151 protein-coding genes, 4 tRNA genes, 2 pseudogenes and 1 riboswitch are annotated in these 175,511 nt (G+C 38.8%); of the genes and pseudogenes, 58 read left to right on the forward strand and 99 right to left on the reverse strand.

Annotated elements, in window-relative coordinates; all coding sequences use genetic code 11:
• Nucleotides 1-111 precede the first annotated feature (111 nt).
• Nucleotides 112-897 (reverse strand): 4,5-DOPA-extradiol-dioxygenase, encoded by a 786-nt coding sequence (ygiD, locus tag CBE70_RS07210; RefSeq protein ID WP_100158802.1) that lies wholly within the window; start codon nucleotides 895-897, stop codon nucleotides 112-114.
• 176 nt (nucleotides 898-1,073) lie between these two features.
• Nucleotides 1,074-1,727 (reverse strand): 3,4-dihydroxy-2-butanone-4-phosphate synthase, encoded by a 654-nt coding sequence (gene ribB / locus CBE70_RS07215; RefSeq protein WP_023582768.1) that lies wholly within the window; start codon nucleotides 1,725-1,727, stop codon nucleotides 1,074-1,076.
• Nucleotides 1,728-1,851: 124 nt separating this feature from the next.
• Nucleotides 1,852-2,011: riboswitch (FMN riboswitch) on the reverse strand.
• 202 nt (nucleotides 2,012-2,213) lie between these two features.
• On the opposite strand from ribB, the gene ubiK reads away from it, so the two are divergent.
• Nucleotides 2,214-2,525, forward strand: a complete 312-nt coding sequence (gene ubiK, locus CBE70_RS07220; RefSeq protein WP_100158803.1) for a ubiquinone biosynthesis accessory factor UbiK — start codon at nucleotides 2,214-2,216, stop codon at nucleotides 2,523-2,525.
• Between the two features lie 102 nt (nucleotides 2,526-2,627).
• Here ubiK and CBE70_RS07225 read toward each other — a convergent pair whose 3' ends face one another.
• Nucleotides 2,628-3,950 (reverse strand): 6-phospho-alpha-glucosidase, encoded by a 1,323-nt coding sequence (locus CBE70_RS07225; protein ID WP_100158804.1) that lies wholly within the window; start codon nucleotides 3,948-3,950, stop codon nucleotides 2,628-2,630.
• Nucleotides 3,950-5,578 (reverse strand): alpha-glucoside-specific PTS transporter subunit IIBC, encoded by a 1,629-nt coding sequence (locus CBE70_RS07230; RefSeq protein ID WP_100158805.1) that lies wholly within the window; start codon nucleotides 5,576-5,578, stop codon nucleotides 3,950-3,952. The genes CBE70_RS07225 and CBE70_RS07230 overlap by 1 nt, the downstream gene beginning before the upstream one ends.
• Before the next feature lie 302 nt (nucleotides 5,579-5,880).
• On the opposite strand from CBE70_RS07230, the gene CBE70_RS07235 reads away from it, so the two are divergent.
• Nucleotides 5,881-6,585 carry a GntR family transcriptional regulator gene (locus CBE70_RS07235; protein ID WP_100158806.1) on the forward strand — a complete coding sequence of 235 codons (705 nt, stop codon included), beginning with the start codon at nucleotides 5,881-5,883 and terminating at the stop codon, nucleotides 6,583-6,585.
• Between the two features lie 101 nt (nucleotides 6,586-6,686).
• On the opposite strand, the gene hldE is transcribed toward CBE70_RS07235, so the two are convergent.
• The 3 genes from hldE to CBE70_RS07250 all read right to left on the reverse strand — a co-directional run bounded on the left by hldE (nucleotide 6,687) and on the right by CBE70_RS07250 (nucleotide 11,997).
• Nucleotides 6,687-8,111: a bifunctional D-glycero-beta-D-manno-heptose-7-phosphate kinase/D-glycero-beta-D-manno-heptose 1-phosphate adenylyltransferase HldE gene (gene hldE, locus CBE70_RS07240; RefSeq protein WP_100158807.1), complete on the reverse strand. Its 1,425-nt coding sequence runs from the start codon at nucleotides 8,109-8,111 to the stop codon at nucleotides 6,687-6,689.
• Nucleotides 8,112-8,206: 95 nt separating this feature from the next.
• Nucleotides 8,207-11,047 carry a bifunctional [glutamate--ammonia ligase]-adenylyl-L-tyrosine phosphorylase/[glutamate--ammonia-ligase] adenylyltransferase gene (glnE, locus tag CBE70_RS07245; RefSeq protein ID WP_100158808.1) on the reverse strand — a complete coding sequence of 947 codons (2,841 nt, stop codon included), beginning with the start codon at nucleotides 11,045-11,047 and terminating at the stop codon, nucleotides 8,207-8,209.
• 26 nt (nucleotides 11,048-11,073) lie between these two features.
• Nucleotides 11,074-11,997, reverse strand: a complete 924-nt coding sequence (locus CBE70_RS07250) for a CYTH domain-containing protein (RefSeq protein WP_100158809.1) — start codon at nucleotides 11,995-11,997, stop codon at nucleotides 11,074-11,076.
• Nucleotides 11,998-12,216: 219 nt separating this feature from the next.
• Between CBE70_RS07250 and CBE70_RS07255 the strand changes: the two genes are divergently transcribed.
• Together CBE70_RS07255 and CBE70_RS07260 are read left to right on the forward strand one after the other, a co-directional pair.
• Nucleotides 12,217-12,837 carry a TIGR04211 family SH3 domain-containing protein gene (locus CBE70_RS07255; RefSeq protein ID WP_100158810.1) on the forward strand — a complete coding sequence of 207 codons (621 nt, stop codon included), beginning with the start codon at nucleotides 12,217-12,219 and terminating at the stop codon, nucleotides 12,835-12,837.
• 26 nt (nucleotides 12,838-12,863) lie between these two features.
• Entirely contained in the window at nucleotides 12,864-14,102 is a 1,239-nt protein-coding gene (locus CBE70_RS07260; RefSeq protein WP_100158811.1) for a multifunctional CCA addition/repair protein, read from the forward strand.
• Here CBE70_RS07260 and folB read toward each other — a convergent pair whose 3' ends face one another.
• On the reverse strand, nucleotides 14,103-14,453 hold the full coding sequence (gene folB, locus CBE70_RS07265) for a bifunctional dihydroneopterin aldolase/7,8-dihydroneopterin epimerase (RefSeq protein WP_099074474.1): 351 nt from the start codon (nucleotides 14,451-14,453) through the stop codon (nucleotides 14,103-14,105). It abuts the gene before it with no gap.
• Nucleotides 14,454-14,557: 104 nt separating this feature from the next.
• On the opposite strand from folB, the gene plsY reads away from it, so the two are divergent.
• Nucleotides 14,558-15,214, forward strand: coding sequence for a glycerol-3-phosphate 1-O-acyltransferase PlsY (gene plsY / locus CBE70_RS07270; protein ID WP_023582777.1), 657 nt, complete (start codon nucleotides 14,558-14,560; stop codon nucleotides 15,212-15,214).
• A gap of 97 nt (nucleotides 15,215-15,311) precedes the next feature.
• Here the strand turns inward: plsY and tsaD are convergent, their stop codons facing one another.
• On the reverse strand, nucleotides 15,312-16,334 hold the full coding sequence (gene tsaD, locus CBE70_RS07275) for a tRNA (adenosine(37)-N6)-threonylcarbamoyltransferase complex transferase subunit TsaD (protein ID WP_100158812.1): 1,023 nt from the start codon (nucleotides 16,332-16,334) through the stop codon (nucleotides 15,312-15,314).
• A 342-nt stretch (nucleotides 16,335-16,676) separates the two neighbouring features.
• Here tsaD and rpsU point away from each other — a divergent pair, with 342 nt between their 5' ends.
• The 5 genes from rpsU (at nucleotide 16,677) to CBE70_RS07300 (ending at nucleotide 22,378) form a co-directional block, all read left to right on the forward strand.
• Nucleotides 16,677-16,892 (forward strand): 30S ribosomal protein S21, encoded by a 216-nt coding sequence (gene rpsU, locus CBE70_RS07280; RefSeq protein ID WP_001144069.1) that lies wholly within the window; start codon nucleotides 16,677-16,679, stop codon nucleotides 16,890-16,892.
• Nucleotides 16,893-17,004: 112 nt separating this feature from the next.
• Nucleotides 17,005-18,753 carry a DNA primase gene (dnaG, locus tag CBE70_RS07285; RefSeq protein WP_100158813.1) on the forward strand — a complete coding sequence of 583 codons (1,749 nt, stop codon included), beginning with the start codon at nucleotides 17,005-17,007 and terminating at the stop codon, nucleotides 18,751-18,753.
• Between the two features lie 186 nt (nucleotides 18,754-18,939).
• The gene (gene rpoD / locus CBE70_RS07290) at nucleotides 18,940-20,796 is read left to right on the forward strand and encodes an RNA polymerase sigma factor RpoD (RefSeq protein WP_100158814.1); all 1,857 of its coding nucleotides are present in this window, start codon (nucleotides 18,940-18,942) and stop codon (nucleotides 20,794-20,796) included.
• Nucleotides 20,797-21,112: 316 nt separating this feature from the next.
• Nucleotides 21,113-21,189, forward strand: a tRNA-Ile gene (locus tag CBE70_RS07295).
• Between the two features lie 271 nt (nucleotides 21,190-21,460).
• Nucleotides 21,461-22,378 (forward strand): bestrophin family protein, encoded by a 918-nt coding sequence (locus CBE70_RS07300; RefSeq protein ID WP_100158815.1) that lies wholly within the window; start codon nucleotides 21,461-21,463, stop codon nucleotides 22,376-22,378.
• Between the two features lie 188 nt (nucleotides 22,379-22,566).
• Here CBE70_RS07300 and CBE70_RS07305 read toward each other — a convergent pair whose 3' ends face one another.
• A complete protein-coding gene (locus tag CBE70_RS07305; RefSeq protein ID WP_100158816.1) occupies nucleotides 22,567-24,096 on the reverse strand; it encodes a methyl-accepting chemotaxis protein in 1,530 nt (509 codons plus the stop codon).
• A 267-nt stretch (nucleotides 24,097-24,363) separates the two neighbouring features.
• Nucleotides 24,364-25,890 (reverse strand): methyl-accepting chemotaxis protein, encoded by a 1,527-nt coding sequence (locus tag CBE70_RS07310; protein WP_100158817.1) that lies wholly within the window; start codon nucleotides 25,888-25,890, stop codon nucleotides 24,364-24,366.
• A gap of 417 nt (nucleotides 25,891-26,307) precedes the next feature.
• Between CBE70_RS07310 and CBE70_RS07315 the strand changes: the two genes are divergently transcribed.
• Nucleotides 26,308-26,982 carry an HAD family hydrolase gene (locus CBE70_RS07315; protein ID WP_100158818.1) on the forward strand — a complete coding sequence of 225 codons (675 nt, stop codon included), beginning with the start codon at nucleotides 26,308-26,310 and terminating at the stop codon, nucleotides 26,980-26,982.
• Nucleotides 26,983-27,058: 76 nt separating this feature from the next.
• Here the strand turns inward: CBE70_RS07315 and CBE70_RS07320 are convergent, their stop codons facing one another.
• The 6 genes from CBE70_RS07320 to CBE70_RS07345 form a co-directional block, all read right to left on the reverse strand.
• Nucleotides 27,059-27,634 carry a TerD family protein gene (locus tag CBE70_RS07320; protein WP_100158819.1) on the reverse strand — a complete coding sequence of 192 codons (576 nt, stop codon included), beginning with the start codon at nucleotides 27,632-27,634 and terminating at the stop codon, nucleotides 27,059-27,061.
• Nucleotides 27,635-27,713: 79 nt separating this feature from the next.
• Nucleotides 27,714-28,292 carry a TerD family protein gene (locus CBE70_RS07325; RefSeq protein ID WP_100158820.1) on the reverse strand — a complete coding sequence of 193 codons (579 nt, stop codon included), beginning with the start codon at nucleotides 28,290-28,292 and terminating at the stop codon, nucleotides 27,714-27,716.
• A gap of 53 nt (nucleotides 28,293-28,345) precedes the next feature.
• Complete coding sequence (locus tag CBE70_RS07330; protein WP_100158821.1) at nucleotides 28,346-29,386, reverse strand: TerC/Alx family metal homeostasis membrane protein; 1,041 nt, start codon at nucleotides 29,384-29,386, stop codon at nucleotides 28,346-28,348.
• A gap of 34 nt (nucleotides 29,387-29,420) precedes the next feature.
• Nucleotides 29,421-29,876, reverse strand: a complete 456-nt coding sequence (locus CBE70_RS07335; RefSeq protein ID WP_023582792.1) for a tellurite resistance TerB family protein — start codon at nucleotides 29,874-29,876, stop codon at nucleotides 29,421-29,423.
• Nucleotides 29,877-29,901: 25 nt separating this feature from the next.
• The gene (locus tag CBE70_RS07340) at nucleotides 29,902-31,068 is read right to left on the reverse strand and encodes a TerD family protein (protein WP_100158822.1); all 1,167 of its coding nucleotides are present in this window, start codon (nucleotides 31,066-31,068) and stop codon (nucleotides 29,902-29,904) included.
• The gene (locus CBE70_RS07345) at nucleotides 31,069-31,653 is read right to left on the reverse strand and encodes a TerD family protein (RefSeq protein WP_072064329.1); all 585 of its coding nucleotides are present in this window, start codon (nucleotides 31,651-31,653) and stop codon (nucleotides 31,069-31,071) included.
• 324 nt (nucleotides 31,654-31,977) lie between these two features.
• On the opposite strand from CBE70_RS07345, the gene CBE70_RS07350 reads away from it, so the two are divergent.
• The 12 genes from CBE70_RS07350 (at nucleotide 31,978) to CBE70_RS07405 (ending at nucleotide 44,383) form a co-directional block, all read left to right on the forward strand.
• Nucleotides 31,978-33,045 carry an ATP-grasp domain-containing protein gene (locus CBE70_RS07350; protein ID WP_100158823.1) on the forward strand — a complete coding sequence of 356 codons (1,068 nt, stop codon included), beginning with the start codon at nucleotides 31,978-31,980 and terminating at the stop codon, nucleotides 33,043-33,045.
• 2 nt (nucleotides 33,046-33,047) lie between these two features.
• The gene (locus CBE70_RS07355; RefSeq protein WP_100158824.1) at nucleotides 33,048-34,196 is read left to right on the forward strand and encodes a phosphoribosyltransferase domain-containing protein; all 1,149 of its coding nucleotides are present in this window, start codon (nucleotides 33,048-33,050) and stop codon (nucleotides 34,194-34,196) included.
• Nucleotides 34,189-34,959 carry an HAD family hydrolase gene (locus tag CBE70_RS07360; protein WP_100158825.1) on the forward strand — a complete coding sequence of 257 codons (771 nt, stop codon included), beginning with the start codon at nucleotides 34,189-34,191 and terminating at the stop codon, nucleotides 34,957-34,959. Before CBE70_RS07355 ends, CBE70_RS07360 begins: the two co-directional genes overlap by 8 nt.
• A gap of 2 nt (nucleotides 34,960-34,961) precedes the next feature.
• On the forward strand, nucleotides 34,962-36,038 hold the full coding sequence (locus CBE70_RS07365; protein ID WP_100158826.1) for a cysteine protease StiP family protein: 1,077 nt from the start codon (nucleotides 34,962-34,964) through the stop codon (nucleotides 36,036-36,038).
• Nucleotides 36,038-36,982 carry an HpcH/HpaI aldolase/citrate lyase family protein gene (locus tag CBE70_RS07370; RefSeq protein WP_100158827.1) on the forward strand — a complete coding sequence of 315 codons (945 nt, stop codon included), beginning with the start codon at nucleotides 36,038-36,040 and terminating at the stop codon, nucleotides 36,980-36,982. The genes CBE70_RS07365 and CBE70_RS07370 overlap by 1 nt, the downstream gene beginning before the upstream one ends.
• Nucleotides 36,983-37,265: 283 nt before the next feature.
• Nucleotides 37,266-37,757 carry a hypothetical protein gene (locus CBE70_RS07375; protein WP_023582799.1) on the forward strand — a complete coding sequence of 164 codons (492 nt, stop codon included), beginning with the start codon at nucleotides 37,266-37,268 and terminating at the stop codon, nucleotides 37,755-37,757.
• Between the two features lie 521 nt (nucleotides 37,758-38,278).
• Nucleotides 38,279-38,917: a vWA domain-containing protein gene (locus tag CBE70_RS07380; protein ID WP_100158828.1), complete on the forward strand. Its 639-nt coding sequence runs from the start codon at nucleotides 38,279-38,281 to the stop codon at nucleotides 38,915-38,917.
• A gap of 17 nt (nucleotides 38,918-38,934) precedes the next feature.
• The gene (locus CBE70_RS07385; RefSeq protein ID WP_100158829.1) at nucleotides 38,935-39,576 is read left to right on the forward strand and encodes a TerD family protein; all 642 of its coding nucleotides are present in this window, start codon (nucleotides 38,935-38,937) and stop codon (nucleotides 39,574-39,576) included.
• Nucleotides 39,576-40,214 (forward strand): vWA domain-containing protein, encoded by a 639-nt coding sequence (locus tag CBE70_RS07390; protein ID WP_075672662.1) that lies wholly within the window; start codon nucleotides 39,576-39,578, stop codon nucleotides 40,212-40,214. Before CBE70_RS07385 ends, CBE70_RS07390 begins: the two co-directional genes overlap by 1 nt.
• Before the next feature lie 105 nt (nucleotides 40,215-40,319).
• A complete protein-coding gene (locus CBE70_RS07395; RefSeq protein WP_100158830.1) occupies nucleotides 40,320-41,360 on the forward strand; it encodes a TerY-C metal binding domain-containing protein in 1,041 nt (346 codons plus the stop codon).
• Nucleotides 41,360-42,856, forward strand: a complete 1,497-nt coding sequence (locus tag CBE70_RS07400; RefSeq protein ID WP_100158831.1) for a PP2C family serine/threonine-protein phosphatase — start codon at nucleotides 41,360-41,362, stop codon at nucleotides 42,854-42,856. Before CBE70_RS07395 ends, CBE70_RS07400 begins: the two co-directional genes overlap by 1 nt.
• Nucleotides 42,857-42,883: 27 nt before the next feature.
• The gene (locus CBE70_RS07405) at nucleotides 42,884-44,383 is read left to right on the forward strand and encodes a helix-hairpin-helix domain-containing protein (RefSeq protein WP_098941929.1); all 1,500 of its coding nucleotides are present in this window, start codon (nucleotides 42,884-42,886) and stop codon (nucleotides 44,381-44,383) included.
• A 112-nt stretch (nucleotides 44,384-44,495) separates the two neighbouring features.
• Here CBE70_RS07405 and CBE70_RS07410 read toward each other — a convergent pair whose 3' ends face one another.
• Nucleotides 44,496-44,903 carry a TonB family protein gene (locus tag CBE70_RS07410; protein WP_100158832.1) on the reverse strand — a complete coding sequence of 136 codons (408 nt, stop codon included), beginning with the start codon at nucleotides 44,901-44,903 and terminating at the stop codon, nucleotides 44,496-44,498.
• Nucleotides 44,904-45,159: 256 nt separating this feature from the next.
• On the opposite strand from CBE70_RS07410, the gene aes reads away from it, so the two are divergent.
• Entirely contained in the window at nucleotides 45,160-46,128 is a 969-nt protein-coding gene (gene aes / locus CBE70_RS07415) for an acetyl esterase (RefSeq protein ID WP_100158833.1), read from the forward strand.
• Here aes and CBE70_RS07420 read toward each other — a convergent pair.
• Nucleotides 46,125-46,838 carry an NUDIX hydrolase gene (locus CBE70_RS07420; RefSeq protein ID WP_100158834.1) on the reverse strand — a complete coding sequence of 238 codons (714 nt, stop codon included), beginning with the start codon at nucleotides 46,836-46,838 and terminating at the stop codon, nucleotides 46,125-46,127. The two genes, aes and CBE70_RS07420, sit on opposite strands and share 4 nt — an antisense overlap.
• Before the next feature lie 153 nt (nucleotides 46,839-46,991).
• On the opposite strand from CBE70_RS07420, the gene CBE70_RS07425 reads away from it, so the two are divergent.
• Together CBE70_RS07425 and CBE70_RS07430 are read left to right on the forward strand one after the other, a co-directional pair.
• On the forward strand, nucleotides 46,992-48,011 hold the full coding sequence (locus CBE70_RS07425) for an SPFH domain-containing protein (RefSeq protein ID WP_100158835.1): 1,020 nt from the start codon (nucleotides 46,992-46,994) through the stop codon (nucleotides 48,009-48,011).
• Complete coding sequence (locus CBE70_RS07430) at nucleotides 48,011-48,955, forward strand: diacylglycerol kinase catalytic domain-containing protein (RefSeq protein ID WP_100158836.1); 945 nt, start codon at nucleotides 48,011-48,013, stop codon at nucleotides 48,953-48,955. The genes CBE70_RS07425 and CBE70_RS07430 overlap by 1 nt, the downstream gene beginning before the upstream one ends.
• Nucleotides 48,956-49,018: 63 nt before the next feature.
• On the opposite strand, the gene CBE70_RS07435 is transcribed toward CBE70_RS07430, so the two are convergent.
• Nucleotides 49,019-49,354 carry a hypothetical protein gene (locus CBE70_RS07435; RefSeq protein ID WP_100158837.1) on the reverse strand — a complete coding sequence of 112 codons (336 nt, stop codon included), beginning with the start codon at nucleotides 49,352-49,354 and terminating at the stop codon, nucleotides 49,019-49,021.
• Nucleotides 49,355-49,858: 504 nt separating this feature from the next.
• On the opposite strand from CBE70_RS07435, the gene CBE70_RS07440 reads away from it, so the two are divergent.
• The 4 genes from CBE70_RS07440 to dhaM all read left to right on the forward strand — a co-directional run bounded on the left by CBE70_RS07440 (nucleotide 49,859) and on the right by dhaM (nucleotide 53,609).
• A complete protein-coding gene (locus CBE70_RS07440; RefSeq protein ID WP_023582814.1) occupies nucleotides 49,859-50,119 on the forward strand; it encodes an ogr/Delta-like zinc finger family protein in 261 nt (86 codons plus the stop codon).
• Nucleotides 50,120-50,392: 273 nt separating this feature from the next.
• Nucleotides 50,393-51,457 carry a dihydroxyacetone kinase subunit DhaK gene (gene dhaK, locus CBE70_RS07445; RefSeq protein ID WP_100158838.1) on the forward strand — a complete coding sequence of 355 codons (1,065 nt, stop codon included), beginning with the start codon at nucleotides 50,393-50,395 and terminating at the stop codon, nucleotides 51,455-51,457.
• 29 nt (nucleotides 51,458-51,486) lie between these two features.
• Nucleotides 51,487-52,119, forward strand: a complete 633-nt coding sequence (gene dhaL, locus CBE70_RS07450; RefSeq protein ID WP_100158839.1) for a dihydroxyacetone kinase subunit DhaL — start codon at nucleotides 51,487-51,489, stop codon at nucleotides 52,117-52,119.
• A gap of 41 nt (nucleotides 52,120-52,160) precedes the next feature.
• Nucleotides 52,161-53,609 carry a dihydroxyacetone kinase phosphoryl donor subunit DhaM gene (gene dhaM / locus CBE70_RS07455; RefSeq protein WP_100158840.1) on the forward strand — a complete coding sequence of 483 codons (1,449 nt, stop codon included), beginning with the start codon at nucleotides 52,161-52,163 and terminating at the stop codon, nucleotides 53,607-53,609.
• A gap of 103 nt (nucleotides 53,610-53,712) precedes the next feature.
• Here dhaM and CBE70_RS07460 read toward each other — a convergent pair whose 3' ends face one another.
• The 10 genes from CBE70_RS07460 to CBE70_RS07505 form a co-directional block, all read right to left on the reverse strand.
• Nucleotides 53,713-54,549, reverse strand: coding sequence for an MrpH family fimbial adhesin (locus CBE70_RS07460; protein ID WP_100158841.1), 837 nt, complete (start codon nucleotides 54,547-54,549; stop codon nucleotides 53,713-53,715).
• Nucleotides 54,550-54,555: 6 nt separating this feature from the next.
• Nucleotides 54,556-55,092 (reverse strand): fimbrial protein, encoded by a 537-nt coding sequence (locus tag CBE70_RS07465; protein WP_100158842.1) that lies wholly within the window; start codon nucleotides 55,090-55,092, stop codon nucleotides 54,556-54,558.
• Nucleotides 55,092-55,580 (reverse strand): fimbrial protein, encoded by a 489-nt coding sequence (locus CBE70_RS07470; RefSeq protein WP_100158843.1) that lies wholly within the window; start codon nucleotides 55,578-55,580, stop codon nucleotides 55,092-55,094. The genes CBE70_RS07465 and CBE70_RS07470 overlap by 1 nt, the downstream gene beginning before the upstream one ends.
• A 16-nt stretch (nucleotides 55,581-55,596) precedes the next feature.
• Nucleotides 55,597-56,082 (reverse strand): fimbrial protein, encoded by a 486-nt coding sequence (locus CBE70_RS07475; protein WP_100158844.1) that lies wholly within the window; start codon nucleotides 56,080-56,082, stop codon nucleotides 55,597-55,599.
• Nucleotides 56,083-56,086: 4 nt separating this feature from the next.
• Entirely contained in the window at nucleotides 56,087-56,833 is a 747-nt protein-coding gene (locus tag CBE70_RS07480; protein ID WP_100158845.1) for a fimbria/pilus periplasmic chaperone, read from the reverse strand.
• A 26-nt stretch (nucleotides 56,834-56,859) separates the two neighbouring features.
• Nucleotides 56,860-59,355 carry a fimbria/pilus outer membrane usher protein gene (locus CBE70_RS07485; protein WP_100158846.1) on the reverse strand — a complete coding sequence of 832 codons (2,496 nt, stop codon included), beginning with the start codon at nucleotides 59,353-59,355 and terminating at the stop codon, nucleotides 56,860-56,862.
• A gap of 93 nt (nucleotides 59,356-59,448) precedes the next feature.
• Nucleotides 59,449-60,015: a fimbrial protein gene (locus tag CBE70_RS07490; RefSeq protein WP_100158847.1), complete on the reverse strand. Its 567-nt coding sequence runs from the start codon at nucleotides 60,013-60,015 to the stop codon at nucleotides 59,449-59,451.
• A 1,133-nt stretch (nucleotides 60,016-61,148) separates the two neighbouring features.
• Complete coding sequence (locus CBE70_RS07495) at nucleotides 61,149-62,426, reverse strand: sigma-54-dependent transcriptional regulator (RefSeq protein ID WP_100158848.1); 1,278 nt, start codon at nucleotides 62,424-62,426, stop codon at nucleotides 61,149-61,151.
• A complete protein-coding gene (locus CBE70_RS07500; protein ID WP_100158849.1) occupies nucleotides 62,404-64,779 on the reverse strand; it encodes an ATP-binding protein in 2,376 nt (791 codons plus the stop codon). Before CBE70_RS07500 ends, CBE70_RS07495 begins: the two co-directional genes overlap by 23 nt.
• A gap of 57 nt (nucleotides 64,780-64,836) precedes the next feature.
• Nucleotides 64,837-66,126 (reverse strand): ABC transporter substrate-binding protein, encoded by a 1,290-nt coding sequence (locus tag CBE70_RS07505; protein WP_100158850.1) that lies wholly within the window; start codon nucleotides 66,124-66,126, stop codon nucleotides 64,837-64,839.
• A 312-nt stretch (nucleotides 66,127-66,438) separates the two neighbouring features.
• On the opposite strand from CBE70_RS07505, the gene CBE70_RS07510 reads away from it, so the two are divergent.
• A complete protein-coding gene (locus CBE70_RS07510) occupies nucleotides 66,439-67,776 on the forward strand; it encodes an MFS transporter (protein ID WP_100158851.1) in 1,338 nt (445 codons plus the stop codon).
• A gap of 65 nt (nucleotides 67,777-67,841) precedes the next feature.
• Nucleotides 67,842-69,293 (forward strand): pyruvate kinase, encoded by a 1,452-nt coding sequence (pyk, locus tag CBE70_RS07515; protein WP_100158852.1) that lies wholly within the window; start codon nucleotides 67,842-67,844, stop codon nucleotides 69,291-69,293.
• A 105-nt stretch (nucleotides 69,294-69,398) separates the two neighbouring features.
• On the opposite strand, the gene CBE70_RS07520 is transcribed toward pyk, so the two are convergent.
• On the reverse strand, nucleotides 69,399-69,800 hold the full coding sequence (locus CBE70_RS07520) for a hypothetical protein (protein ID WP_100158853.1): 402 nt from the start codon (nucleotides 69,798-69,800) through the stop codon (nucleotides 69,399-69,401).
• A 285-nt stretch (nucleotides 69,801-70,085) separates the two neighbouring features.
• Between CBE70_RS07520 and CBE70_RS07525 the strand changes: the two genes are divergently transcribed.
• From CBE70_RS07525 to CBE70_RS07535, 3 genes are read left to right on the forward strand one after another with little or no spacing between them, the layout of a single operon-like run.
• The gene (locus tag CBE70_RS07525) at nucleotides 70,086-71,273 is read left to right on the forward strand and encodes an ROK family transcriptional regulator (protein ID WP_232797376.1); all 1,188 of its coding nucleotides are present in this window, start codon (nucleotides 70,086-70,088) and stop codon (nucleotides 71,271-71,273) included.
• Nucleotides 71,274-71,312: 39 nt separating this feature from the next.
• Nucleotides 71,313-72,650 carry a hypothetical protein gene (locus tag CBE70_RS07530; protein WP_198585702.1) on the forward strand — a complete coding sequence of 446 codons (1,338 nt, stop codon included), beginning with the start codon at nucleotides 71,313-71,315 and terminating at the stop codon, nucleotides 72,648-72,650.
• 27 nt (nucleotides 72,651-72,677) lie between these two features.
• On the forward strand, nucleotides 72,678-73,838 hold the full coding sequence (locus tag CBE70_RS07535; RefSeq protein WP_099660231.1) for an MFS transporter: 1,161 nt from the start codon (nucleotides 72,678-72,680) through the stop codon (nucleotides 73,836-73,838).
• A 142-nt stretch (nucleotides 73,839-73,980) separates the two neighbouring features.
• Here CBE70_RS07535 and CBE70_RS07540 read toward each other — a convergent pair whose 3' ends face one another.
• A complete protein-coding gene (locus tag CBE70_RS07540) occupies nucleotides 73,981-75,717 on the reverse strand; it encodes a pyridoxal phosphate-dependent decarboxylase family protein (RefSeq protein WP_100158854.1) in 1,737 nt (578 codons plus the stop codon).
• A gap of 692 nt (nucleotides 75,718-76,409) precedes the next feature.
• On the opposite strand from CBE70_RS07540, the gene CBE70_RS07545 reads away from it, so the two are divergent.
• Complete coding sequence (locus CBE70_RS07545; protein WP_100158855.1) at nucleotides 76,410-76,859, forward strand: hypothetical protein; 450 nt, start codon at nucleotides 76,410-76,412, stop codon at nucleotides 76,857-76,859.
• Nucleotides 76,860-76,941: 82 nt separating this feature from the next.
• Here the strand turns inward: CBE70_RS07545 and deoD are convergent, their stop codons facing one another.
• From deoD to CBE70_RS07610, 13 genes are all read right to left on the reverse strand, one after another.
• Entirely contained in the window at nucleotides 76,942-77,658 is a 717-nt protein-coding gene (gene deoD, locus CBE70_RS07550; protein WP_100158856.1) for a purine-nucleoside phosphorylase, read from the reverse strand.
• 77 nt (nucleotides 77,659-77,735) lie between these two features.
• Entirely contained in the window at nucleotides 77,736-78,962 is a 1,227-nt protein-coding gene (gene deoB / locus CBE70_RS07555; RefSeq protein ID WP_099074519.1) for a phosphopentomutase, read from the reverse strand.
• A gap of 66 nt (nucleotides 78,963-79,028) precedes the next feature.
• Nucleotides 79,029-80,351: a thymidine phosphorylase gene (gene deoA / locus CBE70_RS07560; protein ID WP_036913972.1), complete on the reverse strand. Its 1,323-nt coding sequence runs from the start codon at nucleotides 80,349-80,351 to the stop codon at nucleotides 79,029-79,031.
• 69 nt (nucleotides 80,352-80,420) lie between these two features.
• Nucleotides 80,421-81,200: a deoxyribose-phosphate aldolase gene (deoC, locus tag CBE70_RS07565; protein WP_100158857.1), complete on the reverse strand. Its 780-nt coding sequence runs from the start codon at nucleotides 81,198-81,200 to the stop codon at nucleotides 80,421-80,423.
• Nucleotides 81,201-81,719: 519 nt separating this feature from the next.
• On the reverse strand, nucleotides 81,720-83,021 hold the full coding sequence (locus CBE70_RS07570; protein WP_100158858.1) for a NupC/NupG family nucleoside CNT transporter: 1,302 nt from the start codon (nucleotides 83,019-83,021) through the stop codon (nucleotides 81,720-81,722).
• Nucleotides 83,022-83,376: 355 nt separating this feature from the next.
• Nucleotides 83,377-84,159: a TatD family hydrolase gene (locus CBE70_RS07575; protein WP_100158859.1), complete on the reverse strand. Its 783-nt coding sequence runs from the start codon at nucleotides 84,157-84,159 to the stop codon at nucleotides 83,377-83,379.
• On the reverse strand, nucleotides 84,152-85,216 hold the full coding sequence (locus CBE70_RS07580; protein WP_100158860.1) for a patatin-like phospholipase family protein: 1,065 nt from the start codon (nucleotides 85,214-85,216) through the stop codon (nucleotides 84,152-84,154). Before CBE70_RS07580 ends, CBE70_RS07575 begins: the two co-directional genes overlap by 8 nt.
• A gap of 129 nt (nucleotides 85,217-85,345) precedes the next feature.
• On the reverse strand, nucleotides 85,346-85,690 hold the full coding sequence (locus CBE70_RS07585; RefSeq protein WP_100158861.1) for a BON domain-containing protein: 345 nt from the start codon (nucleotides 85,688-85,690) through the stop codon (nucleotides 85,346-85,348).
• A gap of 961 nt (nucleotides 85,691-86,651) precedes the next feature.
• Nucleotides 86,652-88,241 carry a peptide chain release factor 3 gene (prfC, locus tag CBE70_RS07590; protein ID WP_100158862.1) on the reverse strand — a complete coding sequence of 530 codons (1,590 nt, stop codon included), beginning with the start codon at nucleotides 88,239-88,241 and terminating at the stop codon, nucleotides 86,652-86,654.
• A gap of 277 nt (nucleotides 88,242-88,518) precedes the next feature.
• Nucleotides 88,519-89,433, reverse strand: coding sequence for a nucleotidyl transferase AbiEii/AbiGii toxin family protein (locus CBE70_RS07595; RefSeq protein ID WP_100158863.1), 915 nt, complete (start codon nucleotides 89,431-89,433; stop codon nucleotides 88,519-88,521).
• 1 nt (nucleotide 89,434) lies between these two features.
• Nucleotides 89,435-90,277, reverse strand: a complete 843-nt coding sequence (locus CBE70_RS07600; RefSeq protein ID WP_100158864.1) for a type IV toxin-antitoxin system AbiEi family antitoxin — start codon at nucleotides 90,275-90,277, stop codon at nucleotides 89,435-89,437.
• A gap of 709 nt (nucleotides 90,278-90,986) precedes the next feature.
• On the reverse strand, nucleotides 90,987-91,433 hold the full coding sequence (gene rimI, locus CBE70_RS07605) for a ribosomal protein S18-alanine N-acetyltransferase (protein ID WP_023582914.1): 447 nt from the start codon (nucleotides 91,431-91,433) through the stop codon (nucleotides 90,987-90,989).
• Nucleotides 91,402-91,812: a DNA polymerase III subunit psi gene (locus CBE70_RS07610; RefSeq protein ID WP_023582915.1), complete on the reverse strand. Its 411-nt coding sequence runs from the start codon at nucleotides 91,810-91,812 to the stop codon at nucleotides 91,402-91,404. Before CBE70_RS07610 ends, rimI begins: the two co-directional genes overlap by 32 nt.
• Before the next feature lie 129 nt (nucleotides 91,813-91,941).
• On the opposite strand from CBE70_RS07610, the gene rsmC reads away from it, so the two are divergent.
• The 3 genes from rsmC to CBE70_RS07625 all read left to right on the forward strand — a co-directional run bounded on the left by rsmC (nucleotide 91,942) and on the right by CBE70_RS07625 (nucleotide 93,323).
• Nucleotides 91,942-92,958, forward strand: coding sequence for a 16S rRNA (guanine(1207)-N(2))-methyltransferase RsmC (gene rsmC, locus CBE70_RS07615; RefSeq protein ID WP_100158865.1), 1,017 nt, complete (start codon nucleotides 91,942-91,944; stop codon nucleotides 92,956-92,958).
• Between the two features lie 154 nt (nucleotides 92,959-93,112).
• Nucleotides 93,113-93,199: transfer RNA gene (locus CBE70_RS07620), tRNA-Leu, on the forward strand.
• Nucleotides 93,200-93,236: 37 nt separating this feature from the next.
• A tRNA-Leu gene (locus tag CBE70_RS07625) sits at nucleotides 93,237-93,323 on the forward strand.
• 64 nt (nucleotides 93,324-93,387) lie between these two features.
• Here CBE70_RS07625 and CBE70_RS07630 read toward each other — a convergent pair.
• The 5 genes from CBE70_RS07630 to CBE70_RS07650 form a co-directional block, all read right to left on the reverse strand.
• Entirely contained in the window at nucleotides 93,388-93,651 is a 264-nt protein-coding gene (locus CBE70_RS07630; protein ID WP_088494567.1) for a DUF1435 family protein, read from the reverse strand.
• 207 nt (nucleotides 93,652-93,858) lie between these two features.
• Nucleotides 93,859-94,407: a GNAT family N-acetyltransferase gene (locus CBE70_RS07635; RefSeq protein WP_100158866.1), complete on the reverse strand. Its 549-nt coding sequence runs from the start codon at nucleotides 94,405-94,407 to the stop codon at nucleotides 93,859-93,861.
• Between the two features lie 2 nt (nucleotides 94,408-94,409).
• Nucleotides 94,410-96,041: a Na/Pi cotransporter family protein gene (locus tag CBE70_RS07640; RefSeq protein ID WP_100158867.1), complete on the reverse strand. Its 1,632-nt coding sequence runs from the start codon at nucleotides 96,039-96,041 to the stop codon at nucleotides 94,410-94,412.
• A gap of 423 nt (nucleotides 96,042-96,464) precedes the next feature.
• Nucleotides 96,465-97,904 (reverse strand): alkaline phosphatase, encoded by a 1,440-nt coding sequence (phoA, locus tag CBE70_RS07645; RefSeq protein WP_100158868.1) that lies wholly within the window; start codon nucleotides 97,902-97,904, stop codon nucleotides 96,465-96,467.
• Nucleotides 97,905-98,091: 187 nt separating this feature from the next.
• A complete protein-coding gene (locus CBE70_RS07650) occupies nucleotides 98,092-99,621 on the reverse strand; it encodes an alpha/beta hydrolase-fold protein (RefSeq protein WP_232797377.1) in 1,530 nt (509 codons plus the stop codon).
• Nucleotides 99,622-99,873: 252 nt separating this feature from the next.
• Here CBE70_RS07650 and CBE70_RS07655 point away from each other — a divergent pair, with 252 nt between their 5' ends.
• A complete protein-coding gene (locus CBE70_RS07655; RefSeq protein ID WP_100158870.1) occupies nucleotides 99,874-100,206 on the forward strand; it encodes a type II toxin-antitoxin system PrlF family antitoxin in 333 nt (110 codons plus the stop codon).
• 10 nt (nucleotides 100,207-100,216) lie between these two features.
• On the forward strand, nucleotides 100,217-100,711 hold the full coding sequence (locus CBE70_RS07660) for a type II toxin-antitoxin system YhaV family toxin (RefSeq protein ID WP_100158871.1): 495 nt from the start codon (nucleotides 100,217-100,219) through the stop codon (nucleotides 100,709-100,711).
• 97 nt (nucleotides 100,712-100,808) lie between these two features.
• Here CBE70_RS07660 and CBE70_RS07665 read toward each other — a convergent pair whose 3' ends face one another.
• From CBE70_RS07665 to serB, 4 genes are all read right to left on the reverse strand, one after another.
• Nucleotides 100,809-101,948 (reverse strand): ElyC/SanA/YdcF family protein, encoded by a 1,140-nt coding sequence (locus tag CBE70_RS07665; protein WP_100158872.1) that lies wholly within the window; start codon nucleotides 101,946-101,948, stop codon nucleotides 100,809-100,811.
• 384 nt (nucleotides 101,949-102,332) lie between these two features.
• Nucleotides 102,333-103,577, reverse strand: a complete 1,245-nt coding sequence (gene nadR, locus CBE70_RS07670) for a multifunctional transcriptional regulator/nicotinamide-nucleotide adenylyltransferase/ribosylnicotinamide kinase NadR (RefSeq protein ID WP_100158873.1) — start codon at nucleotides 103,575-103,577, stop codon at nucleotides 102,333-102,335.
• An 11-nt stretch (nucleotides 103,578-103,588) separates the two neighbouring features.
• A complete protein-coding gene (gene radA, locus CBE70_RS07675; protein WP_100158874.1) occupies nucleotides 103,589-104,980 on the reverse strand; it encodes a DNA repair protein RadA in 1,392 nt (463 codons plus the stop codon).
• A 38-nt stretch (nucleotides 104,981-105,018) separates the two neighbouring features.
• Nucleotides 105,019-105,996, reverse strand: a complete 978-nt coding sequence (gene serB / locus CBE70_RS07680) for a phosphoserine phosphatase (protein ID WP_100158875.1) — start codon at nucleotides 105,994-105,996, stop codon at nucleotides 105,019-105,021.
• A 109-nt stretch (nucleotides 105,997-106,105) separates the two neighbouring features.
• On the opposite strand from serB, the gene CBE70_RS07685 reads away from it, so the two are divergent.
• The 4 genes from CBE70_RS07685 to CBE70_RS18610 all read left to right on the forward strand — a co-directional run bounded on the left by CBE70_RS07685 (nucleotide 106,106) and on the right by CBE70_RS18610 (nucleotide 112,949).
• A complete protein-coding gene (locus tag CBE70_RS07685; RefSeq protein ID WP_100158876.1) occupies nucleotides 106,106-106,834 on the forward strand; it encodes a YtjB family periplasmic protein in 729 nt (242 codons plus the stop codon).
• Nucleotides 106,835-107,058: 224 nt separating this feature from the next.
• Nucleotides 107,059-108,600, forward strand: a complete 1,542-nt coding sequence (locus CBE70_RS07690; RefSeq protein WP_100158877.1) for a YjjI family glycine radical enzyme — start codon at nucleotides 107,059-107,061, stop codon at nucleotides 108,598-108,600.
• Nucleotides 108,572-109,438 (forward strand): YjjW family glycine radical enzyme activase, encoded by an 867-nt coding sequence (locus CBE70_RS07695; protein ID WP_100158878.1) that lies wholly within the window; start codon nucleotides 108,572-108,574, stop codon nucleotides 109,436-109,438. Before CBE70_RS07690 ends, CBE70_RS07695 begins: the two co-directional genes overlap by 29 nt.
• Before the next feature lie 151 nt (nucleotides 109,439-109,589).
• Nucleotides 109,590-112,949 carry an autotransporter domain-containing protein gene (locus CBE70_RS18610; RefSeq protein ID WP_269800195.1) on the forward strand — a complete coding sequence of 1,120 codons (3,360 nt, stop codon included), beginning with the start codon at nucleotides 109,590-109,592 and terminating at the stop codon, nucleotides 112,947-112,949.
• Between the two features lie 79 nt (nucleotides 112,950-113,028).
• On the opposite strand, the gene CBE70_RS07705 is transcribed toward CBE70_RS18610, so the two are convergent.
• The 18 genes from CBE70_RS07705 to efp form a co-directional block, all read right to left on the reverse strand.
• Nucleotides 113,029-113,673, reverse strand: coding sequence for an ATP-binding cassette domain-containing protein (locus CBE70_RS07705; RefSeq protein ID WP_100158879.1), 645 nt, complete (start codon nucleotides 113,671-113,673; stop codon nucleotides 113,029-113,031).
• 59 nt (nucleotides 113,674-113,732) lie between these two features.
• Complete coding sequence (locus CBE70_RS07710; protein WP_100158880.1) at nucleotides 113,733-114,530, reverse strand: ATP-binding cassette domain-containing protein; 798 nt, start codon at nucleotides 114,528-114,530, stop codon at nucleotides 113,733-113,735.
• Complete coding sequence (locus tag CBE70_RS07715; protein ID WP_100158881.1) at nucleotides 114,524-115,336, reverse strand: ABC transporter permease; 813 nt, start codon at nucleotides 115,334-115,336, stop codon at nucleotides 114,524-114,526. Before CBE70_RS07715 ends, CBE70_RS07710 begins: the two co-directional genes overlap by 7 nt.
• The gene (locus CBE70_RS07720; RefSeq protein WP_100158882.1) at nucleotides 115,333-116,316 is read right to left on the reverse strand and encodes an ABC transporter permease; all 984 of its coding nucleotides are present in this window, start codon (nucleotides 116,314-116,316) and stop codon (nucleotides 115,333-115,335) included. Before CBE70_RS07720 ends, CBE70_RS07715 begins: the two co-directional genes overlap by 4 nt.
• Nucleotides 116,301-117,884: an ABC transporter substrate-binding protein gene (locus CBE70_RS07725; RefSeq protein WP_100158883.1), complete on the reverse strand. Its 1,584-nt coding sequence runs from the start codon at nucleotides 117,882-117,884 to the stop codon at nucleotides 116,301-116,303. Before CBE70_RS07725 ends, CBE70_RS07720 begins: the two co-directional genes overlap by 16 nt.
• Before the next feature lie 404 nt (nucleotides 117,885-118,288).
• Nucleotides 118,289-119,278, reverse strand: coding sequence for a glycosyltransferase (locus CBE70_RS07730; RefSeq protein ID WP_100158884.1), 990 nt, complete (start codon nucleotides 119,276-119,278; stop codon nucleotides 118,289-118,291).
• Between the two features lie 434 nt (nucleotides 119,279-119,712).
• A complete protein-coding gene (hycI, locus tag CBE70_RS07735; RefSeq protein ID WP_088494546.1) occupies nucleotides 119,713-120,213 on the reverse strand; it encodes a hydrogenase maturation peptidase HycI in 501 nt (166 codons plus the stop codon).
• A complete protein-coding gene (locus CBE70_RS07740) occupies nucleotides 120,210-120,620 on the reverse strand; it encodes a formate hydrogenlyase maturation HycH family protein (RefSeq protein ID WP_100158885.1) in 411 nt (136 codons plus the stop codon). Before CBE70_RS07740 ends, hycI begins: the two co-directional genes overlap by 4 nt.
• Nucleotides 120,613-121,395, reverse strand: coding sequence for an NADH-quinone oxidoreductase subunit B family protein (locus CBE70_RS07745; protein WP_072064386.1), 783 nt, complete (start codon nucleotides 121,393-121,395; stop codon nucleotides 120,613-120,615). Before CBE70_RS07745 ends, CBE70_RS07740 begins: the two co-directional genes overlap by 8 nt.
• Nucleotides 121,392-121,946, reverse strand: a complete 555-nt coding sequence (gene hyfH / locus CBE70_RS07750) for a hydrogenase 4 subunit H (RefSeq protein ID WP_100158886.1) — start codon at nucleotides 121,944-121,946, stop codon at nucleotides 121,392-121,394. Before hyfH ends, CBE70_RS07745 begins: the two co-directional genes overlap by 4 nt.
• An 11-nt stretch (nucleotides 121,947-121,957) precedes the next feature.
• Nucleotides 121,958-123,691 carry a hydrogenase large subunit gene (locus CBE70_RS07755; protein WP_100158887.1) on the reverse strand — a complete coding sequence of 578 codons (1,734 nt, stop codon included), beginning with the start codon at nucleotides 123,689-123,691 and terminating at the stop codon, nucleotides 121,958-121,960.
• Between the two features lies 1 nt (nucleotide 123,692).
• Nucleotides 123,693-125,261: a hydrogenase 4 subunit F gene (locus CBE70_RS07760; protein WP_100158888.1), complete on the reverse strand. Its 1,569-nt coding sequence runs from the start codon at nucleotides 125,259-125,261 to the stop codon at nucleotides 123,693-123,695.
• Between the two features lie 4 nt (nucleotides 125,262-125,265).
• The gene (gene hyfE, locus CBE70_RS07765) at nucleotides 125,266-125,916 is read right to left on the reverse strand and encodes a hydrogenase 4 membrane subunit (protein WP_100158889.1); all 651 of its coding nucleotides are present in this window, start codon (nucleotides 125,914-125,916) and stop codon (nucleotides 125,266-125,268) included.
• A 12-nt stretch (nucleotides 125,917-125,928) separates the two neighbouring features.
• The gene (locus tag CBE70_RS07770) at nucleotides 125,929-127,380 is read right to left on the reverse strand and encodes a hydrogenase 4 subunit D (RefSeq protein ID WP_100158890.1); all 1,452 of its coding nucleotides are present in this window, start codon (nucleotides 127,378-127,380) and stop codon (nucleotides 125,929-125,931) included.
• A gap of 6 nt (nucleotides 127,381-127,386) precedes the next feature.
• Nucleotides 127,387-128,337 (reverse strand): respiratory chain complex I subunit 1 family protein, encoded by a 951-nt coding sequence (locus CBE70_RS07775; RefSeq protein ID WP_100158891.1) that lies wholly within the window; start codon nucleotides 128,335-128,337, stop codon nucleotides 127,387-127,389.
• Between the two features lie 12 nt (nucleotides 128,338-128,349).
• Nucleotides 128,350-130,365: a hydrogenase 4 subunit B gene (hyfB, locus tag CBE70_RS07780; RefSeq protein ID WP_100158892.1), complete on the reverse strand. Its 2,016-nt coding sequence runs from the start codon at nucleotides 130,363-130,365 to the stop codon at nucleotides 128,350-128,352.
• 1 nt (nucleotide 130,366) lies between these two features.
• Nucleotides 130,367-130,987 (reverse strand): 4Fe-4S dicluster domain-containing protein, encoded by a 621-nt coding sequence (locus CBE70_RS07785; protein WP_100158893.1) that lies wholly within the window; start codon nucleotides 130,985-130,987, stop codon nucleotides 130,367-130,369.
• Nucleotides 130,988-131,950: 963 nt separating this feature from the next.
• Nucleotides 131,951-132,517: an elongation factor P gene (gene efp / locus CBE70_RS07790; protein WP_088494539.1), complete on the reverse strand. Its 567-nt coding sequence runs from the start codon at nucleotides 132,515-132,517 to the stop codon at nucleotides 131,951-131,953.
• Between the two features lie 44 nt (nucleotides 132,518-132,561).
• Here efp and epmB point away from each other — a divergent pair, with 44 nt between their 5' ends.
• Nucleotides 132,562-133,590 (forward strand): EF-P beta-lysylation protein EpmB, encoded by a 1,029-nt coding sequence (epmB, locus tag CBE70_RS07795; RefSeq protein WP_100158894.1) that lies wholly within the window; start codon nucleotides 132,562-132,564, stop codon nucleotides 133,588-133,590.
• Nucleotides 133,591-133,697: 107 nt separating this feature from the next.
• On the opposite strand, the gene CBE70_RS07800 is transcribed toward epmB, so the two are convergent.
• The 5 genes from CBE70_RS07800 to CBE70_RS07820 form a co-directional block, all read right to left on the reverse strand.
• Entirely contained in the window at nucleotides 133,698-134,042 is a 345-nt protein-coding gene (locus CBE70_RS07800) for a DUF4156 domain-containing protein (protein ID WP_023582946.1), read from the reverse strand.
• Nucleotides 134,043-134,367: 325 nt separating this feature from the next.
• Nucleotides 134,368-135,999: a Na+/H+ antiporter gene (locus CBE70_RS07805; protein ID WP_100158895.1), complete on the reverse strand. Its 1,632-nt coding sequence runs from the start codon at nucleotides 135,997-135,999 to the stop codon at nucleotides 134,368-134,370.
• Nucleotides 136,000-136,188: 189 nt separating this feature from the next.
• Nucleotides 136,189-137,835 (reverse strand): chaperonin GroEL, encoded by a 1,647-nt coding sequence (gene groL, locus CBE70_RS07810; protein WP_100158896.1) that lies wholly within the window; start codon nucleotides 137,833-137,835, stop codon nucleotides 136,189-136,191.
• A gap of 52 nt (nucleotides 137,836-137,887) precedes the next feature.
• Nucleotides 137,888-138,181 carry a co-chaperone GroES gene (locus CBE70_RS07815; RefSeq protein ID WP_036914050.1) on the reverse strand — a complete coding sequence of 98 codons (294 nt, stop codon included), beginning with the start codon at nucleotides 138,179-138,181 and terminating at the stop codon, nucleotides 137,888-137,890.
• A 169-nt stretch (nucleotides 138,182-138,350) separates the two neighbouring features.
• Nucleotides 138,351-138,857, reverse strand: coding sequence for an FxsA family protein (locus CBE70_RS07820; protein ID WP_100158897.1), 507 nt, complete (start codon nucleotides 138,855-138,857; stop codon nucleotides 138,351-138,353).
• 374 nt (nucleotides 138,858-139,231) lie between these two features.
• On the opposite strand from CBE70_RS07820, the gene aspA reads away from it, so the two are divergent.
• The 4 genes from aspA to CBE70_RS07840 all read left to right on the forward strand — a co-directional run bounded on the left by aspA (nucleotide 139,232) and on the right by CBE70_RS07840 (nucleotide 143,268).
• Nucleotides 139,232-140,656, forward strand: a complete 1,425-nt coding sequence (aspA, locus tag CBE70_RS07825) for an aspartate ammonia-lyase (RefSeq protein WP_100158898.1) — start codon at nucleotides 139,232-139,234, stop codon at nucleotides 140,654-140,656.
• Between the two features lie 158 nt (nucleotides 140,657-140,814).
• A complete protein-coding gene (locus CBE70_RS07830) occupies nucleotides 140,815-142,140 on the forward strand; it encodes an anaerobic C4-dicarboxylate transporter (protein WP_100158899.1) in 1,326 nt (441 codons plus the stop codon).
• A gap of 183 nt (nucleotides 142,141-142,323) precedes the next feature.
• Nucleotides 142,324-142,896: a division control transcriptional repressor DicD gene (gene dicD / locus CBE70_RS07835; protein ID WP_100158900.1), complete on the forward strand. Its 573-nt coding sequence runs from the start codon at nucleotides 142,324-142,326 to the stop codon at nucleotides 142,894-142,896.
• A gap of 296 nt (nucleotides 142,897-143,192) precedes the next feature.
• Nucleotides 143,193-143,268 (forward strand) — tRNA-Phe (locus CBE70_RS07840).
• A 114-nt stretch (nucleotides 143,269-143,382) separates the two neighbouring features.
• Here the strand turns inward: CBE70_RS07840 and CBE70_RS07845 are convergent.
• Nucleotides 143,383-143,595, reverse strand: a pseudogene (locus CBE70_RS07845) (Fic family protein); the annotation flags it as partial.
• A gap of 340 nt (nucleotides 143,596-143,935) precedes the next feature.
• On the opposite strand from CBE70_RS07845, the gene CBE70_RS07850 reads away from it, so the two are divergent.
• Together CBE70_RS07850 and CBE70_RS07855 are read left to right on the forward strand one after the other, a co-directional pair.
• Nucleotides 143,936-144,583 (forward strand): CPBP family intramembrane glutamic endopeptidase, encoded by a 648-nt coding sequence (locus CBE70_RS07850; RefSeq protein ID WP_100158901.1) that lies wholly within the window; start codon nucleotides 143,936-143,938, stop codon nucleotides 144,581-144,583.
• A gap of 710 nt (nucleotides 144,584-145,293) precedes the next feature.
• The gene (locus tag CBE70_RS07855; RefSeq protein WP_100158902.1) at nucleotides 145,294-146,259 is read left to right on the forward strand and encodes a helix-turn-helix domain-containing protein; all 966 of its coding nucleotides are present in this window, start codon (nucleotides 145,294-145,296) and stop codon (nucleotides 146,257-146,259) included.
• 70 nt (nucleotides 146,260-146,329) lie between these two features.
• Here the strand turns inward: CBE70_RS07855 and CBE70_RS07860 are convergent, their stop codons facing one another.
• The 16 genes from CBE70_RS07860 to fixA (CBE70_RS07935) all read right to left on the reverse strand — a co-directional run bounded on the left by CBE70_RS07860 (nucleotide 146,330) and on the right by fixA (CBE70_RS07935) (nucleotide 163,835).
• Nucleotides 146,330-146,614: a ferredoxin gene (locus tag CBE70_RS07860; protein ID WP_060556296.1), complete on the reverse strand. Its 285-nt coding sequence runs from the start codon at nucleotides 146,612-146,614 to the stop codon at nucleotides 146,330-146,332.
• Nucleotides 146,611-147,897, reverse strand: a complete 1,287-nt coding sequence (locus CBE70_RS07865) for an FAD-dependent oxidoreductase (protein ID WP_100158903.1) — start codon at nucleotides 147,895-147,897, stop codon at nucleotides 146,611-146,613. Before CBE70_RS07865 ends, CBE70_RS07860 begins: the two co-directional genes overlap by 4 nt.
• A 63-nt stretch (nucleotides 147,898-147,960) precedes the next feature.
• Nucleotides 147,961-148,902, reverse strand: coding sequence for an FAD-binding protein (locus CBE70_RS07870; RefSeq protein ID WP_100158904.1), 942 nt, complete (start codon nucleotides 148,900-148,902; stop codon nucleotides 147,961-147,963).
• Between the two features lie 11 nt (nucleotides 148,903-148,913).
• A complete protein-coding gene (gene fixA / locus CBE70_RS07875; RefSeq protein WP_100158905.1) occupies nucleotides 148,914-149,690 on the reverse strand; it encodes a putative electron transfer flavoprotein FixA in 777 nt (258 codons plus the stop codon).
• A gap of 53 nt (nucleotides 149,691-149,743) precedes the next feature.
• Nucleotides 149,744-150,883: an acyl-CoA dehydrogenase family protein gene (locus tag CBE70_RS07880; protein WP_100158906.1), complete on the reverse strand. Its 1,140-nt coding sequence runs from the start codon at nucleotides 150,881-150,883 to the stop codon at nucleotides 149,744-149,746.
• Nucleotides 150,884-150,978: 95 nt separating this feature from the next.
• On the reverse strand, nucleotides 150,979-152,298 hold the full coding sequence (locus CBE70_RS07885; RefSeq protein ID WP_072069069.1) for a GntP family permease: 1,320 nt from the start codon (nucleotides 152,296-152,298) through the stop codon (nucleotides 150,979-150,981).
• An 80-nt stretch (nucleotides 152,299-152,378) separates the two neighbouring features.
• Nucleotides 152,379-153,512, reverse strand: coding sequence for a 2-hydroxyacyl-CoA dehydratase subunit D (locus tag CBE70_RS07890; RefSeq protein ID WP_100158907.1), 1,134 nt, complete (start codon nucleotides 153,510-153,512; stop codon nucleotides 152,379-152,381).
• The gene (locus CBE70_RS07895) at nucleotides 153,512-154,753 is read right to left on the reverse strand and encodes a 2-hydroxyacyl-CoA dehydratase subunit D (RefSeq protein WP_069369783.1); all 1,242 of its coding nucleotides are present in this window, start codon (nucleotides 154,751-154,753) and stop codon (nucleotides 153,512-153,514) included. The genes CBE70_RS07890 and CBE70_RS07895 overlap by 1 nt, the downstream gene beginning before the upstream one ends.
• A complete protein-coding gene (locus CBE70_RS07900; protein WP_100158908.1) occupies nucleotides 154,750-155,577 on the reverse strand; it encodes an acyl-CoA dehydratase activase in 828 nt (275 codons plus the stop codon). The genes CBE70_RS07895 and CBE70_RS07900 overlap by 4 nt, the downstream gene beginning before the upstream one ends.
• Before the next feature lie 36 nt (nucleotides 155,578-155,613).
• On the reverse strand, nucleotides 155,614-156,849 hold the full coding sequence (locus CBE70_RS07905) for a CaiB/BaiF CoA transferase family protein (protein WP_023582975.1): 1,236 nt from the start codon (nucleotides 156,847-156,849) through the stop codon (nucleotides 155,614-155,616).
• Nucleotides 156,850-156,915: 66 nt separating this feature from the next.
• Nucleotides 156,916-158,553: an AMP-binding protein gene (locus CBE70_RS07910; RefSeq protein WP_100158909.1), complete on the reverse strand. Its 1,638-nt coding sequence runs from the start codon at nucleotides 158,551-158,553 to the stop codon at nucleotides 156,916-156,918.
• A 506-nt stretch (nucleotides 158,554-159,059) separates the two neighbouring features.
• Nucleotides 159,060-160,391 carry an MFS transporter gene (locus CBE70_RS07915; protein WP_100158910.1) on the reverse strand — a complete coding sequence of 444 codons (1,332 nt, stop codon included), beginning with the start codon at nucleotides 160,389-160,391 and terminating at the stop codon, nucleotides 159,060-159,062.
• A gap of 86 nt (nucleotides 160,392-160,477) precedes the next feature.
• Entirely contained in the window at nucleotides 160,478-160,765 is a 288-nt protein-coding gene (gene fixX, locus CBE70_RS07920; protein ID WP_023582978.1) for a ferredoxin-like protein FixX, read from the reverse strand.
• Nucleotides 160,762-162,054, reverse strand: a complete 1,293-nt coding sequence (gene fixC, locus CBE70_RS07925; protein ID WP_100158911.1) for an FAD-dependent oxidoreductase FixC — start codon at nucleotides 162,052-162,054, stop codon at nucleotides 160,762-160,764. The genes fixX and fixC overlap by 4 nt, the downstream gene beginning before the upstream one ends.
• Before the next feature lie 57 nt (nucleotides 162,055-162,111).
• Complete coding sequence (locus tag CBE70_RS07930) at nucleotides 162,112-163,050, reverse strand: FAD-binding protein (protein ID WP_100158912.1); 939 nt, start codon at nucleotides 163,048-163,050, stop codon at nucleotides 162,112-162,114.
• Nucleotides 163,051-163,061: 11 nt separating this feature from the next.
• A complete protein-coding gene (gene fixA, locus CBE70_RS07935; protein ID WP_100158913.1) occupies nucleotides 163,062-163,835 on the reverse strand; it encodes a putative electron transfer flavoprotein FixA in 774 nt (257 codons plus the stop codon).
• Between the two features lie 600 nt (nucleotides 163,836-164,435).
• Here fixA (CBE70_RS07935) and caiT point away from each other — a divergent pair.
• The 6 genes from caiT (at nucleotide 164,436) to caiE (ending at nucleotide 171,553) form a co-directional block, all read left to right on the forward strand.
• The gene (caiT, locus tag CBE70_RS07940) at nucleotides 164,436-165,950 is read left to right on the forward strand and encodes an L-carnitine/gamma-butyrobetaine antiporter (RefSeq protein ID WP_100158914.1); all 1,515 of its coding nucleotides are present in this window, start codon (nucleotides 164,436-164,438) and stop codon (nucleotides 165,948-165,950) included.
• 41 nt (nucleotides 165,951-165,991) lie between these two features.
• Entirely contained in the window at nucleotides 165,992-167,134 is a 1,143-nt protein-coding gene (caiA, locus tag CBE70_RS07945) for a crotonobetainyl-CoA dehydrogenase (RefSeq protein WP_100158915.1), read from the forward strand.
• Nucleotides 167,135-167,203: 69 nt separating this feature from the next.
• Entirely contained in the window at nucleotides 167,204-168,424 is a 1,221-nt protein-coding gene (gene caiB / locus CBE70_RS07950; protein WP_100158916.1) for an L-carnitine CoA-transferase, read from the forward strand.
• A 75-nt stretch (nucleotides 168,425-168,499) separates the two neighbouring features.
• Entirely contained in the window at nucleotides 168,500-170,056 is a 1,557-nt protein-coding gene (caiC, locus tag CBE70_RS07955; RefSeq protein ID WP_100158917.1) for a crotonobetaine/carnitine-CoA ligase, read from the forward strand.
• A gap of 78 nt (nucleotides 170,057-170,134) precedes the next feature.
• On the forward strand, nucleotides 170,135-170,920 hold the full coding sequence (gene caiD, locus CBE70_RS07960; RefSeq protein WP_100158918.1) for a crotonobetainyl-CoA hydratase: 786 nt from the start codon (nucleotides 170,135-170,137) through the stop codon (nucleotides 170,918-170,920).
• Between the two features lie 39 nt (nucleotides 170,921-170,959).
• Nucleotides 170,960-171,553, forward strand: coding sequence for a carnitine operon protein CaiE (gene caiE, locus CBE70_RS07965; protein WP_100158919.1), 594 nt, complete (start codon nucleotides 170,960-170,962; stop codon nucleotides 171,551-171,553).
• A gap of 68 nt (nucleotides 171,554-171,621) precedes the next feature.
• On the opposite strand, the gene caiF is transcribed toward caiE, so the two are convergent.
• From caiF to CBE70_RS18740, 5 genes and pseudogenes are all read right to left on the reverse strand, one after another.
• Entirely contained in the window at nucleotides 171,622-172,014 is a 393-nt protein-coding gene (caiF, locus tag CBE70_RS07970; RefSeq protein ID WP_100158920.1) for a carnitine metabolism transcriptional regulator CaiF, read from the reverse strand.
• Between the two features lie 571 nt (nucleotides 172,015-172,585).
• Nucleotides 172,586-173,248 carry a fructose-6-phosphate aldolase gene (gene fsa, locus CBE70_RS07975; protein ID WP_100158921.1) on the reverse strand — a complete coding sequence of 221 codons (663 nt, stop codon included), beginning with the start codon at nucleotides 173,246-173,248 and terminating at the stop codon, nucleotides 172,586-172,588.
• A 238-nt stretch (nucleotides 173,249-173,486) separates the two neighbouring features.
• A complete protein-coding gene (locus CBE70_RS07980; RefSeq protein WP_100158922.1) occupies nucleotides 173,487-174,104 on the reverse strand; it encodes a lytic polysaccharide monooxygenase in 618 nt (205 codons plus the stop codon).
• Between the two features lie 344 nt (nucleotides 174,105-174,448).
• Entirely contained in the window at nucleotides 174,449-175,330 is an 882-nt protein-coding gene (locus CBE70_RS07985) for a cytotoxic necrotizing factor Rho-activating domain-containing protein (protein WP_456300073.1), read from the reverse strand.
• A pseudogene (locus CBE70_RS18740) lies at nucleotides 175,322-175,511 on the reverse strand (RHS repeat-associated core domain-containing protein); the annotation flags it as partial. The gene CBE70_RS07985 and the pseudogene CBE70_RS18740, both read right to left, overlap by 9 nt.

Consider the following 175,511-nt stretch of genomic DNA (forward strand, 5'->3'; position numbering starts at 1 on the left):
CAATAAGGGAAATATAATGAGTCGATACATTATATTTAATATAAAAAAGGTCAAATTCTATAAAAGTGAATTTGACCTTTAGATTTTATAAATTGGGTTTATTGAACAATATTATCCAATCTGAAATGTCATCATACTGAGCGATTTATTGACAATATCATTATTCAGCACTGTTACCTTTTCCCCCACTTGTTTTAAACCTAATAGATACAACGCAGGTAAAAAGTGATCCGGTGTAGGATGTGCCAATCGCCCTTCTTCTGTTGATAAGATAGTAAATAACGCTTCTGGTACATTATCGCTTCGTAAGCTGTTTTCAACTGTCTCATTAAAGGCTAATGCCCAAGGATAAGGCGCTGCATCGCTATTTTGCCAATCCATCATTCTTAAATTGTGAACAATATTACCACTACCAATAATCAAGACACCTTCTTTACGCAGCTCAACTAGTTTTTGACCTAATTCGTAGTGCCATTGTGCTGATTGACTCGCATCAATACTTAATTGAACGACTGGAATATTTGCCTTGGGATACATTTTTTCAAGTATTCCCCAACTTCCATGATCTAATCCCCATTGATCCATATCGAGTTTTAATTTAATTGGATCAATAAGATCTTCAATCAGCGCGGCTAAACCTATCGAGCCTCGTGCTCGGTATTCTATTGCGTACAGCTCTGGTGGAAATCCATAAAAATCATGAATTGTCTTTGGTTGCGACATTGCCGTCACATAAGTTCCATCGGTATACCAATGAGCAGAAATCACTAAAATCGCTTTAGGCTGAGGAAGCGTTTCCCCTAATTTTGACCAGAGGCGAGTATATGTATTATCTTCTAATACATTCATTGGACTACCATGCCCAATAAATAACGCTGGCATCATTTTTGTTTCCATAACCACCTCTTATGGCGAGTGTTCTTATCACATAAGCATACTGCCTTCTTACTTGAAATATAGTCAAAGAAGTATGAAATAGTTATTCAAAAAATATGAAAAAACCACCTAAGTTTCCTTAAGTGGCTTGATATAAGTGTGTGTGTGTTTTCAGTGTCGTTTATAACATGTTAATTTCAGCCAGCTTTTTTCTCCTCACGAAGACGATAAGCCACTAAATCTTCAATAGTTAACACAGGCATATTGTGCTTTTTAGCAAAAGTGATCACTTCTGGTGCTCTTGCCATTGTGCCATCGTCATTTGTTAACTCGCATAACACTGCAACAGGTTTAAAACCGGCTAAAGTTGCTAAATCAATTGACGCTTCAGTGTGTCCGCCACGCGTTAACACACCACCAGGTTGAGCACGTAATGGGAATACGTGACCTGGGCGATTTAAATCGCTTGGTTTTGCATTGTCAGCTGCCGCTGCACGTACTGTGGTTAAACGATCGGATGCTGAAACACCCGTTGTAACACCTTGTGCTGCTTCAATTGTTACCGTAAACGCGGTATGGAAATGACTGGTGTTATTTTCCACCATCATAGGCAAATCAAGTTGTTGACGGCGTTCTTCTGTAATACATAAACAAACAATGCCACTACCATGACGAATAGACATCGCCATTTGTTCTGTGGTCATAGTTTCTGCTGCGAAAACCATATCGCCTTCATTTTCACGGTTCTCGTCATCGAGCACCATCACGCCTTTACCAGCACGAAGGGCTTCTAGAGCAAGTTCAACACGCTCAAATGGATTACCGAATTCGGAAAGTAGCGTCTGATTCATGGTAAAAAAACCTCAATAATTAATGAAAGTTACCAGAACCAGGGCAGTCTTAGGAGTGGATCTCTGCTTAATAAACATACAAGCAGAAACAACAGGAATGGATACAATGATCCTACTGATGCTATTTTATTCTCTCCCATCCAGACTTTAACTGTCGGCTCCAGAATCACACTGGATCTGCTGACCTTTGCATTACAATGGCAACGCAAAGCGCTCGCGGGCTTTACCTAAGTATTCAGGTATCTACCGCCGGTGGGGACTTTCACCCCGCCCTGAGATTAACGGTGAAACTATACGCTTTAAAATTATAAGAGGCAATCATCAATCGGCGACAATCTCTACTTCATCACATAATCATTTTATGACATACGGTTATTTAACGATTTATAATAAAAAAGTAACAATAATCTTGATATCTGGTTTTATTCCCTCTGTCCTCATATTACACTTAGCCTCAGCTTTCTATTTTATTTGTGAGGACTTCCCATGTTGGACCCGAAAAAACTTGAACAAGTCGCGCGCCAAATCCAAAATGTTCTGCCTCAGGGCATTAAAGATTTTGGTGATGATATTGATAAAAAAATCCGCACTGTTCTGCAATCTCAATTAAACAAATTGGATTTAGTCAATCGCGAAGAGTTTGATGTACAAACTCAAGTCTTATTACGTACTCGTGAAAAACTGACCCGTTTAGAACAACGTTTAAATGAGTTAGAAGCAAGTCTACTGGAAAAACCTCAAACTGAAGTTGAAGAAGTCGAAATTGTGGTAGAAGCCCAACCTGATAATAAAGCTTAATTCTTTCACTTTATTGCTGATTTTAATTGGCTAATAAAACAAAAACCCTGTATCTCACAAAGACACAGGGTTATTTTTTATACATAAAAAGCTAATTAATCACTATTTTAACTCTGGCCAATAGTCTTTATTAACTTCAATTAAATCATCTAAAATCGCTTTTGCGACAGTCGCGCTTGGTACCGTTTTAGACATTGTAATAGCCTGCCACAGTTTCAAATATGATTTTTCAATCCACGCTTCTACCACTAATTTTTCAACTGCAACTTGCTGACTCATCATCCCTTTTTGGAATAATGGAATTTTACCCATTACTAAAGGCTCTGGCCCATGACTTCCGACAATGCAAGGGATCTCAACCATTGCCTCAGGATCAAAATTAATAATTGATCCATTATTAGGAACGATCAGTAACATTCTTTCTTGAGTATTAAATGCGATCGCGGTTGCAAGATCGACAATATAAGAGGCATGTTCATCTATCTCAAGATGACCAGCAGATGATTTACCCGCTGCTGTAATTGCACGACACGCGCTAAAAACATTCTTTTCTCTGTGCTCCATCACCTCATTTGCTCGCGTATGATGAGGATCAGAATGCTCAACAACATAATCAGGGAATAAATAATACTTCAAGTAAGTATTTGGCATAGTTGCCGGATCTAATGCCCAAACATCTTTTGCCTTACCAAAGGTATCATTCCAGCTTGCTTCAACAGGCTCTCCCGCCACTTTGGGAATATATCCATATTCTGCAACATGTTTTCGGATAATCGGCAACAGATCATTACCTTGCAAATCTTCGACTTGTGTCCACCAGCCAAAATGATTTAAGCCATAATAACGAACACGCATCTCTTTACGTGATTTTAATCCTGCAATTTGTGCCATACGTGATTCAATACCAATTGGCATATCGCAGATATTTAAGATTTTTGCATTGGGTTTTAAGCGGCGAGTGGCTTCAGCGACAATCGCTGCTGGATTAGAATAATTTAACATCCATGCATTTGGTGAATATTTTTCCATATACTCAACCAATTCTAATACCCCACCAATAGAGCGCATGCCATAAGCAATACCACCAGGTCCACAAGTTTCTTGCCCTAACACACCATGACGTAAAGGAATTTTTTCATCTTTTTCACGCATAGGGTATTTACCAACGCGGATATGCGCCATTACAAAATCAACATCCGTAAAAGCAGTTTTAGGATCTGTGGTATAACAAAACTCAATTTCAGGTGCTTTTTCAGTAAGAATTATTTCACAAGCTTTAGCAATGGTTTCTTGCCGCTCGGCATCATTGTCATAAAATTTGATGGCTCTTAATGGAAAGCGTTTTAAATTTTCCAGTAGCATCAAAATAATACCGGGTGTAAATGTACTGCCGCCACCTGCAATTACGACTGAGAACTTCTTCATTATATAGCCTCCGACAAGGTGATTTTTTGTGCATCTTCTTTCATTAATTGTTCAATTTTGTCTCTCACTTGAGAAACATGTAGCCCGATAATAATTTGTAATGCATGGCCTTTGCGTACCACACCATGTACACCGAGCGCTTTAAAATAGGCATCTGTTTCAACTATCTCGTGATCAATCAATTCAATACGTAAACGTGTTGCACAGTTATTTAAGGATTTGATATTTACACTTCCCCCCAAGCCTTCAAGAATGCCTTTAGGAAGTGCGAGTTTGCGGTCTTCTTTTGCTGATTTTGAGTTATCTAAAGACTGTGACTTCTTATTTTTATAATCTTGTTTGCTATATAGTTTGATCTCTTCGTCGTCTTCTTCACGACCCGGTGTTTTTAAATTAAGTTTGATAATTAATGTTCTAAACACCACAAACCAAATCATTGTAAAAATAAGACCTATGACTATTTGCGTAATAATCATTCCGTAATGGTTATGAAACATGGGGATCCAATTCATAGGAAGGAAATTATCGATGATCCCCCCGCCCATATTGCCCACAACCCCAAAGTGATAAAGTGTCGTCGCCAAGGTAGCGGCAAGTACGGCATGAATCGCAAATAATAACGGTGAGATAAATAAGAATGTGAATTCTAAAGGTTCAGTTATTCCGACAAATACAGCGGTTAATGCAGAAGGTATCAGTAAGCCTGCAATTTTAGCTCTATTTTTAGGTGCGGCAGTAAAATAAAGAGCAAGAGCTATACCAATAGAACCAAAGACTTTGCTATTACCATGTAGTGCAAAACCACCTTCAGGAAATAACTCTTTTAAAGATTGGGTGCTTTGACTGAAATATTGCATATTTTGAGCCCAATCAACTTGAATACCATGTTCAGTGACTGCTGGGCCAAAAATAAAAGGTCCGTAAATAAAGTGATGTAAACCAGTAGGAATTAAAATACGCTCAAGAAAGGTATATATCCAAACTCCCAAAGAGCCTGATTCAACCATAAATACTTGCAAAGATTGAATACCAATTTGTACTTTAGGCCAGAAAAATAACGTTATCCACGCCAACGGTAACATCACAAAAAAACTAATTAATACAACATAAGATGTTCCCTGAAATATACCTAAAAATACCGGAAGCTGTTTATCAAAATAACGATTATGTATACCTGTTACAATACCAGCGATAATAATTGCACCAATAATACTGGTATCTAATGTTTTAATACCAGCAATCATTGTAAGGCCACTATTTCCACCGACTTCATTTGTAAAGTCCACGCCAAAATAACTGCCCCAAACAATACCCATTGCATTAATAAAATAATTCCAAGTAAGAAAACTCACCATAACGGCAAGGCAAGCTCTTGCTTGTGCAGTTTTGGCTAAACCTATTGGTAAACCAATTGCAAAAATAAGAGGCATATTACGAAAAACAGTCCATCCCCCCTCTTCAATAATATGAACAATTTGAGCGAATAAACTATCGGGTCTTAATAAATCTTCACTAATAAATAATGGATTCTGTAATAGAATTGCAATGCCTACAACAATACCTGCAAAAGGAAATAGCAGGACAGGGGTAAACATGGCTCCACCAAATCTTTGTATTTGACTGAGCATAAAAAATATCCTCTTATTTACTGCTACTGAAATGACACGCTTTTTAATTTATTTTGATTCTGTGAAATTAGATTAGATTCTTTTCTCTTTATTCTCTCATCTCAAATGAACTATTCGTGATCTAATTCATACTAATCTTTCACGTCAAGTGATCTACTTTTTAGTGAAAAGGCAGATCAGTTTTTATTTTTTGATAACGTTCACATTTTAAAGGTATAAATGATTATGCTATATATCAAAAGATTAGATTCATATAAATTAAATAGAATAAGCCAATTTTTATAATAAAAAGAGGTATAAAAATGATCTATAAAGACATTGCAAAAAGCCTAAGAATTCAAATAAATTCTGCCGGATATCAAATTGGTGACCCACTACCCGCAGAAAAAATATTAGCGCAACAATACAACGCATCGAGAATGACAATACGTAAAGCTGTAGATTTATTAGTTATTGCAGGATTATTAGAACGAAAACATGGCTCAGGGACTTATATTAAAGAAAAAGATGTTCATCATGAAAATGCTAGCCTAAAAGGCTTCGTCGAATTAATGGCAAACACTGGTCACAACGTAAGGAGCGAAGTGATAGAGTTTAGTGTTATTCCCTGTCCTTTATCTATTTCTAGTAAATTACGCATAAACTCAAATGAGCGTATCTTTTATTCAAGAAGAATACGTTATGTTGACAATAAACCGCTTATTGTTGAAGACAGTTATATGCCCGTAAAATATTTTAGTAATTTAACATTAGCTCATTTAGAAGGCTCTAAATTTGATTTCATTGAAAATATTTGCCAAATAAAAATAGCGGGAAGTTACGAAACTTTTCACCCTATTATGCCGGATAACAATATTTGTCAGTTATTAAAAATAGAGAATAACATTCCCATATTAAGGCTCAGCACATTATCATATAGTATTCATGGTGATTATATTAATTACTCAATAATGTATAGAAATACCCAAGATTATATTGTTGAATATCATTTAAAACGAGAACAATAATCATTAATATAAAACGACATTTAATATTAATAATTGGTTTTATTGTTATGTCAGCAAAAAAAAGCACTCCGAAGAGTGCCTTTCATTTTTTATAAATGCCATTATTTCTTTTTAATCGCATTGATAATATTCGTTGTAGAAATACCGTCTTCAAAATTTAGCACTTTGACTTCACCGCCAGCAGCCCATACTTCTTTGCTACCCGCGATATCTTCAGGCTTATAGTCGCCACCTTTAACTAAGATATCCGGTAATACAGAGGCAATTAAGCGCTGTGGTGTATCTTCTTCAAACGCAACAACCCAATCGACGGCACCTAATGCGCCTAACACAGTCATACGTTGCTCTAATGGGTTAACAGGGCGACTTTCACCTTTTAAGCGCTTAGTAGACGCATCACTATTTACAGCAACAATAAGGCGATCACCTAATTTGCGTGCATTCGCTAAATAGCTAACATGACCTGCATGAAGAATATCAAAACAACCATTTGTCATTACAATACGTTCACCGCGCTGACGCGCCAATTCGACAGCTTGTTTTAATTGTTCTTCTTCCATCATGCCAAACCCGTTGTCAGAACGACCACGGATCGCATTTTCAAGCTCAATAGGTGACACCGTTGATGTCCCTAATTTACCCACAACAACACCTGCTGCTGCGTTAGCAAGGAAACAGGCTTCACCTAAAGGTTTGCCAGCAGCTAAAGAGGTTGCTAGTACGCCAATTACCGTATCACCAGCACCTGTTACATCATAAACTTCTTGTGCTTGGGTAGGTAAATGCAATGGAGCTTCATTAGCACGAAGTAAACTCATTCCGCGCTCTGAGCGAGTGATCAACAACGCTTCAAGATCTAAATCTCGAACTAATTGAGTACCTTTTTCTACCAGCTCATCATCGGTTTTACAAACACCAACGACTTGTTCAAATTCAGACATATTTGGCGTTAATAGCGTCGCACCACGATAGCGTTCAAAATCAGATCCCTTAGGATCGATTAATACAGGCACACCGGCTTTTTTCGCCAGTTGGATCATCTCTTGAACATGAGAAAGCGCGCCTTTGGCATAGTCTGATAACACTAATGCGCCAATAGAAGGTAATGCTTGTTGAATACGTTCATAAATAGGTTGAGGATCAACATTACTAAACCCTTCTTCAAAATCAAGACGGATTAATTGCTGATTACGAGAAAGAACACGTAATTTTGTGATCGTTGGGTGTGTCGCAACAGAGACAAAATCACAACGCACATTGACCTGATTTAATGTATTGCTCAATGCTTTTGCGGCTTCATCAATACCTGTTAAACCCACTAAACGCGAATTAGCACCAAGAGACGCAATATTCATCGCAACGTTTGCTGCACCACCTGGTCGCTCTTCTGTGGTATCAACTTTAACCACTGGCACAGGGGCTTCTGGTGAAATTCGACTTGTTGGGCCATACCAATAGCGGTCTAACATGACGTCACCGACAACCAACACATTGGCCTTATTAAAATCCGGCAGCGTTACTTTCATCCCATACTCCACATTTATTTTCAAAATAAGCCGAAATAATACCATAACTTGTTAGGCAAAAAGAGATACACATAAGACTTCATGCCAACAAACTATTACTCTTGTTCACCAAGCCACTTTAGTTTGCTTTTTAATACACACTCTCGCTCTGCGATAAAACAATGATTATCCACAATGGCAGGTAATGCTTGTAAAGCCAGATGATGCAATTCATTACGCAATGTGACATAAGCATGTGTTAAAGCGAGAGCTTCATCTTCATCCATCACTTGATGCTTTGCCATTAGCTCAAAAATACGCACATTATCAGACCAACGAGTTAAAGCAGGGTATTGGTGAGAAAAACGCAAGACTAAATATTGCGCGATAAATTCAATATCGGTAATACCGCCAGATGAGATTTTTAAATCAAACTTATCGGCTTGTGTTGGTGCAAGATGTTGCACCATTTTTTTACGCATATCGCGCACTTCATTTTGTAACACATCAGCATCACGAGAAAGACATAGCGTTTCATGACGAATACGTGAAAACATCTGTTGTAATTCATCATCACCATAAATCATTCTAGCTCGAATTAAAGCTTGATGCTCCCAAGTCCACGCTTCATTTTTCTGATATTCATCAAAAGCTTGAATAGTACTAACTAACATACCAGATTCACCCGAAGGGCGTAAACGCGCATCGACTTCATATAACACGCCAGAAGATGTTCTAGTACTAAACAAATGGATAATACGCTGTGCTAAACGCAGATAAAACTGGCGGGCATCAATCTGTTTTGCCCCTGTTGTCACCGTGTTTATTGGACAATCTAATAAAAATACCAAGTCCAAATCAGAGCTATATCCTAACTCCCATCCCCCTAATTTACCGTATCCAATCACTGCAAAACCCAGCCCATCACGATGAGCTAAATGTTCAGGTTCACCATAACGTTTCACCATATATGACCAAGCTTGATGAACAACGGCATGAATAATAGCTTCAGCTAAATAGGTTAAGTGGTCGCTAACCTTCATTACAGGCAATACACCTGTAATATCTTCAGCGGCGATCCTTAGTAATTGGGCTTGCTTAAACTGGCGTAATGCTTCTAATCGTTGCTCTTCATCTTCTTCTGGCACACGTAATAAATATTGCCGTAATTCATCACGATACGCCTCTAAAGGTAGAGGTTGATAGAGAGAATTAGGATCAAGTAATTCATCTAATAATAAAGGGTGAAGCGCTAATTGTTCAGCGATCATCGGAGATGCCGCACAGAGTCGTATAACATGCGTTAAAACTTCATCTGACTCTTGCATCAACTCTAAATACGTTGTGCGACTCACAATACTTAATAGCAAAGGCGTTACGCGTTGTAGTGTCACTAGGGTGAGAGGTTGCTGGCAAATTTTAGCCAATAGTTTTGGCATTAAGGCATCAAGAACATCGCGTCCTCTTGGCCCAATTGTTCGTTTGCCAATATCTTGACGAAAATTCTGCAACGTCTGATTTATCGCCTCAAGCGCTTCAATGGTTAATGTTTCATGAAATAATGGAGAGGTTTCAGGTAAGCGACCTAATAACCAAAGACGCTTAAATTCAGAGATATCGTCTTCATCATCATTTTCATCTTCTTCACCAATTAATTGTGTGAAAATCACGGAAACAGCCTGCATCTTGTGGTTAATTTCTTGATAAAGCGTTTCCCAATCATCAAATCCCATCGCCAAAGTTAATCTGGCTTTATCTTCTAATGTGTCTGGCAATGTTTGGGTTTGTTGATCACCAATAGACTGTAAAAGATTTTCTAATTGACGAAGAAAAAGATAGCTTTCAGCCAATTGTGCCGTTTCTTCTGCGGTCAGTAATTCAAGTTTCGCAATAACGTTAAGTACCGTTAATAATGAATTACTTTGAAGCTCTGGCTCTCTACCACCGCGAATTAACTGAAAAACTTGCGTAATAAATTCGATTTCACGAATGCCACCAGAGCCTAATTTTATATTATCAATCATACCACGACGACGAACTTCTCGACTTATCATCGATTTCATATTTCTAAGTGATTGAATAACACTAAAATCAATATAACGACGATAAACAAAAGGACGCAACATTTGCCGTAAAACTTGGCAATACTCTTTCTTTTCAGCACCTAAAACACGTGCTTTGATCATCGCATAGCGTTCCCAATCGCGCCCTTGCTCTTGATAATAATCTTCCAATGCTGCAAAGCTCATAACTAAAGGCCCACTTTCTCCAAAAGGGCGTAATCGCATATCAACACGATAGACAAAACCATCAATAGTATGCTGATCCAAAGCCTTAATTAGCTTTTGACCTAAGCGAGTAAAAAACTGTGCATTATCTAATTCTCGGCGCCCGCCTTGTGTAAATCCATTTTCAGGATAGGCAAAAATTAAGTCGATATCGGAAGAAAAGTTAAGTTCAAACCCACCGAGTTTTCCCATTCCTAAAATCAATAACGGCTGAGGTTTCCCTTCATTATCACAAGGTGTTCCCCATTGCTGGCAACATTGTTGATAAAGCGTATCTCTCGCGACACAAATCAATGTTTCAGCTAATACGCTCAAATGTTTTAGCGTACAAGGAATATCACCCAATCGAAAAAATTGTAGCCATGCAATGCGCACTAATTGTTGATGACGAAATTGGCGTAAGATCCGCATCACATCATCTTCATTATCAATATTGGTTAATTTTGCCGTTAATTGAGACTCATAACTCTGCCATTCCACACTCGTTGGCGGATTTTGCCTAATATCAGCCAACCATTGAGGATTAACACATAAATGCTCTGTTGCAAAAGGGCTAAAAGCCAAAAACTGTTGTTCTTGTTGATTAAAAGGCGCTAGCGCATTTAATTGAGAAGAGAACCCGCACTGTGCTTTATTCCACAATTGTTGAAATACATCGATAACAGACATAAATAGACTCTCAATTTGTCAGGAAATTAAGCAATAGACAGTAACCATGCCATAGAAGATAACTTAAAATTCAACCATAAAACATGATAATAATCGGTTGCTGTTGCAAATGTTAACGGCGAAATCGCGTTGAGTGATTGTTCCATAGAACTAGGCAAATCAGACTGTTTTTTACACCAATCTGAAAATAGCGCCAACATTGCTGGCATGGTAATTGTCGGTGGTGTTGGATTAGCAAAAATGGCCTCTTCTAATGCTTGTATTGCACTTAACCATTTTGTGAGTTGCTGAGCGGTTGTATCACTCGGAGAAAGATTTACCACACTTAACGACAAAGCAGGTTTATCTTTTGCTAGATAATAACCCCTAGCTGCTTTACTGCGAGAAGCAAGACGCAATCCACCCTTTTCACCTAAATAAGTCGCTAATGCGATAACATCTGATACATGACCTTTTTTAAGTTCTAGCTCAAACTCTTCAATCGGTAACTCATATTGATGAGTGCGAATAGCTCCTTTATCTAACACCACTTCAATTTGGCTATCTTGAAAATCCACCAGCCAGATTTCACGATAAAAATCGGTATTAAACAGCACATCAAGTTGCGTTTCTAATAACGTAAGATCGGTATTTTCAGGCCAAATTTCTGCCGGAAAGCGGGCTAACTCTAATTTAGGTTGTTCTAATTTCACGTTATATTCTGGACGTTGATGCAAACCTGCAACGACTTTACCGGCTGTTTTAATTGTCATTTCATAACTTTCATCAACACCACGAATACGCAGCCCCATATCCCAGCGACGAATTTGATTATCTGTCGTCTCAAAGTAAAGATTAGTCAGCTTTTTGGGTGCAGAGTGCTGATGAGGTAGAGTCAGAATGCGCTGAATAATGTGAGGAATAGCGGCAGGTATGGCACTCATTTTGAGTTCAGTTTCTAATTGGCTCATTCTATTTCCCTTAAGTAAATCAATTGATTAGTAAAATATTTGACGCATTTTCATTTTGCAAGTGATAGCCTAATAACAATAATGAATAAAAGGCAGATTATCCCTATATTCTACCAGTTAAGAGTGTTCTCATTCTGGTTTACTATTTGCTTACGCAAACTTTACTCTTTAGTATCAGTAAAAATATTCTCTTGTATAGATAAAAAAGTTGAAAACATAATGCGAAAATTACCCTTACTTTTTCTTTCCTTACTTGGCTTAGGCGTTTCTCTGAGCTCACACGCAGAAACTCGTTATGTTTCCGATGAATTATCCACTTATGTACACAGTGGACCAGGAAATCAGTATCGAATTGTTGGCTCTTTAAATTCGGGCTCAACCGTTACTGTACTTTCTCGTAACGCAGCAACGGGTTATGTACAGATTAAAGACGATAAAGATCGTACCGTTTGGTTACCAGAAAGCCAACTGAGTGCCCAACCAAGTATGCGTACTCGCATTCCTGCTATGGAAAAAGAGATCCAAACACTGCGCGATAAACTGGCGAATATCGACCAGAGCTGGAACCAACGTACCACTGATATGCAAAATAAAGTTTCAAACAGCGATGACATCATCAATGGCTTGAAAAAAGAAAATGAACAAATGAGAACAAAGCTCGCTGTCGCAGAGAAAAAACTCGATTTTGCTAATCAACAATTAGATGATAGACAACGCGATATCATCTTACAGTGGTTTATGTATGGCGGTGGTGTTGCTGGCGCAGGTCTTGTCTTTGGTCTGATCCTTCCACATATTATTCCGCGTCGTCGTAAACGTAATGATCGTTGGATGAACTAATATCCAGACAAAGGAACAGTGATCCCGTGAATATATACCTTGTTGGTGGCGCTGTGCGCGACCAACTATTACAGATGCCAGTAAAAGATAGAGATTGGGTTGTTGTTGGTGCAACACCTCAAATGCTATTACAACAAGGCTATCAACAAGTAGGCAAAGATTTTCCTGTTTTTCTTCATCCTGATACTCATGAAGAATATGCCCTTGCGCGTACAGAACGAAAATCAGGCTCAGGTTACACGGGTTTCACTTGTTATGCGGCACCAGATGTCACGTTAGAAGACGATCTTGCTCGTCGTGATCTCACCATTAATGCCATTGCTTATTCTGCTGATGGGGAATATGTCGATCCTTACCATGGCATTGATGACATCAACGCGAGACAACTTCGCCATGTCTCTGAGGCTTTTTCTGAAGATCCTTTAAGAGTTTTGCGAGTTGCACGTTTTGCAGCACGGTTTGCGCCTTTAGGATTTAATGTTGCACCTGAAACACTGCAATTAATGAAGACAATGGCACAAAGCGGTGAGTTAAATGCACTGACTGCTGAACGTGTTTGGAAAGAGACTGAAAAAGCCCTTGAGAGCCCTGCGCCTCAAGTTTATTTTGAAGTTTTACGTCAATGTGGCGCTTTAAGTGTTCTTTTTCCTGAAATTGATGCGTTGTTTGGTGTGCCTGCTCCTGAAAAATGGCACCCAGAAATCGATACTGGCATTCATGCCATGATGGTACTTAATATCGCCAGTCAATTAACAGACGATATTGCAGTACGCTTTAGTGCCTTATGTCATGATCTGGGAAAAGGATTAACACCTCCTGAAAATTGGCCTCATCACCATGGACACGGCCCGGCTGGAGTTCCTTTAGTTGAAGCCTTGTGCCAACGTTATCGTATTCCTAATCATATCCGTGATCTGGCACGCTTAACGGCAAGATTTCATGATCATATCCATCGTATTGATAGAATGCGCCCTTCTAAAATAATCCGCTTATTTGATGCTATTGATGCATGGCGAAAACCTGAACGTGTTGAGCAATTAGCCATGGTAAGTGAAGCCGACGCCAGAGGACGCAAAGGATTAGAAAATCTCGTTTACCCACAACACGTGTTTCTTTGCCAAGCTTTCGCCGTTGCAAATAATGTGGATATTAAGCCAATCATTGAAAGTGGATTAAAAGGAAGCGCAATACGAGATGCACTAACCAAGCAACGAGAAGTCGCGATTATAAAATGGAAATCGCGACTTAATCAGGATCAGCACTAATTAAGCTTTACGCTCAATAATCACACCTACATTTGTGGCTTGTGCAACAGCTCCGGGTTTCGCTAATTTAATTTTTACTCTTGGTACAGCAAATTGCGTTATCAATAGCTGTGCCACTTCTTCAGCAACACGTTCAACTAATTCAAAACGTCGAGTCTCAACATAGTCGATAATTGCATTGCTCACACTGGCATAATCTAAACAATGAACCACATCATCAGTTTGGGATGCGCGTTTGTTATCCCATTCCATTTCGATATCGAACACTAATTTTTGTTTTATGGTTTTTTCCCAATCATAAACACCGATTGTGGTTATTACTGATAATTGCTCAATAAATACGATATCCATCACGTCATCTCTTATTTTTTCTGCTCATCGGATACCACTTCCGATGAAATATGCGTATTATCCATACATGCCTAACGAACTTACATAAACATTGGAGAATACAAATGAGTGCTAACGCACTTGGAATGATCATCTTCGCCTACTTGTGCGGCTCAATCTCCAGCGCGATATTGATTTGCCGACTGGCAAGACTACCTGATCCAAGAAAATTTGGCTCTGGCAATCCCGGAGCAACCAACGTCCTGCGTATTGGCGGAAAAGCCGCCGCCGCCGCCGTTCTTATCTGTGACGTCCTAAAAGGGATGATCCCTGTTTGGCTCGCCTATTACTTAAATGTGCCTCCTTTTTACCTCGGTATCGTCGCAATAGCAGCTTGTCTTGGGCATATTTATCCTGTTTTTTTCCACTTTAAAGGCGGAAAAGGTGTAGCCACCGCATTTGGTGCTATCGCTGCCATTGGTTGGGATTTAAGTGGGCTTATCGCAGGAACGTGGTTACTCACCGTCTTACTCAGTGGCTATTCATCACTTGGTGCGATTATCAGTGCACTGCTTGCCCCTTTTTATGTTTGGTGGTTTAAACCAGAATTCACTTATCCCGTTGCTTTATTATCATGTCTGGTACTTTACCGCCATCACGACAATATTCAACGTTTATGGCGTGGTCAAGAGAGCCGTATCTGGCATAAATTGAAAAAGAAAACCGAAAAAACGGAAAAAGAGATCATTCAAGAAGCTAAAGAGCAAGAAAAAGAAGATTAATTACATTACGTTTCAAATGAACGCCAAAAACAAAAAGCCACTTTCAAAAAAGTGGCTTTTTAACAAAGAGTAAGATCTTAATTAATACTCTAATAAATTATTGCTTATCAAGTGCAGGCAATTCAGCTAAAGGCCAGCGTGGTCTTACGGTCACACTTAACGGACCTTCTGTACCACCTTTAAAACGGATCATTCCCGCTAGTGCAATCATTGCGCCATTATCAGTACACAATTCAGGACGCGCATAAAAAACTTCGCCGCCTAATTGTTTCATTACGGTTTCCATTTTTGCACGTAATGTACGATTAGCACTTACACCACCCGCCATCACTAAACGTTTAAAGCCTGTTTGTTCTAAAGCTCTACGACATTTTATCGCAAGAGTATCAACAACCGCATCTTCAAATGCCCGTGCAATATCAGCGCGAGTTTGGTCTGAATCATCATTTTGTCGAATAGTATTAGCCGCAAAGGTTTTTAAACCCGAGAAACTAAAATCAAGTCCCGGTCTATCTGTCATTGGACGAGGAAAGACAAATCGACCTTCTGTGCCTTGTTGCGCCATTTTCGATAATACTGGACCGCCAGGGTAATCTAATCCCAACAGTTTTGCTGTTTTATCAAAAGCTTCACCAGCAGCATCATCAATAGATTCACCTAATAAGGTGTATTCGCCAATTCCCGTTACACTAATTAGCTGTGTATGCCCACCAGAAACCAAAAGGGCTACAAATGGAAACTCTGGTGTTTTCTCTTCAAGCATTGGAGCCAATAAATGGCCTTCCATATGATGAACAGGAATAGCTGGAACATCCCACGCAAAAGCTAATGAGCGCCCGATGGTTGCTCCTACAAGCAACGCGCCAACAAGGCCGGGGCCAGCAGTATAAGCAACCGCATCAATATCTTGTGCCGTAAGATTTGCTTCTTTCAGTGCCGCTTGAATAAGAGGTACTGTTTTACGGATATGATCCCGTGAAGCAAGCTCAGGAACTACCCCACCATAATCGGCGTGCAGTTTAATTTGGCTATAAAGTTGATTCGCTAATAGACCGGCTTTATCATCGTAAATTGCGATACCGGTTTCATCGCAAGATGTTTCAATTCCTAAAACTCGCATGACGCTTCCAAATTCTTCTTCGCTAACTCGCGTAATGAATCGATTGTATCATTATTTCGGTGATTTTATACGCCTTCGCAACATCTTTTACATACCAGCATGTGACAAATTCCTTTTTCTGTTCTATAATTATCCACCTATTTTAAGTGATTTAAATGTGTGGTTAGCGATTTTCGCTTTTCGTGTTCTCCCAAAAAAGACACAAAAGTGAGAGTTTGCGTTTCAATTTTGTGCATCTCTTTACAAAGTGCCCTGCTTTGAAGTAAAATTCCGCACCATTTTAAATGTCGGCTGGCTTAAATAATGCCAGCGCAAACCGATTTCTATTGAGGTGAGAGGCACATGCCGGTAATCAAAGTACGTGAAAACGAGCCATTTGACGTTGCTCTTCGTCGTTTCAAACGCTCTTGTGAAAAAGCAGGCGTATTAGCAGAAGTTCGTCGTCGTGAGTTTTATGAAAAACCAACGACTGAACGTAAACGCGCTAAAGCATCAGCAGTAAAACGTCACGCTAAAAAATTAGCTCGCGAAAACGCACGTCGTACTCGTCTGTACTAATATTTTGCGGCTTATACCGCAACGTATGCAGACACTGTAGTCGCAGTTAAAGGCCGTGCTTTCTTCTGAGAGCGCGGCTTATTCTCGTTCAACAACAGGCGTAAAAGGGCTTATGGCTGGACGAATTCCACGTTCATTTATCAATGATTTGCTAGCTCGAACCGATATCATCGATCTTATCGACGCTCGCGTGCCGTTAAAAAAACAAGGCAAAAATCATTCAGCGTGTTGTCCGTTTCATAATGAAAAAACGCCCTCTTTCACAGTAAATAGCGACAAACAGTTTTACCACTGTTTTGGTTGCGGCGCGCATGGCAATGCTATTGATTTTTTGATGAATTACGACAGACTCGATTTTGTCGAAACCATTGAAGAGTTAGCAGCAATGCATGGGTTAGAAGTTCCTTATGAATCAGGAACAGGCAGTAGCCCTATTGAACGACACATAAGACAAAATCTCTATCAAGTGATGGAGAAGTTGAATCAGTATTATAGTAGCGCTCTCAATAAACCTGATGCACAGGAAGCAAGAAACTACCTTGCGCATCGTGGGCTTAGTGAAGATATTATTACCCGTTTTTCTATTGGATTTGTACCAACAGGTTGGGATAACGCCCTAAAACGTTTTGGTCAAAGTGCCGATAATAAAGCCTTACTTCTTGAAGCGGGTATGGTAATAACGAACGATAATGGTCGCACTTATGATCGTTTTCGCCAACGAGTCATGTTTCCTATCCGAGATAGACGTGGTCGTGTTATTGCCTTTGGTGGGCGTGTTTTAGGTGATGATTTACCTAAATACTTAAACTCACCAGAAACAGAGATATTCCATAAGGGACGTCAACTTTACGGACTTTATGAAGCCCAACAATCTAATAATAACGTCACAAAGCTATTAGTTGTTGAAGGTTATATGGATGTTGTGGCATTAGCGCAGTTTGGTATTGATTATGCCGTTGCCTCATTAGGAACCTCCACCACAGCAGAACATATTCAGTTGCTCTTTCGGACAACGGATAACATTATTTGCTGCTATGATGGAGATAGAGCTGGACGTGATGCCGCATGGCGAGCATTAGAAACCGCCCTTCCTTTTTTAAATGATGGTCGCTCTTTACGTTTTATGTTTTTACCCGAAGGTGATGATCCCGATTCATTGGTTCGTCGTGAAGGTAAAGAAGCTTTTGAAAAACGTATGGAACAAGCACATTCATTATCAGAATTTTTATTTGATTCACTCGTTCCTCAAGTGGATCTGAGTACTCAAGAAGGCAATGGTAAGCTGTATAGTTTAGCCAGACCATTAATAGATAAGATCCCAAGTGAAACTTTACGTCTATATTTATTAAGAGAGCTTGGAAGCTTAACGGGAAATCCCGATATTGAGCAGATGGATCGTTTATTTGGCAGAACGCCGGTTAATCACGAGTTATCGTATCAACCGACAAAATTACGCACAACACCAATGCGTATATTGATTGCCCTATTGATACAAAACCCAGAATTCTCTAAATTAGTGCCCCCTCTTGAGGGATTAAGTACAGAAAAAATTGCAGGTCTATCGCTTTTTATTGAATTAGTTTCTGTTTGCCAAGCACAACCCGGCCTGAATACAGGACAAATTATCGAACTCTATAGAGAGAATAAATTCGGTAAACAGCTTGAAAAATTGGCAATGTGGAACGATATAGATATAGATGAGATTGCAGAGAAAACCTTTACAGACACGTTAGATCATCTTTTTTTAACCGCAATGGACGAACGTTTAAACGCGCTTATTGCGAAAGAGAGAACAGAAGGCCTAACGCAAAATGAACGCGAAGAAGTCCAATTGATAATACAGGCACGCGTTAAAAAGTAAACACAGAATTAAGATTAAAAACACGGCTTAATTGCCGCTATCGGTAGGTACTAAAAACCTACATTTGCTACGCTGAGGGGACCGTAGCAATCGACAATGAAAATGCCCCTCCGTAGTTATTGTTGGCTGAACAGTTATCGCCGACCGACACCAACCCAAATTACTTTGAAGTGTGGATACCGTCTTATGGAGCAAAACCCGCAGTCACAGCTGAAGCTACTTGTTACTAAAGGTAAGGAGCAAGGCTACCTGACCTATGCTGAGGTCAATGACCATCTGCCGGAAGATATCGTCGATTCAGATCAAATCGAAGACATCATCCAGATGATTAACGACATGGGCATTCAGGTTATGGAAGAAGCACCTGACGCCGATGATCTGATGCTGGCAGAAAATTCAAATGATACTGATGATGATGCTGCAGAAGCCGCAGCTCAGGTACTTTCTAGTGTAGAATCTGAGATTGGCCGTACAACCGACCCTGTGCGTATGTATATGCGCGAAATGGGTACTGTTGAACTGCTCACCCGGGAAGGTGAAATTGATATCGCAAAACGCATTGAAGATGGTATTAACCAAGTTCAATGTTCCGTTGCAGAATATCCTGAAGCAATTACTTATCTTCTTGAACAGTATGATCGCGTTGAAGCTGGTGAAGCACGTCTTTCAGACTTAATTACTGCGTTTATTGACCCGAATGCCGAAGAAATGGCAGAAAGTGAAGATGTCAACTTAGACAAAGATGATGATGAAGTTGACAACAACGCTGAAGACGAAGATGAAGACGAAGATGAAGATGGCGACAATGACAGCGATAGCGATGATGATAACAGCATCGATCCTGAATTAGCGCGTCAGAAGTTTACTGAGCTTCGTGAGCAATATGAAAAAACTCGCCAAACTATCAAGGCGAAAGGTCGCAACCACAAAGATACAGAGCTTGAAATCTTATTGTTATCTGAAATTTTCAAACAGTTCCGTTTAGTACCGAAACAGTTTGATTATTTAGTTAACAATATGCGTGACATGATGGACAGAGTTCGTGCTCAAGAGCGTCACATCATGCGTCTTTGTGTTGATCAAGTTAAGATGCCAAAGAAAAACTTCATTACGCTGTTTACAGGTAACGAAACCAATGACACATGGTTCACTGCTGCCCGCGCAATGAATAAGCCTTGGTCTGAAAAACTGGCAGGTATTGAAGAAGAAGTACAACGCAGCTTACAAAAACTGCAACAAATTGAAGTTGAAACCGGACTGACAATCGAACAGGTTAAAGATATTAACCGTCGTATGTCTATCGGTGAAGCAAAAGCACGTCGTGCGAAAAAAGAGATGGTCGAAGCGAACTTACGTCTCGTTATCTCTATCGCGAAAAAATATACCAACCGTGGATTACAGTTCCTTGACCTAATTCAGGAAGGGAATATCGGTCTGATGAAAGCGGTTGATAAATTTGAATACCGTCGTGGTTATAAGTTCTCAACTTATGCAACATGGTGGATCCGTCAGGCAATTACTCGTTCAATCGCTGATCAGGCACGTACAATCCGTATCCCTGTTCACATGATCGAAACGATTAATAAACTGAACCGTATCTCTCGTCAAATGTTGCAAGAGATGGGACGTGAGCCTTCACCAGAAGAGCTTGCAGAACGCATGCTGATGCCTGAAGACAAGATCCGTAAGGTACTGAAAATCGCTAAAGAACCAATCTCCATGGAAACCCCAATCGGTGACGATGAAGATTCACATTTAGGTGATTTTATCGAAGATACTACTCTCGAATTACCACTGGATTCTGCAACATCAGAAAGCTTACGTTCAGCAACTCACGAAGTGTTAGCTGGTTTAACATTACGTGAAGCGAAAGTCCTGCGTATGCGTTTCGGTATCGATATGAATACTGACCATACCTTGGAAGAAGTGGGTAAACAGTTTGATGTTACCCGTGAACGTATTCGTCAGATTGAAGCGAAGGCACTGCGTAAATTACGCCACCCAAGCCGTTCTGAAGTATTACGTAGCTTCCTTGATGAGTAATCAACTTACTTTTCAATAAAAGTTATAATAAACGCCTGTGATACCACAGGCGTTTTTTTATGGGATTTTGATACGATATCTACAATCTATCTAATCTACGATAGATTTCACCTACACATATTTATAAAAAATAGCCTTATTATTTATATTATTGTACCTGTGCGTAAGCTTATCCATAAATCGTTACACTATGTTATTGATATCACAGTTATTCTCTGTTTTATTTTTTTATTGTTTAGATTGAACAGAATTTGCGCATACAGTCATTCAAAGGCTAGACCTAGTGCCAAATGGCACGTATAATCTCATTCCATTAGGCCCCTTAGCTCAGTTGGTTAGAGCAGGCGACTCATAATCGCTTGGTCACTGGTTCAAGTCCAGTAGGGGCCACCAAATTTTAGCTGTTAAATCAGCTCATTAAGCCACTTCTTAGCAAGTGGCTTTTTTGTTTTTATTAATCATTGCCTCATTCTTGCCCATTGAAACTGATGCATTATCCCTTCTCAGCTCGTGATCGTTAATCCTCCCTATTAAGAGATGATTTATTACTCCACATTAATTAAATTTCATCTTTAACACATTTAATAGAATTAATTAGATAATCTCTTATTTTATTGCAATAATATTCCCACAAATTCAAATCTTGTTTTATATCATTACTATTATGGTCATTCGTCCTAATCAACACTGGTTTTTTCGGTTATTTGATTGGCATGGTTCTGTGCTTTCAAAAATAATCTTTCGCTTATGTCTTAATGTTATCATGTCAATTATCGCTATTTTGATTTATCAATGGTATGAACAATTAGGAATACACTTAACAGTTGCTCCTTTTAGTTTACTCGGTATTGCCATCGCAATATTTCTTGGTTTCAGAAATAATGCAAGCTATAGCAGGCTTGTAGAAGCCAGAACCCTATGGGGTAATATGTTAATTACTCATCGTAATATATTAAGAAATATAAAAGCATTATTACCTGAAGATAAACAATTTAATCGAGACTTTTCTAATCTATTAATTGCTTTTAGTTGGAGTTTAAAACATGAGTTAAGAAAAACAGATCCAATGGTTGATCTTTACCGCCTATTACCTCGAACTTTATTCAATGAAATAATAAATAGCCCTTATCCCACTAATCGTATTTTATTACATATCGGTTTAAAAATAGGCGAACTGAGAGATAACAAGATGATAAGTGACGTTATTTTTCAATCTATAAATAAAGATATTAATAATTTATCTGATGTACTCGGAGGTTGCGAACGGATCTCAAATACTCCAGTTCCATTTGCTTATACTTTGATATTGCAACGTACTGTTTATTTATTTTGTACATTGTTACCTTTTGCTTTGGTAGCAGATCTTCATTATATGACACCATTTGTATCAGTGTTTATCTCTTATACTTTTTTATCTTGGGATTCATTAGCTGAAGAATTAGAAGATCCTTTTGGTGTATCTGCAAATGACTTACCCTTAAATGCCATTTGTAATACGATTGAAAGAAACTTATTAGAGATGCAAGATATTATGCCATTACCGATAACAGTAAGACCAGATAAACATTATAATTTATTGTGATTAATAAATAACAATATAAAAACAGTAAAATATTAACACTGTCTTTTTATCTACCTTGTTTTTTATTAATAAGATAAAAAAATATTTTAAGCAACAGATAAACAATAGATAAACAATAAAGCTCACTTGAGTTTTACACTCAGAGTGAGCTTGTTTTGAATACAATATTAACAGACTAACTTAACGGATTAATATTGTTCTTTAATTTGAAAGACCGAAACTTTATCTGTTAAGTTTTGTGCTTTCTCATCTAAAATCATTGTCGAAGTTGCACCTTGTTCAACTAAAGCCGCATTTTGCTGAACAACAGAATCCATTTGGTTAATAGCTACTGCGATCTGTTCAATACCCACTTTTTGCTCTTCTGATGCAATACTAATACCCTGCATGATATCGCTAACTTTAGTAATAGAAGAAACGATATCCTGCATATGCTCGCCCGTTCTATTTACCAATTCTCTACCATGAGCAACATCAGCAACAGACTCTCTGATAATTTGGTTAATTTCACGCGCAGCATCCGCACTTCTTGCTGCTAAATTTCTCACTTCTGTTGCAACAACAGTAAATCCACGGCCTTGCTCACCTGCACGCGCCGCTTCAACGGCTGCGTTTAATGCCAGAATATTGGTTTGGCTTGCTATGTTATTAACCACATCATTGATTTCAGCAACTTTTAATGTTCCTACCTCGATTTTCTTCATCGAGTTAATTGCATCATTCATAATGTTAGAACCATCAATCGCTAAATCGCGTGTTTCTGCGGTAATGGAGTTTGCTAAAATCGCATTATCAGTATTATTCACTACGGCGATTTTTATCTCTTCCATACTTGCTGCTGTTTGTTGCAGAGCACTTGCTTGCTCCTCAGTACGAGAAGAGAGATCTTGGTTGCCAGAAGCAATTTCTGCCGAACCCTTTTTGATCTCTAGTGCTTCTTCTTTAACAAGTTGAATAGTCGATGTTAGCGAAGTTTGCATATCCCCTACATTAGAGAACAAAGTTCCAAACTCATCATTTCGTTTCTTAGGTAGAGTGAAACTTAAATCACCCTCTCCCACTTTTTGCAAAATGGCTGATAGTGTATTCAAATTAAAGATAAACGTTTTATTCACCCAGCGGATGACAATATAAAGAAGAACAAGAATGATCCCCAAAGCAATGATGGTTGTGTAAAGTGATAACTGCACCATCCAAGCTTGCTGTGCTTTAATATCATCATTCACACCTTTAGTGATCATAAGATATTCATCAAAAAGATCAGATAAGCGATTAAAGTCATCGGAGAGGTTTGATTCTGTATAATCTAGCGTATCGATAGGTGCAATAAGTTCATCTAGAAGATAATAGAATAACACTGATAATTGTTCTGAATTACGTTGAGCATCAGGACTTATCTTCTTCACGCCGACCCAATGTGTAATAGTCGCTTTTGATTTTGTCGCCAACTCTTTCGCTTCAGCAACAAGTGATTTAATTGTTTCTTGCTTATTTTCATCCGTCATTGTTTTCAACAACATTAGGTAGTTGACGTGAGAACGAATGGTCGCTAATTCATACCTTGCTTCTTGAACACTATTCAATCTGGTATTCAAAGAATCCAATGATGCGAAGTTTTCTTGCATTCTATAAATAAAAAACGACGACAATACAGATGATAATAAAAAAATGGCTAATAATATGATAGAACCTACTTTAGCTGATCTTTCAATACTCATGAAATAATCCACCCCGGTAATAAAGTGATACAAATGTACTCATTTATCGGCACGAAATAGATTTTATTTACTGATTAATCAGAATTATCGATACAAACACTTATTACAGTTCTCAATCAATGATTACGACTAGTTTTTTATACTGATATTCATATTTTAACTTTGATAATATCTCACAATGAAATAATATTTTAGTGTTATTAATAAGTTAAAAATAAAACAGCGCACTTCAATACAATACTTCAAAGTGAGCTGTTTTAATCGTCATTACATCGGTTCCTCAATCTGAAATACCGCCACATTATCCATCAATACCTGCGCTTTTTCGTCTAACATCATCGTTGAAGATGCGCCTTGATCCACTAAAGAGGCATTTTGTTGTACAACCGTATCCATCTGATTAATCGCCACTGCAATTTGTTCTATCCCTATTTTTTGTTCTTCTGAAGCGAGACTTATCCCTTGCATAATATTGTTTACTTTTGTAATTGAAGAAACGATCTCTTGCATATGTTTTCCCGTTTTATTAACGAGAGCGGTTCCTTCTGCGACATCTTTTATAGATGCTTTTAATATCTGGCTGATCTCTTTTGCAGCATCTGCACTTTTGGCTGCTAAATTTCTTACTTCAGCCGCAACAACGGTAAAACCTCGCCCTTGTTCTCCTGCTCTCGCAGCTTCTACCGCCGCATTTAATGCAAGAATATTGGTTTGACTTGCCAAACTATTAATAACCTCATTAATCTCACCCACTTTTACCGCACCCTGCTCTATTTTTTTCATTGATGAAATCGCTTCTTTCATCACTTTAGCGCCATCGATAACGATGTCATTAGATTGATTAATAATCTCATTGGCTTCTTGAGTATTTTCGGTGTTATTGGCTACTGCGGTTTTAATCTCTTCCATACTGGCTGCGGTTTGTTGTAATGCACTAGCTTGCTCTTCAGTACGAGCAGAGAGCTCCTGATTACCTGATGCAATATCGGAAGCGCCCCGTTTTATCTCTAACGTTTCTCTTTTTACGGTAAGAATGGTAGAAGTTAACGCTTTTTGCATATCACTCACATGTGAAAATAACTCACCAAATTCATCTTTTTTCATTTTAGGTAAATCGAAAACTAATTCCCCTTTCCCAACTTTGTTTAACACATTAGACAACGTATTAAGGTTATAAATAAAGGTTTTATTTATCCAACGAATAACAAAGTATAAAATAACGGATAGAATTAATAAGGATATAAGAGTGGAATAAATAGAAAGCTGAACCATCGTATCTTGTCTATTTCTGAGCCCAGCACTATTTTTGGCTTTAACAGAAACATAGTTATCAAATAAATTATTTAATCTATCAAAATCATTGGCAAAGTCTGTATCTTTTATATGTATTGCTTCTGAGCTATTTGACGCAATCAAGAGTCTATCAATTAGACTATAAAATAACTTTGCTATTTCTTCTGCACTTTTTTGTGCTTCTACTGTGACTTTCTTTTCTTTTACCCATATATCCATTGCATGTTTAGCACTTACCGCAATTTTTTTGTTTTTCTCAATAATTTCAGCATCTTTAGCATTTGTTTCGGCGGTATCTTGTATCAGAAAATTCACATTAGAACGCATAATCGCTAATTGATAACGCGCCATCAAAACATCGGTGTAACGTGTCAATAACACTTCAACTTGAGTAAAATTATTTTTCATTTTATAGATGAAAAATGTAGATAATGCAGAGGATAAAATAAAAATTAATAACAGTGCAGATGCGCCTATTTTAGCACTTTGTTTAATACTCATAATAAAAATACCTATATGTACATATCGATAAACTTTATTTTTTATCGACGAAGTTATTTTTTTATTTAATTATCATTGATACATATAAGTTAATAATTTTTATTTAAAAATTTTTATTCTATAAACAACCACTAATCATATTTTAAATAAATCACGCTTTATTCTTATTTTATAAAATAATGCAACCAATAATGTTAATAATAAATACGCTATTTTTTATCAATCACGCATTACTTTATTGGGTAGCCAATATCTGCTGATGCTTTTCATCGATTACTCCTACACTCTCTTATTCATAAAAGTATAAATAGTTTTATTTTCAATAAGTAACAGACATACTATCTCATTTTTAGAACGATGATATAATAGGTAAAATATATTTTTTAAACTCTGATGATTTACGGAGCCTTACCCTGTATGCAACCCCAATTTGAAAACGCGAAAAATACCGTAAAAACGTTATCAGTGTTTGATTTTGATGGCACGCTAACCTATCACGACAGTTTTATTCCTTTTCTAAAATTTGCCTTTGGTAAACGTAAATTCTCACGCCGTTTAATTAAAATGGTATTACCGACATTACGTTGTTTTAGACGCAAACTCACCCGTGATGAACTAAAAGAAGTGCTGATCAAAACTTTTCTAACCAATATTGAAGAACAATGGTTAAAAGAAAAAGCAGAACAATTTTGCCAGCTTTACTGGACTAAATTAATGCGCCCTACGGGCTTATTCGCTGTTGCAGAAGAAGTAAATAGCAATGCTGAAGTAACGATTTGCTCTGCATCACCTGCGATGGTGTTAGAGCCTTTTGCAAAACGCTTAGGCATTAAACTAATAGGAACAACACTTGAAGTTGTTGATGGGAAGCTGACAGGTAAAATTATTGGCAATAATTGCCGTTGTGGTGAAAAAATCAAACGATTAGAAGCGGTATACGGCGACTTAACACAATACCATTTAAGGGCGTGGGGCGATTCTCGCGGTGACCATGAATTATTGTTAGCAGCACAAGATCCTCACTGGCGACATTTTCATACTGGTAAAAACCGAACAAAAAAATCGCCCATAAAAATAGAAACAAAAAAATAATCTCCCCACATAATAGAACATAAAAAAACCCTCGATTAACGAGGGTTTTCATTGTGCATTGTGCATTGTGCAGAGATTAGATATTTACGCCGTGTTGTGCGGCTAACGCACCTAAACCACCCGCAAAACCTTGACCAACTGCTTTGAATTTCCACTCTGCACCATGGCGATATAACTCACCAAAAATCATTGCAGTTTCTGTTGATGCATCTTCAGAAAGATCAAAGCGTGCAATTTCAGTACCATTGTCGTTATTATAAACGCGCATAAAACTGTTGCTGACCATACCAAAGTTTTGTTTACGGTTTTCTGCATCGTAAATAGTGACTGCGAATACCAGTTTTTTCACTTCAGCAGGGACTTTTGATAAAGTGATTTTAACTTGCTCATCATCACCATCGCCTTCCCCAGTACGGTTATCTCCTTGGTGTTCAACGCTTCCACATTGACTCACTTTGTTATTAAAGAAGATAAAACTTGCGTCTGAAAGTACTTTTCCATCTTCACCTACCATGAATACTGACGCATCTAAGTCAAACTCTGCGCCATCTGTCACGCGGGCATCCCATCCTAGACCAACCATAGCAACCGACATTGTTGGTGCTTCTTTAGTCAGAGAAACATTACCACCTTTAACGAGGGAAACTGCCATATCAAAGCTCCTACTTTATTGAATAAACTGGCAATCACATCTTATGACTGCCAGCGGTTAGTATCTTACAAATCGACTATCAAGAGGCATTAATACCGTATTGAGCACAAACTGAACCTAAGCCACCCGCATAACCTTGACCAACAGCACGGAATTTCCACTCCGAGTTATGGCGATATAGCTCACCAAATAACATTGCTGTTTCTGTTGATGCATCTTCCGTTAAGTCATAACGAGCAACTTCAATTTGATTGTCATCATTAACTAAACGAATAAATGCCCCTGATACTTGGCCAAAGCTTTGGCGACGAGCTTGCGCATCATGAATAGTGACAACGAAGATAACCTTATCGACATCATTTGGGATCATGTCTAATTTGATTTTCAGTGCTTCATCATCACCATCGCCTTCACCAGTACGGTTATCACCAGTGTGAACAACAGAGCCATCAGCAGATCTTAAATTGTTATAAAAAATGAAATCGGCATCGCTACGCACTTTTCCATTTGCAGCTAACAGAAATACAGATGCATCTAAGTCAAAATCTTGACCATCTGTAGAACGGGCATCCCAACCAAGTCCGACAAGGACGTTTTTCATCGTTGGGGCTGCTTTGCTCAGAGAGACATTACCACCTTTAGAAAGAGAAACGCTCATTTTATAACCTCTTTAGTTTTGTTTTTAATATTCTGATTTTTCAAGAATATTTGTTAATTTGTCTTACCTTCATCATCTTTTTTCTCTGGGAATACAAAGCTTGCAATAATACCCAGAGCAAGAACACCTAGCACAACAAATAAGCTAGTTGTCGCGGAGATGCTGTATCCATGTTGCCAGATATGATCTGTTGCATTTAAACCCAGTTTTGCAGCAATAAAGAACAGCAACACAATAACCGCTTTTTCAAGGTAAACCAGATATTGTTTTAACGCTTCTAACACGAAGTAGAGCGTACGTAAGCCTAAGATTGCGAACATCATTGCACTATAAACAATGAGTGGCTCACGGCTTACTGCGATAATAGCGGGAACCGAGTCGAAAGCAAACATCACATCGGAAAGCTCTACAACAGCCACACACAACATAAGTGGTGTCGCATATAACGCTGCTTTTGTACCACGACCAATAGTAATTTCTTTGTTTTCTGGTTTTGCTAATTCAGCATCAACTTCTTTTTGTGTTAGTACGAAAGCATGCCCTGTGATTTTTGGCCATATAGGGAAAAATCGTTTAACTAAGCGATAAGCAAGATGTTGTGAATAGTCTTCAATCTCTTCACTGTCATCACCGCTTTTCAGCATCATAACTGCCGTCCAAGCAACGATTAAGGCAAATACTACCTCAACATATGGTCCTAAACTTAACAGTCCTGTACCGATGGCAACAAAGATCCCACGGAAAACGATAGCACCGATAATACCCCAATAAAGAACGCGGTGGCGGAAGCGGTCAGGTACGGCAAACCAAGAGAAAATTGCCATCATGACAAACAAGTTATCAACGGAAAGCACTTTCTCTAACGCATAACCTGTTACGAATAAACTCGCAACTTCTGCACCATGGTGTACATAAAGGAACCCTGCGAATGCCATTGCGATGGCAACCCAGAATATAGACCAAAATATGGCATTCTTTAACGTTATCGGCTTATCTGAGCGATGCATAAATAAGTCGATAAAAATAGCGCCAATCGCAAGTACAACAAAGACAATGACAGTTTCTGTCGGAAAACCAATATGTGTGGATACCATAATAATTCCTAAACGGTTCCCTATATTAAATTAATTACAAACCAAATTCTGCGGGCTCAAAGCCTAATGCAATGGCAATAGCACGCACAGCTTCTTTTTCATCATTGTCAAAATCACCATCACTTTTCGCAACAGCAATACCGACACGAATAGCTAATTGCGCAGCTTCTGGCTGATCTTTCATTGCCAGAATATACTTCATGGTTTCGCCTTTACCGACTTCAGTATCGAACTCGAAACTCAAGATTAGCTTATTAAAGAATTCGATAACTTCAGTAGTATCAAATACTTTAAGTTCATCCGATGCTTTTAAAAAACCAAGCATCTTCTGTTTTTCTTCAGAACTCACACCGTCACTGGCAATGGCGATACGCGCACAAACCGCAACAGTACCTTGCATAAATTTTTTGTTTTTAAAGCGACCAACTTGCTTGGCTAACTCAGAACGGCCTGTATTAAAACCTTCTTTTAATTTGTTAAAAAAACTCATGTTACTTTTCCTTATATCAACTTGATCACTTAGAACCCGCTGTCCAGCGAAATCCCCACCCGTAGGCATTATCCATATCACGGTGGCCTTTAAAAAACTCATTGAGACGTTCAACTTTTATTGATCCGTTCTCATTCACTAGTCGGGCAATTGCACACATACCACGACCATTATTACCATCAGTTAAGCGTGTTTCGATAGGTGGTTGATCAGGTACATGAATGGTAACCACGCCATCAGTCTTGCTCCAATTCGGTACACCTTCATAAATAAACGCGAAAATCAGCACTTGCTTAATATTTTTCCATTCACGTCCATTCACAAAGATCCATTCACCACCAGCAACATCTCCAGTGCGGTCATCGCCTTGTAATTCAACATAAGGAATACGATTAAAATCACCAAATCCGTTTCCTAATGCTTGAATAACGGACTTATGTCCTTGCTGAAGTTCAACAAAAGCACCGATATCTAAATCGATACCTTTATTGCCACCGAACAACCCACCTAATAACCCAGAACCCCCACTTTTGTTTTCACGATGCCAATCAAGGTTGATCCGAATTTTACCAAAGTCATCTTTCTTCGTTAGGCTGATTGCCGGTTTCTCTTTGGTTAAAGAGACCTTACTTAAGTTCACCGAACTTGGCGCTGGTGCTGGTGCTGGCGCTGGTGCTGGTGCTGGTGCTGGTGCAGAGTCTGCAATATCAACACCAAAATGTTCAGCGAGTGGCTTTAAACCACCGTTAAATCCTTGAGCAATAAAACGGAACTTCCAACTACCATTACGACGATACAATTCACCTAAAATTAATGCTGCTTCAGGACGACCGTTAATATCAACATTACCGTTCGCCACAACTTCATTATTAGCATCAACTTGAATTGATAATCGTTGTAAATTTGCGATAGTTTGTTGACCTTCACAGGTTGCTGTAAACGCAATTTTTTCAACATCTGGACGTAAACGTGTTAGATCCACAGTGAAAGATGTGCTGTTTCCTGCTGTCGCATAAATAACGGTGCGATCATCATTAGCTGTCTGTCCATAAAACACCATATCGGTGTCGCCATTCACTTTACCTGACGCATAAAGTCTAAAAGCAGACACATCAACAGGTGCTCCTGATTGAATTCTAATGATTAATGTTTGATTAGGAACAGGTACGTTCCCGCCTGGAGTCATATTCATTTATCGCACCACCGTAGCCACAATATCAGGCATCATGTCGTTAATGACACGGCCTTTACAAGGCGCGCCAAACGCAGTGAAATCCCATTGACCATGATTACGTTGTAAAGAAGCAATCACGATACCTGTATGAGAGCCTTGCTCTGTTAAGGTATAACGCACCAGCTCTTTATTAGTTGTTTTATCAACAACTCGGCAGAATGCGTTTTCAACTTCATTAAATGTTTGTCCACGGAAACTGTTTACTGTGAATACCAAATATTCAACATTTGTCGGTAAACGGTCTAAATCAACAAAAATTGTTTCATCATCGCCATCACCGTCACCCGTTAAGTTATCACCAGAGTGAATAACTGACTGACAACTTGATTTTAATTTTCTAAACCAAATGGTATCGATTTGATTACCACTTGCGTCAAGCAATACGCAACTTGCATCTAAATCAATAGAACCACCACCACCAAAAAGACCGCCTAATAATCCTTTTTTCTTAATCGGATCCCAGCCCAAACCAAACATTAAATGGCTCAGTGTAGGTGCTTGTTTACTGAGAGAAACTGTTTGATTCTTGCTTAATGAAACCATAATTAAATTCCTTCAGAGGTAGAGTGAAACAATAACGCCATTTGTGATTAATTCCATATCATGAAAATCATCATATCATGATGAAGTTCATGAGCAAGACTATTTTTCTCACTTAAACTTAAAGTTTTGTCAATTCATTGATATAAATGATATTTTTATTGTAATAAAATGTTAAAAACACAGAAAAATCATAATAATAACCTACACAACCACCTGATTTAAAAATTAACTCAAATAAATCATATTATGATTGACACAGTTCTTCGAAATCTTCATGATTATAGCCATTGAACCCTACACTTTTATTTCACGGTATACAGAGTAATGAAGAACACAATTTGGTTTATGGAAGGTTTATCATCACAACGCGATATAATTCAAAGTGTTAAAGACTTTGCAAAACAGCAGCACCAAGAGATCTTTGTGCTCGCATCTCATCGTCATCCTAGAAATGAGATTTTATCGCTTGCTGATGGGGCTTTTTATGAACCTCTTGAAGAGACATTACGCTTACAATTTATCGCTGATGTTGTAAAACAGCATCAAGTCAGTGTCATTCACACTGGTCGTAATAGTGCATGGTTTGAATTACACCGAAAAGAAATTGAGTCATTTGGGGTAAAATTAACCACAGGAGCCACACAACTTGAACAGCTTCAATTAGCTGATAATAAAGTTGCATTTGCACAAGCTATGGAACAATGTGGGCTTCCAGCAGTACCTTCTATTTACATTGAATCTATCGATGAATTAGAAGCGCATATAAAAGAGCCTCCTTTTGGCGAAATACCTCTATGTATTAAACCTGTAAAAGGGATTTATGGCATGGGTTTTTGGCGCTTTGATAATCAAGTTTCACCAATGGCACTGTTTAATCACCCAGAAAATCGCCAAGTCAATCCTCAACAATATCTTGATGCATTAAAGGCGGTTGATCGTTTTGAACCTTTAGTCTTAATGCCTTATTTACCCGGCCCTGAATACTCTGTTGATATGGTGGTTGAACAAGGTGATGTTATTGCAGCAGTAGCTCGGCGCAAAGAGGGCGCAATACAACATCTAGAAATCTCAGGCGAGGCTTATGAATTAGGTAAAGCGTGCGCAACGGCGATGAAAGCCGATGGGCTTGTGAATGTACAAACTCGAAATAACCATCAAGGTCGCCCACTTTTACTAGAAATTAATATGCGCCCTTCTGGTGGTATTGGTTACACCCAACATTGTGGAATTAACCTTGCAGGTATTTTTGCTTTACGCCAATTAGGATTAATGAGTATTGAAGAAGCTCAAGCTCAAAATAACCATTTTACACCAACAAAAATACGCTCAATCACCGATTCTATTGTTTTCAATTCAACGTTAACAAACTTAATCAGTACGGATAATAATTAATAATGAAAAATAGTATGAGTGACTCATCCGTTTATCGTCGCCCTCTTTCTTGTGGCACATTAAGTGTGACGCCAAATTGCTCTATTGAGTTACTTGATGAATTATTTGATATTGCAGAAAGACGCAATCCTAAGCGTGCATTTTTATTTGTCAGTAAAGTATTAGGACGTCATATCCCTGTTTCACCGAAAAAAATGCGTGAAACCTACCAAAAACTTGCCAGTCAATTTCCAGACACACTAGAAGAACCCGTTCTATTTATTGGTATGGCAGAAACCGCGGTGGGGTTAGGTGCTGGCATTTTTGATGAAGTGAGAAATCGCTATCAACACGCCGTTTATTTAACATCAACGCGCCATCCTGTTGATAAAGGTGAGCTGCTATGTGAGTTTAAAGAAAATCACAGCCACGCGACTGATCACTTACTCTATTTGCCTAAAACAGCAGAGCAACGCCAGTGGGTACAACAAGCAAAAACCGTTGTATTAATTGATGATGAAGCGACTACGGGTAATACCTTTATTAACCTGCTATCAGCACTGCGTGAAGATGGTGGATTAATCCATATTGAGCAGGTTATAGCGGTAACCTTAACTGATTGGAGTGGTGATTCTATCGCTGAGCGCTCCCCATTACCGATTAAAACCCTCTCTTTAGTTCAAGGAAAGTGGCAATGGGATGCTGATCCAAATGCGCCTTTACCTGTTATGCCTAATGTTAATATCACTGCATCAGGACAAGTTGCTATCACAGGTAAACAGAGCTGGGGTCGATTGGGAATGACAACGCCTGCAAACGATCTGGGTTTATCCATCAGTGCTTCTTTAGATGAAAAAATCCTTGTTTTAGGATCGGGAGAATTTGTTTGGGAGCCGTTCTTATTAGCTGAACGTCTTGAAAAACAAGGTGCTATCGTAAAATATAGCTCGACAACACGTTCACCTATTTCAAGCAATTTTGCTATTCAATCAGCAATCACATTTACTGATAATTATGGTTTAGGTATTCCTAACTTCGTCTATAACGTGGCACATCAACAATTTGATCGTATTTTGCTTTGTTGTGAAACACCAGCCGAAAGTATTGATAGCCAACTGATTGAAGCCCTCAATAAAGTTGCACCTATTGTTGAGGTAATTAGTTATGACTAAGCCCGTTATTTTAACTGATCTCGATGATACCCTATTTCAAACACGTCGTAAGATGGTGGATGAATTAGCACTAGAACCCTATAAGACTGGCGCGCTAGATAGAAGCTTAGAACCTCGTAGCTTTATGACTCAAGAGCAAACCATGCTTGTAGATTGGATGTTAGAGCACGCAGATTTAATTCCTGTTACTGCGCGCGGAACAGAAGAGATTAGCCGAGTCACCATTCCTTTTCATTCTTGGGCGATTACCACACATGGTGCGGTGATATTAACGCCTGAAGGCAATGCTGATACACAATGGCAAAACCACATCACTCAAAGCTTAGCGCCATACACACAACGTTTGTTGACTCTACAACAATCAATTACGCAATTAATGGCGGAACGAAATATTGATGGTTGGGCGCGTATTAATTATGAATACGGTGATTTGCCTATTTATTTAGTCATGAAGCATAACGATAGCACCCGATTAGACGAGCTATACGCTATCGGTGATGAAATAGAAAAAACATTTTCAACCAATGGTTTTTATATTCATCGCAACAGCAACAATATTGCTTGGTTACCAGAGCCTATCGAAAAAGGCAAAGCAGCTACCTATTTGCTCAATAAATTAAAAGCTGAGCGTGGTGTTTTTCCTGTGATTGGACTCGGTGACAGCCTAAGTGATCATCGCTTTATGAAGTTATGCAGTTGGTATGGGCTTCCTCGTCAAAGCCAATTTGCGGATGCGATTAACACAAAAATTTTTGGAGAATAAACATGATGGATCATAAGCCGTTTTCTGGCTCTTATGTATCAGGAGATGTCGATTTTCTACTTCAACCGGTTAATATCGAAATGACGCCCGTTGAGTTAAAAGAAGAGCTGATACAGTCGGGTAAACGCCACTATTCTGACATGCTAAGTCAAGAGCCAGAGCCAACAACATGGCATCTAGATCTCTTTGAAAAAGCGCTAGAAACAGGTTCTACACGCTTAGCAACTGAAGTCATAATGTTGGCTAAATCACTGATTGAACGCTTTGGTGATACCCCAATTATTCTGACAAGCCTTGTTCGTGCAGGTGTTCCTTTAGGCGTCATGTTACAACAAACATTGCGTAAAATGGGAAAAACCTCTTACCACTATGGCATTAGTATTATCCGAGATAGAGGTATTGATAGTGAAGCACTTTCATGGATAGAACAACATCATGGTACAGAAGGTATTGTGTTTGTAGATGGATGGACAGGAAAAGGCGCTATTACAGGTGAACTTATTCGTTCGTTATCAGGACGAAAAGGCTATCCAGCCCAGCCTCGTCTTGTCGTCCTCGCTGATCCTTGTGGCTGTGCATGGCTAAGTGCCAGCGATGAAGATTGGCTTATCCCATTTGGGATCATGGGCGCGCCTGTTTCAGGCTTAATTTCACGTTCAATTTGGACTGAAAAAGGCTTTCACGGTTTTGTGGATTGCCAACATTTACAACAGTATGAATGCAGTCGTTATCTTGTTGATACTGTCGGAAAAGTCATTGATACATTAATCAATAACGATATTCCACTAGCCACATTTAAAGAACAACAATCAGACTTAAAAAAGCTGAGCGAAAACGTCGTTAGTTCACTTGCAAAAAAATATGATATTTCAAATATCAATCGTATAAAACCCGGTATTGCTGAAGCCACACGCGCTGTTTTACGCCGTGTACCTGATCATGTTCTTGTGAGAGAAATAACCGATCCTGATGTCGCGTTACTGGTTTATCTTGCACAGGAAAAAAATATTGCTGTTATTGAAGCAGGGCAAGCGCTTGGTCAATATCGTGCAGTGACTATCATTAAAAAGGTGAAATAATGATTGAACGATTATCCCCATGGAATTTAGGGGCAACGCTTTATATGCCCGCAACACGAACAGATATCGCGACGACAATTATCAACCAGAAAATTGAAGGGTTACGCTCTTTAATTATCTGTTTAGAAGATGCCGTGAGTGATGCAGATATTCCTGTTGCATTAGAAAACTTGGCAACCTTATTAAATACCTTAGCAGAGCACAAAAAAAACAGCGATTGTAGCCATTGGCCACTGCTGTTTATTCGCCCTCGCCACACTGAAATGGGTCAATGGATCACTGAAAACCTTAATATCAGTGCTATCGATGGCCTTGTTTTACCTAAGTTTACGCAAGTTTCTCTACCAGTTTGGTGGAATATTATTGAAAATACGCATTTATGTATGATGCCAACACTTGAAACAGAAGAAGTGTTTGATGTTATTCAAATGACAGAGCTTGCAAACCACCTACTGACTCATCCTTGCCATAACAGAATTATTGCATTACGTATTGGTGGCAATGATTTAATGAATGTCATTTCTCTTAGACGTAATCGCCAATTAACACTTTATGATGGCCCAATGGGTTACGTGATAAAAATGCTAGTTGCTGTCTTTGGTGCTCGCCAATTTGCCCTCACAGCACCTGTTTGTGAGCATATTGATGATCACCATATTATGGATAAAGAGCTGGCGCTTGATATTGCTAATGGCCTTGTAGGTAAAACAGCTATTCATCCAAAGCAAATTCATAAAATTGAACAAGCTCTCATGGTATCTCAATCCGATCATTCAGATGCATTACGTATTTTAAATTCAACACAAGCCGTCTTTAAATCACAAGGTGCAATGTGTGAACCAGCAACACATCGTCGCTGGGCATTGAGTATTTTAACCAGAGCTAAAATTTATGGCATTATTCCTAACCAACAAAATAATGCTCAACGTTTTAATGCAACATAAAATACTCTATAACTAGCGATGAACTCGATAAGATAAAATAATTATCTTATCTTGATTTGAATTTATAAGTTTCTAGTTAAAACATGTTATCTTTAACTAGAACTTATAAAAACAAGACTCACTTTTTTTATTTGAAAAAGTAAATTTTTTATTTCAATTATTAATTTATACTACATTTAATAGGAAGCTTATTTTATTTATCCTTGTCAACACAGAACAAGAATAATAGAAATTATTGCTGAATATTTTAACACACGAATGACAAAATAAGTGGTAACTAAGCATGCAATTAAGCACTCGTCAGGTCAGAGTCTTTACACTGGCAACCCTTTTAAGCTCAGGAAAAAAGGTTCCAACCATTAAGATTATTTCTGCTCTTGAATGCTCAGAGCCTACATTAACTCGCGTATTAAAAGAGATAAGAGATTCTTATGGTGCTGAAATAAAATACAGCAAAGCCTCTCGCGCATATCAAATGACTGAACGAGGTCAACTCGATAGTAAGGCATTACGCCGTATGCGGGAGGCATTATCCGCCAGTGAAGATCTACGCCACAATGGAATGACAAGCCGAGTTTATCTCGATAAAGATAAGAAGAAATCTGTTTCACTTTCATTAAAAATGTCGGCATTACGCAAAATTGATAGATTATCTTATTTAAATAATTCCACACGTAGTGAAGCTGTTGAATTATTAGTTGATCACTATATTGAAAATTTAATTCAATCAACACTCGCAGAAATAGCTGAGAAAGAAAAAGAAAAAAAGAATTAAAATTAATTAATTTAAAATAGCTTGATACTTCGGTATCAAGTTATTTTTTCAAAATAAGAAAAATAAGAAAATATATAAGAACACTTATCTAATAAAATTATTTTATATATTTAGCCCCCTCTTACTTTATTTAAAATCATTTTAAAAACAAAAAACACCAACTCATTAATGCTTTGAATTTATTGATTTTTATAATTTTTATTTTTTTAGTCAAAAAGAGTATTTATACCTAATCATTATTAATCATTCATTTAGCATCACTCTTATTAAGATGGTTCAATAAAACATATTTTCTTTAATAAAAGAAAATCATACCATCACTCAATTAAAGAGTGATAAACAGGCTAATTCCTCTTTTATTTTACTTTTCACGCTATCTTCATTCAGATTAATAATATTGGACAATCATCACTGCGTTTTATCTCTAATTTAATTAAACTAAGCATAATCTCAATTGAACACCTTCATGAGTCGGTTAGTATATTAATCGCTTATTTCTCTCTCACTCACAGGATAAATGCATGAGAAGATTGCCAGTTTACCTTTTGCTTGATACATCGACTTCCATGTATGGAGAGCCTATTGCAGCAGTAAAAAATGGCGTTGAAATGCTCTTATCAACACTACGCCAAGATCCTTATGCATTAGAAACCGCTTATATTTCTATCATTACCTTTGACTCAACCGCACAACAGGTTGTGCCACTCACGGATTTAATCAATTTTAAAGTGCCTGATTTAGTCGCAAGTGGAACAACAGCATTAGGTGCCGCGCTCACTTTAGTTTCTAGTCGTATTGAAAAAGAAGTACAAAAAACCACGGCTGAAACAAAAGGCGATTGGCGCCCATTAGTTTTTGTGATGACAGATGGCGCCCCCACAGACGATTGGAAAAAAGGCGTTGAGAAATTTAAAGCGGCACGCACTGGCGTTGTTATTGCGTGTGCAGCAGGACAATCAGCACAAACTGATGTACTAAAAAATATCACTGAAATTGTATTACAGCTAGATACTGCGGACTCCAATACCATTAAGTCATTCTTTAAGTGGGTTTCAGCCAGTATTTCTGTCGGTAGTCAAAAAGTCGATTTAACTAAGAAAGAGATTAGTGAGCTTGATGACTTACCACCGCCACCTCCTGAGGTTAACGTTGTACTTTAAATAAAAAAGGAATGAATATGTCTGTTAGTTTAAAAAAAGGACAAGGTGTTAGTTTAAAGAAAAATGAATATGACCTTTCCTCTGTCACTATCGGTTTAGGCTGGGATATCAACGAAGAAAAACGCGGATTCCTTGGCGGGCTTTTTGGTAAAAAAAGCGAAGAATACGATTTAGATGTTATCGCCTTCTTATGTGGCGAAAACGGTAAAGTAAACGATTTAGGTAAAATTGAAGGTGGGCAACCCTCTCTCGTCAATGGCGATATTATTTTCTTTAATAGCCTACAACACAAATCAGGACAGATTTGGTTAACGGGTGATAACCGAACAGGCGCAGGTGATGGCGACGATGAACAGATCATCGTGAAATTAAACACACTGGATCCTAAATTTACCAAAATTGTCTTTATTGTTCAGATTTACAATGGTAGAGAATTACAACAACACTTTGGTAAAGTACAAAACGCCTTTATCCGCGCGGTTGATGCGAAAAATGTAGAAATGGCTCGTTTTGATTTATCTGGAGGCGAAGCCTTCAACAACCAACGTTCAATGTTGTTTGCTGAATTAGTCAGAGAAGAGAATGGCTGGAAACTTAACGCCATTGGTGAGCCTTCAAGTTCAGATAGCTTTATTTCTTACTTAAAGGATTTTGCCTAATGAGAAGACTTCCCGTTTACCTGCTGATTGATACTTCGGGATCAATGAGAGGTGAATCTATTCATGCGGTTAACGTGGGGATACAAACAATGCTTAATGCATTGAGACAAGATCCTTACGCTTTAGAAAGCGTGCATATCTCTATCATTACCTATGATAACGAGGCTCGTGAATTTATCCCATTAACTGCATTAGAAGATTTCCAATTCTCAGATATCACCGTACCTAGCTCTGGTGGTACTTTCACAGGTGCTGCGCTGGAATGTTTAATCAAATGTGTTGATCGTGATATTAAACGTTCCGATGGTGACCAAAAAGGTGACTGGCGTCCTCTCGTCTTTTTAATGACGGATGGCACACCTTCTGATGCTTACGCCTATGGTGAAGCGATTAAAGAAGTGAAGAAGCGTTCATTTGGTTCGATCATCGCTTGCGCTGTTGGCCCTAAAGCCAAACACGATCACCTTAAAGAGCTTACATCTCAAGTGGTAGCTTTAGAAACACTAGACTCCAATGCCTTCTCTGGCTTTTTTAAATGGGTTTCTGCCAGTGTCGCATCCGGTAGTTCAAGTGCAGGAGTGAATACGGATAAAGACACCCTACCGCCACCCCCTCCTGAAATCCAACTGGTATTGTGATCGACAAAAGCAAAGCGCTCCAAAAGGCTTTGCTTTTATTTTATTCAGGCTTTGGTTTATCCATCACAATACATAATAGCCACGATAAAGTAATAAGGTATAACAATGAGAAGGCTACCCATTTTCTTTGTTTTAGATTGTTCAGAGTCGATGATCGGTGAAAACCTAAAAAAGATGAATGACGGTCTAACAACTATTATTAGCGATCTGAGACGAGATCCGCACGCCCTTGAAACCGCTTGTATTTCTGTTATCGCCTTTGCTGGCGTTGCAAAAACTATTGTTCCACTCACTGAAGTCGTCTCTTTTTATCCTCCTCAACTTCCTTTAGGCGGAGGCACTTCATTAGGCAGTGCATTACGAGAACTTTCTCACCAAATCGACACTCAAGTAAGAAAAACGACACTTGAACAAAAAGGCGATTGGAAGCCTGTCGTTTACCTGTTAACTGATGGCAGGCCTACCGATGATTACGCGCAAGAGATCAAGCGCTGGAAAGCTCACTACGCCAATAAAGTTAACTTAATTGCAATTGGATTAGGCTTAAGTGCAGACTTACAGGTACTGTCGCAATTAACTGAAAATGTGCTGTTATTTACCGAAGCACAAGAAGGTGATTTTACTCGTTTCATTAAATGGATAACGATGTCAGTGGTTTCTCATAGCCGAAGTGTTGGCGAAGAGCCACCACCACTGCTAAGTCAAACAGAGCATATTGTTCGTCTTGCGAAAGATGATGTTGCTCGTGCTTATGATGAATCTTGTGTCACTTTTGTCGGGCGTTGTAGCCACACACGTTCACCCTATTTAATGAAATATGAACGTCCGCCAATGAAAGCTTCCGGGCTCAATTTTAATCTCAACCTTAATGGCTTTAACTTAACAGGTTGCTACACCTTAAATGAAGATTACTTTGCATGGAGTGATCTCAGCGCCACGGCATATCAAGTTAATACCAGTGAACTTCATGGTACACCAGGTTGCCCTTATTGCGGCAATGCCACTGCTTTTGCCGTTTGCCAATGTGGTAAATTACTCTGTGTAAATGGCCCTGAAACCGTTATTTGCCCTTGGTGTGATAACAACATCACCTTTGGTGATAACAGCAACCAATCTGACTTTGATGTCACACGAGGTAAAGGCTAATGGATAAAAAAGCCCTACTCACAAAACTGATTATTGACGACACGCTGACACAACATCGCATTCCTGTACATGAAGAACTCGTGATTGCGTTGTATGAAGATGCGGAAATTGCTCAACACATTGATTTTATTATTGATAAAATCAATGCTAAAACGGCAGAAAAAATAACACCACAAGACAAAGTACAACCTATTCTTCTGTTATTGCCACCCGCTCGCGATTTAACCACTGAAGAAACATCATTACCAGAAGATAGCCCATTAAAACCGGGGCAAATTCCAACACAGGCGTCGCCAATGCCAACAGAAAAACCAATTATTCAGCGTCCTACGGCAAAAATTACCCTTTCTAATGCCAAAGTAGGTACAGCGTTCAACTCTACGCTCAATATCGAGCTAAATACCCTCGAAATTGCCGAAATTGAAGCAGTTGATTTTCCTGAAGAATTTGGAATAACCTTTGATCATGAAAGTTGCTGCTTAGTGGGTATGCCAACAAAAAGTGGCAACTTCACATTGGTTGTCCATTGGTCCGTTAATACCATTCGCTATCACAATGAAGTCTTATTAATCATCAATCCTGATCCTCGTAGCTTATGGCAAATCAATGAGCCTCCTGCTGATAGCCTTTATCCCAAAGCCCATATAGATAGCAAACTTATTCTTGAAGAAAACATTCGAATTGCAGGTGCTAGCCGTCGTGGACGTTCCCATGAACATGCAGGCACATTCCGTGATGATGATTTTTATATTCACCACGATAACCAAAGCCAATGGAATATTTTAATTGTTGCTGATGGTGCAGGCAGTGCTCGCTATTCTCGTGAAGGCTCACGCATTGCTATCAATACTGTAAGCCACTATTTAAAATCACAGTTAAGCGTGGAAAATGAGGCATTTAAGCCCCATATTGAAACCATCCATCAATGGAATGACAACAACGCCATTAATCAAGCAGGCAAGTACTTTGCTCAATGTTTTCACAATGCGGCACAATTAGCGGTGAATAATCTCAAAAATGAGGCTATTCGTATTAATGAGCCAGTAAAATCGTTTTCGACTACGTTATTAGCCACGGTTTCTTTACGTATCAATGATGAGTTATTTGCAGCTTCATTTTGGATGGGAGATGGTGCTATTGCAGCCTATGGGCCTGAAGGTAAAGTCCGTGTTTTAGGGATCCCAGACAGTGGAGAATATGCAGGCCAAACCCGTTTTCTTGATGACAGTGCGATTAACGATGCTGAATTTAATCTCCGCATTATGATTGGTAAGTGGAAAGAGATTTCACACCTTATTTTAATGACAGATGGGGTGTCCGATCCGGTATTTGAAACGGATAATGGCTTACAAAATCCCGACAAATGGGCGGCATTGATCAATGAAATATCGCCTTGTTTAGCCAATCCTGAAAATGCGGACAAAGCATTAGCAGAATGGCTGAATTTCTTTTCAGCAGGCAATCACGATGACCGCACTCTGGTTGTGGCTTGGTAATCATAAAAGAGAGAATGGGTGAGTTTCATGGCAGAGATCATTACCTGTACAACGCAAAGTGGAAAAACAGTTCAATACGTCAATGAAATTATTGGCTCTGGCTCAATGAAAGATGTCTATTTTTCCCCTGACCGAACCTACGTTGTTGCCTTCTATAAAACCAAACAGAATGCACAAGCCAAAGATAGAATCGATATGATAACAGGCTCTTATCGACATAATATCTTTGAACAAAGTGGTGGAGAATATTGGAAAAACCTCTTTTGCTGGCCAACAGATGTTGTCGAACATCAAGGCAAAATTGGTATTGTTGTTCCAACTTATCAATCCCACTTTTTCTTTAAATATGGCTCTAAAAACAATGACTTTCTTGCGATAAAAGGTCGAGAAAAAGAAGGTAAATGGTTTGCAAGTGCCAATAACCAAAATAAATTTCTCGATCCTCGTGAAAGAGGCAATCTATTAAATTATCTAAAAGTCTGTTTATTGCTCTCTCGTGCCGTACGTCGAATGCATGCAGCAGGCTTATGCCACAGTGATTTAAGCTATAAAAACGTCCTTATCGATCCTGAGCAAGGTCACGCCTGTGTCATTGATATTGACGGTTTAGTGGTTCCCGGCAAATACCCCCCTGATGTAGTAGGAACGCCTGATTTTATTGCGCCAGAAGTGGTGAAAACCAGCCATTTACCGAAAGAAGATCCTAACCGTATCTTGCCAAGCATCACGACAGATAGACACGCACTTGCGGTATTAATCTATATGTATCTGTTTTATCGCCATCCTTTACGGGGCGGTAAAATTCATGATCTTGACGATGAAATGCGTGATGAAACACTCTCTATGGGTGAAAAAGCGTTGTTTATTGAGCACCCAACTGATCGTAGCAATGCGGTAAAACTTAATCAGGTAAAACCGTCATCGCTACCTTGGGCTGATCCTGAAAAAATCCCATACACTATTATGGGGCCATACCTAACGCCTCTTTTTGAAAGAGCCTTTATTACAGGATTACACGATCCTTCACAACGTCCTACCGCAGATGAATGGGAAACTGCTTTAGTCAAAACGGTAGATTTAGTTCAGCCTTGTCAAAATAAAGATTGTGAACAGCAATGGTATGTTTTTTCTGGAAAAACACAGCCCGTTTGTCCTTATTGTCACACGCCTTATAAAGGCCAATTGCCGATTTTAAATCTTTACTCTTCCCGTAAGGCTGGTAGCTTTAGACCGGACGATCACCGCTTAATGGTTTGGAGTAATCAATCACTCTTCCCTTGGCACGTTAATCGCCTTATTGCGCCCAATGAACGCACCACGGATGAACAGAAAAAACGTGTCGGTTATTTTGTTTATCACAATTCAACGTGGTGGCTTGTTAATGAGCGTATTGATGGATTAATGGTATTACCGGAGAAAAAACAGATAGCGATTGGCGATAAAATAGCCCTAACCGATGGATTGCAATTTGTATTATCAACAGAAGAAGGTGGCCGACTGGTCGTCGTGCAATTAGTCTCGAATTAACGATAACGAGAGAATAATCCAATTAATAAAGGGTTATTCTCTTTTCTACCTTGTTAGCTTTACTCTTATTAATGGTGTTATTCCTAAAGCTATTTTTAAAGCTATTTTTAAATCAACGTTTAAATTCCATTGTTAAATTTAAATCTTTTGCTGGTTTTCCCGACTCATAACGCCATTTTTCCATAGCATGAATAGTCGACAAACCAAAAAACTCCACTAAAGGGGAATCTAATACCCTAATATTTTGTACATACCCATTTTCATCAACATCAAATTTAATATTTAATACTCCCTCAACGCCTTGATAATAGGCTTTTACAGGATAATTAGGATACACTCGTAATAAACTCTTAGGGTAATTTTTAGCCGCAAGATTTAACTCATCTATTTCACTCTGAGTCAGTTTTTCTGGTTCACTGACTAACTTTGATTTTGCATCCGACTGTATTGATTGAGTAGCACATCCATTTAATAAAATGGTGCTGCAAAGTAAACTTAAAATAGCTAATTTTGTCTTCATTCTTTTTTCTTAAATAAGATTAAACATTTACATATAATAACACTTCTAATAATCATTTTTATTTACCAACTATTATTTAGTTAAGAAAAATTGTGCAATCTATCAAACTTTCGCCTTTTATTTGATATCAACGCAAAATCACATTTTTAACGTAAAACCCTTCAATGCTTCTCTAACGTTCAATATTGGATATCAAGATCTCAGTTTATTAAGCCCCATTATTTACAATACCGCACAGTGATAATTGGAGGGGCTAATGAAAACTAAAAATAAAATCAACGTACTAGAACTTATTTCACCAGAAATGCAGCAAGTTATGCAATTTTATGCAGATAATCCGCAACCTGTGCCGGAAAGTAATGACTACCCTTCTATGCGCCTTGCTTATAATCAAGACAGACGTTATTGGAATGCAGATGCACCAGAGATGTTTAGCATTCAAGATATTTCCGTTAACACTTCTTATGGCGAGGTATTAACACGTCTTTATCAGCCCAATGAAAAAACACCCGCAACACTCTATTATCTTCATGGCGGGGGCTTTATTTTAGGGAATTTAGATACTCACGATCGCATTATGCGTTTACTTGCGTCTTATACAGGTTGTGCTGTGATTGGTATTGATTATTCACTATCACCAGAAGCGCATTATCCACAAGCAATTGATGAATCAGCGCAAGTCTGCCAGTTTTATTATCAACATGCTGACCATTACGGCATTAACACTCAACACATTGGTTTTGCTGGCGATTCTGCAGGTGCCATGTTATCGCTAGCGACTGTACTGTGGTTACGCGACAAACAGATCCACTGTGGCAAAGTAAGTGCCGCTTTATTGTGGTATGGATTATACGGTTTGCGTGATTCCACCAGCCGTCGGCTTTATGGGGGTGAATGGGATGGATTACGCCAGCAAGATCTCGAAGAGTATGATAATGCCTATTTAACCGCGTTAGGCAATCGTGATGCGCCTTATTATTGCTTATTTAATAATGATTTAACGCAAGATATTCCCCCTTGTTTTATCGCCAGCGCAGAGTACGATCCGCTTATTGATGACAGCGTGACGCTATTTAAAACCCTAAAGGCCCATCAATTAGCTTGTGAATATAAAATGTATTCCGGCACATTACATGCCTTTTTGCATTATTCACGCATGATGAAAATCGCGGATGACGCCATCCGAGATGGCGCCAATTATTTTGTTAAACAGCTCACGAATTAGAACTCAAGATTACGAATAAAACGATAATCCGCAGACGCCTTTTTAAGTCGATACAGACTTGCAGGGCGTCCTCTCTCTGCTCGTTTTTCTCCCGTATCAATCAATAAATCTGCTTGTTCGATGCGTCGTCTAAAAGATTTTTTCTGGATCTCTTTACCAATTAAAATTTCATGCACATGCTGCAACTCAGGCAAGGTAAAGACTTCAGGTAATGCGAATCCGGGCACAATCGAATAGAGTGATTTTTGCTTTAATCGCTCTCTCGCTTGTGTAATTAATTCATGGTGATCAAAAGCTAAGCTTTGTTGTGCAATCTCATTGATAGGACACCACATTACCGAATCCACAGTATCAATATGTGCTTCACACACTTGATGTGCAATCAACGCGGTATAACAGACCGTCACAGACCAACCTCTTACATCACGCTGGTTATTTCCCACTGAACAGAGTTGCTCAATATAAGGAGGGATCACACCCGTTTTCTCTTTTAATTTTCTTAGCACAGTATCTTCAAGGCATTTGTCCTGAACTTCATCGACAAACCCACCGGGTAAACCCCATTTTCCTTTTTCAGGATGCTCCCCTCTTTTCACCAACAATACTTTTAACTGCTCTTCATGATAAGTAAACAGTGCCGCATCAACGGTGATCAGTGGTGACAGGAAATCGCGGCGGTTATAACTGGCTAAAAAATTTTGTTCATTCATGGCGTAAGCTTTATTAGAAAACGATGAAACTATTTTAAGCCTAAACATCAAAAAATCAAATTTTGTCATAAAGACACTAAATCAGTTGACAAGCATAGTGTCGATAGGACACAATCTAGTTATTGTCATAAGGACACTAATTGGAGATATCCTATGTTTAACTTAAACTATTTCAAAGCAGACTCATCAACTTTCATTATTAAATCGGTAAACGGCAAAATTCGCCAACAAGGTAAAGGATTGAGTTTTTGGTATAACTCAGCCACAACCTCTATTGCCGCACTACCTTTAAATGCCCAAGAAGCGCCGTTTATTTTTAACTTCCAAACGGCAGACTTTCAGGGGTTACGTATTCAAGGACAAATTTCCTTCCAAGTAAAATCTCCTGAAAAAGCGGCCGAAGTGCTTAACTTTAACTTGAGCAAAAACGGTAAATCTTATGCTTCAGAAGATCCATTAAAACTCAGCGATCGCGTTGTACGCATTGCACAAACCTTAATTCAAGCAAAGATCCAAAGTACACCACTTAGAGAAGCGTTATTACTTAGCCAATCATTAGTGACTTTGGTGATGGAACAATTAATTGAACACCCATCATTAGATGCATTAGGTATTGCGATTTTAGATGTCTCTATTGCAGCAATCACTCCATCACCAGAAACTTTAAAAGCACTTGAAGCCGAAGCAAGGGAGTCATTATTGAAAGAAGCCGACGATGCCATTTATGCTCGTCGTAAATTCTCGGTAGAACAAGAACGCACTATTAAAGAGGCTGAATTGGAAACCGATTTATCTGTTCAACGTAAACGTCAAGAAATTGAAGAAGCACGTCTAGAAAATGAACGCACATTATTACGGGAACAAGCAGAGATTGAAAAAGAGCGCCTTGAAGCCAAAGTCAATGCCGAAGCAAAACGCAAAGAATTAGTCGCGCTAAGCGCTGAAAATCAGCGAACACAATCAGAAGCTGATGCTTATGCGATTGAAGCGACCATGCGTGCTTATCGTGAATTGCCGGTTGAAAACCTCAAAGCCATGGCATTAGCGAAAATGGACTCACAACAATTAATGGCAATGGCATTTGAAACCTTAGCACTTAATTCAGGGAAAATTGGTGAGTTAAATATTACTCCTGATTTATTTAGCCAATTCATGAAAAAAGGCAATAAATAATGGATCGTAAAGAAGATTTTCGCTTTGTGCTAGTGATGAGAAAAAGCCGCTTACAGGAATTAATTGAGCGTTTTAATACGTGGTCACAAGCCAAATTCTATTTAGAACACAACAATGTTGAGGTAACGGATTACCTCAACGAACACAACTTATATCAAAAACAATTAACACAGGCAGAGCTGGTTTTAAAATCATTAGGACGTTTTCAGCTATTAGAAAGAAACTTATTGCCTAGCTATCAATTCTCACCCCACGATATTGTGGTGGTAATTGGTCAAGATGGGCTGGTCGCCAATACGCTGAAATACCTTAATGGACAGCCTATTATTGCCATCAATCCAGATCCTTCAAGATGGGATGGCAAATTACTTCCTTTTGAAATAGGTGAATTAAAAGAGACGGTGATTAATACCATTAATCAAAAAATGCCGTTTAAATCCGTGACCTTTGCACAAGCGACAACCAATGATGGTCAATCACTATTAGCCGTTAATGACTTATTTATTGGCCCCAGAAGCCATACCTCTGCACGTTATATTTTACAATGGAGTGGTGCTCAAGAAGCTCAATCTTCATCAGGAATTATTGTATCAACAGGATTGGGATCTACAGGATGGTTTCAATCTATTCTCGCGGGGGCAATGGCAATCACAGGGGAAGCGTCACATCCCCTATTACAAGGATTTAGCTGGGGTGACAAAAAACTGCAATTTAGTGTGAGAGAACCTTTTCCAAGTCGAACAACAGGTGTAGCTCTGACCTTTGGAACTATTGAGCCTGATTCACCTTTACAATTAGAATCTCTAATGCCCGAAAACGGTGTGATTTTCTCTGATGGTATCGAAGATGACTATTTACAATTTAATGCAGGCTGTATAGCGCATATTGGTATCGCTGACATACAAGGCCAACTGATTAGCCCCAAAGGGCGCCAGCGTATTTAGGCTTGATAAGGGTGACTAAATGACAATAAAGACATGACAAAAATAGAATAAATTTATTAATTATCAGTCAATTAAATCTCCACCAACTTCACATTGTGTATTATTAAACACAGTAATAAAGTCAGCATTGGCACACTGATTATCTAAACTCAATTTCACCATCTCTTGATATGACGGAGAAAACCGAAGTGAATAAGCGTGTTCTAGTGATTTATCGCCAAAAAAAGAAAAAAAAAGTTGAAGATCAGGGCAAGCATCCATGCTCACCTGATCTTCGATTGCCGTTATTAACATCCGTTGTTCTAACGTCATATTGTCTCGATGCCATCCTTGAGCAATCCAACCCAAACTAAACGCCATGAGTGCAATCCATGCATATAACGCTTGTGTGTTGAACATGACCTAATTCCTTAGTCATTCGAGACAAAACTTATTTCATCGACTTTTATTATAAAGATCAGCTTTTAACACTTTTCACTTGAACGCTATGCGAAATCCTTTCACACTCAGTCCTCAACTATTGAAAAGTATTTTTACTCACTTCCTTGTTAACTTGTAATAGACATCCTTATCTATTGCTGTCTACTCACACTGAAAACCAACAGAAAAAATAAACAATAAATTCAATATGTTGCTTATCTCCGTATGATTTAACGTGAAGCTATTATCTACAAACTTTGTATTTCAATCTAGTAAGTTTGTTCGGTTATTGTCGGTTATATGTGTTTATCCGACAATAACCGAACTATTCACATCAAACAAAACAAATAAACTTGTTTTAAGCGCCTTAAAATAACTTTAAAACAAAGATTTATATAAAAAAACAATAAATAGGCTGGTTATAATACAAATTTAAGCTAATATAGAAGGCATCTGATAGCCCTTAGTAAAGAGAAAAATAACATGCGTGTTCTAACTATTTTTTGTCCTGAATGTGGTGAAAAAGCGCTTATAAAGAAAAGTAATCGTAAACACAAAGAGTTATCTGATCTCTATTGTGCTTGCCGTGATCCTGAATGCGGGCATACCTTTGTTTTAAACCTCACATTTAGTCACACTCTTATGCCTAGTGCAAAAAACAAAGATACATTGTTATTAGATGTGATTAAAAACCTTTCTCCAGAACAACGAGAGAAAGCACTTACTCTTTTGCAAGGCATGTAATCATCTCGAACAGATACTATTTTTTTCATTTATTTTTATGATCTTGCTCCCATTCTGACAGGTTATTTGACTAACCTATTCTTATAGAAAGATAAATGATGTAGATTCATTTTTAAGCTAAATAAAAATAATTCTTATGTTTTAAATAAAACAAACACCGCCTATTGATGCAGTGTTTGCCAATCCTTTAATAAATAATTTGTCAGCCCCCCAAACCAGAAACCTTATTTCTAGTTTGAAGACTAAACACAAATTTCAAATGGAGCATTTAAGATGAAAAAGCTGATTAATCGAGTTGATGATGTGTTATCTGAACAACTACAAGGCTTTGCAAAAGCCCATCCTGAAATCAAACTTCATCCCTCCTCTTTTTATGTCACGCGAAAAGATGCTCCAGTAAAAGGTAAAGTTGCTCTATTGTCCGGCGGTGGTAGCGGACATGAACCCATGCATGCAGGTTTTGTGGGTAAAGGAATGCTTGATGGTGCATGTCCGGGTGAAATATTTACGTCACCCACACCTGATAAAATGTATGACTGCGCCAAAGCCATTGATAGCGGTGAAGGTGTTTTAATGATCGTGAAAAACTACACCGGTGATGTGCTGAATTTTGAAACTGCAACAGAACTGCTTCATGACGATGGTGTAAAAATCGCAACAGTATTAGTTGATGATGACGTGGCAGTAAAAGATAGCTTATATACCGCAGGACGCCGTGGTGTTGCCAATACCGTATTAATTGAAAAACTACTGGGTGCGGCAGCTGAAAGAGGCGACTCTCTTGATAAACTGGTTAAATTAGGTCATCACATTAATAACAATGGTTTTTCTATCGGTATAGCCTTGGAAGCCTGTACGGTTCCAGCCGCAGGAAAACCTTCTTTTACTTTACCTGAAAATGAAATGGAGTTTGGTGTTGGTATTCATGGTGAACCGGGTATTGACCGCCGTAAATTTACGTCCCTCAATGATACTGTTGATGCCATGTTTAATACCTTAATTGAAAATGGTCACTATCAACGTGTGATCCGCAATTGGGATCGTGAAAACGGCACTTGGATCGATGAAAATCAGGAAAAACAGCCTTTAAAATCTGGCGACCGTGTCATTGTTTTAGTTAATAACTTAGGTGCCACACCACAATCTGAGCTTTATGGTGTTTATAACCGTTTAACCCAATGCTGTGAAAAATTTGGCTTAACCATCGAACGTTCTTTAATTGGTTCTTATTGTACTTCGCTCGATATGTCAGGGATCTCAATAACGTTATTAAAAGTTGATAACGAATTACTTACCTTATGGGATGCCCCTGTAAATACACCTGCGATGGTGAAATAAGTGTTTAATAACAAGAAAAGGAACAAAAAATGGCTTTAACTCATGCTCAAATTATTCTTTGGTTACAACAATGTGCACTGCTGTTTGAACAAAATAGTGATTATTTAACGGATTTAGATCGTGAAATTGGTGATGCTGACCACGGTTTAAATATGAACCGTGGCTTTAAAAAAGTGCAAGAAAAACTACCTGAATTTGAAGGGCAAGATATTGGTACCATCCTTAAAACCACAGGCATGACATTGCTCTCAAATATTGGCGGAGCAAGTGGTCCTCTATTTGGCACCTTCTTTATTCGTGCCGCCAAACCCACGGCTTCATTGCAAAATCTAGAACTTAATCAACTCGTTGAAATGGTAACAGAAGGTGTAGAAGGCATTGTAAGCCGAGGAAAAGCAGAGCCAAATGACAAAACCATGTGTGATGTTTGGTGGCCAGTGGTTGAGTCATTAAAGCAATCTAATGAACAACATCTTTCTATTAAAGAAGCCCTCAACCAAGCACAAATTGTCGCTGAAAAAGCCGCTGAAAACACTATTCCGATGCAAGCTCGAAAAGGACGAGCAAGCTACTTAGGTGAGCGCAGTATCGGACATAAAGATCCCGGCAGTGCTTCTGTGGTACTGATGATACAAGCCCTTGCAAATAGTATTAATGCATAACTGACCAAGTAACCAATACAAGCAACCAATAAAGGTCTACCATGATAAATATTGTTATTGTTTCTCATAGTAAACATCTCGCTGATGGTGTGGCAGAACTTGCCAGTCAGATGCTTAATCCGGCTCATTGCCAACTTGCAGTTGCCGCAGGTATCAACGATGAAGAACATGCGATTGGTACTGATGCCGTTAAAATTATGACGGCGATAGAATCGCTTTCACAAGCACAATCTATTGTTGTGATGATGGATTTAGGCAGTGCAATCTTAAGTGCAGAAACTGCGATTGAGTTACTTGATCCCGAGCTAGCTGAAAAAGTCACCCTCTGCTCTGCTCCCTTAGTTGAAGGTACACTTGCAGCAGTTGTAGCGGCATCTTCAGGAGCATCACTAGAAAAAGTGATTGAAGAAGCTTCAAATTCTTTATATCCAAAGAAAATTCAACTGGGTGAAAATTTCGTTCAACCTAAAAATGACATTAATGCTCCGGTCAAAATTCATGGTAAAGAGGCAAGTTGGGTTGTTCGTAATCCTCATGGATTACACGTAAGACCGACTGCAACGTTAGTTGAGGTGCTTTCTACTTTTCAAGCTGATTATCAATTAGTTAAAGGGGATAGGCGAATTAATCCTCTCAGTTTAAATCAGCTTTCATTAATACAAATTCGCCAAGGTGATGAAATAACGCTAATTGCATCTGGTGAACAAGAAGATGAAGCTATTGCGGCGTTTCTTGAACTTGCCCGAAATGGCTTTGGTGAAGAGCTACCTTCTGATTCTAATACCATAACATTAAAAGGTACTTTAGCCCCTGTATCTCAAATTAAAGCACCGGCTTTTATTTGGCATGAAATAGAGCTATCACCGATAGAAAACTTATCTGAACCAATTGATATTAGTGCTCAAGTTGGCAAACTTAATTTTGCAATAAAAGAGACGCTAAAAGCTCTAAAACAGACAGCCAATAAAGCGAGCCAGACATTAGGTGAGCATATTGGTGCTATTTTTAACGGCCATATCATGATGTTAGATGATGATGAGTTAATTACGAGTGTGATTGATCGCATTAAAGAAGAGAAGATCAGCGCTCAACAAAGTTGGTCGGATGAAATGCAAGAAAGAACACAATTGTATTGCGCCCTCTCTGATCCCTATTTACGCGCACGCGAACTCGATCTTCGTGATCTACGTAATCAAGTACTTTATCATTTACAAGATAAAACTCGCCCAAGCTTTACCCCTTCACAACCTGCTATTTTGGTTGCAAAAGAGCTTTTTCCTTCCACATTAATTCAATTAGTTGATAGTCAATTGGTCGGTATTGCTTTAGCAAAAGGTGATAGTCGCTCTCACAGCGCCATTATCGCGGCTGAAATGCGCTTACCTATGTTAGTCGATTTAGGATCTGCGTTATTAAAAGTCACTGAATCCCAAAAGTTAAAATTAGACACCAATAAGGGCGAATTAGTTATTGAACCAATCTCGCTATAAAACTCTTTTCAAATTAATCTCATAAAAAAACCCGCACAATAATGTGCGGGTAAGTCAACGAAAAACGCTATCGATAATAGGTCATTATTGACTCTTATAATTATTAAGGTATTGATAATACCAATGTCGTAGTGCCGCTAAAGTTACCTAACGAAGGCGTGCCGAACGTTTGTAATTTCGATCTAATATCAACGGTCATATATTGATTTTGGATTGCATTAACTTGTGTACCTATTGACGCAGGTGAGCCATTTAACGTTAAAAGTGAACGAATACTTCCATCTGGTTTTAGATCCAAATAATGATCAATTTGCGCACTTGAAATTCTTACTGGCATATTGGTATTACAAGTAAAAGAAAACTGTCGTGTCACTTCGTGATTATTCACTTGTTCCACATCAAGCACGCCATGAGACAGTGTTAAATTATCACTCACAAATGCACATTTTCCTGCAGGCGGTGGCGCGATACCACACACTCCGTTAGGAACAAGCTTACCACTTCCGCCTCCTGCACTGGTTGTTAAAAAGAAACCGATACACTCATCTGTCGTTACCGTTCCAGCATGCTGACTATAAGCGACATAAGGAAAAGACAGCCCGCATTGATTAACCAAATAATCGACTACGGCTTTTTCATTCGGTAGATCTGCAATATTTTCACGACAACGCCAAGGTGCCCTATCAGCTACACCACCAGTATCCTTCCCACTATGTAAGTGGTTTATTTGTATATAACATCGAGCTTTTCCCGGAAGCACTAAAGCACATGGGTTAGGATACGTTTCGGTTGCATGCCAATATTCCATGACAAAATGATAACGCGTTTCAGGGCTTGTAATAGAAGTAATATAAGAAAAATAGCCTGCAGCTTGCGCATTAATGAGAGAGAAACTCCATAACACAATCAGTAACTTTAAAATTTGCTGTATTTTTTTCATTATCTTTTACTCATATTTCAAAGAAAACACGGCAGTAGCAGAAAAGTGCCCCGGCTTAATTGATTTATTTGCAATAGCAGCCGCTGTTGCTTGCAGATAAGCAATAAAATTAAGCTCAAAAATACCATTATTAGGAATATTATATAAACTGGTGTAATCCCCTAATTTAATAGGGACACCTTCTTTAGTCATAATTTGTATTCCTAAATCAGGATTATTAGCGCTAGCATCTAATGCCAATAATCCCGCCAGCTCATTATGTGTTTGCCCTTCAAACTTAATTTTGACTTGTTTTGCAATAGAGATATCGCATTCAGATAAAATAATTTTGAAATCTTTTTTCTCAAATTCAAAATAGCTCTTATAAATATCATCCAAGCGAATTTCATCAAAAACCACATCCACTTGAGAATGCTCTGGCAAAACTTTACAAGGTGCGATAATTAATGAACCAAAGATATTCATATTATCAGCAGAGAAAACAGATGAAGAAAATAATAAACAACTGCCAATAATAGTGCGATATAAGGTCAATCTATTCATTATTGGTACTCCACAAATAATGTGCCACCCGAGGTAAAATTACCAGGTTTAAGCTCACTATTTTCTTTTTTAACTAATACAGCCCAAATCTTTTCAGGGCTATTAAGATTAATCGAATATTTTTTATTTAAATCGATAACAGAGTTACCCATCATAAATTTCACAGTCAAATCATCAATATTCGTTTTAAGCCCATTAGGATCGAAACTGCTTTTACTACCATCAATCCATAAATACATATTCCAGTTATTTAAATTCTCATCACAAGTAATTTGGTAATTTATTTCTCGTTTTTGGTCATAACCCTGAATGGTTTTTATCGCAACAGGGCCAAAATTCACCTCGATCATATTTCCGTCATTCACTTTACAAGGCGGTGGTGTCAATAAATTACCTTTAATAAGGACTTGTGTTTCATTATCTTTCGCTAAGCTAGGGGAAGATATTGAAAATAAAAATAACATAATGAGGAATGGATAATAGCGCATATTCTTTATTCCTCTCTTAGTTGTAATAAACCTGCATGGTTGCAGTTGCATTAAAGCCACCACTCGGTAAAATCGCGCCACTTTTTTTCACCAATACAACATAAAGCTCTGGCGGTGTTTCATATTTAAATGGAAAAGAACTGCCCATATAAATATTATTATCTGCGGCTTTAAATAACACCCCAAGATCAGTTACGCTGGTTTTTAAATAACGCGTATCAAAACCCGCACTTTCACCCGTAAATTTTACGGACATATTTGGGTTGCCTGTCGTCTTACAATCTAAGGTGTAATCCATTTTTTGTTTATAATTTTCGTTTTCTATTCTTGTGGTTAGCACATCATTAAAGTTAACCTCAATAGGCTTGCCATCGTTAACTTTACAAGGACGCGATTCCACGCTGCCATTGACTGTTACTCTTAAAAAGCCAGAAACAGCCCATACAGAAGGAGCGAGAAAACTCATACAAAGAAAAAGTATTACACCTCGGAATATAAGCATAATATTACGCCTTCTTATCTTTGATATTTGCTGAACAAATATCTCCACGACATTGGAATGTTAATTCAACCAAACCTCCAAAATCATTGAGATATTCAATTGCAGGTGCAGCACCTAAGTCACCCACTTTTGTTCCTAGTGAACCTTGACCAAAAGGCTCAATCATGACGGCTTCAAAACCATTCACTTCGGCATTATTTTTTCTGATTTTGGTGATAGTAAGATAATAAGGTGAAGGATTTTTCACATTATAATTACTACCTTGTTTTTCAATCACAATATTTTTTTCCATTGGATTAGTTTCTAAACGGCTCGGTGCAACAATACTTTTGGGTCGATAAAACACTTTAATTTTTGTTTGTAATGCGATTTGTAAAACATTAGGTGAATCACTACGAGGAGGAATTTCACGAACATTAAGGTAATAAATACTTTCTCTATCTGTTGGCAACATATTCGTTGCAGGTAATGCCTGTATTTTTATTTGGCTTTTATTTCCAGCTTCAATACGCTGAACAGGTGGCGTCACAATAAAAGGAGAATTAATTTTTTCATCTTGACTATTTTCAAGCCAAGATTGCGCTAAATAAGGTTTAGACTCATTTTCATTTTCTAACATCATACTTACTGAGCGCTCACCTTCATTATATAAAACACGGGTTCTATCTAATGCAATTGCGGCATAAGTTGATTGAGAAAAAAGGCAAATAGTGACAATAGCGCCTAATGTTTTTGGGTTGATGTATTTCATTTCATTCACCGTTGACTTAAATTTAATTACTTACAAGGAAGCAACAACATGTTGCTTAAATTATTTTCTAATACTGCGGGTAACTGGAATTGGCAAGTTTCACCATTCGCATTCAGATCTAATGTTTCTCCTGCATTCACACCCGATAAATAAACAAAACCGTCATCTGAAACAATACCGACTTCTAATTTATCTTTGTTATAAATGCTGGCGCCAAAAGGAGGATATTTCTTATTCGCCATGGTAATTACCGCTAAGACTTTCTCACCTTCAATAACATTAAATTTACGATAACCAATCGCCCCTTCGGTTAAAGTGGCATATTGTGATGATTGAACGGCATCCGCTTTTTCAGGAAGGTTATTAACATCAATAGTAATATGGCTACGAGAATAGTTTTGCACGCCCATTAAGACTGCTTTACCACTATGGTTAGTCTCAATAGGTGTTAAACCTGTTTTAATAGGAATATCTTCAACATTATTGGTATCCACTAATATTCGGGAATTACCCATTGAAGTCACTCGATGAAGAGCCCCCCCTTCAGGCGTTAACGTGACGCCTCCCATTAATTGCATCGATAATGCACTTTGGTTATTTTGGGTATAAGTTCCGCTTGTTGTGAGTTTTGCTAAATTACCGTCGTAGTTATAGAAACCAGAAAGATTAACTTTATCGCTATCCCAAGTACCCGCAGATAAGTTATACGTACTACGCTCATTAATGCGTTCATAATAGCTAACAGAATTACTCGTATTATGACGATTAAATGATCCCGAATAACTAATATTGGCTTCATTACGCTCTAGTGGTACACCCAATGACACATAAACACCTTCGTCATTGTTATAGCTTGATTCCACTTTATAAGCGGATAGGTTGACGGATAAATTTTTAAAATTAGCCCAATCAAAATAACTTGAAATCGTAAAACTATAGTTATCTGTTGACGGCCTATTCCAATAGGTTTGTCGGGAATAGTTTAAATAGGTATTGATATTATAATCAGGGAAAGCCGTGCCAAAGATGGCGGTATAAAGCTCTTTACCACTATCAATATGAAGCCCTCTATAACGACCATCTAAAAACTGGGTCATACTTAAATAATCACGTTGTGAAAATCGATAACCAGCAAACGTGATCTGGCTATTTATTTGATCAAATTGTTTTGAGTAGGTAACGTTATAAGAAGTACCAGATAGTGTCTTATCATCAAAATTACTGCCCATCTCAGCACGCGAAGCCGAAATATTAAATGAAAGCACCCCAAATGGCGCTAAGTCTTGCCCTAGACCTAAAGCAATATTTTGATATTCAGTTGAGGCTAATAATCCGCCATAAATCGTGGTGTTATTCGCTGCCCCCCATGAAAAGGAGCCTAATGAAAAGGCGGGGCCTTCAGTATCATGCTCATTTTTAGTTGGCTTACCCATCACCAGTTTATATAAAAACTGACCTGGTCTTGTCAGTGTACCTAAACGCGAGGTTTCCACTTGAAATCGTTGGACTGAACCATCTTGTTCTTCAATAGAAACATCTAAGGTTCCTCCCCCGAATGTATTCACATCTTGAATACGAAATGGGCCCGGACTCACTTCATTTTGATAAACGATACGACCATCTTGACGCACAATGACGGTAGCGTTAGTCCTTGCAACACCTGCGATTTCAGGCGCATAACCTTGTAAACGAGGAGGGATCATCGCGTTATCACTTTCTAATGAAGCACCAAGATAACGAAAACTATCAAAAAGTTCTGATGATAAGTATTGTTCACCTAAAGTTAATTTAGCGCCTAAAGATCGAATAGCTCGGAAAATATAAAGCTGATTCCAACGCCAAGATTTGTCGTTGTTATTTAAATTACCGGCGGAGGCTTGCCAATCTGAACGAAAACGCCAAGCGCCCATATTAATGCCCATTACACCACTAATATTGGTTCCCGTTTCGGTACCTTGGCCGTTGTTTTCATATCGAATAAGACGATTACTCATATTGTAATCAAGGAAAAATCCTGCAATACCATCATCCCAACGAGAAGGGGGATCCCAACTCGGATCTTGATATTCCATAAAGGCTTGAGGAATACTGATATTTAAAATACCCGTATAGAGATCACCCACTGCATTCATATTTGGCACGGAACGGAAATCAAGACACTGTGTATTATTCGTTGTTAACCAAGTGACTTTTTTTTCCCATTCAGACTTTAAACCTAAAATAGGATAAACCTCAGGAGTGATACAAGGAATGGATAACTCTGCGTTGTAATCTGGGGCAAAAAATAAAATAGGCTCTTCGTTTCTTATTCTTTGTTTATTAACGTCAGTTGCCAGTAAATGAGTGCCTGGCTGAATATAATTTGCGTAAGAGAATTTAGTAAAGTCGGTATTTTCAATACCTTTATCTGTTAAGAAATCGGTATTAAAATCTACAGCTTCTTCTGCAAAAACAGGTAACGAAAAAGGAACAAAGAATAAAAGCATTACTTTTGTGATCGTATTTATTTTCATGCTTTTCATTTTGCTATGCCATCCTCAGCATTATTAACAGAAGATAATATTGATGAGATGCATGGCGCCTAAACGCCACACATCTTATTAAAACAACAACTATTATTGGTAGACAACTTTAAAGTTAGCTACTGTATCGAAAGAACCCGTTGTTGCTTTCTTATCAACAGCTTCATTACCTTTCACGTAAGCTGAGAACTGCAATGTTGTGACAGAGCCGTCGCCATTATTTAAAGCGTGACCAGCTACTGGGAAACCTTGACCAAAAGTAATTGGATTATTGCCACGGTCAGTGATAACGATACCTGCGTTTTGTACTTTGCCACCTAGGCCCAGTAATTCACCAGTATAACCATCAAAACCACTTACAGTTGAACCTGTAAATAACACTTTTGCAGTTTTATAAGTTTCAGTTGAGCAGTTTTTCAGTACGATATCGAAGTTTTCGCTATCTGAACGGAATTTATTGCTTGTTAGTTCATGTAACGCGATTTCACCAAACTTAACCGTTTGATCTAAGCTATTGTTATCAATTGAACAAGGAACGTCATTGATAAAACCAGTGAAACGTACTTTACCTTCACTACTTTCCGCTGGATCTGCTGCAAAGCTAGGAGCAGCAACAACTAAAGATAACGCAACACCTAAAGCTAATTTAGTAAATTTCATAAAATTTCCTTTATGCACAATAAAGATATTAATATTTCTTGGTTCCAGATGAAATAAACGACAAGTCATTACACTTGATCGCTTTGCTACAATTTAAATATTACAGATCCATTGATAATTCTTTATCAAACCAAGATAGGAGATATCCTACAAATGCATCCTTTTTGCATTCATATTCAAATTAATTTACTGAATAAATTAATCGTATTACCTTTTTAGACGTCGCTTTTAGACATTTTAAAAATTAAGTTCCTTAATTAATAAAAACATCTTATTAAGACATGTAAATAAGCAATAAACTTTAATCAGAAAGTAAGAGTAAAAATTAAAGTAAAAAAACGGATTTAAATTAAGTTCCTTTACTTATTTTTCGATTAAATACTCTCAAAAGGCGTAAATTAAGTCAAAAGTCAAAAAATGATATTATTAGTAAAACCCAAGGATAGTTATCAAATGAAACAATTCTTTAAATGAGTAAATAAAGTATTTTAAACTAAAAGCACATATAGGTTAGATATTATTACTTAATAAAAAACAAAGGCACCACAATTAACACTCATTGAGAGTAAAATAAATATAAAAACCAAATTAATAAAATTAACTAGTCTTTTACAACAAAAAGACACCAAAATATAGAAAATTATATTCTACTGACACGATAAAGCCAACATATATACAAAAACACTTAGGATTCATCTCAATTGAAAGCCTCCATTATACAAAAACACTTAGGATTCATCTCAATTGAAAGCCTCCATTAAATTAAATCATTTTATTTAATTTAATTAATATTCTGATAATCTGATTACGATGATATTTAAAATAGCATGTGAATTTATCGTTAATAATATTTTAAAAAATATTACAAGCATGATTATAATATGAATCTCTTTTTATGAGCATTCATTTTAATATAGTCAATTATGGAATAAAATTCCTTTTTTAATAAATGAAAATGATATTAATCATAAAATGATGATAATAATACCTCGTAACAGGTATGTAAAAAACACCATTATTAACATCAAATAAAGATACCTTATTTTTATATTTAGCTCTTAATAAGATTTTAAGAAAAATAAATTAGAAAAAGCGCCAATATGGCGCTTCTTTATTATCAAATAGATGGGAATTTAAACCTGTGGTTTATAGCTATCTTTATCGAGATCATGTTTTTTCATTCGTAAATATAGCTTTTTACGTGGAATACCCAAATAATCCGCCACATCACTTACACGTCCCGCAAATAAATATAACGCATCTTCTATTAATCGACGCTCATATTCATCCACAAGATTATCCAAAGGCCCTTCAGGTGGAATAATGGCTCGATGTTGTTCACTATCCACCATTTTCACAATACCTACTGCATAGAGTTCGGCCACATTTCGTAACTCACGAATATTACCCGGCCAATCGTAGCGCTTTAAAATATCGAGGTAATTACGATCAATCTTCGGTACTGCAATGCCAAGTCGCTGTGCGCTTTGTCGTAAGAAAGCTCTAAATAATGGAATAATATCAGGACGTCTGGCACTTAACGGAGGCAGTGAAAAAGTGATTTGTGAAAAATAGTAATAGAATTCAGGGATTAATCGTCCTTCTGTTACAAGTTGCTGGGTATTATTTTCTAAAATCGCAATCGTTCTAAAATGACGCTTTCCTTGGCGTTCCATATCTAACAGATAAGAACTTAACCAGCGTTGTGCTTCTGATGATAAATCATAAGGGGAACGTAAAATCAGCGTTCCTATTTCATCCGCTTCAATTTGAGCAATAACCTGTTTGATATCCGATAAATTTTGGCAATCGACTGTTTGGATAGCTTTATCACTATGCGGGCTTAATTCATGCAATAGCTGAGCAAGAAGATGACGCCCCGTTCCCATCTCACCTTCTATCATTAAATCTTTATCGATATCGGCAATTTGTTGTACTTGTTCTCTGATCGCGGTGATTTGCGCACTGTCTCCCACTAATCGCTCTTGTGTGGTGCTTATTACCGCATTTCTAAGAGAAAGAATGGATTGACGCTCTTTGTGAGCCTTCGCCACTAACTCTAAGAAAACAGGTGGATTAATCGGTTTTTCAATAAAATCATAAGCGCCTTTTTTTACCGCTTCTACTGCTAACGGTATATCGCCATGCCCTGTGATCATGATAACTGGAATACGAGAGTCAATTTGTTTAATGCGCTCTAATACTTCCATGCCATTCATTGCTGGCATATAGATATCAAGCACAACAGCTCCCTGCCATTCTGGTGTTAAAAGGCTTAATGCTTTTTCTGGTGAGTCGGTTACTCTGGCAACCATTCCCGCAAGATTGAGTAAATGACGATAAGATTCAAGAATATCTTCATCGTCATCAATTAATAAAACGTCGATATCAGGCATGTGTGATTGTGTCATCTGTAAACTCCAAAACAACCATGGCGCCACCATTTAATGTCGAGGCCAAGTAAATTTCATAACCAAACCGTTGCATAATTGAACGGCAAATGGATAACCCTAACCCAAGCCCCACATCTTTTGTGGTTGTAAATGGGGTAAATAGTTTTGGTAAAACTTCTGAATTGAATCCTTTTCCACTGTCGGCAATCGCCACTAGTTTTCTTTTAGGATCAACAGATAAAAGATCAATTGTGATTTGGCTTTCACCAATACCCGCAATGGCATCCATTGCATTAACAAACAAATTAACCAAGACTTGCTCAATTTGTGTCGGGTCTGCACAAATAGTTAATTCATCAGGAATATTATTCGTAATAATGCACTGCTCTCGTTTAGAACGAGACTCCACCAGCACCATCGCGCTGTCTACCAACTCTTTTAATGGCGCTGAAACAAAGCTAATTTCAGACGAAGATTTACGTGAAAAATTACGCAATGCAGTAATTATTCGATTCATTCGTGCGCACAGCTTTTCTATACGTTCGATAGAATCAGGTAATTGATCATATTTTCCCATCTGCATAGTCAGTTTTGCACTGTACAAATAGGTATTGATTGCAGAAAGTGGCTGATTAAGCTCATGTGCAAGGCTTGTCATCGCCTGCCCTACAACCGCCATTTTAGCAGCTTGTACTAACTCTTCTTGTGTCTGAATTAAGTGTTTTTGTGCTTGTTCTCGTCGTACAATTTCTTCATTTAATTGCTGGTTTTTATCTTGTAAATCTTGTGTTTTTAATGCAACAAGGCGTTGAAGTTCTAATCGGCTTAACTCTTGACGAGTAATATCGGTGATTGTGACGATATATTTGTGTTCATCTTTATGCGGATATTCTCGAATATTAAATTGTAAAAAATTCGGCTCACCCACTTTTACCATTCGAATAGTACATTCACTCTGCCCTAAAAGATAAAGCTGACTCGTTGAACTAAATTGCGCTTTGAGCATAGTGCTCGCCTCACCACTAAACAGGAGCCAAAGTGGCTTATTACTTTGCTCTTTGCCTGTGCCTAATAGTGTTGCTGCACTTGGGTTTACCGTTTCTATTCTGCCATCGTGGTGACAAGTAATTAAACTTGCATCGGTATTATTAATAAGATTTAACGCATTACTGGCTTCAACTTCTTTCATTTGACGCCAAAATCGGCGAAGCCGCCGACTTAACAGACCAATTTCATCTTGTCCTTCAATCAATACTGGCTCGGTTAAATTACCTTTGGCAACATGTGCTAAGTCATCACTTAGTTTATTTAATCTTGCGATAAGTCTTCTATCAATCAAGATTTTCATCACAATAATACTCAGCAATAGTGATGCAATAATGATGACAACAATAACGATTTTCCCCGTTGCCATTAGTTTGCGGGTATTATCATTAAGTTTATTTAGCGCTTCACTTGTCGCAAAAACATTACCTCTTACAGCATTATCAAATTGTGATAATTTTTCATTCAGTTCAGGGGTTAATGCTTTGAGCTTTTTCTCGTTTTCTACATCATCAAGCAGTGTTTGATAGATATCACCGTCATAACGGGTGATCGCAATAATCTCTTGTAACACCTGACGATGGGCAATCGTTGATGGATAGCTTTTTAGTTTCTGATTTAAGGCAATAATTTCATCAATTTTGACGCTGATATAGTGGAAAGCGACATCAATATCACGGCTATAACGTTGATGTGCAATTTCTTCAACTAAACTAATTAATTCATTTTCTGTCGAAAACAACTCTTGTAATAAGGTTGATTCCAATAGGAGTTGTAGGCTGTTTTCCTGTACATTTTTTTCATTGATCATTTGGCTGACATGCCACTCAATTTCATTAAGGAGTGGTTTAATGTCTTCACCAACGGCGTCATGCATCCACGCCAATTGCCCTAATAACTGTGCAAGGCGATTTTCTAATTCTCGACGTTTATCCAATAACACATCTTGTTGATTAATAAGTTCTGATAACTCATCAACAAGTTGAGTATAAAAATCACGCTGTGGCTTTTGCTCAATAGGAAACTCACGCAAATTATCTAATAACTGATGAATTTCCTGCTGTTGTTGCTCTGAAATTGATTTTCTTTGTGTTTGCTCTCGCTCTTTTAATAGCATCTGTAAATTGGTGCTATAACGTTCCATGGTATAGCTGGTGGTTAACAGAGGCAGAGATTCCCCCACTGACGCATTAATCTGCGTCGCCAGCTTTCCCCACATAAAAAAGATAACCACACCAATCAACAAGGTGAGTAAAGAGCTAAAAATAAACGCCATATACAGGCGTCTACCTAATTTGCCAAATTGTTTAGGCACTAATAATTTCATCCGTAATACCTTTCATAAAAACAGCGTTTCCTGCTGTATATCTGAACCACAAGGCGGTTAGGGTGATTTACTTTCATGCAATAGTGTTAACGCACTTTCTAAATTTTTATTCACTTGTGTGCGCCACTGATAAAGTAAAGCCAGTGCCTGATCTGAATATTCTCGCTGATCAGCTTCTTTTGTAAATAACGCTTGGGTTAAAGGAGAATTTGCTTCTTCTTCACTAATAATAACCTTGCTCGCAAGTGCTCTTGCTTCATTTATTGCAAGAATACGCGCAGGTGTCTTATTTTCTTGTTTTTCAGCTTCATGGATCTCATTCCACGTTTGTTTCATTAATGGAAAGCTATGGGTGATCATTTGATCGAACAAGACACTGACGACTTCATTGCGACGGTAGGCTTGATTGCTGTTAAGTATAAAGTCTGTATTATTTGCCAACTCATCATTACTTTTTAATACTGTTTTGCTCAATGGGATCTTTGCCATATCACTTTTATAAATAATTTCTTGTCCTTCGTCAGAAAGCAAAAATTCGATAAACTTAGCTGCTTTTTCTCTCTTACTACTTTCCGCAACTATGGCGACATAAGTAGGTAAAATGATAGAGTTATCAAAATAACTAAATTTAACATAATCAAAGTGCTTTTGATGATTGAAGGCATAGTTATCAATAATTGGCCCAGCACCTACAATGCCTCTGGCGATAGCATCGCTGACTCGTGAACTCCGTGCCGAAATGGAAGAAAGATTACCACTGGTTTCAAGTAATATTTGCCATCCTTTCTCCCAACCATATTCTTGTAGTACATTTTCCACCATGAGCTGCATCGTGCCTGAATTCGCTGGAGTGGTCATGGTTAAATGCCCTTGATAGATAGGATCTGTCATATCCTCCCAACTTTTAGGCGCAGGAATTCCCCATTTTTGTAAGTATTGTGCATTGCTCATAATACCAATACCCGAATATCCAATCGTTGCCACTTTGTCATTTAAAATATCACTATGTCGTGTCAGCCACTTTGGTGCCTCATGCGCCACAGGCAACCTAGCCAAAAGGCCTTCCCTATCTAGATGATGAAAAAAGTTAGCTGACGATGACATCACAATATCAACTGGCTGTGTTGGATACTGCTTCATCATACGAGTTGCAATCGCCATACGACGAAAAATTACTTGTAATTTGGTGTCAGGATAGCGCTCATTAAATGCCGCCATAAGAGGACGCATTGGTGCATCAGCGAGTGTAGTTAAGACAACTAAAGGCCGTTCATCACTTTTTACAGGTGTGATAAACAGCCAACTAAACAGCAAACAGATGAGGCTAAGCGTTATTCTTATTCTCATGACATACCCCTGGTTTTGTTTTGAATAAACATAAAAATGTGTCGAACTTCAAACTTCTGATATTTAGCAATATTTATTATTTTTGGCTAATGAGTCCTTAATGACTCATTTCTAACAATGATACGACGATATCTTCACTCATTTTTAAACCAACGCCTAATAGCGATGTTACAAATTTGACTCACCGATTCAGCAGAATGTGTCATCGATGACTCAAATTCCCTCTTTTGCACCAAGATGACCTAAATGAATAGCATCAGCTCTGAAAACCAAAATCAGCTTCAGACATGAATAATATTCGGAGTCATCTTTATGCTAAGTTTCTTTAAAACCAGAAAGGATCTGCCGCTAATAGAAGCGTCAAGTGAAAAGATCCGCGCAATATATAAAAAGCACCAATGGCAGGTCTTCTTTGGTCTTGTTCTTGGTTATGCCATGTTCTATGTGGTTCGTATGGCACTCGGTGTGGTGAAAAAACCTATGCTGGATGCAGGTATCGTAACCACCGCTGAACTCGGTTTAATGGGTTCTGCGTTCTTCTTTACCTACGCATTTGGTAAGTTCTCTAACGGCTTCTTGTCAGATTATGCCAATATTGGACGCTTTATGTCCATCTCGTTAATTGCCTCTTCCTTTGTTTGTATCTTCATGGGAATGTCAACGGCGAGCCTGTTCTTTATCCTGTTATGGGGTATTAACGGTTGGTTCCAGTCTGTGGGTTCAGCACCTTCTTGTGTCTCTATCTTCCAATGGTTCTCACCCAAACAGCGCGGTACAGTTTATTCCATCTGGGGTGGCTCGCGTAATATCGGTGAAGCAATTACGTGGATCTTAACAGCTACCATAGTGAGCTTCTTCGGCTGGCGTGCAGGTTTTATCGGTGCAGGTATCGCAGGTATTGCTGCGGGTATCGTTTTACTGATGATTTTAAAAGACCGTCCTCGTACTTATGGCTTACCTGATCCAGCAACCGCGTATGGCGAAGAGTCAGAAGCCGTTAAATCAAGTGACCCTAAAGAAACACGTCGCGCTCAGTTATTCGTATTAAAACAACCAACAGTGTGGATCATCGCAGCAGCATGTGCGGCTATGTATATCTCTCGCTATGCAATCAGTTCATGGGCTGTCCTTTACCTACAAGGTTCAAAAGGTTACTCACTGATTGATGCAGGTTTCGCAATGTCTACTTACCCAATCGCGGGTTTCTTCGGCGCAATCTTAGCGGGTATGGCTTCAGACAAACTGTTTAACGCTAACCGTCATATTCCAACATTAATTTACGGTATCGCCAACATCGCTGGTTTTGCACTGATGTTCTGGGGTCCACAAAGCCGTGTTATAGATGCTGTTGCATTAAGTATGGTTGGTTTTGCAATGGGTGGTCTGGTTGTGTTCTTAGCAGGTTTAACCGCTTGTGACCTGATGCCGAAAAACGCAGTAGGTGCAGTAAAAGGCTTTATCGGACTGTTCGCTTACATTGCAGCATCAGCTCAAGAACTAATTTCAGCATCACTGATTAAAGTAACTCAAGTTGGCGATATCACTCACTACGACTTCACCACAGTACAGTATTTCTGGATAGGTTCTGCCATCGTTTCCATGATTTTAGCAACGCTAGTCTGGAATGCGAAAAAAGTGACCATGGATTAATGAATTAATTAAGTTGTCATCAAGGGATACCTTTAGGTATCCCTCTTTAAAAAGAGAATGTCATTATGCGTAAGACAAAAATTGTTGCGACACTTGGCCCGGCTAGCTGTTCAGAACAGATGATTGAAAAACTCATTTTAGCGGGTGCTAACGTATTTCGTTTAAACTTTTCACACGGCACTCGCGAACAGCATCAGGCCACTGCCGCAACTATCCGTCAGGTCGCAGAAAAACATCGTGTATTTATCGGGATCTTAGCAGACCTGCAAGGCCCCAAAATTCGTATCGCTAACTTTAAAAATGATTCAATTCAATTAAAACAAGGCGATAGCTTTATTCTAAATGCAGATTTAGACAACACATTAGGCGACGAGCAACAAGTTGGTTTGGACTACCCACAACTTGTTCAAGAAGTCACACCAGGGAATATTCTGTTACTTGATGATGGCAATATTCAATTACAAGTCAGCGCCGTCAATAATAATAAAATAGAAACTGTCGTTACTGTTGGTGGAAAATTATCTAACCGTAAAGGCATTAACTTACTTGGCGGTGGTTTATCTGCTCCGGCATTAACAGATAAAGATAAACAAGACATACACACAGCAGCCGCAATTCAAGCAGACTACATCGCCGTTTCATTCCCACGTAATGGTGCGGATATTGAATATGCCCGTGGTTTAGTGATTGCAGCAGGAAGTCACGCCAAAATCGTTGCTAAAGTTGAACGTGCAGAAGTAGTTTCTTGTGAAGAAAACATGGACGACATCATTAAAGCATCTGATGTCATTATGGTAGCACGAGGTGATTTAGCCGTAGAAATTGGTGATGCCAGCTTACCAGGTGCACAAAAACAACTGATTGCACGCTGTCGCGCATTAGGTTGCCCGGTGATCACGGCAACCCAAATGATGGAATCAATGATTGAAAGCCCAATGCCAACACGCGCAGAAGTAATGGATATTGCGAATGCGGTTGGTGATGGAACTGATGCCGTGATGCTATCAGCCGAAACTGCGGCAGGGAAATATCCCGTAGAAGCCGTTAGTGCAATGGCGCGTGTAGCTGAAGGGGCTGAGCGCTCTTTTGCGGCTAATGTTGAAAACCCATGGCAATCACCGTCTTACTATTCACAAACAGGTCGCTGGATTGCACTAGCCGCCGCGACAACGGCTTTCCATGACGACAAGCATTTAAGCGTTGCTGCATTAACAGAAAATGGCAAATCAGTGACCTTATTGTCACGCTTTATGCCAAACAACAACGTATATGCATTAACAGATAATCCCGCACTTGCTGGTCAATTAACTGTATTACGTGGTGTAACGCCGGTGGCTTATCAGCGTCAAAACAATAATGACTGTGATGAAAGCATCATGCAAAAACTACAAACCGAGGGATTATTAACAGACATGAATTCACTCTTGATCACCCGTTTATCAACTTTTGAAAACACCGGTGAAAGCGATTGTTGTCATCTTGTTCCTGTAAAACAAGTTGAAACAGCAACGGCTTGAGTGTCTTCTATCAAGGAGCTTATGAGAGAGGCAACCTGAAGTAAATAACAAGAAAAAGAGCACACCAAATCATTTTAGCCACAGGGACTGTGGCTATTTTTCTTTTTACTTATCGCAAGGATAAGCATCTTGTAATGCAAGAATATAAACTAATTCTATGGGTGCATCTTTTTGTTTCTGCTTAACAATGGGATGTTTATCTAAATAAGCATCAATATGTTCAACCATAAAATCGCCGTTTTGCTCCACTTTTTTAGGTGGGCAATAAAGTGGTTTAAAATCATTACCTTCATTATGTAATCTTACTGAAACTGCATAAAAATTAAATCCATTCGCGATACCATTAAGATAAGCTTGTGTTACGGACTCTAATTGTTTATTAGCAGGATTGTCTTGGGTAAGTAATTGTTTAACCTGAAGATAAGCACTCAGTGTTATCGCTTGTGAATACACTGGGTATAATAATAAAATCCCTATTAACCCTTTTAACAACATTCCTTTTTTCATTCTGATTTTCTCTTTAGTTCAATAGATATTAATTTCATTCTAGTCGTTTTATTGCATTAAGAATATGTGCAATGAATATATGTACGGAAGATCTTTGAGAGGCTCCCATTGTGCAAATCAAACTCATCAAATTGTGATCACAAACTCATTTAGGATGGTTTCTAAACTAATTAACTGTTTTATACTTTACAAAGTAAATAAAACGGTGCATAACTATCAATCACAGACGATTTTATATAAAAAAAACATCTTTTAGTTTTGTTTCTAAACAAATGGAGTAGTAACGTGACACCGAACGTACCCAATACATTACGGCAAATGAATGCCTCGCTTGTATTAAATGTCATTCGTCATCAAGGTCCTTTGTCACGGGCTCAGATAGCCAAAATTAGCGGAATTACAAAAGCGACGGTGTCTGAAATTATTAACGATCTCCTTGAAGAAAAAATCGTTTATGAAAGCGGCGTCAGTTCGCCAGCAGGACAAGGCAGAAAAGGTATTTTAGTTAACTTCGATCCTCAACACAGTTTAGGCGTCAGCATTGATTTAGGTGGAACCAAAATAGCTTATGCGGTTTTTAACTTAGATGCCGAATTATTGTATGAATATCAAGAACCTACCTTTGATACTGACGATCGTGAGTACTTTATTTCGCAATTTGCACAAAGTATTGAAAATGTGATCGAAAAAAGCGGCGTAGACCGTCAAAAGATCAATGTTATCGGTGTCGCCACACCAGGGATCATCGATATCAAAAATGGTGTTGTGCTAGAAGGCTCTCCTAACTTACCCCAATGGGATAACTTACCTTTAGCACAACAGCTTACAGAAAAACTCAATGTACCCGTTGTACTCGAAAATGATATTCGTGCAGCTCTTGTGGGTGAAATGTGGAAAGGTCGCTGCCGTCATACGCACAGTTGTGCGCTGATTGGTATCGGCACAGGATTAGGTTCCGCCTTGCTGATGGATGGAAAAGTTATCCGCGGCGCAAACAATGCAGCGGGTGAAATCGGCTATATGATGTTTGCTCGTGATCATCTTTTTCGTAATTGGCGCAATAAAGGATGCTTTGAGAGTTTCTGCTCCGGCTCAGGTTTAAGTGAGCGTATGGCGAGTTTACGTGGGGAAAATCTTAGTGCGATTGAGATTATTCAAGCCTCACAACAAGGTGATCCGCTTGCTCAATCCTTAGTTGAGGAAATGGCAGATTATCTTGCTATTGGCATTATGAATTTAGTCGCCATTGCAAATCTGGAAAAAGTGGTGTTAACAGGCGGGATCACCCGCTCTGCTGACACTTTTTTACCGCGTGTTCAGGCAAATCTAGATAGACATTTATTTGCTAACACCAAAGTGAATATCGAGCTTTCTGAATTATGGGAAAAAGGCCCGCTTTATGGCATTGCTATTCTCGCCTTAGCCACGCTTTATCCATCAATTCAATTTATGCCCGAGATCCAATTGAGATAACCCTAATAAAAAAATCTTTAAACGAGATGGGAGCAACTCATGGCAGGAATACATCTTCACCCACATGATATTTTAGACGAAGGAATGCCCGCTATTCTTCAACGCCTTGACGGAATGAAGCATGTTGAGCATTTATTTGTCGAAATTAATACTATTTTTGAACGTAATCCTTACCCTGTTGGCGATCTACCTCATAACCCTATTCATAATGTGGTTATGGGAACAGGTACACTACACATCAATACTCATACTGATTTTCCTCGTCTGAGCCAACGTGTTGATCCAACTATTTTAGCGGGTGCAGATCCGCTAATGACGATAAAAAAAGCCACTGACGGTGGGAAATATAAAGTTATTCCATGGGCAAATATTCTTAATGGCGATTTTGTTGGTGATGTAGAAAACAATCAAGTTGTCGATTTTAAAGGCCGTCTACAGGCGCATTGGCTCTGCCCTAATGCCCCAGATGTTGCTCAATTATGGCAAAAGACATTCACAGCATTAAAACAAAACTATGGTTATGACACATTTCTAATTGACCGAATTCGTTTCCCTGATTGGGCAGGTAAAGAAGTCAATCCAGCGGGATTATTTACCTGCTTTTGCCCTCACTGTGAAAAGAAAATGGTGCAACAAGGCTTACCGGTTAATGAAATCAAGCATCGTCTTGCAGCTTTGGCTGATTCATTAAAACAAGGGGATTTCGAAACGCCTGTTACAGCATTAAAAGAAGAGCCACTGTTAAAAGCATGGCAACTATTTCGCCAACAAAGTGTGACTCAATTAGTTGAAAAATTACTGTCTGATGCAAAACAAACTGCTGGTGGAATTACGTTATGGCTCGATTTGTGGCCACCCGCTTACAGTTGGATCTTAGGTCAGAACTACCATGAATTAACGCGTTATTCTTCAACACTCAAACATTTCCCTTATCATAAATTAGGGGGGGGTGCAGATGTTCAAGGATTAATTAATCATTTTGCTCATGATAGTGAAAGCCAAGAGCGTGCATTTACTGCGTTTAAACGTTTATTTGAACTACCTTATGATATTTCATATGAAACCTTTAAACAGCAAGGCTTCCCTATTCACTTTGTTGCAGAACAAAATAATAAAGTTCGTCAGCTTTCACAGCCAAATACCTTTATTTATAGCGGTATTCAAATGTGGAATTTACCCGCCTCTCAATTAATTGAAGCGGTTATTGCTGCTGAAGAAAGTGCATGTGATTCTCTGCTTTATTATTGCTACGGATGGGCGACTCAAGAATTATTTGATGCAATTGGTGAACACAATACACCTAATAATAATGCTTATAACAACGTTTATAACAATGTTTATAACAATGTTTATAACAACAACACCGTTAAAGAATAATACACCGCGGAAAATCAGGATCAAATTATGGCTAAACAACAAAAATGGAAAGTTTTTTTCCTTCTGTTTGTCACGATGTTTTTACTCGGTGGCATTCAAAATACAAAAGGGCTTATTCTCGAACAAGTTCAACATGATATTTCATTAAATATGAGCCAAGTAGGCTCATTAATTACCTTTTTCCAAATCGGTTTTTTAGTCGCCAGTTTATTAACGGGCTATTTTACCGATAAGAAAGGGTTAAAAGTCATGATGTTTATTGGCTCATTAATGATGGCTGTCGGTTTAACAGGAACCAGCCTTGCTTTCAATGTGATGCTATTTTTTGGCTTTTATCTGGTGATTGGTTTAGGGATTGGCTCGATGCTTGTCTCTATCGTAACTGTTATTCCGACTTTCTATAAAGAGAAAGCAGGTATGATGTTTAATGTCTCTAACGCCATGTTTGGTGTAGGGATGATTGTCACCCCACTTATTTTACAATATCTCTTCTCACACTCTATTTCATGGCGTACTTTTTATGTCGGTGTTGCCGTTATTGTTGCTGTGATTATTTTAGTATTAAGCACCTTAAAAATAGAAAGTAGCGCACAAGTCGATATGAAATTTAGTGACTTTTTAGAGTTGCTGACACAAAAATCACTGTTGCTGGTTATTTTATTTATCACTTTATATGTTGCCGCTGAAGCCGCGTTCTTAAACTTCTTCCCTATTTTCTATACCTCTATGGATATTGGGAATATGAGTAATGCGCAAAAAGCAGAAACAGCCGCTTATGTTATTTCTAGTTTTGCTTTCTTATTTACCATTGGTCGCTTTATTGGTGGCTTTATTAACCTTGCATTAGGTGATCGCAAAACGCTTATTCTGTTCTCACTGTTCTCTCTGATAGCCATTATTGTGAGTCGTATTTTTGTGCAAGATGTTGTTTATCTGTTTATGGTGTTTGGTTTTGCATTATCTGTTCTATTTCCGACAGCCGCAGCGGTTGCTACAAAATTGACCAGCAAAAGTGGCTCAGTGATGGGACTTATTTATGTTGCTTCAGGATTGGGCGGTGCCTTAGCCGGCTCATTAATCGGTCAGGTTTCAGAAAGCTATAATGTTTCTGTTGGCTTTAACCTAATTATCGTATTCGTCGCCCTCTTCTTTATTATTTCTCTGTTTATTAGAGAACAAAAACAATAACAACAACCGTTATGCCTCTGAAATTTACCCCTCTTTGTGAGGGGTTTTTTATTTCTACTATCACCTAAAACAAAAACTGTACCTTAATATGAGTCTCCCCTACTAAAGTACAGTTTGTTTTATTTAATCAGACAATGTTTGATTAAATTTTTGCAGCCTTCTTCGAGCTCATATTTTGACTCATTTCAGTTAAAATCTTCATAAAATTATCAATATGTGCGCGTTCAGTATTTGGGTTCATAAATACCGCTTTTTCACCTGGAAGATAAATGTAACGGTTATTTTTTGCATATTTAGAACAAGCAATAGAATCAACCCAGTTAGTAAATAAACCTTCTCTACCACGCTGCAAGAAAAGTTTTCTATGCCACTGAGTGTTGTGAACCATAAAATCATACGCTTCTTTATCAGTAGAACATGTCAGCTCTAAATCAAAAGCAACGTTAGGATCTTTTACTAAATTAGGATCATACAGTTTAAAACCAACACTTGGCCCTTGGTTTTGAGGAACGATGACTTTTGCGTTACCCATCTCTAATAACTGATGGCGCATGTAGTTCGCGTTTTGCAAACAGTGGGCAATAATAGTTTGATAACCTTCAATGCCCATATAGTGCATTGCAGAATAAGCACCAAAAATACCTACACCACTACGTGTACATTCAATAGTAGATTGTAAGTGGGTTTGACCTTCTAATTCATGCTCAAAATAGGTGAAATTTTCAGGATCGTTTTCAAGCGCAACGAAATCATTGCCGTTTTTCACCAGCACTAAACTTGAGGTATAGGGTACATACCCCCATTTGTGGAAGTCGATAGTGATAGAGTCGGCATATTTCAGATGTTTAAATTTCTCAACATTCTGGCGTAACCCTTCTAAAGTGACATCGTTAATTGCCAGAGGGTTACTGCTAAAGTCATATTCTAAGAAGAAAATAATCGGCCAACCAACCGCGGCATCAACGTGTACGTGTGGTTTAACAGGGATCTCGAACTCTTCACATAAGCGGTCACGTAATTCACAAACCCCTTTCACATCATCGACACCAAAGGTGTCTGTTGTGCCTGTGGTTAACATGATAGTTGGTACTTTACATTTAACAGTAAAGCAGGCTCTTAATTCACGCTCTAAGTGCTCTAGATTAATCGTATTATCTTCAGATACTTTAATGCGGATAGTTTTGTTATCAACATCAACGCCTAATAGTGCAAGGTTGGTCATATTTGAATAGTGACCACCTTGAGAATTAATGATGCGATAGTCTTGATCTGCTGCCATACCTAAATGTTTAGAATTTGGCATGGATTTACGTAAGCCAAAAAGATAACCATATAAGTTACACATGGTGCCACCTTGAGTGAATACACCAGAGGCAACTTCAGGATCGTATCCCACTAATTTTGCGACTTTTTTGATCGTCACTTTTTCTAACGCATCAGCGACACCTGAATATTCGCAATACACCATATTAGGGTTGCCCATTAACCCTAAGATAGATCCATAAACACCCGGATCACTTGGCATCGCAATAACATTTTCAACGGCGAGTGGGTTTTCCCAGTTTTTACACAGTGTCGAAACTAGCATCAGCAATTCATTAGGATCGTTTTCAGGGTAATTAATATTTTGCTGAATTTGTGTATCTGCCATTAAACGTTCAAATAATTGTGGCCCATTAGAATAACGCTGTAATTGGTCATTATCATTAGTCGTTGTTTTTCTAAACTGTGTAATCGATTGGATGGTTTTATCCTGAAATATCGGCCAATACTTCGGATCTCGGCTGAAAAAGTGAGCAATAACGTCATGGTATTTCTTCTCAAATTCCGCATTTAGAATGTTAGCAGAAGATAGACCTAATAAATCTTGATTTTTCACTATATTCTCCAAATAGAAACCGACAATAACTTAAATGAACTGTATAGCAATACTATACATTTTCTAATTAAATTAGTTAGTATTCCATGCAATAACCATGATCACATGAAAAGTCACTCAATAAATAATTTTTAATTAAATATCAATATAATACATCATATCGGAAAGTTAAATTTACAGTAACTATTTTTCATATATCTACTTATGTGACTGACATCACAGTAAAAATAGGGCTATAAACAGAAACAATCACTATCAATATTATTAACTATTTGAAATATAATCAAAATATAGCACACACCATCTAACCAACTGATATTGTTGAACTCTTTGTTTAATTAATTGAATTAATCTGTTATTTCTGCAATTAGCACTCACTAAATTACATTTAATTTAATCAAGCCAGATAAAATAAGACTAAAACACTAGTATGTTTTTCATAATCAGCTAATAAATTCTAATTTTAACCATTATTAGGTATAAAATATGGGTTAAGGTTAATTCAGAAGATATCTATTAATGAAAATATAAAACATGAAATTATCACAGTGAATAATGCTAGAAATGATTTAAATATCAGTTAAAATGAAAAATAGTAACTCTGCTAAATAATCAGAATATTTACTCTACATATTTTGTTTTTTTTGCCGATACTTAAAATAATAAAGTTGGTAATTAACGGAGAACACAATATGAAGGCACGTATCGCTGTCGCTGCTGTATTCGTATTACTATCCGCAAGTGTCCATGCTGAAGAATTTACCTGCCAACTTGAAAATGGTAAGTATGTCAGTGTATCCGCTGAACAGGGAAAACCCCCTGTGTATCGTTATGGCACACTTGCGAAAACAGAAATCACACTACCTGTTCCTCAGCAACCTAATAATAATGTCTTTTATGGACATCAGATGTTTGTTGCTGGCGCATCGACTTATATTCGATTTAAGAATGGAAACTACAGCTATGTTGTTTATGACGGTGAAGGTAGAGGATGGCAATTTAATGGTGTTATTGTTTACAAAGGCAATGACATTATTAGTAAAAAAGGGTGCAAGGAACAGTTAACTCCAAGTCTGGATAATTTAAAAAATTATTCTATTAAAATGGATCCTTATTTAGAAACCTATATTTATGCGCCTTAATTTGCATATTATTGATTAGACATAAAAAAACCCAATTCTTTGAATTGGGTTTTTACTATTATTAAGCAACGAGATGTATTGATTAGTCTTCTAATAACAGAACAGATTCTAATGCAATTTCAATCATTTCGTTAAAAGTCGTTTGACGCTCTTCCGCTGTAGTTTGTGTCCCTTTTTTGATGTGGTCAGAGACGGTACAGATAGTCAGTGCTCTTGCACCATATTCAGCAGCAACACCATAGATACCAGCAGCTTCCATTTCAACACCAAGGATGCCGTATTTTTCCATAACATCAAACATTTCTGGATCTGGAGAGTAGAACAGATCAGCAGAGAAGATATTACCAACACGAACTTTAATATCTTTTGCTTTTGCTGCAGATACTGCATTTTGAACTAATTCAAAATCTGCGATAGCAGCGAAGTCTTGGTCTTTGAAACGCAGACGGTTAACTTTAGAGTCTGTACATGCACCCATACCGATAACAACATCACGTAATTCAACGTCTGGTAATACTGCACCACATGAGCCCACACGGATGATCACTTTTACGCCGAAATCAGTAATTAATTCTTTTGCGTAAATTGAGCAAGAAGGAATACCCATGCCGTGACCCATAACAGAAATCTTACGGCCTTTATACGTACCTGTAAAACCTAACATACCACGAACGTTATTTACTTGACGGACATCTTGTAAAAAAGTTTCAGCGATGTATTTAGCACGAAGCGGGTCGCCCGGCATTAAAACGACATCAGCAAAATCGCCCATTTCTGCGTTAATATGAGGGGTAGCCATAACTCTTCCTTTTAATTGATCTTTTTACTATTTAAATATTATTCGGTAGGTATATTGCTATACCTACCGAAATAAAATTAGAACATCGCTTTACCGTAATCGACTGGTGATAAACCGAAGTATTTCACGACAGTTTGACCGATATCCGCGAAGGTTTCACGATGACCTAATGAACCAGGTTTAACTTTAGGACCATAAACCAGAACAGGAATGTGCTCACGAGTATGATCAGAACCTGGCCAAGTTGGGTCGCAACCGTGGTCTGCGGTTAAAATAAGAATGTCATCTTCTTTTACCAGTTCCATCAGTTCTGGTAAGCGACGGTCGAATAACTCAAGTGCTTCACCATAACCTACAGCATCACGACGGTGACCGTAAGAGGAGTCAAAATCAACAAAGTTGGTAAAGACGATGGTGTTGTCACCCGCAAGTTTCATTTCTTCAAGTGTCGCATCAAACAGAGCATCAATACCCGTTGCTTTCACTTTCTTAGTAATACCTACGTTTGCGTAGATGTCAGCAATTTTACCGATAGAAACAACGTGGCCTTGTTTTTCATCAACCAGTTTTTTCAACATAGTTGGTGCTGGTGGCTCAACCGCTAAGTCATGACGGTTACCTGTACGAGCGAAGTTACCCGGTTTGTCACCGATAAATGGACGCGCAATAACACGACCAATGTTGTAATCGCCTTTGTTTAGTTCATCACGAGCAATTTCACACAGCTCATATAATTCATCTAAACCGTAAGTTTCTTCATGACACGCAATTTGGAATACAGAGTCAGCAGAGGTATAGAAAATCGGCTTACCGGTTTTCATATGCTCTTCACCTAGCTCATCCAGAATCACTGTACCAGATGCGTGGCAGTTGCCTAAGTATCCTGGTAATTTTGCACGTTTAACGATGTTTTCTAACAGCTCTTGTGGGAATGAATTTTTCAGTTCTTTGAAGTATCCCCAATCAAACAGAACAGGAACACCTGCGATTTCCCAGTGGCCTGACGGAGTATCTTTACCAGAAGAGATTTCACTCGCGTAGCCATAAGCACCGATAATATCTGCGTTTTTGTCTAAACCGATAGGGAATTTACCTGTTGATTCTTCTGCTGCTTTACCTAAACCTAAACGGCAAAGATTAGGTAAATGAAGAGGACCTTTACGGCCGTCTCTATCTGCTTTACCGTCAGCAAACGCTTGTGCGATATGCCCTAAAGTGTCTGAACCTTGGTCACCGAATTTCTCCGCATCACCAGCAGCACCGATACCGAAGGAATCTAATACCATGATATGTACACGTTTCATAATTCTCTCTCCTGTGTCATTCTCCGCAGACTACGGATATGTCACTTATAAATCGTAATTGAGTTCTTATTCGCTGATTTGGCGGTACACCATTGGTGAAGCTTCGCGTTTGCTGTCACCAATTACCATCGCTTTACGGACTTCAGCCGCAGCTTCTTGCCATGATTTTTCACTGTTAGCATGGATCATCGCTAAAGGTGTATCTGTATTGATCTCAGCACCAAGTGCTACGATGTCGCTTAAACCAACACTGTAATCAATAGCATCAGTCGCTTTACGGCGGCCACCACCTAATGTCACAACAGACATACCTAATGCACGCGTATCCATTTCTGTAATGAATCCTGCTTTCTCAGCGAATACAGGTTTACTTAATACCGCAGTTGGCAGGTATTTATTGTAGTTTTCAACAAAATCAGTTGGGCCTTTCTGTGCTGCAACCATACGACCAAATACTTCTGCTGCTTTACCGTTATCCAACACATCTTGTAGTTTTTGACGAGCTTGTTGACGATCATCCGCTAAACGGCCTGATACTAACATTTCAACACACAGCGCCATAGTGACTTCAAATAGACGTGGATTACGATATTCGCCTGTTAAGAATTGAACCGCTTCACGAACTTCAACCGCATTACCTGCGCTAGAAGCTAATACTTCGTTCATATCAGTTAACAGTGCTGTGGTTTGACAGCCAGCGCCATTTGCTACTTGGACAATTGACTCAGCCAACTCTTCAGATTTTTGATAAGTCGGCATAAAGGCACCCGAGCCAACTTTAACGTCCATCACTAATGCATCTAAGCCTTCAGCTAATTTTTTACCTAAAATAGAAGCAGTGATCAGCGGGATTGAGTCAACTGTAGCAGTAATATCACGGGTCGCATAAAAGCGTTTGTCAGCAGGTGCTAATGAATTGGTCTGTCCGATAATGGCAACACCGACATTGCGAATAATATCGCGGAATTTTTCATCATCAGGAAAAATATCAAAGCCTGGGATTGCTTCAAGCTTATCTAATGTTCCACCTGTATGACCTAATCCACGACCAGAGATCATCGGAACATAACCACCACAAGCCGCAACCATTGGCCCTAACATCAGTGAAGTGACATCACCCACACCACCCGTTGAGTGTTTATCAACAATTGGGCCGTTTAAATTTAAGCTTTTCCAGTTCAGCACTGTACCGGAATCACGCATAGCTAATGTCAAAGCAACACGCTCTGGCATCGTCATATCGTGGAAATAAATAGTCATTGCTAATGCAGCAATTTGACCTTCAGAAACAGTATTATCTCTGACGCCATTAATGAAAAAACGAATTTCTTCCTCAGTTAAAGGATGACCATCACGCTTTTTACGAATAATCTCTTGGGCAAGAAACACTGCAACCTCCTGGTTTTATAGCATTGGTAACGCCCACAATAAGAAAAGTGGGCGTATTTCACGAATGGATTAGTAACCACTAGACGATTTTTGTTCGCCATGACCTAAAGTGGCTAATAAATTACCTAGCAAACTTGACGCACCAAAGCGGAAGTGACGGGCATCAACCCAATCGTCACCCATAATGCGGTTAGCTAATGCAAGGTATTGAGCTGCTTCTTCAGCGGTACGTACACCACCCGCTGGTTTGAAACCAACTTCTTTGCCAACACCCATATCGTGGATCACTTGGATCATTAACTCAGCGCTTTCCAGTGTTGCATTTACAGGCACTTTACCTGTGGAAGTTTTAATAAAATCAGCACCTGCTTTGATTGAAATTTCAGATGCTTTACGGATAAGCGCTGGATCTTTCAGCTCACCCGTTTCAATAATTACTTTCAGTAAAGAACCGGCTTCTGCACAAGCTTCTTTACATGCTTTAACGATATCAAAACCGATTTGCTCGTTACCTGCCATAAATGCACGGTAAGGGAAAACTACGTCAACCTCATCTGCGCCATAAGCTAATGCCGCGTTGGTTTCTGCTAATGCGATATCTAAATCATCATTACCATGAGGGAAGTTAGTTACGGTTGCGATACGGACGTCTGGAGTACCCTGTTCGCGTAACACTTTACGTGCTAACGGAATAAAACGTGGGTAGATACAAATAGCGGCTGTATTGCCTTCTGGGCTTTTAGCCTGATGACATAATGCAGTCACTTTTGCATCAGTGTCGTCATCATTTAATGTAGTTAAATCCATCAAAGACAGCGCAAGGCGCGCTGCAGCGGTTAAATCTGTCATAAAACTCTCCAACGATGTTTCTCAAGCCCTTTTGGGCGTACGCTTAAGGTTAGCGATTAAATTTGTTGGCGAGCGGACTTGGTTCCTTGAAGATGTTGTTGTAACTTGCGCTACAACGACAGCTGAGCTCCCTCTCACCGCGCTATGCTCACTTCGGCGACCCGTCATTGAGCTTTCGCCATTCCATGAAGTTTCAGCACATCTTATTTGAACACGCTAAGGAACAATTAGATGTGCTTTACGTCACACTAATCAAATGCAACTTGCAAACAATGACATAAAAGTGTGATGAATATCACAATTAGGTCATTTTCTGGTTTAATGTTACTCGAATAGCGCCTCTAAGTCGTCTTTATAACGCAAAAAAAGCGTGCTCAATATGAAATGATATCGCTATTGCCCCTATTCAATACAAATTGCGAAATATCTCACACAATAAAAGTAGTTAACATTACAGCAGAAAACAAACATAAAAGAGCAGACAGGCAAAACCCATCTGCTCTTCACAATACAAATCAATTAAGCAGCAACAACAGCCATTGCGGTTAATGCAAAGAAGAAACCTGCAATCGTCGCACTCATTAAGTTAGAGAGTGTACCAGCAAGTACCGCTTTCATTCCTAAACGCGCCACATCTTTACGACGATTTGGTGCCATTCCACCTAAACCACCTAACAGGACAGCAACAGAAGAGAGGTTAGCAAAGCCACACAGTGCAAAGGAGATGATTATCTTCGTTTGCTCTGATAACACCATGAGCCCTGACCCCGCAACAATTGCGTCTTCTTTTAGGTATTTACTAAATTCAGAATAAGCATAGAACTCATTGATAACAATTTTTTGTCCAATAAATGAGCCTGCAATGGTTGCTTCACTCCAAGGTACACCAATCAGGAAGGCAATAGGTGCAAACACCCAACCTAACACGAGTTCTAATGAGAAATTCTCATAACCAAACCAGCCACCAATACCACCGAGGATACCATTAACTAATGCAATCAATGCAACGAAAGCAAGTAACATGGCACCAACGTTAAGAGCAAGCTGTAAACCTGAAGAGGCACCCGCAGCCGCAGCATCGATAATATTGGCAGGTTTCTCGTCATCCGCCATTTTATCAAGAGCATCTTTTTGATCATCTGGTGTTTCTGTTTCAGGGATCAATAATTTAGCAAAGAGTAAACCACCAGGAGCCGCCATAAAGGATGCCGTGATCAGATACTCTAACGGTACGCCCATACTAGCGTATCCAGCAAGAACTGAACCCGCAACAGAGGCTAAACCACCACACATAACAGCAAAGAGCTCTGAAGTTGTCATTCTTGCAATATAAGGGCGAACAACAAGCGGTGCTTCTGTTTGTCCAACAAAAATATTTGCAGTTGCAGACATAGACTCTGTTCGTGATGTACCAAGTACTTTTTGTAAGCCACCACCGAGAATTTTAATGACTATTTGCATAATGCCAAGGTAATACAGCACTGCAATTAGTGAAGAGAAGAACACGATAACAGGCAGTACGCGTAGGGCGAAAACGAAACCGCCGCCACCAAACAACTCGAACATTTTATCTGATACTAGGCCTGCAAATAGGAAGCTCATCCCATTATTGCCGTAATCAATAACATTCTTAACGCCATCAGAAACCGCAAGAAGCACCTCGCGACCACCGTCGGAATAAAGAACAAATGCACCTAAGCCAATCTGAATAAGGAATGCGCCACCAACTGTACGTAGTCTAATTGCACGTCGATTGCTGGAAAACAGAATGGCTATCAATATTAATGTTGCCATTCCGACCAAGCTCATAATGAGTTGCATTGAAGGATCCCTGTTCACGTAAAAATTTAATGGATTATCAATAATGCCCTTGCCAGAGCTTATTGACTCTTTTTGCCAGATAATTATACCTAGTCTAAGAAAAGAACCCTCAATATCCATCACAAATAGAGTCTGAAAAAAGTAACACAAAAGTCACAAATGAGAGGTTGATCACATAAAAAAGAAAGAAAGCGCATTTGTTGAATAGGCTAATTAGAAAAAAATACTCTTGGGATTAATAAATCCGTGTTTTCAATCTTAAATCGAGGGCATAAACGAACACCCTATTCATATTAATAAGATTAAAATAAGGGGAGTTTTTAACCTTTAGGTAAATCGCATTTTCATTCAAGCACTAGGTAATATTGTTAAGCCCAAATAATTGTAGGCTATTGAGATAGAGTTGCTCTGCAATCGCCTCTGGTGATCCTTGACGCAGCTCACAGAGTTGGGAAAAAACGTTCTGAATACGTTCAGGACGATTGGGTTCACCTTGAAAACCACTCACAGGCATATCAGGAGCATCTGTTTCTAATAACAGGGATCCTAGTGGTAACGAAGCAATTGCACGGCGAGTTTTTTGGGCACGCTCATAAGTAATAGTTCCACCAACACCAATAAAATAACCTTGTTGAATAAACTTTTCTGCCTGTTGCAGACTTCCTGCAAAACCATGAATAACCCCTTTGCGAGGCACATCATAACGGCGTAAAAGTGCACTTAATTTATCGTGAGTTTTACGTGAATGTAGGATCACAGGCAAATCAAATTCAATTGCGAGTTTAAGCTGTGCAATTAAAAACGCTTCTTGCTTCTCAGGCTGGGGATTATCCATATAGTCATCAAGCCCTATCTCTCCGATAGCAACACAACGAGAAGCCGTTTTTAATTTCTGTTTTAATTCCAAGAGGTGTTGTTCAGTGTGCTCTTCAATATATAAAGGGTGTAACCCCAATGCACAATATAATTGATGATGATTATTAGCTAGCTCTGCAACAACATCAAAATTCCAACGTGCCACGGCGGGAATAATTATTTTTTCAACATGAGCTTGATGCGCTAGTGACAAGCTGTTGGCAATATCATCATAAAAAACTGGGAAATCAAAATGGCAGTGAGTATCAATAAACTTATTCATTCTGAATTTGCCTCACGTCTGGATGTACGCTTCGAGTTCCTTGTTGAATAATAGAAGCATTCTCCGCTTTATCAGCCTTCGCTTCTTGTTCAAACAAGCTAAAGACTTTTTTATCGTACTGTTTGAATTTCTTCTTAGAAAAATGTTGACCAATTGTCGCCAGAAAATAGCGCCCACAACGTCTACCCACATGATAATCATGATTTAATGCATTTAAACGACTTCCTAATGCACTCGATTGCAATGCGGTTGGTGGATATATTTCAATAACAACAACATCTTCTGGGGGAGATTGAATAAATTTAATTGTTTCGGTATAGGTTTCGATATGTACTTGAGCCATCTCCATAAAGCGCTGTAAACGGCTATTTTCAAACCATTTTCCCATACGCTCAACCCATTCTGTTGTGTATTGATATTCAGAAGGAACGGTACGAACAACGACAATAGTACGACAACCACGTCGATAAGCTTCTCTCACAGGAATAGCATCGCTGATACCACCATCATGATAAACAACATCATGAAATAAGACACCATTACGATAAAAAGCAGGAATAGCACTAGACGCTTTAATTATCTCAAGCCAAGTCGGTTCATCGGGCTGAAAATAATTTGCCTGAAAATTATCAGAACGGCTTGCCACCATATAAAATTCGCGACCAGCATCAAAACGGCGTAAAGCTGTTGGTATATCAAGAGGCATCTCTTTGGCTGTTGTGTCTATATACCAATCAAGATCGAGTAAATTACCACCTCGGACAAAGCGAATGGGATTGAAGAATTGATTATTGGTTGTATAGCGATTAATAATTTTACGTGCATATCCACGCTGACCACAGGCAAAAGCTGATAAATTTTGCGCTCCCGCAGACACCCCAAGTAAAACATCAAAGGGATCAAATTGTGATCGCATAAATTCATCAAGGACACCGGCAGTAAAGATCCCGCGTTGCCCCCCGCCTTCACAAACTAAAGCAACTTTACCTTGTGGTAGTGATGATTGAAATTCGAGTGCCGTAATATTATTTAATGTGACAGGTATATACTTCCCCATAATGTCTCCTTTATACAACTTAACAAAGGATACCCGCACATTTTTTTGACGTCATTATTTTTACGTATTCATACAAATAAATTAGACAATATATTCTTAGAGTATGACGAATATAAAAGAAAATCATGTTTATGATTTGATATTTACATCTGAGTCTACGCTTTTAACACCTTCAATTTTTTCAATAATTTGCAAGATTTTTTCTTCTTGCGCTTTGCTATCAACAAAACCTGAAAGAAAGACATGCCCAAATTCAGTGCGAATAGAAATATTTTCACTATCAATATCTTGCATTGGCAATAGCGTATCTTTAATTTTATTAGAAATAGAAGTATCACTTAAGTAGTGACCCGTGTTATTCCCACTGTTATTGATTTCGCTATACCACGATGTTTCAGCTGATGCGCTCATACTGATAAAAGCTAAGCCCATTGACATTACTAACGCTAATTTTAGCGTTTTACCTTGTTTCATTGCTCTCCCCCTAATCACAGTAACTGCGATAGGAAATATGTGTGTTTTAATATTTATGGAAGTACTACAAAATTTAACAAATTACGTTAATACACTAATAAACCATTATAGTTAAATAAAGCAAAAAATAACAAACAAAGACTAATCCTAATTATTTTATTCTAATAATAATCAATAAAACTATAAAAAAAATTACATATATTTATAAATAAGTATAAAAACAGACATCATGTTAACAGAAATAAAAAAGATTAATTCCAAATTAAGAAGGTCTTTTGGGCAGGATATTCAGGGTATACAAAACGAATTTGATAGAGAAACAGGCTATCTCGCAGAGTATTATTGTTAATCAATGAGCAATAACGCAAAGAAACAAAAAAGGCCACATTAAAAAATGTGACCATTTCATTAGGTTAAATACTCCAAATAATTCAAGCTACAACTTGAAACATGACGAATAAATACTCTAAATAATTCAAGATGCAGCTAGGCGACAAGTGAATGAGTCGCTAGGAACATACAAAAGTATGTAACTAGTGCGAATGAACGTAGTCAACAACGCTGCAACTTGAAGTATGACGAATAAATACTCTAAATAATTCAAGATGCAGCTAGGCGACAAGTGAATGAGTCGCTAGGAACATACAAAAGTATGTAACTAGTGCGAATGAACGTAGTCAACAACGCTGCAACTTGAAGTATGACGAATAAATACTCTAAATAATTCAAGATGCAGCTAGGCGACAAGTGAATGAGTCGCTAGGAACATACAAAAGTATGTAACTAGTGCGAATGAACGTAGTCAACAACGCTGCAACTTGAAGTATGACGAATAAATACTCTAAATAATTCAAGATGCAGCTAGGCGACAAGTGAATGAGTCGCTAGGAACATACAAAAGTATGTGACTAGTGCGAATGAACGTAGTCAACAACGCTGCAACTTGAAGTATGACGAGTATTTAGTGTTCACGGGTCTGGTGGAACTCAACCTCTGGATAACGCTCACGCGTTAAATTCAAGTTGACCATCGTTGGTGCGATATAAGTTAAATTATCGCCGCCATCAAGTGCCAAGTTTTGTTCATTTTTACGTTTAAACTCTTCGAGTTTTTTCTCGTTATTACATTCAACCCAGCGTGCTGTTGAAACGTTAACGGATTCATAAATCGCTTCAACGTTATATTCACTCTTCAGTCTTGCTACAACCACATCAAACTGAAGCACGCCCACTGCACCTACAATTAAATCGTTATTCGCCAGTGGTCTAAAGACCTGTACAGCACCCTCTTCTGATAACTGAACCAATCCTTTAAGTAACTGTTTCTGTTTTAACGGATCACGTAAACGAATACGGCGGAACAATTCTGGGGCAAAGTTTGGAATACCAGTAAACTTCAGGATCTCACCTTGAGTAAAGGTATCACCAATTTGAATAGTACCGTGGTTATGAAGACCGATAATATCCCCTGGATATGCGTGTTCAACGTGAGAACGATCGCCCGCCATAAAGGTTAATGCATCAGAAATCACCACATCTTTTTTAATTCGAACTTGGTGTAACTTCATTCCTTTATCATACATACCAGATACAACGCGTAGGAATGCAACACGGTCGCGGTGTTTAGGATCCATATTAGCTTGGATCTTAAAGACGAATCCTGTGAACGTTTCTTCAGCAGCGGTAACTTCACGCATATCTGTTTGGCGAGGCATTGGTGCTGGCGCCCATTTTACAAGGCCATCAAGCATATGGTTAACACCAAAGTTACCTAATGCTGTACCAAAGAACACTGGGGTTAATTCGCCAGCTAAAAATGCTTCATGATCAAATTCATGAGAAGCACCTAATACTAACTCTAATTCATCACGTAATTGACTTGCTAAATCATCACCAATAGCTTCATCAAGCTCTGGGTTATCTAACCCTTTGATGACGCGAGAATCCTGAATAGTGTGACCTTGACCTGTTTGATAAAGGTAAGTTTCATCTTTCAGAATGTGATAAACCCCTTTGAAGAGTTTTCCGCAACCAATAGGCCAAGTAACCGGACTACACGCAATTTTTAATTCTGTTTCAACTTCATCCATGACTTCCATTGGATCACGAATATCACGGTCGAGTTTATTCATAAAAGTCAAAATTGGGGTATCACGTAAACGTGTTACTTCCATTAACTTACGAGTACGATCTTCAACCCCTTTAGAGGAGTCGATGACCATTAAACAGCAGTCAACTGCGGTTAAAGTACGATAAGTATCTTCAGAGAAGTCTTCGTGCCCTGGGGTATCTAATAAGTTAACTAAGCAATCTGCATAAGGGAACTGCATGACTGAGGTTGTAATAGAAATACCACGTTGTTTTTCCATTTCCATCCAGTCAGACTTTGCATGCTGATTTGAACCACGGCCTTTTACGGTTCCTGCGCGTTGGATTGCTTGTCCGAATAACAACACTTTTTCAGTGATGGTTGTTTTACCCGCATCGGGGTGGGAAATAATGGCAAAAGTTCTACGACGAGCAACTTCTTGCTGAAAAATAGGATTAGACATCAATGGTGATCTTCTGGTTGATAGACGAGAGAATGTAAGGCACTGACATATTGCTACAAGTAATAATTAAAGTGACTATAAAGACATTCAACCCGTAAGTTAATCTTAATTGGCGCTTATTTTCGCCTATCTTATCTGTATACACAATCAATGGTTTCGTAATTAGTTACCATTTCTACAATTTAAACTGCAATACTCGATCTTGTAACAGTTAATATTGTAACAAGAGAACAGCATGAAAGTGTTCAACACGACATAAATGTCTATTTTTTAGAAATCATATACTGAGAACATCTTTCAGCTTTTCTAGGGCTTGTGCATGTTTTCCATTCGGCATTCTTGCCAAATTGATTTGTTTCCATTTGATGGCAGGAAGCTCACTGGCTCCATCCAAGCCGAGTAAAGACCAATTGGGCTTTCGATCTTTAAAGGATAGCAAAAAATCCTTTTCAATATTGGTCAGTCCTTGGTGAATAAGGTCTACTAGGCGCTCCCTTACGGCTTCTAGTTCCACCAACGGAACATCCGTCTCAGCCATATTGGTAAATTCACCTTCATAGGTGGCAGTAATATCCTTAAATTGCGGACTGAGCAATTCAGCCATTGGCCGATTATGACTTGATAAATAGACGAGTAATGCTTTACGAATTTCATCCGTTAGCCCTTCATTCTCCAAAAGCCACTTAACATCAAATAAGTCTCTTGGATGCTGTCTATCCAATGCTGCACATATCTTCCCTGCATAAAGATCAGCTAGATCAACAACAGGCATTTCAACATAACCAAATTCGTCTTCTACGGCTGTGCAAACTTCCATCAACTTTGGTTCATAAACAGTACCACGCAATACTGGCGATAGCTCGACTTTGATCTGCACACCATTGCGGGCAACGATCAACCTCAGGGCATCGCTTTTTGACCGATAGGCTTCCGTTAGCTCGACGTCTTTAAACGCTATTTTTAAATCCGTACTAATAGCATCAAGAGCATCACAGATTTCCTGCAAAGCGTCATCACGGCTCTTCATTGGCAGATACACCAAATCAATATCGACCGATAAACGAGGAAAGTCTCTGACAAATAAATTGATTGCTGTACCACCTTTGAGCGCAAAGCATTTCTGTTTGGCAACGAAAGGCAATACTTGTATCAAAAGCTGTACTTGTTTGTAATAAATACTATTTCTATCCATACTAAACTGATCCTTTACTTGCCAATGCCATATGTTGAGGTACTGTTATTAGATACTCTGTATCTAACTTCCCACCTTTAGCAACAACACGTTTACCTGAGCCTAAATCGTAATTTTCTACATTTAACTTATCAAACCAAGGATAAGCTTGACGTTTTGCAAGCCAAAAGAACAAGCGTTTGACTTTTACGCTTTTACACGCTTTTAAGAGCATATCAAGCTTTCTTGGAGATAAGTTCACCAACCCCTGCATTAGCTCATCGGCATGTTCAAATGACACACTTTCAGGCAAATCCACCAACACCTCTAATATGGCTTTTTCCGGACATGAAAAATACACAGGTGGCAACTGCTCTTCCCATTTATACTCTTTAACGAATGCCCTATCTTTTAATAAGCTATCAGGCCAAAGTTTACTTGTACTATGCCCCACGAACTTAATTGGTAATGACAGTCTCGCAAGCCAGGAGGGGAGCTTTCTCGCTGCATATAAATGAATATGAGGTGTACTCCCTAATGACAAATATTGTGACAAACCAGATATGGAAAGCGCTGACAATCCACCGACCACAACAGGCGGAAGTTGTTCATCTACATTTTTATCCATCATACGCTGCATAGAAGCTACTACGCCTTCCCAAGTGACAGATCGGGAATACTGGCTGTAAACACCTGTAGCTAGTAGCAATAACGTATCGGTTTTGACAGCGTTATCTAATGAATGAGCACTCAAGCCCTGCTCTGCAAGCCATTTCTTTGTAGCTAACATGCCATAAGGTAAAAGAGTTTTAAGAGACTGTTTATAAGACTCTTTCGCCGTTTCTCGCTGGGAATGACTAATCATTTCTAAACACCAAATCCTTTTTCCAGTTTATCTTTTTATCATTTTACGGCGAAAATTGCCGTAAAACCTAAATTTAATAAACTATCATAATAAGGAGTGGTTTACTATTCTTTCCATTCACGGCGTAAATCGCCGTATAATAGCCAATTTTTAAACCCACACTACTAAAACCTAGAAGGCTTACTTAGTTCAGTCTGCGAGTAACATCTGCAATGCTTTGGTTTATTTGCTTTGTAAGAACCAATCTAGCTATCGCCTTATAAAGCAACCTTGTTTTCATTGAAACTCTTAACGTACCTATGTTGACTAAACATTTTACTCGTTACCTTTCTGAGCAACTAATAAAGCAAAGAATTAGCCTATTTATTTTCAGTTCAAATCGGGATTGAATATAAGATTCTAAATAAATACACCTTTATTTAGATTTAATTTTGTCTATATTTAGAGACTAATCACTTTATTTAAAACAAAAATAAATACTCAATTTACTTATTTTAAATACCATTCACCTTTTTAACACCGTTATAATCACCTAACGTTTTAAAATTAAACAATGACAAAAGTGAAATTAACTTGATAAATTTACATTAAGTAAAAATAAAGATAAATTTTAAATACAATTAATAAAAAATAAAATTTTAAGACTTCAAATAAAATAAAAAAACGCCTAATAGAAGGCGTTTAAAATTTAACTTAAATAAAGATTTAATTAGAAAGAAATAGGATAAGCCATGATAATCGCATCTTCATTTCCCGTCTTTGTTGGGTAATAGTTTTTGCGTTTTGAAACAAAATTAAATCCTATGGATTCATAGAGATTGAACGCTTTTTCATTTGATTCTCGTACCTCTAACCACAAGGTAGTGATATTTTTTTTCTCAAGTGTTTCAATCAGTTCCAATAAAAGTGCTTTGCCGTAACCTTTCCCCTGATAATCAGGATGGATTGCAATATTAAAAAGTGTTGCCTCATCTAATATTAATTGCGTAATTGCGAAACCTACAATAATATTATCAATGCAAATTTTCAGATTAAAATAATGACTTCCTTGGTTACTATAAAATGTTTCTTCACTCCAAGGGAATGAATGACTTAATTTTTCAATTTGCCATGCTAAAGGTAAATCAGCAGGGTTTAAGAGTGAAATGGTCTTCATATTGATAGATTTGTTTCCAAAGATCGCGTTTTGCATCAGCATCAAAATATAACTGATGTAATGAAGGGCTTCTCAGAGAAGTATATTCAGAGGGAAGTATGAGATCAGTGCCTAATAACCAGCAGGGAAGATCAAATGATTCTGTGAGCATGCTCACATCATCTGTTGTAATACAATAGATTTCGTCTTTATCTATCCCCATGGCGCTAAAAATATCAGAGAAAAGCCCGTTATTTAGATCAACGGTATCATCAGTAATGATAAGTAAACGTGTTGTATCCGGAAATTGAACAGAATGTTCGCCTTTTAACACAGCAGGCTTACGAAGTACCCACTGACGAATTCCAAGTTGGGATAACATTCTGTCTTTACGGCTCATTATGCTTACCTATCAAGTGTAGAACAACGGTACATAGTATCAGAGGGCATAAACTACGCCAATAAATAGCGTCGGTTTCTTTATATCTGATATCATGCGTCTCATGTTTTTTAAGGAGTAATAATCATAATGTCCTCACTGTCCCCTGCTAGCGAAGTTATTCTTCGTCACCTAGATCATTTCGCAGACAGGCATGTACTTATTGCAGGTGATCTTCAAGATACTTTTGCGGCACAAATTCAGGCGAAAAGTGTCAGAGCATATACCAACCAATATCACCAGTGGCTACCATTACTAAAATCAATGGGTGATAACGCACTCTTCGGTTTAGTTGCAGATCAATCCTTTGTGAAATATTGCAATACCTTGATCTATTTTTGGCCTAAAAATAAAAACGAAGCCACTTTCCAACTGCGTAGCCTTTGCTCTAACTTACAAGTGGGTACTGAAATTTTTATCGTCGGTGAAAACCGTAGCGGTGTTAAAAGTGCCACAGAATTAATGAACGGTATCGCTAAACTTAAAAAAATAGATTCAGCACGCCGTTGTAGCTTATTTTTTGGTACTCAAACATATCAAACACTGTTTGATCGTAATAACTGGTGGCAAACTTATCGCCATGACGATCTTACTGTAATGGCATTACCAGGTGTGTTTAGCCAAAATGCGTTAGATGATGGTAGCCGTTTATTACTATCAACCTTTGATGATGCAATGGTTGGGGATTTACTCGATATGGCATGTGGTTGTGGTGTTCTTGCCACTGTACTTGGCAAGAAAAACCCAATGTTGAAATTGACACTGTGTGATGTGAATGCGGCGGCAATTTCTTCTAGTATCGCCACCTTAAACGTGAATGAATTAGAAGGTCGAGTAATTGCGAGTAATGTCTATTCAGCGGTTGAAGAAACTTATGATTGGATAATCTCAAACCCACCTTTCCATGATGGTTTGGGTACAAGCTATACCGCTGCTGAAGATATTATTCGCCTTGCACCAAATTATCTAAAAAGAGGCGGTAAATTACGCATTGTCGCTAATTCGTTTATCCCTTATCCAGACATACTGGATCATGTATTTGGCTCTCATGAAGTGCTTGCATCAACAGGTAAATTCAAAGTTTACCAAGCCACTAAGAAAGATTAATCATAAGCCCTGTTATCGATAACAGGGCTTTATTTTTGGGGCTGATATTAAATAACAATTCAAGATATTTTATTTTTCATCACCAAGATAATTTATTGATAAAAAATAATTGACGCCAAAAATAAAAGGCATAAAATTCGCTTCCTGTCTGAATGCGAGAGTGGCGGAATTGGTAGACGCGCTAGCTTCAGGTGTTAGTGTCCTTACGGACGTGGGGGTTCAAGTCCCCCCTTTCGCACCAAACAGACAATATAGAGTAAAATTAATTGAGTAAGACTGCGAGGATGGCGGAATTGGTAGACGCGCTAGCTTCAGGTGTTAGTGTTCTTACGGACGTGGGGGTTCAAGTCCCCCTCTTCGCACCACTCAATAACCCTTCTTTTTTCTTGTAATAACACCCATTCGATTACACGCCGAATATTCTATTCTCTATCCATGATACGCGACTAAAAGTGTCATCAAACTGTAGGTTAAGACAACGCCTGCGGGGATCATTACCCACATCTGTAATTTTTTATGGAATAGCATCAAGGTTGATAACAGCATTGAAACCACTAAAACCAGTGTAAAGGCAGATGTTCCAGCAATAGAATGCGTGATCACTGTGAGTAAAGAAGAAACAGCCAACATTTCCCATAAACTAATGCGAGATGTCCAAGATGTCACTGGAGATATACGCGTTGGTTTAGCCATAATAACCCACCATTAATGATAATGATTTTCATTATTATATATAACACCTATACTAAATCAACTTATATAAAGAAAAAAAATTATTTTATATCCTTATTTTTTAAAGGGTTATGTGTATCTTTTAGTAGAAAAAACAAAAAATGCCTTCTCATTTTCACGAAAAGGCATTTAATTTTATTATGTTATTGTCGTAATCAATAAACGAAACTATGCGTTATTTGGCTCGATAAAATGAAAGACTAAATGAATATCTTCAGGCTCTCTTTCATAAAGTTCAGGATCAGGAATATCAATTAAACGACACCCTAAATGCTGATAAAAATTCACGCTATTTTCAGAAGGTGTTGATGAGATATATAATCCACCAGCTCCTTTTTCCTTCGCATATTTCACACAATAATCAAATAATATTCGTGCTAAACCTTGCCCACGTTGCTGGTGGCTAACATGTAAAAAAGAGAGTTGAAGTAAAGTGCCATTTTGACCTCGTTTTTGCGGATCAACACTCGCAGCTGCAACCAGTTGACCTAATTTAAAAACGCCCCAGAAAGGCGCTCCCCGGTCAAAACTTTCAAGCAAAACAGGTGTGTAATGCTCTGCTTCACCTTCCGGCCAACCTTTCATATCAAAGCGGTGCTCTGATAAAAGCAATGTTCCTTCTTTTAAAACATATAGCTTTTCAATAAGCTCGGTTCTATCAATTTCCCATACTTGTGGAATTTCATTTCGTGTTAATTGACGAATATTGTTTTTCATTATTAAAGATTAACCTGTTCTGATGATGATTCACTTCGTTCTAGTACGTGATAAGCCACAGCACAGAACAAGGAATTCAACCGTTTCATATCACCGAGCAAACTGGTATGCAGAGAACTGGTTTCAATACTTTGCATATTATGCAAATGAAGACGTTCTACATGAGCAAACGAGTAACGCTGGTTGAGTAAACGGAAACGATGTTTTGCTCGACGCAATTTACGAGCATGTTCCATGTTGCCGGAAACAAATACCGACATCGCCAGATTCAGATTACTTTGCAGACGCTCAAGGAGTGTCTGTAATTCACGACGCCCTTCCTCCGATAAAAATAAGTGGTGATTTAAACCTTTGCTCACCACTTCAGCCGACATACGTGCAATGATAGTGGATGATTGTTGTAAATTCATCGCTGTATCAATAATTTCAGCCCAACGCCGGGAATCTTCAGTTCCTAGATCATGCTGTTGAATTTGTGCCATATACAATTTAATGCTGCTGTGGAGTAGTTCCACCTCTTCTTCTAACTGGCTAATTTCTCTTTTTTGCTGACGATCGCCTTCCATTAACACAGTAAAACGTTGCAGCATTTGTTCTATAACATCACCTAATCGTAGTGATTCTCTAACCGCATTAGCAATTGCCAATGAAGGCGTATCAATAGCGGATTGATCTAAATAACGCGGTGCCATTTCAGATCCAGTAGCCGGTAATTCAGGAATGAGTCGCTGACATAATTTCGCCATTATGCCGACAAAAGGGATCATCAAAATACAGCGAGCAAGATTATAAATAACATGAAAATAGATAACGACTTCAGCCGGTGAAAATCCATATTGCTGGATTTTATTTGCAATTATGGTTATCCAAGGTAGAACCAATAACGCACCAATTAATTTAAAAAATAAGCTTCCCAACACAACTTGTCGAGAGGCAACGCTTTGTCCCCGACTACTTATTAATGCAAGTAAACCACTACCAATATTTGAGCCAATCACAATGCATAAACTGATATACAATGGCATTAATCCTGTTGCACTTAATGTCGCTGTTAACAACACTGCCGCAAGACTTGAGTAACTCACCATTGCAAAGAGTGCCCCCACCAATAGCGCTAAAATAGTATCGCCACTGAGAGAGGTAAAAATAGCTTGGACTGCACTTGCGTGCATAATGGGTTCTGCCGATGCCACAATGAGTTGTAAAGCCAACAAAATCAAACCAAGGCCAATACCCACACGTCCTAGTTGTCCCACTCGCTCTTTTTTACGGCTTAAAAAAGCAATAACACCGATAAGGATAAGAAGTGGCGATAACCAAGAGAGATCAAACGTCAGCACACGCGCCATAAGTGCAGTACCCACATCTGCCCCTAGCATAATAACAAGTGCTGGTGTAATCGAAATCAGTCCTTGCGTCACAAAAGAGATAACCAAAAGTGCCGTCGCATTACTGCTTTGAACTAATGCCGTTACGCCTACTCCCGCAAGAAAAGCATTGGATTTTTTATTAATACTTTTACCTAAAATTCGGCGTAAATCAGAGCCAAAGACACGCATAATGCCTGTACGAACAATATGTGTTCCCCAGACAAGAAGCGCGACTGATGAGAGTAAATGAAGCAGTGTCAGCATAGAAATAATAACCTTATTTTTATCGTTGTTTGTTTGACTCTGTTCTCCTTCAATCTCATAAAAAAGAGAAAGACCACGAGCAGATAATTTATCTGAGAAAAGATTTTTTTACGGGTAATGCCTTAATAACACATAAGGTAACTAGGCAAAAAGATATTGCAACTTAAGTACAATAATCAATGGAGAAGTTGAGAATATTACATAGATTAATTTGTTAATTCTGCTAATTATAACAGAAAATGTATCACTTTCAAAAGTAGCCTATAAATAACCTATTGATTTATTATCATTTTAATTTAAACAAACTCAATTCTTAATAAAAAAACGCGACCAGAGGGTATCTCTCTAAGTCGCGCAAAAATACAACAATTTAGTAAGGCAATTCGACTACAAGTTCAAACAGACTATAAATTCAACTTGAATTTACTTCAGACCCATCGCATCACGCATTGTGAAAAACAAGTCTGTTTGGTCAGTTAATCCAACCACATTCGCGGCGTGTGGGCCATAAGCGGCAACACGTAATTGCGCCCCAGTATGCTCTTGGGACTCTTCTTCTGAGTTACCGTAATTCACTACCATAACCGCACCATCTTTGGTGATAAGTGCTTGTGTTAACCCACTCGATTTCACATCCGCCTCAATAATTTGGCTTGAATGAGCATGGTCAGCCGTCACGATAATCAGAGTGTCGCCATTTTGTTTAGCAAAATCTAAACCGATTTGTACGGCTTCATCTAGTGCAACAGTTTCACCGATTTGTCCGCAAGGATTAGCATTATGATCTTGCTTATCAATAGAGGCACTTTCGACTTGTAAAAAGAAGCCATTTTCATTGGTCTTCAGTAAATCGATCGCTTTTTTGGTCATTTGTGCCAGTGTTGGCGCATTTGGGTCGAGCTTAGAATTAGGTTTGCACTCTAAAGGTGGGTTATTCAAATTGCCATGATACGTGGCTTTAGGGCCTTCCCAAGCCACCGCCATATTACCCTCGTGGAATAAACCCAGTACTGGTTTATCTTGGTTCGCAAGCGTAATCGCATCTAACGATTTTGCATCCTTCACGATTTGATAACCACGCTCAATCGCTTGTTGTTCTAACGTTTTACCTTTGTATTCACCCGCTGCCGCAGTTTGGGCAAAACTTTTCGCACCGCCCCCCAATGTAACATCTGCTCGAGTCTCTAAAAGTTGCTCAGAGATAGAACCTCTACCACCATTTTCTAATGCATTGGTTGAGCATTTTTCTAAAGTTTCAACAGGACCATAGCATTTGCGTCCTGTTACATGCGAGAACAGTGCCGCTGGTGTCGCATCTTGAATTTCTGATGTTGTCACGTTCCCTGTTGCCTTTCCATTGGCTTTTGCTAATTCCAAAATAGTTTGGTGATCCTTACCAAACACATCAATCCCTAATGCACCATTATAGGTTTTCACACCAGAAGCCCACGCTGTCGCAGAGGCGGCAGAGTCTGTTACATAGTTAGGTTTTTGTGTTTTTCTATCTAAAGCATAGTGTGTGTATTGACCTGTAATAGGTAAGGCATCGATACCTTTAAAGAAACCACCTGCACCTTCAGCATAATTACGCGCAACAGTGATTTCAGAATCCCCCATACCATCACCAATAAAGAGGATCACATTTTTTGCTTGGTTATTATGTAAAGCTGCTTTTAATGCCTCAGTTTGATCCTGAGTCATACGGCGAGCACCGCCAAATTCCGTGATATTACCTTTTGCTGCGCGATCTTGAGCCAAAATTGCATCAGCAGCAACGGGAGCTGCAAAAGAAGAGAAACTCGCGCCAGCCAATAGCGTTGTTACAATAACGGATAAAATAGAACGTTGGTAACGATGAGACATAGCTTTTTCCTTGCACTCTAAAGTAAAAAACAGGGTTAATGTTTTAAGTCAGGAAAAGCTTACGGCAGTTAAATGACAGAGAAATGAAGAGTAAAAGTGATTTCGATGACAACTTTATGACAGGTTGGTGACAAGTCAGAAGCTTATGCCGTTTATCATCACTCATAAGCTTCTGTCATTATCGATATTAATGCTCTTGAGTTAATGCTTTCGCACCAAGATATAGCGTTTCACACCAAGAAATATAATCATGCCCACTGGCCATTTCGAGTGATTTAACAGAATAACCTTTTTGCTCTAAAACCTGTTTAAGGTGACGATTATTATTTAAAATCCCCCCTTTATCACCACGGCTTTCAAATAACCCAGCCTCTAAGAAAAACTGTAATGACTTTTTATCAGCTTGCTCAAATTGTCGAATAAGCCATTCAGGCTCTTCATTTTCAGGCGCCCACCAATAAGAGCCAGACATACTTAGTACTTTACCAAAGCGATCAGGGCGATTAAACGCGACCCATGAAGACGCTAACCCGCCATAACTAGAGCCAGATACAATCGTTTCTTCTCCTGATACGTGAATACCTTTCTCTTTTTCTAACCAAACAAAGAGTTCATCTGCTAAAAAGCGATAAAAATCAGGATTTGGTGGTAATTCAACACTACGGCGATCACTATCGATACTATCAACAAAAAGGATCATCATCGGCGCTAATTTCCCTTCTTCGATCTGTTTATCAAAAAACAGATCAATCCCATATTGGCGACGATATGTTTGTCCATCGAATAACACTAAAATTCGAGGTACAGTCATTTTTCTTGCTGGCTGATAAAGTGCAATTTCACGATCATTATTTAAGATCTTACTGTGAAAACGAACAATCTCTGTCTTGCCTTTCATTGTTCTATCAAGAATATCGGGTAATTGGCATTCACGTTTACTGTCTAACGACAATAAAGAGAAGTGATTATAAATATCCTCAGATTGACTTGGAGAATTTTGGGAATTAAACGGATCGGCTTGTGCTGTGGTTAAAATCGCACGGCGTTGCTCAAATGGCTCTGAATTTTCAATAACAGGTACATCAGGCGCTAATTTATATTGCATCAGTGTATTGTTAGGTACGATATAACTACGGTACCAAATATCACTATTGGCTAAATGTGTTAACGGATCATGATTACCATCAGGTGATCCCAATAAATAGACATTCTTTTTTGCACCTTGCCATAAGAAAGTCACTAACTTTTTATCCTTATCATAAGGCTCAATAAGGGGTGCACCTTCATGGCGTATTTTTTGCCAAAACGCCTGAATACTTTGTTGGTTTAATTGTTGAGTAAGTGTTTGTAAACGAGGGCTAATAGGTGCTATTCCCGCATCTTTATCTAGAGGCTGATAAGGCTGTGTTGTCAGTGTGAGTTGCCACGGTTTTTCCGCCTCGCCTTGTGCAATTAATTGATAACTCGCTGTTTCAGGTAATAAAAAGCGCACTTTTTGTTGCCCATCAGCAGGAACATCTTTTAATAAGCTACGAATATGTGTGCCATTTTGGGTTTCTAATCGCAGGTTTTGTATTCCTTTCACATTCAGTTCAGCATAACGCTCGCTCTCTAAATTCGAGGTAAAACACAAGGTGTTGCTGTTATCAAACTGACCTGTTATTTCTTTGCCTTCTACTATGGTTAAGCAATTGGCAAAACTAGGAAAAGAAGCCATTAACGCACATATCATCAGAGGAATTCTCACTTTATTATTCTCGTTATAAACTATTGTAGGAGACAATAGTAATGATAATTGTTATCAATTCAATAAATATACTAATTTGTTTATAAAAAATAGTTTAATTAAACAATGTGAACAATGCATTTGCATTACACAATGCAAGTGCATTACAATACTCTGACTTGCAAATCCCTGATGGTTTAAAAAACCTAACCCGATCATGGGATAAAGTTAAGGAGAAACAATATGAACCTAAATATTGAGGATGTGTCTCTACGCGCTGAGTCTCGACTCACTGAACGTAGTCAAACAACAATTCCTGCAGCCATTCGAGATGCCTTGCACCTAAAGCCTGGTGAATTAATCGAATATTCTCTATTACCTGGGGGTAAAGTCATTATATCTCGACAAGAAAAGGAACAAGATGATCCCGTTATATCTGAATTTCTCTCTTTCCTTGAAAAAGATATGAAGATAAACCCACAGCATATCAGATCAGTGCCAGCAACGTTATGGACTGAGGTGGAAGAGCTTACTAATGGTGTTGAAGTTGACTTAGACGCACCACTTACTGACTAACAGAGGTGGAATGAATACTTTAGAAATTAACGGCTGGAAAATCTTTTTTCACCAATGCTTTTTAGACCAGATTATTGAATTGGTTGAAAACGTCAAAAAATTAAAAGCATCAGATCCAAGTGGATATAAAAAGAAAAGCGCAACTAAACTACTTACAGCAATCCGAAAAATAATAGAAGAGCGTATAGCCAGAAACCCTCTCGATCCTATATTTCACCAAGGAAATACATTAGGGTCTAATAATAAACATTGGTTTAGAGCTAAGTTCTTACAACAGTTTCGTTTATTTTTTCGATGTAGTGAGGAGCATAAGGTCATTGTTATTGGTTGGGTTAATGATTTCAATACATTGCGGGTTTATGATTCGAAAAGTGATGCGTATAAAGTATTTTCATCAAAATTAAAAGCAGGAAAACCACCAAATGATTGGCAAACATTGCTAAAAGAAGCGTCTGCCACAACAGGAGCAGAAATGTTTTCAATTCAAGATTTATTCAATCACTAGTGAGTGTTATCAAAATTACTTTTATCATTTAAAAAGAGCCCAATTTTATAGCATCACTTCATATTTGGGCTCTTCCATTATTAAATACTTATCTAAATCAACGCTCTTCTAATGGATAGCTGCGGAAACTCCATAATCCCAACGCTTTTAAACCGTCACGATAAATACCTTGTATATCTGATTTACTGGCTTTTTGTAATTCTGCCAATGGCTTATCAGGGGCAACAACCGTTAAGTAAGTAATATCACTTGGACCACTTTGCCAACTAGCAAGAGTAAAAATTGCGTCGGCACGACGAACATGGCTACCAGAGCTAATAATAACCGCTGTTTTAATACGATGTTTGGTTAAAGCATAACGGCTAAATAACGCATTTTCGACGGTTGTCCGCGCATAGTTCTCTTGGAAAATACGTTCTGGTGCAATCCCATTTTTCACCAGCCAATCTGCCATTAACTTACCTTCCGTTTGATGAGCTTTAGGTACGCCCCCTGTCACAACAATCATTGCTTCAGGCAATTGCTTAGCGACTTCTAAGGTTTTATTTAGACGTTCAATTAAGATTTTGTTCATTGTGCCATCTGGATTTAACGCATAACCCAATGTCACAATCGCGTTATTATCTTTGGTTTTCTTCAGTTTCGCTAAATCAGCAGGGGTTAGTTTATCGCTTAACGGCATTTTACTAACGCGATCAATTTGAGCAAAGAAACGGCTAATCTCTTCAGCTTTAGCTGGATTCAATGATTTTAATTTATTGAAATAGGCTTCGCTTTCTTTGTCTTTACCTTCAAAACGAGTCCATGAAGTGACGTAAATTAGCGCATCAATATCATCAGGAGCCGCTTCTAAAATCTGTTTATAAATCGTAATTGCGCGAGGAACATCATTGTTATAGATATAAGCGCTAGCAGTACTAAATAATAAATCGAGGCGATAAGGTTCTAATTTATAAGCTTGTTGCAGTTTTTGCGCCACAATTTCCATATTTGATGGCAGTTTACCCGTAAAGCCAGCATCAGAGACTCGTGCTGGTGACTTAAAGGCATCTAATGCATCTTGGATCAAACTATCAACCGTTTGGCGCTGAGAGACATACTGTTGATAGCTATTATCTGGTTGATGAACTTTTTGATAAGCCAATGCATTTGATGAGACGGTAAAACCTAAAGCAGCAATCGCTAACGAAATGACTGTTTTCTTGATATGAAGTGAAACACGAGAAGGTTGCGCCATTATCTTGTCCTTTTACGAAAAATAGTCTGCTTCTTCACCTGAGCGAATGAAGATAGAGAGTGTGACTCCCCACACCTAATGGCAAAAGAAATACACACTGATAAATCTATACCTGCTATCTATAATAGAGATCCCCACATTAATTTTCAGTAATCTTTTTCACCTTATTGGAAAAAATAGCATTATTACGTAGATAGCTTATTTGACAGATTTTTTTATGTACATTTCTCTTTTGGTTAGGAATTTAATTCTGATGGGATATTTTAATAAAGAAGAATAAATAGAATTTATTTACTCTTTGGTGGAAGGCGAGGGATTTGAAGAGCCATTAAGATGACCTTTAAAGATTAAAAACGCCAAAAAATGGCGTTTTTAATCTTTATATTATTCAATATGCTTTGATTGCATCATCAATAATTCTCTGACCAATTCAACACAACTTAAAAAGCGTTCGTCATAATCAGGGGAATTAACTTTAATATATTCAATATTGTTTTTATCGAGCATTTCCATCAATAAGGTTTGGAAGCGGCGTCTCTCTTTATCACTGCCTAAACTACGCAAGCCATCAGCTACCCATGGCGTGTTATTTTCTAGCAAGATAACTAAATCAAAACGATATTCATCAATTAGCGCTTGAACAAAGGGATGTTCTTTACCTTCATAACGTAAACAAAATGCCTGCGTTGTGACAAAATCCGTATCAACAAAAGCAACTTTATTGGCATATTTAACAGCAAAATCAATATATTGAGCATGTCCCAATGCAATTTTATCGTAGTCGGAGTATTGTAACGCCATTTCATCGCCACCAAGGTGAGAAAAGACATAATCACGACCATACTCCCATGCACTCGTGGTATTGAAAATATTGGCAAGCTTATTGACTAACGTAGATTTACCGCTGGATTCGCCACCTAAAATCGCCACTGTACGCACAAAGAAGGGTTTTACTTCTGTTGGAATATATTCCCAATATTTAAACGGTGCTTGGCGAATTTGGCTGCCACTGATATTCATAAATGAGCGTTCTGGATCAATTAATACCGTTTCAATACCTAAAAATGCGTTGTATTGATCAGCATCATCACGCTCACTTGTGTAGATAAAATCAGGTGATATCTGCTTTTCACGCAGAAAGGCTTTTATACCCTCACTCCACATTTCCCAGCCATGAGGCTGTGGCTCGATACCGTGCTCGTCAAACTCATGAATACGGATATTCTTTTGATATTTAAAGGTTTGTAATAACCAGCGTAATCTGTCACTGACAGTCGGTTGTTGAGACATTGCGCTATTGAGAAATAGATTTTTATCACGAGGTTCGTCATGACATAAAATGACATGTAATTCATCTACTTGACTACAAGCACGTTGAATTAAATAAATATGGCCTGTATGAAGAGGATAAAACTTACCAAAGATCACACCGATAGTTTTCTTTTTCACTGGGTATTCTAACCCTAAAAATTGGTGTAATGCCGACATTTTTTGAGCGCTGGGACTCTTGATTTTATTATTAATCAATTGGCTAAGATAGCCTTTCGTCATATCACTTTCATCAGCAACTTGTTGTAAAGTATATCCATTTTTTCTGATAGCCTGTTTGATATAATCAAAAGAGCCCATACTTTTCTCCTTTAGAAGTCTTCCAAATCATCAAGGACAGATAACGCATCTGACAGCTTCTTCACGCCATACACTTTCATATCAGGGGGATTTTTTTTCGGCATATTTGCACTAGGTACAATTGCTCGTTTAAATCCATGTTTTGCTGCTTCTGCAATACGCTCTTGTCCACTAGGTACAGGTCTAATTTCTCCCGCAAGTCCCACTTCACCAAATATCACTAAATCACGCGGTAAAGGACGATTACGAAAACTGGAGACTAATGATAATAACAAGGCTAAATCTGCACTGGTTTCTGTGACTTTTACTCCGCCCACCACATTGACAAAAACGTCTTGATCAGACATTTGTAAGCCACCATGGCGATGTAAAACAGCAAGTAGAATAGCAAGACGATTTTGCTCTAATCCCACCGCAACACGGCGAGGATTAGACAACATTGAGTGGTCAACTAACGCTTGAATTTCCACCAGCAAAGGTCTTGTACCTTCCCACACCACCATAACCGAACTACCTGATGTAATTTCATCTCCTCGACTTAAAAAGATAGCTGAAGGATTACTTACTTCTCGTAATCCTTGTTCTGTCATTGCAAAGACGCCTAATTCATTAACGGCACCAAAACGGTTTTTATGACTACGTAAGGTACGAAAACGAGAGTCTGTTTCACCATCCAGCATAACAGAGCAGTCAATGCAGTGTTCCAGAACTTTAGGCCCTGCCAATGTGCCATCTTTTGTTACATGACCAACCATGATAATGGCAACATCATTGGTTTTAGCAAAACGAGTTAGATAAGCTGCTGTTTCACGCACTTGAGCAACACTGCCCGGTGAAGATTGAATATCTGCCATATGCATCACTTGAATAGAGTCAATCACCATTAATTTAGGCTGTTCTTGTGAGGCAATTAAACAAATCTGTTCAATACTCGTTTCTGACAACATATTCAGCTCTGCTGTCGGTAAACCTAATCGATGAGCACGCATAGCGACTTGTTGTAGCGACTCTTCACCCGTAACATATAGCGTTTTCATGTCTGTTGCCAAACGGCACATGGTTTGTAGCAATAAGGTACTTTTACCTGCTCCGGGACTTCCCCCGATTAAAATGGCACTTCCGGGTACAACACCGCCACCTAATACACGGTCAAACTCTTTAAACCCTGTTGAGAATCGGGGTAATGCTTCAAGGCTAATTTCCGATAACTTTTGAACCCGGCTAACACCTTTTGCATCACCCGCAAATCCACTAAAACGATCGTTGCGGGAAGAAGAGGCTGCGGCAAGGCGCACTTCTGTAATTGTATTCCACGCATGACAAGCAGAACATTGCCCTTGCCAACGAGGATAATCTGCACCACATTCATTACATACAAAGGCTCTTTTTGCTGCTTTTGCCACACTTCTCTCCCAACAATAACGATTTCAGAAAAACGCGCTTAACGTTCTTCGTGTTTTAAACCACCACTTAAAATGCACAATACACCCATTAGATCGGCGTGACGAATAGCGACTTTCGCCTGAGCATACACTTTAGGCTTTGCATGATAAGCAATTCCAAGCCCTGCTTTTCTCAACATTTTAAGATCGTTTGCACCATCACCAATGGCAATGGTTTGATCCATTGGGATCTCTAAATCTTTCGCTAAACGCGCTAACACTTGCGCCTTGTATTTTGCATCAACAATGGTGCCTTTGACTTTACCTGTCAATTTGCCATCTTTAATTTCAAGATGATTAGCAACGGCAGCCACTAAGCGTAATTTTTGTTTTAAATTATCTGCAAAATAAGTAAAGCCACCAGAGGCAATCGCAATATGCCAATCCATTGCTTGAAGCTTGCGCACTAAACTGGTTAATCCGGGCATTAGCGGTAAATCATCCATCACTTTTTGCAAAATAGAAGCGTCAGCCCCTTTAAGTTCCGCAACGCGCAATTTTAGACTTTCACTAAAATCCATTTCCCCTTGCATGGCTCGTTCTGTTATCTCCGCAACTTTATCGCCTACACCAGCAAGTTTGGCTATTTCATCAATACATTCAATTTGAATCGCGGTTGAGTCCATATCCATGACCAAAAGTCCCGGAGAACGTAAGCGAGGAATTTCACCTAAAGGAACGACATCTAAGCCACATTCATCGGATAAACGGCGAATTCGACGAGTTAAGCTGCCTGCAATACGCACCACTTGATAATCATCAATACGCCATGAAGAAACCACCACGATTGCCACACCTAATTTATGTTGGAACTCACTTATTCTTTTCTTATCAAGTTCACGTCCATAAAGTAACCATCCACTATCGCCAGCACGATAATCTAGTGGCATCACCTCTTCACCACTGAGTGATAACGGCAGACCTGGCCATTTACGGATTTCATCCGGTAAATAGCAATAGGTCAGACTATTTGACATACTTATTCTCCTGTTTTCCCCTGTCTGAACAAAATAATCGTTATTCAGCCTATTCTATCTCTGGCTCATCTGGCAACATGCACATACTTGCTTACGCAAAAGGATGAACATGCTTAAAGACAAACTAAAATTCAAACTACAAAAAACGGCGATTATACTGATTTGTATCGCACTATTGGCATTTCTTATGCAAGGCGCGTCTTATTTTAGTCGTGCCAATCAGCACGCCCGTATTACTCAGTTTGAAGAGCTTGCAAAAACGCTGGCAGAACAAGTTGCGTTCTCTTTATCCACTTATATAGATGACAGTAGCAAAGATAACGTAAATCCTCTCATTATGGCTAATTTAAATCATCTGACCCATGATAGTCGGGTACTTGATGCCAGTCTTTATTTAGAAGATGGTACACAAATAGCGCATAGCGGTGAAAATGTCACTGTTAAAGAGAGATTAGCTTTAGAAGGGCAAAAGAGTGGCGGTTCTTTTAATCACCAACTTGTTGTGCCTGTGCCGGGTAAAGATAAACCCAAAGGCTTTTTAAGACTCACGTTGGATACTCATCAACTTGTTACTGAATCAAGCCAAGTCGATAACACGACAAATTTATTGCGAGTCATGTTATTAGTTGCACTAGCGATTGGCTTTTTGCTTTCTCATAACCTTCTTCAGTTAACTCCCGTTCATTGGCAACAGTCTCCTTATTTATTAACTGCCAATTTACCGCCTCGTACTGAAAAAGAAGATGCTGAAGAAAATGAGAATAATGAAGAAAATGAATCCAAAGAGAGTGTTAAAGAGGAAAATAACAACACTGACAATAAAATAGATAAAACATAAGTTCTTATTTTTTAACAAGCGAATTAGTGAGTTTAGTGAAACATTAACTAAGCTCACTTTTTACATTTTCTTATTTAGATATATCTAATTTATGCGTATTTTTGTGCTATTTCCTTAATCTTTAAAGGGGTTTTGTTTAAAGTCACGGTAAATTCTAATCAAGTCATTAACCTAAAAAGATAAGTTTTAAATCTTTTTCTGGCTCTTTGAGTACTGAGGTGGTTATGGCTGAACAATCTGTTATCCAACGTTGTCAACAAATCGTAGAAAACCCAACCCTTTCTCCTGAACAAAAACGTCATTTTCTCGCTTTAGAAGCTGAAAATATGTTGCCTTATCCTTCATTGCCTAATGATGCGGCTAAAGCGCTTAATGAACGGATTATCTGTGATATGTATGAAGGTCACGCCCCTTATAAACCGCGTTATGTCTTGCCTGACTATGCGAAGTTTTTAGCACAGGGTTCTCGCTATTTAGAACTTGAACCTGCACAAGATTTTGACGATGCCTTAAACATGCTGACTATCCTTTATCATCATGTTCCTTCTGTGACCTCTATGCCGGTTTATTTAGGCCGTATTGATAAGATTTTACTACCTTATGTTGGCGAACTCACCGAAGAACAGCTTTACCCTAAATTAAAACGCTTCTGGCGCTATCTTGATAGAACACTGCCTGATGCGTTTATGCACGCGAATATTGGCCCTGAAGACTCCATCATCACACGTTTAATTCTTAAAGTGGATGTAGAACTTCAACAAGTCGCCCCTAACCTCACCTTTATTTATGATGCGAATTCGACACCGTCTGATTTATTGCATCAAGCGATCACCAACATTTGCCACAGCAGTAAGCCGCATATTGCCAACGGTACACTACAAGATGCCGTATTTGGCAAAGATGAATATGGCATTGTGAGTTGTTATAACTCGCTACCTCAAAGCGGTGGCGGTAGCACTTTAGTACGAATTAACCTAAAAGAAGTGGCTAAACACAGCCAAGATAGCCAAGATTTTCTTGAAAATGTATTGCCATTTTATATGCAAAAACAGATTGAGATCATCGATGCCCGTTGTGAATTCCTCTATGAAAAATCTAACTTCTTTAAACAAAGTTTCTTAGTCGAAGAAGGGTTGATCTCTCCTGATCGTTTTGCGCCTATGTTTGGTATTTATGGCATGGCAGAAGCAGTTGCCCTTTTACTGGAGAAAGAAGGTAAACAAGCCACCTACGGTGATAATGAATCGGCGAATAAACTGAGCTATATTATCAGCGAAAAACTCGCACAATTTGTCGCAGATACCCCAGTAAAATATGGCTGGAAACATCGCGCAATGCTACATGCACAATCAGGTATTAGTTCTGATATTGGTACAACTCCTGCCACTCGCATTCCTTACGGTACGGAGCCTGATCCTGTGACGCATTTAATGACCGTTGCCCCTCATCACTCGTTTTACACTTCAGGGATCAGCGATATTTTAACCGTTGATGAAACCATCAAACAAAATCCTGATGCATTAATGCAGCTCTGTTTAGGGGCATTTTCTTCTGGATTAAGAGAATTTACCGCCAATGTGGGGGGGAATGATTTAGTCCGTGTTACAGGCTATATGGTGCGTTTATCTGATTTGAAAAAATATAAAGAAGAAGGCTCTCGCCTAAACACTACTTGGTTAGGTGATGAAGCCACTGCAAATTGCCATATTGCTGAACGAAAACCACGTGTGATCAGTCATGAACAGCAGATGCGTTTCGATAAATAAAATACTGCCCTTCTCTTGTGTCGATGGTCCAGGCAATCGTCTGGCCATCTTTCTACAAGGATGTAATTTGCGGTGTAAAAATTGTCACAATCCCTACACCATGGGGATCTGTGACAATTGTGGTGACTGCATTCCTACATGTCCTCAGCAAGCACTTTCATTGCAAAATGGTATTATAAGTTGGAATAGCACTAGCTGTGAGCAATGTGATACTTGTATTCAACAGTGCCCTCGCCAATCAAGCCCAATGACATTAACCTATACTGTTGATGAATTAATCGCTATCACACGTAAATATGCAGCATTTATTAATGGTGTAACAGTGAGTGGTGGCGAATCTACATTGCAACTCCCTTTTTTAATTGATTATTTTAAAGCAATCAAAGAAGCACCTGATCTTAAGCATCTTACTTGTTTAATCGACAGTAATGGCACTCTTTCACTTAATGGCTGGCAAAAAATCGCCCCGTATATGGATGGTGCTATGATTGATTTAAAAAGTTGGAGTGAAGAGTCTCACCTCTATTTAACCGGTCGTGGTAATCAACGCATTAAAGAATCAATTAAATGGCTAGCTAATCATAATTTACTTACAGAATTACGCCTTTTATATATTCCGGAAAAAACTGATTATTTAGAGAATATCGAATTGCTTTCTCAGTTTATTAATTCCCTTGGCGAATCCATATTAATTAGAATCAATGCTTTTCATCAGCATGGTGTATATGGTGAAGCAAGCGAATGGCCTTCAGCGCAGAAACAACATATTGATTTATTTAGCAAAGAATTAAACAAAAGAAATATATTCAGTATTAAAACACCTGAAATATATTCATAATAAAAATAACTCACAATTGGAAATAAAAAATTAAAATTATTATAAATATAATTAGCAATGCATTTTAAAATAAAATCCTTTTATATTGACAGAAAAAGAATATCAAATTAGTCTTCCAAAAAACCTGCCAATATCGACGGAATAATAATTTATGATTATAGATAGAACGAAATTAAAAATATCAATTATCGCATTATCAATAACTTTATCCATAATTAGTTTAAATACCAAAGCAAACACACCTACAATCATAAGCGACACAGACAAAATACCCTTTAACTTTCATCTTGTTAATAAAGATTCATTAATTAATAATGCTAAGTTTTTTTATATACATGGTAAGTTAGAACAAGAGGAAAGAAAGAACACACCTACTTTTTTAACGTCAAAATATGCAACGATAAATATTATTTCTAGCTTTAATAATAGCACGATAAAAAATCTCATTAATTATGGCAATGGGTATGAAGACCTCACAATTAATGGGCTTGATAAGCTTAATTTCATCTCATTATCAGATAATGGTCGATATGCTATATTCATTGCTGATGACATTGAGAAGAAAAGAACTAAACAATTATATTTTTATGATACCTTTTCTAAAAAAGCCGAGCCTATAACCCAGTACAACGATATTTTTTTTGAAAAGAGCGATCTCTTTTTTACCACACAAGATGGCCGATTTAGCCTTTTTTATGATTATGATAAAGAACATTATCCAAAGATAGCTGAATTATATGATGATTTTATTCCTTATAATAAAATTCGTTATACTGTATATGATAGCAAAACAAACAAAACATTTTCATTAAACGATTTAGAAAGCAGTGATCTGAAAACTCATCCAGAAAAAAAACGATTTGATGCATTTAAATTAAATTTTATTGAAGATCATGATTTGATGGATTCAAAACTCCATATCACTAGTGTGACACCTAATGGTCAATATATCTATGGTGATATATTAAAAGAAACGAAATATCCTGAGTATAATTTTTTACGCTCTGCTTATATTTATAATACTAAAAACGATGTTTTTTTCCGCCTTTTTTACGAACCAGAAACCGGAGGTGAATCACAAATAAATGCCGTTTCTAATAACAATGTTTTTGTGGGTTGGTTTGAATATTTTGATAATATAGAAAATGAACCTTTATACACTATTGACTATAGCGATAAACAAAAAAATAAAAATAGACTTTTGATTCGCCAAGCTTTTTTTTATGATCCCATTAATAGTTCGGATGATCGTGTTCTACTAGAGATTAATGCATACAAACCAACTAATTCATATACTCACTTTAAACGAAACTCAGAAGCTAAAGATATTAGTGATGATGGACGTTTTATTGTGGGTTGGTCAGAAAAAGACATACGTGAAATTCACCATAAAGATCACGCAGAGTCTTTTTATTTAAGAAATGCATTTATTTATGATCGACAGCTACAAGGTAAGACTTCCGCCTTTGAGTTTCTACCTAACTTAGCAAATGGTTCCGAATCTGAAGCATTATCTATATCAGGTGATGGTCGCGTTGTTTATGGTATAGCCCAAAACAATCAAAATAATCAATGGAAATCGGTGCTTTGGAACGTTGATAATAATTCAAATCCAGATAAAGAAAGGGAAATCGCTGCACTTAATCACTTTCATGACATAAATAAAAATGATGAGAAATTAACGTTCAATTTATTCCAAAATTTAAAATCAAAACTTGATATTGCAAATAAAAAATTTACCGAAATAAAAGAAACATTAGAAAGACAACTCATATCACTTACAGATGAAAAAAATAACACAATAAAACAAAAAGAATTAATGGAACCTCAAATGAAGGATAATGAATTCTTCAACGATAATATTAATACCTATGAAAAGTATCAAGATGATATTAATAACTACACAAGCCAGATTACAGCAATAAAAACACAACTTACTCATTTAAATTGGACTGAAGAGGGTAAAAATGTAACATTTCTTGAGGAGCAGTATAATCAAGCTCAATCTGCCTTAATTGCATTGCAAAAAATTAAACAGCCAGCATCCCCCCAAGAGCCTAAAGAACCTGAACCTAAGCCACAGCCTATGCCACCGAAAGAAGTGGAAAAGCCTGAGCCTAAACCACAGTCAACACCACCAAAAGAAGTGGAAAAGCCTGAGTCTAAACCGCAACCAGTGCCATCGAAAGAAGTGGAAAAGCCTAAGTCTAAACCGCAACCAGTGCCACCGAAAGAAATGGAAAAGCCTGAGCCTAAACCACAGTCAACACCACCGAAAGAAGTGGAAAAGCCTAAGTCTAAACCGCAACCAGTGCCACCGAAAGAAGTGGAAAAGCCTGAGCCTAAACCACAGTCAACACCACAAAAAGAAGTGGAAAAGCCTAAGTCTAAACCGCAACCAGTGCCATCGAAAGAAGTGGAAAAAGCTAAGTCTGAGGTACAAATACCCGATAACGCTAAACAGCCTGTTGAAGACGTACTTGAACAACAAGCTAAAGGTAAAACAAAAGAAAAAGAGACTGTAAAAGAAGACCTCAAACCATCTATTATGATCAGTAAGCCTATCGATATAGAAAACACCTATAAATCAATGCAAATAATGGCTGAAAATAGTTATAGATTTATGGATATGCAACAAGGGCAACTGCGCTATTTAGCTTCTGCAACCTGCTCTGTGGGGACTGAAAAAGCCTGTATTAGTGGTTTTGCACATTATCAAAACATAAATAAATCCAATGCGACACAAACTGGGTTAAGTGGAGCCTATCGGTTTGACATCAACCGTATTCCATTGGTTGTAGGACTTGCCATTGATACCGATGTCTATTCTTCATTACCTAAAGGCTATCAATATCAAGGTTACGCATTACCTTTAATTGGCTTTAGTCTAGATTTAATGCCATCACTCAATGCTGAATTAAATAACAATGCATTACACCTGTCATTAAAAGGGGCTTATTTAAATCGTAAAGTTTCTATTGAAAGACAAGCATTAGCCAATACTGAGCAGGGTAAGGGGAATGCGAAAATTACTGGCTATCATATTGAATTACAGGGTTATTATCCTTATTCAATAGCAGATGATTTATTACTGACACCATTTGCTGGGCTTACTTTTAATCAAATCTCACGTTCAGCTTATAGTGAAACACAAAATGCTCAATTCGCAGCACACTATGATGCCCTTAAAACACACTCACTATTAGCCAAAATGGGATTAAGTATGGATCACCTATTAGGTTCATCTTTTATACTCAATACCAAAGCGGGCTTACTGTGGAATTTATCGCATCATCAAGGGGATTTTCGTAGCCATATTGATTATTTAGGTCAACAGAATATTGATTATTCAGAAAATAAAAAGCAATTAAAACAACGCCCATTTGCTCATATTGGATTAACGTATCAAGTGGATAAACATTCATCTATTGGTACTAAAGCTAATTGGGAAATGACCACATATCGCAATCACGATCTGCAGTTTGGTATTAACTACACTTATCGTTTCTAATTCCTTATTGTTATATTTAGGGTTAACTTTAGCTGTATTATTTGGCTTCCTATAGAAAATATAGGAAGCTCTTTTTTTATTAACCGATTGAAGAATTTAAAGTTGAAATAATAGAACTGTTTTTTTCTTGATCAACCCACCACACCTTAGTCGACACTTTCTCAAGTAATGCTTTATTGTGGCTAAAGATAATCAAACTTAAAGGTCGTTTTTGACTTTCATCTATTAACACTTGCCAAATATCGGCTTGAATTTTTGCATCCAATTGTGCCGTCACTTCATCTGCAATCAATATTTGAGTACGGGGATCTAACGCTCGTAATAACGCAATACGTGCGAGTTCTCCACCCGATAATTCATTAGGTCTACGCGTTAACCACTCTTGCTTGATCCTGAGTTTTTCGAACCAACTTTCATCCGGCGACCAAGCATCACGAACACTATCACCAGTTGTTCGAAATGGATTAAAACATTTATCTGGATGTTGAGGAACCAATTGAATGGGGCAATAACCCTTTTTAGACAACGGGTTGCCATTAACAAGAATTGAACCTTGAGTAGGGGTTTGCCACTGCGCTAAAACACGACCTAATGTCGTTTTTCCAGTGCCACTTGGTGCTGAAATACCGAGTCGCTCTCCCGCATTTAACGAAAAGGAGAGATCTTGCCATAACACCTTACCTGCTTGCTCCACAGATAATTGTTTTAACTCTAAAAGTGGCATAAAGATAACTCCAGAAATAACAAATGAAATGTATAAAAATAAGACTTAAGAACACAATATTATAATGGATTAAGTGATGCTTCTTTTGTATTTATAAATTGTTGTTCAGGTAATGCATTCCAGAGTGTCTTCAACCACTCACTACCTTCATGACGATTAAGCACATTAGCAGGAATAATTTCGTTAACTTCACCCTGATTAAGCACCGCTATCGTATCCGCAAACCGTGCAGCTAAGGCTAAATCATGTGTAACCCAAAGCACTGATTTACCTTGATTACATAACGCTCTTAAATGCCCTAATAACAAACACGCATGTTCATCATCAAGCCACGAGGTGATTTCATCAGCCAAAATATATTGTGCTTTAGAGAGTGTTGCATTACAGGCTAATACCCGTTTTGCCATTCCACCCGATAACTTTGCAGGATATGTTTTTACTAATGAACCTGAAAGATGATAAAGACCCAGTTGTTGCACAATATCATCAGACGTGACATCTGCCCCACTTAAACGTGCAGAGCGACTTAATTGATCACCGATGCAGATCAACGGATTAAGAGCGCTGACACCTTGAGGAATATAACAAAAGGTATTCCCACGATAAGCAATAAGTTCCCGTTCACTTAGTGTATGCCCATTCAATTTAATCGCGCCACGAACTCGCATATTGGCAGGTAAAAGTCCTAGAGCGCTTTGTAATAACAGGCTTTTACCTTCACCACTGCCTCCCACTAATGCCAGCATCTTCCCGGGCTTAATATCCAATGAGATTGATTTTAGCAACGGCTGCCAATTTCGTTTTCCTAACCAATGAAATTGTGCAATATCAATGGAGAGCTGTTCAAAACTTAACATCCTGCCCCTCTTAGCCATAATTGTTGCATTGCTTTAGCAAATTGATCGAAGATCAAGACTAAGCACATCAAAATTAATCCTGGAAACACCACCATCCACCAAGAGCCTGTACTTAAATAACGTAGTGCATCTGCCAGTAATAAGCCCAGTGAAGGTTCGTGAGCTGCCTGACCAAAACCGAGGAAACTTAACGCTGCGCTATGCAATACTGCATGAGGAAACATTAGCAAGGTTCCCACGATCCACTGAGGTAATAGCATTGGGATATAGTGTTTTTTTACGCACTCAAAAGGCGTATTACCAATACGACGCGATAACATCACATAATCAGCTTCTTTAATACGCTGAATTTCACCTCGTAAAATCAGAGCCAATTTAGGCCAATGCGTTAATGCCACCGCCCAAATAACACCCTGTTGCCCACCACCTAATGTAAAACAAATTAGAATAAGCAGTAATAAATGAGGTAATGCCAAAAGCGCATCAACAACGCCTCTTACGAAAAAATCGCAATAGCGATTAATGGAAGAAATTCCCGCAAAAATCAACGCAATCGTACCACTTACAATCGCACTTGTTACACCAATATTTAAGCTACTTAACATACCTTGAAAGCAGCGTAACCACAAAGAGCGACCAAGATTATCTGTACCAAACCAATATTGCTCTGAAGGTGCTTGGTTTCTCGCCAAAAAATCCATTGCAATATCAATATGAGAAATAGAAAAACCGTAAGCCACTAACCCAATCAAGGCAAGGCTCACGAAAAGCAGTTTCAATAAAGGCTTATTTGGATCGTAAATCATAAGTCTCGCAAAATTCCTTTATTAATACGTCTTAATAGCCCATTAGAAATGCTATTACCAAAGAAAATCAAGATAGTGCTGAAAACCACAATTCCCATTAACAGAGGGATGTCACCTCGTAATCCCGCATCAACCGTTGCTTGCCCTAAGCCAGGATAAGCAAATACTTTCTCTGCTAAAAGCGAACCTCCGAGCAATTCACCAATTGATGCAAACTGTAAGCAAAGTGCGGGCGTAATGGCATGACGTAGGACATGAAATAGCATCATAGCCCAACCTTTATCACCTTGTGCCTTAGCAAAATGAATAAATTCACTGCCCATCACTTCAGCAACTTTCGCACGAGTATGCAGTGCAATATTCCCTGTTCCCAATAAACCAAGCGCAATCATAGGTAAAATAAGATGAGAGAAACGCTGGCTTAATGTTGCTGTTTCGGCACTACTTCCCATCGGCCACGCACAACAAATTGGCGCCCAATGTAAGGTGACAGAAAATAGAGATAACAGTAGTAATCCCACCCAAAACGTCGGTAATGCGGCTAATAAATAAGATAAAGTAGAGATAATTCTATCTGGCCAGCGATTAAGATATCGACCAGCGACTAATCCCATCACAACACCAATAACACCGGAAAATACCCACGCTGAAAAGAGCAAGATAAATGAAGGCCCCGCCCGTTCACGAATAACATCAATAACGGGCATGTTATACAACATAGAATAACCAAAATCCCCTTGGATGATTTGGCTAAACCAGAGCCAAAATCGCATCCACAAAGGTTGGTCAATTCCCCAACGCGCCGCAATTAAAGGATATTGCTCAGGAGGAACATTCAGTAGATCACTGCCGATATAGGCCTTAATGGGATCGATCGGTGAAAAACTTAATAAAATAAAAACACCTGCTGTTGTTACCAGCAGCAGGCAGAGTAGTCGCAGGAAAAAACCTGCACTTTGACGTATTACTGACAAGTCCACTTCCAAGTATCTACGCTATTTAATAATGACCATGAACCATGAATTTCAGGTGTTCCTGTACCCAAATCAACACAAGGGTTAGTTAGGTAAGTGTGTTGCACATTCATCAGCCAAGCCCAAGCAGCATCACCTTTTACACCAACGCCGTTTTTACCATCCCACTCAACGGCTTTCCAATGAGGAACCGCTTCTTGCCATGTATGGGCATCAAGTGCAGCTTGTAGGTGCTTTTCGACTTCAGGATTTTTGTAATAACCCGGATTATAATAACCAACACCTGCGGCATTAGCACTGTAGTGATGATATAGCTCCATCGGATCAAGGCTACCCCAACCAAATAAAGTTGGGTTTGAGTGCATATAGCGCTCTACTGTATCCCAACTTCCTGATTTAAGATCCATTTGAATGCCAAGAGGTTGCACTAACGCACGAATTGATTCGGCTAAATCGCGACGAGTTGCATCACCACTGGTATACCATAAGGTAAGTTTGGCTTCTAAACCGTCTTTTTCACGAATACCGCTTTTATTCAGTTTCCAACCTGCATCTTCAAGAATTTGCTTCGCTTTTACAACATCACCATCTTTAAATGCCGCGTCAGTTTGATCCCAAGGCAAACCTTTTACACCGGTATATGCAGGAATGGCATAACCATCAAGCACTTGCTCTGATAACAATTTGCGGTCAAGAGCATAGTTAATCGCTTTACGAATAGCGATATCTGCTGTGATATCATTACCAATATCATAACCTTGAGCGTTTTTCTCACCTGATTTTACCATTGGGAAAACAATACCGCGGTTTTCAACACTTGGTCTTTCCCACAATTTGGTATTTGGTAAATTCTTAGCGATAGCAGCTGTTGCGGGTGGAATACGCACAATACCTAATTGCCCACTTTGAGCAGCCGCAAAAGCAGCATCTTCATCAAGGAAAACAAAAATGAGTTTTTCAAAATCGTTTTTCTGGCCCGCATAATAAGGGTTGGCTTCAACAATTAATTGCTGACCCGGTTGGAAACTGACCATGCGATAAGGACCTGCACCAATTGGCTTTTGTGCGTAAGTTTTTTCATCATACTTATCAGCAGAAACGATACCTAAAGAGCCCAGTACGTTCACAAAAGTACTTTGTGGTGCTTTTAACGTAATAGTGACATGTAAGTCATCATCTGCTTTTGCAGAAAGGAAGTTCCCCATATCAACTTTACCGCCACTTGCAGCCGCGTTGTTATAAGTAAATACGATATCTTTTGCTGTGAGCGGTAGGCCATCAGAGAATTTTAAATCTGGCTTTAATGTTAATTTCCATGTTTTACCATCTTCACTTGGTTGATAGTCACTTAACATATTGCTATACCAAGAGAGATCTGCATTTTGCTTTAACAATGGACTATGGAGAAGTAAATAACTGCCATGACTCCAACCCAACATTGGGTCGAAACCTTCTGTTGGCTCTTCACCAATAGCTAATTTCAACGTTTGAGCAGATGCTGCAAAAGGGACGCTTAACGCGGCTAAGCAAGTTAACGTTACTAATGATTGACGCCAACCAAACCGAATAGACATAAAACATTCTCCGATTTTTTAGATACGACTTATTATCAGTCTCTATCTAAATAAGATGAAGAGGCTGAAACAAGATAAATAACAATGATAATTATGATGTTCTGCAACTTGATGCAGATAAAGGCTAAACCAGTGGCATCATAATAAGTTTTTTTATTCAACTACTCGAATAATATTCGACAGTTTATTGATTTTACATAAACTTTTATTAAGCGGTAATACGCATTATGGCAAACTTCTAGCAAGTGCACAGTATTTTTCTAATAAATAAGTTATATATTTATCATTGAATTTATTAGTGAGCACAAAACGAAATAAAATGACTTTTTAACGAAATAAGATTATTTCATTTTATTTAATATACACTGAAAATAAAAAAGGCACATTATTGTGCCCTCTTGTGATCATGAATTTAATATTCTTTTTAATTTAAAATAGCGTCGTCCCAAACGCCAACGCAATCTAAAATCTTTCGCATTCCGCCAAATTAATGACCATATTCCTCTATCAAAAAGCTCTTTAACTATCTGTTTTTTAACTTCAATAGACTGAATATAACCAATTGAATGAATAATCCCCAAACCTTCTTTTGCTATTTGCCAATAACATGCATTGATATTTTGAGCCACTTTCTTATGCTTTTGATTAATAGCATCAAGCATTTCTAATATTTTCATGTAATTATGAATTGTTCTAACGTGAATAGCATCATTAGGTGTCGTATGAGAAACAGATCCAGAGTGAATAAAGTAATCATAGTAACGCTCATCAATATATTTAACACGTTTAGCGGTTAATAATGCTTCTGTTGTCCACGGAATATCTTGATGATGTAAACCTGGCTCAAAATAATAACCATGATCAAGTAGAAATTCACGTCGATAAATATTTAACCAAGTCACATGTAAGAATTTTTTAGAGTTTAATGCCATTTCTAGCCACTGTGGCCCAGTTAAAACATCGGTTGAATGTAATCGGTTAGATGGGAATATAGGTCGTGAGGGACGTCCATCCGCATAAACGTAATTACCATTACAAGTTAAAATATCCAAATTATCATCTTTAGCTAAATTAAGCATTCTACCGTACATATTAGAATGAATTACATCATCAATATCAGGAAAAACAACATATTGCCCTTTCGAAACATTAAATCCAACATTACGAGCAACAGAAACACCTTGATTTTCCTGATCAATAATCGTGACTTGAGGAAATCTTTCTTTCCATTCTTGTAATATTTTAAGTGAGTTATCTCTAGAGCCATCGTTAACTAAAATAAGTTCCCAATCATTCAAATTAATAGATTGTAATCGATTGAAAAATTGAGATAAAAAATTTTCACCATTATAAATGGCGACCACAATACTCAGTTGAGGCATAGAAGAAAACATAACCCACCTTTTATATTCTTAACTAAGAAAAGAAGCTCTCCCCCCTAAATAGTTAGTTTTAAAGATTAAAAAGAGTAATAAAATTATAAATTAGTCTTAATTCATTCTTAATTAAAACTTAATTTTTAACTAACTAAAGGTGAAAGTGATATTTAATGAGGATAAGTATAATTAACTTCTTTTTATCTCTTATGAAGAAAGGGTTAAGAGAGTTTGTTTTTTAAAAGAAATAACTAAAGGGAAAATTAAGGTTAGCGTGGAGAATAAATGTTATTAGCAGGCATTTATAATTCATCAATGCGTAATATAAGTAACAATAATGACATTTTTTATGATTAATGTCACTTATATCACTCATTAATGCAAAACATCCGCTATTGCGGATGTTTTGTTTTTTTATTTATATCACTAATCTGTGGATACTTGTTGTACTTTTATTCTTCAATATCTTCTTCATCGCAGACTTCAAGTTCTGGAAAATAATCAACTCTCCAAGACTTGATCCCTTGATACACTTCATCAACGGCATTCTTTACCGCTTCGGTCATTGGATAATAAAAACCAACGAGATCGGGTTGGATCCCTAAGAAAGTAATATCTGGAATATCATCTTTTAATTGATCGATAAGAAAATTAAGCGGCATATTATGAGTGCTCATAATAAACATTTCCGCTATATAGTCAGGATCTATCACCCTAATTTCACCAGGATTTAAACCAATATCTGCGGCATCAACAATGACAACACATTGAGGTTGTAACTCTCTTACTTGATAAGAGACATTTTCAGGCGCGCTTCCCCCATTGATAACAATCCATCCATCAATGGGGTTTGCTTCCATTAACTCAGCAAGCAGAGGGCCTGCACCATCATCGCCCATCATGCTGTTACCGACCGTTAATACCACTTTAGGTGCTGTCATTGCTTTACTCATGGTTTTCTCTTCACAATCAAATAAATAGCAGGTTCTGCGTGGATCTCACCCAGTAATTTAATCAGCGTTTGACTCCACTCACTAAAAATAGGATCGTCATTTTTGATAATAGGATCAAATGCTAACGCTAATAAGTGAGTATGCTCAGAGTTAATATTGATTTCACCAAATGTCAGCAATCCTTGCATTTTACGTTTGGCTTCACCTTCAGGTAATAAATCAATCCATGCTCTATATTTTTCTAAAGGACAGACTAGCTCTGTTTTCAAGCAATCAATCATACCAACGTGGTGACCAATCGCGAGCGAATAGTACATCACCTGCTGCGCTTGCTCAGGAATATCATCATCGCTATCAACAAACTTTTGTCTTAATGACCAAAAGTAAACTTTAGCGTCATCAGGCATAGATACCCCCTTGGCTTAATGAATAAACTAGACGTTTTACAATCTCTGATAAACGAGGATCGTTAGCTTGTCGTAGCCATTCATCAACACGACCACTGACTTCTTGAATAGTGGCGCCTTCTAATAATGTGAGGAAATGATCACTGATTTGTCTTCCTTGATAATAGCCAGCTAAACGACGCGCTTCACGCTCAATCATCACACGAGCATCTAATGGAATCGAAGGCAGAATTAGAGATGCTTTTTCATTCTCGACTTCAATGTGTGATTCGCCTTTTAATTTTTGGTCTAACAAACCCAGCGCAACAGCAAATCCATAAATCGTCGCAGCAGGTGTTGGAGGGCAACCAGGGATCCACACATCAATAGGAACGATAGATTCACTACCACCCCATACACAATAGAGATCGTGGAAAATACCGCCACCACAACCACAAGCGCCATAAGAGATACAGATTTTTGGATCAGGCGCAGATTCATAAGCACGTAATGCAGGAACTCGCATCTGGCGCGTTACTGCGCCAGTGAATAATAAAATGTCAGCGTGACGAGGTGAGGCTACCACTTTGATACCAAAACGTTCAGCATCAAAAACCGGTGTAATTGCGGAGAAAATTTCAATTTCACAACCATTACAACCACCACAGTCAACACGATAAACATAAGCTGAACGCTGAATATCTTTCAACAATGTCTGTTTTAGCTTTTTAACCTGATCATCAAGGGTGATAGGTTGGCTAACATGATGATTAATGGGAATTTCTGGTAGACTCATTTTATTGCACTCCCAATTTCGCCCATACTAATATTTTCACGACCATCAGATAACAAGTTATGTTTACGCTTACATTCAGGGCAAGTTTCAAATTGTGGGCGCATCGCTTCTACGGTTTGCTCATCCCAGCCTGATTGCACTAATAGCTCCATTGCATATTCAACTGATTTTCTAGGCGTAAATGGTTGATGGCATTCACGGCAATTCAATAACTTAAAAGTTCCTTTGATATAAAGATCTGACTTTTTAGTTACTGCCGTTTCAAACATATCGGATAAAACAATCGCTCTTGTTGGACAAACTTCTTCACAACGACCGCAATAAATACAACGACCAATGAATAATTGCCAATGACGCTCGCCTGTTTCCAAATTCGTTTCCATCGTTAACGCATTAGCAGGACATGCTGCGGTACAAGCACCACAAACAATACATTGCTGTGCATCATATTCAGGCTTTCCTCTAAAACCATCAGGTAAATCTAGAGGTTTAAACGGATATTTGGTCGTTGCTTCGCCTGTTTTGATTATGGTTTTAAACAATTTTAACATCGTTCATTCCCTCACTTGAGCGGCGAATTTTTACGTTCGATGCTGTAACGTTCAATTTCTTTGTAAGAAACTGTTTTAGATTTACGTTTTTTCACATCGACGAGCGTTACCCTGTCAGTACAGGAATAACAAGGGTCAAGACTACCGATAATTAACGGCGCATCAGAGACGGTATTTCCTTGCAACATATAGCGTAATACAGGCCAGTTAGCATAAGTTGCAGCACGGCAACGCCAGCGGAATAATTTTTGGTTATCACCCAACATACTCCAGTGAACATCTTCACCGCGTGGTGCTTCAGTAAAGCCCAGTGCAAATTTATAAGGCTGATAAGTAAAGCCTTCCGTTAATAATGGGCCTTCTGGTAAGTTATCTAAGGCATATTCAATCATTGCCATTGAATCCAAGACTTCTTTAATACGTACCATCACACGAGAGAATACGTCACCACCTTCATAACTAAAGAGAGTCAGTGGAAGATTGCCATAATCAGCAAAGGGGTGGTCAAAACGCACGTCACGTTTAAAGCCACTCGCTCTTATCATTGGGCCTACTGGGCTAAAATCACGAGCCACTTTCTTATCTAAGATACCGACACCGACAGTACGTTGTTCCATATTTGGTGCTGATAGCAGTATATCCACTAATTCAGTGACTTCTTTGCGCATTTCTCTAACTAGTTGGATAGTCTTCAGACGCTGATCTTTTAAAATATCACGACGAATACCACCAATTAAGTTCAAGCCATAAGTTTTACGCGCACCAGTGAGCATTTCTGCAATCTGCATTGATTTTTCACGAATACGGAAAAATTGCATAAAGCCAGTATCAAAACCTGTGAAGTGACTGGCTAAACCAATATTTAATAAATGGCTATGAAGACGTTCAACTTCTAATAAGATAGAACGAATAGTATGTGCACGACGTGGCACTTCAATGCCTAGCGCATTTTCAACAGAAGTCACATACGCCACGCTGTGAGTAAAACCACAAATACCACACACGCGGTCTGATAAGAATGTGACTTCGTTATACCCCATACGGGTTTCAGCCAGTTTTTCCATACCACGGTGAACATAGAACATACGGTAATCGGCATCGACAATGTTTTCGCCGTCTACAAATAAGCGGAAGTGTCCTGGTTCATCTGAGGTAATGTGCATAGGACCAATTGGCACAACGCGCGCATCTTGCTTACCTTCGTTCACGAAAGGATAAGTTTCAACTTCGGTTGCAGGTGCTGGACGTTGACGATAATCCATTGCATCTTTACGCAGTGGATACATCTCTTCAGGCCAGTCATCTGGAAGCACTAAACGGCGTTCATCAGGTAAACCAACCGGGATAAGACCATACATATCACGGATTTCACGTTCCCCCCACACGGCGGCTGGTACACGCGGTGTTACTGACGGGAATTCTAAAGTGATTGGGCTAACATGGGCTTTTACAACAATCCAGCATTTTTCACCCTCTTCCATTGATAATGCATAATAAACAGCATAGTCCCCGTTTAAACTACGTTCGTCGTTACCGAATAAAACAGGTAACCAACCGCCTAAGCCGTAATACAGGTATTCCACCACTTCAGGAAGTGATTCCGTTTTTACTGTTATCGTCAATTGATCAGCGGTTTGTCGCTCTTCATCAAGAACTGCTGATGGGAATTTTTCACGAACTTTGGCAACGTAATCTCCACCTAGTTCTTTTCCCTCTTTTCTACTGACATAATTTTGGTAGCTCACGTTACATCTCCTGAACCGATGTGGATGGATTGCTGATTAAAGCCGTTGGCCATGCATAAGTAGGTGACTCACTTTTATCAATGTTCATCACGATATTAGCGGCATTTTCTAACAGCTCGCTGACAGGCTTAGGAATGTGAGTTCCCATTAACAGCATAAGTGCAATCAGAATGACCATTGGTAATGTGGTTAAAATTCCCAGTTCACCTTTAGCAACAACATCAGGTTTTGGACCAAAGACAGTTTTAGCCACCATACGAACTAGACCACCTAACACTACGGTCAATAACAATAATAATAGGATAGTTAAGCCAATATGCTGAGAAGCTAAACCTGCCACAACAATCATAAATTCACTGATAAAGACGTTGAAAGGAGGCATACCACCTAACGCTAAAGCACCACCAGCAAAAAGAGCTGCACTTAATGGCATCACTTTAAACATACCTTTCACGACATTTAAATCACGAGTGCCGTATTTCAATAACACGTTACCTGAGCCACAGAACAACAGTGCTTTCGCTAAACTGTGGTTTAAGGTGTGGAATAAGGCAGCCAAAATACCAATTGGTCCGCCAATTCCTAATGCAACGGCAATTAATCCCATGTTTTCCACACTGGAATAGGCTAAAAGACGTTTTATATCACGCTGAATAAGAATAAAGAACGCCGCGATAGCAACAGAGAGGAAACCAAAGATTAACAGTAAGTTACGTGTAAATTCAGTACCAATTGCCGCATCAATAATGATGTAGTAACGAATGATGATTAACAGCGCACAATTCAGTAAAACCGCTGATAACAGCGCACTGACAGGACTTGGTGCTTCACTGTGTGCATCTGGTAACCATGCGTGCATTGGGAATAAACCCGTTTTGGTACCGAAACCGATTAAAATAAAGACAAAAGCTAAATGCATCAGTGTTGGGTCTAACTGGTCTGTATATTTCAACACTTCAGTCCAGAAGATAGCCTGATCTGGATCAGGCATAAAGCTTGCGGCATTGGCATAAACCAAAATAGTACCGAAAAGACCAAACGCCACACCCACACTACAAATGATGATGTACTTCCAAGCAGCTTCCAGAGAAGAACGTTGACCATAAATTCCGACTAAGAATGCAGAGCTTAGGGTTGTTGCTTCAATGGCTGCCCACATTAAGATCAAGTTATTACTAGTAATTGCTAATAACATAGTGAATAAAAAGAGGTGGAAGAAACCATAATAATTACACAAAGTGCGTACTGAAATTTCACCCTCATCCACTTCGTGATTCATATAGCCAATAGAATAAAGTCCAGTTAAAAAGCCGATAATACCTAAGATAGCGAGAAATAATGCGCCTAGGCTATCCACATGAACCCAATTAGTAGCTGCCAATATTTCGCCATGAGACATGACATCTGCCACAGTCCCTAATGCAGCGATTAACAATACGGTGATACCAATAGCATGAATACCCGTCACAACAGGACGCGCACCCGCTTTTAATAACGGACTTAGAAACGCCAGTATTGAAAATACCAACGGTGCGAACATTAAAATTGTTAACATGGTTGTTTGGTTCATCTCCTCACCCCTTCAGCGCGGTCAGTTGATCCACGTTCAGTGTGTTGAGCGTGCGGTAAATCTTACGAGCCAATACTGCCATTACAATCACAGCAAAGATGGCGTCGGTGGCGATACCGATTTCGACCAGTTCTGGTGCTCTCCACGCCAATAATGCCAGTGTTAAGTGAGAGCCGTTTTCCATTAAACAGTAACCAAAAGCTTGTTTTAGGATATTTCGCTGAGTCACAATACAAAGCAGACCCAACATAAAGTGTCCCAGAGAAACTGCGAGTGCAGGTTTCAAATCAACAACCATTGGTATTTGAATTGGCTCAACCACAAACCAACTTAAAATGACGATAACAGCAGCCAACAACATTAAAAGTGCAGGGCTAATAACACTGGTATTCGCACTAGGATCAGATAACTTACGGAATGCAAATCCTAAAATAAGTGGCACAAGCAGAACTTTAGTAAAGAAGGCGGTAATCGCCCAAAGTGTGAGTTGGTGTGCATCTAATGTATTAGCTAAAGTGACGAAAATCATCACTAAAACGAAAGATTGCAATGCATAAAACCAACAGGATGCAATCGGCTTTTTAGCGCCAATTACCAGTAGCGAGGTTATCATCATTAACCCCGCCAAATTGTTTACGATAAGTGCTCCAGTCATGATTTATCTCCCTTATCCTAGCCAAGTGACTGCGATAACACTGGATGCAAAGGACATCACAATCAGTATTCCAATCACAATTTGCATTGCCATAGGAACAGGTTGCCCTTGTGCAACTTCTGTACTTGGTTTGCCAGGAACAACACGACCAAACCAGTAGATAAACCAAGTGAAGCTAGCCACAGATTCAATCAGTACTAGCACCATAATTGGTGTCATCACCCAGAAAACACTCGACAGTTCAAAACCTGCGGCAAAAATTGGGAATTTACTAAAAAAGCCATTCATTGGTGGAACACCTGCGATTGCCAGCGCGGCAACACAGAAACCCACACCCAATAATGGATATTTATTAATTAATCCTTTTAAGCGAGGCAACATACGAGTACCACAGCTATAACTCAGCGCACCTGCAACTAAGAAGAACAAGCTTTTAGCAAAGGCATGGTTAAAGATATAAGCAATACCGCCTTCAAACGCTTCACGCGGTCCAAAGATAGAAATAGATAATGCAAGGAAGATATAAGAGAGCTGAGTGATGGTTGACCATGCTAACAGGCGTTTCATATCTTTTTGTGGCAGATACATCATAAATCCATAAATCAACGTGATAACCGCCATGGTAATACCCACCCAACCAATAAGATGAGGAACATCACCACCTGCTGACATAATCGCACGAGCAAAGATATAAACGCCAACTTTTACCATTGACGCAGCGTGTAAGTAAGCACTTACAGGTGTTGGAGCTTCCATCGCATCAGGTAGCCAAGCTTGTAGTGGTAATTGAGCTGATTTACCCCAAGCAGCAAAGAGAATTCCCCCAAACACAATCAGTTTGGTTGGCTCATCTAAGGTTGCAATTGCGGTTAATTCAAATGTACCCGTACTCACAAACAAGGTTGCAGCTGCGAGATAAAGACCGATTGAAGCAACGTGAGTGATCAACAACGCTTTCATTGCTGAGCGAAGCGATTTTTCAGATTGATAGTAGCCGATTAATCCCCAAGAGCATCCCCCTGTGATTTCGAAAAACAGGAGTTGACCTAAAATAGTCGATGAAAGGACTAAACCCGCCATTGCACCAATAAAAATCAGCAAGAAGGCATAATAGCGACGAGTACCATCATGTGGATGCTCACGGTTGCCATTGGTTAGATAGCCAGTAGAGTAAAAACTCACCAACAATCCTAAGAACACAACAGCGAAAGCAATCAATGTACTGACACGATCAATGGTAAAACCAAAGAGCGCTACATCACCATATTGTACTAGCGTAATTGTGGTATCGACTTTACCTTCAGCGAGGAACTGCCAACCTAAAACAACCGTTCCTAATGTGGCTAATAAAGCAAACAGTGTACATAACCACTTCGCCATCCGATTTGGCATTAAGGACGTAATCAACGCCCCCGCAAATGGGATGAGTAAGGTCGCAAGAGCTATATTTTCCATTGTAATCATCGCTCCTTATAGACCAGTTAAATAGAAAACAAGAGCCAGTGCCGCAACACCGAATCCTAGCCATGTCACATGGTGAGTCAGTAAGAAGCGACCACGCGCTAAACTGTTTTCAACCAATGACGCTAATACAAACACCACTAACAATTTTACTGCCATTAAAACTAACGCAATGAGCAGTGCAATAAAGGTGAATTCTGTTGCTTTACCAAAAGGAATAAATATGGCTAAAAACAGTTCAGCCACTACCACTTGTTTTAAACCAAGACCCAGTTTCACCATGGCAAAACCAGAGCCTGAATACTCAGTTAATGGCCCTTCTTGTAACTCTTGCTCAGCTTCAGCAACGTCGAATGGCATTTTGCCCATTTCGATAAATGCGGCAAAAGCACAGGCTAATAAAGCTAATAAAGTAGCCGTTGGTGATACCCAACCTTGAGCAAGCGTTGCACTAATGGTGCCGACGTTGGTTGAACCCACAATTAAAGCCACTACAATCAGTGATAACACTAAAATAGGTTCTACTAACACACCCAGAGTTAATTCACGGCTTGCACCAATACCAGCAAATGGGCTTCCTGAATCCAGACCAGATAAAGAGAAGAAGAAACGATAAAGTGCAAACAGATAAATCAGTGCGATTAAATCTGCCGCACCCGCAAACAGTGACGTTGCGGTAAAGACAGGCAGTGCCATAGCAACCACCAGCATGCTGCCGAGTAACACATAAGGCATCACTTGGAAGATCACGCCAGATTGCTCAGGCGCCACAGATTGACGTTTAAATAACTTAAAGATATCTCGATAATCTTGCAAAATTCCAGGACCTTGACGCGAATGCATCTTGGCGCGAATTGTGCGCGAAATACCTGTACATAATGGGGTTATCGCTAACAAAAAGAGTGCTTGTATTAGTGCGAATATACCCATCATTAACGTAGGTGTTTCTTGGAAAGTCATAAGTCCCTCTCCTTACGCTGCGATGATTAAAAGCAAGATGACCAGCGCTGCGACAACGTATAGACAATAGAGTCTGAAATCCCCGCCTTGTAGGCATTGGATACGTTTTGCAAAACGTTGGATACCACGAACCAGAGGATAAATAATGCGTTCATCCCAGAATGGTTCGACCTTTTCAGCACCGAGCTGTGTTTTATTAAAACTACGAGACAGCAATGGAGATGGATCAAGTTGTTTACGCATACGATAAAGTGGTGCAAACATGCTACGTAATGCTTGAGTAAAACCACCTGCTGACACTGCCATATCCTTTTCCCACACATAACCACACGCCCAAGGATCACCTTTACGACGAAACGCAGGTTGATTGCCTTTTAGGCCGAGGTAAATCAGGAATGGGATAAGCGGTAGAGCAATTAATAAAACAAATGTTAATGCTGGAGAGAACATTGCTTGTGATGCAGTATCAGGAACAAGCATTGAGCCTTGAGCCACAGTTAATGCGCTGGTTTCGCTAAGAGACATTGCAATATTAGCAATAATTGGTGCAACAAAAGCGGCACCCACACCTAACACAACACAAAAAAGCGCTAATAAACCCATCGCAATTGTCATGGGTAGTGGTACTTCTTTTGCTTTTGTTGCTTGCTCACTACGAGGGCCACCACAGAAGCTAACACCATAGACTTTAACGAAACACATTGCCGCTAATGCCCCTGTAATTGCCAGCATAATTATGGCAATAGGACCACTTAAGCGCATCACAAAGTTACCTTCGTAACTCATCGTGAATAGAGACTGATAGGTATACCATTCACTTACAAAACCGTTTAATGGTGGTAACGCTGAAATCGCCATACAACCAATTAAGAATGCTGTTGCAGTGTAAGGCATCAGTTTGGCTAACCCACCCATTTTATCCATATCACGAGTGTGAATTTGATTAATAATCGCGCCAGCACCGAGGAATAATAATCCTTTGAACACCGCATGGTTTAATAAGTGATATAAAGCACCTAACAGGCCAAGTGCAGCGATAACAGGATGATCTGTTGCCATGCCGACCATACCGACACCAACACCCATTAAAATGATGCCGATATTTTCAACGGTATGCCATGCAAGTAAACGTTTTAAATCGTGCTCTGCTAATGCGTACATAACACCTAATACAGAAGAAACTGCACCGAATGCAAGGACAACAATTCCCCACCACATTTCAGTGGCGCCCAATAAATCGATACCGACTTTGATTATCCCAAAGATACCAATTTTGACCATCACACCTGACATTAATGCTGATGCATGTGAAGGTGCTGCGGGGTGAGCTTTTGGTAACCAACTGTGTAATGGCAACATACCGGCTTTGGCACCAAAACCAAAGAAGCCCAATAAGAACACCACAGAGGCCATTGCAGGAGAAAGAGAGAGTTGACGGAATGAATCAAAATCAAGGCTACCACTTTCACGCCACATCAAGAAGAAGGCAATCATGATCAACACGGAGCCTGCGTGAGCAATAAAAAAGTAAAGTAAACCTGCATGAATAGATTCGTCATCTTGGTCAGCAATAACTAAGAACCAAGAAGCCAGTGACATCATTTCGAATAGGATAATAAAGTAGAACGCATTATCCATCACCACTAAGCCAACCATAGAAGCAATAAACAGATTCATAAAGAATCCCATGCTCCAAGCGCCACGGCCTTTATATTCTTGCACATAAGCAAGAGAATAAAGCGCACATACGCTGACTAGTAATGAAATAACGAACACCATAAAGGCGCCTAACATATCCATGCGCACCACAAAGGCGGCAAAATCGAAAGGCCCTGCGACGGTAAATGTAGCGATTTCACCACCAAAAATAACCGGTAATGCACTTAAAATACCTAAGACACCACCAATGATTGCGCTGATCCCTGAAATAAGGATTGCCAACCCTTCCTGTTTTTTTAAAAACAGTGCAATAACGCCACCAACAACATACAGGATGACTGACCACAGCAGTAACTGAAGAGGTTCCATATTACTTCCGCTCCTGTGTCAAAGTAGATAAATCGTCAAGACTCGTAATGGGTTCCATCACTGAGCCTAAGCGACGCGTTTTCATCTGCTCTTCAAGTTTGTCTTCTTCAACCAAATGCAATGCATCGGTTGGACATACGTTGACACAAGCAGGGCCTTCATCAGAGAAAGCACATAAATCACATTTCACTGCGATTGCGCGGATACCCACATTCCATGCAAGAAATGGGTTGGTTGTTGGAAGGCTTGCTGGCACATCCGCCAACATTTCTTCAGGCACAAAGTGTTCAAAAACAGCCGGTAAGTTAACGGGTTTACTGCCTGATGGTGTAATTGCACCAAAAGGACAAACCAGACCACACAACTTACAGCCAATACACAGGCTCTCATTAAGAAAGATCATATTATCTTCATGAGTGATGGCATTGACTGGGCACACACGAGCACAAGGAGCATCCTCACAGTGCCGACAAAGCATCGGTGCTGTCTGATCCTCCACTTTTACCACTGTAAGACGCGGATGCGCCTGTAAACCCACAGCTTGGTGAACTTCTGAACAAGCTGCCATACAGGTATTACACCCTATGCATCGTTGTGGCTCTGCAATTACAAAGCGATTCATTCGCCACATCCTCCGAGAAAAACGTTTAACAGCATTACTGTCGTCAATTTTTCTTTAGATAAAGCATTTTTCATGCCAAAAGAGGATTCGATTTATTTATGATAAAAATCATTAAGATAGAAATACAGGAAGGGACTTAGAATGACGTATCGACAATAATGACGTTGACACTTAACCAGAGTGTAAGAAAGGAAATGAGACAGATAAAACAGATTTATTCTACTTAATTGGCTTTAATGAACATTAAGACTCGAACACCAGAATATTTGATAGAATTTTATTCAGAGTTAGCAATTATTTTATTTCAGAATTAAAGATATTAACTTTTAATGACTCTATTAAACTAAATAATAATCTAGTTAACTATCCAATTATAACTATTTAGTAATGGAGATTTGATAATAAAGAAGAAAAAAGAAAAATGAGATTTTATTTAAAAAACACTAGCTTTGTTAATATTTATTATAGAATAAAAGAGAAGATGAGAAAAATAAAAGAGATATATCAAAGTAAGTGTCTATATTGAAAGGGTTTCCCTAGTACAACTAAAATATAAAATAAAGATCAATAATATTACAGGATTAATGTTTTTATCTATACTCTTCAATATCTCTTAAAGGAAAGTCAAAATAACTTAAATAAATATTGCTGTGGATTATCTTTACCAAAACAACCTACAAACTTATTTTAAGAAAATGGTTATTTTTTACCAATTCCAATATTGAATATAACATTCTATTTTGGCATCAGAGATAATGAAGGGATAAATAAATCAGAAACAAAATAATAACACAGAAAATTAAATAATGCAGTAATACAAATCGCTCAATTTTTTAGAAAGAAAATACTGTCTATTAATCAACATTTATAAATTAAAATAAAAAAATACCGCAGATATTTAACATTATCTGCGGTAATTATTTATTGTGCTTAACGTTTCACTCAGTAAAATAATCTATGCGATTACTTTACGCGCGATACGTATTCACCTGAACGAGTATCAACTTTGATAACTTCACCGATTTGTACAAACAGTGGAACTTTAACAACCGCACCAGTGCTTAATGTTGCTGGTTTGCCACCTGTACCTGCGGTGTCACCTTTCAGGCCTGGATCAGTATCAACGATTTCTAATTCAACAAAGTTTGGTGGAACAACAGCGATAGGACGACCATCCCACAGTGTTACGATACACTCAGCTTGGTCAATCAGCCATTTAGCGTTTTCGCCAACGGCTTTCTCGTCTGCTGCTAATTGTTCGAAAGTTTCGTTGTTCATGAAATGCCAGAACTCACCGTCGTTATACAGGTAAGTTAAATTGATATCCATGACATCAGCACCATCTGCTGAATCAGTAGATTTAAATGTTTTTTCCAGTAATTTGTTAGAAATCAGTTTACGCAGACGCACACGAGCAAATGCCTGACCTTTACCTGGTTTAACAAATTCACATTCAGTAATGACGGCTGGCTCGCCATCTAACATGATTTTAAGACCTGAACGAAAATCGTTGGTATTATAAGAAGCCATGAATATCCTCTAACTTTTTTAATTTAAAATGGCATAGCCAAAAAATGGCACACATTGTAACTCATAATCACCCCACCAGAGAAGTCTGGTTAACACAACTCGCGCAGGCAATCAGTGATCCTGTTGAATTACTCCAACTTTTAGCGTTGGAACATCACGCTGATCTCCAAAAAGGGGCTCAGGCGCGACGGCTTTTTCCGCTACGGGTTCCCCGTGAATTCGTTGCACGCATGAAAAAAGGCGATCCTAACGATCCATTACTTTTACAAGTATTAACTGCAAATGCTGAATTTACCATAACACCGGGATTTTCTACGGATCCGTTAGATGAGCAACAAAATGCGGTGCCAGGTTTATTACATAAATATCAGAATCGTGCATTGCTTCTGGTCAAAGGTGGTTGCGCTGTCAATTGTCGCTACTGTTTTCGTCGTCATTTTCCCTATGAAGATAACAAAGGAAACAAAGCGAATTGGCAAAAGGCAATAGAGTATATCAAAAATAACCCAAAACTCGATGAAATCATCTTCTCTGGAGGCGATCCTCTTATGGCGAAAGATGATGAGCTTGATTGGTTGATAACACAATTAGAGGCTATCCCTCATCTTAAGCGCTTACGTATCCACTCTCGTTTACCTGTGGTTATCCCTGCGCGTATTACTGACACGCTTTGCAAACGCCTGCAACAGTCACGCTTGCAAAATATCATGGTATTACACATCAATCACGCCAATGAAATTGATGATGCATTAAGAGAAGCTTGTTCAAAGCTAAAAAATGCTAATGTCACTTTATTGAATCAAGGTGTGTTATTACGAGGTGTCAATGACAGTGCTGAAGTCCTTGCGGATTTAAGTCGCGCACTATTTGATGCTGGTGTTATGCCGTATTACTTACATGTTCTAGATAAAGTGCAAGGTGCTGCTCACTTTATGGTGCCAGACAGTGAAGCAAGAGACATTATGAAAGCACTAATGAGCTTAGTGTCAGGTTATATGGTACCTAAACTCACGCGTGAAATTGGGGGCGAACCTAGTAAGACGTTGTTAGATCTTGGGTTACGCCAGCAATAATAAATAGCACAAAAACAAAAAAGCTGTAGCTCAATTCAAATAGATGAAGTGACTACAGCTTTTTTATCTATTAGCAGACTAATAAATGGTGAATAAATTAAACGCCCTTATTGGCATTTATAAACTTGTCCACTCATTTTGCTATCTAATGGTGCAAAGCTATCAACAAAGCTACCTGCGCCAGTACCAACGTTAAAAATAACGTTACCACCCATTGCTGCTGCTTTGTTACGTAGATCGTTAGCAGCACCTCGCAGTGATTGGCTTTCAGTACGGGAACCTGATAACCAGTTATTTTGAACACCTGTCACTGTTCCTAATAATTGGCATTCACTGCCTGGTTGCGTATCAGTGATTTGTACCTGTGAGCCCGCAGTGCTTAATGTGTTTGTTGCAGAACAGCCTGCTAGTAACAACGCTGCAGCAGCTCCCAATAACAATTTAATTCGCATGATCCCCTCATTTATTTGAGTGTCCGTTTAGTCACGACAACAATATACCTTGTCATCCCTATTATGCGCAAAAATAAATCATCATTACTATCTCACATTAGCCAATAGCCTTAAGATATTATTTTCGCTTTAAACTTATTTTAACGTACAAATTCAGCTTTGAGATAGACAAAGCAATAGTGCCTCTATTCTACACCGCTTTTATGCTTTTAAAACGATCTGACCTATTTTCAGCCTACACAGTGCGAGAATGAACACACAATTAGTTCATTTTTTAAAAAATCTTCAGACAGCAAACGACTATCTGAAGATAATATTGACCAAATTAACTCAAATGATGATTCAGTGCTTCTTCTTTTAAATCTAATTCATGGCGTAAACGATGAAAAATATGCTCGCTAATATGACGTGATTTACGTAACTGCTGTAATGTATCGCGCTCTATTTTTAACGCACTGCGCGACAACTGACGCTCCATGCTAAACAAACGTTTTAGATCAAGCGCCCCTTCTTGCACACTGTCTTCACTATCAAGACGACGGCTATAAATTTCTAATAAATGTGAACCAGCCTCATTGCGTAGTGACATCTCATCAAGATCTTCACAAGGTTGGTTCATTAACTCATTAATATGTGCAATCGCCGCTTCGTTTAACGCCAAACGCGTACGAATTTCATCATTTTCATAAGGTAAATCTTCTGATAACCCTTTAGTTAAAATCGGCAATGCAATTGTGGCTATCAATAATGAACAAAGAATAACGCCCATGGCAATAAAGATAGCGAGATCTCGTGTAGGGAAAGGTGAACCATCTGTCATTAATAAAGGAAGAGTTAAGATACCGGCTAGTGTAATTGCACCTCGTACTCCCGCGGTTGCCATAATCGCCATTAAACGCAGATCATGACGAGATAAACGTTTATCAGGAGAGCGGAATACTGTCAGCGACATAGAGATCCACACCCATGTAAAACGTAGTACAGCCAGCCCTATCGTGATAATGATGATATAACCTACAACTGCCCACGGATTAGCTGTACCTGCTGATTGCGTCACTTCAGGTAATACCTTCCACATTGCAGGAAGTTGCTCACCTAATAAAATAAAAATCATCCCATTAAGTGCAACTTGAACTGTGTCCCAAACCGCTTTACTTTGCATACGAGTGGCAGCTTGCATACGACCCACAATTTTTTCGTAGTGCATTGCAATACCAGCAACTACAGCGGCCAAGATCCCCGAGACATGGAAATGCTCCGCTAATAAATAAGCAATAAATGGCATCAACAAGCTGATCAAGATTTGGATAGCCGGATCTTCACCAGTACGTTTAACCAAAAACTGATTTAATCGCCCAATCACGCCAGCCACAATCAAACCAATTGCAGCACCACCTAAAGCAACTAATAAAAATTGTCCTGTTGCTGAAGCAATAGAAAAAGAACCTGTTAATGCTGCTGCGACCGCAAAGCTAAAACAGACTAAACCTGTAGCGTCATTAAGCAAAGACTCGCCTTCTAAAATATGTGTCATACGTGAAGGAAGTGGTGAATTGACGGTCATTGCAGACACTGAAACAGGATCAGTTGGCGATAAAATCGCAGCTAATGCAAAAGCAATCGCAAGCGAAATAGAAGGAATAAGCCAGTGAATAAAAAAGCCCATCCCAATTACGGTGACAACAACTAAACCAATAGCCAATGACATAATCGGTTTAATTTCTTGAAATAACGCCTCTTTAGGAATACGCCAGCCATCTAAAAATAACAAAGGAGGGATAAAGAGGAACAAGAAAAGATGAGGATCAAAAGCAACCTCAAAACCAAAGATAGATAAACAGGTTCCGACAGCTATTTGGATCAATGGTAAAGGAATTTTTTCTGACAGTAATCGTGAGATAAATACACTCACAATCACGGCAAAAAGAAAAATAAGCACGATGGCGACGACAGACATGGTGAACACCCCAATTTATTTAATTATTTTTTAAGCGGTGCAGTAAAAACGATCTGTTGTCTAGTTGTAAAGAAATAAGTTGTTTCTAATTATATAAAAAACAAATTATCTGATAATTCTGAAATAAAACAGTATAAAAAAACCCGAGCCTAAGCTCGGGTTTTTTTGTGTAAAACAGTTAGCTGATGATTACATCATGCCGCCCATTCCACCCATGCCGCCCATACCGCCAGCAGCACCTAAGTCCATTTTGTCATCTTTCGGTGAATCTGTGATCATTGCTTCTGTTGTGATCATCAGACCTGCGATAGATGCAGCAAATTGCAGTGCTGAACGAGTAACTTTAGTTGGATCTAAGATACCCATATCAATCATATCGCCGTAAACATCAGTTGCAGCGTTATAACCGTAGTTACCTTCACCTGCTTTCACTTTGTTTACAACAACAGAAGGTTCTTCACCTGCGTTAGCAACGATTTGACGCATTGGAGATTCCATTGCACGTAATGCAACGCGGATACCTACTGTTTGTTCTTCGTTATCACCAACCATCTCACGCAGAGCGTTAGCAACACGAACCAGAGCAGTACCACCACCAGCAACAACGCCTTCTTCAACTGCTGCACGAGTTGCATGCAGAGCATCGTCAACACGAGCACGTTTTTCTTTCATTTCAACTTCAGTTGCTGCACCAACTTTAATTACTGCAACACCGCCTGCTAATTTAGCAACGCGTTCTTGTAATTTTTCACGGTCATAATCTGAAGTTGCATCTTCGATTTGTTGACGGATTTGAGATACACGACCGCTGATTGCGTCTTGATCACCTAAACCATCAATAATCGTTGTTGTATCTTTGTTGATAACAACGCGTTTTGCTTGACCTAAGTCTTCTAATGTCGCTTTTTCTAACTCCATGCCGATTTCTTCAGAAATCACAGCACCGTTAGTTAATGTTGCAATATCTTGCAGCATTGCTTTACGACGATCACCAAAGCCAGGTGCTTTAACAGCAGCAACTTTAACGATACCACGCATGTTGTTCACAACTAATGTTGCCAGTGCTTCACCTTCAACATCTTCTGCAATGATAAGCAGAGGTTTGTTAGCTTTAGCAACGCCTTCTAAAACAGGCAGTAATTCACGGATGTTAGAAACTTTTTTGTCAACTAACAGAATGAATGGGTTTTCTAATTCTGCTGTACCCGTTTCAGGTTTATTGATGAAGTAAGGAGACAGATAACCGCGGTCAAACTGCATACCTTCAACAACATCTAGCTCATCTTCTAAGCCAGTACCTTCTTCAACGGTGATAACACCTTCTTTACCTACTTTATCCATCGCTTGCGCGATCAGAGTACCGACGGTTTCATCAGAGTTAGCAGAAATTGTACCAACTTGAGCAATCGCCTTAGTATCTGAACATGGAACAGACAGTTTTTTCAGTTCTTCGACAGCTGCAACAACAGCTTTATCGATACCGCGTTTCAGATCCATTGGGTTCATGCCAGCGGCGACTGCTTTTAAGCCTTCGGCAATGATTGATTGTGCTAATACTGTTGCAGTTGTAGTACCATCACCTGCCGCATCATTGGCTTTAGAAGCAACTTCTTTCACCATCTGTGCGCCCATGTTCTCAAATTTATCTTCGAGTTCAATTTCGCGAGCAACAGATACACCATCTTTAGTAATAACAGGTGCGCCGAAAGATTTATCTAAAACAACGTTACGACCTTTAGGGCCTAAAGTTACTTTAACTGCATCTGCAAGAACATTAACACCACGTAACATTTTATTACGAGCATCTACACCGAATTTGACGTCTTTAGCTGCCATCGTATATTTCCTTTGAATTCGTTCAGTTTAAGAAGATCTTAAAAGAGAAAAATTATTCTTCTACAATTGCTAAAATGTCACTTTCAGACATGATAAGCACGTCTTCGTTATCAATTTTTTCTGTTTTAACGCCATAACCGTCGTTAAAAATTACGATATCGCCAACTTTAACATCCAGCGGTTTAACGTCGCCGTTTTCCATAATACGGCCTTGACCTACGGCTAAAATTTCGCCACGAGTTGATTTACCCGCCGCAGTGCCAGTCAGTACGATACCGCCTGCTGATTTAGCTTCGACTTCTTTACGTTTAACAATAACACGGTCATGTAATGGACGAATCTTCATTAATAGTGCTCCTATAAAAAAGTCCATATCAGGATTAAGGTTGATACCAGTGCCCAAAATGAACCAGTACCATGACGATACAGGTGGGGGCATCCAGTAAAACTTCAAGGGGAGAAGTGTGATTTTTTTTCAAATTTTCCCCATTTCAGTTGATTATGCTTTGGGCTAATTATTTTTTGTCAGAAAAATGGTCGTTATCCTGATCTTCCGTCTTATTATTCAGTTGGTTACTCGGTGAATCCTCTTTACGCTGAAACTCGCCTTCAAAGGTTGTTCCATTCTGATTAGAAGAAAATCCACTTTGACCATGACCTGCTGAATAAATTTGAATTCGAGAGATCAGTTTCGTCACTAATAGCGCTTGCAGTGGCGGTAATAACAACAGCAAGCCCAAGAAATCCGTGAAAAAGCCTGGGATCAACAGTAAAATACCCGCCAGTATTAATGAAACACTTTTCACCATTTCTGCTGCTGGCACTTCACCCACCGCAAGTTTTTGTTGCATTGAAGCGATATTTTTTACGCCCTGATTTTTTACCAATGAGACACCAACACAAGAGGTCAGTACCACAAGGAATAGTGTTGTAAGAACGCCAATAGAAGATGCCACATTGACGAAAATAACGGCTTCTATATAGATAAGAAGGCAGATAATAATTAATGGGAGCCAACGCACGTGGTTCTCCTTTTTTATAAAAAAGATTCATATTATTAATAGAAAGGAGTGTGAACTACATCTAAGGTGATGGTTTACGAACTCGCTTTTTCTTAGTTTATCTACATAATAATGGGGAGCCTAATACTCCTTTTCAAGGGGCGTTAAAAAGAGAAGTAGAACTGTAAAATCCATGAGATAGATCACAAAAAGAAAATATTTAGACGTTATTTACGTATAAAGTGATCCAGCTTAAAGGTATTTGTTCACAACCCGAATATGATCGTGTCAGTACCAAGCAAAACGGTAAGTTATATTACATTATTAACCGTTAACGATATATTTTATTAACAAGCGCATAACTAGACAGTTAAAATTTTAATAAGAAGGTTCTCATGTCAAATAAAACTCGTATCGAAGAAGACCTGTTAGGTAAAAGAGAAGTTCCTGCTGATGCTTACTACGGCGTCCACACTTTACGTGCTATTGAAAACTTCTACATCAGTGATCGTACCATCAATGATGTTCCAGAATTCATCCGCGGTATGGTAATGGTGAAAAAAGCTGCTGCATTAGCAAACAAAGAGCTTCACACTATTCCTCGTGAAATCGCTGATACGATTATCAAAGCCTGTGACGTAGTATTAGAAACAGGTAAACACATGGATCAATTCCCAGTTGATGTATTCCAAGGCGGTGCAGGTACTTCATTAAATATGAATACCAATGAAGTTATCGCAAACATCGGTCTGGAATTAATGGGCCACCAAAAAGGTGAATACCAATACCTGAACCCAAATGACCACGTCAATAAGAGCCAATCAACAAACGACGCTTATCCTTGTGGTTTCCGTGTAGCGGTTTATAACTCTGTTATCAAATTAACTGAATCTATCGAACTGCTGAAAGCAGGTTTTGATAGAAAAGCAGTTGAGTTCAAAGACATCCTGAAAATGGGTCGTACTCAGTTACAAGATGCTGTACCAATGACTTTAGGTCAAGAATTCCACGCTTTCTCTGTATTAATGAAAGAAGAAATCAAAAACCTGAAACGCACCGCTGAGTTACTGTTAGAAATGAACTTAGGTGCAACAGCTATCGGTACTGGTCTGAATACAGCGCCTGGTTACCAAGAACTGTCTGTTAAAAAATTAGCAGAAGTGACTGGCTTAGCCTGTGTTCCAGCAGAAGACTTAATTGAAGCAACTTCTGACTGTGGTGCTTATGTAATGGTTCACGGCGCATTAAAACGCTTAGCTGTGAAAATGTCTAAAATCTGTAATGACTTACGTTTACTGTCCTCTGGTCCTCGTGCAGGTCTGAAAGAAATCAATCTTCCAGAACTACAAGCAGGTTCTTCAATCATGCCAGCTAAAGTAAACCCAGTTGTTCCAGAAGTTGTTAACCAAGCTTGCTTTAAAGTTATCGGTAATGACACTTGTGTAACTATGGCTGCTGAAGCAGGTCAATTACAATTAAACGTAATGGAACCAGCAATCGGTCAAGCAATGTTCGAATCAATCTCTCTGTTAAGCAACGCTTGCCGTAACTTAGTAGAAAAATGTGTTGATGGTATCACTGCAAATAAAGAAATCTGTGAACACTTCGTATTCAACTCAATCGGTATCGTTACTTATCTGAACCCATTCATCGGTCACCATAACGGCGATATCGTTGGTAAGATTTGTGCTGAAACAGGTAAGAGTGTACGTGAAGTTGTTCTAGAACGAGGTTTATTAACCGAAGAACAACTGGATGATATCTTCTCTGTTGAGAACTTAAAAAACCCGGCTTACAAAGCAAAACGCTTCGATGATTAATAATTGTGTTTTATAACATGACACTGTTAAACATAAGAATGAGCTCTTAAAAACACAAGGCACGGACTCTTTAAGAGACGTGCCTTTTTACTTGATTGTAAAAACAAAAATTTAACTTATCTTTCTCATTTTTTTAATTATCTCAAGGAGTAAACGCTATGTTAGCCGTAGAATTGATTATCGTTCTGCTGGCCATTTTCCTCGGTGCGAGACTTGGGGGAATTGGTATCGGGTTTGCCGGTGGTTTAGGGGTTTTAGTTTTAGCTGCTATCGGTGTTAAACCAGGTTCAATCCCTTTTGATGTTATCTCCATCATTATGGCTGTTATTGCCGCAATCTCTGCGATGCAGGTTGCTGGTGGTTTGGATTACCTTGTTGGCCAAACTGAAAAACTGTTAAGACGTAATCCAAAATACATCACAATTCTTGCGCCAATTGTGACTTATTTCTTAACTCTATTTGCAGGTACAGGGAACATCTCTTTAGCAACACTGCCCGTTATCGCTGAAGTTGCAAAAGAACAAGGCATTAAACCTTGCCGTCCTTTATCAACGGGTGTTGTTGCAGCTCAAATCGGTATTACTGCATCTCCAATCTCTGCTGCTGTTGTTTACATGGCATCTGTCATGGAAAACCCAGCAATGGTCGGTGAAGGTAATACTGTAAGCTACATCACTCTGCTGTCTATCTTATTACCAGCGACTTTCCTTGCTATCATTCTGATGTCATTCATCGTGTCTTGGGTATTTAACTCAAAACTGTCTGATGATGCTGTCTATCGTGAGCGTTTAGAACAAGGTCTGGTTGAATTACGTGGTAGCCAAGCACGTAGAGAAACATTACCGGGTGCTAAATCTTCTGTAATGCTGTTCTTACTGGGTGTTGTCTGTGTTGTTACCTATGCAATTATCAACAGCCCAAGCTTAGGTATCGTGAAAGAACCGTTAATGAACACCACTAACGCTATTCTTATCATCATGCTGAGTGTTGCAACCTTAATCACTGTTTTCTGTAAAGTTAAAACTGACAACATCCTAAACTCAAGTACCTTTAAAGCAGGTATGAGTGCATGTATTTGTATTCTGGGTGTTGCATGGTTAGGTGATACTTTCGTTTCAAGCAACATCGATTGGATCAAACTGACTGCGGGTGACTTAATCACTGGCCATCCTTGGTTATTAGCGGTTATCTTCTTCTTCTGCTCTGCTCTGTTATATTCTCAAGCAGCAACAGCGAAAGCGTTAATGCCAATGGCTTTAGCTTTAGGTGTATCTCCATTAACTGCAATTGCTTCTTTCTCTGCCGTTTCTGGTCTGTTCATCCTGCCAACTTACCCAACACTGGTTGCGGCAGTTCAAATGGATGACACAGGTACAACTCGTATCGGTAAATTAGTCTTCAACCACCCATTCTTTATCCCTGGTACTATTGGTGTGGTATTAGCTGTCGGATTTGGTTTCCTCTTCGGCGGTATGATTTTGTAGTTTGAAGTAAAAAATTAAAACATTGCAAAAAAGCGCTTAGCGCTTAAAAGAAATAAAAAATAAGAAAATACTCTGTCGCAAGATGGAGTATTTTCATTTTAGCCTATCGCTCCTCGCTTTCATTTTTAGCTAAAGTCTGCTAATTATGATGTTCTCGCGACAACGTGATTTAAGGAGATTTCCGTGCAACGTGAAGCGTTATTAGACCACGTACTTATCCAGTTAGAGCAATACGGCTTAGCGGCAACCTTACCAGAGCTTCTTCAAGATTCGGGTATCAGTGAATCCCAACTTCACCCTTTCTGGCCTGATAGAGACGCATTGATTTTTGATTGTCTTCGCCACCATGGACAGCAAATTGATATTTGGCAACGCCAAGTGATTTTAGATGAAGAGCTGACTATCGAGCAAAAATTGCTTGCTCGTTACGATCAACTTGCTATGCGTTTAGAAAAAAACCGTTTCCCCGGTTGTCTATTCGTTGCAGCTTGTAGCGCATATCCTGATGAGCACTCTCAAATTCACCAATTAAGCCAACGCCAAAAGCAAAGCTCATTTGATTACTCTAGAACGCTACTACGCGAGCTTGATATCGAAGACAGCGAGTTAGTTGCTAAACAAATGGAACTCATCTTAGAAGGCTGTTTAAGCCGTTTAATGGTGAATCATCATGCTGATGATATTATTACAGCAAAATTATTGGCCGAGGATATTCTTAAGATTGCTCAATGCCGAAAAAATGGTGCATTAAGTTAATTTCGAGTGTTGTAAAACGAGAAAAATAACCTGTTTTTTTGCTTGTACTCAATATCTATCTGCGAAGTAGCAAAAAACAAATTTAATCATCAAAAAAAGAGAAAGTTTTCTCTTTGATATGCAAAAAAGTGAATATCTTTACTGATTGTTATTTAAGCGTTTTTTACTAAAAAATAGCTTATGATGAAAATTTAAACTCGAATAGAATAAAAAGAAAGCAAACGAACTTATTTTTGCATTTTTTATTAAAAAGACGTTGACGCATCCCGCTGAATACGGTTTAATGCGCCTCGTTAGCCCGAATAGCTCAGTCGGTAGAGCAGGGGATTGAAAATCCCCGTGTCCTTGGTTCGATTCCGAGTTCGGGCACCATCTTTAGAAAAACCAGCCTTAGGGCTGGTTTTTTGCTTTTATAGACTAAGCTAATTGTTGTTAACAAATGCACTTCATCACCTTTTCCCTTTTCTATCTACATTATTTTTATCTATTAGAAAGTGTAGTATGGTTTCCCTCTATTCTTGCAGAACCTAAGCTCTCCAACATATGAAAAATATCTTTCAATTGAGCAAATAAAAGTGGATAGACATCTGTTTCTAATCGTAAATGTCGAAGTAACTCTAGCTCTGTTAAAGCATCAACTAAAGGAGAGTCAAAACTTGGATTTAAGAGTCCAAGTGCAAAGTGATTAAATTGGGGCATTATGTTTAATTACCTCAACTGAGCTAAAAAATTAGCTCAAAAATCGACAAAAACAAGAAACATAATCAATGAGTTAAAATAATGAAACGAAAAGATTATCTCTAATAAAATTAAAGAACAGATAAGTATATGAAGCATATTATAATTTATTGATAGTCATCTTATTATTTATATCGATCTATTTCATTTTTTCTATTTTCTCTATTTTTATTTATCTGACCTTAAAAATTAATTAATTATGAGTTATACAAAATGAAATAATACTATTTTTATTACATATGATTAATGTTTAAACTCTGTATCCTATTAATATCAACCTATCATCAAAGGACAAACATAAATGGAATTTCCCAAAGACCGAATTTATCATTCAGTTATCTGCGTCCTTGCCTTTATAGGCTATTTCTTTTCCTCTTTTAGCCTATTACTGACGCCAGCTCCTGCTGCATTGCTACAATCGTCTTACATCATCTCATTAATCAGTTTTTTTATTTACCTTCCCTACTGCCTAATTATTTGGTTTTCCTATCAAAAAAATATTAAACTAATGCCGTTAGGTCGCCTTCAATGGAGTACTCTAAAAGCCCCTTTTTTAGCCTTACTGGGATTATATTTTATCAGTCTATTTTTAGGCTCTGAAGACGATTCATGGGTTACAGAGATTGAATCTATTACAGGGTTTGCATTCTTCTTGTTTGCCCTTTCTGTTATTTTTATCGCCCCAATTACCGAAGAAATCATTTTTAGAGGTTTTCTATTAAATGCCGGTATGTGGTATGGCAATATAGGTAAATGGGTAGCCATTATTCTCTCATCACTTCTATTTGCAGCTATGCACGTCCAATATGAGTCACTCACCACTTTTATCATTATTTTTATTGTGGGTGTTGTATTTTGCCTAGTAAGAATAGGCACTCGTTCATTAATTTCATCCATAGTACTGCATGGAATACACAACACAATCAGTGTCGTTTTTTTAATGTTATAGAATTTTTATTTAATAACTTTCTATTTTTTATAACAAAACACTTATTCATTTAAAAAAAAATGATATTTAATAGATGAAAATGTTTTTACAATTATCATTTCATGATATTAAAAAGAGCGTTACATACACAATACTAATATGATTAACACTTAAATTATATAAATATTTTATTTAATATATAATTTATAAAATAATGATTAACAATAAAAAACAAATTTATTTAACAACCAATTCTATTATGTACATAAAATCCATATTAACTTACAGTCTGAAAAGAATGAAATAAATAAGATATTAATAAGAATCACTCTNTGTACATAAAATCCATATTAACTTACAGTCTGAAAAGAATGAAATAAATAAGATATTAATAAGAATCACTCTTAATCTATTTATGAGATCTCTCTCTAAAGATAGGAAATTAACTTAGGATTAAGAGCATAGAAATGATAGCATAAAAAATGCTATAAATTAATTCTATAATTTACATGACTTTAGTTTAAATAAATTAAAAATTTTTAAATATATTGTCTTCAATTTATTAACAAGAAAGATAATGAATATCTTAGTTAATAATTATTTAAATCTACTATTCTAATTTTAAAATTAAAGTTATAAAAATATTATTCTATTTTTGCCTGGTTTAAGTCGTTTTTATACTAGATTGATAGCGACACAACAAAAATACTTTCAATAAAAGTGGGCATACTATGAAAAGCATGTTTACGACTCGGGAGCTCCCTGACGTAGATCGGTTTTCCGTATTCAGGGATACAATAAAAGACCGCTTTTTATCGTCTTATGAATGCAATGAAGTCGAATTGCCTCCTCATTCTCGATTTTATGCCAACATTGTCGAGCAAGAGGTGACAAATATTCGCTTTATTCAGCTAGAGTCTAATGGTCACTGGGCGAGTAGCCGTCCTTTAACGCATAGACTTAGCTTAGAAGAGCACTTTCAAATAGAGATACAGCGTTCAGGAACCAGCCATCTGACTCAAGATGGGAGAACGGCATTTCTACGGCAAGGTGACTTTTGTATTTTTGATATGGCAAGACCCGTATCATGGTCTTTTGATAACGATTACTCATTATTTAAAATTTTGATCCCAAGGGAGAAACTGGCATCACGTTTAGGTAATACCCAAAATCTTACCGCAAGAGCAATACGAGGCAATAGCATTACAGGCTCCCTCGTTTATAGCTTTGTGATGCGCTATATTCCGTTTTTAGATTCAATGCCACCACAACATGCGCAACAACTTGCCGATATTTTATTGAATTTAATTACGTCTGCTTTCAGTGAATACAGTATTGCAACTCCACCTCAAAGCTTAGGAAGATCAACACTGTTTTATTTTGCTCAGCACTATTTAGAGCAACATATTTCCGATCCAGATTTAAGTGTTAATCAATGCGCAAATGCTTGTGGGATCTCCGTGCGCTATTTACAAATGTTGTTTAAAGAACAAAATACATCTGTACTTCGTTGGATATACCAAAAACGTCTTGAGAATTATAAAGCGGCTTTAGTTAATCCTCTCTTGGCAGAGAAAAATATTACACAATTAGCTTATGAATGTGGATTTAGCGATATTTCTAATTTAAGCCGAAAATTTAAATCCGAATTTTTTATGACGCCTTCAGAGTATCGAAAAATACATTCATTAAGATAAATAGGCTAATTATCTCCCCCCTAGTTAAAATTTTGGAGGTTATTCTAGAGGGGGGATAAGAGTTATCACATCAGCCGTAACGAAACTCAATGCCTAATGTGCCACACGGATACTCCCATTTTTTTAAAATCGTCTCACCACATAAAACTCGGCAAGTACCACACTCTAAACACCCTGCATAATCAAAAAGATATTGTCCTTTCTCATCTTTTTTATATAACCCTGCGGGGCAAGCTTTCATTAAAATTTCAAATTGTGCAGGATCAATATCATCTTTTAAGACGATATGTGGGTTTTCTTCATCCACATTAAATTTATTGACGCCTAATTTTACGTCTACGTTTACTTGACTCATAAAGAACGTACCCCCTTAAACCCATCTTTAATTAAGTTCATCACACCCACTTTCTTAACTTGAGACAGTATTTTCTTACGCACTGGTTTTTCTGGGCCATTAATCACAAATAAGTCATGCATGACATTGGCAGCCATTTGCGGGTAATCCGTAAAGAATCTTGTATTATCGAGGAAAGAAGGTAAGTCTTTGTATAACTTCATATCTTTCATAACAAAGCTGTCATTTAATAAAGATTGGTAGCAACTTAATTCTTTTTGGCTATAGCTGTTTTGCTCTTTCGCCATTAATACCGCTTTTGCAGCCGCTTCACCTGAAGCAATCGCTAAATCCATTCCTCTTACGGTATAGCCAACGTTAAGACAAAATCCAGCAGCATCTCCGGCAACTAATACGCCATCTTTGACTAATTCAGACACCATATTCATGCCACCCTCTGGCACCATATGCGCTGAGTATTCTAATAATTTGCCGTCTTTGATAAGTGGAGCAACAACAGGATGTTGTTTAAAATCTTCTAATAATTGAGGAACTGTTTTTTCGAACTTATCAACATTATGTAGCCCTAAAACAAGGCCTAAAGAAACGGTATTTTTATTGGTATATAAGAATCCGCCACCTAAATATCCACCAGATGGTGCACCAGCAAAAAGCCAAGCTAAGCCTTCATCATTAGTACAACCAAATCGGTCTTCCATTTGTTGTGGCGAGAATTCCAATAACTCTTTAACCCCTACCGCTACGGTGTGAGGATTAACTTTTTGTGTCATACCTAGTTGTTTTGCTAATAATGAATTAACACCATCAGCGAGGATAACCACATGGGCTTCAATCTCATCATCACCCGCTTTTACACCACACACCTTGCCATCTTTCACCAACACTTCATCAACACGAACACCCGTGATCACTTGTGCGCCAGCGTCTTCTGCTTTTTCCATTAACCATTGATCAAATGAAGAACGTAATACGGTGTAAGAGCGAGCGGCTTCCTCTTCTTTTTGAGTATGTTGATAATCTAACGTGACTCCATCGGTTTCCGTTAGCATGGAAATTTTTTCACGCGTCACAAGGCGTTCAACTGGAGCTTCTTGGGCAAAATTGGGAATGATTTTTTCAAGACTGTGCGCATATAAACGTCCACCAGTCATATTTTTACTGCCAGCGAAATTACCTCGCTCTACGACTAAAACATCACACCCTGCTTGTGCTAATACATAGGCAGCGGTACCACCAGCAAGTCCACCACCCACAATAATGGCGTCAAAAATATCGTCTGACATACTTTCCTATCCTTTTATTATGTGTGGTCGCTTAGCAAATTATTACTAAGCGACCTACGGTGATTAGCCGCCAAGCTTCGCGGTTAATGCAGGTAACACTTTGTAGAGATCGCCAACAATACCGTAATCCACCATATTGAAAATTGGGGCATTTTTATCTTTGTTGATACCAACAATGATTTTTGCTCTATCCACACCCACCATATGCTGAATTTGCCCTGAAATACCGACAGCAACATAAACATCTGCACCTAAAGTCACACCTGAAACACCAATGTAGCGGTCGTGTTCCATCCAACCTTCGCCTTCAGCAATTGGGCGTGAACAGCCCACTTCGCCTTGAAGGGCTTTCGCTAATGCTGCCGCGAGTGCAATATCATCTGCCTTACCAAAACCGCGTCCAACACCAACAACACAATGCGCTTTACCTAAATCAACGGTACTGCCTTGTTTTGGCTTACGCGCTAACACTTTTAATGTATGTGCGGGGGCGATAAAGGCACCTTGCACCACTTGTGCATTGGGTGCATCTTTGATGGTTTCCACATCTAATGCACTGCCCACAGTGGCAATAGCATAAGATGAGCGAATTTCTGCTTTAGCATGCGCTAAACCACCATAGACTTGGTGCGTAGCAATCACAGTATTATTTTCAATAGCAAGACTTAATGCATCACTGACAACACCGGCATTTAAAGTCACGCCAAGACGAGCCGCAATCGCTTTTGCACGTTTTGATGAAGCAAGTAGAACCAATGCGTTCGCACCCGCTTCTTTAATAATTGCTGCAAAAGAAGCAGCATAATCTTCAGCAATCACACCCTCTTGAGGCGCAAAACAGTACACACAATCAGCCCCTAAGTTGACACTTTCGCGTGTACTTTCATCGTCACCGATAAAGAGAACATTGACCTTTTCACCAAGGCCACGAGCAAACGCAATCAGCTTTGCTAAATCATCCGCTTTTTCGGCATAAACAAAGGTAGTAGGTAGTAAACTAGCCATTTTTAATCTCCTTATTGATTAACCGCTTGGCGTAAATGTTCAGCAAAAGTGGCAATATTTTCATCTGAATCACCTTCTAAAATAATACCAAGGCGATCAGATTGCTCTGGTGCACAAACTTGTGTTTGCACAACAGTCAGAGCAGAAATATCAACACCGATATCTCCTAACCCCAGTTTTTCAACTGGCTTTTTATTCGCTGCTAAAATGGCTTTCATTGAAGGAAGTTTTGGTGTGTTAATACTTGAAGTTACACACACAATGGCTGGTAATGTCAGTTCAAGTTCTTCAGTGATATTTTCTAAATCACGTTCAACAATGATTTTGTCACCTTCAACGGTGATTTTGTTTACTGCGTTCACACAAGGTAAACCTAAATATTCACCTACGGCTAAACCCGTTTGTTGAGCGTATAAGTCACCCGAACCTTCGCCGAAAATTAACAAGTCAAAACCCACTTTTTTTGCTGCTTGCGCAATAATATTGGCAGTATCCGTTGAATAAAGAGCGCTACATGCATCATCAGCAACCAGTGTTAATGCATCAGGACCACGCGATAAAATATCTTTTTTGATTTTCGCGTTTTCAACCATTGCACTTGTACCCACACTTAATGCAGTTACTGTGCTATCACCAAGGGTAGAGGCGATTTCTACGGCGGTTTCAATTGCATTCAAGTCATACAAACTAATTTTTAAACCCGCATTATCGGTTGCGAGTGTACGATCAGGCCGTGTTGTGATGTCTTGTTCGTCATGAACAACCTTACAGCAGGCAATAAGTTTCATAATTCACATTCTCCGTTTTGCACAATGCAACAAATTAATAAGCTCAAATCTCATTACGCTAAAATATGCTTAGCGATGACCATACGTTGCACTTCGCTTGTGCCTTCAAAAATCTCAGTAAGTTTTGCTTCACGCATCAAACGTTCAACAGGATAGGATTTGGTGTAACCCATACCGCCATGTAATTGAACGGCTTTTTGAGTCACATAAGTAGCAGCTTCTGCCGCATAAAGTTTGGCTTGAGCAGATTCACGAGTGTAAGGAAGACCCGCCATTTTGGCGGCAGCGGCGCGATAAACCAGCATACGTGCGCAATCAACACGAGTTGCCATATCCACTAATACCCATTGAATACCTTGATTAGCCGCAATGGGTTTACCAAATTGAATACGTTCTTTGGTGTAAGTAATAGTGGCATCTAAGGCACTTTGTGCGATCCCCAATGCCAATGCAGAGCAACTTAAACGTCCGCCGTCTAAGGTTTCCATCGCGATATTAAAGCCTTTACCTTCTTCGCCTAACATAGCGCTAGCTGAAACAACACAATCACTGAAACTCACAGAACAGGTTTCAGAGCCGTTCATACCCATTTTGTCTTCAGGTAAACCAATGCTAATACCTGGGTTATCACGCTCAACTAAGAATGCGGTGATCCCTTTTACACCCTTACTTTTATCGGTCATGGCAAACACGATAAAGAAAGCACCTTGAGGCGCCGCAGTGATCCACAATTTAGAGCCGTTAATTACATAGTTATCGCCTTGGCGAACAGCTGTTGTTTCTTGAGCCGCAGCATCACAACCCGCACTAGGCTCTGACAAACAAAAACACCCTAATTTTTCGCCAGAAACCACACCTGGTAAAATGCGTGCTTTAGTTTCTTCATCAGCATATTTTTGAATAATTGGCCCTGTTAAAGAACATTGTGATCCCATGATCATGGCGTGAGAGGCACTCACTTTCGCCATCTCTTCTGTGGCTAATACATAACTAATAGCATCGGCTTCTGTACCACCATAAGTTTCATCAATGTTGAAACCAAACAGTCCCAATTCAGCCATCGGTGCAACACTCTCACTTGGAAAGCGATGTTCTTTATCAATTGCACCCGCAATCGGTTTAATGTCGTTTTCAACGAACTCTCTGACCATATCGCGGATCAGGACTTGTTCTTCTGTTAGCTGAAAATCCATATTTATCTTCCTCTGAGAATATTGATGGTTATCTCTATGGCGTGCGATTTCACGTTTGTCGTCTTATCGCACGCATTAATCGGTTAACGTTATTTCTACATCGTCGCTATAGATGCAGGTAAAAAGGTGTACAGCAACAACATAAACATCATGGCTAACAGTGGGATAGCGAGGGTTAATGTTCCCACAGGTCCATAGCCCTCTTTATGGCTGACACCACAGACGCTAAAGACAGTAATAATTAATCCGTTAAATGGCGGTGTTGTACTCATAGATGCCATTGTGGCAACACGGTGTAATGAACCTTGATCAACTACGGTTGCAGGGAACATCGCAGCAATCATTGGCATGGCGATACTCAACGCACCAGAGCCTGAGCCACTGATAAACACTAAGGCACCAACTGAAATTGCAGTCACAACAAGTGGATTAAGACCCGATTGAGCAATCGCTTGGAATGATTCTTTGAACGCAGGTAACGTCATAACTAACGCACCAAATCCGACAATAACCGCCGTGTTAAAGAGGGAGGTCACCCCTTCCATCGTTCCTGCGGCTAAATTAGGTACGAGTTTTTTCCAATCGAGATAGCGTAAGTACACAATCAGGGCAGCAATAATGGCGCAGAACAGTGCAATAGCCGGATCCCATTTCAGGATATTCAGCACGACAAGCAGAATAAGCATCGGCAGTAATGCAACGAGTACATTCGGCAATTGACGATCTTTTTTACCTTCCTCTGCTTTCGCTGTTTTTTCGTCTTCAACCCAGCCTTCACCTTTGGCTTTTACACGTTTAAATAACCAAGTGAGATAAATAATCACTAAGGTGACTTGGAACAGCGCAGTCAACATACCCGGAACTAAACCGGCTGTGGCTGACGTACCTAAGAATTTCATTGGGATAAGGTTTTGGATCTGAGGCGATCCCGGCATGATCATCACAAACGTACCCGCACCTGCAAAATAGACAGCCGGAATAAGTCTACGAGGAAGATTCGCTTTGCGAAATAAACTCACCATCATTGAATAGACGGTAAACAGCGCAACAAACACTGACACACCGCCGTAGGCTAAAATGGCACAAGCCGCAACTAATGAAGGAATAACGGCTCTTTCACCAAATTTGCCAATAATAAAAGAGGCAACACTATCAGCAGCGCCACTGATAGCGGTTAATTTGCCAAAAATCGCACCAAGTACGAAAATGAAGAAGAAGCTACCAAAATAGCCACCTAACCCGCCGGTATACACTTGTAATAGTGCATCGACAGGATTAAGCATATCTGGTGATACAAGCCATGCAGTCACAGCAAGAAACAGGCTGGTGGTAAAGACAGAAATAAAAATATGTATGCCTTTCATACACATAATCATTAATATCGCTAGCCCGATGATTAAACAAATAATACCCATGATTGCCCCACTTATATGTGTTAGGGTTCAATTGACCTGCGTAAATCACGCAGGTCTTTTGTGACTATTAATTAACGTTGTTAAGCAGAAAGCACATCTGCGAAAGTTTGCAGTGCCGTTCTTGCCTGTTCATATGTTTTGGTTTGCTGATCGATTTCGATAATGATGGAAGGAATACCTTCTCTATCGAGGAATTTCTTCACGATAGGGGCATCAAACTCTTCAGGATCACAGAACTTCGTCAGTAAATAGACCACACCATCAGCGCCTGTGTTTTTCACCATGTCGGCAATTAAACGACCGCGTTTTTTCTCTGGATCATACAAAAGTGAACACCCTTCAAGATGAGCAATTTGCTCAGCCATCGCTTCATAAGGTGCTTTGTTTTCAGGAATATCTTGGCGAAACTGACGAGACTCATGCGCGACTTCATCCGCCACAATCGCCATTTTGTTGTCAGCCAAAATTTGTAGAATAGAAGGGCTATCCGCAATAATGCCTGTGACAACAATCTTGTGCCCTTTCCAAGGTTCTGGAGACAAGGCTTTGCATTGTGCAACAATGGCTTCAACGGCTTTTGTATGTTCAACTACATCCATAAAATAACCACTTTTGATCACGGTATTACGGCGTTGTGGTGTGACCAAATTTGGATGAAGTGCTGCTATCTCTGAAAACTCACGTAATGCGCGACGGCGCTGATTAAACAGATGGATGGCATTTTTCAGTGCATCATCTGTCACCGCTTGACCTGAAATTTCCCCTAATTGCAGTGCAATTTTCTTGTATTGTTCAGTTAAGAATGCAATACCTGCTGGCGTTTTACGGTTTTGTGGATGCACCAATTGAATAAAAGGCACTTGTGGTACACCCGCTTTCCAGTTTTGCCCTAAACATTTTAAGGTGTCACAAAGTGATGGAATGATGGCTGCAGATAATTTGTTTAACGCGCCATCTAATCCCATTTCAAGAGAAGAAAGCACTAATGCACAGTAGAAAGGTGGAAAATATTTCTTCGCTTCTGAGATCTCACGTCCTTCTGCCCCCCAAATACCAAAAGGCACCATACCCGCCGCATAGACAATTTCATTGGGGGTATATTCAGGAAAACAGCCAATAACCTTTTTACCACTGCGAATAAAACCATCTAATTGAGCAACAGGGTTATCCACCACGGTTTGTAACTCATCAAACAACTCCGTTAATGTTTTCATTAGATGTCTCCCTTTTTCATTTCTGCTTTGTTAGCAGCCATAATTTCAGTCAATGCTTCAACACGGGTGACATACTGCGCTTCAGAGAAAACACGAGGATCAGCTTGGTCGCCATCAAAAGTCACTGTTGGGATCTTAAGTTCATGGCGAATACGGCGCTCAATTTCAGGCATAATGCCACTCCAGAGCTTGCAACTACGGTTAACGTGAATAATTGCACCATCAACTTTATTCTGACGGCTCACGTTAATACGCATATCAGCAGCACGCTCAACAGAGACACAGTTAGGAACGTAAGAGTAAGCACGCATCATTTCGTCACTGTTTTGATAAATCACACCAAAAGCGGTGGCGTAAACAGTAGCAGTCACGTTGATACCTTGCTCTTTTAACGGAGTAGATGTGGCACGCAAGTAAGGCCAGCAGGCAATACCTTCAAAGAGAACACGGTATTTTTCTTCACCGCGATAAGTCGATTTTTTCTCTTTAATATTTTGTTCCATCTCTTCACACAGTTGCTCAAAAGCCAGCGCAGCTTCCAGTTTGCCGCGAGCACAAACCGCCACCGCCATGTGGTTAAACAGATCAAAACCGTTCATTGGTGATGGTTCATATTGGCAATATTCCGCTGCCTTTAACCATGCACGCCCTGTACGTTGTGAAATTTCACAGACTTCTTTAAATTTTTCTTCGGAGAACACTTTGCCTGTGACTTTCTCAAGTTGTTTGATGGCATCATCAAATTGCGCTTGAACATATTTCACTGTCACATCATCGGTGTCATAGTCATTCTTATAAGGAATATCGATAAGGATCATCGGGATATTCAGCTCATAAGCGATATTTTCATACCATTTGATCATGCAGTTACAGATGTTGTTACAGCACAGCAAGAAGTCCGGCTGAGGCATGTCCATCTCTTCGCACTGTTTAATATCCATGTAAGAGAGGCTGATACGAGCATAAGCACAGATATCATTGGAATATCCCATGCTTTCTGCATGTTCACACATTTTTAAACCCGCCCCTTTTGCGGCAATCGCAGCGGCTTGATTTTCAGGATAAACCACACATAAACCTAATGTTTCAGCGATTTCTTGAGGGAAGTTAGAGGCACACCACCCTATTTTTTCACCGCTGTTTTTGGCATCCCACGCGCGCTGATAAGCATCAGCGGCGATTTTTTGCAGTCGTTTTTTCGCAGGAATATAATCCGGCGCATTCATATCTACATTGCTCATTTTGATGTTCCTATTGTTAACGCATCGTCTTCCAGTTGATGGCGGTACGCTTCAAAGGCATAAATGGCGGCACCTATCGCCCCGTTGTATTGTGATAATGGTGAGGTGGCGATAGGAGCGTTCAGCTCTTCGCTAACATAACGAACAACTTCAAAATTACTGGCAACACCCCCTGTCATGACAACCGGGGCTTCAACACCAACACGTTTTGCAAGACCGGCAATACGGCTAGCCACAGAGCGGTGAATACCATTAATAACGTCGGGTATTGTTTCGTTATTCGCGAGATGAGAAATAACTTCCGATTCAGAGAACACGGTACAGGTAGAGCTAATGGTGACTTTTTTCGTGGACTTAGCGCCCTCTTGAGCGAGATCAGAAATCTTGGTTTCTAACACTCGCGACATCACATCTAAAAAGCGTCCTGTACCCGCAGCGCACTTGTCATTCATCACAAAGTTCAGTAAACGCCCGGCACCATCCATATGAAGTGCTTTAACGTCTTGACCGCCGATATCAATCACTGTTTTCACGCCCGGAAAAAGAAAGTGCGCGCCTTTCGCATGGCAGCTAAGTTCACTCACTTCTTTGTTGGCTTCTTTCAGAGAATTACGGCCATATCCTGTTGCGCAGATCCAGCTGATCTGACTGAGGGAGCCACCAAATTGACGCAATACTTCAGCGATCGCTTTTTCAGGCCCTGATGTTCCTGCGCCAACGGATGCCAATGATTTTGCGACAATTTCATCACCATTTTTCATGATGATGCATTTTGATGCAGACGATCCGATATCAACGCCCATTGTGAAAATGTCTTGTTGCATGCCTTTGCTCTCCTGAAAATTAAAAAAGTAAGTGGATTATTCTTTCCACGTCATTACGTCTTTATTGGCTTCAAGGTTTGCGATTTCTTCAGCGCTATACCCTAATTCAGCTAATACAGACGGTGTGTCTTCGCCTAACAAAGGACCACGGCGGTATTCAGGTAAACCACTTTCTAAGAAATCAATCGGTGGACGAACTAAGGCTTTTTCACTGCCATTTTTGTATTTCATGTTATAGAAGGTGTTGATTGCCCAAGCTTGTTTATCTTCCAACACTTCTTCCCAAGTCTGTGCAATGCTGAATGGAATATCGTTTTTAGTGAAAATATCTGCCCACTCTGACGCTGTTTTTTGCTCAACTTGCTGCCAAATCAGGTCATACAACTCTGGAGAGCGATTATTTTTCGCCACTTCTTGTAGGCGTGTATAACGGGCATCCTCTGCTAAATCTGGACGACCAATACAAGAAATAAAGGTTGGATAATAAGCATCGTAAACTGGCATGCAGACTTGAATAAAACGATCATCTTTCGTTTTATAAGCCAGAATAAATGGGCTGGTGGTTGTACGGCGGTCGATTGGATAAGCTTGACCATAATCTGGGTATTGTGCCGCTTGGATCATGATAGCTTGGGTGTAAATAGAGGTATGCAACAAGTTAGTTGAAACATACTCGCCTTGACCGATATTTTTAGCGCGAATATAAGCGGCTAATACACCTGAAACCAAACCTAATGCACACTGGTGATCGCCAAGACCGGGGATCACGTTCATAGGCACTGTGCCTTTTTGGTACAGAGAACCTAAAATACCGCCACGGGCAAAGAATGCCGTGTAGTCAAATCCCGGTAAATCTTTATCTGGACCTTCATCGCCATAACCCGTCACGCTGGCGTAAACTAATTTTGGAAAGCGTTGTTTTAACGTTTCATAATCTAAACCCGCACGCTCTCTTGCTCCGGGACGCCAGTTAGTTAAGAAAATGTCCGCTTTTTCTAACAGTTCAAACAGGATTTTTTTCCCTGCTTCTGTTTTTGTATTTAACACAATCCCACGTTTATTGGCGTTTTCTAAATCAAAACTGGTGTTTTCATGTTGATCTAACGGACGGCCTTCTGTTGGTGCTGTATAGCGTAAGTTATCGCCACTTGGAGATTCGATTTTGATTACGTTCGCACCCATATCAGCCAAAATACGCCCCGCTGCTGGTACTGCGATAAAGGTCGCCAACTCAACTACGGTGACGCCTTCCAGTGCTTTATGACTTGTCATTTCTTCTCCTAATTATTTTTAGACTTCATACTGCTGTTGTCAGAATGTAGATAAATCCGTTGTCACTTAACCCGCTACTTTGTTTTTTTCATCCTTGATTGAAACGCTATAACCCAGTTGCAATTTCAGCGCTTGAACATCAATTTTTCCGCAAGGGGTATGAGGAAATTCTGTAAAGAAATGGAGTTCTTTGGGGATTTTGTAGCGAGCCAGTCGCTCTTGTAGAAATTCACGTAATTCGCTTTCACCAATACTGTGGCCTTTTTGCACACAAATGGTGGCAATCACTTCTTCACCTAAATCCGTTGACGGAATACCGAATGCTTTGGTTGCTTCTACACCCGCGTATTCAGCAATGGCTTCTTCAATTTCACACAGGCTAATATTTTCACCGCCACGCACGACTATCTCTTTCATGCGATAGGCGTAGTGATAATTGCCTTGTTCATCGACATAACCGATATCACCCGTGTGTAACCAACCTTCTTCGTCTAACGCTTCTTTGGTTTTATCAGGGGCATTGTCATAGCCCATCATCACATGGAAGCCACGCGTACAAATTTCACCTAAAATGCCTACTGCCACAGGTTTACCTGTTTTCGGATTGATAATTTTCATTTCAACAAAAGGTAAAGGCTTACCAATAGATCCACGTTTTATTGCTAAAGGATCGTTAGGTAATGTTTGGGTACAACAAGGTGAGGCTTCTGTTTGGCCATAAGAGACGGTGATCCCTTTCATGCCGAGGATATTTTCGATGTCATCGATTAGCGCAGGAGGAAAACTTGCCCCTGCAATAATGCCTTTATCAAGGCTAGATAAATCATAGTGAGAAAATTGTTCATGCTTCATTAAGCGACTAAAAATGGTCGGTACACCATGCATAATGGTGCAACGGCAGTCTTGGACGACTTTTAAAACATCTTCAGCACAGTAGTTATCTAACAGAACTAATTGGCATCCTGTTGTTAATGCAAAAAAGAGGCAGGAAGAGAGTCCAAAGCAGTGGAACAGAGGAACTGCAAGACAAATCACATCGTCATGCGTCACACCTAAGCGCTGTGCTGACAGCCTTGCATTATTAATGACATTATATTGGCTTAACATAACGCCTTTAGGCATTGCTGTACTGCCAGAGGTCATTTGAATAGTCAGCAAATCTTTTACGCTAACTTGTTCAACAGCATGTTGATAAACGATATCGGATACGTGTATTGCTTTTTCTTTTAATTGAGATAAAGAGACACTTTTTTCTGTATGCTCATTTCCCATGCTAATAAATAATTGAGGTAATACATCTTTATTTTCTGATGCTTTTTTAGAAAGACAATTAATGACCTCAATAAAATGATTACTTTTAAAACCATCAGAAAAGCAGAGCGCTTTAATTCCAGTTAATCGACATAAATCTAATAACTCTCTTTTTTTAAAATGAAAGTTAATACAAACGACAGGAACACCAATTTGAGCGGCGGCAAGAAAACAGATTATCCACTCCACACTATTAGCAGACCAAATACCTAAACGATCCCCTTTTTTTAAACCAATAGATAAAAAACCACGGGCAACTTGATCCACTTCTTGTTGTAGTTGTTGCCAAGTGAGTGTTTTTTTACTGTGATCCTCAATCAAGGCTATGTGTGAAGAATATTGCTTCACTACATTGTTTAGACATTCTTTAACTGTCGTTTCTAATAAGGTCATAAATACCTACTCAACCGCTTCTTTGCTGGTGTTTACGTCTGTAATGACCTTATTCTGGGTAGGGGATATTATTCATTCTTGGTAAATAACGAACTGTTTTTCGTCATTTGAATAGTCTGAGAGAGATTTGTGATTGGTGTCTAGATTCGGTGGGTTAAATATATTTACCAATTGAAGATAAATTAATAACAATGAAATAGATTTGGAACTGAAGCGTTATAAAGGTGTTATTATTAAAAATAAAAAGGAGAGTGATTTCATTTAAACAAAGAAAATAAAATCACTCTCTTTTTAATAAAACTATATTCTACTTATTTTAAATTATAAATAAATCTTATCAATAAATAAAAAATATAATTTAAATTAAAATAATAAAAAATAAAATAAGAAATTGTTAAATTTTATAACATATTAATAAAATATTTTTAGAAAGCTTAATAAATAATACCGCTTAGGTTGATTAAAAAATAATAAATTTCATTGGGTTTCAATTTTGAGTAAATAAACTAAATTTGTTTTTTACCCCGTTTCATCGGCATGGTTGAAGTCTGATTAAGCGTTAGCCCTTTGGTTTCTGGTGCAAACAAGACTGAAACTATCATACCAAGCAGTGAAATTGCAGCTCCCACCAGCATCGTGGTGTTAATGCCATAAGTGGCAATAAAGGCAGGAAGAGCACAGGTTGAAATAACTGTACCAATACGGCTGATTGACATAATAATGCCTACTGCCGATGCACGAATATCTGTCGGAAACAATTCGTTAGGATAGAGCCATTGTAAAATTCCGGGGCCACCAGAGAAAAAGGCATAAGTCGCAAACGCTAAGATAACAAATAAGATAGGTAGATCAGGAAAGACACCTAACACCAATAATGCCAATGTCATCATGCCAAAGCTACCAATCAATAATGGGCGTCGTCCTGTTTGGTTTAACCAGAACATAGCGGGAATACACCCAAACATAAAGAACAAGCTGATTACCACATTACCCAACGCCGCACTTCTTCCTGCATCCCATCCTAATAAACCGACAATTTGAGGTCCAAAGGTATAAATGGCGAACATCGGGATAACTTGGCAAGTCCAAATCACCGCAACAAAGAGTACGAAAGAAAAGTGACGCTTATTAAATAATTCGATAAAACGCGTTGTTTTGGCATCTTCCGCTTCAAATACCACGGGTTCGCCAAAGAGCTTTATCATCATCTCATTGCACTCTTTAATACGCCCTTTGCGTATTAACCAAAGCGGAGATTCGGGTAAATCAAAACGACCAATTAAAATAATAACGCAGGGAATAAAGGCACTACCTAACATCCAACGCCAGCCATCTTCAACATCATATAAAAGATAACCGACTAAATTGGCGCAAGTCGCTCCGATATACCACATTGCAGCAATAAAACCGACGGCAAAAGCGCGTTGTTTTTTATTGGAAAACTCAGTGATCATCGAAGTCGCAATAGGATAATCGGCACCAATCACAATCCCAATAAGGAACCGCATCACCAATAAACCCACAGGGGTTGAAACAAACATCGTCGCGATAGAAATAATGGCAATAGCCACAATATCCACAAGGAACATTTTACGGCGACCCACTTTGTCACAAATATAACCAAAGAGTGATGTACCAATAAAAAGTCCTGCTAATGTTGCCGCACCAAGCAGACCAATCCATTGTGTATCAAGCTGTAATAACGGTGTGAGTTGCTCTAACGCCACACCGATAATCACTAATACATAGCCATCAAGAAAAGGGCCGCCACTGCCCCATAACATCACTCGACGATGTACAGAGGTAAAACGAATATCATCAAAGTTTCTGGGTTGCATGACTGCGTCCTGGTATTTTTTCTAAATAAAACAAAAAAAGAAAAGCTCCCAGGCCGGAGAAGCACTGGGAGAAAAGTAGCGATACATCATCCGTAACGATATTCCACGCCAAAAGTTCCGCGTGGGTACTCCCATTTTTCAAGCGCACTGTCTAAACCAAGAATTCGACAAGTTCCACACTCTAAGCATCCTGCATAGTCAAAACTGATGGTGCCATCTTCTTGTTTTTTATAAAGACCGGCTGGACATGCTTTGACTAAGGTTTCCAATACCTGCATATCAGGTTGCTCTTTAACAACGATATGTGGATTTTCCTCATCGACATTAAATTTATTGATGCCTAATTTGACATCGACATTTACGGGAGAACTCATATTGCTTTTACTCCTTTGATCCCATCTTTAATCAGATTCATCCAGCCTACTTTTTTGGTATGACGCATCATGGTTTTACGCATTGGCACTGGTGCTTCACCTGTTACGGTAAAGAGATCTTTTGCAATACCAACCACCATTTCAGGGTAAGCGGTGAACATACGCGGGTTATCAAGTAAATCAGGCATACGTTGATAGGCTTTCATATCGCGTAACGGGCCATCTTCTAAATGTTTGAGATATTCATTTAGTGTTTGTTTACTAAAATCGTTTTTCGCCATGGCAGAGAGCACGGTTTTTGCAGCGGCTTCGCCGGATGCCATCGCTAAATCCATGCCACGGATAGTAAAACCAAGGTTCATACACATTCCTGCTGCATCACCTGCAATCAATACGCCATCGCGTACTAATTCGCTTTGCATTCTTAACCCAGCTTCAGGAACAACGTGCGCACCGTATTCCACCATTTTTCCGCCTTCAATTAGCGGAGCAACAACAGGATGCTGTTTAAAATCTTCTAGCATTTGTGGTACTGATTTTTTAGCGTCTTTAATATGGTGAAGCCCACAGACAAGACCTAAAGAAAGTGTGGTTTTATTGGTATATAAAAAACCGCCGCCCATTAGTCCATCGGTAGGCGAACCTGCAAATAACCAAGCCGCACCTTCGTTATCTTTTAGGTTAAAACGATCTTTAATCACACTTTCAGGAAGTTCAATGATCTCTTTTACGCCTACCGCCACATTTTCGGCCGCCACACGTTTTGTCATACCTAGCTGTTCAGCAAGAATGGAATTCACACCATCAGCTAAAATAACCGCTTTGGCTTCTAACACATCACCATCAGCTTCAACGCCAACAATTTTGCCATCACGCTCGACTAACTTATCAACACGAATGCCTGTAATACATTGCGCACCCGCATTTTCGGCTTGTTCCATTAGCCATTGGTCAAACTCACCGCGTAATACAGACCAAGAGGCGGTTTTGGGGTTATTTCCTTCAGCATTTTGGTAATCAATCGTCATTGCGCCTGTTTCAGTCATAAATGACAATTTTTCATGAGTGATCACACGTTCAACAGGTGCTTCTTGCGCAAACTCAGGAATGATGCGCTCAAGGGTATGTGCATACATACGACCACCGGTTACATTTTTCCCGCCAGCGTAGTTACCTCTTTCTATTAGCAATACTTGTGCGCCTTCTCTTGCCAAAACAAGTGCAGCCACAGATCCTGCTAATCCTGCGCCAACAATAATGGCATCGAAAATATCTTCGGAATCGGACATAACATCTCCAGAATTTGCGATAAACAGCAGAGAAGTTCCCTTCCCTGCTTAAATAAATCAGTTAGATAATTGACGAGTTAATGCAGGTAAAACCTTCATTAAATCACCGACAATGCCGTAGTCAGCGAATTGGAAGATAGGCGCATTTTTGTCTTTATTAATAGCAACAATAGTTTGTGCGCCATTAGCGCCGACCATATGTTGAATTTGCCCTGAAATACCAGCAGCTAAATAAAGTTCAGGTTTCAGCATCAAGTTAGAAATACCGACATAACGCTCGTGTTCCATCCACTTCTCATTTTCAGCGACAGGACGAGAACACGCGATTTCAGCGCCAATGGCTTTCGCTAACGCTTCTGCAATAGCGATATTTTCTTTACTGCCGATACCGCGACCCACGCTGACAACAAAACGTGCTTTGTCTAAATCAACGGCATTGATTGCGCGTGGTTGAACTGAATTGCGAACGATGGTTTGAGCAGGAGCAATCCATGCGACTTTTTGTGCATTACCTGTAGCGCCAGTTTCTGGTGCAACATCAAAAGCACCCACGCTTGCAGTTACAACACAGTAAGGGGTTTTCAGTGTCTCATCACCAAAAGCTAAACCACCGTAAACCATGTGTTTTGTGACTAATGCATCTCCATCTGCATTTATAGATTGTGCGTCATTAGAAACAACCGCCTCTAAACGATGACCTAAACGTGCCGCGACTAATTTTCCGCGACGTGTATTAGGTAATAACACTAGACCTGCATCACCTTTCTGTTTAATGGTTTCAACCATGCTTTGTGCATAATCTTCAATAATGCGATCGTCAGGTTTACCTTCTAATTGGAAAACGGCTGTTGCACCTAATTTAAAGGCAGCTACGCTTTGCTCATCATTTAATGTAAATACATTGATAGATTGTCCTAATGAAGAAGCACCCCCCATTAATTCTGGTAAACGGGAAAGTGCATCACTAAATACCCAAACAGTTGAAAACTGGCTCATAACTCCCCCTATTACTTAAGAATTTTACGTAAATGTTCTGCCAACTCAGCAATCTGATCATCGCCATCACCTTCAATAATGATGCGTTGACGAACTTTCTGTTTTGGTGCAGCCACTTTTTGCTCTGAACGCGCAGTAATCGCATCCAGACCAAGATCGGCAACACTCCATTGCTGAACAGGTTTCTTAGCCGCGCCAAGAATGGCTTTCATCGAAGGAATTTGAGGTGTGTTAATATCGGTAGATACCGCAATCACTGCGGGTAAAGGCAGTGTCAGTGTTTCAATTTCATTTTCTAATTCACGCTCAACGGTAATTGAATCATTAGAAAGAGAAACAATTTTGTTAATACCATTTATTGCTGGAATATTTAGAATTTCACCCACCAGCAAGCTCACTTGTTGTGAACTAAGATCCGCCGAGCCGTCACCACAAAGAATTAAGTCATAACCTTTTTTAGTTGCAGCCGCAGCCAGTGCAACCGCCGTTTGGTAAGGTAGAGAGGCTTCAAATTGGTCATCAACCACAACCACTAAATCGTCAGCCCCACGAGAAAGAACATCTTTACGTGCTTTCGCATTTGTCAGAGCCTTACCACCAACACTCATTGCCGTGATTTGAATACCATCAAGTTGAGTCTTAAGCTGATTAGCTGCTTCAATCGCATTTAAATCATATTGGCTGATTTTGGTGTTAGCGCGAGAAAAATCCAGCGAACTGTCTGCGCTATTTACCGTAATATCCTGCTCATCGGGAACACTCTTGTAACATGTAATAATATTCATTACATCTCCTGAAATTAATAAATAATGTCATTTACTCTGGCAATGTAATATAGAATTAACACAATTAAGCGTTTAAAAAATTAAACCTAGGTCACCAATATTGAACATTATTAAATAATGAATCGATAGGTTTCAATATTGCCAAATACATCACCAATATTGAAATTAGTTTTAATTGAAGTGAATAACTTTCAATATTGCTACTTTGATCAACAATATTGAAGGTAATAAGCATAACGTGATTTAACGTTCAATATTGCCACCGAGATCAACAATATTGAAAGAGGGAATATAACAACCCTATTACATACAAGGTTATACCAATAATTATCAATCAGTTACAATGAAAATAAAACGTTATAAAACGTAACATAAAATCGACAAAAAGAATAGTGTGAAGTGAATAACAGAATAGATTTCTTATAATATCCATCATTCTTCATCATTAATTGATTTATGGATTAGCCAATCACTTTATTTTTCTATTATGATAAAAACTCAACAGATGAAATAGATAGAATTAAACTCAAATGCTTTATTAGATATTAGGAATTAACACCACTTAAACTTCTGCGCTAAATATATTTGGAAAATTTACCTATGAGCAAAGATAATAAAAAGGCTGGAATAGAACCGAAGGTTTTTTTTCCACCATTAATCATTGTTGGTATTTTATGTTGGTTAACGGTACGTGATCTTGACGCCTCAAATGAAGTGATTAACGCCGTATTCAGCTATGTTACCAATGTCTGGGGTTGGGCCTTCGAATGGTATATGGTCATTATGTTCGGGGGTTGGTTTTGGTTAGTCTTCGGTCGTTATGCCAATAAACGCCTAGGGGAAGATAAACCTGAATTTAGTACCGCAAGCTGGATCTTTATGATGTTTGCGTCTTGTACATCCGCAGCCGTCCTCTTCTGGGGTTCGATTGAAATATACTACTACATTTCAAGTCCTCCTTTTGGGATGGAAGCTTACTCAACTCAAGCGAAAGAAATTGGTCTTGCTTACAGCTTGTTCCACTGGGGTCCTTTACCTTGGGCAACTTATAGCTTCCTTTCTGTTGCATTCGCTTACTTCTTCTTTGTTCGCAAAATGGAAGTTATCCGTCCAAGTAGTACCTTAACCCCATTAATCGGTGAAAAACACGTTAATGGGCTCGTCGGAACCATTATTGATAACTTCTATCTTGTTGCTTTAATCCTGGCAATGGGTACTAGCCTTGGTTTAGCAACGCCGTTAGTCACTGAATGTATTCAATACTTATTTGGTATTCCTCATACCCTGCAATTAGACGCCATCATTATCTCTTGCTGGATCCTATTAAACGCAATTTGCGTGGCATTTGGTCTGCAAAAAGGGGTGAAGATCGCCAGTGATGTGCGTACTTACCTGAGTTTCTTAATGTTGGGTTGGGTATTTATCGTTGGTGGTGCGAGCTTTATCGTCAATTATTTTACCGATTCTGTGGGTACATTGTTGATGTATATGCCTCGTATGCTGTTCTATACAGACCCTATCGGTAAAGGTGGATTCCCTCAAGGCTGGACAGTCTTCTATTGGGCTTGGTGGGTTATCTACGCGATCCAAATGAGTATCTTCTTAGCGCGTATTTCTAAAGGCCGTACTGTTCGTGAATTGTGTTTAGGGATGGTTTCAGGTTTAACCGCAGGAACTTGGTTAATTTGGACAATCCTTGGTGGTAACACCTTACAACTGATTGACCAAAACATTCTGAATATTCCACAGCTGATTGAACAATACGGTGTTCCGCGCGCCATTATCGAAACATGGGCAGCATTACCACTAAGCACAGCGACAATGTGGGGCTTCTTTATCCTCTGCTTTATTGCCACTGTCACCTTAATTAACGCCTGCTCTTACACACTGGCAATGTCTACTTGTCGCTCTATGAAAGAAGGCTCTGAGCCCCCTTTATTAGTCCGCATCGGCTGGTCTGTGCTGGTTGGTGTTATCGGCATCATTCTATTAGCACTTGGCGGTTTAAAACCAATCCAAACTGCCATTATCGCCGGAGGATGCCCACTATTTTTCGTCAATATCATGGTCACCTTGTCCTTTATTAAAGATGCCAAAGTACATTGGAAAGAGTGATCCGCTATACGCAAAGAATGACACATTAAGAGGTTATTAACATGGATTTTAGATTGAATGATGAGCAGGAACTGTTTGTTGACGGTGTCCGCGAATTAATGGCCAGTGAAAACTGGGAAGCTTATTTCGCGCAGTGTGATCGCGAAAGTAAATACCCAGAACGTTTTGTCAAAGCCTTAGCGGATATGGAAATTGACAATCTGCTTATCCCTGAAGAACACGGTGGATTAAACGCAGGTTTTGTTACTGTTGCCGCAATTTGGATGGAATTAGGTCGTTTAGGTGCGCCAACTTATGTGCTTTATCAATTACCGGGTGGCTTTAACACCGTATTGCGTGAAGGAACACAAGAGCAAATCGATAAAATTATGGCGTTCCGCGGCACAGGTAAACAGATGTGGAACTCTGCCATTACAGAACCGGGTGCAGGTTCAGATGTGGGTAGCTTACAAACGACTTATACCCGTAAAGATGGCAAAGTTTATCTCAATGGTAGCAAATGCTTTATCACCAGTAGCGCCTATACCCCTTACGTTGTGGTAATGAGCCGTGATGCTGCATCGCCTGATAAACCTGTTTTCACAGAATGGTTTGTGGATATGAGCAAACCGGGCATCAAAGTCAACAAGTTAGAAAAACTGGGTTTACGCATGGATAGCTGCTGTGAAATCACGTTTGATAACGTTGAACTTGAAGAAAAAGACATGTTTGGTCGCGAAGGTAACGGCTTTAACCGTGTTAAAGAAGAATTCGACCATGAACGCTTCTTAGTGGCGCTCACTAACTACGGTACTGCGATGTGTGCCTTTGAAGATGCAGCGCGTTATGCCAATCAACGTGTTCAATTTGGCGAAGCAATTGGTCGTTTCCAATTAATTCAAGAAAAATTCGCCCATATGGCGATCAAACTCAATTCAATGCGCAACATGTTATATGAAACTGCATGGAAGAGTGACAACAACTTAATCACCTCAGGTGATGCGGCGATGTGTAAATACTTCTGTGCGAATGCGGCATTTGAAGTGGTTGATAGTGCAATGCAAGTGCTTGGTGGTGTGGGTATTGCTGGCGAGCACCGCATTTCTCGTTTCTGGCGTGACCTTCGTGTTGACCGTGTGTCTGGTGGCTCTGATGAAATGCAGATCCTGACATTAGGACGTTCAGTGCTTAAACAGTACCGCTAATTAATCACAAATCACTCTCTCATCTACGGATGAGGGAGTTTTTTAAAAGTCCACTGACGAGGTGACGCTATGACAGAACATTTACCAATGCCACAATTCGGCCCGCTTTCTGGGGTTCGTGTTGTATTTTCAGGAATTGAAATTGCAGGGCCATTCGCAGGACAAATGTTTGCAGAATGGGGAGCTGAAGTAATTTGGATTGAAAACGTTGCATGGGCTGACACCATTCGCGTTCAACCTCATTATCCACAACTTTCTCGCCGTAATTTACATGCTCTTTCACTTAATATCTTTAAAGATGAAGGCCGTGATGCGTTCCTGAAATTAATGGAAACCACCGATATCTTTATTGAAGCCAGTAAAGGCCCAGCCTTTGCACGTCGTGGTATTACCGATGAAGTGTTATGGGAACATAATCCTAAATTGGTTATCGCGCATTTATCTGGCTTTGGTCAATATGGCGATCCGCAATACACCAACTTACCGGCCTATAACACTATTGCTCAAGCCTTTAGTGGCTACTTGATCCAAAACGGTGACAAAGATCAGCCAATGCCGGCTTTCCCTTATACCGCAGATTATTTCTCAGGAATGACAGCAACCACTTCTGCTTTAGCCGCACTGTATAAAGTTCAACAAACAGGCAAAGGCGAAAGTATTGATATTGCTATGTATGAAGTGATGTTGCGTATGGGGCAATACTTCATGATGGATTATTTCAATGGTGGCGAAATTTGCCCTCGTATGACAAAAGGGAAAGATCCGTACTACGCAGGCTGTGGGCTTTACCGTTGCCAAGATGGTTTTATCGTCATGGAAGTGGTGGGTATTACACAAATTGAAGAAATTTTCAAAGATATCGGTCTTGCACATCTTCTTGGTACACCAGAAGTACCTGAAGGCACTCAACTTATTCATCGTATCAATTGTCCTCATGGTCAATTATTTGAAGACAAATTAGATGAGTGGTTAGCCAAACAACCGATCACTGACGTGCTTAAACGTCTTTCTGAACTCAATATTGCCAGCGCTAAAGTGCTGACTATTCCTGAGCTTGAAGACAATCCGCAATATGTCGCGCGTGAATCTATTACCCAATGGCAAACCATGAATGGCGAAACCTGCAAAGGGCCAAATGTGATGCCGAAATTCAAAAATAATCCGGGAAAAATCTGGCGTGGTATGCCATCTCACGGCATGGACACCAACGCTATCTTAAAAAATATCGGTTATAACGACGAACAAATCAGGGGGCTGGTCGATAAAGGGCTAGCTAAAATCGTAAAGTAACACCGTAAAATTCAGACACAGCACACTTTTAAAATCGTGTCTGAATTCACGGCAAAAGTATGGGATAACAGTTTAATGGATGTGATTGGCAAACAAAACTTACGTCAAATGTGGGATGATTTGGCAGACGTTTATGGCACAAAAACAGCGCTGATTTTTGAATCCGCACAAGGACTCGTGAGACAATTTAGCTACTGTGAATTAAATGAAGAGATAAACAGAACCGCAAATCTTTTCCATGCTGGTGGCATAAAAAAAGGCGACCATGTTGCCTTACATCTTGATAACTGCCCTGAATTTTTCTTTTGCTGGTTTGGATTGGCAAAAATAGGCGCTGTAATGGTGCCCATTAATGCGCGCTTTATGTATGAAGAAAGTGCATGGATAATCAATCACTGCCAAGCCCATTACGTGGTTACTCGCGATAATTTCTATCCGATTTACCAACCTATGTTGCAGGATGAACAAAACCCTTTAACGCAACTGTTTTTAATTTCTGAAAACACAATGCCTGCGGAGAAAGAGGTTGTGGACTTCTTAACAGAAAAAGCCAAACATCCTGTTACGCTTAATCATCACACCCCATTAAGTGTGGATGATACTGCTGAAATTCTTTTCACTTCAGGTACCACATCACAACCTAAAGGTGTGGTTATCACGCACTATAACTTACGCTTTGCAGGTTATTACTCATCATGGCAAAACGCATTACGCGAAGACGATATTTATCTCACCGTCATGCCTGCATTCCATATTGATTGCCAATGTACTGCATCACTGGCTGCATTTTCTGTTGGTGCGACTTTTGTATTGTTAGAAAAATACAGTGCAAGAGCTTTTTGGAAGCAAATTCTCAAGTACCAAGCGACGGTAACAGAATGTATTCCAATGATGATGAGAACCTTAATGGCACAGCCCGTTTCATCAGAAGAAAAGCAACACAAATTACGCGAAGTGATGTTCTACCTCAATCTCGCTGATGAAGAAAAAGACACCTTTATTGAACGCTTTAATGTGCGATTACTCACCTCTTACGGCATGACAGAAACTATCGTTGGTTTGATTGGTGATAGACCCGGTGATAAACGCCGCTGGCCGTCAATCGGCAGACCTGGTTTTTGCTATCAAGCTCAAATCAGAGACAAACAGAACAACGAAGTTCCTGATGGCGTTGTAGGTGAGATCTGCGTAAAAGGCGAACCCGGAAAAACCCTATTCAAAGAGTATTACAATCGACCTGATGCAACAGCGAAAGCGCTAGAGCCTAACGGTTGGTTACATACAGGAGATTATGGTTACCGGGATGATGAAGGCTTTTTCTATTTTGTGGATCGCAGTTGCAACATGATCAAACGCGGGGGCGAAAACGTCTCTTGTGTTGAGATTGAAAACATCATTAGTTCACATCCAAAAATTCAAGATGTGGCGGTTATTGGTGTGCCTGATGATATTCGTGATGAAGCCATTAAAGCTTTTGTGGTGCTCGTTGAAGGTGAAACCTTGAGTAAAGACGATTTTTTCCATTTCTGCGAACACAATATGGCGAAATTTAAAGTGCCATCAGACGTCGAGTTTCGGGAAGGTTTACCTCGTAATTGCTCAGGAAAAGTAATTAAAAAGCATTTGAAATAAGCCACTGGTCGGTTTTAACGATAGCAAAATAACCTCAATCATAAATGCTTATTTTTGATGATGAAAAAGGAATACACCATGAGCCAATCATTACACTTAACAACGCGTGGTTCTGTACTTGAAATTGTATTAGATAGACCGAAAGCCAATGCTATTGATGCAAAAACCAGCCATGAAATGGGTGAAGTTTTTCTGCGTTTTCGTGATGATCCCAACTTACGTGTCGCGATTATTACAGGCGCAGGTGAACGCTTTTTCTCCGCTGGTTGGGATTTAAAAGCAGCGGCTGAAGGTGAAGCCCCTGATGCAGACTTTGGTGCGGGTGGTTTTGCCGGTTTAACCGAATTATTTGATCTTGATAAACCTGTTATTGCTGCCGTTAACGGCTATGCTTTTGGCGGTGGTTTTGAATTAGCACTCGCCGCCGACATGATGGTGTGCTCAGACAATGCTTCTTTTGCCTTACCTGAAGCGCAATTAGGTATTGTGCCTGATAGTGGGGGTGTATTGCGTTTACCTAAACGTTTACCGCCTGCTATCGTCAACGAAATGCTGATGACTGGTCGTCGTATGAATGCAGACGAAGCACTACGTTGGGGAATTGCAAACCGCGTTGTCAGCGCCGCTGAATTAATGGATAGCGCACGCGAACTTGCCGATCAAATCGCTAATAGTGCTCCATTGGCTGTGGCGGCTTTAAAAGAGATTTATCGTGCCACCAGCGAGCTTTCTATTGAAGAAGGCTACAAATTAATGCGCAGTGGCGTGTTAAAACATTACCCGAGTGTCTTACATTCCGAAGATGCCACAGAAGGGCCTCTTGCCTTTGCTGAAAAACGCGCACCTGAATGGAAAGGCCGGTAATTATCTAGTGTTTCGATAATACAACAAAGAGGAAAACGGATGAGCATTTATGCGTTTGAAGGTCTTATTCCTGTGGTACATCCAACGGCTTATATTCACCCATCCGCGGTATTAATTGGTGATGTAATTATTGGTGCAGGTGTTTATATCGGCCCTCTTGCTTCACTAAGAGGCGACTATGGGCGCTTGATTGTTGAAGCAGGCGCTAACCTTCAAGACGGTTGTATCATGCACGGTTATACCGATATGGATACCATCGTCAGAGAAAATGGACATATTGGACATGGTGCTATTCTTCATAGTTGTATAATCGGACGCGATAGTTTAGTTGGCATGAACAGCGTGATTATGGATGGTGCAGTAATCGGAGAAGAGAGCATTGTTGCGGCAATGAGCTTTGTAAAAGCGGGTTTTCAAGGACAACCTCGACAAATGTTAATAGGGAGTCCTGCAAAACATGTGCGTGATATTACCGATCAAGACATGGAATGGAAGCGGATGAATACCCGAGAGTATCAAGATTTGGCCATTCGTTGTCGCCAAAGCTTAGTAGAAACAACGCCTTTAACCGCACCTGAACCCAATCGTCCTCGTTTACGAGGCACCACAGACGTTAAGCCTAAAGGTCAGTAGAAAAGAGCAGCGACAGGCGTTACAAGCGCCTGTCGTATTGCATCTATCATTAAATCAACAATGATTAATTAGCGTCGTTGTGATTTTGACAACATCCATTGCCATTTTTGCTCATGGTTTAATCCATGAGGGATCATCGTTGCTAATTTTTCAGGTGAACTTTGACTACTTTTGCCTTGAATATGTCCTTTTATGCGAGAATAAAGCTGAGGATCAATATGACTCACTTTGATCATGCGTTGGCATTGGCAACCTCTACCTTCAAGCTGGTTAGGCACGCTTTTTGTTTCACACTCAATTTCTTTTACATCAGAAAGAATGTAAGAGACGATATTAATCGCATTGCATTGAGGAATATCGAATTTTTTCGCAATCTCTTTTGCGCTTACCCAGCGTTCTTGCTCTTGAACCCAATCAGCAATGGACAGATAAAGTGGCTTATTCATGTATTCTTCACACATATTTACTCCAGTATCACAAATAAAGTTTTATTTATCGCTAAATAAAGATAATAACTGAATATGTTAATTATCATTGCACCGCGGAGTATCGGTTTTCCCTGTTAATTAGGTAAGTTAACTACCCCATCAATATAATATTAGTTTATTTTTTAACAACCAAACTCTTTAATTAACATGCCCGTCACAATTTATTATTTTGTTATTAAAGCCAAAGTAATAACAATTAAACCGAGTAAAAACAAAAAATTAATTAAATTTTAAAAATGTAAAAAACTCACAACAAAAAAAACATAACATAATGATATGTGAGCAATTTATTAAAACAAAATAAAAAATAATAGATTATATTAATAATCCATTTATAGACTAACATTATAATAATAGATTTGGATTTAGATTGCCAGAAAGGTGACTTATTATTAGATATAAATCAATATTCGTTTATTTTACGCTATAATAATCTCGTTATTAATACATTAGTAAAAATGAAGATTAATATCACTATATACCTAAATGAATAAATTAAGTGCTATATCACGTTATAGCACTTAATCTCATACTCTTCATTTAATTATAAAAAACGACGTTCAAAGGTGGTTTGCCAATCGTCCGCAAATTTATTCACCGCATCATCAACCACAGGTGAACGAATAATAGAGTAAGCAAGCTCTATCGGGAGTGTCACTGAAGAAGCCCCAGCTAATAAACAATCGACCACTTGGCGCGGTGTTTTAAAACTGGCGGCGAGGATCCTGGTGGGTAAATTATGCATGGTGATCAGCGTTTGTAACTCTTTGACCACTCTGACCCCATCAGAACCTTGTCTATCCATTCGATGTACATAAGGCGCAATATAATCTGCTCCCGCTAATGCCGCCATTAAACCTTGAGAAACACTGTAAATTGCCGTACCTAATACCAGCATATTTTTTTGTTTAAGTTGTTTAATTGCCATTAGACCAGCTTCTGTCACAGGGATTTTAATCACGGTATTATCCGCAATATTCCCAATACGCAATGCTTCTTCAATCATCGTATCGACATCACTGGCAATCACTTGTGCAAATACACGTCCTTTACCGCCCATTGCTGCTTTTAATTCAGGCAATAGGGTTTCAATATGTTGTGCCGATTTAGCGATAATGGAAGGATTGGTAGTAACACCTGCAATAGGAAGAACTTGAGAAAGTTTTCTGACTTCTTCGATATCTGCTGTATCTAAATAGATTTCCATAATCGCACCTCAATGATGTTGGTTTTAAGCTAAATATTATAGATATATAGAACGAACTTAGCATTGTAACAAGAACTTTTCTAGTCTCATTTTATGAGATAAAACGAGAGATAAAAAAGAGCCATAAAGGCTCTATTTTTAAATATTTAAAGAATAATAAATACTGCAACTTTGTATTTATACTAATTAAGTAGATTTCTTATAAAATAATCATATCGACTATGCCATAGCATTAAATTTAAAATTCAGCATCAATTATCTGATAAAACGCATTTCCTGTATCCGCAATATCCCAAACACCTAAAATAATGTGATAACCGGTTCTTTCGGGTATATCACAATCTAGTTCAACACTTTTCGTTGGCATTTTTCCATTGTCAAATCGTTGGCAAAAAGGCGTTAAATCAAAATCATCTCGAATAAGCGGTTTATTTGCATCCCATTCAGGTTGAGTAATAAAAAATCGCCACGATGCTGTACTATGTGGCGCGGTTAATGTCCACTTAAAGGTATAAGATCCGCTTTGCATTTTGACTTTATGCCAACGATTAATATTTTGTTCATTTAATTTATAAAAAGCCGAATTCCCTCCGCTAGCAATTTCACCATCTTTAATGGTATTGTTTGGGAAATTTTTAACACCTTCAATGGATTGAGGTTCATATTCAGTTTGGCCACAACCTGTATTAAATTTTATATTATTACTACCAGGAATTATCGTTCTGCATAACGTTGCACGACTTGGTGGTTTATCAATATAGCCATGTTTTAATGTGACATCAGCTGACGCTGTTGAAATAAAACTTGCTACTGATAATAATGTTGAAATAAATACCATAAGTTTATTTTTTTTCATAATAAATCCTCAATAATTATTAAAGTTTTTTAATATAATGAGTGTATTAATCACATTAGACACTTGTGAGCAATATCGAGATTTAATTTAATATTAAAATGGAACTAACACTGTTATTTAATATTTATTAAATAACTATCAATAATAAAAATAATAAATTAAATTATTTTTACTACTTTTTTATATTTTATTAAAAGAAATAAAATCATCGATATAAAATAAAAACAACCCAAATGAGACAGGAAAACTGTTTCACTGGGTTGTATATTTGGGGATATGTTTTAACGTGATTACAATATAGCAATATATAATCGTAATTGATGTCATTCTGTAATTGTGATGTATTAATGTAAACGAGTTTTCATTGAGTTAAGAACACTAATTTTGTTAGTATTCATATTAATAGCCACATCTTCCGACAATACTTTCACATTAACTTTTCCTGAATCCTTGGCCAATAGGGCATAACTATAACCAGCCCTGACGGAGAAACTAGGCATCTTAGTTTGAAGATTATAATCAAATGTAGCGACATTCTCTTGAACTTGGTCGATCCTCGTGCCTTGTTTCCCAAGATAAGTTATTGTCGAATTTTCAAACTCACTTAATGTACCAATCAAGTCATTATTATGATCCCCTGATACCGATAAATTCTTACCTGATAAGGCGTTAAGGCTGGTTTGTGCTGTGCTCACTCCCTGAATACCTGTTTTCCAGTTCTTATCACCAACGGCTTGTCCAGTATGAACCACATAAAATTGTTCTTTGTCTACAGCATATAGCATAGTGCAACCACTCAAGGCTCCTGATGTAATAACAATGGGTTTCTTCTCCTTGATATCATCCAACTGGATGCTGATGCCCACACTACCTGACCTACCATTCGTAACATAAATAGCGGTCAGATCATCAGAAAGTGTTTTGCGTCCCCAATAAGTTCCTACTGTTCCAACACCAGGCTTTTGGGACGTAACCTGAGAACCACGGAAGATATGAACTGATTGGTATAAATCACCTCCTTCTTGCAATAATTGCGGACTGTACTCTCTTACTGCGGAATTATGCTCAACCGAATCAAATCGATTAATGACGAATGGTAATGTTGTCTCAACACTCTCTTTATTATTCCCCGCTATTAATCCACGATTTCGTAAAGGAGTAATAGATCCCTTTTGTAGCTTCATATCATCTGATGCAAAGAGATGAGAAAAAATACTACTAGGCATTCGCCCATCCGGATCACGCAATGTCACAGGATTATTACGCACCATGCGATATAAATTCAGTCCATCAATCGTACCTGCGGGGTCGGCACTTAACCAACGGCCAATCCACGGCTGATAATAACGATAACCGTAATAATAGAGCCCTGTAGAATCTTTCTCTTTGCCAGAATAACGAATAGTT

The organism is Proteus columbae, assembly GCF_002777965.1.
Taxonomy (GTDB): Bacteria; Pseudomonadota; Gammaproteobacteria; order Enterobacterales; family Enterobacteriaceae; genus Proteus; species Proteus columbae.

Bases quoted from the DNA above. Each gene is read 5' to 3' on its own strand.
- ygiD (WP_100158802.1), bottom strand. From the start codon at position 897: ATGGAAACAAAAATGATGCCAGCGTTATTTATTGGGCATGGTAGTCCA.
- ribB (WP_023582768.1), bottom strand. From the start codon at position 1,727: ATGAATCAGACGCTACTTTCCGAATTCGGTAATCCATTTGAGCGTGTT.
- ubiK (WP_100158803.1), top strand. From the start codon at position 2,214: ATGTTGGACCCGAAAAAACTTGAACAAGTCGCGCGCCAAATCCAAAAT.
- CBE70_RS07225 (WP_100158804.1), bottom strand. From the start codon at position 3,950: ATGAAGAAGTTCTCAGTCGTAATTGCAGGTGGCGGCAGTACATTTACA.
- CBE70_RS07230 (WP_100158805.1), bottom strand. From the start codon at position 5,578: ATGCTCAGTCAAATACAAAGATTTGGTGGAGCCATGTTTACCCCTGTC.
- CBE70_RS07235 (WP_100158806.1), top strand. From the start codon at position 5,881: ATGATCTATAAAGACATTGCAAAAAGCCTAAGAATTCAAATAAATTCT.
- hldE (WP_100158807.1), bottom strand. From the start codon at position 8,111: ATGAAAGTAACGCTGCCGGATTTTAATAAGGCCAATGTGTTGGTTGTC.
- glnE (WP_100158808.1), bottom strand. From the start codon at position 11,047: ATGTCTGTTATCGATGTATTTCAACAATTGTGGAATAAAGCACAGTGC.
- CBE70_RS07250 (WP_100158809.1), bottom strand. From the start codon at position 11,997: ATGAGCCAATTAGAAACTGAACTCAAAATGAGTGCCATACCTGCCGCT.
- CBE70_RS07255 (WP_100158810.1), top strand. From the start codon at position 12,217: ATGCGAAAATTACCCTTACTTTTTCTTTCCTTACTTGGCTTAGGCGTT.
- folB (WP_099074474.1), bottom strand. From the start codon at position 14,453: ATGGATATCGTATTTATTGAGCAATTATCAGTAATAACCACAATCGGT.
- plsY (WP_023582777.1), top strand. From the start codon at position 14,558: ATGAGTGCTAACGCACTTGGAATGATCATCTTCGCCTACTTGTGCGGC.
- tsaD (WP_100158812.1), bottom strand. From the start codon at position 16,334: ATGCGAGTTTTAGGAATTGAAACATCTTGCGATGAAACCGGTATCGCA.
- rpsU (WP_001144069.1), top strand. From the start codon at position 16,677: ATGCCGGTAATCAAAGTACGTGAAAACGAGCCATTTGACGTTGCTCTT.
- dnaG (WP_100158813.1), top strand. From the start codon at position 17,005: ATGGCTGGACGAATTCCACGTTCATTTATCAATGATTTGCTAGCTCGA.
- rpoD (WP_100158814.1), top strand. From the start codon at position 18,940: ATGGAGCAAAACCCGCAGTCACAGCTGAAGCTACTTGTTACTAAAGGT.
- CBE70_RS07300 (WP_100158815.1), top strand. From the start codon at position 21,461: ATGGTCATTCGTCCTAATCAACACTGGTTTTTTCGGTTATTTGATTGG.
- CBE70_RS07305 (WP_100158816.1), bottom strand. From the start codon at position 24,096: ATGAGTATTGAAAGATCAGCTAAAGTAGGTTCTATCATATTATTAGCC.
- CBE70_RS07310 (WP_100158817.1), bottom strand. From the start codon at position 25,890: ATGAGTATTAAACAAAGTGCTAAAATAGGCGCATCTGCACTGTTATTA.
- CBE70_RS07315 (WP_100158818.1), top strand. From the start codon at position 26,308: ATGCAACCCCAATTTGAAAACGCGAAAAATACCGTAAAAACGTTATCA.
- CBE70_RS07320 (WP_100158819.1), bottom strand. From the start codon at position 27,634: ATGGCAGTTTCCCTCGTTAAAGGTGGTAATGTTTCTCTGACTAAAGAA.
- CBE70_RS07325 (WP_100158820.1), bottom strand. From the start codon at position 28,292: ATGAGCGTTTCTCTTTCTAAAGGTGGTAATGTCTCTCTGAGCAAAGCA.
- CBE70_RS07330 (WP_100158821.1), bottom strand. From the start codon at position 29,386: ATGGTATCCACACATATTGGTTTTCCGACAGAAACTGTCATTGTCTTT.
- CBE70_RS07335 (WP_023582792.1), bottom strand. From the start codon at position 29,876: ATGAGTTTTTTTAACAAATTAAAAGAAGGTTTTAATACAGGCCGTTCT.
- CBE70_RS07340 (WP_100158822.1), bottom strand. From the start codon at position 31,068: ATGAATATGACTCCAGGCGGGAACGTACCTGTTCCTAATCAAACATTA.
- CBE70_RS07345 (WP_072064329.1), bottom strand. From the start codon at position 31,653: ATGGTTTCATTAAGCAAGAATCAAACAGTTTCTCTCAGTAAACAAGCA.
- CBE70_RS07350 (WP_100158823.1), top strand. From the start codon at position 31,978: ATGAAGAACACAATTTGGTTTATGGAAGGTTTATCATCACAACGCGAT.
- CBE70_RS07355 (WP_100158824.1), top strand. From the start codon at position 33,048: ATGAAAAATAGTATGAGTGACTCATCCGTTTATCGTCGCCCTCTTTCT.
- CBE70_RS07360 (WP_100158825.1), top strand. From the start codon at position 34,189: ATGACTAAGCCCGTTATTTTAACTGATCTCGATGATACCCTATTTCAA.
- CBE70_RS07365 (WP_100158826.1), top strand. From the start codon at position 34,962: ATGATGGATCATAAGCCGTTTTCTGGCTCTTATGTATCAGGAGATGTC.
- CBE70_RS07370 (WP_100158827.1), top strand. From the start codon at position 36,038: ATGATTGAACGATTATCCCCATGGAATTTAGGGGCAACGCTTTATATG.
- CBE70_RS07375 (WP_023582799.1), top strand. From the start codon at position 37,266: ATGCAATTAAGCACTCGTCAGGTCAGAGTCTTTACACTGGCAACCCTT.
- CBE70_RS07380 (WP_100158828.1), top strand. From the start codon at position 38,279: ATGAGAAGATTGCCAGTTTACCTTTTGCTTGATACATCGACTTCCATG.
- CBE70_RS07385 (WP_100158829.1), top strand. From the start codon at position 38,935: ATGTCTGTTAGTTTAAAAAAAGGACAAGGTGTTAGTTTAAAGAAAAAT.
- CBE70_RS07390 (WP_075672662.1), top strand. From the start codon at position 39,576: ATGAGAAGACTTCCCGTTTACCTGCTGATTGATACTTCGGGATCAATG.
- CBE70_RS07395 (WP_100158830.1), top strand. From the start codon at position 40,320: ATGAGAAGGCTACCCATTTTCTTTGTTTTAGATTGTTCAGAGTCGATG.
- CBE70_RS07400 (WP_100158831.1), top strand. From the start codon at position 41,360: ATGGATAAAAAAGCCCTACTCACAAAACTGATTATTGACGACACGCTG.
- CBE70_RS07405 (WP_098941929.1), top strand. From the start codon at position 42,884: ATGGCAGAGATCATTACCTGTACAACGCAAAGTGGAAAAACAGTTCAA.
- CBE70_RS07410 (WP_100158832.1), bottom strand. From the start codon at position 44,903: ATGAAGACAAAATTAGCTATTTTAAGTTTACTTTGCAGCACCATTTTA.
- aes (WP_100158833.1), top strand. From the start codon at position 45,160: ATGAAAACTAAAAATAAAATCAACGTACTAGAACTTATTTCACCAGAA.
- CBE70_RS07420 (WP_100158834.1), bottom strand. From the start codon at position 46,838: ATGAATGAACAAAATTTTTTAGCCAGTTATAACCGCCGCGATTTCCTG.
- CBE70_RS07425 (WP_100158835.1), top strand. From the start codon at position 46,992: ATGTTTAACTTAAACTATTTCAAAGCAGACTCATCAACTTTCATTATT.
- CBE70_RS07430 (WP_100158836.1), top strand. From the start codon at position 48,011: ATGGATCGTAAAGAAGATTTTCGCTTTGTGCTAGTGATGAGAAAAAGC.
- CBE70_RS07435 (WP_100158837.1), bottom strand. From the start codon at position 49,354: ATGTTCAACACACAAGCGTTATATGCATGGATTGCACTCATGGCGTTT.
- CBE70_RS07440 (WP_023582814.1), top strand. From the start codon at position 49,859: ATGCGTGTTCTAACTATTTTTTGTCCTGAATGTGGTGAAAAAGCGCTT.
- dhaK (WP_100158838.1), top strand. From the start codon at position 50,393: ATGAAAAAGCTGATTAATCGAGTTGATGATGTGTTATCTGAACAACTA.
- dhaL (WP_100158839.1), top strand. From the start codon at position 51,487: ATGGCTTTAACTCATGCTCAAATTATTCTTTGGTTACAACAATGTGCA.
- dhaM (WP_100158840.1), top strand. From the start codon at position 52,161: ATGATAAATATTGTTATTGTTTCTCATAGTAAACATCTCGCTGATGGT.
- CBE70_RS07460 (WP_100158841.1), bottom strand. From the start codon at position 54,549: ATGAAAAAAATACAGCAAATTTTAAAGTTACTGATTGTGTTATGGAGT.
- CBE70_RS07465 (WP_100158842.1), bottom strand. From the start codon at position 55,092: ATGAATAGATTGACCTTATATCGCACTATTATTGGCAGTTGTTTATTA.
- CBE70_RS07470 (WP_100158843.1), bottom strand. From the start codon at position 55,580: ATGCGCTATTATCCATTCCTCATTATGTTATTTTTATTTTCAATATCT.
- CBE70_RS07475 (WP_100158844.1), bottom strand. From the start codon at position 56,082: ATGCTTATATTCCGAGGTGTAATACTTTTTCTTTGTATGAGTTTTCTC.
- CBE70_RS07480 (WP_100158845.1), bottom strand. From the start codon at position 56,833: ATGAAATACATCAACCCAAAAACATTAGGCGCTATTGTCACTATTTGC.
- CBE70_RS07485 (WP_100158846.1), bottom strand. From the start codon at position 59,355: ATGAAAAGCATGAAAATAAATACGATCACAAAAGTAATGCTTTTATTC.
- CBE70_RS07490 (WP_100158847.1), bottom strand. From the start codon at position 60,015: ATGAAATTTACTAAATTAGCTTTAGGTGTTGCGTTATCTTTAGTTGTT.
- CBE70_RS07495 (WP_100158848.1), bottom strand. From the start codon at position 62,426: ATGACACAATCACACATGCCTGATATCGACGTTTTATTAATTGATGAC.
- CBE70_RS07500 (WP_100158849.1), bottom strand. From the start codon at position 64,779: ATGAAATTATTAGTGCCTAAACAATTTGGCAAATTAGGTAGACGCCTG.
- CBE70_RS07505 (WP_100158850.1), bottom strand. From the start codon at position 66,126: ATGAGAATAAGAATAACGCTTAGCCTCATCTGTTTGCTGTTTAGTTGG.
- CBE70_RS07510 (WP_100158851.1), top strand. From the start codon at position 66,439: ATGCTAAGTTTCTTTAAAACCAGAAAGGATCTGCCGCTAATAGAAGCG.
- pyk (WP_100158852.1), top strand. From the start codon at position 67,842: ATGCGTAAGACAAAAATTGTTGCGACACTTGGCCCGGCTAGCTGTTCA.
- CBE70_RS07520 (WP_100158853.1), bottom strand. From the start codon at position 69,800: ATGAAAAAAGGAATGTTGTTAAAAGGGTTAATAGGGATTTTATTATTA.
- CBE70_RS07530 (WP_198585702.1), top strand. From the start codon at position 71,313: ATGGCAGGAATACATCTTCACCCACATGATATTTTAGACGAAGGAATG.
- CBE70_RS07535 (WP_099660231.1), top strand. From the start codon at position 72,678: ATGGCTAAACAACAAAAATGGAAAGTTTTTTTCCTTCTGTTTGTCACG.
- CBE70_RS07545 (WP_100158855.1), top strand. From the start codon at position 76,410: ATGAAGGCACGTATCGCTGTCGCTGCTGTATTCGTATTACTATCCGCA.
- deoD (WP_100158856.1), bottom strand. From the start codon at position 77,658: ATGGCTACCCCTCATATTAACGCAGAAATGGGCGATTTTGCTGATGTC.
- deoB (WP_099074519.1), bottom strand. From the start codon at position 78,962: ATGAAACGTGTACATATCATGGTATTAGATTCCTTCGGTATCGGTGCT.
- deoC (WP_100158857.1), bottom strand. From the start codon at position 81,200: ATGACAGATTTAACCGCTGCAGCGCGCCTTGCGCTGTCTTTGATGGAT.
- CBE70_RS07570 (WP_100158858.1), bottom strand. From the start codon at position 83,021: ATGCAACTCATTATGAGCTTGGTCGGAATGGCAACATTAATATTGATA.
- CBE70_RS07575 (WP_100158859.1), bottom strand. From the start codon at position 84,159: ATGAATAAGTTTATTGATACTCACTGCCATTTTGATTTCCCAGTTTTT.
- CBE70_RS07580 (WP_100158860.1), bottom strand. From the start codon at position 85,216: ATGGGGAAGTATATACCTGTCACATTAAATAATATTACGGCACTCGAA.
- CBE70_RS07585 (WP_100158861.1), bottom strand. From the start codon at position 85,690: ATGAAACAAGGTAAAACGCTAAAATTAGCGTTAGTAATGTCAATGGGC.
- prfC (WP_100158862.1), bottom strand. From the start codon at position 88,241: ATGTCTAATCCTATTTTTCAGCAAGAAGTTGCTCGTCGTAGAACTTTT.
- CBE70_RS07595 (WP_100158863.1), bottom strand. From the start codon at position 89,433: ATGGATAGAAATAGTATTTATTACAAACAAGTACAGCTTTTGATACAA.
- CBE70_RS07600 (WP_100158864.1), bottom strand. From the start codon at position 90,277: ATGATTAGTCATTCCCAGCGAGAAACGGCGAAAGAGTCTTATAAACAG.
- rimI (WP_023582914.1), bottom strand. From the start codon at position 91,433: ATGAAGACCATTTCACTCTTAAACCCTGCTGATTTACCTTTAGCATGG.
- CBE70_RS07610 (WP_023582915.1), bottom strand. From the start codon at position 91,812: ATGAGCCGTAAAGACAGAATGTTATCCCAACTTGGAATTCGTCAGTGG.
- rsmC (WP_100158865.1), top strand. From the start codon at position 91,942: ATGTCCTCACTGTCCCCTGCTAGCGAAGTTATTCTTCGTCACCTAGAT.
- CBE70_RS07630 (WP_088494567.1), bottom strand. From the start codon at position 93,651: ATGGCTAAACCAACGCGTATATCTCCAGTGACATCTTGGACATCTCGC.
- CBE70_RS07635 (WP_100158866.1), bottom strand. From the start codon at position 94,407: ATGAAAAACAATATTCGTCAATTAACACGAAATGAAATTCCACAAGTA.
- CBE70_RS07640 (WP_100158867.1), bottom strand. From the start codon at position 96,041: ATGCTGACACTGCTTCATTTACTCTCATCAGTCGCGCTTCTTGTCTGG.
- phoA (WP_100158868.1), bottom strand. From the start codon at position 97,904: ATGTCTCATCGTTACCAACGTTCTATTTTATCCGTTATTGTAACAACG.
- CBE70_RS07650 (WP_232797377.1), bottom strand. From the start codon at position 99,621: ATGGCTTCTTTTCCTAGTTTTGCCAATTGCTTAACCATAGTAGAAGGC.
- CBE70_RS07655 (WP_100158870.1), top strand. From the start codon at position 99,874: ATGAACCTAAATATTGAGGATGTGTCTCTACGCGCTGAGTCTCGACTC.
- CBE70_RS07660 (WP_100158871.1), top strand. From the start codon at position 100,217: ATGAATACTTTAGAAATTAACGGCTGGAAAATCTTTTTTCACCAATGC.
- CBE70_RS07665 (WP_100158872.1), bottom strand. From the start codon at position 101,948: ATGGCGCAACCTTCTCGTGTTTCACTTCATATCAAGAAAACAGTCATT.
- nadR (WP_100158873.1), bottom strand. From the start codon at position 103,577: ATGGGCTCTTTTGATTATATCAAACAGGCTATCAGAAAAAATGGATAT.
- serB (WP_100158875.1), bottom strand. From the start codon at position 105,996: ATGTCAAATAGTCTGACCTATTGCTATTTACCGGATGAAATCCGTAAA.
- CBE70_RS07685 (WP_100158876.1), top strand. From the start codon at position 106,106: ATGCTTAAAGACAAACTAAAATTCAAACTACAAAAAACGGCGATTATA.
- CBE70_RS07690 (WP_100158877.1), top strand. From the start codon at position 107,059: ATGGCTGAACAATCTGTTATCCAACGTTGTCAACAAATCGTAGAAAAC.
- CBE70_RS07695 (WP_100158878.1), top strand. From the start codon at position 108,572: ATGAACAGCAGATGCGTTTCGATAAATAAAATACTGCCCTTCTCTTGT.
- CBE70_RS18610 (WP_269800195.1), top strand. From the start codon at position 109,590: ATGATTATAGATAGAACGAAATTAAAAATATCAATTATCGCATTATCA.
- CBE70_RS07705 (WP_100158879.1), bottom strand. From the start codon at position 113,673: ATGCCACTTTTAGAGTTAAAACAATTATCTGTGGAGCAAGCAGGTAAG.
- CBE70_RS07710 (WP_100158880.1), bottom strand. From the start codon at position 114,530: ATGTTAAGTTTTGAACAGCTCTCCATTGATATTGCACAATTTCATTGG.
- CBE70_RS07715 (WP_100158881.1), bottom strand. From the start codon at position 115,336: ATGATTTACGATCCAAATAAGCCTTTATTGAAACTGCTTTTCGTGAGC.
- CBE70_RS07725 (WP_100158883.1), bottom strand. From the start codon at position 117,884: ATGTCTATTCGGTTTGGTTGGCGTCAATCATTAGTAACGTTAACTTGC.
- CBE70_RS07730 (WP_100158884.1), bottom strand. From the start codon at position 119,278: ATGTTTTCTTCTATGCCTCAACTGAGTATTGTGGTCGCCATTTATAAT.
- hycI (WP_088494546.1), bottom strand. From the start codon at position 120,213: ATGAGTAAAGCAATGACAGCACCTAAAGTGGTATTAACGGTCGGTAAC.
- CBE70_RS07740 (WP_100158885.1), bottom strand. From the start codon at position 120,620: ATGCCTGATGACGCTAAAGTTTACTTTTGGTCATTAAGACAAAAGTTT.
- CBE70_RS07745 (WP_072064386.1), bottom strand. From the start codon at position 121,395: ATGAGTCTACCAGAAATTCCCATTAATCATCATGTTAGCCAACCTATC.
- hyfH (WP_100158886.1), bottom strand. From the start codon at position 121,946: ATGTTAAAATTGTTTAAAACCATAATCAAAACAGGCGAAGCAACGACC.
- CBE70_RS07760 (WP_100158888.1), bottom strand. From the start codon at position 125,261: ATGAACCAAACAACCATGTTAACAATTTTAATGTTCGCACCGTTGGTA.
- hyfE (WP_100158889.1), bottom strand. From the start codon at position 125,916: ATGACTGGAGCACTTATCGTAAACAATTTGGCGGGGTTAATGATGATA.
- CBE70_RS07770 (WP_100158890.1), bottom strand. From the start codon at position 127,380: ATGATTACAATGGAAAATATAGCTCTTGCGACCTTACTCATCCCATTT.
- CBE70_RS07775 (WP_100158891.1), bottom strand. From the start codon at position 128,337: ATGACTTTCCAAGAAACACCTACGTTAATGATGGGTATATTCGCACTA.
- hyfB (WP_100158892.1), bottom strand. From the start codon at position 130,365: ATGGAACCTCTTCAGTTACTGCTGTGGTCAGTCATCCTGTATGTTGTT.
- CBE70_RS07785 (WP_100158893.1), bottom strand. From the start codon at position 130,987: ATGAATCGCTTTGTAATTGCAGAGCCACAACGATGCATAGGGTGTAAT.
- efp (WP_088494539.1), bottom strand. From the start codon at position 132,517: ATGGCTTCTTATAATACCAACGATTTTCGTTCAGGTCTTAAAATCATG.
- epmB (WP_100158894.1), top strand. From the start codon at position 132,562: ATGGCACACATTGTAACTCATAATCACCCCACCAGAGAAGTCTGGTTA.
- CBE70_RS07800 (WP_023582946.1), bottom strand. From the start codon at position 134,042: ATGCGAATTAAATTGTTATTGGGAGCTGCTGCAGCGTTGTTACTAGCA.
- CBE70_RS07805 (WP_100158895.1), bottom strand. From the start codon at position 135,999: ATGTCTGTCGTCGCCATCGTGCTTATTTTTCTTTTTGCCGTGATTGTG.
- groL (WP_100158896.1), bottom strand. From the start codon at position 137,835: ATGGCAGCTAAAGACGTCAAATTCGGTGTAGATGCTCGTAATAAAATG.
- CBE70_RS07815 (WP_036914050.1), bottom strand. From the start codon at position 138,181: ATGAAGATTCGTCCATTACATGACCGTGTTATTGTTAAACGTAAAGAA.
- aspA (WP_100158898.1), top strand. From the start codon at position 139,232: ATGTCAAATAAAACTCGTATCGAAGAAGACCTGTTAGGTAAAAGAGAA.
- CBE70_RS07830 (WP_100158899.1), top strand. From the start codon at position 140,815: ATGTTAGCCGTAGAATTGATTATCGTTCTGCTGGCCATTTTCCTCGGT.
- CBE70_RS07850 (WP_100158901.1), top strand. From the start codon at position 143,936: ATGGAATTTCCCAAAGACCGAATTTATCATTCAGTTATCTGCGTCCTT.
- CBE70_RS07855 (WP_100158902.1), top strand. From the start codon at position 145,294: ATGAAAAGCATGTTTACGACTCGGGAGCTCCCTGACGTAGATCGGTTT.
- CBE70_RS07860 (WP_060556296.1), bottom strand. From the start codon at position 146,614: ATGAGTCAAGTAAACGTAGACGTAAAATTAGGCGTCAATAAATTTAAT.
- CBE70_RS07865 (WP_100158903.1), bottom strand. From the start codon at position 147,897: ATGTCAGACGATATTTTTGACGCCATTATTGTGGGTGGTGGACTTGCT.
- CBE70_RS07870 (WP_100158904.1), bottom strand. From the start codon at position 148,902: ATGGCTAGTTTACTACCTACTACCTTTGTTTATGCCGAAAAAGCGGAT.
- fixA (WP_100158905.1), bottom strand. From the start codon at position 149,690: ATGAAACTTATTGCCTGCTGTAAGGTTGTTCATGACGAACAAGACATC.
- CBE70_RS07880 (WP_100158906.1), bottom strand. From the start codon at position 150,883: ATGGATTTTCAGCTAACAGAAGAACAAGTCCTGATCCGCGATATGGTC.
- CBE70_RS07885 (WP_072069069.1), bottom strand. From the start codon at position 152,298: ATGGGTATTATTTGTTTAATCATCGGGCTAGCGATATTAATGATTATG.
- CBE70_RS07890 (WP_100158907.1), bottom strand. From the start codon at position 153,512: ATGAAAACATTAACGGAGTTGTTTGATGAGTTACAAACCGTGGTGGAT.
- CBE70_RS07895 (WP_069369783.1), bottom strand. From the start codon at position 154,753: ATGAGCAATGTAGATATGAATGCGCCGGATTATATTCCTGCGAAAAAA.
- CBE70_RS07900 (WP_100158908.1), bottom strand. From the start codon at position 155,577: ATGCAACAAGACATTTTCACAATGGGCGTTGATATCGGATCGTCTGCA.
- CBE70_RS07905 (WP_023582975.1), bottom strand. From the start codon at position 156,849: ATGACAAGTCATAAAGCACTGGAAGGCGTCACCGTAGTTGAGTTGGCG.
- CBE70_RS07910 (WP_100158909.1), bottom strand. From the start codon at position 158,553: ATGACCTTATTAGAAACGACAGTTAAAGAATGTCTAAACAATGTAGTG.
- CBE70_RS07915 (WP_100158910.1), bottom strand. From the start codon at position 160,391: ATGCAACCCAGAAACTTTGATGATATTCGTTTTACCTCTGTACATCGT.
- fixX (WP_023582978.1), bottom strand. From the start codon at position 160,765: ATGAGTTCTCCCGTAAATGTCGATGTCAAATTAGGCATCAATAAATTT.
- fixC (WP_100158911.1), bottom strand. From the start codon at position 162,054: ATGTCCGATTCCGAAGATATTTTCGATGCCATTATTGTTGGCGCAGGA.
- CBE70_RS07930 (WP_100158912.1), bottom strand. From the start codon at position 163,050: ATGAGCCAGTTTTCAACTGTTTGGGTATTTAGTGATGCACTTTCCCGT.
- fixA (WP_100158913.1), bottom strand. From the start codon at position 163,835: ATGAATATTATTACATGTTACAAGAGTGTTCCCGATGAGCAGGATATT.
- caiT (WP_100158914.1), top strand. From the start codon at position 164,436: ATGAGCAAAGATAATAAAAAGGCTGGAATAGAACCGAAGGTTTTTTTT.
- caiA (WP_100158915.1), top strand. From the start codon at position 165,992: ATGGATTTTAGATTGAATGATGAGCAGGAACTGTTTGTTGACGGTGTC.
- caiB (WP_100158916.1), top strand. From the start codon at position 167,204: ATGACAGAACATTTACCAATGCCACAATTCGGCCCGCTTTCTGGGGTT.
- caiC (WP_100158917.1), top strand. From the start codon at position 168,500: ATGGATGTGATTGGCAAACAAAACTTACGTCAAATGTGGGATGATTTG.
- caiD (WP_100158918.1), top strand. From the start codon at position 170,135: ATGAGCCAATCATTACACTTAACAACGCGTGGTTCTGTACTTGAAATT.
- caiE (WP_100158919.1), top strand. From the start codon at position 170,960: ATGAGCATTTATGCGTTTGAAGGTCTTATTCCTGTGGTACATCCAACG.
- caiF (WP_100158920.1), bottom strand. From the start codon at position 172,014: ATGTGTGAAGAATACATGAATAAGCCACTTTATCTGTCCATTGCTGAT.
- fsa (WP_100158921.1), bottom strand. From the start codon at position 173,248: ATGGAAATCTATTTAGATACAGCAGATATCGAAGAAGTCAGAAAACTT.
- CBE70_RS07980 (WP_100158922.1), bottom strand. From the start codon at position 174,104: ATGAAAAAAAATAAACTTATGGTATTTATTTCAACATTATTATCAGTA.
- CBE70_RS07985 (WP_456300073.1), bottom strand. From the start codon at position 175,330: ATGCCTAGTAGTATTTTTTCTCATCTCTTTGCATCAGATGATATGAAG.